The sequence below is a fragment of the Streptomyces sp. NPDC044719 genome, from assembly GCF_056433405.1.
In genome coordinates this window covers 1-219,943 of the sequence record NZ_JBWKHE010000007.1, presented here as the reverse complement: position 1 = coordinate 219,943, position 219,943 = coordinate 1, and the positions used below count along the sequence as shown (strand labels likewise).

Annotated in this window: 227 protein-coding genes, 1 tRNA gene, 1 rRNA gene, 2 pseudogenes and 1 riboswitch; of the genes and pseudogenes, 114 read left to right on the top strand and 117 right to left on the bottom strand. The window is 70.6% G+C overall.

The genetic code is table 11. From position 1 onward, the window contains the following. Positions 1-77: 77 nt before the first annotated feature. The 7 genes from AC07DF_RS27665 to AC07DF_RS27635 all read right to left on the bottom strand — a co-directional run bounded on the left by AC07DF_RS27665 (position 78) and on the right by AC07DF_RS27635 (position 8,684). A complete protein-coding gene (locus AC07DF_RS27665) occupies positions 78-1,676 on the bottom strand; it encodes an alpha/beta hydrolase (protein ID WP_478976869.1) in 1,599 nt (532 codons plus the stop codon). A 219-nt stretch (positions 1,677-1,895) separates the two neighbouring features. Next, on the bottom strand, positions 1,896-2,216 hold the full coding sequence (locus AC07DF_RS27660) for a hypothetical protein (RefSeq protein WP_478976866.1): 321 nt from the start codon (positions 2,214-2,216) through the stop codon (positions 1,896-1,898). Between the two features lie 108 nt (positions 2,217-2,324). Further along, entirely contained in the window at positions 2,325-4,517 is a 2,193-nt protein-coding gene (locus tag AC07DF_RS27655; protein WP_478976863.1) for a bifunctional polysaccharide deacetylase/glycosyltransferase family 2 protein, read from the bottom strand. Beyond that, on the bottom strand, positions 4,517-5,179 hold the full coding sequence (locus AC07DF_RS27650; protein ID WP_478976860.1) for a hypothetical protein: 663 nt from the start codon (positions 5,177-5,179) through the stop codon (positions 4,517-4,519). Before AC07DF_RS27650 ends, AC07DF_RS27655 begins: the two co-directional genes overlap by 1 nt. Before the next feature lie 79 nt (positions 5,180-5,258). Next, positions 5,259-6,779 carry a cellulase family glycosylhydrolase gene (locus AC07DF_RS27645; RefSeq protein WP_478976857.1) on the bottom strand — a complete coding sequence of 507 codons (1,521 nt, stop codon included), beginning with the start codon at positions 6,777-6,779 and terminating at the stop codon, positions 5,259-5,261. 130 nt (positions 6,780-6,909) lie between these two features. Further along, the gene (locus AC07DF_RS27640) at positions 6,910-7,728 is read right to left on the bottom strand and encodes an ABC transporter permease (protein ID WP_478976854.1); all 819 of its coding nucleotides are present in this window, start codon (positions 7,726-7,728) and stop codon (positions 6,910-6,912) included. Next, entirely contained in the window at positions 7,725-8,684 is a 960-nt protein-coding gene (locus tag AC07DF_RS27635) for an ATP-binding cassette domain-containing protein (protein ID WP_478976851.1), read from the bottom strand. Before AC07DF_RS27635 ends, AC07DF_RS27640 begins: the two co-directional genes overlap by 4 nt. 107 nt (positions 8,685-8,791) lie before the next feature. Between AC07DF_RS27635 and AC07DF_RS27630 the strand changes: the two genes are divergently transcribed. Beyond that, on the top strand, positions 8,792-9,574 hold the full coding sequence (locus tag AC07DF_RS27630; protein ID WP_478976846.1) for a TetR/AcrR family transcriptional regulator: 783 nt from the start codon (positions 8,792-8,794) through the stop codon (positions 9,572-9,574). A gap of 194 nt (positions 9,575-9,768) precedes the next feature. Here the strand turns inward: AC07DF_RS27630 and AC07DF_RS27625 are convergent, their stop codons facing one another. Continuing rightward, positions 9,769-10,749, bottom strand: a complete 981-nt coding sequence (locus AC07DF_RS27625; protein WP_478976843.1) for a WD40 repeat domain-containing protein — start codon at positions 10,747-10,749, stop codon at positions 9,769-9,771. A 183-nt stretch (positions 10,750-10,932) separates the two neighbouring features. Between AC07DF_RS27625 and AC07DF_RS27620 the strand changes: the two genes are divergently transcribed. Further along, positions 10,933-11,607, top strand: coding sequence for a GDSL-type esterase/lipase family protein (locus AC07DF_RS27620; RefSeq protein ID WP_478976840.1), 675 nt, complete (start codon positions 10,933-10,935; stop codon positions 11,605-11,607). On the opposite strand, the gene AC07DF_RS27615 is transcribed toward AC07DF_RS27620, so the two are convergent. Then, the gene (locus AC07DF_RS27615; protein ID WP_478976837.1) at positions 11,595-12,344 is read right to left on the bottom strand and encodes an aminoglycoside adenylyltransferase family protein; all 750 of its coding nucleotides are present in this window, start codon (positions 12,342-12,344) and stop codon (positions 11,595-11,597) included. The two genes, AC07DF_RS27620 and AC07DF_RS27615, sit on opposite strands and share 13 nt — an antisense overlap. Before the next feature lie 65 nt (positions 12,345-12,409). Between AC07DF_RS27615 and AC07DF_RS27610 the strand changes: the two genes are divergently transcribed. Beyond that, positions 12,410-13,402 carry an aldo/keto reductase gene (locus AC07DF_RS27610; protein ID WP_478976834.1) on the top strand — a complete coding sequence of 331 codons (993 nt, stop codon included), beginning with the start codon at positions 12,410-12,412 and terminating at the stop codon, positions 13,400-13,402. A 215-nt stretch (positions 13,403-13,617) separates the two neighbouring features. On the opposite strand, the gene thpR is transcribed toward AC07DF_RS27610, so the two are convergent. Further along, a complete protein-coding gene (gene thpR / locus AC07DF_RS27605; RefSeq protein ID WP_478976830.1) occupies positions 13,618-14,190 on the bottom strand; it encodes an RNA 2',3'-cyclic phosphodiesterase in 573 nt (190 codons plus the stop codon). 25 nt (positions 14,191-14,215) lie between these two features. On the opposite strand from thpR, the gene AC07DF_RS27600 reads away from it, so the two are divergent. Together AC07DF_RS27600 and AC07DF_RS27595 are read left to right on the top strand one after the other, a co-directional pair. Next, positions 14,216-14,737 carry a GNAT family N-acetyltransferase gene (locus AC07DF_RS27600; RefSeq protein WP_478976827.1) on the top strand — a complete coding sequence of 174 codons (522 nt, stop codon included), beginning with the start codon at positions 14,216-14,218 and terminating at the stop codon, positions 14,735-14,737. 96 nt (positions 14,738-14,833) lie between these two features. Next, on the top strand, positions 14,834-15,421 hold the full coding sequence (locus AC07DF_RS27595) for a Uma2 family endonuclease (RefSeq protein ID WP_478976824.1): 588 nt from the start codon (positions 14,834-14,836) through the stop codon (positions 15,419-15,421). Positions 15,422-15,428: 7 nt separating this feature from the next. Here the strand turns inward: AC07DF_RS27595 and AC07DF_RS27590 are convergent, their stop codons facing one another. Together AC07DF_RS27590 and AC07DF_RS27585 are read right to left on the bottom strand one after the other, a co-directional pair. Then, positions 15,429-16,790: an MFS transporter gene (locus tag AC07DF_RS27590; RefSeq protein ID WP_478976821.1), complete on the bottom strand. Its 1,362-nt coding sequence runs from the start codon at positions 16,788-16,790 to the stop codon at positions 15,429-15,431. Between the two features lie 27 nt (positions 16,791-16,817). Next, positions 16,818-17,255 (bottom strand): MarR family winged helix-turn-helix transcriptional regulator, encoded by a 438-nt coding sequence (locus AC07DF_RS27585; RefSeq protein ID WP_215120700.1) that lies wholly within the window; start codon positions 17,253-17,255, stop codon positions 16,818-16,820. A 155-nt stretch (positions 17,256-17,410) separates the two neighbouring features. Here AC07DF_RS27585 and AC07DF_RS27580 point away from each other — a divergent pair, with 155 nt between their 5' ends. Continuing rightward, entirely contained in the window at positions 17,411-17,593 is a 183-nt protein-coding gene (locus AC07DF_RS27580; RefSeq protein WP_478976816.1) for a ribbon-helix-helix protein, CopG family, read from the top strand. A gap of 13 nt (positions 17,594-17,606) precedes the next feature. Here the strand turns inward: AC07DF_RS27580 and AC07DF_RS27575 are convergent, their stop codons facing one another. After that, positions 17,607-19,052 carry an NCS2 family permease gene (locus tag AC07DF_RS27575; RefSeq protein ID WP_478976813.1) on the bottom strand — a complete coding sequence of 482 codons (1,446 nt, stop codon included), beginning with the start codon at positions 19,050-19,052 and terminating at the stop codon, positions 17,607-17,609. Between the two features lie 117 nt (positions 19,053-19,169). Here AC07DF_RS27575 and AC07DF_RS27570 point away from each other — a divergent pair, with 117 nt between their 5' ends. The 3 genes from AC07DF_RS27570 (at position 19,170) to AC07DF_RS27560 (ending at position 23,110) form a co-directional block, all read left to right on the top strand. Continuing rightward, complete coding sequence (locus tag AC07DF_RS27570) at positions 19,170-19,463, top strand: DUF2530 domain-containing protein (protein ID WP_478976810.1); 294 nt, start codon at positions 19,170-19,172, stop codon at positions 19,461-19,463. A gap of 297 nt (positions 19,464-19,760) precedes the next feature. Next, complete coding sequence (locus AC07DF_RS27565) at positions 19,761-20,606, top strand: class I SAM-dependent methyltransferase (protein ID WP_478976807.1); 846 nt, start codon at positions 19,761-19,763, stop codon at positions 20,604-20,606. A gap of 110 nt (positions 20,607-20,716) precedes the next feature. Continuing rightward, positions 20,717-23,110 (top strand): HAD-IC family P-type ATPase, encoded by a 2,394-nt coding sequence (locus tag AC07DF_RS27560; protein WP_478976804.1) that lies wholly within the window; start codon positions 20,717-20,719, stop codon positions 23,108-23,110. A gap of 55 nt (positions 23,111-23,165) precedes the next feature. Here the strand turns inward: AC07DF_RS27560 and AC07DF_RS27555 are convergent, their stop codons facing one another. The 3 genes from AC07DF_RS27555 to AC07DF_RS27545 form a co-directional block, all read right to left on the bottom strand. Next, positions 23,166-24,074, bottom strand: coding sequence for a hypothetical protein (locus AC07DF_RS27555; protein WP_478976801.1), 909 nt, complete (start codon positions 24,072-24,074; stop codon positions 23,166-23,168). Positions 24,075-24,245: 171 nt separating this feature from the next. After that, positions 24,246-27,377, bottom strand: a complete 3,132-nt coding sequence (locus tag AC07DF_RS27550) for a sacsin N-terminal ATP-binding-like domain-containing protein (RefSeq protein ID WP_478976798.1) — start codon at positions 27,375-27,377, stop codon at positions 24,246-24,248. A gap of 300 nt (positions 27,378-27,677) precedes the next feature. Continuing rightward, positions 27,678-28,607, bottom strand: a complete 930-nt coding sequence (locus tag AC07DF_RS27545; protein WP_478976795.1) for a DUF3027 domain-containing protein — start codon at positions 28,605-28,607, stop codon at positions 27,678-27,680. A 262-nt stretch (positions 28,608-28,869) separates the two neighbouring features. On the opposite strand from AC07DF_RS27545, the gene AC07DF_RS27540 reads away from it, so the two are divergent. The 4 genes from AC07DF_RS27540 to AC07DF_RS27525 all read left to right on the top strand — a co-directional run bounded on the left by AC07DF_RS27540 (position 28,870) and on the right by AC07DF_RS27525 (position 32,336). Beyond that, positions 28,870-30,270 (top strand): MFS transporter, encoded by a 1,401-nt coding sequence (locus AC07DF_RS27540; protein WP_478977919.1) that lies wholly within the window; start codon positions 28,870-28,872, stop codon positions 30,268-30,270. 62 nt (positions 30,271-30,332) lie between these two features. Beyond that, positions 30,333-30,806 carry a DUF2771 domain-containing protein gene (locus AC07DF_RS27535; protein ID WP_478976792.1) on the top strand — a complete coding sequence of 158 codons (474 nt, stop codon included), beginning with the start codon at positions 30,333-30,335 and terminating at the stop codon, positions 30,804-30,806. Further along, positions 30,776-31,498, top strand: a complete 723-nt coding sequence (locus AC07DF_RS27530) for a futalosine hydrolase (protein ID WP_478977916.1) — start codon at positions 30,776-30,778, stop codon at positions 31,496-31,498. The genes AC07DF_RS27535 and AC07DF_RS27530 overlap by 31 nt, the downstream gene beginning before the upstream one ends. Further along, positions 31,488-32,336 carry a 1,4-dihydroxy-6-naphthoate synthase gene (locus AC07DF_RS27525; RefSeq protein WP_478976789.1) on the top strand — a complete coding sequence of 283 codons (849 nt, stop codon included), beginning with the start codon at positions 31,488-31,490 and terminating at the stop codon, positions 32,334-32,336. The genes AC07DF_RS27530 and AC07DF_RS27525 overlap by 11 nt, the downstream gene beginning before the upstream one ends. 15 nt (positions 32,337-32,351) lie before the next feature. Here AC07DF_RS27525 and AC07DF_RS27520 read toward each other — a convergent pair whose 3' ends face one another. After that, on the bottom strand, positions 32,352-32,735 hold the full coding sequence (locus AC07DF_RS27520; RefSeq protein WP_189729237.1) for a cold-shock protein: 384 nt from the start codon (positions 32,733-32,735) through the stop codon (positions 32,352-32,354). Between the two features lie 164 nt (positions 32,736-32,899). Here AC07DF_RS27520 and AC07DF_RS27515 point away from each other — a divergent pair, with 164 nt between their 5' ends. After that, positions 32,900-33,148 (top strand): hypothetical protein, encoded by a 249-nt coding sequence (locus tag AC07DF_RS27515; protein ID WP_184599437.1) that lies wholly within the window; start codon positions 32,900-32,902, stop codon positions 33,146-33,148. Here AC07DF_RS27515 and AC07DF_RS27510 read toward each other — a convergent pair. Both AC07DF_RS27510 and AC07DF_RS27505 read right to left on the bottom strand, forming a co-directional pair. Next, positions 33,127-33,750, bottom strand: coding sequence for an HAD family hydrolase (locus tag AC07DF_RS27510; RefSeq protein ID WP_478976784.1), 624 nt, complete (start codon positions 33,748-33,750; stop codon positions 33,127-33,129). The genes AC07DF_RS27515 and AC07DF_RS27510 overlap by 22 nt on opposite strands. 52 nt (positions 33,751-33,802) lie before the next feature. Then, positions 33,803-34,807: a hypothetical protein gene (locus AC07DF_RS27505; protein ID WP_478976781.1), complete on the bottom strand. Its 1,005-nt coding sequence runs from the start codon at positions 34,805-34,807 to the stop codon at positions 33,803-33,805. Between the two features lie 153 nt (positions 34,808-34,960). Here AC07DF_RS27505 and AC07DF_RS27500 point away from each other — a divergent pair, with 153 nt between their 5' ends. The 3 genes from AC07DF_RS27500 (at position 34,961) to AC07DF_RS27490 (ending at position 38,113) form a co-directional block, all read left to right on the top strand. Further along, positions 34,961-37,519 (top strand): helicase-associated domain-containing protein, encoded by a 2,559-nt coding sequence (locus AC07DF_RS27500; protein ID WP_478976778.1) that lies wholly within the window; start codon positions 34,961-34,963, stop codon positions 37,517-37,519. Between the two features lie 174 nt (positions 37,520-37,693). Continuing rightward, the gene (locus AC07DF_RS27495) at positions 37,694-37,825 is read left to right on the top strand and encodes a hypothetical protein (RefSeq protein WP_311126344.1); all 132 of its coding nucleotides are present in this window, start codon (positions 37,694-37,696) and stop codon (positions 37,823-37,825) included. A gap of 96 nt (positions 37,826-37,921) precedes the next feature. After that, on the top strand, positions 37,922-38,113 hold the full coding sequence (locus tag AC07DF_RS27490; protein ID WP_478976774.1) for a hypothetical protein: 192 nt from the start codon (positions 37,922-37,924) through the stop codon (positions 38,111-38,113). On the opposite strand, the gene istB is transcribed toward AC07DF_RS27490, so the two are convergent. Then, positions 38,091-39,377 (bottom strand): IS21-like element helper ATPase IstB, encoded by a 1,287-nt coding sequence (gene istB, locus AC07DF_RS27485; RefSeq protein WP_478976771.1) that lies wholly within the window; start codon positions 39,375-39,377, stop codon positions 38,091-38,093. The genes AC07DF_RS27490 and istB overlap by 23 nt on opposite strands. Before the next feature lie 164 nt (positions 39,378-39,541). Between istB and AC07DF_RS27480 the strand changes: the two genes are divergently transcribed. Beyond that, positions 39,542-41,185 (top strand): DNA repair helicase XPB, encoded by a 1,644-nt coding sequence (locus AC07DF_RS27480; protein ID WP_478976768.1) that lies wholly within the window; start codon positions 39,542-39,544, stop codon positions 41,183-41,185. An 18-nt stretch (positions 41,186-41,203) separates the two neighbouring features. Here AC07DF_RS27480 and AC07DF_RS27475 read toward each other — a convergent pair whose 3' ends face one another. After that, complete coding sequence (locus AC07DF_RS27475; protein WP_454357958.1) at positions 41,204-41,392, bottom strand: hypothetical protein; 189 nt, start codon at positions 41,390-41,392, stop codon at positions 41,204-41,206. A 282-nt stretch (positions 41,393-41,674) separates the two neighbouring features. Here AC07DF_RS27475 and AC07DF_RS27470 point away from each other — a divergent pair, with 282 nt between their 5' ends. Further along, the gene (locus AC07DF_RS27470; RefSeq protein WP_478976764.1) at positions 41,675-43,714 is read left to right on the top strand and encodes a HelD family protein; all 2,040 of its coding nucleotides are present in this window, start codon (positions 41,675-41,677) and stop codon (positions 43,712-43,714) included. A gap of 4 nt (positions 43,715-43,718) precedes the next feature. Here AC07DF_RS27470 and AC07DF_RS27465 read toward each other — a convergent pair whose 3' ends face one another. The 4 genes from AC07DF_RS27465 to AC07DF_RS27450 all read right to left on the bottom strand — a co-directional run bounded on the left by AC07DF_RS27465 (position 43,719) and on the right by AC07DF_RS27450 (position 47,683). After that, entirely contained in the window at positions 43,719-44,459 is a 741-nt protein-coding gene (locus AC07DF_RS27465; RefSeq protein ID WP_478976761.1) for an SDR family NAD(P)-dependent oxidoreductase, read from the bottom strand. Between the two features lie 27 nt (positions 44,460-44,486). Then, a complete protein-coding gene (locus AC07DF_RS27460; RefSeq protein WP_478976757.1) occupies positions 44,487-46,049 on the bottom strand; it encodes an AfsR/SARP family transcriptional regulator in 1,563 nt (520 codons plus the stop codon). A gap of 138 nt (positions 46,050-46,187) precedes the next feature. Next, positions 46,188-46,886: a copper homeostasis protein CutC gene (locus AC07DF_RS27455; protein WP_478976754.1), complete on the bottom strand. Its 699-nt coding sequence runs from the start codon at positions 46,884-46,886 to the stop codon at positions 46,188-46,190. 119 nt (positions 46,887-47,005) lie between these two features. Then, on the bottom strand, positions 47,006-47,683 hold the full coding sequence (locus AC07DF_RS27450) for a maleylpyruvate isomerase family mycothiol-dependent enzyme (protein ID WP_478976751.1): 678 nt from the start codon (positions 47,681-47,683) through the stop codon (positions 47,006-47,008). A gap of 47 nt (positions 47,684-47,730) precedes the next feature. Between AC07DF_RS27450 and AC07DF_RS27445 the strand changes: the two genes are divergently transcribed. Further along, positions 47,731-48,393, top strand: a complete 663-nt coding sequence (locus tag AC07DF_RS27445; RefSeq protein WP_478976748.1) for an HD domain-containing protein — start codon at positions 47,731-47,733, stop codon at positions 48,391-48,393. 34 nt (positions 48,394-48,427) lie between these two features. Then, positions 48,428-49,486: a GNAT family N-acetyltransferase gene (locus AC07DF_RS27440; protein ID WP_478977913.1), complete on the top strand. Its 1,059-nt coding sequence runs from the start codon at positions 48,428-48,430 to the stop codon at positions 49,484-49,486. Here AC07DF_RS27440 and AC07DF_RS27435 read toward each other — a convergent pair. Both AC07DF_RS27435 and AC07DF_RS27430 read right to left on the bottom strand, forming a co-directional pair. Then, entirely contained in the window at positions 49,456-49,743 is a 288-nt protein-coding gene (locus AC07DF_RS27435) for a DUF4031 domain-containing protein (RefSeq protein WP_478976745.1), read from the bottom strand. The two genes, AC07DF_RS27440 and AC07DF_RS27435, sit on opposite strands and share 31 nt — an antisense overlap. A gap of 7 nt (positions 49,744-49,750) precedes the next feature. Continuing rightward, positions 49,751-50,134: a hypothetical protein gene (locus tag AC07DF_RS27430; protein ID WP_478976742.1), complete on the bottom strand. Its 384-nt coding sequence runs from the start codon at positions 50,132-50,134 to the stop codon at positions 49,751-49,753. A gap of 55 nt (positions 50,135-50,189) precedes the next feature. Here AC07DF_RS27430 and AC07DF_RS27425 point away from each other — a divergent pair, with 55 nt between their 5' ends. Genes AC07DF_RS27425 through AC07DF_RS27415 form a run of 3 tightly spaced genes read left to right on the top strand, consistent with a single transcriptional unit; the run spans position 50,190 to position 52,656 of the window. Continuing rightward, complete coding sequence (locus tag AC07DF_RS27425) at positions 50,190-51,161, top strand: MurR/RpiR family transcriptional regulator (RefSeq protein ID WP_478976739.1); 972 nt, start codon at positions 50,190-50,192, stop codon at positions 51,159-51,161. A 41-nt stretch (positions 51,162-51,202) separates the two neighbouring features. Beyond that, positions 51,203-52,132 (top strand): N-acetylmuramic acid 6-phosphate etherase, encoded by a 930-nt coding sequence (murQ, locus tag AC07DF_RS27420; protein ID WP_478976736.1) that lies wholly within the window; start codon positions 51,203-51,205, stop codon positions 52,130-52,132. A gap of 59 nt (positions 52,133-52,191) precedes the next feature. Next, positions 52,192-52,656 carry an SRPBCC family protein gene (locus AC07DF_RS27415; protein WP_478976733.1) on the top strand — a complete coding sequence of 155 codons (465 nt, stop codon included), beginning with the start codon at positions 52,192-52,194 and terminating at the stop codon, positions 52,654-52,656. Positions 52,657-52,667: 11 nt separating this feature from the next. On the opposite strand, the gene AC07DF_RS27410 is transcribed toward AC07DF_RS27415, so the two are convergent. Further along, positions 52,668-52,913, bottom strand: coding sequence for a hypothetical protein (locus tag AC07DF_RS27410; protein ID WP_478977967.1), 246 nt, complete (start codon positions 52,911-52,913; stop codon positions 52,668-52,670). Positions 52,914-53,027: 114 nt separating this feature from the next. Here AC07DF_RS27410 and AC07DF_RS27405 point away from each other — a divergent pair, with 114 nt between their 5' ends. The 5 genes from AC07DF_RS27405 to AC07DF_RS27385 all read left to right on the top strand — a co-directional run bounded on the left by AC07DF_RS27405 (position 53,028) and on the right by AC07DF_RS27385 (position 56,448). Beyond that, positions 53,028-53,867, top strand: coding sequence for a helix-turn-helix domain-containing protein (locus AC07DF_RS27405; RefSeq protein ID WP_478976730.1), 840 nt, complete (start codon positions 53,028-53,030; stop codon positions 53,865-53,867). Beyond that, a complete protein-coding gene (locus tag AC07DF_RS27400) occupies positions 53,851-54,063 on the top strand; it encodes a DUF397 domain-containing protein (protein ID WP_478976727.1) in 213 nt (70 codons plus the stop codon). Before AC07DF_RS27405 ends, AC07DF_RS27400 begins: the two co-directional genes overlap by 17 nt. A 252-nt stretch (positions 54,064-54,315) precedes the next feature. Beyond that, on the top strand, positions 54,316-55,125 hold the full coding sequence (locus tag AC07DF_RS27395; RefSeq protein WP_478976724.1) for a hypothetical protein: 810 nt from the start codon (positions 54,316-54,318) through the stop codon (positions 55,123-55,125). A gap of 59 nt (positions 55,126-55,184) precedes the next feature. Continuing rightward, positions 55,185-55,865 (top strand): Uma2 family endonuclease, encoded by a 681-nt coding sequence (locus tag AC07DF_RS27390; protein WP_478976721.1) that lies wholly within the window; start codon positions 55,185-55,187, stop codon positions 55,863-55,865. A 13-nt stretch (positions 55,866-55,878) separates the two neighbouring features. Then, positions 55,879-56,448 (top strand): hypothetical protein, encoded by a 570-nt coding sequence (locus AC07DF_RS27385; RefSeq protein ID WP_478976718.1) that lies wholly within the window; start codon positions 55,879-55,881, stop codon positions 56,446-56,448. 1 nt (position 56,449) lies between these two features. Here AC07DF_RS27385 and AC07DF_RS27380 read toward each other — a convergent pair whose 3' ends face one another. The 6 genes from AC07DF_RS27380 to thrC all read right to left on the bottom strand — a co-directional run bounded on the left by AC07DF_RS27380 (position 56,450) and on the right by thrC (position 63,912). Further along, a complete protein-coding gene (locus tag AC07DF_RS27380) occupies positions 56,450-58,000 on the bottom strand; it encodes a carboxylesterase/lipase family protein (RefSeq protein ID WP_478976715.1) in 1,551 nt (516 codons plus the stop codon). An 88-nt stretch (positions 58,001-58,088) separates the two neighbouring features. Further along, a complete protein-coding gene (locus AC07DF_RS27375) occupies positions 58,089-59,210 on the bottom strand; it encodes an NADH:flavin oxidoreductase (RefSeq protein WP_478976712.1) in 1,122 nt (373 codons plus the stop codon). A gap of 201 nt (positions 59,211-59,411) precedes the next feature. Further along, a complete protein-coding gene (groL, locus tag AC07DF_RS27370) occupies positions 59,412-61,034 on the bottom strand; it encodes a chaperonin GroEL (protein WP_010035948.1) in 1,623 nt (540 codons plus the stop codon). A 561-nt stretch (positions 61,035-61,595) separates the two neighbouring features. Further along, positions 61,596-61,799 carry a cold-shock protein gene (locus AC07DF_RS27365; RefSeq protein WP_003949956.1) on the bottom strand — a complete coding sequence of 68 codons (204 nt, stop codon included), beginning with the start codon at positions 61,797-61,799 and terminating at the stop codon, positions 61,596-61,598. A gap of 448 nt (positions 61,800-62,247) precedes the next feature. After that, a complete protein-coding gene (locus tag AC07DF_RS27360) occupies positions 62,248-62,523 on the bottom strand; it encodes a MoaD/ThiS family protein (RefSeq protein WP_003991133.1) in 276 nt (91 codons plus the stop codon). 102 nt (positions 62,524-62,625) lie between these two features. Then, a complete protein-coding gene (gene thrC, locus AC07DF_RS27355; protein ID WP_478976704.1) occupies positions 62,626-63,912 on the bottom strand; it encodes a threonine synthase in 1,287 nt (428 codons plus the stop codon). 18 nt (positions 63,913-63,930) lie between these two features. Further along, a riboswitch (SAM riboswitch) is annotated at positions 63,931-64,086 on the bottom strand. A 155-nt stretch (positions 64,087-64,241) separates the two neighbouring features. On the opposite strand from thrC, the gene AC07DF_RS27350 reads away from it, so the two are divergent. From AC07DF_RS27350 to otsB, 3 genes are all read left to right on the top strand, one after another. Further along, the gene (locus AC07DF_RS27350) at positions 64,242-65,186 is read left to right on the top strand and encodes a glucosyl-3-phosphoglycerate synthase (protein ID WP_478976701.1); all 945 of its coding nucleotides are present in this window, start codon (positions 64,242-64,244) and stop codon (positions 65,184-65,186) included. 84 nt (positions 65,187-65,270) lie between these two features. Continuing rightward, the gene (locus AC07DF_RS27345; protein WP_478976698.1) at positions 65,271-66,659 is read left to right on the top strand and encodes an alpha,alpha-trehalose-phosphate synthase (UDP-forming); all 1,389 of its coding nucleotides are present in this window, start codon (positions 65,271-65,273) and stop codon (positions 66,657-66,659) included. 6 nt (positions 66,660-66,665) lie between these two features. Then, positions 66,666-67,493: a trehalose-phosphatase gene (gene otsB, locus AC07DF_RS27340; protein WP_478976695.1), complete on the top strand. Its 828-nt coding sequence runs from the start codon at positions 66,666-66,668 to the stop codon at positions 67,491-67,493. Between the two features lie 83 nt (positions 67,494-67,576). On the opposite strand, the gene AC07DF_RS27335 is transcribed toward otsB, so the two are convergent. Both AC07DF_RS27335 and AC07DF_RS27330 read right to left on the bottom strand, forming a co-directional pair. After that, a complete protein-coding gene (locus AC07DF_RS27335) occupies positions 67,577-67,840 on the bottom strand; it encodes a DUF3263 domain-containing protein (protein ID WP_478976692.1) in 264 nt (87 codons plus the stop codon). A gap of 39 nt (positions 67,841-67,879) precedes the next feature. After that, positions 67,880-69,133 carry an ABC transporter substrate-binding protein gene (locus tag AC07DF_RS27330; protein ID WP_478976690.1) on the bottom strand — a complete coding sequence of 418 codons (1,254 nt, stop codon included), beginning with the start codon at positions 69,131-69,133 and terminating at the stop codon, positions 67,880-67,882. 133 nt (positions 69,134-69,266) lie between these two features. Here AC07DF_RS27330 and AC07DF_RS27325 point away from each other — a divergent pair, with 133 nt between their 5' ends. The 3 genes from AC07DF_RS27325 to AC07DF_RS27315 all read left to right on the top strand — a co-directional run bounded on the left by AC07DF_RS27325 (position 69,267) and on the right by AC07DF_RS27315 (position 72,477). After that, positions 69,267-70,208 (top strand): ROK family protein, encoded by a 942-nt coding sequence (locus AC07DF_RS27325; protein WP_478976687.1) that lies wholly within the window; start codon positions 69,267-69,269, stop codon positions 70,206-70,208. After that, positions 70,208-71,419, top strand: coding sequence for an N-acetylglucosamine-6-phosphate deacetylase (nagA, locus tag AC07DF_RS27320; protein ID WP_478976684.1), 1,212 nt, complete (start codon positions 70,208-70,210; stop codon positions 71,417-71,419). The genes AC07DF_RS27325 and nagA overlap by 1 nt, the downstream gene beginning before the upstream one ends. Before the next feature lie 128 nt (positions 71,420-71,547). Then, positions 71,548-72,477 carry a 1-phosphofructokinase family hexose kinase gene (locus tag AC07DF_RS27315; protein ID WP_478976681.1) on the top strand — a complete coding sequence of 310 codons (930 nt, stop codon included), beginning with the start codon at positions 71,548-71,550 and terminating at the stop codon, positions 72,475-72,477. Between the two features lie 9 nt (positions 72,478-72,486). Here AC07DF_RS27315 and AC07DF_RS27310 read toward each other — a convergent pair whose 3' ends face one another. Together AC07DF_RS27310 and cdgB are read right to left on the bottom strand one after the other, a co-directional pair. Beyond that, positions 72,487-73,431 (bottom strand): CBM35 domain-containing protein, encoded by a 945-nt coding sequence (locus AC07DF_RS27310; protein ID WP_478976678.1) that lies wholly within the window; start codon positions 73,429-73,431, stop codon positions 72,487-72,489. Positions 73,432-73,550: 119 nt separating this feature from the next. Continuing rightward, complete coding sequence (gene cdgB / locus AC07DF_RS27305) at positions 73,551-75,212, bottom strand: diguanylate cyclase CdgB (RefSeq protein WP_478976675.1); 1,662 nt, start codon at positions 75,210-75,212, stop codon at positions 73,551-73,553. 322 nt (positions 75,213-75,534) lie between these two features. On the opposite strand from cdgB, the gene AC07DF_RS27300 reads away from it, so the two are divergent. Both AC07DF_RS27300 and AC07DF_RS27295 read left to right on the top strand, forming a co-directional pair. After that, positions 75,535-76,119 carry a flavin reductase family protein gene (locus AC07DF_RS27300; RefSeq protein WP_478976672.1) on the top strand — a complete coding sequence of 195 codons (585 nt, stop codon included), beginning with the start codon at positions 75,535-75,537 and terminating at the stop codon, positions 76,117-76,119. A gap of 50 nt (positions 76,120-76,169) precedes the next feature. After that, positions 76,170-76,637: a GNAT family N-acetyltransferase gene (locus AC07DF_RS27295; protein WP_478976670.1), complete on the top strand. Its 468-nt coding sequence runs from the start codon at positions 76,170-76,172 to the stop codon at positions 76,635-76,637. A 17-nt stretch (positions 76,638-76,654) separates the two neighbouring features. On the opposite strand, the gene arfB is transcribed toward AC07DF_RS27295, so the two are convergent. Then, on the bottom strand, positions 76,655-77,092 hold the full coding sequence (gene arfB / locus AC07DF_RS27290; protein ID WP_478976667.1) for an alternative ribosome rescue aminoacyl-tRNA hydrolase ArfB: 438 nt from the start codon (positions 77,090-77,092) through the stop codon (positions 76,655-76,657). Positions 77,093-77,260: 168 nt separating this feature from the next. On the opposite strand from arfB, the gene AC07DF_RS27285 reads away from it, so the two are divergent. After that, positions 77,261-77,836 (top strand): TerD family protein, encoded by a 576-nt coding sequence (locus AC07DF_RS27285; protein WP_033312269.1) that lies wholly within the window; start codon positions 77,261-77,263, stop codon positions 77,834-77,836. Positions 77,837-77,990: 154 nt separating this feature from the next. Here AC07DF_RS27285 and AC07DF_RS27280 read toward each other — a convergent pair whose 3' ends face one another. Next, entirely contained in the window at positions 77,991-79,400 is a 1,410-nt protein-coding gene (locus tag AC07DF_RS27280) for a M1 family metallopeptidase (protein ID WP_478976662.1), read from the bottom strand. A 37-nt stretch (positions 79,401-79,437) separates the two neighbouring features. Between AC07DF_RS27280 and AC07DF_RS27275 the strand changes: the two genes are divergently transcribed. Both AC07DF_RS27275 and AC07DF_RS27270 read left to right on the top strand, forming a co-directional pair. Beyond that, on the top strand, positions 79,438-79,938 hold the full coding sequence (locus tag AC07DF_RS27275; protein ID WP_399017381.1) for a hypothetical protein: 501 nt from the start codon (positions 79,438-79,440) through the stop codon (positions 79,936-79,938). 76 nt (positions 79,939-80,014) lie between these two features. Further along, on the top strand, positions 80,015-80,671 hold the full coding sequence (locus AC07DF_RS27270; protein ID WP_478976658.1) for a hypothetical protein: 657 nt from the start codon (positions 80,015-80,017) through the stop codon (positions 80,669-80,671). A gap of 16 nt (positions 80,672-80,687) precedes the next feature. On the opposite strand, the gene AC07DF_RS27265 is transcribed toward AC07DF_RS27270, so the two are convergent. After that, complete coding sequence (locus AC07DF_RS27265) at positions 80,688-81,365, bottom strand: pentapeptide repeat-containing protein (protein WP_478976655.1); 678 nt, start codon at positions 81,363-81,365, stop codon at positions 80,688-80,690. A 136-nt stretch (positions 81,366-81,501) separates the two neighbouring features. On the opposite strand from AC07DF_RS27265, the gene AC07DF_RS27260 reads away from it, so the two are divergent. Both AC07DF_RS27260 and AC07DF_RS27255 read left to right on the top strand, forming a co-directional pair. Further along, positions 81,502-82,662: an FAD-dependent oxidoreductase gene (locus AC07DF_RS27260; protein WP_478976652.1), complete on the top strand. Its 1,161-nt coding sequence runs from the start codon at positions 81,502-81,504 to the stop codon at positions 82,660-82,662. Between the two features lie 44 nt (positions 82,663-82,706). Next, entirely contained in the window at positions 82,707-83,690 is a 984-nt protein-coding gene (locus tag AC07DF_RS27255; protein WP_478976649.1) for a zinc-binding dehydrogenase, read from the top strand. A gap of 72 nt (positions 83,691-83,762) precedes the next feature. Here the strand turns inward: AC07DF_RS27255 and AC07DF_RS27250 are convergent, their stop codons facing one another. Beyond that, positions 83,763-87,011, bottom strand: coding sequence for a Tat pathway signal protein (locus AC07DF_RS27250; protein WP_478976646.1), 3,249 nt, complete (start codon positions 87,009-87,011; stop codon positions 83,763-83,765). 156 nt (positions 87,012-87,167) lie between these two features. Between AC07DF_RS27250 and AC07DF_RS27245 the strand changes: the two genes are divergently transcribed. Together AC07DF_RS27245 and AC07DF_RS27240 are read left to right on the top strand one after the other, a co-directional pair. Then, positions 87,168-88,064 (top strand): aminoglycoside phosphotransferase family protein, encoded by an 897-nt coding sequence (locus tag AC07DF_RS27245; protein ID WP_478976643.1) that lies wholly within the window; start codon positions 87,168-87,170, stop codon positions 88,062-88,064. Between the two features lie 3 nt (positions 88,065-88,067). Continuing rightward, positions 88,068-89,171 (top strand): DUF4037 domain-containing protein, encoded by a 1,104-nt coding sequence (locus AC07DF_RS27240; RefSeq protein ID WP_478976640.1) that lies wholly within the window; start codon positions 88,068-88,070, stop codon positions 89,169-89,171. Positions 89,172-89,173: 2 nt separating this feature from the next. On the opposite strand, the gene AC07DF_RS27235 is transcribed toward AC07DF_RS27240, so the two are convergent. Further along, positions 89,174-89,247 (bottom strand) — tRNA-Thr (locus tag AC07DF_RS27235). A gap of 238 nt (positions 89,248-89,485) precedes the next feature. Here AC07DF_RS27235 and AC07DF_RS27230 point away from each other — a divergent pair. From AC07DF_RS27230 to AC07DF_RS27220, 3 genes are all read left to right on the top strand, one after another. Further along, positions 89,486-90,568 (top strand): ABC transporter ATP-binding protein, encoded by a 1,083-nt coding sequence (locus AC07DF_RS27230; protein ID WP_478976637.1) that lies wholly within the window; start codon positions 89,486-89,488, stop codon positions 90,566-90,568. Positions 90,569-90,787: 219 nt separating this feature from the next. Further along, on the top strand, positions 90,788-91,243 hold the full coding sequence (locus AC07DF_RS27225) for a hypothetical protein (protein WP_478976634.1): 456 nt from the start codon (positions 90,788-90,790) through the stop codon (positions 91,241-91,243). 101 nt (positions 91,244-91,344) lie between these two features. Further along, positions 91,345-92,076: a nucleotidyltransferase family protein gene (locus AC07DF_RS27220; RefSeq protein ID WP_478976631.1), complete on the top strand. Its 732-nt coding sequence runs from the start codon at positions 91,345-91,347 to the stop codon at positions 92,074-92,076. 82 nt (positions 92,077-92,158) lie between these two features. Here the strand turns inward: AC07DF_RS27220 and AC07DF_RS27215 are convergent, their stop codons facing one another. From AC07DF_RS27215 to AC07DF_RS27190, 6 genes are all read right to left on the bottom strand, one after another. After that, positions 92,159-93,847 carry a DoxX family protein gene (locus AC07DF_RS27215; RefSeq protein WP_478976628.1) on the bottom strand — a complete coding sequence of 563 codons (1,689 nt, stop codon included), beginning with the start codon at positions 93,845-93,847 and terminating at the stop codon, positions 92,159-92,161. 129 nt (positions 93,848-93,976) lie between these two features. After that, entirely contained in the window at positions 93,977-94,912 is a 936-nt protein-coding gene (gene rlmB / locus AC07DF_RS27210; protein ID WP_478976625.1) for a 23S rRNA (guanosine(2251)-2'-O)-methyltransferase RlmB, read from the bottom strand. Positions 94,913-95,042: 130 nt separating this feature from the next. Beyond that, positions 95,043-96,440 (bottom strand): cysteine--tRNA ligase, encoded by a 1,398-nt coding sequence (gene cysS / locus AC07DF_RS27205; RefSeq protein WP_478976622.1) that lies wholly within the window; start codon positions 96,438-96,440, stop codon positions 95,043-95,045. Between the two features lie 103 nt (positions 96,441-96,543). Next, positions 96,544-97,038 carry a 2-C-methyl-D-erythritol 2,4-cyclodiphosphate synthase gene (gene ispF / locus AC07DF_RS27200; protein WP_478976619.1) on the bottom strand — a complete coding sequence of 165 codons (495 nt, stop codon included), beginning with the start codon at positions 97,036-97,038 and terminating at the stop codon, positions 96,544-96,546. Further along, entirely contained in the window at positions 97,028-97,792 is a 765-nt protein-coding gene (gene ispD / locus AC07DF_RS27195; RefSeq protein WP_478976616.1) for a 2-C-methyl-D-erythritol 4-phosphate cytidylyltransferase, read from the bottom strand. Before ispD ends, ispF begins: the two co-directional genes overlap by 11 nt. A gap of 287 nt (positions 97,793-98,079) precedes the next feature. Beyond that, on the bottom strand, positions 98,080-98,562 hold the full coding sequence (locus AC07DF_RS27190; protein ID WP_003953493.1) for a CarD family transcriptional regulator: 483 nt from the start codon (positions 98,560-98,562) through the stop codon (positions 98,080-98,082). A gap of 600 nt (positions 98,563-99,162) precedes the next feature. Between AC07DF_RS27190 and AC07DF_RS27185 the strand changes: the two genes are divergently transcribed. Continuing rightward, positions 99,163-99,858 (top strand): copper chaperone PCu(A)C domain-containing protein, encoded by a 696-nt coding sequence (locus AC07DF_RS27185; RefSeq protein ID WP_478976613.1) that lies wholly within the window; start codon positions 99,163-99,165, stop codon positions 99,856-99,858. A gap of 134 nt (positions 99,859-99,992) precedes the next feature. Here AC07DF_RS27185 and phoP read toward each other — a convergent pair whose 3' ends face one another. Both phoP and phoR read right to left on the bottom strand, forming a co-directional pair. Further along, a complete protein-coding gene (gene phoP / locus AC07DF_RS27180) occupies positions 99,993-100,673 on the bottom strand; it encodes a two-component system response regulator PhoP (RefSeq protein WP_004929857.1) in 681 nt (226 codons plus the stop codon). Beyond that, positions 100,670-101,962, bottom strand: a complete 1,293-nt coding sequence (gene phoR, locus AC07DF_RS27175) for a two-component system sensor histidine kinase PhoR (protein ID WP_478976609.1) — start codon at positions 101,960-101,962, stop codon at positions 100,670-100,672. Before phoR ends, phoP begins: the two co-directional genes overlap by 4 nt. Positions 101,963-102,226: 264 nt before the next feature. Here phoR and phoU point away from each other — a divergent pair, with 264 nt between their 5' ends. The 3 genes from phoU (at position 102,227) to AC07DF_RS27160 (ending at position 103,609) form a co-directional block, all read left to right on the top strand. Next, positions 102,227-102,931 carry a phosphate signaling complex protein PhoU gene (gene phoU / locus AC07DF_RS27170; protein ID WP_478976606.1) on the top strand — a complete coding sequence of 235 codons (705 nt, stop codon included), beginning with the start codon at positions 102,227-102,229 and terminating at the stop codon, positions 102,929-102,931. Positions 102,932-103,076: 145 nt separating this feature from the next. Continuing rightward, positions 103,077-103,232, top strand: coding sequence for a hypothetical protein (locus AC07DF_RS27165; RefSeq protein ID WP_478976603.1), 156 nt, complete (start codon positions 103,077-103,079; stop codon positions 103,230-103,232). A 125-nt stretch (positions 103,233-103,357) separates the two neighbouring features. Further along, positions 103,358-103,609: an SCO4226 family nickel-binding protein gene (locus AC07DF_RS27160; protein ID WP_399017349.1), complete on the top strand. Its 252-nt coding sequence runs from the start codon at positions 103,358-103,360 to the stop codon at positions 103,607-103,609. A 32-nt stretch (positions 103,610-103,641) separates the two neighbouring features. Here AC07DF_RS27160 and AC07DF_RS27155 read toward each other — a convergent pair whose 3' ends face one another. Both AC07DF_RS27155 and AC07DF_RS27150 read right to left on the bottom strand, forming a co-directional pair. Continuing rightward, a complete protein-coding gene (locus AC07DF_RS27155) occupies positions 103,642-104,898 on the bottom strand; it encodes a serine hydrolase domain-containing protein (RefSeq protein WP_478976599.1) in 1,257 nt (418 codons plus the stop codon). A 57-nt stretch (positions 104,899-104,955) separates the two neighbouring features. After that, entirely contained in the window at positions 104,956-106,248 is a 1,293-nt protein-coding gene (locus AC07DF_RS27150; protein ID WP_478976596.1) for an MDR family MFS transporter, read from the bottom strand. 149 nt (positions 106,249-106,397) lie between these two features. Between AC07DF_RS27150 and AC07DF_RS27145 the strand changes: the two genes are divergently transcribed. After that, complete coding sequence (locus AC07DF_RS27145) at positions 106,398-107,159, top strand: phosphoglyceromutase (RefSeq protein ID WP_478976593.1); 762 nt, start codon at positions 106,398-106,400, stop codon at positions 107,157-107,159. A 103-nt stretch (positions 107,160-107,262) separates the two neighbouring features. Here AC07DF_RS27145 and AC07DF_RS27140 read toward each other — a convergent pair whose 3' ends face one another. The 10 genes from AC07DF_RS27140 to AC07DF_RS27095 all read right to left on the bottom strand — a co-directional run bounded on the left by AC07DF_RS27140 (position 107,263) and on the right by AC07DF_RS27095 (position 113,626). Beyond that, positions 107,263-107,538 (bottom strand): ribosomal protein L7/L12, encoded by a 276-nt coding sequence (locus AC07DF_RS27140; RefSeq protein ID WP_478976590.1) that lies wholly within the window; start codon positions 107,536-107,538, stop codon positions 107,263-107,265. Between the two features lie 40 nt (positions 107,539-107,578). After that, on the bottom strand, positions 107,579-108,823 hold the full coding sequence (locus AC07DF_RS27135; protein ID WP_478976587.1) for a tyrosine-type recombinase/integrase: 1,245 nt from the start codon (positions 108,821-108,823) through the stop codon (positions 107,579-107,581). Then, positions 108,823-109,059, bottom strand: coding sequence for a helix-turn-helix transcriptional regulator (locus AC07DF_RS27130; protein ID WP_478976583.1), 237 nt, complete (start codon positions 109,057-109,059; stop codon positions 108,823-108,825). Before AC07DF_RS27130 ends, AC07DF_RS27135 begins: the two co-directional genes overlap by 1 nt. Continuing rightward, complete coding sequence (locus AC07DF_RS27125) at positions 109,052-110,353, bottom strand: replication initiator (protein ID WP_478977909.1); 1,302 nt, start codon at positions 110,351-110,353, stop codon at positions 109,052-109,054. The genes AC07DF_RS27130 and AC07DF_RS27125 overlap by 8 nt, the downstream gene beginning before the upstream one ends. Before the next feature lie 137 nt (positions 110,354-110,490). Further along, positions 110,491-110,739: a SpdD protein gene (locus tag AC07DF_RS27120; RefSeq protein WP_478976579.1), complete on the bottom strand. Its 249-nt coding sequence runs from the start codon at positions 110,737-110,739 to the stop codon at positions 110,491-110,493. Between the two features lie 25 nt (positions 110,740-110,764). Further along, a complete protein-coding gene (locus AC07DF_RS27115; RefSeq protein WP_478976576.1) occupies positions 110,765-110,959 on the bottom strand; it encodes a hypothetical protein in 195 nt (64 codons plus the stop codon). 14 nt (positions 110,960-110,973) lie between these two features. Then, complete coding sequence (locus AC07DF_RS27110) at positions 110,974-111,165, bottom strand: mobile element transfer protein (protein ID WP_478976573.1); 192 nt, start codon at positions 111,163-111,165, stop codon at positions 110,974-110,976. A 14-nt stretch (positions 111,166-111,179) separates the two neighbouring features. Further along, on the bottom strand, positions 111,180-111,809 hold the full coding sequence (locus AC07DF_RS27105; RefSeq protein ID WP_478976570.1) for a DUF2637 domain-containing protein: 630 nt from the start codon (positions 111,807-111,809) through the stop codon (positions 111,180-111,182). An 84-nt stretch (positions 111,810-111,893) separates the two neighbouring features. Continuing rightward, on the bottom strand, positions 111,894-113,270 hold the full coding sequence (locus AC07DF_RS27100; RefSeq protein WP_478976567.1) for an FtsK/SpoIIIE domain-containing protein: 1,377 nt from the start codon (positions 113,268-113,270) through the stop codon (positions 111,894-111,896). Further along, positions 113,270-113,626, bottom strand: coding sequence for an SCO3933 family regulatory protein (locus AC07DF_RS27095; RefSeq protein ID WP_191847005.1), 357 nt, complete (start codon positions 113,624-113,626; stop codon positions 113,270-113,272). Before AC07DF_RS27095 ends, AC07DF_RS27100 begins: the two co-directional genes overlap by 1 nt. 192 nt (positions 113,627-113,818) lie before the next feature. On the opposite strand from AC07DF_RS27095, the gene AC07DF_RS27090 reads away from it, so the two are divergent. Beyond that, complete coding sequence (locus AC07DF_RS27090) at positions 113,819-114,187, top strand: hypothetical protein (RefSeq protein WP_478976564.1); 369 nt, start codon at positions 113,819-113,821, stop codon at positions 114,185-114,187. Positions 114,188-114,212: 25 nt separating this feature from the next. Here the strand turns inward: AC07DF_RS27090 and AC07DF_RS27085 are convergent, their stop codons facing one another. Continuing rightward, entirely contained in the window at positions 114,213-115,001 is a 789-nt protein-coding gene (locus AC07DF_RS27085; RefSeq protein WP_020274970.1) for a GntR family transcriptional regulator, read from the bottom strand. 107 nt (positions 115,002-115,108) lie between these two features. On the opposite strand from AC07DF_RS27085, the gene AC07DF_RS27080 reads away from it, so the two are divergent. The 4 genes from AC07DF_RS27080 (at position 115,109) to AC07DF_RS27065 (ending at position 116,709) form a co-directional block, all read left to right on the top strand. Then, a complete protein-coding gene (locus AC07DF_RS27080) occupies positions 115,109-115,516 on the top strand; it encodes an NUDIX hydrolase (protein ID WP_478977906.1) in 408 nt (135 codons plus the stop codon). Positions 115,517-115,562: 46 nt separating this feature from the next. Beyond that, on the top strand, positions 115,563-115,991 hold the full coding sequence (locus AC07DF_RS27075; RefSeq protein ID WP_478976559.1) for an ATP-binding protein: 429 nt from the start codon (positions 115,563-115,565) through the stop codon (positions 115,989-115,991). A gap of 62 nt (positions 115,992-116,053) precedes the next feature. Then, complete coding sequence (locus tag AC07DF_RS27070; RefSeq protein WP_478976556.1) at positions 116,054-116,332, top strand: hypothetical protein; 279 nt, start codon at positions 116,054-116,056, stop codon at positions 116,330-116,332. Beyond that, entirely contained in the window at positions 116,329-116,709 is a 381-nt protein-coding gene (locus tag AC07DF_RS27065; protein WP_478976553.1) for a hypothetical protein, read from the top strand. The genes AC07DF_RS27070 and AC07DF_RS27065 overlap by 4 nt, the downstream gene beginning before the upstream one ends. Positions 116,710-117,133: 424 nt before the next feature. Here the strand turns inward: AC07DF_RS27065 and AC07DF_RS27060 are convergent, their stop codons facing one another. After that, on the bottom strand, positions 117,134-118,225 hold the full coding sequence (locus AC07DF_RS27060) for a hypothetical protein (RefSeq protein ID WP_478976550.1): 1,092 nt from the start codon (positions 118,223-118,225) through the stop codon (positions 117,134-117,136). Between the two features lie 693 nt (positions 118,226-118,918). Between AC07DF_RS27060 and AC07DF_RS27055 the strand changes: the two genes are divergently transcribed. Continuing rightward, positions 118,919-119,290: a GIY-YIG nuclease family protein gene (locus AC07DF_RS27055; RefSeq protein ID WP_329328201.1), complete on the top strand. Its 372-nt coding sequence runs from the start codon at positions 118,919-118,921 to the stop codon at positions 119,288-119,290. Between the two features lie 227 nt (positions 119,291-119,517). Here the strand turns inward: AC07DF_RS27055 and AC07DF_RS27050 are convergent, their stop codons facing one another. Then, positions 119,518-120,219 (bottom strand): hypothetical protein, encoded by a 702-nt coding sequence (locus AC07DF_RS27050; protein WP_478976547.1) that lies wholly within the window; start codon positions 120,217-120,219, stop codon positions 119,518-119,520. A 1,011-nt stretch (positions 120,220-121,230) separates the two neighbouring features. Between AC07DF_RS27050 and AC07DF_RS27045 the strand changes: the two genes are divergently transcribed. Both AC07DF_RS27045 and AC07DF_RS27040 read left to right on the top strand, forming a co-directional pair. Next, on the top strand, positions 121,231-121,842 hold the full coding sequence (locus AC07DF_RS27045) for a DinB family protein (RefSeq protein ID WP_478976544.1): 612 nt from the start codon (positions 121,231-121,233) through the stop codon (positions 121,840-121,842). A 67-nt stretch (positions 121,843-121,909) separates the two neighbouring features. Then, positions 121,910-122,329, top strand: coding sequence for a nuclear transport factor 2 family protein (locus AC07DF_RS27040; protein WP_478976541.1), 420 nt, complete (start codon positions 121,910-121,912; stop codon positions 122,327-122,329). Between the two features lie 35 nt (positions 122,330-122,364). Here AC07DF_RS27040 and AC07DF_RS27035 read toward each other — a convergent pair whose 3' ends face one another. Together AC07DF_RS27035 and AC07DF_RS27030 are read right to left on the bottom strand one after the other, a co-directional pair. Further along, the gene (locus AC07DF_RS27035) at positions 122,365-123,063 is read right to left on the bottom strand and encodes a YqeB family protein (RefSeq protein WP_478976538.1); all 699 of its coding nucleotides are present in this window, start codon (positions 123,061-123,063) and stop codon (positions 122,365-122,367) included. A gap of 115 nt (positions 123,064-123,178) precedes the next feature. Beyond that, entirely contained in the window at positions 123,179-123,634 is a 456-nt protein-coding gene (locus tag AC07DF_RS27030) for a DUF2000 family protein (protein ID WP_478976535.1), read from the bottom strand. Between the two features lie 49 nt (positions 123,635-123,683). Here AC07DF_RS27030 and AC07DF_RS27025 point away from each other — a divergent pair, with 49 nt between their 5' ends. Then, positions 123,684-124,490, top strand: coding sequence for a helix-turn-helix domain-containing protein (locus AC07DF_RS27025; RefSeq protein ID WP_478976532.1), 807 nt, complete (start codon positions 123,684-123,686; stop codon positions 124,488-124,490). On the opposite strand, the gene AC07DF_RS27020 is transcribed toward AC07DF_RS27025, so the two are convergent. Beyond that, positions 124,487-124,996, bottom strand: a complete 510-nt coding sequence (locus AC07DF_RS27020) for a type III secretion system chaperone family protein (RefSeq protein ID WP_478976529.1) — start codon at positions 124,994-124,996, stop codon at positions 124,487-124,489. The two genes, AC07DF_RS27025 and AC07DF_RS27020, sit on opposite strands and share 4 nt — an antisense overlap. Beyond that, positions 124,989-126,326: a D-inositol-3-phosphate glycosyltransferase gene (gene mshA / locus AC07DF_RS27015; protein ID WP_478976525.1), complete on the bottom strand. Its 1,338-nt coding sequence runs from the start codon at positions 126,324-126,326 to the stop codon at positions 124,989-124,991. Before mshA ends, AC07DF_RS27020 begins: the two co-directional genes overlap by 8 nt. A 306-nt stretch (positions 126,327-126,632) precedes the next feature. Here mshA and AC07DF_RS27010 point away from each other — a divergent pair, with 306 nt between their 5' ends. The 5 genes from AC07DF_RS27010 (at position 126,633) to AC07DF_RS26990 (ending at position 132,096) form a co-directional block, all read left to right on the top strand. Next, positions 126,633-127,499, top strand: coding sequence for a calcium-binding protein (locus AC07DF_RS27010; protein ID WP_478976522.1), 867 nt, complete (start codon positions 126,633-126,635; stop codon positions 127,497-127,499). An 86-nt stretch (positions 127,500-127,585) separates the two neighbouring features. Next, positions 127,586-128,197, top strand: a complete 612-nt coding sequence (locus tag AC07DF_RS27005; RefSeq protein ID WP_478976519.1) for a dihydrofolate reductase family protein — start codon at positions 127,586-127,588, stop codon at positions 128,195-128,197. A 44-nt stretch (positions 128,198-128,241) separates the two neighbouring features. Next, on the top strand, positions 128,242-129,066 hold the full coding sequence (locus AC07DF_RS27000; protein ID WP_478976516.1) for a class I SAM-dependent methyltransferase: 825 nt from the start codon (positions 128,242-128,244) through the stop codon (positions 129,064-129,066). A 311-nt stretch (positions 129,067-129,377) separates the two neighbouring features. After that, positions 129,378-130,466 carry a C40 family peptidase gene (locus AC07DF_RS26995; protein ID WP_478976513.1) on the top strand — a complete coding sequence of 363 codons (1,089 nt, stop codon included), beginning with the start codon at positions 129,378-129,380 and terminating at the stop codon, positions 130,464-130,466. A gap of 280 nt (positions 130,467-130,746) precedes the next feature. Then, positions 130,747-132,096, top strand: a complete 1,350-nt coding sequence (locus AC07DF_RS26990) for a PP2C family protein-serine/threonine phosphatase (protein ID WP_478976510.1) — start codon at positions 130,747-130,749, stop codon at positions 132,094-132,096. Positions 132,097-132,136: 40 nt separating this feature from the next. Here the strand turns inward: AC07DF_RS26990 and AC07DF_RS26985 are convergent, their stop codons facing one another. From AC07DF_RS26985 to AC07DF_RS26975, 3 genes are all read right to left on the bottom strand, one after another. Beyond that, positions 132,137-132,469 (bottom strand): DUF2516 family protein, encoded by a 333-nt coding sequence (locus AC07DF_RS26985; protein WP_382495898.1) that lies wholly within the window; start codon positions 132,467-132,469, stop codon positions 132,137-132,139. A gap of 138 nt (positions 132,470-132,607) precedes the next feature. Then, a complete protein-coding gene (locus tag AC07DF_RS26980; RefSeq protein ID WP_478976506.1) occupies positions 132,608-133,276 on the bottom strand; it encodes a hypothetical protein in 669 nt (222 codons plus the stop codon). Positions 133,277-133,365: 89 nt separating this feature from the next. Continuing rightward, entirely contained in the window at positions 133,366-134,085 is a 720-nt protein-coding gene (locus AC07DF_RS26975; protein WP_478976503.1) for a helix-turn-helix domain-containing protein, read from the bottom strand. 257 nt (positions 134,086-134,342) lie between these two features. Between AC07DF_RS26975 and AC07DF_RS26970 the strand changes: the two are divergent. After that, a pseudogene (locus AC07DF_RS26970) lies at positions 134,343-134,804 on the top strand (NUDIX hydrolase); the annotation flags it as partial. A gap of 198 nt (positions 134,805-135,002) precedes the next feature. Here AC07DF_RS26970 and AC07DF_RS26965 read toward each other — a convergent pair. Further along, positions 135,003-135,398 carry a RidA family protein gene (locus AC07DF_RS26965; protein WP_478976500.1) on the bottom strand — a complete coding sequence of 132 codons (396 nt, stop codon included), beginning with the start codon at positions 135,396-135,398 and terminating at the stop codon, positions 135,003-135,005. A gap of 139 nt (positions 135,399-135,537) precedes the next feature. On the opposite strand from AC07DF_RS26965, the gene AC07DF_RS26960 reads away from it, so the two are divergent. The 3 genes from AC07DF_RS26960 to AC07DF_RS26950 all read left to right on the top strand — a co-directional run bounded on the left by AC07DF_RS26960 (position 135,538) and on the right by AC07DF_RS26950 (position 139,461). Further along, positions 135,538-136,512: a helix-turn-helix transcriptional regulator gene (locus AC07DF_RS26960; RefSeq protein WP_478976497.1), complete on the top strand. Its 975-nt coding sequence runs from the start codon at positions 135,538-135,540 to the stop codon at positions 136,510-136,512. A 121-nt stretch (positions 136,513-136,633) separates the two neighbouring features. Further along, on the top strand, positions 136,634-137,842 hold the full coding sequence (locus AC07DF_RS26955) for an AAA family ATPase (RefSeq protein WP_478976494.1): 1,209 nt from the start codon (positions 136,634-136,636) through the stop codon (positions 137,840-137,842). Continuing rightward, positions 137,839-139,461, top strand: a complete 1,623-nt coding sequence (locus tag AC07DF_RS26950) for a vWA domain-containing protein (protein ID WP_478976491.1) — start codon at positions 137,839-137,841, stop codon at positions 139,459-139,461. The genes AC07DF_RS26955 and AC07DF_RS26950 overlap by 4 nt, the downstream gene beginning before the upstream one ends. Before the next feature lie 48 nt (positions 139,462-139,509). On the opposite strand, the gene AC07DF_RS26945 is transcribed toward AC07DF_RS26950, so the two are convergent. Further along, complete coding sequence (locus AC07DF_RS26945; RefSeq protein ID WP_478976489.1) at positions 139,510-139,881, bottom strand: VOC family protein; 372 nt, start codon at positions 139,879-139,881, stop codon at positions 139,510-139,512. Between the two features lie 178 nt (positions 139,882-140,059). Between AC07DF_RS26945 and AC07DF_RS26940 the strand changes: the two genes are divergently transcribed. The 4 genes from AC07DF_RS26940 to AC07DF_RS26925 all read left to right on the top strand — a co-directional run bounded on the left by AC07DF_RS26940 (position 140,060) and on the right by AC07DF_RS26925 (position 143,235). Continuing rightward, positions 140,060-140,707 (top strand): hypothetical protein, encoded by a 648-nt coding sequence (locus AC07DF_RS26940; protein ID WP_478977903.1) that lies wholly within the window; start codon positions 140,060-140,062, stop codon positions 140,705-140,707. A gap of 136 nt (positions 140,708-140,843) precedes the next feature. After that, positions 140,844-141,386 (top strand): DUF2269 domain-containing protein, encoded by a 543-nt coding sequence (locus tag AC07DF_RS26935; RefSeq protein WP_478976486.1) that lies wholly within the window; start codon positions 140,844-140,846, stop codon positions 141,384-141,386. Between the two features lie 69 nt (positions 141,387-141,455). Continuing rightward, positions 141,456-142,043: a TetR/AcrR family transcriptional regulator gene (locus AC07DF_RS26930; RefSeq protein WP_478976483.1), complete on the top strand. Its 588-nt coding sequence runs from the start codon at positions 141,456-141,458 to the stop codon at positions 142,041-142,043. Between the two features lie 4 nt (positions 142,044-142,047). Next, the gene (locus tag AC07DF_RS26925; protein ID WP_478976480.1) at positions 142,048-143,235 is read left to right on the top strand and encodes a GDSL-type esterase/lipase family protein; all 1,188 of its coding nucleotides are present in this window, start codon (positions 142,048-142,050) and stop codon (positions 143,233-143,235) included. Between the two features lie 229 nt (positions 143,236-143,464). On the opposite strand, the gene AC07DF_RS26920 is transcribed toward AC07DF_RS26925, so the two are convergent. Then, positions 143,465-143,815, bottom strand: coding sequence for a winged helix-turn-helix transcriptional regulator (locus AC07DF_RS26920; RefSeq protein WP_478976477.1), 351 nt, complete (start codon positions 143,813-143,815; stop codon positions 143,465-143,467). A gap of 49 nt (positions 143,816-143,864) precedes the next feature. Between AC07DF_RS26920 and AC07DF_RS26915 the strand changes: the two genes are divergently transcribed. Then, positions 143,865-144,794, top strand: a complete 930-nt coding sequence (locus AC07DF_RS26915; protein WP_478976474.1) for an NAD(P)-dependent oxidoreductase — start codon at positions 143,865-143,867, stop codon at positions 144,792-144,794. Positions 144,795-144,844: 50 nt separating this feature from the next. On the opposite strand, the gene AC07DF_RS26910 is transcribed toward AC07DF_RS26915, so the two are convergent. The 6 genes from AC07DF_RS26910 to AC07DF_RS26885 form a co-directional block, all read right to left on the bottom strand. Then, positions 144,845-146,866, bottom strand: a complete 2,022-nt coding sequence (locus tag AC07DF_RS26910) for a HelD family protein (RefSeq protein ID WP_478976471.1) — start codon at positions 146,864-146,866, stop codon at positions 144,845-144,847. Between the two features lie 43 nt (positions 146,867-146,909). Next, positions 146,910-147,542, bottom strand: coding sequence for a TetR family transcriptional regulator (locus AC07DF_RS26905; protein ID WP_478976468.1), 633 nt, complete (start codon positions 147,540-147,542; stop codon positions 146,910-146,912). A 37-nt stretch (positions 147,543-147,579) separates the two neighbouring features. Further along, entirely contained in the window at positions 147,580-149,769 is a 2,190-nt protein-coding gene (locus AC07DF_RS26900; protein WP_478976465.1) for a phosphotransferase family protein, read from the bottom strand. Between the two features lie 258 nt (positions 149,770-150,027). Further along, positions 150,028-150,903, bottom strand: a complete 876-nt coding sequence (locus tag AC07DF_RS26895; protein ID WP_478976462.1) for a winged helix-turn-helix domain-containing protein — start codon at positions 150,901-150,903, stop codon at positions 150,028-150,030. Between the two features lie 203 nt (positions 150,904-151,106). Continuing rightward, complete coding sequence (locus tag AC07DF_RS26890; protein WP_478976458.1) at positions 151,107-151,901, bottom strand: HAD family hydrolase; 795 nt, start codon at positions 151,899-151,901, stop codon at positions 151,107-151,109. Further along, positions 151,850-152,746, bottom strand: a complete 897-nt coding sequence (locus AC07DF_RS26885; protein WP_478976455.1) for a winged helix-turn-helix domain-containing protein — start codon at positions 152,744-152,746, stop codon at positions 151,850-151,852. Before AC07DF_RS26885 ends, AC07DF_RS26890 begins: the two co-directional genes overlap by 52 nt. 152 nt (positions 152,747-152,898) lie before the next feature. Between AC07DF_RS26885 and AC07DF_RS26880 the strand changes: the two genes are divergently transcribed. After that, positions 152,899-153,087 carry a hypothetical protein gene (locus AC07DF_RS26880; protein ID WP_189729472.1) on the top strand — a complete coding sequence of 63 codons (189 nt, stop codon included), beginning with the start codon at positions 152,899-152,901 and terminating at the stop codon, positions 153,085-153,087. On the opposite strand, the gene AC07DF_RS26875 is transcribed toward AC07DF_RS26880, so the two are convergent. The 3 genes from AC07DF_RS26875 to AC07DF_RS26865 form a co-directional block, all read right to left on the bottom strand. Further along, positions 153,082-153,993, bottom strand: a complete 912-nt coding sequence (locus AC07DF_RS26875) for a FadR/GntR family transcriptional regulator (RefSeq protein WP_478976451.1) — start codon at positions 153,991-153,993, stop codon at positions 153,082-153,084. The genes AC07DF_RS26880 and AC07DF_RS26875 overlap by 6 nt on opposite strands. A 231-nt stretch (positions 153,994-154,224) precedes the next feature. Then, on the bottom strand, positions 154,225-155,478 hold the full coding sequence (locus tag AC07DF_RS26870; RefSeq protein ID WP_478976448.1) for a GNAT family N-acetyltransferase: 1,254 nt from the start codon (positions 155,476-155,478) through the stop codon (positions 154,225-154,227). Between the two features lie 76 nt (positions 155,479-155,554). Further along, positions 155,555-156,187, bottom strand: coding sequence for an RsiG family protein (locus tag AC07DF_RS26865; protein ID WP_478976445.1), 633 nt, complete (start codon positions 156,185-156,187; stop codon positions 155,555-155,557). Between the two features lie 212 nt (positions 156,188-156,399). Between AC07DF_RS26865 and dtd the strand changes: the two genes are divergently transcribed. Beyond that, positions 156,400-156,825: a D-aminoacyl-tRNA deacylase gene (dtd, locus tag AC07DF_RS26860; protein ID WP_030242984.1), complete on the top strand. Its 426-nt coding sequence runs from the start codon at positions 156,400-156,402 to the stop codon at positions 156,823-156,825. A 34-nt stretch (positions 156,826-156,859) separates the two neighbouring features. Here the strand turns inward: dtd and ygfZ are convergent, their stop codons facing one another. Genes ygfZ through AC07DF_RS26845 form a run of 3 tightly spaced genes read right to left on the bottom strand, consistent with a single transcriptional unit; the run spans position 156,860 to position 158,864 of the window. After that, positions 156,860-157,825, bottom strand: a complete 966-nt coding sequence (gene ygfZ / locus AC07DF_RS26855; RefSeq protein WP_478976441.1) for a CAF17-like 4Fe-4S cluster assembly/insertion protein YgfZ — start codon at positions 157,823-157,825, stop codon at positions 156,860-156,862. A gap of 10 nt (positions 157,826-157,835) precedes the next feature. Then, positions 157,836-158,273 (bottom strand): Fur family transcriptional regulator, encoded by a 438-nt coding sequence (locus AC07DF_RS26850; RefSeq protein ID WP_478976438.1) that lies wholly within the window; start codon positions 158,271-158,273, stop codon positions 157,836-157,838. Between the two features lie 15 nt (positions 158,274-158,288). Next, the gene (locus AC07DF_RS26845) at positions 158,289-158,864 is read right to left on the bottom strand and encodes a heme-binding beta-barrel domain-containing protein (RefSeq protein WP_478976435.1); all 576 of its coding nucleotides are present in this window, start codon (positions 158,862-158,864) and stop codon (positions 158,289-158,291) included. Between the two features lie 216 nt (positions 158,865-159,080). Between AC07DF_RS26845 and AC07DF_RS26840 the strand changes: the two genes are divergently transcribed. Continuing rightward, entirely contained in the window at positions 159,081-159,443 is a 363-nt protein-coding gene (locus AC07DF_RS26840; RefSeq protein ID WP_478976433.1) for a DsrE family protein, read from the top strand. Here the strand turns inward: AC07DF_RS26840 and AC07DF_RS26835 are convergent. The 9 genes from AC07DF_RS26835 to AC07DF_RS26795 all read right to left on the bottom strand — a co-directional run bounded on the left by AC07DF_RS26835 (position 159,437) and on the right by AC07DF_RS26795 (position 164,894). After that, a complete protein-coding gene (locus AC07DF_RS26835) occupies positions 159,437-159,832 on the bottom strand; it encodes a VOC family protein (protein WP_478976430.1) in 396 nt (131 codons plus the stop codon). The genes AC07DF_RS26840 and AC07DF_RS26835 overlap by 7 nt on opposite strands. A gap of 21 nt (positions 159,833-159,853) precedes the next feature. After that, entirely contained in the window at positions 159,854-160,114 is a 261-nt protein-coding gene (locus AC07DF_RS26830) for a DUF3099 domain-containing protein (protein ID WP_382494847.1), read from the bottom strand. 85 nt (positions 160,115-160,199) lie between these two features. Further along, entirely contained in the window at positions 160,200-160,487 is a 288-nt protein-coding gene (locus AC07DF_RS26825) for a DUF1416 domain-containing protein (protein ID WP_003991226.1), read from the bottom strand. Positions 160,488-160,529: 42 nt separating this feature from the next. Further along, positions 160,530-161,375, bottom strand: coding sequence for a sulfurtransferase (locus AC07DF_RS26820; protein ID WP_478976425.1), 846 nt, complete (start codon positions 161,373-161,375; stop codon positions 160,530-160,532). A gap of 135 nt (positions 161,376-161,510) precedes the next feature. Next, positions 161,511-161,591 carry a putative leader peptide gene (locus tag AC07DF_RS26815; RefSeq protein WP_350310325.1) on the bottom strand — a complete coding sequence of 27 codons (81 nt, stop codon included), beginning with the start codon at positions 161,589-161,591 and terminating at the stop codon, positions 161,511-161,513. Between the two features lie 207 nt (positions 161,592-161,798). Beyond that, positions 161,799-162,536 carry an LmeA family phospholipid-binding protein gene (locus AC07DF_RS26810; protein WP_478976422.1) on the bottom strand — a complete coding sequence of 246 codons (738 nt, stop codon included), beginning with the start codon at positions 162,534-162,536 and terminating at the stop codon, positions 161,799-161,801. Positions 162,537-162,689: 153 nt separating this feature from the next. Continuing rightward, positions 162,690-163,754: a hypothetical protein gene (locus AC07DF_RS26805; protein ID WP_478976419.1), complete on the bottom strand. Its 1,065-nt coding sequence runs from the start codon at positions 163,752-163,754 to the stop codon at positions 162,690-162,692. Continuing rightward, entirely contained in the window at positions 163,751-164,005 is a 255-nt protein-coding gene (locus AC07DF_RS26800) for a MoaD/ThiS family protein (RefSeq protein ID WP_010036212.1), read from the bottom strand. The genes AC07DF_RS26805 and AC07DF_RS26800 overlap by 4 nt, the downstream gene beginning before the upstream one ends. A gap of 37 nt (positions 164,006-164,042) precedes the next feature. Further along, positions 164,043-164,894 carry an alpha/beta hydrolase gene (locus AC07DF_RS26795; protein ID WP_478976414.1) on the bottom strand — a complete coding sequence of 284 codons (852 nt, stop codon included), beginning with the start codon at positions 164,892-164,894 and terminating at the stop codon, positions 164,043-164,045. Between the two features lie 171 nt (positions 164,895-165,065). On the opposite strand from AC07DF_RS26795, the gene AC07DF_RS26790 reads away from it, so the two are divergent. The 9 genes and pseudogenes from AC07DF_RS26790 to AC07DF_RS26750 all read left to right on the top strand — a co-directional run. Further along, positions 165,066-165,845, top strand: a complete 780-nt coding sequence (locus AC07DF_RS26790; protein ID WP_478976411.1) for a winged helix-turn-helix transcriptional regulator — start codon at positions 165,066-165,068, stop codon at positions 165,843-165,845. Positions 165,846-165,973: 128 nt separating this feature from the next. Further along, positions 165,974-166,996: a LacI family DNA-binding transcriptional regulator gene (locus AC07DF_RS26785; protein ID WP_478976408.1), complete on the top strand. Its 1,023-nt coding sequence runs from the start codon at positions 165,974-165,976 to the stop codon at positions 166,994-166,996. 109 nt (positions 166,997-167,105) lie between these two features. Continuing rightward, positions 167,106-168,074 carry a S1C family serine protease gene (locus tag AC07DF_RS26780; protein WP_478976404.1) on the top strand — a complete coding sequence of 323 codons (969 nt, stop codon included), beginning with the start codon at positions 167,106-167,108 and terminating at the stop codon, positions 168,072-168,074. 28 nt (positions 168,075-168,102) lie between these two features. Beyond that, a complete protein-coding gene (locus tag AC07DF_RS26775; protein ID WP_478976401.1) occupies positions 168,103-168,282 on the top strand; it encodes a hypothetical protein in 180 nt (59 codons plus the stop codon). 90 nt (positions 168,283-168,372) lie between these two features. After that, positions 168,373-169,110: a response regulator transcription factor gene (locus AC07DF_RS26770; RefSeq protein ID WP_478976398.1), complete on the top strand. Its 738-nt coding sequence runs from the start codon at positions 168,373-168,375 to the stop codon at positions 169,108-169,110. Further along, a complete protein-coding gene (locus AC07DF_RS26765; protein WP_478976395.1) occupies positions 169,107-170,573 on the top strand; it encodes a HAMP domain-containing sensor histidine kinase in 1,467 nt (488 codons plus the stop codon). The genes AC07DF_RS26770 and AC07DF_RS26765 overlap by 4 nt, the downstream gene beginning before the upstream one ends. A 628-nt stretch (positions 170,574-171,201) precedes the next feature. After that, positions 171,202-171,627: a hypothetical protein gene (locus AC07DF_RS26760; RefSeq protein WP_478976392.1), complete on the top strand. Its 426-nt coding sequence runs from the start codon at positions 171,202-171,204 to the stop codon at positions 171,625-171,627. Positions 171,628-171,669: 42 nt separating this feature from the next. Next, on the top strand, positions 171,670-172,065 hold the full coding sequence (locus AC07DF_RS26755; protein WP_478976389.1) for a hypothetical protein: 396 nt from the start codon (positions 171,670-171,672) through the stop codon (positions 172,063-172,065). 50 nt (positions 172,066-172,115) lie between these two features. Further along, positions 172,116-172,330, top strand: a pseudogene (locus AC07DF_RS26750) (helix-turn-helix domain-containing protein); the annotation flags it as partial. A 452-nt stretch (positions 172,331-172,782) separates the two neighbouring features. On the opposite strand, the gene AC07DF_RS26745 reads toward AC07DF_RS26750, so the two are convergent. Continuing rightward, entirely contained in the window at positions 172,783-172,983 is a 201-nt protein-coding gene (locus tag AC07DF_RS26745; protein WP_478976386.1) for a DUF397 domain-containing protein, read from the bottom strand. Further along, positions 172,980-173,807, bottom strand: a complete 828-nt coding sequence (locus AC07DF_RS26740; protein ID WP_478977900.1) for a helix-turn-helix domain-containing protein — start codon at positions 173,805-173,807, stop codon at positions 172,980-172,982. Before AC07DF_RS26740 ends, AC07DF_RS26745 begins: the two co-directional genes overlap by 4 nt. A 143-nt stretch (positions 173,808-173,950) precedes the next feature. Here AC07DF_RS26740 and AC07DF_RS26735 point away from each other — a divergent pair, with 143 nt between their 5' ends. The 4 genes from AC07DF_RS26735 (at position 173,951) to AC07DF_RS26720 (ending at position 177,544) form a co-directional block, all read left to right on the top strand. Beyond that, the gene (locus AC07DF_RS26735) at positions 173,951-174,169 is read left to right on the top strand and encodes a hypothetical protein (protein ID WP_478976383.1); all 219 of its coding nucleotides are present in this window, start codon (positions 173,951-173,953) and stop codon (positions 174,167-174,169) included. Next, positions 174,166-174,429 carry a hypothetical protein gene (locus AC07DF_RS26730; protein WP_478976380.1) on the top strand — a complete coding sequence of 88 codons (264 nt, stop codon included), beginning with the start codon at positions 174,166-174,168 and terminating at the stop codon, positions 174,427-174,429. The genes AC07DF_RS26735 and AC07DF_RS26730 overlap by 4 nt, the downstream gene beginning before the upstream one ends. A 124-nt stretch (positions 174,430-174,553) precedes the next feature. Beyond that, complete coding sequence (locus tag AC07DF_RS26725) at positions 174,554-175,402, top strand: hypothetical protein (protein WP_478976377.1); 849 nt, start codon at positions 174,554-174,556, stop codon at positions 175,400-175,402. A 78-nt stretch (positions 175,403-175,480) separates the two neighbouring features. Continuing rightward, on the top strand, positions 175,481-177,544 hold the full coding sequence (locus tag AC07DF_RS26720; RefSeq protein WP_478976374.1) for a pectinesterase family protein: 2,064 nt from the start codon (positions 175,481-175,483) through the stop codon (positions 177,542-177,544). Between the two features lie 69 nt (positions 177,545-177,613). Here the strand turns inward: AC07DF_RS26720 and AC07DF_RS26715 are convergent, their stop codons facing one another. From AC07DF_RS26715 to AC07DF_RS26705, 3 genes are all read right to left on the bottom strand, one after another. Further along, positions 177,614-178,648, bottom strand: a complete 1,035-nt coding sequence (locus tag AC07DF_RS26715) for a glycoside hydrolase family 5 protein (protein WP_478976371.1) — start codon at positions 178,646-178,648, stop codon at positions 177,614-177,616. 153 nt (positions 178,649-178,801) lie between these two features. After that, positions 178,802-180,037, bottom strand: a complete 1,236-nt coding sequence (locus AC07DF_RS26710; protein ID WP_478976368.1) for an LmeA family phospholipid-binding protein — start codon at positions 180,035-180,037, stop codon at positions 178,802-178,804. Between the two features lie 58 nt (positions 180,038-180,095). Then, positions 180,096-181,919: a bifunctional metallophosphatase/5'-nucleotidase gene (locus AC07DF_RS26705; RefSeq protein WP_478976365.1), complete on the bottom strand. Its 1,824-nt coding sequence runs from the start codon at positions 181,917-181,919 to the stop codon at positions 180,096-180,098. A 182-nt stretch (positions 181,920-182,101) separates the two neighbouring features. On the opposite strand from AC07DF_RS26705, the gene mshD reads away from it, so the two are divergent. Then, positions 182,102-183,028 carry a mycothiol synthase gene (gene mshD / locus AC07DF_RS26700; protein ID WP_478976362.1) on the top strand — a complete coding sequence of 309 codons (927 nt, stop codon included), beginning with the start codon at positions 182,102-182,104 and terminating at the stop codon, positions 183,026-183,028. Between the two features lie 13 nt (positions 183,029-183,041). On the opposite strand, the gene AC07DF_RS26695 is transcribed toward mshD, so the two are convergent. Genes AC07DF_RS26695 through AC07DF_RS26670 form a run of 6 tightly spaced genes read right to left on the bottom strand, consistent with a single transcriptional unit; the run spans position 183,042 to position 188,389 of the window. Beyond that, positions 183,042-183,977 (bottom strand): LysR family transcriptional regulator, encoded by a 936-nt coding sequence (locus AC07DF_RS26695; RefSeq protein WP_478976359.1) that lies wholly within the window; start codon positions 183,975-183,977, stop codon positions 183,042-183,044. 9 nt (positions 183,978-183,986) lie between these two features. Next, the gene (locus tag AC07DF_RS26690; RefSeq protein ID WP_478976356.1) at positions 183,987-184,646 is read right to left on the bottom strand and encodes an ABC transporter; all 660 of its coding nucleotides are present in this window, start codon (positions 184,644-184,646) and stop codon (positions 183,987-183,989) included. Next, positions 184,634-186,151 carry an ABC transporter permease gene (locus AC07DF_RS26685; RefSeq protein ID WP_478976353.1) on the bottom strand — a complete coding sequence of 506 codons (1,518 nt, stop codon included), beginning with the start codon at positions 186,149-186,151 and terminating at the stop codon, positions 184,634-184,636. The genes AC07DF_RS26690 and AC07DF_RS26685 overlap by 13 nt, the downstream gene beginning before the upstream one ends. Continuing rightward, positions 186,148-187,008 carry an ABC transporter ATP-binding protein gene (locus tag AC07DF_RS26680; protein ID WP_478976350.1) on the bottom strand — a complete coding sequence of 287 codons (861 nt, stop codon included), beginning with the start codon at positions 187,006-187,008 and terminating at the stop codon, positions 186,148-186,150. Before AC07DF_RS26680 ends, AC07DF_RS26685 begins: the two co-directional genes overlap by 4 nt. Then, complete coding sequence (locus AC07DF_RS26675; protein WP_478976347.1) at positions 187,005-187,841, bottom strand: zf-HC2 domain-containing protein; 837 nt, start codon at positions 187,839-187,841, stop codon at positions 187,005-187,007. The genes AC07DF_RS26680 and AC07DF_RS26675 overlap by 4 nt, the downstream gene beginning before the upstream one ends. Next, on the bottom strand, positions 187,838-188,389 hold the full coding sequence (locus AC07DF_RS26670; protein WP_399028173.1) for an RNA polymerase sigma factor: 552 nt from the start codon (positions 188,387-188,389) through the stop codon (positions 187,838-187,840). The genes AC07DF_RS26675 and AC07DF_RS26670 overlap by 4 nt, the downstream gene beginning before the upstream one ends. Before the next feature lie 339 nt (positions 188,390-188,728). Between AC07DF_RS26670 and AC07DF_RS26665 the strand changes: the two genes are divergently transcribed. The 7 genes from AC07DF_RS26665 to pstB all read left to right on the top strand — a co-directional run bounded on the left by AC07DF_RS26665 (position 188,729) and on the right by pstB (position 196,972). Next, on the top strand, positions 188,729-191,095 hold the full coding sequence (locus tag AC07DF_RS26665; protein WP_478976343.1) for an RNA degradosome polyphosphate kinase: 2,367 nt from the start codon (positions 188,729-188,731) through the stop codon (positions 191,093-191,095). After that, positions 191,076-192,167, top strand: coding sequence for a CHAD domain-containing protein (locus AC07DF_RS26660; protein WP_478976340.1), 1,092 nt, complete (start codon positions 191,076-191,078; stop codon positions 192,165-192,167). The genes AC07DF_RS26665 and AC07DF_RS26660 overlap by 20 nt, the downstream gene beginning before the upstream one ends. A 28-nt stretch (positions 192,168-192,195) precedes the next feature. Continuing rightward, the gene (locus AC07DF_RS26655) at positions 192,196-192,615 is read left to right on the top strand and encodes an NUDIX hydrolase (protein WP_478976337.1); all 420 of its coding nucleotides are present in this window, start codon (positions 192,196-192,198) and stop codon (positions 192,613-192,615) included. A gap of 221 nt (positions 192,616-192,836) precedes the next feature. Further along, positions 192,837-193,961, top strand: a complete 1,125-nt coding sequence (pstS, locus tag AC07DF_RS26650) for a phosphate ABC transporter substrate-binding protein PstS (RefSeq protein ID WP_478976334.1) — start codon at positions 192,837-192,839, stop codon at positions 193,959-193,961. Positions 193,962-194,094: 133 nt separating this feature from the next. Continuing rightward, the gene (gene pstC / locus AC07DF_RS26645; protein ID WP_478976331.1) at positions 194,095-195,096 is read left to right on the top strand and encodes a phosphate ABC transporter permease subunit PstC; all 1,002 of its coding nucleotides are present in this window, start codon (positions 194,095-194,097) and stop codon (positions 195,094-195,096) included. Next, positions 195,093-196,154, top strand: a complete 1,062-nt coding sequence (gene pstA / locus AC07DF_RS26640) for a phosphate ABC transporter permease PstA (protein ID WP_478976328.1) — start codon at positions 195,093-195,095, stop codon at positions 196,152-196,154. Before pstC ends, pstA begins: the two co-directional genes overlap by 4 nt. Positions 196,155-196,195: 41 nt before the next feature. Further along, positions 196,196-196,972, top strand: a complete 777-nt coding sequence (pstB, locus tag AC07DF_RS26635) for a phosphate ABC transporter ATP-binding protein PstB (RefSeq protein WP_478976325.1) — start codon at positions 196,196-196,198, stop codon at positions 196,970-196,972. A 138-nt stretch (positions 196,973-197,110) separates the two neighbouring features. On the opposite strand, the gene AC07DF_RS26630 is transcribed toward pstB, so the two are convergent. Together AC07DF_RS26630 and AC07DF_RS26625 are read right to left on the bottom strand one after the other, a co-directional pair. Then, positions 197,111-198,109, bottom strand: a complete 999-nt coding sequence (locus AC07DF_RS26630; RefSeq protein ID WP_478976322.1) for an inorganic phosphate transporter — start codon at positions 198,107-198,109, stop codon at positions 197,111-197,113. A gap of 7 nt (positions 198,110-198,116) precedes the next feature. Beyond that, positions 198,117-198,737, bottom strand: coding sequence for a DUF47 domain-containing protein (locus AC07DF_RS26625; protein ID WP_059418711.1), 621 nt, complete (start codon positions 198,735-198,737; stop codon positions 198,117-198,119). A 205-nt stretch (positions 198,738-198,942) separates the two neighbouring features. Here AC07DF_RS26625 and AC07DF_RS26620 point away from each other — a divergent pair, with 205 nt between their 5' ends. Continuing rightward, positions 198,943-199,275, top strand: a complete 333-nt coding sequence (locus tag AC07DF_RS26620) for a metal-sensitive transcriptional regulator (protein ID WP_478976319.1) — start codon at positions 198,943-198,945, stop codon at positions 199,273-199,275. A gap of 5 nt (positions 199,276-199,280) precedes the next feature. On the opposite strand, the gene AC07DF_RS26615 is transcribed toward AC07DF_RS26620, so the two are convergent. Both AC07DF_RS26615 and AC07DF_RS26610 read right to left on the bottom strand, forming a co-directional pair. Further along, complete coding sequence (locus AC07DF_RS26615; protein WP_382494751.1) at positions 199,281-199,463, bottom strand: hypothetical protein; 183 nt, start codon at positions 199,461-199,463, stop codon at positions 199,281-199,283. An 85-nt stretch (positions 199,464-199,548) separates the two neighbouring features. Continuing rightward, on the bottom strand, positions 199,549-200,400 hold the full coding sequence (locus AC07DF_RS26610; protein WP_478976315.1) for an SCO4651 family lipoprotein: 852 nt from the start codon (positions 200,398-200,400) through the stop codon (positions 199,549-199,551). A gap of 139 nt (positions 200,401-200,539) precedes the next feature. On the opposite strand from AC07DF_RS26610, the gene AC07DF_RS26605 reads away from it, so the two are divergent. Beyond that, positions 200,540-200,689, top strand: a complete 150-nt coding sequence (locus tag AC07DF_RS26605; protein ID WP_432962243.1) for a hypothetical protein — start codon at positions 200,540-200,542, stop codon at positions 200,687-200,689. 70 nt (positions 200,690-200,759) lie between these two features. Beyond that, positions 200,760-202,313: an FAD-binding oxidoreductase gene (locus AC07DF_RS26600; protein ID WP_478976310.1), complete on the top strand. Its 1,554-nt coding sequence runs from the start codon at positions 200,760-200,762 to the stop codon at positions 202,311-202,313. 219 nt (positions 202,314-202,532) lie between these two features. Here the strand turns inward: AC07DF_RS26600 and AC07DF_RS26595 are convergent, their stop codons facing one another. From AC07DF_RS26595 to AC07DF_RS26585, 3 genes are all read right to left on the bottom strand, one after another. Further along, positions 202,533-203,243, bottom strand: a complete 711-nt coding sequence (locus AC07DF_RS26595) for a phosphatase PAP2 family protein (protein ID WP_478976307.1) — start codon at positions 203,241-203,243, stop codon at positions 202,533-202,535. 221 nt (positions 203,244-203,464) lie between these two features. Beyond that, positions 203,465-204,472 carry a bifunctional lytic transglycosylase/C40 family peptidase gene (locus AC07DF_RS26590; RefSeq protein WP_478976303.1) on the bottom strand — a complete coding sequence of 336 codons (1,008 nt, stop codon included), beginning with the start codon at positions 204,470-204,472 and terminating at the stop codon, positions 203,465-203,467. A gap of 187 nt (positions 204,473-204,659) precedes the next feature. After that, positions 204,660-205,583: an oxidoreductase gene (locus AC07DF_RS26585; protein WP_478976300.1), complete on the bottom strand. Its 924-nt coding sequence runs from the start codon at positions 205,581-205,583 to the stop codon at positions 204,660-204,662. A gap of 72 nt (positions 205,584-205,655) precedes the next feature. Between AC07DF_RS26585 and AC07DF_RS26580 the strand changes: the two genes are divergently transcribed. The 8 genes from AC07DF_RS26580 (at position 205,656) to AC07DF_RS26545 (ending at position 215,520) form a co-directional block, all read left to right on the top strand. Continuing rightward, complete coding sequence (locus AC07DF_RS26580; RefSeq protein WP_478976297.1) at positions 205,656-206,258, top strand: TetR/AcrR family transcriptional regulator; 603 nt, start codon at positions 205,656-205,658, stop codon at positions 206,256-206,258. A 227-nt stretch (positions 206,259-206,485) separates the two neighbouring features. Next, positions 206,486-207,775, top strand: coding sequence for a S53 family peptidase (locus tag AC07DF_RS26575; RefSeq protein WP_478976294.1), 1,290 nt, complete (start codon positions 206,486-206,488; stop codon positions 207,773-207,775). A gap of 434 nt (positions 207,776-208,209) precedes the next feature. Then, a complete protein-coding gene (locus tag AC07DF_RS26570) occupies positions 208,210-208,518 on the top strand; it encodes a hypothetical protein (RefSeq protein WP_003991275.1) in 309 nt (102 codons plus the stop codon). Between the two features lie 209 nt (positions 208,519-208,727). After that, positions 208,728-209,558, top strand: coding sequence for a DUF8175 domain-containg protein (locus AC07DF_RS26565; RefSeq protein ID WP_478976291.1), 831 nt, complete (start codon positions 208,728-208,730; stop codon positions 209,556-209,558). Next, positions 209,548-210,885, top strand: a complete 1,338-nt coding sequence (locus AC07DF_RS26560) for a hypothetical protein (protein ID WP_478976288.1) — start codon at positions 209,548-209,550, stop codon at positions 210,883-210,885. The genes AC07DF_RS26565 and AC07DF_RS26560 overlap by 11 nt, the downstream gene beginning before the upstream one ends. After that, entirely contained in the window at positions 210,882-212,438 is a 1,557-nt protein-coding gene (locus AC07DF_RS26555) for an SCO6880 family protein (protein ID WP_478976286.1), read from the top strand. The genes AC07DF_RS26560 and AC07DF_RS26555 overlap by 4 nt, the downstream gene beginning before the upstream one ends. 6 nt (positions 212,439-212,444) lie before the next feature. Next, positions 212,445-213,857 carry an ATP-binding protein gene (locus AC07DF_RS26550; protein WP_391114941.1) on the top strand — a complete coding sequence of 471 codons (1,413 nt, stop codon included), beginning with the start codon at positions 212,445-212,447 and terminating at the stop codon, positions 213,855-213,857. Between the two features lie 16 nt (positions 213,858-213,873). After that, entirely contained in the window at positions 213,874-215,520 is a 1,647-nt protein-coding gene (locus AC07DF_RS26545; protein ID WP_478976282.1) for a type IV secretory system conjugative DNA transfer family protein, read from the top strand. A 9-nt stretch (positions 215,521-215,529) separates the two neighbouring features. Here AC07DF_RS26545 and AC07DF_RS26540 read toward each other — a convergent pair whose 3' ends face one another. Then, positions 215,530-216,072 carry a GNAT family N-acetyltransferase gene (locus AC07DF_RS26540; protein ID WP_478976280.1) on the bottom strand — a complete coding sequence of 181 codons (543 nt, stop codon included), beginning with the start codon at positions 216,070-216,072 and terminating at the stop codon, positions 215,530-215,532. 94 nt (positions 216,073-216,166) lie between these two features. On the opposite strand from AC07DF_RS26540, the gene AC07DF_RS26535 reads away from it, so the two are divergent. From AC07DF_RS26535 to AC07DF_RS26520, 4 genes are read left to right on the top strand one after another with little or no spacing between them, the layout of a single operon-like run. Continuing rightward, complete coding sequence (locus AC07DF_RS26535; RefSeq protein WP_478976278.1) at positions 216,167-217,087, top strand: ATP-binding cassette domain-containing protein; 921 nt, start codon at positions 216,167-216,169, stop codon at positions 217,085-217,087. Further along, complete coding sequence (locus AC07DF_RS26530) at positions 217,084-217,863, top strand: ABC-2 transporter permease (RefSeq protein WP_478976276.1); 780 nt, start codon at positions 217,084-217,086, stop codon at positions 217,861-217,863. Before AC07DF_RS26535 ends, AC07DF_RS26530 begins: the two co-directional genes overlap by 4 nt. 24 nt (positions 217,864-217,887) lie before the next feature. Next, the gene (locus AC07DF_RS26525) at positions 217,888-219,135 is read left to right on the top strand and encodes a sensor histidine kinase (RefSeq protein ID WP_478976273.1); all 1,248 of its coding nucleotides are present in this window, start codon (positions 217,888-217,890) and stop codon (positions 219,133-219,135) included. After that, the gene (locus tag AC07DF_RS26520) at positions 219,132-219,803 is read left to right on the top strand and encodes a response regulator (RefSeq protein ID WP_478976270.1); all 672 of its coding nucleotides are present in this window, start codon (positions 219,132-219,134) and stop codon (positions 219,801-219,803) included. Before AC07DF_RS26525 ends, AC07DF_RS26520 begins: the two co-directional genes overlap by 4 nt. A gap of 47 nt (positions 219,804-219,850) precedes the next feature. Here the strand turns inward: AC07DF_RS26520 and rrf are convergent. Continuing rightward, positions 219,851-219,943: ribosomal RNA gene (rrf, locus tag AC07DF_RS26515) — 5S ribosomal RNA — on the bottom strand; the annotation flags it as partial.

Here is a 219,943-nt window from a genome sequence, read left to right as displayed (position 1 = left end):
CCGGACGGCGAAGGGCGCCCGGCGACGAGCACCGGGCGCCCTTCTTCTCACACGATCCGAGGCTCAGGCGGGCGTGTTCAGCCGCCGTAGCCCAGGATCCCGCTCAGGGCCTTGCCGACCGTCGCGACGGTCGACTTGGCCGTGCCCGCCGCCTTCTCCGCCGTGGCCTGCGGCTTCGGGTCGGGCGACTTCTGGCAGACCGCGTCGGCCGTGCCGCTGCCGTGCGGCACCTTGCCGTTGGTGAGGTACGCCGCCAGGTGCTTGTCGAGGCAGGCGTTGCCGCCCAGCGTGATGCCGTGGTTGCCGCCGCCCTGCTCCACCACCAGGCTGGAGCCCTTCAGCAGGCGGTGCATGGTGACGCCGCCCTGGTACGGCGTGGCCGCGTCGTCCGTCGCCTGGAACAGCAGGACCGGCGGGAGCTTGGAGTTGGCGACGTTCACCGGCTTCAGCGACTTCGTCGGCCAGAACGCGCACGGGGCGTTGTACCAGGCGTTGTTCCAGGCCATGAACGGGGCCTTCTCGTACACGGCCCAGTTGTCCTTGCGCCACTGCTTCCAGTCACGCGGCCAGGAGGCGTCACGGCACTGCACGGAGGTGTAGACGCTGTAGCCGTTGTCGCCGGAAGCGTCGATGGCGGCGATGTCGTCGTAGGCCTTGACCAGCGCAGCGGTGTCCTGCTTGTTGACGTAGGCCGCGAACGTCTGGGCGAGGGTGGGCCAGTAGGCGTTGTTGTAGCCGCCGGGTATGAAGATGTCCTCCAGTTCGGAGGCGCCCACCTTGCCGCCCGCCGGCTTCTTGGCGAGGGCCGCCCGCATGGCGTACCACTTGGCCTCGATCTTCTTGGGATCGGTGCCGAGCTTGTACGTGGAGTCGTACTTGGCTATCCACGCCATCAGCGCCTTGTGGCGCTTGTCGAAGGCGTAGTCCTGCTGGATGTTGTCGTCGTACCAGACCCCGGTCGGGTCGACGATCGAGTCCAGCACCAGGCGCCGCACCCGGTCGGGGTACGACTTGGCATAGACCGCGCCGAGATAGGTGCCGTACGAGTAGCCGAAGTAGTTGATCTTCTTCGCGCCGAGGGCCTTGCGGATCGAGTCCATGTCCTTCACGGCGCTGGCCGTGTTGATGTACGGCAGGACGTCCTTGTACTTCGTGCCGCAGGCCTTGGCGAAGGACTTGGCGCGATCGAGGTTGGCCTTCTCGAGCGCGGGGGTGCTGGGCACGGAGTCGGGGCGCACCGGGTCGAAGTGGCCCGGCTTGCAGTCCAGGGCGGGCTTGCTCTCGCCCACGCCGCGCGGGTCGAAGCCGATGACGTCGTACTGGGCCGCGACCTCCTTCGGCAGGGACGAGGCGACGAAACCGGCCAGCGACAGACCGCTGCCACCGGGGCCGCCCGGATTGACCAGCAGCGGGCCCTGGTACGTCGAGGCGGTGTGCGGCACCCGGGAGAGCGCCAGCGTGATCTGCTTCCCCTGCGGCTTCGCGTAGTCGAGCGGCACCTTCACCGACGCGCACTGCATCGTCGGGGAGTCGTCCGTGGCGCACTTCTTCCAAGTGACCTTCGCGGCCTGGGCGGTGGTCGCGGAGTGCGGCGCGTCGGCGCTGGCGGGAACGGCGGTGAGGGTCCCGGCCAGGACGACGGTCGCGCCGCACAGTACGGCTGCGCTTCTTCTCATGGAGTTCTCTCAGAACGGTGAGGGGGGTCAGGCCCGCGTCAACACGGGCCGTGCCGCATCGTTTCGGAAGAGCACGCCATGCAAATACGTATTCGACCAAGACTTGACCGAATCGAGTCATCCCATGCGAGCAAACCCCTTTAAAAGAGGGGTATTTGGGCCACCGATACCCAAACACCCCTCCCCGCCGCATGGACCAGGGAACTCACAAGGAGCGGTTCAGGAGCCCGGGAAGGGCTGAAGGAAGCCACGGGCCCCTTCCTGGTCCTCCTTCGCGTCGTCGCCGTCGTCGTCGCACCGGGTCTGCGTCGTGTTGGTCTGGGGCCCGAACAGGACGGACCAGACGATGCTCTCGAGGCCCTGCCGCTGGGTGTTGGACGTGTAGCACGAGGAACTCTGACCTTTGCCGCCGTCGGACGGCGCGGCGCTCTGGGCCGCGACGGGCGCGGCGGAGGTCAGGGCCGCTCCGAGGATGATGACCGCCGCACCGGCCGAGTGTGCGAGGGATCGGGGCATATAGTGCAATCGCGGAGTTTTCATGATCACACCTTGAGCGGAAAAGTGCCCGGGAGGAAGGCTCACGGCCCCTCCGCCGGGCAACTCAACCCGAACGGCCTCCCGGGCCGTACCCACCCCGCCGGGGCCCGCTCAGGTCCGGCGCGTGGAGGGCTGCGGAGGCAGCATCACGTCTCCGCTGCGCTTGAGCCGCTGCCAGGGCAGCCGGTAGCCGTTGATCGCGGTCAGGCAGGCCTGGGTGAGGACCAGATACATCACCTGGCGGTAGACGACCTGCTGAAGCGGGAGCGCCCACAGGGGCCTCAGCCGCTCTCCGTCGAGGTGGAAGGCGTACGCGGCACAGACGGCCTGCACCGCCAGCACACCGCACCACGCGAGCACGGTGGTGAGCGGGTTCCCGAACACCAGGCCGTAGAGGGCCAGGATGTCGATCAGCGGGGCGAGCAGCGGGGTGAGGATCTGGAAGACGGCCAGCAGGGGCAGGCCCAGGCGGCCGAAGCGGCCCGCGGGGCCGCGCTCGAGCAGGGCGTGCCGGTGCTTCCAAACGGCCTGCATCGTGCCGTAGCTCCACCGGTAGCGCTGGCGCCACAGTTCCCGCAGCGAGGACGGTGCCTCGGTCCAGGCGAGCGCGTCCGGCACGTAGCGGATCTCCCACCCGGCCCGGTGCAGGGCCATGGTGAGGTCGGTGTCCTCGGCGAGGGTGTCCGCGCTGACCATCCCGGCGTCCCGCAGGGCCTCGGCGCGGAACGCCCCGACGGCACCCGGAATGGTGGGCATGCAGTGCAGCAGGTCGTACATGCGGCGGTCGAGGTTGAAACCCATGACGTACTCGATGTGCTGCCACCGGCCGAGCAGCCGCCGACGGTTGCCGACCTTGGCGTTGCCGGCGACCGCGCCGACGCGGGGGTCGGCGAACGGCTGGACGAGGCGGCCGATGGTCGAGGGGGCGAAGACGGTGTCGGCGTCCAGCATGACGACGAGATCGTGGGAGGCCCGCAGGAGGCCGGTGTTGAGGGCGGCGGGCTTGCCGCTGTTGGGCCGCCGGACGACGGTGACGTTCTTCAGGGCGAGTGACTCCGCGAGGTCGGCGGTGCCGTCGCGGGAACCGTCGTCCACGACGATGATCTCGACGGGGTGGTCGCTCGCGGCGAGGGAGCGGAGCGTCTTGGGGATGCACAGCTTCTCGTTGTAGGCGGGGATGACGACGCTGACGTGCCGGGTGACGGGCCCGGCCCCGCCGGTGCCGGGGCGCCGGTGGCGCCGGTGGCGGCGGGCGTGGTGGCGGGCCAGGAAGAGCAGCAGCACACACCGGGCCAGGACGAGCGAACCGACCACCAGCAGCAGCGCGCCGACGGCCGTGACCGCTGTCGCCGACACGGTGACGGCGGCCACGAAGACGCGGCCGCTCCACCGATCCGCCGTGTCGACCGGGCTGGTGAGGGTCTCGGCGCCGACGAGCTCGGCGAGCGTGGTGAAGCGATAGCCCTGGGCCTGCAGCCGGGGAATCAGGGTCTTGAGGGCCTCGACCGTCTGCGATCTGTCCCCTCCCGCGTCGTGCAGGAGGACGACGGCGCCCCTGCCCGCGGTCGGGGTGGCCGCGTCGGCGATCGCCCGGGCGCCCGGCCGCCGCCAGTCGTTGGTGTCCTGGTCGATGAACGCCAGGACGTAGCCCTTCTCGCCCAGGCGCCGGACCAGGGACCACTCCGGGGCGTCGAGGGCCGCGGGTGTCGAGGAGTAGGGCATCCGCATCAGCGAGGTGTGGATGCCCGCGGCCCCGGCGAGGGCGAGTTGGGTCAGTGCCAGCTCACGGTCGACGTCGCTCGCGGACCGGGTGGTCAGGTCCGGGTGGGAGAAGGTGTGCACGCCGATCTCGTGGCCGGAGCGGACCACCCGGCGCAGCACGTCCGGGTACCGGGCGGTCTGCTGCCCGGTGACGAAGAAGGTGCCGGGGGTGCCGTAGCGGTCGAGCACGGCCTGGACGCGGGGCGTCCAGGTGGGGTCCGGGCCGTCGTCGAAGGTCAGGACGACGGTCTTGTCCGGCGTGCGATAGGTGCGCGGGCGGTCGTCGGTGGTGTCGACGACCGGGCCGCCGCCCGAGATGGAGCGGGGGACGCCGGTGGCCGGTCGCCGGTCGCGCCCTTCCTGGTCACCGGCGAAACCCCTGGTGGTGTAGCCCTCGACCAGCAGGACCGATGCGACGAAGGCCAGCAGGACCAGGGGGACGACGACGCGGAAGCGATGCCGCGGCGCCAGGGGTGCTCGGGTCCGCCGCGGACCGGGCGGCCTCGATGAGCGGTCGGGTGACCGGTCGGGGCGCCGCCGCATCAGGGGGCCTCGGCCACCGTGGGGTCGGCGGGCGGGGGCGTCTCCGCGACACCGGACGGTGCCGACGGGCTGGGCGCCGGCCCTGTGGGCTCAGGTGCCGGTGGGGCGGGTGGGGCGGTGGTGGGCGGAACGGGTGAGGGCGGAGCCGGGGGTGAGGGCTCGGTGGTTTCCGTCCCCGGTTCGGGGGCGGGCTCGCCGGGGCCGGCGGGCTGCTCCGGGGAGGGAGGCTCCTGTGTCGGCGTCGCCTGCGGTTCCGGGTTGCCGGAAGGTTCCGGTGCGCCGGGCGGCGGACTCCCGGGCACCAGGGGCGGGTCCAGGGAGGGGCCGGGCCCGGTGAGCCCCGGGACGAGCAGGGCGCTGGGGCCGGCGGCGTCCGCGGCGTCGACGGGCGGTGCCAGGGGCGTCCCGCCCGGGGCCCGGTCCTTCGGCGCGGCGGGCCCCGCCACGTCGCCGGGGAGCAGCGCCCCGGGTGCGAAGGGCGTCGCTCCCATCAGGCTCAGCCCCAGTACCGCCATGTAGGCCGCCGCGCAGCCGGCCAGTCCGTAGCCGACCCGCCGGAGATTGCGCGCACGCCGACCGGAGGAGTCGACGAACACCGGGAGGCTCGGATCGCTCGACGGTTCCTGCCCTGTTTGCCCTCCATTGGCACGGTCAGGCGCCATAAATGTCAGCGTACGCCGCCGCGGCGCGGCCGGTCAGCCGAGGCGCCCGGCGAGCACCGGGCGCCCCCTCGCACCGACGTCAGGTCGCCGTGCAGCTCACACTCGGCACCGCTCCGCCCCCGGGTGCGCCACCGAGGCCGAGGCTCACCGAAGCCCCCGCCGGCACGCTCCCGTTGTGCGCGGCGTTCACCGCCGTCACGCTCGCCCCGCTCTGCGTGTACGAGGCGTTCCACATGCTGGTGACCTTCTGTGCGCCGCTCCACGTCCAGGCGACCTTCCACGAGGTCAGCGGCGTGCTGCCCGTGTTGGTCACCTTCACCTCGGCGTTGAAGCCGCCGCCCCAGTCGCTGCTCACCGTGTAGGCGGCGGTGCAGGCGGCCGGGCCGCCGGGGTCACCCGGCCCGCCGGGGTCCGGCCCGGAACCGCCTCCCGCGAAGCCCGGCGCCTTGATCGCCTTGAGGTATCCGTCCTTCGCGGTGTCCACGGTCTGCCAGTCGTCCTTCAGGATGCCCCCCGTGTCGCCGGAGTTGGGGTTCCAGGACCAGAACGTCCAGTGGAAGCTGTCGGCGCCGTACGCCGAGGTCGACCGCAGGTAGGTCACCAGCGCGGACAGCCACCTCTGGTCCACCCCCGACTGGAGCGTCGTGCCGAACTCGCCGAGCCACACCGGGGCGATGTTCTGCTTGAAGATGTAGCCCCAGTACTTGTCCCAGATCCCCGGCATGTTGGCCGGGAACGACGGGTCGCCGAACCAGGGCTGCTGGGCCACCGACGTGGCGTAGTCGTGGGCCGAGTACACCAGCCGGTTCGGCACGTCGAGCTGGACCGGGTACTGGGCCACGCCCATGAGGTTGCCGCCCCACCAGCCGTTGGTGCCGTTGTACGACTGCACGCCCTCGACCATGATCAGCAGCTCGGGGTTGACCGACAGCACCGCGTTGCCCGCGCGCTGGGCGGCCAGGCGCCAGTCGCGGGACGTGTCGCCGCAGCCCCAGCAGGCCGGGTCGTGGGGCTCGTTGTGCAGGTCGATGCCGACGACGGTGGAGTTGCCCTTGTAGCGCGTGGCCAGGGCCTTGAGGTTGGCGATCCAGGTCGACTCGGGAACCGACGCCGTGTACCAGAGGGCCGACTGGCCCGCCGCGTCAGGCCGGTGCCGGTCGAGGACGATCTTGAGTCCGGCCTGTCCGGCGTACGCCACGATCTTGTCCAGGACCTGCAGCGAGGTCAGGCCCCGCAGGTCGGTGTTCTTGCCGTCGTGGTTGACGCTGTCGGGCATGGTGCCCGACTTGAGGATGTCGTCGCTGTAGGGCATCCGGATGGTGTTGTAGCCCAGCGACCTCATCTGGTCGATCATGCTCTTGTAGTCGCGGGCCCACAGGCCGTGGACGACGTGGTTGGCGGTCTCGAAGCCGAACCAGTTGACGCCGGCGATCCGGACGGGCGCTCCGGCCGCGTCCAGGATCTGACGCCCGCTGGTGTGCCAGTAGCCGGCGCCGGCCTTGACCTCGGCGTCGGCGTCGGCGCGGGCCGACTCCGTGCCGGCCAGCGGTAACAGGAGCGCCGCGGCAACACACAGCGCTCTACGCAGGCTGCGGAACATGTGGCTGCTTCCTCTCGGGGAGGCGCGGCCCCGGAATCGAATGGGAGCGCTCCCATAACGCCGCGCACCTCCCAGGAAACTGACACACCATGAGCACGTCAAGACTCCGGGAGGTGTGCGGCGCTCGTGTCTACCGGCTCAGCTTCTTGAACCGCCGTACCGCCAGCGGCAGGAAGATCGCCGTCAGGATCACCGGCCACACCCCGGACATCAGCAGCGCGTGCTGCTCGACCCAGGTGTCACCGCCCACCGGTGTGCCGAACAGTTCGCGGGTCGCCGCCGCCGTGGAGGAGATCGGGTTCCAGACCGCCACCCAGCCCAGCCAGTCGGGCATCAGCTGCGGCGCGACGAAGATGCTGGAGATCATCGTCAGCGGGAAGGCGACCGCGAAGAGGCCGCCCGCCGCCTCCGGGTTGGGCACGATCAGGCCGAGCCACACGCCGATCCAGATCAGCGAGAAGCGCAGCCACAGCAGCAGCCCGAACGCGCCGAGGAAGCCCAGCCCGCCGTCCGGCCGCCAGCCCATGGCGAGCGCGGTGAGCATCATGATCGCCAACTCGGCGCAGGCGACGATCAGATCGGTGACGCCGCGCCCGGCCACCACCGCCGAGGACGACATCGGCATGGAGCGGAAGCGGTCGATGACGCCCTTGGCGGAGTCGTAGACCACGACGGTCGCCGTGTTGATGAAGCCGAACGCCATGGTCATCGCGAACATGCCCGGCATCAGGAAGTCCTGGTAGTCACCGCCGCCCGGAACCTTCATGGCGCTGCCGAAGACATAGCCGTAGAGCAGCACGGACAGGATCGGGAAGCCCAGCTGCCAGGCGATGTTGACGGGCTGGCGCTGGTAGTGGGTCAGGCCGCGGCGGACGATGTTCCAGCAGTCGGCGAGCAGCCAGTACGTGCCGCTGCGCGCGCTCGGCGTGCTCAGGTCGATGGCGCTCACGCCGTGGCCTCCTTCTCGGTCCGGTGTCCGGTCAGGCGCAGGAACACGTCGTCGAGGCTCGGCCTGCGCAGCCCGATGTCCTCGACGCGGACGCCCTCGTCCTGAAGGGTCCGCGCCACCTCGGTGAGGGCCGTGACCCGGTCGGCGACCGGGGCGTGCACCCGCAACTCGGTCTCGTCCGTCTCGGGTTCGCCGTCCGTGACCCGGGCGACCACCTTCACCACCCGCGGGATCTCGGCGCGCTCGGCGACCACGACCTCGATCCGGTCGCCGCCGACCAGGTTCTTCAGCCCGTCCGGGGTGTCGTCGGCGATGGCCCGCCCCTGGTCGATCACGGTGATGTGCGAGGCCAGCTTGTCGGCCTCCTCCAGGTACTGCGTGGTGAGCAGCACCGTCGTGCCACCCGCCACCAGCGCCCGTACGGACTCCCAGACCTCGCCCCGGCTGCGGGGGTCCAGGCCCGTCGTCGGCTCGTCGAGGAACAGCACGGCCGGCGCGAGGATCATCGAGGCGGCGAGGTCGAGCCGGCGCCGCATGCCGCCGCTGTACTTGCCCACGCCCTTGTCGGCGGCGTCGGCCAGGTCGAACTGCTCCAGCAGCTCGCCGGCCCGGACCCTGGCCCGCTTGCCGCCCAGATGGAACAGCCGGCCGAACATCTCCAGGTTCTGCCGGCCGGTGAGCACCTCGTCGACCGCCGCGTACTGCCCGGTGAGCCCGATCCGGGCCCGGACCTCGCGCGGCTGCCGGGCCACGTCGAGACCGGCGACCGATGCCCTGCCCCCGTCCAGCCGGATCAGCGTGGACAGGATGCGCACGGCGGTGGTCTTGCCCGCCCCGTTCGGCCCGAGCAGGCCGTGCACCGTGCCCTCGCGCACGGCCAGGTCGAAGCCGTCGAGGGCGCGTTTCTCGCCGTACCGCTTCTCCAGCGCCTCGGCCCGTACCGCGTATCCGTCCATGCCGCCCCTCCCGTGAGCCGTTCTTCACCGGTCTCTGAACTGAGTACAACGTACCCGATTACGCGTACGATGTACCCAGTTTTTGGCGTGGCCTCTAAGCTGGGCCCATGACGAGCGGGACGAGTGGTGCGGGCAGCACGGAGACCAGCGGCAGCGGCGATATCGCCCGCACCCTCGAACTGCTGTGGGACACCGGCCGCCGCCCCAGCCGGGGCCCCAAGCCGACCCTGACCCTGGACCGGATCGTGGAGGCGGCCGTCCAGGTGGCGGACGCCGAGGGGCTGGACGGGCTGTCCATGCGCCGCGTCGCCGCCGAGCTCGGCACCGGCACCATGTCGCTGTACCGGTACGTCCCCGGCAAGGGCGAACTGCTCGACCTCATGCTGGACCGGGTGCAGCGCCGCTCCGACAACCCCTCCGATCTCGGCGACGGCGGCTGGCGCGCCGCCCTGGAGGCACTGGGCCGCACGACCCTCGCCCTCTACCGCCGCCACCCCTGGCTGCTCCACGTCAACCAGTCCCGCCCGGTTCTCGGCCCGAGCGCCGTCGACGGCATGGAGAAGATCCTCACCCGGATCCGCCCGATGGGGCTGTCCGACCCCGAGCTGGTCTCCGCGGTCATCATGATCGACGGTTACGTCGTCGGAGCCGCGCGCACGCAGCTGTACGAGCGGGAGGCGGAGCGCCGGACGGGCCTGACGGACGCCGAGTTCTGGCAGGCGCAGGTGCCGGTCCTGGAGAAGGCCATGGCTTCCGGCCGCTACCCGGTGATGGCCTCGCTCTCCGAGGACAGCTTCGGGTCCGACTTCGACCACTTCGAGTTCGGACTGCAGCGGATCCTGGACGGCCTCGAGGTCCTGGTGGAGCGGCGCGGCCAGTCGGCCACCTAGGGCCTGTCTGACAAATCCCCGTCGTCCGCCCGAAGGGCGGGCTCCGCGGCGTCTGGTGCGTGCGATCGCAAGGCGCCGGAGCGTCCTCGTGGCGGAGCCACGTGGGCGGTTCGGCAACGCGGCGAGCGTGCGTGCCAGGCGTCGCGGAGCAGGCGTGGATTTGTCAGACAGGCCCTGGGGCCTGCCGTGCTCCCCTACCGTCGCCGTCGCCTCAGCCCCCGCAGCGCGAACAGCGCGGCACCGGCCACGGCGACGGCGATGGCTCCGGTCTTGAGGTTGCCCGTCAGCCCCTCGCCTCCGGAACCGTCCGAGGAGGCCGAACTGCCGCTGCCGGAGGGCGAGCCCGACCCGCCGGACCCGGGAGCGTCCTGCGGCTCCACGGGGCTGTCGGCCCCCTCGGCGCCGTACATGAGCTTCTTCCCGTCGGCGGTGTAGGTGACGGACTCCCCCTGCCCGAGGAACGGCACGCCGAGCCGCTCGCTCTTCTTGATCTTCCCGCCGTTCCAGTCGTACGCGATCGCCCCGAAGTAGCTGCGTACGACGAGGTGTTCGGCGTCCGGGGAGAGCGTGGCGTCGGTGGCCTCCAGGTCGGGGACGGCCGCGACGGGCCGGAAGACGTTGCTCCCGGTGGGAGAGAGCTCGGCCGGACCCTCGTACAGATGCCCGCCCTTCTCGTTCTTGTCGACGATGTAGACGCGGCCGGTCTTCGGGTGCACGACGAGCGACTCGGCGTCCCGCGCGCCGTCGGAGTACTTCACGACGTACTGCGTGGCCCGGACGGTCTGGTCGCGCAGGTTCTTCGGCTCGGGCAGCCGGTAGATCCACACGTACGGCCAGCTGCCGCCGAGGTTGTCGCCGATGTCGCCGACGTAGATCTGGTTGCCGGGCCCGATGGAGATGGCCTCCACATCGCGCGGGCTGCCCACTCCGGCCATGGTGATCGTGGCGACGGTCTCGCCCGTCGCGCTGTCGACGGCGTAGAGATACGCCCCGTCGTCGCTGTCGTTGTGCGTCCAGTAGATGCCGGGGTGCTGACGGGAGGCCGCCAGACCGCTGGACTCCGTGATGCGCGGATCCTTGATCGTGAACTCCTCGTCACCGTCGGCGGCGGAGGCGGGCACGGCGAAGGCGCCCACGAGGAGAGCCGCGGCGAGGAAGGCGAACGGTCTGCGCATGCCCCAAGCCTGCCATCCCGCTCCGCGGTTCATCGGCACAACGGATCACGGACGAGGCGCATCACGGGCGAGAGGCGTCACGGACGGCCGCCGGGGCAGCCCCCGGTCCGCCGCCGTCCCGCGTGGCCCGACTCACACCCCGTCCGGCGGCCCGGGCCTCCCGTGATCCTCCATGATGAGCGGATGCTCAGGTTCATGCCCGTAGGTGACTCCATGACGATCGGAAGCACGGGCGAACACACGTGGCGCTACCGGATCTGGCAGCACCTGTGCCGTTCCTACGGCGGCCCCTTCACCCTCGTCGGCCCGCGCGAGACGCTCTACGACAAGCTCGACGACGCCCCGACGTCGTACGCCTACGCCGAACCGGACTTCCCGCGCGCCCATCTGGCCGGCTGGGGCGAGGGCTGGCTGCACATGGCCCCGCTGATCGGCGAGGCGGTGCGCTCGACGCGCGCGGACGTCCTGCTGGTCTCCCTGGGCCTCATCGACCTGGGCTTCTACACGAACGCGGAGCAGACCGCCGAGAACGTCCGGGCCTTCGCGGCCGAGGCACGGGCGGCGAACCGGCGGGTGCGGATGGTGTGGCTGCCGGTCACCCCGAACGTACGGGCCGAGACGGACGCGGCGTTCGCCGGCGAGGTCGCCCGCTTCAACGAACTGCTGGCGAAGGCGGCCGCGGACCTCGACGAGCCCGGCTCCCCCATCCTCCTGGCCTCGACCCCGCCGTCGTACGACATCGACACCGACACCTACGACGGCACGCACCCGGGCGCGAGCGGCGAGCACAAGATCGCGGCGGCGTTCGCGGAGGCGATGCACCAGGCGTGGGACCTGGGCGAGCCCTACGAGGCGTGACTCTCGCTGATCACCCCGGCCAGAAACTCCGCGCAGGCCCGGGACGCCACCAGGTCGTCCCAGCGCTCTTCCACCTCCCCCAGATAGACGGCCCGGGCACGGGCGAGGACGGGCCGGTGCCCGGCGGGCAGCCGGCCGATCGCCCACTCGGCTGCCGCGTCCTTGGAGCGGATGTCCCCGGTGGTGAGGGTGGTCCAGATCCGGGCGAGGGTGAGCAGCACGTTGCGGGTGTCGGAGTCCACCTCGCCCATCAGCTCCGGCACACCGGCGACGACGGCCCGCCTGAGGTCGGCGTGCGGCACGGGGTCGAGGAGTTCGGCGGGCGGCGGCCCGTGGAGCGGGGCATCGGCGAGCAGAACCATGGTGAGCAGGGGCGCCAGATCGGGACTGGGCTCCGGACCCGGAACCACCCCGCGCTCATACTCCCCCCGCAGCCAGTCCCCATAGAGGAAGTCACAGGTGGGCGGGTACCGCCAGGGCCGCACATCGTCCCGCACGACGACGATCAGCTCGACGTACCGCCGCCCGCCCACACCGGAGACCTTCAGCAACTCATCCACCAGTTCCCGGCGTTGGGCATGCGTCAAGGACTCCCGCACCACGGCCAGCACATCGATGTCGCTGTGCGGACGCAGTCCGCCCAGGGCGGCGGAGCCGTGGAGGTAGATCCCGAGGAGGGTGTCGGGGAGGATGCGGTGGAGGAGCCGGACGAGGTGATCGGCGGCAGGGACGGTCATCGTGGCGCACAGTACGCGGGTACGTGCTTGCTTGGAGCGCACTTCAAGACGTTGGCTTGGGCAGCATGAAGTACACGCAGCTCGGACGCACGGGACTCAAGGTCAGCCGGCTCGTCCTCGGCACCATGAACTTCGGCCCGCAGACCGACGAGGCCGACAGCCACGCCATCATGGACGCGGCGCTGGACGCGGGCATCAACTTCTTCGACACCGCCAACGTGTACGGCTGGGGCGAGAACAAGGGCCGTACCGAGAGCATCATCGGCAACTGGTTCGCCAAGGGCGTGGGACGCCGCGACAAGGTCGTCCTCGCCACGAAGGTGTACGGCAACATGGGCGCCGACGGCCCGGCCTGGCCCAACCACGACAAGCTCTCCGCCGTGAACATCCGGCGGGCCGTGGACGCCAGCCTCAAGCGGCTCCAGACCGACCACATCGACGTCTACCAGTTCCACCACATCGACCGGGACACCCCCTTCGACGAGATCTGGCAGGCGATCGACGTCCTGATCCAGCAGGGCAAGATCCTCTACGTCGGATCGTCGAACTTCCCCGGCTACAAGATCGCCCAGGCCAACGAGATCGCCGCCCGGCGCGGCGGGACCATCGGGCTGGTCAGCGAGCAGTGCCTGTACAACCTCGCCGAGCGGCGCGCCGAGATGGAGGTCATCCCGGCCGCGCGGGACTACGGCCTCGGCGTCATCCCGTGGTCGCCGCTGCACGGCGGTCTGCTGGGCGGCGTGATCAAGAAGGAGGTCGAGGGCGGACGACGCGCCTCCGGCCGCGCGGCCGACGCCCTCGCCGACCCGGCGACCCGCGCGCGGATCCAGTCCTACGAGGATCTGCTCGACAAGCACGGCATCGAGCCCGGCGAGGCCGCCCTGGCCTGGCTGCTCACCCGCCCGGGCGTGACCGGACCGATCGTCGGCCCGCGCACGGCCGGGCAGCTCGACTCCGCCCTGCGAGCGGCCGACCTGGACCTGTCCGAGGAGCTCCTGACCGGCCTCGACGAGATCTTCCCGGGCCCGGGTCCATCACCGGAGGCCTTCGCCTGGTAGCGCCCCGGTAAGGGGCGCGGGGCTGTATCCGATCTGCGGCTGCGCCGCGTGGGCGCGACCAGCCCCCACCGGCCCGCAGCCGGAAAGCGACGGGCAGTCCCCCGCCCCTGTCCGCCTACCTCCCCAGCGCGGAAGCCAAGGCGACAACGAGAAACATCAGCACGAGCACACCGGCCATGATCCGGTTACGGGTTTTCGGGTCCACGGCACCGAGCCTAACCGGCGTCCCCGAGCGCCCACCGACCGACCGCCTCATACCGGGGCTGCTCCCCCGGGACCCCCGAGGTCGGCAGATTGCTCCGCACCAGCGCCAGCTCGCCCACCGTCCAGGTCCGGCTCGTGAACCCGGCCAGGGCGTCCAGATACGCCCGTACGTCCCTCGCCTCCCGGCTCCTGGCGATCGTCAGGTGGGCCTTGTACCGCCGGTGCTCCCCCATGGGCACCCCCGCCTTCCGCGCCGCCGCCTCGGCCCGGTCGGCCAGCAGCCGCAGGGTCGCCAGGTCCCCCTCCGCCCCGGCCCACAGCGCCCGGCCGTGCCCGAACTGACCGCCGCCCCGCACGGCCAGCGCAAACGCGTGGGTGCGGCGAGCGACCCGCTCCAGCCGGGCCGACAGTTCCGGCACGAGGCCGTCGTCGACCTCCCCGTAGAAGGCGAGCGTGAAGTGCCAGCCGGCCCGGCCGGTCCAGCGCATCCCGTCGGCCCCGGGCAGCTTCCGCAACGCGTCCACGGCGGCGCCGAGTTCACGGGTCACCTCGTCGGGAGGCAGTACAGCGGCGAAGACTCTCATGGGCCCAGCCTGGCACCATGAGGCCATGGAGATCACCATCAGAGAAGGCGGTCCCGCCGACATTCCCGCGATACTCGGCATGCTCGACAGCTGTGTGGAGTGGCTGGTCTCACAGGGGCGCACGGGACAGTGGGGGACGAAGCCCCTGTCGCAGAGCCCGAAGACGGTGGAGTCGGTCGGCCGGTACATGGGCGAGGGCAGTGTGTACCTGGCCGAGGCCGACGGCGTCCCGGCCGCCACCCTCACCCTCACCGACTCGCCCGGGGCCTACCTGGCCCAGCTCTCGCCGCCCGGCGAGCCCGAGCGGTACATCCACTGGCTGGCCTCCGACCGCCGCTTCAAGGGCCAGGGCCTGGGCAGCGCGCTCCTCGCACACGCCGCCGAGGAGACCCGCCGGGCCGGGGTGGGCCTCCTCCGGGTGGACTGCTACGCCGGCGACGACGGCAAGCTCGTCCGCTACTACGAGGCCAACGGCTTCACGCGCACCGCGGCCTTCACGGTCGGCGAGAACAACTGGCCCGGCCAACTGCTGGCCCGCAGGGTGTAGGCGGCCTCCGGGCCCGGGCGTGTCCCGGTCACCGTGCGTATCGTTGTACCGCGCGGCCGGCTCCATCCGCGGGTGCGGCCGGGGAGGAGCGCCACGATGACCGTCCTTGCAGACAGGATCGAGATGGCCGACAGCAGCGGTGAACTCACCCTCGACACGATGTTCGAGTGGGTGGAGACGATGCCGGTCCCCGAGGGCTACAAGGTCGAGATCGTCGGGGGGAACATCTTCATGGCGCCTCAGCGGGACACCCACTGGGACATCATCCTGGACATCGTCGAGCAGCTGCGCAGCAAGTATCCGCGCAAGCGCGTGAAGTCCGACGTCCGTGTCGACTACCCGGGCCATCTCAACGGCTTCGCCTCCGACATCACCGTGATGGCGGAGGGCGCGGCGAAGAACGCGAAGGGCCTGTGGCGCTACCAGGACGTCGAGTTCGTCGCCGAGGTCATCTCCAGGAAGACCGCCGCCAACGACTACGGTCCCAAGAAGGACGCCTACGCCGTGGCCGGCGTGCCGGTGTACCTGATCGTGGATCCGTACACCGGCCGCTGGCATCTGCACACCCAGCCGAAGGACGGCGAGTACCGGGGCGAGCTGAGCCTGGACTTCGAAGACGAGATCGACCTGACCGCGACCGTGGTCGGGCTCGTCCTGAAGACCGGCGAGTTCCCCCGGGACTGACGCCCGCCTACGCCGCCGGAGCCAGTGCCTCCTGCTCCCGGGGGACGAACCGCACCCGTGGGTGGCCGTGGTGCCAGCCCACCGACAGGCGCAGATTGCCGACGCGGGCCAGGATCAGGCCGATCACCGCCGCGGCGGCGGCCGCCACCGCACCACCGGCCGCCAGCCCGACCCGGGCGCCGTAGGTGTCGGTGATCCAGCCGACTATCGGGGCGCCGACCGGGGAGCCGCCGAGGAAGACCATCATGTAGAGGGCCATGACACGGCCGCGCATGGCCGGGTCCGTGGACATCTGGATGCTGGTGTTCGTCGTGACGTTGACCGTCATGCCGAACAGCCCCAGCGGGACCATGAGCAGGGCGAACAGCCACAGCGTCGGGGTCGTCGCCGCCACGATCTCCAGCGCCCCGAAGACCATGGCGGCGGCGATCAGCAGCCGCAGCCGGGCCGTACCGCGCCGAGCCGCTAGCAGCGCACCCGCAACCGAACCCACCGCCATCAGCGTGTTGAACATGCTGTAGGCGCCCGCGCCCGCGTGGAACACATCGTCCGCGAAGGCCGAGAGGTAGACGGGGAAGTTGAAGGCGAAGGTGCCGACGAAGCCGACCAGGACGATCGGCCAGATCAGCTCGGGCCGGCCGGTGACATAGCGCACGCCCTCCCGCAGCTGCCCCTTGCCGCGCGGGGCGCGCTCCACGGCGTGCAGCTCACGGGCGCGCATCAGCAGCAGACCGGTGAGCGGCGCGACGAAGGACAGACCGTTGAAGAGGAAGGCGAAGCCGGTGCCGACGCCGGTGATGAGTATGCCCGCGACGGCGGGGCCGACCAGGCGGGCGGACTGGAAGTTCGCGGAGTTCAGGCTGACCGCGTTCTGCAGCTGCCCGGGGCCGACCAGCTCGGAGACGAAGGACTGCCGGGCCGGGTTGTCGACGACCGTGGCCAGGCCCATCGCGAAGGCGGCGACGTACACGTGCCACACCTGGACATGGCCGGTGAGGGTGAGGACCGCGAGGGCGAGGGCGGTGAGGCCCATCGAGGACTGGGTGACGAGCAGGGTGGGCCGCTTGCGCAGCCGGTCGACGAGGACACCGCCGTAGAGGCCGAAGAGCAGCATCGGCAGGAACTGCAGCGCGGTCGTTATGCCGACGGCCGCGGAGGAGCCGGTGAGGCTGAGGACCAGCCAGTCCTGGGCGATGCGCTGCATCCAGGTGCCGATGTTGGAGACGACCTGCCCCAGGAAGAACAGGCGGTAGTTCCTGACCTTCAGGGAGGAGAACATCGAGGACTTGCGCGGGAGCGTGTCGGAGGTGGGCGGGGAATCGTGGGGATCAGGTGCGGGGACGGAAGCTGCTCCGGGTCCCGAACTCAAAGGGTTCGCCTCCTTGCGACATACGGCTTACAGATGCGCGAGCTTCTCCAGCACGGGGGCGGCGGCGCGGAGTTTCGCCCACTCGTCCTCGTCGAGGTCCTCGACCAGGGTGGCCAGGAACGCGTTCCGCTTGCGGCGGCTCTCCTCGAGCATCGTTTCCGCCTGCTCGGTGCGCGTCACGACCTTCTGGCGCCGGTCCTCGGGGTGCGGCTCCAGACGGACCAGCCCCTTCGCCTCCAGCAGGGCCACGATGCGGGTCATCGACGGCGGCTGGACGTGTTCCTTGCGGGCGAGCTCGCCCGGCGTGGCCCTGCCGCAGAGGGACAGGGTGCCGAGCACCGACATCTCGGTGGGGCTGAGCGACTCGTCGACACGCTGGTGCTTGAGCCGACGGGACAGCCGCATCACGGCGGATCGGAGGGAGTTCACGGCGGCTACGTCGTCGCCATGGCTGAGGTCCGGCATGTTCTTTAGCATAACTCATTACTCTCGCTAAAGAACACCGGGGACACGCGAAAACACCCGTGACCCTGGCCACTTACCCGTGACATCACTCATATGGGTGACGCGGCGACGGAACGCGCCCCACCGCACCGAACGATGCCGCGACCCTCATGCCCATGGGGACCAGCGTGCTCAGCCTGCGAATAGACCACGACCTGCTCGACCGGCTCCGGCACCATGCCGCGAAAAGGGGAATGAGCGTCCAGGACTATGTCGTCCGGACGCTCATTCGAGATGACTTCGACGAACGGTTCCAGGCCGCCGTCGAGGAGACGGAGAAGTTCTACGGAGTCACCTGAGGACCGCGTTCGATCACGTCAGCCCCAGCGCGGGCATCAGGTAGTAGAACCCGAACACCGCCGCCACCGCGTACATCGCCGCCGGAACCTCCCGGCCCCGGCCGGCCGCCAGGCGCAGCACCGCGAAGGTGATGAAGCCCATGCCGATGCCGTTGGTGATCGAGTACGTGAACGGCATCATCAGCATCGTCACGAAGGCCGGGACGGCGATCGTGTAGTCCGCCCAGTCGATCTCCTTGACCGAGCCGGAAAGGATCAGGAAGCCGACCGCGACCAGGGCCGGGGTGGCCGCCTGGGACGGCACCATCGTGGCGACCGGCGTCAGGAAGAGGGCGAGGGCGAAGAGCCCGCCGGTGACGACGTTGGCGAGACCGGTGCGGGCACCCTCACCCACACCCGCCGTCGACTCGACGAAGGCAGTCGTGGCCGACGACGAACTCGCACCACCGGCGGCGACCGCGAAGCCGTCCACCAGCAGCACCTTGTTGATGCCGGGCATCTGCCCCTGCGCGTCCGTCAGCTTGGCCTCGTCCGACACGCCCATGATCGTGCCCATGGCGTCGAAGAAGCACGACAGCAGCACGGTGAAGACGAAGAGCACGCCGGTCAGCATGCCGACCTTCTCGAAACCACCGAACAGACTGACCTGCCCGACCAGCCCGAAGTCAGGACTGGCCACGGGATTCCCGGGCCACTTCGGAGTGGTCAGCCCCCAGCTGGGCACATCGGCCACGGCCTCGATCACCACCGCGACCACCGTCATGGCGACGATCGAGATCAGGATCGCCCCGGACACCTTGCGCACGATCAGCGCGAGCGTCAGCAGCACGCCCAGCACGAAGACCAGCACCGGCCACCCGTTCAGATGGCCGTCACCACCGAGCTGAAGCGGCACGGTCGTCTGCGCGACATCCGGAATCCGGGAGACGAAGCCGGCGTCGACCAGCCCGATCAGCATGATGAACAGACCGATACCGATCGAAATGGCCTTGCGCAGCCCGAAGGGCACGGCGTTCATGACCCGCTCGCGCAGCCCCGTGGCGACCAGCAGCATCACGACGAACCCGGCGAGAACCACCATGCCCATCGCATCCGGCCAGGACATACGCGGAGCCAGCTGAAGCGCGACAACCGAATTCACACCCAACCCGGCGGCGAGCGCGATCGGCACATTGCCGATGACACCCATGAGCAGGGTGGTGAAGGCCGCCGTGAGGGCCGTGGCGGTGACCAGCTGGCCGTTGTCCAGCTGATGGCCGTACATGTCCTTCGCGCTGCCGAGGATGATCGGGTTCAGCACGATGATGTAGGCCATCGCGAAGAAGGTGGCGAGACCGCCCCGGACCTCGCGGGACAGGGTGCTGCCCCGCTCGGAGATCCGGAAGAAGCGGTCGAGTGCACCGTACGTGGGCCCGGCTCCCGGTGGGGCGGGGACCTGGGCGGGAGCCGAGGACGACATGTGTTTGGTGTTTCCTACGAAGAGAAGTGGTCAGACACAAACCGTTTCAGTATGAACATATAAACCCCCGAACGACCATCTCCGCGCGTAGACCTGATCGCCTCGTAAGCTGTCCCCATGGCGAAGTGGACCCCCAGGCACGAGGCGCCGGAGCCCCTGGAGGGCCCCGTGGTCGCCACCATCACCGGCGGCACGATTCTGTGGTTCCTCCTCTTCCTGGTTCAGCTCCCCTTCTATGGCTGGTTCGACGACCACGGCCACACCTGGTGGCTGTGGACCTGCCTGGCCGGAGGCGGCCTCGGACTCTTCGGCGTCTGGTACGTCCGCAGGCGCGACGCCGCGATCAAGCGAGCCGCGGCCCAGGACACGACGACAAATCCACCGACCCGCTCGACCCCCTCGGCGCAGTAGAGGGGCCACGACGCCCCCGCACCCGCGCACGGCGAGAAGGGGCCGTGTCGGGGGGTGTCCGCCCGCAGCGGTTGTCGCGTCAACGAACAGTCAGTCGGCGCGGGACCCCATCGCGACGTTCCGAGGACGGACACCCCCCGACGCGGCCCCGACCCACCACCCGGCGCAAGGCGCGAACGCGCACCCCCACACTCCGGCGAGACACCTCCGGCGAGACACAGCCCCGCCCCCTCCCTACGCTCAAGAGGAGACGGCGAACGCGCGGAAGAACGCAGGGAACCGGTGAGGAGCGCAGCCATGACGACGCAGAACAGCACGGTCGAGGCGGACCGGGCACTCAAGGCCAAGCACCGGGCGATGTGGGCCCAGGGCGACTACCCGTCCCTGGCCGCCGAGGTCATCCCCGGGCTGGGAGCGGTCCTGGTCGAGGCATGCGGCGTGCGCCCCGGCCAGCGCGTACTGGACGTGGGCGCCGGCAGCGGCAACGCCGCGATCCCCGCGGCCCTGGCCGGTGCGGACGTCATCGCCTCCGACCTGACCCCGGAACTGTTCGCCGCGGGCCGGCTCGCGGCCGGGAAACAGGGCGTGGACCTCACCTGGCAGGAGGCCGACGCCGAGGCCCTGCCCTACGGCGACGCGACGTTCGACACCGTGCTGTCCTGCGTCGGCGTCATGTTCGCCCCGCACCACCAGCGGGCCGCCGACGAACTCGTCCGGGTCTGCCGGCCGGGCGGCACCATCGGCCTGCTGAGCTGGACGCCCCAGGGCTTCATCGGCCGGATGTTCGCCACGATGAAGCCGTACGCGCCCCCGCCCCCGCCGGGCGCCCAGCCGCCCCCGCTGTGGGGAGACGAGGACCATGTGCGCGCGCTCCTGGGCGACCGGGTCACGGACGTCCACGCCGAGCGCGGGACCGCCCGGGTCGACCGCTTCGCGACACCCGAGGCGTTCCGGGACTACTTCAAGGAGCGCTACGGCCCGACGATCGCCGTCTACAAGAACATCGCCGACACCCCCGACCGCGTCGCCGCCCTGGACCGCGACCTGGTGGACCTCGCCCGCGACGCCGCCCTGGGAACGGGCCCGGGCGGGACGGCCCTGGAGTGGGAGTACCTGCTGCTCACCGCCCGCCGGGCAGGCTGACGGACGCGTACAACTGCCGTACGACCAGGGCAGGACGCCCATCCTCCCCAGGTCGGATCTTCCCCGCATTCAGCGGGTGAAGCGGCAAATCCGCACGTACCGTCGAATGCATGACGCATCTCGACGCGGGTGCCCGGCTCGACTCGGCGCGGCCGGCGACGGTCACCTCGCCCGTGACCGGCCTGACCGGTGCTCAGGTCGCCGAACGCGTGGAGCGCGGGCAGGTCAACGACGTGCCGGTGCGCAGCAGCCGCTCCACCGTCGACATCGTCCGCGCGAACGTCTTCACCCGCTTCAACGCGATCATCGGCGTGCTGTGGCTGATCATGCTGGTCGTCGCACCGATCCAGGACAGCCTGTTCGGCTTCGTGATCCTGGCCAACACGGGCATCGGGATCGTCCAGGAGTGGCGGGCGAAGAAGACCCTGGACTCGCTCGCGCTGATCGGCGAGGTGCGCCCCACCGTGCGCCGGGACGGGGTCTCCGGTCAGGTCAGCACCTCCGAGATCGTGCTCGACGACCTGATAGAGATCGGGCCGGGTGACAAGGTCGTCGTCGACGGTGTCTGCGCGGAGGCCGACAGCCTGGAGATCGACGAGTCGCTGCTCACCGGCGAGGCCGACCCGGTGGTCAAGAGCCCCGGCGACCAGGTGATGTCGGGCAGCTTCGTGGTCGCCGGCGGCGGGGCGTTCCAGGCGACGAAGGTCGGCCGTGAGGCGTACGCCGCCCAGCTGGCCGAGGAGGCCTCGCGTTTCACCCTCGTCCAGTCCGAACTGCGCTCCGGCATCTCCACGATCCTCAAGTACGTGACGTGGATGATGGTCCCGACCGCGATCGGCCTGATCATCAGCCAGCTGTTCGTGAAGGACAACCCCTTCAAGGACTCCGTGGCGCGCACGGTCGGCGGCATCGTCCCCATGGTCCCCGAGGGACTGGTCCTGCTCACCTCCGTCGCCTTCGCCATCGGCGTCATCCGGCTGGGCCGCAAACAGTGCCTGGTCCAGGAGCTGCCCGCGATCGAGGGGCTGGCCCGGGTCGACACCGTCTGCCTCGACAAGACCGGCACCCTCACCGAGGGCGGCATGGACGTCACCGAGCTGCGGCCGCTGGGGGACGCCGACGAGACGTACGTACGACAGGTTCTCGGCGCCCTCGGCGAGTCGGACCCGCGGCCGAACGCCTCCCTGAAGGCGATCATCGACGCCTACCCGGACGGCGAGCAGTGGCGCTGCACCCAGGCGCTGCCCTTCTCCTCGGCGCGCAAGTACAGCGGCGCCGCGTTCGCCGAGACCGGCGGGGAGACGAGCACCTGGCTGCTCGGCGCACCGGACGTCCTGCTGCCCGAAGACGACCCGGCCCTCGCCGAGACCGGGCGGCTGAACGAGCAGGGCCTGCGGGTGCTGCTGCTCGCCCGGGTCGAACGCGACCTCGACGACGCCGAGGTGACCGAGGGGGCGAAGCCCACCGCCCTGGTCGTCCTGGAGCAGCGGCTGCGGCCCGACGCGGCCGACACCCTGAGCTATTTCGCCGACCAGAACGTCCGGGCCAAGGTCATCTCGGGTGACAACGCGGTGTCGGTCGGCGCGGTCGCCTCGAAACTCGGGCTCTCCGGCACCACCGTCGACGCCCGCCGGCTGCCCGCCGACGAGGACGGCATGGCCCGGGCCCTCGACGACAACACGGTGTTCGGGCGGGTCACCCCGCAGCAGAAGCGGACCATGGTGGGGGCTCTGCAGTCCCGAGGTCACACGGTCGCGATGACGGGCGACGGGGTGAACGACGTCCTCGCCCTGAAGGACGCCGACATCGGCGTGGCGATGGGCTCGGGCTCGGAGGCGACCCGGGCGGTCGCGCAGATCGTGCTGCTGAACAACACCTTCGCCACGCTGCCGTCGGTGGTGGCCGAGGGCCGCCGGGTGATCGGCAACATCACGCGTGTGGCGACCCTGTTCCTCGTCAAGACGGTCTACTCGGTGCTGCTGGCCGTCCTGGTGGTCTGCTCACAGGTCGAGTACCCGTTCCTGCCGCGCCACTTGACCCTGCTGTCGACGCTGACGATCGGCGTCCCGGCCTTCTTCCTCGCGCTCGCGCCCAACAAGGAGCGGGCCAGGCCCCATTTCGTACGGCGGGTCATGCGGTACGCGATCCCGGGCGGGGTGGTGGCCGCGGTGGCGACCTTCGCGACGTATCTGATCGCCCGGCAGCACTACTCGGGCGCGGGCGCGCTGGACGCGGAGACCAGCGCGGCGACGCTCACGCTGTTCCTGATCTCGATGTGGGTCCTGGCGATCATCGCCCGGCCGTACACCTGGTGGCGGATCGCCCTGGTCGCGTCGATGGGCGGGGCGTTCCTGCTGGTCCTCGTCGTGCCGTGGCTCCAGCAGTTCTTCGCGCTGAAGCTGGTGGGCATGACGATGCCGTGGACTGCCGTCGGCATCGCGGTGGTCGCGGCGGCCACCCTGGAAGTGCTGTGGAGGTGGGTGGACCGCCGCCTTACCGTCTAGCCGCGGCGCCGCGGGGCTGGTCGCCCAGTTCCCCGCGCGCGCCTGAAGGGGCGTTCTACTTCACGTCGACGAAGTCGCCCGTGGCGTTGACCGCCGGGGTGGTGGTCGTGCCCGCGAACGAGTAGCGGAAGTAGCCGTCGGTGGAGGCCTTGACCGTGGTCTTCAGCTCACCCGTGCTGTTGGACTTGATGGTCTTCACCGTGGTGTAGGTGCTGGAGTTCTTCTTACGGAACTGCAGCTTCACCGACTGGTTGGTGTAGCCGTGGTACTTGTTGTCGTCCCAGTTGGCCCGGGACAGCTTGCCGGTGACGGTGATGGTCTTGCCCTTCTTCACCGGCTCGGGCGAGGCGTTGACCGTCAGCTTCGAGTAGCGCTGGAGCTTGAAGGAGTTGGTCGGGTCCGTCACCGCGACACCGACCTCGTCCAGGTTCGGGTCGTCCGGGTTCTCGCCGTTGAACGCGACCGCGAAGCCCGCGGCCTTCCAGGAGCCGGCGTCCTCGTTCAGCAGCGCGAACGGGTCGATCTCGACGGTGGTCTTGCAGTTGGCGACGGTCGCGGAGGAGTCCGTGCAGCTCGCGTCGTTGCTGTCGAAGTAGAAGATCGAGTTCTCGAACGAGGCGCCGCGGTACAGCTCGACGCCCGCGAAGAAGTCGTCCGCGTGGATGTCGACGTCCGCGCCGTGCGTCAGCTTGAAGGAGACGGGCACCTTCACCAGGTTGGTGGTGCCGACGGAGATGTTCTTGCCGTTGTTGACCTTGACCGAGGAGAAGGTCGCGTTCAGGGCGTACGGCTCGCCGTCCACGGCGGCGGCGAGGGCCGACCGGCCGGAGTCGGCGTGGACGACCTTGCTGGCGGCGGCGATGTCCGCGGGGACCTTCGGCTCGGCGGCCTGCGCGGCCGGCACGGCGAAGGCGGAAAGGGCCAGGGCGCCGGTGACGGCGGCCACGGTGGCTCGGATGCGCATGCGTTCTCCAGGTGGAGAGGGGCCCCGGCGCTCGTCGTCGGCTCCTGGGGCCCAAGTGATCGTGGAGTCTGTTGACTCACGTGATCAGATGCGCGAGCAGTTAGCTTGGTTGTACGACAGGTGAAAAATATGTGCGGAAGTTTTCACCAATACCAAACGTCACGTCGCTCCTCAGTCGAACCACCGGTCCCGCGCCAGTTCCTCCGTCCGGGAGGGGTCCTCCAGCAGTGCTGCCACCTCGAACCGCCGCGGCCACTGGCCGGCCGCCCAGGCCAGTCCCGCGGCGACGCCCTCCAGGGTGGCGGCGTGCAGGACACCGTCGTCGGTCAGCCGCCAGTCGATCTCCACGCCGTCGACGACGAGTTCCTCGTGCTCGACGTAGGAGGCCGGGGTCAGCCGGCCGAGCAGCACCCGCACCGGCTCCGGTACGTCGTGCTCGACGCCCTCGGAGGTGACCTCCCCGGTGACGGACTCGCTGAGGCGCCGCACCTGGAACAGCTCGGCCAGATCGGCGGCCCGGGAGGGGCGGACCGGCAGCAGCGGGACGCCCGAGGTGAAGGGCAGCAGGTCCGGCGAGTCGACGACCACGGCGTCGGCCGCGTCCACGACCTCCACCCGGCCGTCGACGACCGCGCGCAGCTCGTCCGGCAGGGTCACCTGCTCGGGGTCCAGCTCGGCCAGTGCGCCGTAGAGGGCGTGCAGCTGGGCGTCCGTCACCTCGCGCTCGGGCTCGGCGAGCCGGTCGAGCAGTTCGGCGGCCCCACCGGGCTCGTCCAGCAGCGCGGCCACGGACGTCCGTACGCCCAGCGCGCGCAGCACCTGCTCGTCTTCAAATCCGGTGGCGTCGGCCTCGTCGTACAGCCCGCGCAGCAGCGGGTCACCGCCGGCGGCCCGCAGACCGGCCGGGCGGCGGCCGTCGAGCACCGGGTTCCCGCGCAGCCACCACGCCGCGTACGGCCGTACGACCTCGTGCGTCCCGTCGTGCAGCAGGATCCGCACGGGCTGGACGATGGCGTCCCGGAAGGGCGGCTGCGACAGCAGGGCGAGAGCCTGGGCCCACTTGTCCTCGTCGACCAGGTCCAGGTCCCGTACGGCGATGATCTCCGTCGCGACCGGCGGGACCGGGCTGTCGGGGAAGCGGTCGAGGATGTCCTCGCACCACACGTCGACGGCGTCCAGCAGGCCCGCGTCGTCGGGCTCGGCGAAGTCGCCCTCGCGGGGCTCCAGTTCGTCCGGGTCGAGGACGACGTCGGTGGCGCGGACGAGCGCGAAGTTCACCAGGACCCCGCAGGCGGCGAGCGGCTGCTCGCCCCATCTGCCGGCCAGTTCGGCATCCACGGCGGCGAGTTCGCCCTCGCGCATCACCTGGGCGAAGGGGCCGCCGGGGAAGACGAGTTCGCAGGCGGGGGCCGGCTCCCCGTCCTCGTCGGGCAGGGCGAGGGCGCCGAGCCAGGGCTCGTCGCCGGGCTCCAGGCCGGCGTCGCGCACCAGCGCGAGCACGGTGTCGGCCAGTTCGTCGGCGTCGAGGGTGTCCTCTTCCCAGTTCACCCCGCCGTCGTCGTCCAGAGAGGCAGCGACGGCGGCCCGTACCTGCGGGGTGGTGAGCACGGCACGCGGAGTGGCGGGCAGGGCGCCGAGCTTCTCCAGGAGCGGATGGGCGGCGTCCGGGTGGGCGACCTTCAGGCCGAGCCGGGCCAGCACCTCGGGGTCGATGCGGGAGGCCTCCGCGCTGGGCAGGAGGACCTGCCGGGGGCCGATCGTCGTACGGCCGTCCGCGAGCGGCACGGGCAGCCCCGACAACCGGTCCGGATCGACCCCGGCGAGGCTGTCGTAGAGCCGCCGCCACCAGCCGGGCTCCTTCTCGAGCCCGGCCAGCCGGTCGATCGCGTCGGTCAGCGGGACGCGGGCGACGCCCAGGGTCCGCAGCTCCGCGCGCCGCTCAAGACCGCCGGGCAGCAGGGTGGGCAGCACCTCGGCGAGTACCCGGACGGTGTCCGCGCCCGCGCCCTCGACGATCTCGGCGTCACGGGGCCGCAGGGAGTCGGGCAGGTCGTCGTCGCCGTCGTGCTCCTGGGGCTCGGCGGCGGGCGGGAGAAACGCAGTGCGCGGCAGCCGCTCCAGGATCGCCTGGCGCAGGGCGCCGTCCAGCTCGCCCTTGCCGAGCGGGCCGGGCACGAGGCTGATGATCCCGGTGGTCACCGGACGCCAGTCGCCGAGGAGTTCGGCGTAGGCGTCGGCCGCGCGCTGGACGAGGAAGTCGGTCAGCGGTCCCGGGGCGGCGTGCCGGCGGGTGGAGTCCAGCGGGAACGAGGCGATGAGCAGGGCCGGGACGCCGAGCGGCTCGTCGCTCGGCGTGGGCGCGTGCACGACCGGGCTGGTGCGGGGCCGGGCCGGGCTGCCGTCGCTGTCGACGGGCACGGCCCAGGTGATGGACCACCGCGGCCGCAGCCGCTCCTCGACGGGCCGGTCGGCGAGCAGGTCGGGGGTGAGCGGGCCGTGCGCGACGGCGGTGCGCCAGTGGGTGACGCCGGCGGCGGAGTCGTCGACGACAGTGAAGGGGCCGTCGGTGCGGCGGGTGATCGTGCGCGGGCTCTCCCCGTTGACCTCCACGACGACCTCTTCGAGGCCGGGAAGGGTGAGCAGCAGCGCGTCGTCGACGGCGTGCAGCAGCCGTTCGGCGAGGTCGGCGGCGGGATCGTCGCGCAGGGGCAGGATGACGGCGGTGTCGTACGGGTCGGGGGCGGTGCCCTCGGCGGCGAACGGCAGCCGCAGCAGCGGTACGTGCCCGTCGCGCCGCCGGACCTCGTCCCCGAGTCCGGGGCTGTGCCGGGCGGTCTCGGCGGCCAGGTCCCGGGCCTCGGCGAGGGACCAGCGGACGCCGCCGTGCCGGCCGACGACGGCGGGCTCGTCGGTGACGGACAGGACGGCGGCGAAGCCGACACCGAAGCGTCCGACGGCCTGCTCCTGGCTCTCCCGCTTCGCCGACGCCCGCAGCGTGGACAGCGACTCGACACCGGCCGCGTCCAGGGGTGCCCCGGTGTTGGCGGCGATGAGAACCCCGTCCCGCAGGGTGAGCCGCAGCCGTCCCGGCACCCCGGCCCGGGCCGCGGCGTCGGCGGCGTTCTGGGCGAGCTCGACGACGAGCCGGTCCCGGTAGCCGCCGAGGACCAGGTCCTCCTCGGCGTTGGCGTCCTCGCGGAACCGGGCGGGGCTGGTGGCCCAGGCGTCCAGCACGCCGCGGCGCAGACGGGCCGTGCCGAAGGGATCGGCACCTTCGGGCGCGGGCCGCACGAACTTGCTCACGTTGACTCTCCTCATCGGCTGACGATGAAGGTACCGCCTGCGCAGCGGGACGGCCGAGGGTGTCCCGTCGTCGCCGGTTCGCGGCCGTCCGCCAGGCGATGCGCAGCCCCCCGCCAGGTGGGACGTGGTCGGCAGCGAGCTGCTGTCACACCGATCTGATCATCCGAGGGGGCATGCGCCGGCGACGCCTTCGCGCTCGCCGAGGCGAAGCTCAGGCTCGCGGAGACCGCCACCCACCGGGCCCTGCGCCCCGCCGCCCGGCGTGACACCCGCGCTCCCGGCGGCCGGGCGAGGACACGTCTACGAGTGCCCCAGTTCCTCCGTGTCCTCGTCCGCCGTCGCCTCGACCGACCCCGAGTCCGGCGCCGGGCGCAGCGGGAAGGGGTCGACCCGGGTCTCGTCGATGACCGGGGAGGGCGGCTGCGGGGGGCGGGGCATTACGGCGGCCTCGGAGTGTCCGCCGCAGCCGTAGGTGAGGGAGACCAGGCGGCCGTCGGCCGGGGAGAACTCGTTGGCGCAGACGCCGAAGGCCTGGCCGAGGGAGCCGCCGATGGGGGCGAGGAAGCCGCAGGTGACGCAGGCCGCCGGGGCCGACTGGGCCATGGGGGTCTTGGGGCCGAACGCCTCCTCCCAGCGGTCGGCCGCGGTGTACAGGCCGTAGCGGGACAGCACGCGGGCCCGGCGCATGCCGAGCTCCTCCGCCACTCCGGTGATGGAGCCGCGGGACGGGGTGACCGGGAGGAAGCCGGAGGGGGGTCCCGCGGTGACGTCCGCGTCCTCCGCCTCCACCAGGTCGGCCATCTCGTGCGACATGGGGGAATTCGGTGCCGGTTCGTCCTCGCCCGTGTAGCCGGGCTCCAGACGCAGATCCTCGGCGTCCGTGGGCAGCAGATCGCCCGGCCCCATGTCGCCGGGGCGCAGCCGCTCGCTCCACGGCACCCACTCGGGCGCGAGCACCGCGTCCGGGCCGGGCAGCAGCGCCGCCTCGTCCACCGTGACGATCTTCGCCCGGGACGCCCGGGCCACCGTCACGGCCCAGCGCCAGCCCCGGTACCCCAGCTCCCGGCACTCGAAGAAATGCGTGACAACGCGGTCCCCCTCGGAGACCGTCCCCACGTGCTCGCCGACGATCCCTGGCGCCGCGGCCTCCTCGGCTGCGGCACGCGCGAGGTCGACGGCCTCGGCGCACAGACGGTCAGGGGTGCGGCTTCGCGTTGTCGCTGCGCTCACAGGTATCGCTTCTCTCCATACGCCGTCTCACGAGTGCGCCACTCCCAGCGCGGGGGCGGACGGAGCGGACCGGGGGACCGCGTCGACGTCCTTCATCCATTTTGCGGGATGGCTGAGATACGCACGCTACCCTTCCGCCCCACTTCGCGTACACCGACGGTGCCATGACCCGGCGACCGGACAGTCACACGACAGTCACCCCACAGGCCCTATACAACCGGTAATGGCACTACCCACAGCCTTCTCGGGGCACTATGACGTCGTGGCAGCCGCGAAGACGCCCGTCAAGGGAAGCAGCCGACTGAGCGGACCGGGCCGGGTGAGCGGCTCCCTCCGCGCGGTCGGCCGTGCCCTGCACTTCCCGGTGACCGGGACCGCCCGCGGCATTCGCAAGGCCACCCACGCCCACGGCGCCGGCGAGTCCGGCCTCGGCAAGCTGATCGAGCTGCACGGCGTGAACGGCGCCGGCGATGTCATGGTCACCGTCGCCCTCGCCTCGACGGTCTTTTTCTCCGTCCCCACCGACGAGGCCCGCGGCCGCGTCGCGCTGTACCTCGCCATCACCATGGCGCCCTTCACCCTGCTCGCACCGGTGATCGGCCCCCTCCTCGACCGCATCCCGCACGGCCGCCGGGCGGCCATGGCCGGGGCGATGCTGGCCCGGGCGCTGCTCGCGATCGTCCTGTCCGGGGCCGTCGTCACGGGCGGTATCGAGCTGTACCCGGCGGCCCTCGGCGTCCTCGTCTCCTCGAAGGCGTACGGGGTGGTCAGAAGCGCCGTCGTGCCCCGGCTGCTGCCGCCCCGCTTCTCCCTGGTGAAGGCCAATTCGCGCGTCACCCTCGGCGGGCTCCTGGCCACCGGCATCGCCGCCCCGATCGGCGCCGGGCTCCAGCAGATCGGGCCGCGCTGGCCGCTCTACGGCGCCTTCGTGCTCTTCGTGGCGGGGACGATCCTGTCGTTCACGCTGCCGCCCAAGGTCGACTCCGCCAAGGGCGAGGACACCGCGCTGCTGGCCGCGGACGAACAGCATCTGCACGGCCCGCACCGCCGGCCCGTCAAACGCCCCGGGCTGCGCACGGTCGGCCCGGCCGTCACCCACGCGCTGGCCGCCAACGCCTCCATCCGCTGCCTCACCGGCTTCCTGATCTTCTTCCTGGCCTTCCTGCTCCGCGAGCACCCGGTCTCGGGCCAGAGCGCCGCCGTGTCCCTGGGGATCGTGGGCGTCTCGGCGGGCGCGGGCAACGCGCTCGGTACGGCGGTCGGGGCGTGGCTCCGCTCCCGGGCACCGGAGATCATCATCGTGACGGTGGTGGCGTGTGTGCTGGGCGTGGCGATCACGGCCTCGGTGTTCTTCAGCGCGGTCCTGGTGGCCTGCCTGGCCGCGATGGCCGGCTTCGCACAGGCCCTGGCCAAGCTGTCCCTGGACGCGCTGATCCAGCGGGACGTGCCCGAGCTGGTCCGGACCTCGGCCTTCGCCCGCTCCGAGACCCTGCTGCAGATGGCCTGGGTGCTGGGCGGGGCGATCGGCATCGCGCTGCCGCTCAACGGCACGGTCGGGCTGGCGGTGGGCGCGGCGATCATCGGCACCGGGTGGCTGACGACCGCACGGGGGCTGATCGCCTCGGCCCGGCGCGGCGGTGCGACGCGGCCGCGCGTGGCGTAGCCGTACGGGCACGCCGTACCCCGCGTGGGCACTCCCGGTCGTGTGCCCGATAACCTTCGCCCATGAACACGTTGCAATCCGTAGTGCGACGCCGCCGCGCCGTCGCTGTCGCCGGTGTCGTATCCGCCGGACTGCTCGTCCTGTCGGCCTGTGACAAGCCGACGCCGATGGCCACGGTCACCGTGGGCAGCGACTCGGTGAACTCCGAGGCCACCTGTGGCGGCGAGGGCGACGCCCTGAAGCCCGCCGACCTCACGCAGTGCCTGAAGGACAAGGGCATCAAGTCCATCTCGGTGGACCCGGACGAGACCGTGCGCTTTGGTGTCGACCCGGAGATCGCCGACAAGGGCTGGACGATCCTGATGAACGGTCAGCCGTTGACCGACAACAGCACGAAGACGTACCGCACCATCCCGGGCAGCGTGTTCTTCAACGCCCAGTACGGCGCGCAGGGCGACTCGACGCTGGTGTCCATCAAGGAGGGCGAGAAGGACACGTCCGGGCTCTGGAACTTCAAGCTCAAGAAGGACGCCTGATCGCTGCCGCTGGGCTGGGCCGGGTCCTTGTGGCCACCGCTGTTCCTGTGGAGCGGGACGCGGTGGCTGAGGCCTTCGGGGCCCACGGCGGCAGCGGTGTCGTCGTCGATGTGATCGACGCCGGTGTGGGGCCCGCCCTCGCCGCCGCCTCCGTCGCGTCCGCTCTCACCGCCGCCTCCCTCCAGGGCACCCCCTACGACCTGGTCGTCTCCGCCGGGATCGGTGGCGGTTTCCAGCCGGAGGCACCCGTGGGGTCGCTCGTCGTCGCCGATGAGATCGTCGCGGCCGATCTGGGGGCAGAGACGCCCGACGGGTTCGTGCCGGTCACCGAGCTCGGCTTCGGGACCGTACGCCACCAGCCGCCCGGGGAGCTCGTACGGCGGGTCGCCGGCGCCGCCGGGGCCCGTACCGGGGCCGTGCTCACCGTGTCCACCGTGACCGGGACGGCCACCAGGGCCGGCGCGCTGCGCGAGCGGCACCCCACCGCTCTCGCCGAGGCCATGGAGGGCTTCGGTGTCGCCGAGGCCGCAGGGGCGCACGGGGTGCCCGTGCTGGAGATCCGGGCGATCTCCAATCCCGTCGGGCCGCGTGACCGCGCCGCCTGGCGCATCGGGGACGCCCTGGCGGCTTTGACCGAGGGTTTCGGGAAGCTCGTGCCCGTACTGGAGAGTTGGAACCGGCATGACCAGTGACCAGTTGCAGATCGCGTACTCCCCCTGCCCGAACGACACCTTCGTCTTCGACGCCCTGGCCCACGGCCGCGTCCCCGGCGCCCCCGCCCTCGACGTGACCTTCGCGGACATCGACGTCACCAACGGCATGGCCGAGCGCGGCGAGTTCGACGTACTGAAGGTGTCGTACGCCGTGCTGCCGTACGTCCTCGACGAGTACGCGCTGCTGCCCTGCGGGGGTGCCCTGGGGCGCGGCTGCGGGCCGCTGGTGCTGACGCGGGAGGCGGATGTCGATCTCGCCGGGCGCACCGTCGCCGTGCCCAGCGAGAAGTCCACGGCCTATCTGCTGTTCCGGCTGTGGGCCGCCGACACCCTCGACGACGGGGTCGGCGAGATCGTCGTCATGCCGTTCCACGAGATCATGCCGGCCGTCCGGGACGGGAAGGTCGACGCGGGACTCGTGATCCACGAGGCGCGCTTCACGTACGGCGGCTACGGCCTGCACAAGCTCGCCGACATGGGCGAGCACTGGGAGCACACCACCGGGCTGCCGATCCCGCTGGGCGCGATCATCGCCAAGCGGTCGCTGGGCGAGCAGAAGCTACGGCTGCTCGCCGACTCCATCCGGACGTCCGTGCGCGCCGCCTGGGACGACCCCGAGGTGTCCCGCCCGTACGTCATGGAACACGCCCAGGAGATGGACCCGGCCGTCGCCGACCAGCACATCGGGCTGTACGTCAACGAGTTCACGGCCGGTCTCGGAGAGGACGGCTACGCGGCGGTACGCGGACTGCTGACACGCGCGGCGGCCGAGGGACTCGTACCGCCCCTCGGCCCGAACGCGCTGCGATTTCCCTGAGGACGCCTGAGAGTCTCAGACGTCCAGCTGGTCGGCGACCGCCCGCAGCAGTCCGGCGATCTTCTTGCCGGAGGTCCGCTCGGGATAGCGGCCCCGCTCCAGCATCGGGGTGATGTTCTCCAGCAGGGTCGTGAGGTCCTGGACGATCGAGGCGAGTTCGTCCGGCTTCTTGCGCGTCGCGGCGGCGACCGAGGGGGTCGGGTCCAGAATCGTCAGGGACAGTGCCTGGTCGCCGCGCTGTCCGGCGACCACGCCGAACTCCACTCGCTGACCGGGCTTGAGCGTCTCGACTCCGGCGGGGAGGACCGAGGAATGGACGAAGACGTCACCGCCGTCGTCGCGGGAGAGAAAGCCGAAGCCCTTCTCGCTGTTGAACCACTTGACCTTGCCGGTAGGCACGTCTGTCCTCGTCCTCGTACTCGTCGGAAAACTGCTTCTGGAAACGGCTCTTGATAGCACTCGGGCGGGCCGCACGGACCCGCCGGTACCAAGGCTAATGCTCTTCAGGCCGGTGACAAGACGTCACCGGGTTGTTCCTTCGGGCTGGGAACTACCCTGGTCCGGTGCCTGACAAAACCCAAACGAATTCCGCCGCGCCCGGTGACCGTCTGGTCCGTGCCGGTGCCATCGTCTTCTTCATCGGTGCCGTGGCCACACTGGTCACGGTCGCCCCGCTGTTCCTCGGGACGACGCCCTTTCCGACGTACATGTTCGGATTGAGCATGCTCATGGCGGTCGGATTCCTGATGGCCGGCGCGGGAGTACTGCGTTCCGTGGCGGCCGGCCGCCGTCAGGCGCGCGCAGGGCGGTAGCCGACAAGCCACCCGGGGAATTCGGTCAGGTCGCCGAGGACGACGTCCGCGCCCGCCGCGCGCAGCTCCTCCGGGGGGCAGGGGCCGGTGGCCACCGCGACGGACAGCGCGCCGGCCGCCCGGGCGCCGCGTACGTCTCCGACGTGGTCGCCGACGTAGACGGCCGCGTCGTGCTCGCGCAGCGCCTCCGCCTTCTGTTCGGCCCACAGATCGCCGATCACCGCGTCGGGCTCGATGCCGAGGTGGGCGAGGTGCAGCTTGGCGTTGGGCTCGTACTTGGCGGTGACGACTATCGCGCGCCCGCCGGCCTCCCGTACGGCCGCGATGGCCTCACCGGCGCCGGTCATCGCCGGGGTCGCGGCGATGGCGATCGACGGGTACATCTCCCGGTACAGATCGGCCACGTCCCCGACCTCCTCGGCCGGGAACCAGTTGATCAGCTCCTCGGCCAGCGGCGGCCCGAGCCGCGTGACCGCCAGATCGGCGTCGACGTACGTGCCCGTCCGCTCGGACAGCGCCTGGTAGCAGGCGCGGATGCCGGGGCGGGAGTCGATGAGGGTCATGTCCAGGTCGAAACCGACGGTGAGTGCCATATGGGCCATTGTGCCCAGGGCGGATGGCCGGCAGGCGTCCCGGGGGTGCCCGGGATGTGGGCTACCTCTGCCGCTGGGAGCGCCACACCAGGAACAACGCCGACGCCACCGCCGCGCCCCGCACCACCCAGGGCCAGGTCTCGGAGACCGCGTCGTTCATGTGGCCCTCGGCGATGGGAGTGCCCCAGCGGCCGTTCATCCTGCCCCAGAGCCACACCAGGCCCGACGTGACGGCGAGCCCGGGCAGGACCATGACGGCCCACTTCGTCTCCGCCTGGGTCAGACGGCGCGAGGCGTAGGCGATGAGCCAGCCGAGGAGGAGCACGAACCAGTTGCCGAGCACGGCGCCCGCGACGAGCAGCCCCGCGGCGGCGAGGAGCAGCGGGTTGCTCCAGCTCCCGGAGGGCAGCGAGGGGAGGCGGCGGCGACGGGTGCCGGTCCCGGCTGCTTCCTCGACGGCCTCGAGGGCCGGCTCGGCTTCCTCCTCCGCCGCCGGCTTCTCCCTCGCCGGCTTCCTCGGCTGCGGCGGCTTCAGCAGGTCCGGCAGTTCCACGCCGCCGACGAAGCCCGGCACCTCCTCGCCCGCACCGAACGGGCTGCTGTCCACCCGCCACCAGTCGGGCTGGACGACGCTGTCCCCGAGCTCGTGCCCGGCGGCCAGGTGCGGCGGGGCCGGGCCTTCGGAAGGCGCCGGGTGCGGCTCTTCGGCGGGCCGGGCCGGGCGGGGCCGCGGGACGACGCGCCGCAGCACCCCCTTCGCGCGCTCCTCCGGCTCGGCGTCGCGCTGCACCGGGACGGGAGGGGGAACGGGGGCGGCGCTCCGCGGCGCACCGCCGGTGCCTTCCGCTGCCGCCGCCACGACCTCGTCGGGGCTGCCCAGGCGGGTCAGGATGCGGCGGACGGCGGCGGGCGAGTCGACGGTGGCCTTCGCGCGGCTCCGGTCGATCTCGCCCCGCAGGTCGGCGACCAGGCGCATCCGGGTGGCCGACGGCAGCTGCCGCTGCTGGGCCACGTCGCCGACGCGGCTCAGATACTCGTAAACGACCTGGTCGCTCTCAATCCCCACGAAGTCCCCTCCGGGGCGGGTGCGTTGGCTGACGCCGTCGGACGACGGTATCGCGAGTACCGGCGGGTCGGCCAAAAGGCCCGTCCCGCGATCGGGGCCGAGGTGGCGCGCAGTCGGCCCGGCCGCCGGAGGCGACCCGCTACCGTTGGCCGGATGAGCACCGAGGACAGGCCTCCGGCCCCCCGCTCCCTCGCGGAAGCGCTCCGCGCGCGGGGCGATGCCGCGCTGGGCGCGCTTCTGCGCAGCCGCCCGGATCTCATCACGCCCGTGCCGACCGACCTCACGCAGCTCGCGACCCGGGCCGGCACCCGTGCCTCGGTCGTGCGCGCCCTGGAGCGGCTGGACCGGTTCGCGCTGCAGACGGCGGAGGCGCTGGCCGTGGCGGCGGACCCGGCGGCCTACGACGAACTGCTCGGGCTCATGGCCGGGGACGACGCCGACCCGGCCGTCGTCGCCGCCCTGCCGCACGCCCTGGACGTCCTGCGCGAGCAGGCGCTGGTCTGGGGCGGGGACGACCGGCTGCGGCTGGTCCGTACGGCGCGTGAACTGCTGGCACCCGCGCCGCAGCACCCCTCGCCGACCGGTCTCGGCCCCACCGTCCAGGAGGCCACCGCCGGGATGTCCCCGGGGCGGATCCAGGAGATCGTCACGGCCGCCGGGCTGGCCTCGACCCATGACTCGGTCTCCGCGGTGACCGCCCTCACCGGCCTGTTCACGGACCGGGCCCGCATGACGGCGTTGCTCGCCGACGCCCCGGCCGACTCCCTGGACGTGCTGGAACGCCTGGTGTGGGGGCCGCCGTACGGGCAGGTCACCCCGGACCCGGCGGCGCGGCTGCGCTGGCTGCTGGACCGGGGGCTGCTGCTGCCGACGGCGCCGGGGACGGTCGTCCTGCCGCGCGAGGTCGCCCTGCACCTGCGGCGGGGTCTTGCGCACCGGACGCCGGAGCCTGTGCCGCCGGTGGTCGAGGCCGCCGCCGTACATCGTCCACAGGTTGTGGACAGTACGGCGGCCGGACAGGCGTACACCGCGCTGGCGACCGTCGAGGAGCTGCTGAAGGACTGGGACGAGGGCGGGCCCGCGGTGCTGCGGGCCGGCGGGCTGAGCGTGCGCGACCTGAAGCGGACCGCCGTCGCCCTCGACGTGCCCGAGCCGGTCGCCGCGTTCTGGGTGGAACTGGCCTACGCAGCGGGCCTGATCGCCTCGGACGGGGAGGCCGACGAGCGGTACGCGGCGACCCCGGCCTACGACGAGTGGCTGGAGGCGCCCGCCGCCGAGCGCTGGTCGCGACTGGCCACGGCATGGCTCGCGGCCACGAGGACGGCCGGTCTCGTGGGCGGGCGGGACGCGAAGGACCGTACGTTGTCGGCGCTCGGGCCGGGCCTGGACCGCTCGGCGGCGCCCGAGGTACGGCACCGGGTGCTGGCGCTGCTGGCCGGGCTCCCGGAGGGGGCCGCGCCGGACGCCGAGTCGGTGCTCGCCCGGCTGCGCTGGGAGCGCCCCCTGCGCGGCGCCCGGCTCGAGGACGACCCGCGTGCCCGCCTCGCCCAGTGGGCGTTGTCCGAGGCGGAGCTGCTGGGCGTCACCGGCCGGGGCGCCCTGTCGGCCCATGGCCGGGCCCTGCTGGGACCGGCGGCGGCCGTGAAGCACCCTGAGGCGGAGCCCTCCGGACCGGCCGGACCGGCAGGTCCGGGAGACAAGCTCCCCGTCCATCACCACCACCATCGCCCCGCCCCGGTCGCGCCCCTCTCCCCCGCCGAACAGGCCGTCGCCTCCGCCGCCGCGGCCCGGCTCCTCACGCCCCAGCTGCCCGAGCCGCTGGACCACATCCTGCTCCAGGCCGACCTGACGGCGGTGGCACCCGGGCCCCTGCGGCGCCCGCTCGCGGACATGCTCGGGGTGCTGGCGGACGTCGAGTCCAAGGGCGGTGCCACCGTCTACCGGTTCACGCCCGGCTCGGTGCGGCGCGCGCTGGACGCCGGGCAGGCCGCCTCCGACCTGCACGCCTTCCTCGCCGCCCACTCCCGCACGCCGGTGCCGCAGCCGCTCGCCTACCTGATCGACGACGTGGCCCGCCGGCACGGCCAGCTGCGCGTCGGCGCGGCCTCGGCGTATGTGCGCTGCGACGACGACGCGGTGCTGGGCGAGATCCTGGCCGACAAGCGGGCCGCGGGCCTGGGCCTGCGCCGGCTCGCCCCGACCGTGCTGGCCGCGCAGGCCGACCCCGCCGGGCTCCTCGAAGGGCTGCGGTCGATGGGGTTCGCGCCGGCCGCCGAGTCCGCCGAGGGCGATGTGCTGATCACCCGCGCCCTCGCCCACCGCACCCCGCCCCGTACGGCGCCCGAGCCGGTGCCGGACGGCCCGCCGGTCCCCGACGACGTCCTCCTCGCGGCGGCGCTGCGCGCCATCCGGGCCGGCGACCTCGCCTCCACCACCCCGCGCAAGCCCGGCGCCGCTCCGGCGGTCAACGGCGAGCTGCCCCGCACCGGTTCCGCCGAGACCCTCGCCACCATGCAGGCCGCCGTCCTGACCGGCGAGGCCCTGTGGATCGGCTACGTCAACGCCGAGGGCACCGCCAGCCAGCGGGTCATCGCTCCCATCCGCGTCGAGGGCGGCTTCGTCACGGCGTACGACCACACGGCGGACGAGGTCCGTACCTATCCGCTGCACCGGATCACCGGGGTCGCGGAGCTGGCGGACGACTCCGGCTGACCCCTCCCGGGCAGGGGCGCTTCTCACCCGTTCGGGTGCACGCCGCCGTTCATGCACGCCACGCCGGGGATGTCCCACCCTTGGGCGACCTTGCCGGGCGTGCCGCATCACGCGCTGTGCCCGGGGGCAGCCACCGGGTGTTCCTGTGAGCACCGTCGAAAGGAAGTCCCCAGCATGCGCGCTGTCCGTCGAGTCACCGCCGTCCTGGCCACCGCCGCCCTGATGATGTTCGGTGGTCTCGCCACCCCGGCCGCGGCGGTGGGCATCGATGTCGCCGGCCTTGTCATCGAGACGCCGCAGATCTGATCCGCCTCCGCGCACCCGTCGGGGCCGGCCCCGCGATCCGGGCCGGCCCGCGGTGCGGTGTCCCTCACCGCTCAGCTCGTGAAAGGCCCTGCCGCCATGCGTGAAAAGCTTCCCGCCGTCGTACTCTCCGCCGCCGCCCTCGTGGCCGTGCTCGCGCCCTCGGCCGCGGCGGCCCCGCCCGCGCTGCCGCTGCCCATCCCGGCAGCCCACGCCGAATCCCTGGTGGGCGAAGGTGTCTCCGTCGAGGGCCCGCTGGTCAACACCATCAGTCTGTCCAGGCCGCGGTAGCCCGGCGCGTCCGGTAACTGTCGCCCTCCAGGCGCACCACCTCGGCGTGATGGGCGAGGCGGTCCACCATCGCGGGTGCGGAGGCACCGAAGACCTCGTCCCAGCGGCCGAGCGCGCGGTCGCTGGTCACGATCAGCGAGCCACGCTCGTAGCGGTGCGCGACCAGCTGGAAGAACAGGGCGGCGGTGGCCCCGTCGAAGGGCGTGTAGCCGATCTCGTCGACGATCAAGAGGGGGTGTTCGTCGAGGGCGGCCAGCTCCGCGTCGAGCCGGCCGGCGGCCCGGGCGTCGGACAGCCGGGCGGCCCACTCGGCGGCGGTCGCGAACAGCACCCGGTGCCCGGCCTGGCAGGCCCGCACGCCCAAGGCGACCGCCAGGTGCGTCTTGCCGGTGCCGGTCGGGCCGACGAAGACCACGTTGCGCCGGGCGGCGACGAAGTCGGCCTTGCCGAGCCGCGCCACGGTCTCCCGGTCGAAGCCCCGGGGGTGCTGCTGGTCGAAGTCCTCCAGCAGCTTGCGGGCCGGGAAGCCGGCCGCGCGGATCCGGGCCTCGGCGTCGGCGTCCTGTTCCGGCACGGTCACCGGCTCCGGCTCCGGCTCCGGCTCCGGCTGCCGGGGCGAGGGCAGCGTGACCGCCAGGGTCTCCTGGCCCGGCTGCGGGAACACGGCCTGCGGGTGCCCGGCCGGCGCACGGTCGGCGTGTCCGCGATCAGCGTGGCCGCGATCGACGTGGCCGCGATCGACGTGGCCGCGGTCGCTCTGCGCGGCCATCGGGCCCGACATGTACGCGAGGATCGCCGCCGAGGCGATGAACGCCATGTGGATCACCGTCCCCCACAGCAGGGCGTGGTGGGAGGTGTGGTGGACGTCCACGAACATCTGGAGCAGATGCACGGAGGAGATGCCCACGATCGCGGTGGCGAGCTTGACCTTCAGTACGTTGGAGTTGACGTGCGAGAGCCATTCCGGCTGGTCGCGGTGGCCCTGGAGGCCGATGCGCGAGACGAAGGTCTCGTAGCCGCCGACGATCACCATGATCAGCAGATTGGCGATCATGACGACGTCGACGAGCTTGAGCACGGCGAGCATCACGTACGTCTCGGTGGCGTGCCCGCTCACGCACATGAGGATTAAGGTCCAGAGTTCCTTGAAGAACTTGTAGACGTAGACGCCCTGCGCGGCCACCAGCCCGAAGTACAGCGGGGCCTGGAGCCAGCGGGTGGCGAACAGGGCGTATCCGAGCGTGGTCGTCGGCGTATTCTGCACGGTTCGCCATTCTTCGGGGACACCGTGGAAAAACTGAATTCACACCACACGTTGGGATGAAAAGGCATTCTGTAGGACCGGCGTCGTTCCAGCAGCGCAGATCACACCCTCGGGCGGCATCGATCAGGCACACTGGACGTTTGGCCGCAGAAAGGGTGCCGCGTGTGAATGGTCCGCTGATCGTCCAGTCCGACAAGACCCTGCTCCTGGAAGTCGACCACGAGCGGGCCGATGACTGCCGTCGTGTCATCGCCCCCTTCGCGGAGCTGGAGCGGGCGCCCGAGCACATCCACACCTACCGGGTGACCCCGCTCGGCCTGTGGAACGCGCGCGCGGCGGGCCATGACGCCGAGCAGGTCGTGGACGCGCTGGTGGAGTACAGCCGCTACCCGGTGCCGCACGCGCTGCTCGTCGACATCGCCGAGACGATGGACCGCTACGGCCGGCTCACCCTGTCCAAGCACCCGGCGCACGGCCTGGTCCTGACGACCACCGACCGGCCGGTGCTGGAGGAGATCCTGCGGTCGAAGCGGATCACGCCGCTGGTCGGCGCGCGGATCGACCCGGACACCGTCGCCGTGCACCCCTCCGAGCGCGGGCAGATCAAGCAGACCCTGCTGAAGCTGGGCTGGCCGGCCGAGGACCTCGCCGGGTACGTCGACGGCGAGGCGCACCCGATCGAGCTGGCCGAGGACGGCTGGGCGCTCCGGCCGTACCAGAAGCAGGCCGTCGAGAACTTCTGGCACGGCGGGTCGGGCGTCGTCGTCCTGCCCTGTGGTGCCGGGAAGACGCTGGTCGGGGCCGGTTCGATGGCGCAGGCGAAGTCGACGACGCTGATCCTCGTCACGAACACGGTCTCCGCGCGGCAGTGGAAGCACGAGCTGGTGAAGCGGACGTCGCTCACCGAGGACGAGATCGGCGAGTACAGCGGGACGAAGAAGGAGATCCGGCCCGTCACGATCGCCACGTACCAGGTGCTGACGACCAAGCGGAAGGGCGTCTATCCGCACCTGGAGCTGTTCGACTCGCGGGACTGGGGCCTGGTCGTCTACGACGAGGTGCATCTGCTGCCGGCGCCGGTCTTCAAGTTCACGGCGGATCTGCAGGCGCGGCGGCGGCTCGGCCTGACGGCCACCCTGGTCCGTGAGGACGGCCGCGAGTCGGACGTGTTCTCCCTGATCGGGCCCAAGCGGTTCGACGCTCCGTGGAAGGAGATCGAGGCGCAGGGCTACATCGCGCCCGCCGACTGCGTCGAGGTCCGGGTCAATCTGACGGACTCCGAGCGGCTCGCGTACGCCACGGCCGAGACCGAGGAGAAGTACCGCTTCTGCGCCACGACGGCGACCAAGCGGAAGGTCACGGAGGCGATCGTCCGCCGCTTCGCCGGGCAGCAGATCCTGGTGATCGGCCAGTACATCGACCAGCTCGACGAGCTGGGTGAGCACCTCGGGGCGCCCGTGATCAAGGGCGAGACGTCGAACGCGCAGCGCGAGAAGCTCTTCGACGCCTTCCGCGAGGGCGAGATCAGCGTGCTGGTGGTCTCCAAGGTCGCGAACTTCTCGATCGACCTGCCGGAGGCGACGGTCGCGATCCAGGTGTCGGGCACCTTCGGCTCCCGCCAGGAGGAGGCCCAGCGCCTCGGCCGAGTGCTGCGCCCCAAGTCGGACGGCCACCAGGCCCACTTCTACTCCGTGGTCGCCCGGGACACCATCGACCAGGACTTCGCGGCCCACCGTCAGCGCTTCCTGGCGGAGCAGGGGTACGCGTACCGGATCGTGGACGCGGACGAACTGCTCGCCGAGAGCTGAGAACGGCGGTCCGCCGGCTCACTTGTGGCGGACCACGCCGACCTCCTCGCCGTACTGTCCGAGGATGATCACGTCGAAGGCGGCGCCCGCGAAGACCTTGACGGCACGCAGGGCGTCGCCGAGGCGGTGGCGGTGGCTGCCGGTCACGGCGGTGGCACCCGGCGGCCGGCCCGGTGCGGGGGCAGGAGAGAGGGTTGCTGCGCTCATGTCTCCATGGTGCGGTTTCGCCCGTAAAGCCCGCGTCGGTCTCGGGGCCGAACCTGCGTACTCCGCTCGTACGCCTGCGGACCGACTCCTGCCCCTCAGGAAGGAGGGCCTCGTCCCCTAGGGGATGAGAAACAGGGGCGGGAAAAACCGTTGGCGGTCGCCTCCCCCGCTCCTCTAGGATCTCCGCTCTTGCCCGCCTCCCTCACGGAGCGCAGCCGACCGGACGGAAACCGGCCGGCATCTCACCGCCATCTCTTCAGCAGGTCCTCCGGAGGCACCCCCTTGTCCACGCCCGTCGACGACCCGCTCTCCCGTGAGCGCTCCCACCTCACCGCGTCCCGTTCCGCGCTGCGTGCCATGCGCGAGGACGTCGAGGCCCTCGACATCACCGACGTCACCGCGAACTGGGTCAACGCCGAGGTGCTGGCCCACCAGATCGGGGAGCGCATCAAGGCCCTGGCCGACCTCAGCGACACCCCGCTGTTCTTCGGCCGGCTCGACTATCTGCACACCCCGGGCGCCGAGCAGGCCGAAGGGGCGGACGGGGAGCGCTTCTACATCGGGCGGCGGCATGTACACGACGCCGACGGCGACCCGATGGTGATCGACTGGCGCGCACCGGTCTCGCAGCCGTTCTACCGGGCCACCAAGAAGGACCCGCAGGACATCGCGCTGCGCCGCCGCTTCGGCTACACGGGCGGCGACCTCACGGCGTACGAGGACGAGCACCTCTCGGACCCGGCCGAGGCGGCGAAGACCAGCAGACTGCTCCAGCAGGAGATCGAGCGTCCGCGTGTCGGCCCGATGCGGGACATCGTCGCGACGATCCAGCCCGAGCAGGACGAGATCGTGCGCTCCGGGCTCTCCGGCTCGGTGTGCGTGCAGGGCGGCCCGGGCACCGGGAAGACCGCCGTCGGCCTGCACCGGGTCGCCTACCTCCTCTACGCCCATCGCGAGCGCCTCGCCCGCACCGGCACCCTGGTCATCGGACCCAACCGGTCCTTCCTGCACTACATCGAGCAGGTCCTGCCCGCGCTGGGCGAGTTGTCCGTCCAGCAGGCCACCGTCGAGGACCTGGTGGCGCACGTCGAGATCAGGGGGACGGACGAGGCGACGGCCGCCGTCGTCAAGGGCGACGCCCGCATGGCGCGGGTACTGCGCAGGGCCCTCTACGCACACGTCACCCTGCCCACCGAGCCGGTCGTGGTCGTACGCGGCTCCCGCCGGTGGCGTGTCGCGCAGTACGAACTGGAGGACATCGTCCGCGAGTTGCTCGCCCGCGACATCCGCTACGGTGCCGCCCGCGAGGCCCTGCCGCAGCGCATCGCGCACGCCGTGCTGGTGCAGATGGAGCGCTCGGGCGAGGCGCCGGACGACCGGGTGCAGGACGCGGTGGCCCGCAACAGCGCGGTCAAGGCGGCCGTGAAGACGGTGTGGCCCGCCGTCGATCCGGCGAAGCTGGTGCTGCGCCTGCTGTCGGACGCGGACTTCCTCGCCGAACACGCGGCGGGGATCCTCGACGAGGAGGAGCAGAAGGCGATCCTGTGGGCGCGACCGGCGCGCAGCGTCAAGTCGGCCAAGTGGGCAGCGGCCGACGCCGTCCTCATCGACGAGGCCACCGACCTGATCCAGCGCACGCACTCCCTCGGGCATGTCGTCCTCGACGAGGCGCAGGACCTCTCCCCCATGCAGTACCGGGCGGTCGGCCGCCGCTGCACCACCGGCAGCGCGACCGTCCTCGGCGACCTGGCGCAGGGCACCACGCCCTGGGCGACCCGCGACTGGCAGGAGGCGCTGACCCACCTGGGCAAACAGGACGCGGTGGTGGAGGAGCTGACGGCGGGTTTCCGCGTGCCGACGGACGTCATCACCTACGCCTCCCGGCTGCTGCCGCACATCGCCCCGGGTCTCACCCCGGTCGTGTCGATCCGCGAGAACCCGGGGCACTTCGAGGTCCGGGCGGCCCCCGCGACCGCCGACGTGGTCGAGGCCTGCCGCGAACTGCTGCGCAACGAGGGCTCGACGGGCCTGATCGCGGCGGACGCCCGGATCCCGGAACTGGCACGGGCCCTGACGGAGGTCGGGATCCCCTACCTCGGCCCGGGTGAGGAGACGACCAGGGAGACCCGCCTGACCCTGGTCCCGGCCTCGCTCGCGAAGGGTCTGGAGTACGACTACGTCGTCCTGGACGAACCGCGGGCCGTGGTCGACGGCGAGCCGGACGAACGGACGGGGCTGCGGCGCCTGTACGTGGCGCTGACGCGAGCGGTGTCGGGTCTGATCGTCACGCACGCGGCGCCGCTGCCACCACAACTGGCGTGACCGCTCAGGTCGCGACGTAGCCCCCGTCGGCGGCGAGCACCGCGCCGGTGATGTAACTGGCCTTGTCGGAGGCCAGGAACACCACGGCCTCGGCGATCTCCTCGGGCTCGCCGGCGCGGGTGAGCGGGGTGTTCCGGCTGAACTCCTCGAACATCTCGCCCACCGTCTCGACGGCCATGTCGGTGCGGATCGGTCCGGGCGCCACGGAGTTGACGCGGACGCCCGCCGCGCCGAACTCGACGGCCCATGACCGGGTCAGCGCGTCCATCGCGGCCTTGGAGGCGTTGTAGACGGAGCCGACCGGGGTGCCGACCTGCCCGGCGACCGACGAGACGTTGACGATCGCACCCTTCTTCCTGGCGACCATGGCCGGCACGAGCGCGGCCGTCAGGAAGTAGGTCGCACGGACATTGACGTCGAACACCTGCTGGTAGCTGTCGAGCGGCTGCTCGAGGGTCGTCGAGAACGGGAAGATGCCCGCGTTGTTCACGAGCACGTCCACGTCGCCGACCTCCTCGGCGAGCCGCCGGACGTCGTCGAGGTTGGCGACGTCCGCGACGACGAAGTGGCCCGTGCCGCCCGCCCGCTCGATCAGCTCGACGGTCTCCTTGCCGAGTTCGGCCCTGCGCCCGGTCACGTAGACGGTGGCTCCCGCCTCCGCGAGCTTGACCGCGATCGCGCGGCCGATGCCCGATGTGGCGCCGGTGACGAGTGCCTTCTTGTCCTGAAGTTCCTTGGTTGTCATGTCTGCCAACTTGGCCGCGCCAGATCGTCAGCGCATAATTTCCGCATATACGGCCTGGTCAGGCCGCGCCGGGCCGCGCGAGGAAGCCGCCGCGCGCAGCCCGAAGCAGAGGCGCACGAACCGCGGCAGCCGATAGCGGCCGAGTACGAGCGGCTCGATCAGGTGCACGCCCACGAGCGACTCCAGCACCAGCTCGATCTCGCCGGCGTCCACCCCGGACATCTCGGCCGCCTTCTGACTGTCGATCACCTCGGCGTCCTGGCGCGCGAGGCACCTGAGCAGGTGCCGTTCCGGATCGCTCAGCTGCTTCTCGGCCGCGATCAACGGGGCCATCATCGCGGCGCAGTCGGACGGGATCACGTCGCTGAGCCTGCTGTCCCGCTCCATCTGCCGCAAGGCCATCTCGATCGTCCAGTGAGGACGCGCGCTGAGCTTGCCGCCGATCACCCTGATCGGGTGCGGCAGTCGCGAAAGGCGTTCCAGCAGCACCTCGGCCTGCTCGGGTTCCGCGTCCGCGCGTGCCGGGCCCAAGGCCTTGCGCAGGAACTCCCGCGACTCTCGCTCGGTCAGCCCGGCGATCTTCAGCCAGGTCACCCCCGGCAGCTCGTGCAACCGGCGGACACTCGTGAGGATCATCGCCGAGCCGGGCGTGGCGAGATCGCGCACGGCCGCCGCGTCCTGCACGTCGTCGACCACGATCAGGAACCGCTTGCCGCGCGCCTTCTCCCGCCACAGCGCGGCCTTGTCGCCGACGGGGTTCTCCACGCCGACCGCGCGCAACAGCTCGCCCGCGACGTCCCTGCCCCTGACGAAGATCTGCCCGTCGGGGAAGCGTCCTTTGACGAGGTGGCCGATCCGGGTGGCCAGGGCGGTCTTGCCGCTGCCCCGCATACCGGTAATGCCCACGGTGCCCGGCAACGTTCTCAGAGCTTGCGCGATCTCCTCGGTGCGGCCGGTGAAGTCGATCAGGTCCGGCACCAGCTGCTCCGGCCTGCGCGGCAGGGTGAGGTCGCCGTTGAGGATCTGCGCGTGGACCTCGCGCAGCTCCGGCCCTGGTTCGAGGCCGAACTCCTCGATGAGGAGTGCGCGCGCCTGGTGGAAGTGGTCGAGCGCTTCGCCCTGCCTGCCCTCCAGGTAGAGCGCCCGCATCAGCAGGGCGCGCGGTCGTTCCCTGAGCGGGAAGGCGGCGACGTGTTTCTGCAGCTCCAGCACGTCGAGCTCGCGTTCGAGCCAGTCCTCCCGCGCCTTGATCCGGTGGTTGGCGAGCCGCACCCGCTGCGCGTCGAAGTAGGCACTCCGGAGGCCTTCCAAGGGTTCGCCGCGGCAGTCGTCGACGATCTCCGCGCGGACCGTGTACCCGCCGTCCCTCGACTTCAGGTTCAGCTCCGGAAGCGTCTTGCGGATCTTGTACACGTACGTCCGCAGTGCCATCACCGCGCTCGGCGTCGGGTCGTCCCAGACCATGCCGATCAACTGGTCGTTGCTCAGCCGGATGCCGTTGTTCAGCAGCAACGCCGCCAGCACTGCCCGCTGCTGACGCGGCCCCAGTTCGACCTCCTCTTCGTCGCGCCAGGCTCGTACCGGACCCATCAGTGAGAAGCGCAGGCTCATGCAACGGCACAACGCACGGGCACATGCCCTGCTTCCCCGTATCTCCCGAACGCTCGGCAGACACGGCCGGTCGACCGGGCTCGGTGAACGGGTCCGACGTCCGGGGTCACGCGGGGGTCATGCGGGGACGGCGTCCAGGGCGGTCCGCCACCGCGCGACGGCCTCCGCCGACACCGGCGCCTCCCAGCCCTCGGGCCGGGCCGCTCCGCCGATGTGGAAGCCGTCGACCCCGGCCGCCAGCAGCGTCGGGACATGGTCGAGCCGCAGCCCGCCGCCCACCAGCAGGTGCTGCTCGTACCCCGGCTCTCCTCGGCGGGCCGCCTCCGCGAGGAGCACGGGGAGTCCGTCGTCGACCCCGTCGGCCGATCCGGCGGTGAGGTACGTGTCGAGCCCGGGCATCCCGTCCAGCTGCTTGCGCAGGGCGTCCCGGTCGGCGGCCCGGTCGATCGCCCGGTGGAAGGTCCAGGGGCAGCCGTCCAGCACCGCGACGACCCGCTCCACCGCCGCCAGGTCCACGCCGCCGTCCGCGTCGAGGAACCCGAGCACGAACTCCTCGGCCCCGGCCTCCCGCAGCTCGCCCGCCACCCGGACCAGCCGGCCGGCGTCCCCCGCCGCGAAACCGTCCGCGAGCCGGAGCATCACCCGCAGCGAGAGGTCGACGGCCCGGCGGATCCCGGCGACGGTCCCGGCCGACGGGGTGAGCCCGTCGGCCGCCATGTCGGTGACCAGCTCGAGGCGGTCCGCGCCTCCCGCCTGGGCGGCGACCGCGTCCTCGACGCCGAGGGCGATCACCTCCAGGACTGCACGCTTGCTCATGGGGCCCCTTCGTCGGCATGGAATCGGCGTTCGGACGTCTGACGGCCACGACAGGTCTAGTCCAATCACAGCCTACGCTGCCCAGTTCCGCCCCCGCCCAAGCACCCGGGAGGCAGGCCTCACCCGAAGATGTTCAGCTCCTTCGCCTCCACCCCGGCCAGCTCGTACGCCGCCTCGCCGACCGGCCGCCCCGCGTACAGCCGTACGAGGGTCGGACCGTCCCCGATGAAACGCCCCGGGGGCCGCTCCCCGTCGCTCCCGCCCAGCCGCAGCGGCTCGTCCAGGTCGTCGAGGTCGGCGTGCAGCGGCACGTGCCCCCGCTCGTGGGTGAGCCGGGCGAGCAGCGCGAGCGCGTCCGGCAGCCCGGCCCCGCCGTACGCCCCCGGCTCCCCGAGGGCCTCGCGCACGTCCCCGGCGTGCACCCACTCCCCGAGCGCGAGAGCGTCCAGCTTCCCGCCCGCCTCGGCGATGCGGGGCCCGGCCTCGCTCATCCCCCGCTCCAGCTCGTCGACGACCCGGCCGTTGCTCCAGCCCTCGCGTTCGGCGATGTCCCGGTCGTTCGACTCGGGCGAGAACACGCCCTCCTCGAACCGGCCCTCCGCCACCCGCGTCAGGGCGGACGAGCAGTGCGCCAGCACGTCCCGCACCGTCCAGCCCGGACACGCGGCCACGGGTCGTGCGAAGTCCTCCTCGGCCCTGCCCCGCAGCAGCGGGATCAGCGCGTCACGTTCGATCGTGAGCAGCCGCCCGGGCTGCTCGGGGTCCCGTACGTCGTGCAGATCAGCAGGAGTCGTCATGCAACCCACGCTAGATCCCACCCCCGGGTCAGCGGGAGAATGACCCCATGGCCGATCCCGACGCCCTGCGCACCCGCTTCGCCCGCGCCCTGGAAGGAGCCCGTGGCCCGGCCGGCGGTCCCGACCCGGCACCGTACGCCGACAACCTGCTCACCCGCTGGCAGGAGCCCCAGCGCCGCTATCACACGGTCGCGCACCTCACGGCGGTCCTCGATCACATCGACGTACTGGAGCGGTACGCGCACGACCCGGACGTGGTGCGGCTGGCCGCCTGGTTCCACGACGCGGTCTACCTGCCCGACCGCTCCGAGAACGAGGAACGCTCCGCCCGCCTGGCCGAACGCGCCCTCGCGGAGGCCGGTGCCCCCGCCGCCAAGACCGCCGAGGTGGCCCGCCTGGTCCGCCTCACCGTCACCCACGACCCCGCCGACGACGACCTCGACGGCCAGGTCCTGTGCGACGCCGATCTGGCGATCCTCGCCTCGCCCCCGTCGGCGTACGCGGCCTACACCACGGCCGTCCGCGAGGAGTACCACTTCGTCCCGAACGACGCCTTCCGCACGGGCCGCGCCACGATCCTCCGCCAACTCCTCGCCCTGCCGAGGCTGTTCAGAACCCCCCACGGAACGAAGGAGTGGGAGGCGACGGCCCGCTACAACCTCACCGCCGAGCTGGAAATGCTGTCGCTCTCCCCCCGCCCTTCCTCGTAACCTCCCCAGCATGTGGACAACGGGCGCGGAGCAGGTGGAGCAGGCCGTCGAGGAGTGTGCGGTGCTGCTGGGGGGAGTCACCGGCCGGGACTGGGAGGGGACACCGGCCGGGCGGGTGACGTGGAGCTGCCGGGAGACGGCCGTGCACATCGCCGAGGATCTCATCGCGTACGCGGGGCAGTTGGCGGGGCGGGAGCCCGAGGGGTACACGCCGTTCGAGATCTCGCTGGAGGAGGGGACGGACAACGCGGGCGCGGTGCAAGTGATCAGGACGACGGGCGCCCTGTTCGCCGCCGCGATCCGGACGACGCCGAGGCAGGTGCGGGCCTTCCATCCGTATCCGTTCCGCAGCGCGAACCGTGAGGGGTTCGCGGCGATGGGCGTGGCCGAGGTGCTGCTGCACACGCACGACATCGCCGAGGGACTGGGCGTGGCGTACGAGGCGGACTCCGGGCTGTGCGACTTCGTCCTCAAGCGGATCTTTCCCCATGTCCAGCCCGGACCGACCCCCTGGCAGACCCTGTTGTGGGCCACCGGACGGGGTGAGCTGCCGGGGCGGGCGCCCGTCACCGAGTGGCGGTGGAACAACAACCTGGTGATCGGCACGGAACGGCTCTCCCTCGAGGGCGTCACCCCCGCGGTGGCCAACGACCTTGCCACGGTCGGTGACGGCGGCTGCTTCGAGTGGCTCGGAGGGAGCCCCGCCGAGGGCACCCGGGTCGGCGCCGGGCTGGTGTTCAAGCAGTACGAGGACGGGGTCCACCTGCCGGAGTGGGGCATGTACGTGCTGGTCCGCCGCGAGGACGACCAGGCGCTCGGCGCCATGGGGTTCCACGCCGTTCCCGACGAGGCGGGGCGGGTCGAGATCGGCTACGACCTGGTCGAAGCGGCCCGTGGGCACGGCTACGCCACCGAGGCCCTGCGCGCGCTGTCGGCGTGGGCCCTGGCCCGGGACGAGGTACGGACCGTGGTCGCCAACGTCGAGCGGGGCAACACGCCCTCGCGGAACGTCCTCACCCGCGCCGGATTCACGGCCGTCGCGGAGGACACCGACCAGGTGCGCTACGAGCTGGGTGAACCCGGCGAGCGGTAGAGGCCCTTGGGCCGCCGCAGCCCCGCCCCGTGCAGCAGCCGCACCACCTCGCGGCTGCTGACCTCCACGGCCCCGGCGCCCACCGCGTCCGCGTACCGCTGGGCGGGGATGTCGTAGTGGTCGCGTTCGAAGGCCCGCCGGGGCACGCCGAGGCGCTCGGCGAAAGTGTGCAGTTCGTCGAAGGAGACGTCGCTGATCAGGTGGGACCACATGCGGCCGTGCCCTGGCCAGGCCGGCGGGTCGATGTAGATCGTCACCAGCGCCTCACTCGGACGCCGCCGGGCCGATGGCCTCGCTGAGCGACCCCACCGCCGCGACCTTCACGCCCGCCTCGCCGCACACCCACTGCGGGTCGGGCCCCAGCACCGGTTCCACGTCCAGCGCGTGCGGGTCACCGGTGCCGCACACCGGGCACAACGGCCAGCGGCCGTACCGCTCCAGCAGGGCGTCCTGGACGTCCTGCGCGACCAGACCGGCCACGTACGGCGCGCCCTCCGGCCACTGCTCGACCCACCACCGCCGCTGCGTGACGGACTCCTCGACCAGGGACACGACGTCCGCCTCGGCGACACGTCCCGCGACGAGGTCGGCCAGTACCAGGGCACGCGCGGCGTGCAGCGTCTGCTCCAAGGGGGTGATGGGCTCCATGCCCCCCATTGTGCGCACTCTTGACCCGGCACCGAGCCGAAAATATCTTTCATGTGTGACCCGTAGAGTGAAGGAAATTTTCGCCGGTGAGAACGGCGGCACGGCCGGCACCGGTGGCACGGGCGGCCCGAGTGCCATGGTCGGCACCCTCGGCACCCCGCCCGCCCCCGCCGCCCTCGCGGCCAAAGTCCGCACGCTGGCCCCGTCGATGACGCGTTCCATGCAGCGCGTCGCCGAGGCCGTGGCGGGCGACCCGGCCGGCTGCGCGGCCCTCACGGTCACCGGCCTCGCCGAGCTCACCGGCACCAGCGAGGCGACCGTCGTACGCACCGCCCGTCTGCTCGGCTATCCGGGTTACCGGGACCTGCGCCTCGCCCTCGCCGGCCTCGCAGCCCAGCAGCAGTCCGGCCGGGCCCCGGCCATCACGACGGACATCGCGGTGGACGACCCGATCGCCGACGTGGTCGCCAAGCTCGCCTACGACGAACAGCAGACCCTCGCCGACACCGCCGCCGGCCTCGACACCGTCCAGCTCGGCGCCGCCGTCTCCGCGCTGGTCGCGGCCCGCCGCACCGATGTGTACGGCGTCGGGGCGTCCGGCCTGGTCGCCCAGGACCTCACCCAGAAGCTGCTGCGCATAGGGCTGATGGCCCACGCCCACAGCGACCCGCATCTGGCCGTGACGAACGCGGTGCAACTGCGGGCCGGTGACGTGGCGATCGCCATCACGCACTCGGGGTCGACCGGGGACGTCATAGAGCCGCTGCGGGTCGCCTTCGAGCGCGGCGCCACGACCGTGGCGATCACCGGCCGTCCCGACGGCCCGGTCACGCAGTACGCCGACCACATCCTCACCACGTCCACCGCGCGGGAGAGCGAACTGCGCCCGGCGGCGATGTCGTCGCGGACCGGCCAGCTCCTTGTGGTGGACTGCCTGTTCGTAGGGGTGGCGCAGCGGACGTACGAGACGGCGGCACCGGCGCTCTCGGCGTCGTACGAGGCACTGGCCCACCGGCACCGCCCCTGAACCGCACCGACACAGACACGGGAAGCACGGAAAGAGCCGTCATGACCTCCACCTCCGACCCCCGGCACCTCAGAACCGAGCTGGAGTCCCTGACCACCGAGGCCTTCCGGCCGGAGCTCGCGGACATCGACCGGCTGCCCACCCTGGACATCGCGCGGCTGATGAACGGCGAGGACGCCACCGTGGCCGGGGCGGTCGCGGCGCGGCTGGAGCAGATCGCCGCCGCGATCGACGCCGTGGCGGAGCGGATGGCCCGGGGCGGCCGCCTCGTCTACGCGGGCGCCGGCACGGCGGGCCGGCTGGGTGTCCTGGACGCCTCCGAGTGCCCGCCCACGTTCAACACCGACCCGTCCCGGGTCGTCGGCCTGATCGCGGGCGGCCCCGAGGCCATGGTCACCTCGGTCGAGGGCGCGGAGGACTCCCGGGAGCTGGCCCGGACGGATTTGGAGCCCCTCCGCCTGACCTCGGACGACACGGTGGTCGGCATCTCCGCCTCCGGCCGCACGCCGTACGCGATCGGCGCGGTCGAGTACGCCCGCACCCGGGGCTCCCTCACCGTCGGTCTCGCCTGCAACCCCGGCAGCCCGCTCGGGGCCGCCGCCGACCACCGCATCGAGATCGTCGTGGGCCCCGAACTCCTCACCGGCTCCACCCGCCTGAAGGCCGGCACGGCACAGAAGCTCGTCCTCAACATGCTCTCGACGATCACGATGATCCGGCTGGGCAAGACGTACGGGAACCTGATGGTCGACGTCCGCGCGTCGAACGACAAACTCCGCGCCCGCTCCCACCGCATCGTCGCCCTCGCCACCGGCGCCGGCGACGAGGAGATCGAGCAGGCCCTGAAGGCCACCGACGGCGAGGTCAAGAACGCCGTGCTGACGATCCTGGCCGACGTGGACGGCCCGACGGCGGCCCGACTGCTGGAGGAGTCCGGCGGGCATCTGCGGGCGGCGCTGGACGCGCGCTAGGTGCCGTTGGGGACGGTTGGTGAGGGGCGATTGTCCGTCCCCGGTGCTTTCATGGGGGCATGAGCAGCAGAAGCGTCGTCGTGGAGCGGCGGATCGCCGCCGGGCAGGGCGCCGTGTGGGAGGCGCTGACGGACCTCGGAGGTATGGAGCGCGCGCTCAGCGGGGTCACACGGATCGAGGTCCTCACCGAGGGCGGTTTCGGGGTCGGCACGCGGTGGCGGGAGACACGGCGGATGTTCGGCAAAGAGGCCACCGAGGAGATGTGGGTGACCGCTTGCGAGGCGCCCGGGCGCTATGTGGTGGAGGCCGACTCGCAGGGCACCCATTACATCTCGGAGTGGCAGCTGCGGGCAGATGGTCCGTCGGCGACCACGGTGCGGATGACGTTCGACGCGGAGCCGGGCGGCGGTGCCCGGGGGCTCCTCGCCAAGCTTCTGGGCGGTGTGGGGGCGCGGGCCGTGCGGAAGGCCATCGCGAAGGATCTCGACGACGTCGCCTCGGCGGTGGAGGGGCGCAACGGCTGAGTCGACGCACCTCACCTCGACTTCGGCTCCCGGTTGACCTGCCTCACCCGCGCCCGCAGTGTCTCCCTCGCGGGCAGCGACCGCAGTACGTCGGTCAGATGCTCGGCCGTCCGTACGTTGCACCGGCCGAGATCGACGAGGGCGAACGGCTCGTCGCTCGCGGCGGTGACCGGATCGACGCACAGGGACGGCAGTACGACACCGACTCCCTTGAGCGCGTCCCGCAGCGACTCCACGATCTCTTCGGTCGAGCGCACGTTCTCCTACCTCCACGCTGAGTTTGTGATTCACCACACAGCGTGTCCGACGCGCCTCTAGCCTGGCCAGACACGGCGGTCCAACAACCCGATCTGTACGACAGGGAGTTGCCCATGCCCGGATCCAGGGACCTCGACCCGTCCTCCTCCCCTCGGGCCCTCCTGGGCGCCGAACTCCGCCATGCCCGCGAGAAGGCCGGCCTGAGCCAGGAGGAACTGGGGCAGCGGCTGTTCGTGAGCGGGTCGTTCATCGGGCAGCTGGAGGCGGGGACGCGGAGGTTGCAGCGGGAGTACGCGCGGTTGCTGGATGAGGCGTTGGGGACGGAGGACTTCTTTCAGCGGAACTGTGGGGCGGCGGCGAAGTCGAAGTATCCGGAGCACTTCGCGGAGGCGGCGGAGGCGGAGGCCCGGGCTACGGCCATCAGGGAGTACGCGTCGATGCTGATTCCCGGCCTGCTCCAGACCCCCGCCTACGCCCGGGCGGTGTGCCGCGCATATCAGCCGACGGCACCGGACGAGGAGATCGAGAAGAGAGTGGCTGCTCGCGTGGAGCGGACCCACATCCTCGACGATCCAACAAAGCCGTTGTTGTGGGCGGTGATTGACGAGTCTGCGCTACGTCGCGTGACAGGTGGGGCGCAGGTCATGGCAGAGACACTGCGCCACATCATCGACCTGGCCCGCCGAAGCCGGGCCATTGTGCAGGTGCTGCCGTTCGACGCGGGGGCGCACCCGGCCATGCAGGGGTGCGTCAAGCTGATGGACTTCGACGACGCCCCTCCATTGGCCTACCTGGAGGGCGTTGGCACTGGGCGGCTGGACGACGATCCCGCCACCGTCGCGGAGTACCGGTTCTACTACGACTTCCTCGCGGCCTCCGCACTGTCGCCGGAGAAGTCTCTAGCCCTGCTCGAAGCAATGGCCCAGGATTACACGCATGAGGAACATTCCTGACTCCGACCTGCACGCGGCCACTTGGTACAAGTCCAGCTACAGCGGCGGGAGCGGCGACAACTGCCTGGAAGCCACCCAGGCGTTCCCCGCCGTCATCCCCGTCCGCGACTCCAAGACCCCCGACGGCCCGAAGCTCGTGTTCCGGGCCACGGCCTGGGCGGCGTTCGTCGAGAACCTCAAGGACGGGACCGCCTGAGCTTCGGGATCCGAGCTTCGAGCCCTCTTAGTAAGGAACGGGTGGAGGGCCTCAACCCGCCCTCCCACCCGGCGAGTTGACGCGACGCGTTCGGCTTGCCACGGACAGTCATATGCCTCTACCGTTCCTGGACAAGTAACAGCCCCCGCCCGGTGCGCCAACACCTGCGGGGGCTTAACCATCAGATCGAAAGCAGCAGTCGATCCCATGGCTGAAGCCAACTTTAGTGCTGCCTCCCCGTCCGCGCACCCCATGGCGAACCCGGGCTACGGCAAACGCACCACCCCCGACCAACACCCCCGTACGAACGACGACTTCGCCCACCTCCCACCCCGCGAAGCCGCCATCGCCGCCTACCTGGACCGACTCCCCGACGGCGCCGACATCTCCGTAAAGACGCTGGCCAAACAGCTCCCGTACGGACAGTGCGCCCTCGGCACCGCCCTCAACCGCCTCCAGGGGGCAGGGCACCTGCGCCGAGGCAGGGAGTGCGTGACGGCCGAAGACGGCAGCTCCCGCTGGATCACTCGAACGTGGTTCACCCGCACCGCCCGGGACGACGACTGGTGGGCCGCCTTCACCCACGGCGACGCACCACAGCCGCAGGCGGCGCGCCCCACCCGATCCCGGGCCCACATCCTCCTCGCCGCCCTCGGCCGCACAGCCTCCGTCCTGTCCCTCTCCGAACGGGACTGCGCGACGCTCGCCCCACTCGTGGCGGACTGGTTCGCGCGAGGTGCCTCGGAGGACGACGTACTGCGGGCGCTCACCGCCGGCCTGCCGACGCCCGTCCACCACGCTGCCGCCCTGGTCCGCACCCGCCTGACCAGCAAACTCCCACCCCCACCCGCCCCGCGCCCGCCCCTGCGAGTGCTGGAGTGCGCGAACTGCGGCGCCCCGGGGCGTCCGGAAACCCTGCCAGGGGGCCGTTGCAGCGCCTGCCGGGGCGAACACGCCCCCGCACAACCCCCTGCAACCCTGTCCGCCCCCACGGTCCAAGCCCACGCGGCCGGTATCCGCGCCGCGATGTCCCAACGACTACAAGAGAAGGCACTCACATGACAGCTCCTACGGTCCGGCGCCACCAGCCCGGGGCACGATGGAGGGAAGGAGGCGAAGCCATGACCCGAGACACGACCGACCGCCCGCAGATGGATGTCGAGGACTTCGACGAACTCGTGAGCAGGGCTCCGAGGGAGATCCGGAACAGGCTGGAGTTCCTGGGCGGGCGACTGTGCATCCGGCACGGCCCGCTCGACGTGGACGAGTTCGAGGAGCTTGCCGCGGTAGCGCCCGAGACGGTGCGGCTTGAGTACATCAATGGAAAGGTAGAGGTCAAAGCTGTGCCGGACGGCAACCACCGCTCGATCTTCATGTGGCTGCTGCGTCAGTGCATGCAGCACCGGCCTGACCTGGACCTTGTGCCCGAGTCCGGCGTCAAGGCCGAGGCCTACCGCAAGGGCCGCGCTCGCACGGACGGAACTCTGGTGCCGGTGGACCACTTCCGAGGCGATGGCGAGTGGTCGGACCCCGACGGGTCCCTGATGGCCGTGGAGATCACCTCCCACGACCGCGACACCGACCAACGCGACCGCATCGACAAGCCCGTCGGCTACGCGGCGGCCGAGATCCCCGTCTACCTCCTCATCGACCGCGACAACAACACACTCACCGTCCACAGCGAACCGAAAGACGGCCGCTACCAGCAGATCTCCCGACACCCCTGGGGCGCCACCATCGAGCTCCCCACCCCCGTGAACATCACCCTGGACACCGAGAAGCTCAAGGACTACGCCGACTGAGGACAATAGGCGTATGAACCACGCCCAGCTCACCGCCCTAGGCCGTGCCCTCCGAGTCCTCGGCGAACACGGCGAGGCCCTCACCTCCGACACCCCGGACGCCAAGCTGCACGAGGTCAAGGCGGATCTGCGGCGGGCCCTGGACCTGCTGGACGAGAGCGTCGCGGGCGCCGCGCCCAGCACGCGCTGCGCCGAGCATCCGAACGGCCCGGTCGACGAGAACGCCCCCGACCTGTGCCTGCTGTGCGAGACCCGCCGCCGCACCGCCCGCCGGAACGAGTACAACGGCCCGGCCCCGCAGCAGCCACAGACCGAGCCCGTCCAGTCCCGCTACGGCGTGAGCGGCGACCGCCCCCAGCCCCAGCAGCGCTGGCTGCCGGAGCTGTGGAACGGCCAGACCTGGCAACTGTGCGGCACCCCGCGCCGGGATCGCCGCGAGGCCGAGCTGTTCATCAACGCCCAGCGCCGCGCACCCCGGGCCGCCATGGCGTACCGCCTGGTGCACGAGTTCACCGACTACGAGGTGCTGCGGGTGTGGGGGACGCCGGTCAAGGTCGACATCGAACCCATGGGCAACCTGTAGCTCACAGGAGGGGCAGGGCGGGGAAGCCGTAGCCCTCCCACAGACGCCGCGACGTCTCCTCCGGGTAGGCGCCGACCACCGGCTCCGCGTCCAGCACCTGCGCCAGCCGCCGCTCGTCGTCGTACGCCGGCCAGCCCGGGTCGCCCGACCTCGCGAAGGACGTCCAGGACGAGCGGAAACGGGACGACAGCGACAGGGTCTCCTCGGACGGCTCGGTGCCCGCGAAGAGCAGTGCCCCCAGGTCCGCCCCGTACGTGCCGAACAGCAGCGGGATGTCCAGGCCGTGGCAGGCGCCGAGCGCGCCGCCGTTGCCCGGGGCCGGGAAGGTCAGTTCGTAGACGTGGGCCGTGCCGCCGCCCGCGCGCTGCGCTTCGGCCAGGTGGAGGGAGGGCATGTTGAACAGCCAGTCCGTCTGGACGCGTTCGTAGAGCTCGCTCGGGGATGCGTCGGGGAACGCGGCGCGGTAGGCCTGTTCGCCGTCGGGTCCGGGGGCGAAGAGGCGGAGGGCGGCGCTCGCCTTCTCTTCGGTGATCTGCTGGCCCGCCATGGCGATGAAGAGGCGGAACTCGTCGCGGTTGTGGCCGACGAGGAGGTCGACGTCCTTCGCCGATCCGGCCGCCAGCGCCTGCCACGGGGTCGTCGGCAGGACCTCGCCGTCGACCACCGGGGAGAACGGGGTGACCGTGGGCGCCGCCTGGCCCCAGCGGTCGACGTACTGGAGCATCTTGGCGCCCAGCGTCTCGCCCGCCGACGTCAGTCGGTGCGGGGCGATCGTCGAGAGGTCGGCGACCGTGGGACGCAGCCCCATCTCGGCGGCCAGGGCGAGACCGATGTCCCGGGCCAGCGCGTCGGAGAAGAACGTCCCCGGCACGCTCTGCGCGATCGCCCGCCGGAACAGACCGGCCGCGCGCGGCATGGAGAGCAGCGAGGCCACAGAACCCGCGCCCGCCGACTCACCGAAGACCGTGACCTGGCCGGGGTCGCCGCCGAACGCCTCGATGTTGTCCCGCACCCACTCCAGCGCGGCCACCTGGTCGAGCAGACCGCGGTTGGCGGGCGCGCCCTCGACGAACGCGAAGCCCTCCATGCCCACCCGGTAGTTGAGGGACACGACCACGACGTCGCCGTCGGTGGCGATGTGCCGGGCGTCGTAGCCGGGGCTGCCGGAGTGGCCGAGCTTGTAGGCGCCGCCGTAGATCCACACCATGACGGGGCGGCGGGCGGCCGGGTCGGGTTCGGGGGTCCAGACGTTGACCGTGAGCCAGTCGTCGCCCTCGGGAAGGTTCAGCAGGCCGGGCCCGCCGAGGCTGCCGAGGTCCTGCGGGGGCGGCGGGCCGAAGGCGTGGGCGTCGCGTATGCCGTCCCAGGGCTGGGCGGGGCGCGGTGCCTGGAAGCGGGCCTCGCCCACCGGGGGCGCGGCGAAGGGGATGCCGCGGAAGACGGCGAGTCCCTCCTCCCTGCGGCCCCGGACCGCACCGGCGGTGGTGCGCACCACCGGCGCGGGCTCATCAGAGGGGCCGCCGTGCGGCGGGCGGGACTCGGTCGTCGTCATCTGGATCTCCTCACGGAATGCCGGTGCACAGGCGTTCGGCCAGTGTCCTTGACTGACGCAAGCAAATCCAGAGCCTCAGGTGACGAGGTCAGCTGAGGGTCTTCAGCGCCGCCGGGTCGTACGGGGCCGTGTCCTCGAAGCGGCCGTCCAGCACCTTGGCCGCCCACTGCGGGTCCTGGAGCAGAGCGCGGCCGACGGCGACCATGTCGAACTCGTCGCGCTCGAAGCGGTCCAGGAGGTTGTCGAGGTCGTTGACCTCGGCGCCCTCGCCCTGGAAGGACTTGAGGAAGTCGACGCCGTTCAGACCGACCGAGCCGACGGTGATGGTGGGCTTGCCGGTCAGCTTCTTGGTCCAGCCGGCCAGGTTGAGGTCGGAGTCCTCGAACTCGGGCACCCAGTAGCGGCGGGTGGAGGCGTGGAAGGCGTCGACACCGGCGGCGGCCAGCGGGGTCAGGATGGACTCCAGCTCCTCGGGCGTCTCGGCGAGGCGGGCGTCGTAGGCCTCCTGCTTCCACTGCGAGTAGCGGAAGATGACGGGGAAGTCGGCGGAGACGGTCTCGCGGACCGCCGCGACGATCTCCTCCGAGAGCTTGGCGCGGGCGACCCGGTCGCCGCCGTAGGCGTCGCTGCGGCGGTTGGTGCCCTCCCAGAGGAACTGGTCGAGCAGGTAGCCGTGGGCGCCGTGCAGTTCGACGCCGTCGAAGCCGATGCGCTCGGCGGCGGCCGCGGCCTCGGCGAACGCGCCGATGACGGCGTCGATGTCGGCCTGGGTCATGGCCTTGCCGGTGGGCTCCGAAGCACCGATGCGCAGGCCGGAGGGGCCGACGGCCGGGGCGTCCGCGAACGGCGGCTCACCCTGGTTGCGGACCATGCCGATGTGCCACAGCTGCGGGACGATCGTGCCGCCGGCGGCGTGCACCGCCTCGGCGACCTTCGCCCAGCCCGCGAGCTGCTCCTCGCCGTGGAACCGCGGCACGCGGTCGCTCTGCCCGGCCGAGTCGTGGCCGACGTAGGTGCCCTCGGTGACGATCAGGCCGACTCCGGCGGCGGCACGGCGGGAGTAGTACGAGACGACGTCGTCACCGGGGACTCCGCCCGGGGAGAACATGCGGGTCATCGGCGCCATGGCGATGCGGTTCGGGACGGTCAGGCCGTTGAGCGTGACGGGCCGGGACAGGATTTCAGCGGCGCGAGAGGCGGCGACGGTCACTCAGGGGCTCCTTCGGATACCGGACAGTATGTGCATACGCATAGGGCATGCGGTTCAACCATCCGGCCCACCCGCGCCATCCCGTCCGCGCTGTGACCCCGGACACGCCCGAGGGCGGCACCCCCTGCCCGGATACCCGGAACAGGAAGTGCCGCCCTCGGCGAGACCGTTGATCAACCCGGGGAAACCCCCAGGGGTCGATCAGAAGTCCATGTCACCGCCCGGCATGCCGCCACCGGCGGGCGCGGCGGCCTTCTCCGGCTTGTCGGCGATGACGGCCTCGGTGGTGAGGAACAGCGCGGCGATGGAGGCGGCGTTCTGCAGAGCGGAACGGGTCACCTTCGCCGGGTCGATGATGCCCTCGGCGATCATGTCGACGTACTCACCGGTCGCGGCGTTCAGGCCGTGGCCGACCTGGAGGTTGCGGACCTTCTCCACGACGACGCCGCCCTCGAGACCACCGTTGACGGCGATCTGCTTCAGCGGGGCCTCCAGCGCGAGCTTCACGGCGTTGGCGCCGGTCGCCTCGTCACCGTCGAGCTCCAGCTTCTCGAAGACCTGGGAGGCCTGCAGCAGGGCCACGCCACCACCGGCGACGATGCCCTCCTCGACGGCCGCCTTGGCGTTGCGCACGGCGTCCTCGATGCGGTGCTTGCGCTCCTTGAGCTCCACCTCGGTGGCGGCACCGGCCTTGATGACCGCGACACCGCCGGCGAGCTTCGCCAGGCGCTCCTGCAGCTTCTCGCGGTCGTAGTCCGAGTCGCTGTTCTCGATCTCGGCGCGGATCTGGTTGACGCGACCCTGGACCTGGTCGGCCGAGCCGGCACCGTCGACGATGGTGGTCTCGTCCTTGGTGATGACCACCTTGCGGGCCTTGCCCAGCAGGTCGAGCGTGGCGTTCTCCAGCTTGAGGCCGACCTCCTCGGAGATCACCTCGCCGCCGGTGAGGATGCCGATGTCCTGCAGCATCGCCTTGCGGCGGTCGCCGAAGCCCGGGGCCTTGACGGCGACGGACTTGAAGGTGCCGCGGATCTTGTTGACGACCAGGGTCGACAGGGCCTCGCCCTCGACGTCCTCGGCGATGATCAGCAGCGGCTTGCCCGACTGCATGACCTTCTCCAGGAGCGGGAGCAGGTCCTTGACGTTCGAGATCTTGGAGTTCGCGATCAGGATGTACGGGTCGTCGAGGACGGCCTCCATACGCTCCATGTCGGTCGCGAAGTACGCCGAGATGTAGCCCTTGTCGAAGCGCATACCCTCGGTGAGCTCCAGCTCCAGACCGAAGGTCTGGGACTCCTCGACGGTGATGACGCCTTCCTTGCCGACCTTGTCCATCGCCTCGGCGATGAGCTCGCCGATCTGGGTGTCGGCGGCGGAGATGGAGGCCGTGGAAGCGATCTGCTCCTTGGTCTCGACATCCTTCGCCTGCTCCAGCAGGGCGGCGGAGACGGCCTCGACGGCACGCTCGATGCCGCGCTTGAGGGCCATCGGGTTGGCGCCGGCGGCTACGTTGCGCAGGCCCTCCTTGACCAGGGCCTGGGCGAGGACGGTCGCGGTGGTCGTACCGTCACCGGCGACGTCGTCCGTCTTCTTGGCGACTTCCTTGACCAGCTCGGCGCCGATCTTCTCGTACGGGTCCTCGAGCTCGATCTCCTTGGCGATGGAGACACCATCGTTGGTGATCGTGGGGGCGCCCCACTTCTTCTCGAGGACGACGTTGCGGCCCTTGGGGCCGAGCGTCACCTTCACGGCGTCCGCGAGCTGGTTCATGCCGCGCTCGAGGCCGCGCCGCGCCTCCTCGTCGAACGCGATGATCTTGGCCATGTGAAGTGGTCCCTCCAGGACTGGGGGTGATTACTTCGGACCGCGCCCGCGCCCGCGACGGACGGCTCGCTTGCCTCGTGGGTTCCTTCCCCACCCGGCCTGCGGGCCTCACCGACCCGGTCCTTACGTTGTCACTCTCACCTTCAGAGTGCTAACGCAATGATTAGCACTCGGCCTAGGCGAGTGCAAGCGCCTCTCAAGATGCGGGGGCGCGCTCAGCCCCCGGCGAACAGGGCGCGCCCGGCCCGGTCACAGCCCGCGGACAGCGCCGCGGCGACTCGGCCGAGGCCGTGAAAGGCCTGGCCCAGGGCCTGCGGCGGTGCTGGAGAGGCCGACGCGAGCGAGCCCGGGGCGCACACTCGCCGCCCTGCACCAGGCCGGGCTCCCGGGCACCCTCGGGCGCGGCGGACTTCGACGAGCGCCCCGCCCCGGCGGGCCCGACACGCCGGGCGGGGACCGTCACACCGGCCGGCCCGCCGGGCAGGCCGAAGGGCCCGCACCCCGGGGGGTACGGGCCCTTCAGAGAAGACCTGCCGCTTGCGGTTTGTCGTGGTCGCGCGTTCAGGCAGCCACGCGAACCATGTCGGCCTGTGGGCCCTTCTGGCCCTGCGAGATCTCGAACTCGACCCGCTGGCCCTCTTCAAGGGTGCGGTACCCGTCCATCTGGATCGCGCTGTAGTGGACGAAAACATCCGCACCACCGTCGACCGCGATGAAGCCGTACCCCTTCTCCGCGTTGAACCACTTGACGGTGCCCTGAGCCATGCCTAACTCCCCTATTACTGGCCCTTGCACAGATCCGCACTTCGCGGATCCGGGTCAGACCTCACCCCCCACGGATTGGGGGCGTGCGCCGGAACGCGTCGACCGCGGCTGAATGTATCTGTCCAACTGCCGTCTGCAACAGGTCAATCGGACGAGAATTCCGGACGCGCAGGATCCGGAATGTGGGGAGAATTCGCCCGACTTCAGGGCAAGTCGGGCCACACAAAGGGAACAAAAGCCACGAAAGACCCACACACTTTGGCTACATCTTGTCGGGCTCGCGGCAGGAATTCAGGGTGCCCGATCAGGGGATCGGGATCGCGTTCCCCAACTGTACCGCGCTCAATCACACAGAATTGCCCCCTCCGCTTCTCTCACGGAGGGGGCAATTCGATGAACGCTCAGTGACGGCCGTTACCGATGGTAATAATCAAGCCGGTCGACCGGTTCAGCCGCCGGCGACGGCGGGAATGATCGACACACCGGCACCGTCCGGCGTCGCCGTCTCGAGGCCCTGCTCGAACCGCACGTCGTCGTCGTTGACGTACACGTTGACGAACCGGCGCAGCTTGCCCTGGTCGTCCAGCACCCGGGCGGCGATCCCGGTGTGGTTCTTCTCCAGATCGGCGATGACCTCACCGAGGTTCGCGCCCTCGGCGGCGACCTCGGCCTGCCCGCCGGTGTAGGTACGCAGGATGGTGGGGATTCGAACGGTGACGCTCATCGGAATATGACCTCCGGTTTCGGTTGAGCTACGGCTGGGCCGCGCACCCAGGGGCGCGGGGAACTGCGCGACCAGCCCCCACCGGCCCGCAGCAAGCAACGATCAGACGAGTCCGGCGTCCCGGAACGAGTCCAGGTTGGGCCGGATGGTCGCGGTCAGCCCGGTCCCCGCAACCGCGTCCAGCGTCTTGAGACCATCCCCCGTGTTCAGGACCACCGTGGTCTTGGCAGGGTCGAGCACCCCGTTCTCAAGCAGCTTCTTCGTCACGCCCACCGTCACCCCACCGGCGGTCTCCGCGAACACACCCTCGGTCCGCGCGAGAAGCTTGATCGCCTCGACGACCTGCTCGTCGTTCACGTCCTCCACCGCACCGCCCGTACGACGCGCGATATCCAGCACATACGGACCGTCCGCCGGGTTGCCGATCGCCAGCGACTTGGCGATGGTGTCCGGCTTCTGGGGCCGCACGACGTCATGCCCGGCCTTGAACGCCGTGGACACCGGCGAGCAGCCGAGCGCCTGCGCGCCGAAGATCTTGTACGGCTTGTCCTCGACGAGACCGAGCTTGATCAGCTCCTGCAGACCCTTGTCGATCTTCGTGAGCTGCGAGCCGGAAGCGATCGGGACGACCAGCTGGTCCGGCAGCTGCCAGCCGAGCTGCTCGCAGATCTCGTACGCCAGGGTCTTGGAGCCCTCGGCGTAGTAGGGCCGCAGGTTGACGTTGACGAAGCCCCAGCCCTCACCGGCCGGGTCGCCGATCAGCTCGGAGCAGAAGCGGTTCACGTCGTCGTAGTTGCCCTCGATGCCGACGAGCTCGCCGCCGTAGATCGCGGCCATGACGACCTTGCCCTGCTCCAGGTCGTGCGGGATGAACACGCAGGAGCGGAAGCCGGCGCGGGCCGCCGCCGCACCCACCGCACCGGCGAGGTTGCCGGTGGAGGAGCAGGACAGGGTGGTGAAGCCGAAGGCGCGGGCGGCCTCCAGGGCCTGGGCGACGACGCGGTCCTTGAAGGAGTGCGTCGGGTTGCCGGAGTCGTCCTTGACGAAGAGCTTGCCGGCGTCGACGCCGAGCTCACGGGCGAGGTTGTCGGCCTTGACGAGCGCGGTCCAGCCGGGGTTGATGTTCGGCTTGTCCGCGACGTCGGCCGGGACCGGCAGCAGCGGGGCGTAGCGCCAGATGTTCGCGGGGCCCGCTTCGATGCGCTTGCGGAGCTCTTCGGTGTCGTAGGCCGAGAAGTCGTAGGCGATCTCCAGCGGGCCGAAACACTCCTGGCACGCGAAGACCGGGCCGAGGGGGACGCGGTGACCGCACTCGCGGCAGCTCAGCGCGGCGGCGGGGCCGAGGTCTACGGTGGATTCGGTGGTGCTTGCAACAGTCTGCGCAGCCATGTGAGGCGAGGCCCTTTCTCCTCATCTTCCTCACGACGCATCTCGCCGTGAGACGGATTTGGCACCTTCCCGAGCCGGGAGCCTCGCGCATGGGTCGACAGTGACCTACGAGTACCGACTGGAGGGTTGCCGGGACTTCAACGGGCCGTTTCCCTCAGTCCCTCTGGATGAGCTGTATTCGGTTGTCGACGTGGGTTGACCCCGGACATGCGATGGTCACCCGCGTTGTTCAAGACTGTAACCGACGACCAGGACAGTTGAGATAGTCGTCCGAACCGCGAGATGGCTCACAGTCCGTCCCGCCGAGAGTACGCAGAGGAGCCGCCACGGTGCTGGAAGAAGTCGAGCGCTGGCTGAGCACTCGTTCCTGGTCCGCGACCGATCGCCCCCTCCACCAGATACTCGCCGCCAAGCAGCGCACGGGCCAGACGGTCAGTGTCGTGCTGCCCGCGCTGAACGAGGAGGAGACGGTCGGCGACATCGCCGCCGTCATCCGCCACGACCTGATGCGGCAGGTGCCGCTCGTCGACGAGCTCGTCGTCGTCGACTCCGGCTCCACCGACCGTACGTCGGAGGTGGCCGCCGCCGCGGGCGCGACGGTGGTGCACCGGGACGGGATACTTCCGCGGCTGCCCGCGGTGCCCGGCAAGGGCGAGGTGCTGTGGCGCTCGCTGCTCGTCACCCGCGGGGACATCGTCTGCTTCGTCGACGCGGACCTGAGGGACTTCTCCTCCGACTTCGTCTCGGGGATCGTGGGCCCGCTGCTCACCGAGCCAGGCGTGGACCTGGTGAAGGCCATGTACGACCGTCCCCTCGGCGCCGCCGCCGGGCAGGGCGGCCGGGTCACGGAGCTGATGGCCAGGCCGCTGCTCAACATGCACTGGCCGCAGCTCGCCGGCTTCGTGCAGCCGCTCGGCGGCGAGTACGCGGCCCGCCGCTCGCTGCTGGAGCAGCTGCCGTTCCCCGTCGGGTACGGCGTCGAGCTGGGCATGCTGGTCGACGCCCTGCACCTGGTGGGTCTCGACGCCCTCGCCCAGGTCGACGTCGGGGTGCGCAAGCACCGGCACCAGGACGGGCAGGCGCTGGGCCGGATGGCCGCCGCGATCTACCGCACGGCCCAGCTGCGGCTGGCCCGCGGGCATCTGATCCGGCCGTCCCTGACGCAGTTCGAGCGGGGCGGGGACGGCTTCGAGCCGCGAACGTACTCCGTGGACACCGAGGAGCGTCCGCCGATGGTGGAGATCGCCGAGTACCAGGCGCGGAAGGCCGCCTGACCGGGGCTGTTTTTCGGCCGGGCGGGCCGGGGGCTTCCAGGTCCGTACGTTTGAGCGTTTCCTGGCCGGGCTAGGTTGAGGGCTATGGCTTCAACGTACGGTGCTGCACAGGTGCTGGTGGCCTCCAACCGCGGCCCGGTCTCGTACGCGGTGGGCGAGGACGGTTCGCTGAACGCCAAGCGGGGCGGCGGCGGACTGGTCTCGGGGCTCTCCGCGATCGGCTCGGACGCGGACGCGCTCTGGGTCTGCTCGGCGCTCTCCGACGGCGACCGCGAGGCCGTCCGGCGCGGGGTCGGCGAGGACGGCGTGCGGATGCTGGACATCCCGGCCGACGTGCACGCCGACGCGTACAACGGCATCGCCAACTCGGTGCTGTGGTTCGTCCACCACATGCTGTACCAGACGCCGCTGGAGCCGGTCTTCGACGCGGAGTTCCGGCGGCAGTGGACGTCGTACGAGCGGTACAACCGGGCGTTCGCCGAGGCGCTGGCCGAGGAGGCGGCGCAGGGTGCGGCCGTGGTGGTGCAGGACTACCACCTGACGCTGGTGCCGGGCATGCTCCGCGAGCTGCGGCCGGACCTGAGGATCGGGCACTTCTCGCACACGCCGTGGGCGCCTCCGGAGTACTTCCGGATGCTGCCGGACGACGTGGCCGGGCAGGTGCTGCGCGGCATGCTCGGCGCGGACCGGCTGGGCTTTCTCACCGAGCGCTGGGCGGACGCGTTCGTCGCGTGCGCCGAGCGGTTCGCCGGTGGGCTCGGGGGCACGCGGGTCGGCGTGCACGGGCTGGGGGCCGACGCGGACTTCCTGCGGAAGCGGTCGCACGAGGCGGACGTCGAGGAGCGGATGGTCGCGCTGCGGGAGCAGATCGGCGAGGGCCGCCGCACCATCGTCCGGGTCGACCGCACCGAGCTGTCGAAGAACATCGTGCGCGGCCTGCTGGCCTACCGCACGCTCCTCGACTCCCACGCCGAGTGGCGCGAGCGCGTGGTGCACGTCGCCTTCGCGTACCCCTCCCGGCAGGACCTCGCGGTGTACCGCGACTACACGGCCGAGGTACAGCGCCTCGCGGACGAGATCAACGAGCGGTACGGGACGCCGGGCTGGACACCGGTCGTCCTGCACGTCAAGGACGACTTCGCGCGCTCCCTGGCCGCCTACCGGCTGGCCGACGTCGCGCTCGTCAACCCCATCCGCGACGGCATGAACCTCGTCGCGAAGGAGGTCCCGGTCGTCTCCGACGCGGGCTGCGCGCTGGTGCTGTCGCGGGAGGCCGGGGCGCACGAGGAGCTGGGCGAGGACGCGATCACGGTCAACCCCTACGACATCACGGGCACGGCGGCGGCCCTGCACGAGGCGCTCTCGATGCGCCCTGAGGAGCGCGCCGAGCGCGCCAAGCGTCTGTCGGCGGCGGCGACCGCGCTGCCACCGGCACAGTGGTTCGTGGACCAGCTCGACGCGTTGAGGGGCTGAGCGGTGATGAGCCCGGAGACATTGCCGGCACCCGTCACCAAGGCAGGGCAGGAGGGTCTGGACGCCCTTCTCGCGCGGCCCTCCGAGGCGCTGATCGGGCTGGACTTCGACGGGACGCTCGCGCCGATCGTGGCCGATCCGGAGCTGGCCAGGGCCCATCCGGAGGCGCTGGGGGCGCTGGCGGCGCTCGCGCCGAAGGTGGCCGCCGTGGCGGTGATCACCGGCCGCCCGGCCGAGGTCGCGGTCCGCAACGGCGGCTTCGCGGACGTACCCGGTCTCGAACACCTCGTCGTCCTCGGGCACTACGGCGCCGAGCGGTGGGACGCCCGCAGCGGCCGGGTCAGCGCCCCCGACCCGCACCCCGGCGTCGAAGCGGTCCGCGCCGAGCTGCCCGGGCTGCTCGAAGGGAGCGGCACCTGGGTCGAGGAGAAAGGCCGGGCGGTGGCCGTGCACACCCGCCGGGCCGCCGACCCGCAGGCCGCCTTCGAGACCCTGCGCGAGCCGCTCACCGCCCTGGCGACCCGGCACGGCCTGATCGTCGAGCCCGGCCGCATGGTCCTCGAACTGCGCCCGCCCGGCATGGACAAGGGCGTCGCCCTCACCGAGTTCGCCCGCGAGATCGGCGCCGGTTCCGTCCTCTACGGCGGCGACGACCTGGGCGACCTGCCCGCCTACTCCGCCGTGGACCGCCTCCGCTCCGACGGCACCCCGGGCCTGCTGGTGTGCAGCGGCAGCGACGAGGTGACCGAGCTGCGGGAGCGAGCGGACCTGGTGGTGGACGGCCCGGAGGGAGTAGTGAACCTACTGACGGCACTGGCGACCCAGCTCAGCTGAAGCGCCCCCAAAGGGGCGCGGGGAACTGCGCGACCAGCCCCCCACACGCCCGCACCCCGCGACGGCCGGTCACCCCACACCCCCTACCGTTCCGCCCGCCGCCTCTCCCGTATCCGCCGAAGCCGATTCACCGTCACCGGATCGTGAGCGAGAGCCCGAGGGTCGTCCAACAGCGCGTTGAGAAGCTGAAAGTAACGCACGGGCGCGAGCCCCAGCTCCTCCCGCACGGCCCGTTCCTTCGCGCCCGGGCCGGGAAAGCTCCGGCGCTCGAGCGCGAGAATGTCCCGCTCCCGGCGCCCGAGCCCCAGCTCACCCGAGCCCTCGGTGTCCGCGTCGTCCTCGTCCATGCCAGGCACCGTAACGCCCGCCGCCGACAGTCCGTCGGACTACTCCGCGTTCTCCGCCCGGGACGCCTCCGCCTGGAGCCGGCCCAGAACGGCCGAGGGGCTGCCGCCGGGGGCGACGGCCTTGCCGATCCGCTGTTTGATCTCGGCGCTGACGTCGGCCCAGGAGGTCTTGCCGACCGGGTAGAGCTCGGACGTCAGCAGCTCCTCCAGGAACGGCCTGAGGTGCCGGTCCTGGTCGGAGACGGACATGGTCTCGGACGCGGAGGTGGTGACCGGCAGCAGGTCGTACTCGCGGGAGAAGGCCAGCACGTTCTTCTCGCTGTAGACGAAGTCGAGGAAGTCGCCGACCTGGTCGCGGTGGCCGTTCTTGCGGAAGGCCGTCATCCAGTCGGCGACACCGAGCGTGGACTTGCTCGTGCCTTCCTTGCCCGGCGTCGGCACCATGCCGTACTTGACGCCCTTCTTCGCGGCGATGTTCATCAGCGACGGGTGCCCGTTGACCATGCCGACCTCGCCCTTGGCGAAGGCGGCGAACGCATCGGCCCGGTTGAGCTCCCCGGGCGCGACCGGCCCGGTCAGCTCGTTGCCGACCAGTTCGTCCTTCAGCCAGGTGAAGGTGTCGACGTTCTCCGGGGCGTCGATGCCGTAGCCGTCGACGCTGTCGGTGTAGCCGCCCCCGCCGCTGAGCATCCACTGCATGGCCTCGGCAGGCGCCTCCTCCGGGCCGAGGGGCAGCGCGTACGGGTACGTCACGCCCTCCGCCTTGAGCGCCTCGGCGTCGTCGGCCAGGTCGTCCCAGCTCTTGGGCGGGGTGATGCCGGCCTCGGAGAAGAGGGTCTTGTTGTAGAAGAGCACGCGCGTGGAGGAGGCGAACGGCATGCCGTACTGCACGCCCTTCACCTGCCCCGCGGAGGCCAGCTGCCCGACGAAGTCGGCCTGCACGGGTATGGAGAGCAGCTCGTCGGCCTTGTAGAGCTGGTTCCGTGCCGCGTAACCGGCGTACGAGCCGATCTGCGCCATGTCGGGCGGGTCACCGGCGGCGACCATCTCCCGGACCTTGCGGTCGACGTCGTTCCAGGAGTAGACGCTGACGTCGATCCGCACACCGGGGTGCTCGGCCTCGTACTCCTCGACGAGCTCGTCCCAGTACTTCTGGGAGCTGTTGGCCTTGCTGTCGCCGTAGTCGGCGGCGACCAGCTTCAGGGTCACGTCGCCCGAGCCGCCCGTCACACCGCAGCCGCCGAGGACCGCCGTCATGCCCAGTGCGGACACCACCGCGATCGTTCCTGCCATCCGCCGCCGCTGCACCGCTGTTCTTCCCCAACCCTGGCGTCACCGCCGCCGAAAACTTTCGATATTCGGAATAAGGTCTACACCACGTGAGTGGACTAGACCTCTTGCGGGTCCCCGGGTCACACTGTGTTCCGTGAGACATGTCATCGCCCTCGACGTGGGCGGCACCGGAATGAAGGCCGCTCTGGCCGGACCCGGGGGCGAAGTGCTGCACCGGGCCCGCCGGGCCACCGGACGCGACCAGGGGCCGGACGCCGTCGTCGCGGGCATCCTCGACTTCGCCGCCGAGCTGCGCGCCCACGGCGCCGAGCACTTCGGCACGCCCGCGGCCGCCGCGGGCGTGGTCGTGCCCGGCATCGTCGACGAGGCACACGGCGTCGCCGTCTACTCGGCGAACCTCGGCTGGCGCGACGTCCCGCTGCGCGACGCGCTCGCGGAGCGGCTGGGCGTCCCGGTCGCCCTCGGCCACGACGTCCGCACCGGCGCTCTCGCCGAGGGCCGGGTCGGCGCGGGCCGCGGCGCCGACCGGTTCCTGTTCGTGGCGCTGGGCACCGGCATCGCGGGCGGCATCGGCGTCGAGGGCCGGGTCGAGTCGGGCGCGCACGGCTTCGCGGGCGAGATCGGCCACATCGTCGTACGGCCCGGCGGAGCCCCCTGTCCCTGCGGGCAGCGCGGCTGCCTGGAGCGCTTCGCGTCGGCGGCCGCCGTCAGCGAGGCCTGGGCCGCGGCCTCGGGCGACCCGGACGCGGACGCGGCCGACTGCGCGAAGGCCGTCGAGTCCGGCGATCCGCGAGCCCAGGAGGTCTGGCAGGACGCGATCGACGCCCTGGCCGACGGCCTGGTCACGGCCCTGACCTTGCTGGATCCACGTACTTTGATCATCGGCGGTGGCCTGGCGGAAGCGGGGGAAACCCTGTTCACACCCCTGCGGGAAGCGATCCGCAGCCGCATCACCTTCCAGAAACAGCCGTCGATCGTCCCCGCGGCCCTGGGGGACGCGGCCGGATGTCTGGGCGCGGGCCTGCTTGCCCGGGATCTCCTCGACCGGACCGACCGTATGGAGGTAACGCCCTGATGACCGATGCCCCAGGGGCGCGGGGAACTGCGCGACGAGCCACACACCACCCGCACTCCGCACCATCGGGAACCCCCACGGTCCTCACCGGCGCGACCGTGATCCTCCCCACGGAAACGGTCACGAACGGCCGGGTCGTCATCAACGGCACCCGCATCACCGCCACAGCCCCGGAAAACGCCAAGGTCATCGACGTAACAGACCACTACGTGATCCCCGGCTTCGTCGACCTCCACAACCACGGCGGAGGCGGAGCCTCCTTCACCTCCGGCACGGCCGAGGACATCCTCAAGGGCATCCACACGCACCGCCTGCACGGCACGACCACCCTGGTCGCCTCCACCGTCACCGGCGACATGGACTTCCTCTCCCGACGCGCCGGCCTGCTGAGCGAGCTGGCCGAGCAGGGCGAGATCGCCGGCGTCCACTTCGAGGGCCCGTTCATCTCCCCCTGCCGCAAGGGCGCCCACGCCGAGAACCTCCTGCGCGACCCGCACCCCGCGGACGTCCGCAAGCTGATCGAGGCGGCCCGGGGCCAGGCGAAGATGGTCACGCTGGCCACCGAACTCCCCGGCGGCCTGGACTCCGTACGCCTCCTGGCCGAACACGGGGTCATCGCGGCGGTCGGCCACACGGACGCGACCTACGAGCAGACGGTCCAGGCCATCGACGCGGGCGCCACGGTCGCCACGCACCTCTTCAACGCGATGCCGCCCCTCGGCCACCGCTCCCCCGGCCCGATCACCGCACTCCTCGAGGACGACCGGATCACCGTCGAGCTGATCAACGACGGCACGCACCTCCACCCCGCCGCACTCCGGCTGGCGTTCCACCACGCGGGCGCGTCACGGGTCTCGTTCATCACGGACGCGATGGACGCGGCCGGTTTCGGCGACGGCCGCTACTGGCTCGGCCCGCTGGAGGTGGAGGTCGCCGACGGCGTGGCCCGCCTGGTCGAGGACGGCACGATCGCGGGCTCCACCCTCACCCTGGACCGCGCCTTCAAACGGGCGGTCACGATCGACGGCCTCTCCGTCGAGGACGCGGTGCAGGCACTCTCGGCGACCCCCGCCCGACTGCTCGGCATGGCCGACCGCATCGGCTCCCTGGAGCCCGGCAAGGACGCGGACCTCGTCCTCCTGGACGCCGACTTCGACCTCAAGGGCGTGATGCGCCGGGGCGAATGGGTGGTCGGTCCCCAACTGAGCTGATCCGTCCCGCAGTCGGGAGACGGTGGCCGAGTCCAGGACTGGGCCGACCGCCGTCTCTTTGGCATGATCGAGCCTCCGGAAGTCCACGGCAGCAAGCGCATGTCTCTGTATCGGGGGAGGTCGACCAGGTGATCCTCACGGTCACGCTGAACACCGCTCTCGACATCACCTACCGCGTACGGTCCCTCCGGCCGCACGCCTCCCACCGCGTCTCCGAGGTGACGGAGCGCCCCGGCGGCAAGGGCGTCAACGTGGCCCGGGTCCTCGCGGCCCTCGGGCACGAGGTGACGGTGACCGGTTTCACGGGCGGTGCGACGGGCCGGGTCGTACAGGAACGGCTCGCTTCGGTGCCGGGCGTGGTGGACGCTCTGGTGCCGGTGACGGGCGCGACCCGCCGCACGGTCGCGGTGGTGGACGGTCAGACCGGCGACACGACGCAACTGAACGAACCCGGCCCCACGATCACGCCATCCGAATGGTCGGCCTTCCAGGAGGCCTACGAGGACCTGCTGCCCGCCGTCTCCGCGGTGGCCCTGTGCGGCAGCCTCCCACCGGGTGTCCCGGTCGGTGCGTACGCCGGGCTGATCCGCACGGCCAGGTCCGCCGGCATCCCCGTCCTCCTCGACGCCAGCGGCGAACCCCTGCGCCGCGGCGTCGCCGCCCGCCCCGACATCATCAAGCCGAACGCCGACGAACTGGCGGAGCTGACCGGTTCCCACGACCCGCTGCGAGCCACCCAGGACGCCCGCCGCCGGGGTGCGCGCGCGGTGGTCGCGTCCCTGGGCGCGGATGGCCTGCTGGCGGCCTCGCCCGAGGGCCGCTGGCGCGCCGCCCCACCAGCCTTCGTACGAGGCAACCCGACAGGCGCCGGCGACTCCGCGGTCGCGGGCCTGCTCTCGGGCCTCGTCGAACACCTCCCCTGGCCGGACCGCTTGGCCCGGGCGACGGCCTTGTCGGCGGCGACGGTGCAGGCGCCGGTGGCCGGGGAGTTCGACCGGGGAGTCTACGAGGAGTGGCTGGGGAGGGTGACGGTGACGGGGGAGGTCAGTGCGGCGTGAGCAGAGCGCTCACTTCTGCAGCCAGAACTGGTCGAGGTTCGCGTCGCACTGGTTGCCCTCGTTGCAGGCCAGCTCGATCGTGTTGGTGCCCTTGGTCAGGTTGACGTTGGCCCACGTCTCCTGCCAGCCCTTTTCATAGTCGCCCTTCGGTGTCCCGCCGAAGTTCTTCATGTTGAGGGGGCGAGTCTGGGCCTCGCCATTGACCACAAGGGTGGCGTTGGCGTCCACACCCGGGATGCCGTAGCGCACGTAGAGCCGGTAGGCGCCGGCCTTCTTGATGCCGTCGACGGACCAGGTGACCGTCGCTCCGACGTGGTTGAAGCCCGTCACATAGACCCCACCGTCGGCCTTCGAACCCTTGATGTCCGATGCCGTCGAAACACCCGCCCCGAGCCGCATCGTCTTCGCGTCGGACTGGGGAAGCTCTTCCTTGGCCGCCCCGCCCTTGCTCTTCGAAGGGCTCGGCTCCGACTCCTGGGACTGCGACGGGGTCGTGCCCGCCTGGTCGTCCGAGTCGTTCTTGTCCTTGTCGCCGCTCATCATGGCGATCCCGATGCCGATCACGACCGCCGCGACCACCGCGACCGCGCCGATCAGCAGGCCCTTGGTGTTCGGGCCGCGACCCCCGCGACCGCCCCCGCCGCCGGGTACCTGGTGCTGGGGAGCGGTGACGGCTCCGCCGCCTCCGGGCAGCGTCTCCGGTGCCGCGTAGTGCGCGTTCGGCTGGCCGTACGCACCCTGCTGCTGCGGGGCCTGACCGTAGGCCGCCGTCTGCCCGGCCTGCGGCTGCTGGCCGTACTGGCGCGTGCCCACCGCCCGCACCCTGTTGACCGAGTTCGGGTAGCCGTAGCCCCCGGACGGCGGCTGGGCTCCGTTGGCCTGCCCGTCGGCGTAGAGATAGCCGAACGGGTCGTCGTCCTCGGGCGTGCTCGCGCCGTTGTTGCCGGGCGTCATCCCTTGGTCTCCTCAGTCAGGTGCGGTGCAATGCGGTACGGGTCGTGAGAGAGCGAGCCTACCCGCTCCCAGTGACCCAAACGGGTGACTCAGACCGCATCAACTCGCTGACCTCGGGTTCACCCGGCGCGTCTGTGTTGTTTGGGACGAGATCGTTTCTCGACGTACATCCGCTCGTCAGCGGACTTCAACACTTCGTCCGCCGTCATTCCACAGTGTGCCCATCCGATGCCGAAGCTGGCTCCGACCCGGACGGCACGCCCCTCGGCGCGGATGGGCTGGATGATCTCGTTGCGGAGGCGGACCGCGAGGTCCTGCGCGTCGGCCCGGCCGAGTCCGTCCGCGAGGATGACGAATTCGTCACCCCCGAGCCGGGCGACCGTGTCGCCGTCGCGGACGCCGCCGCTCAGCCGCCGGGCGACCTCGATGAGAACCGCGTCACCCGCGTTGTGCCCGAACCGGTCGTTGATCGACTTGAAGCCGTCGAGGTCGCAGAAGAGGACGGCGAGGCCCTTCGTACCGTCGTCGTGGTCGCCGTCCGGGGCGACGGTGTGCACATGGTGGTCGTAGGCGTCGTACGGCTCGGCGCCCTGCCGGAAGTCGAAGCCGGGGCCGACGACGTCGAAGGCGGGGTGCCCGTAGGCCGCGTCATGGGACTCGGCGACGGCGGAGTGCGGGGGCGCGGCGCGCTGGCAGAGCCTGGCGGACAGGCGGGAGCGCAGCTCCGCTGAGTTCGGCAGGCCGGTGAGCGAGTCGTGCGAGGCGCGGTGGGCCAGCTGCAGCTCGCGGCGCTTGCGCTCCTCGATGTCCTCGACGTGGGTGAGGAGGAAGCGGGGCCCGTCGGCGGCGTCCGCGACCACGCTGTTGCGCAGCGAGACCCAGACGTACGTGCCGTCGCGGCGGCCGAGGCGGAGCTCCGCGCGGCCACCCTCCGCCGAGGTGCGCAGCAGGGTGCCTATGTCCTCGGGGTGGACCAGGTCGGAGAAGGAGTAGCGCCGCATCGCGGAGGCGGGGCGGCCCAGCAGCCGGCACAGCGCGTCGTTCGTGCGCAGGATCCGGCCGTGCTGGTCGCCGCCCATCTCGGCGATGGCCATGCCGGAGGGGGCGTACTCGAAGGCCTGCCTGAAGCTTTCCTCACTCGCCCGCAGGGCCTGCTGCTCGCGCTCCAGCCGGACGAGGGCGCGCTGCATGTTGGCCCGCAGCCGGGCGTTGCTGATCGCGATGGCGGCCTGGAAGGCGTACATCTGCAGGGCCTCGCGGCCCCAGGCGCCGGGGCGGCGGCCGTTGCGCGGCCGGTCCACGGAGAGCACACCGATCAGCTCGCCGCACGCCGCGCTGCCCTGCGGCCCGGGCGCGTACATGGGCGCGAAGAGCCGGTCGGCCGGATGCCACTCGTCCTCGAAGCGGGGCGCGGGGCCGTCGGTGTACCACTGCGGGACGTCGTCGTCGTCGAGGACCCAGCCCTCGGTGTGCGGTATGAACACCAGGTCGCCCCAGCGCTCGCCCATGCCGAGCCGGCGTTCCCAGGAGTCCCGCGAGCCGACACGGCCGGTGATGAGGGCCTCGGCTGCGGGGTTCCCGGCGAAGGCGGCGACGACGAGATCGCCGTCGGGGCGTACGAGGTTCACGCACGCCATCTCGTACCCGAGAGCGGCGACGACGCCCTCCGCGACGGTCTGCAGTGTGTCCGCCAGGCTGCGGGCCGTGTTCATGTCGGCCATGACCTGGTGCAGTTGTCGCAGGGACGCAAGACGGACGTAGGGCTCCGACTCGGTCTCCATGCTCGCCCTCCCCCCGAGTACCTCGCAGCGAATCAAGAATCAAGGGTTCTCATCGGCGTACGTCCTGGCAGCTTCCCCGCCACTGAATCACAGCGCGCTGCTCACTCGGTACACAGGGTCAACAATTCCTGCCCCTTGTGACTCAAGTCACAGGTAAAGCTGAACAATTGCCTGGAGTTTCTGCGTTCTTCACGTGCGTCTACCGAACGCAATTTTGTCAGGTTGCGCACATATTCTTCCCGGGGTCCATCGGGAGTCCTAAGACCCTGATCGGGCGGGAGCCCGATGCGTGGCGCGCGGGGCGGAGATTAGCGTTTCGGATGTGCCGAACACTCCCCCTGCCACGTCCCCGATCATTCCGTCACCCGTCTCCGGGCATGCTGAGGGGGTGAGCAACGACGAGTTCCGCGCCGCCATGTCCCGGCTGGCCTCGGGCGTGGTCCTGGTGACCGCGCAGGAGCCGCCGCTCGACCCGGACGACCCCTCGGCGCCGGGCAGCGAGGACGTGGGCATGACGGCCACGGCCTTCATGTCGGTGTCCCTGGACCCGCCCATGGTGCTGGTGAGCCTGCGCGAGGGCTCCCGCATGGACGAGCTGCTCGACGAACAGCCCCAGTGGGCGGTCTCCGTGCTGTCCGAGAGCCAACGGCACATCGCGGGCCGGTTCGCCATGAAGGGCCGGGTCAGCGACCGGCTGCTGTTCGCCGACATCCCGTACACGCGCGGCGAGTACACCGGGGCACCGCTGGTGGGCGGCGCCCTGGCCGTTCTGGAGTGCCGCACCGAGCAGCGCGTGCCGGCCGGCGACCACACGCTGGTCATCGGCCGTGTGCTGACCGCCCGCGTACCGAGCGCGGAGGGCGGGCCGCTGACGTACTTCCGGGGGCGCTACCGGCAGTTGGGGTGACCTGAGAAATCCCGTGGCCGCGTCGGCGCGGGCGCTCCTAGGGTGCCCGGATGACGATCCCCGCGCCCCGGCTCGAAGAGATCACCCCCGGGAACCTCGACGCCGCCCTCGGCATCCGCGTCCGCCCCGACCAGGAACACGCGGTCGCCCCGGTCGTGAAGTCACTGGCGGAGGCCTACGTCCATCCCGGCATCGCCTGGCCCCGCCTCATCGTCGACGGCGACCGCCCGGTCGGCTTTCTCATGGCCTGCCTCGGCATCGACTGGTACGGGGACGGCAGGGACTTCCGCTCGGGCCTGTGGCGGCTGAACATCGCGGCCGGTGAGCAGGGCAAGGGGTACGGCCGTTTCGCCGTCGAGTCCGTCGCCGCCGAGCTGCGGCGGCGCGACACCGGGAAGTTCTACGTCACCTGGCACCCGGGGCCGACCGGCCCCGAGGGCTTCTACCTGGGGCTCGGCTTCCGCCCGGACGGGGAGAACAGCGGGGGCCAGACGGTGGGGGTGCTGGAGCTGGATTAGCTCATGCTGGAGCTGGACTAGCTCCAGTCCCGCGCCGAGCGCCCCCTCTTGGTCTCCGAGCGCTGCTTCTTCTCGCGCAGCCGCCGCTCGTTGATGCCCCGGGGAATCCGGGTCGCCCTGCGCGGCTTGGGCGGGGGTGCGGTGGCCTCGGCCAGGAGGGCGGCCAGGCGTACGGCGGCGGACTCGCGGTTGCGCCACTGGGAGCGGTGCTCGGAGGACCGTACGGTGACGACTCCGTCGACCAGGCGCCCGGCCAGCCGCTCCAGCGCCCGCTGCTTCCACACCTCGGGCAGCGCCTCGGTCTTCGCCAGGTCGAAGCTGAGCTCGACCTTCGAGTCACTGGTGTTGACGTGCTGTCCGCCGGGCCCCGAGGAGCGCGAGAAACGCCACAGGAGCTCGGCCTCGGGCAGGGAGACGGAGCCGCGGATGACGTGGGGACCGGACATGCCGTCCATGTTCCCTCTCCTGTCCGGTCCACGTCATCCCAATAATCGCGAGTAAAGAAAGTAAAGGAGCAGGAACCTCGCGTACCCCTCTCCACGTTCAGGGGGGTAGCTGTAGCTTCGTTGCCGCAGCTTCTTTGCCGTACTGCCGTACGTAAACGAGGGAAGGGACTCCCAACAATGGCTGTAAGCCTGTCCAAGGGTGGCAACGTCTCGCTCACCAAGGAGGCTCCGGGCCTGACCGACGTCACCGTGGGCCTCGGCTGGGACGTCCGCACCACCACCGGGACGGACTTCGACCTCGACGCCTCCGCGATCGCGGTCAACACGCAGGGCAAGGTCTACTCGGACGCCCACTTCGTGTTCTTCAACAACAAGCAGACCCCGGACAACACCATCGTCCACACCGGTGACAACCGCACGGGTGAGGGCGCCGGCGACGACGAGGCGATCAACGTCAACCTCGCCGCCCTCCCGGCCGACATCGACAAGATCGTCTTCCCGGTGTCCATCTACGACGCCGAGAACCGCTCGCAGAACTTCGGCCAGGTGCGCAACGCCTACATCCGCATCGTCAACCAGGCCGGCGGCGCCGAGATCGCGCGCTACGACCTGTCGGAGGACGCGGCCACGGAGACGGCCATGGTCTTCGGCGAGCTGTACCGCAACGGCGCTGAGTGGAAGTTCCGCGCGGTCGGCCAGGGCTACGCCTCGGGCCTGGTCGGCATCGCCCAGGACTTCGGCGTGAACGTCTGACGGACGCCGAGCTTGTTCTGACTGTGGAGCCCCCGGCCCCTTGCAAGGGGCCGGGGGCTCCAGTCTTTTCCTGGGGGCGCGGGGAACTGCGCGACCAGCCACCACGCACCCGCGGACCCCCATACGCCCAAACCCCCACGGCGCTTCGGCTCCCTCACGGCCGCTCCGGCTTCCCCTCCCCGTACAGCCACTCCTCCCAGATCCCCTCGAAGTCCTCCCCGGGCGCCCGCTCCTCGACGTACGCCGTGAAGTCGGCCGTGTCCGCGTTCCCATGGCGATGCTCCGCCGCCCACCCCCGCAGGATGTCGAAGAACTCGTCGTCACCCACGGCCTGGCGGATCTTGTGGAGGACCATCGCGCCACGCTGGTAGACGGGGTCCCCGGAGATGTTCGCGGCGTCCACGGGCTTCGCGGGCGGGAACGCCCAAAGGTCCTTGTACGTCTTCTCCCCGTTCTCGTACAGCGCGTCGAAGGACTCCTGCGCGCTCTCCCCGCCGTGGTCCTCCCGCCACAGCCACTCCGCGTACGTCGCGAAGCCCTCGTTGAGCCACATGTCGCGCCAGCTCTCCGGCGTGACGGAGTCGCCGTACCACTGGTGGGCGAATTCGTGGACGAGGAGGGTGAGGCCGGGGGCGCCGGGGAAGACCGGCCGGGTCTGCGTCTCCAGGGCGTAGCCGACCTCGGCCGCGCGGTCGACGACCGCGCCGGTGGAGGAGAAGGGGTAGGGGCCGAATCGCCGCTCCGCCCAGCGCAGGATCTCGGGGACGCGCGCGAGCACCGCGCTGCTCGCCTCCCGCTCCACCGGATCGACGGCCATGTACACGGGCAGACCGTCGCGGGCGGTGGAGCGGGTGACGTCGTAGCGGCCGATCGCCAGCGTGGCGAGGTAGCTCGCCATCGGCTCGGCGGCGTGCCAGCTGAACCTCGTACGGCCGCCCTTCGCGGTCGTGACGTCGCGCAACTCCCCGTTGGATACCGCCCGGAGCCCCCGCGGCACGGTCACCGTGAGGTCGTACGTCGCCTTGTCCGACGGGTGGTGGTTGCCGGGGAACCACGCCATCGACCCCGTCGGCTCCCCCAGGGCGAGCACCCCGTCCGTGGTGCGCAGCCAGCCCTCCTGGGAGCCGTCGGGGTCGGTGACGGTCTCGGGCGCCCCGGAGTAGCGGATGGTCACGCGGAACGTCTCGTCCCGGCCGAGGTCCTCGCGCGGCCGGACGGTGAGCTCCTGCCCGGCGCGGTTCCAGCGGGCCGTCTCGCCGCCGACGGTGACCTTTCCGACGTCCAGGCCGATCAGGTCGAGGTTGAAGGCGGACAGGTCCTTGGTCGCCCGCGCGGTGAGTGTGGCCGTGCCGGTGAGGTGGTGGGCGTCGGGGTCGTAGGAGAGGCGCAGGCCGTAGTGGGTGACGTCGTAGCCGCCGTTGCCCGCCTTCGGAAAGTAGGGGTCGCGTACGCCTGAGCCGCCCGGAGTGCCGTGGACCCCGCCGCCACATGCCGTGAGGGCGAGGGCGGAGACGAGCAGGAGGAGCGCGGGCAGCGCAGGGACAAGACGTACAGACCGGGCCACGATCTCGATCCTATGGGGGGCGTGACAGCATCACTCCGTGCTCGACATCGGCTACGCCCTCTCCAACCGCTTCCCCGACCCGCCGCAGACCGACTACCGCCGCGCGGATGTCCGCGCCCTGCGGCACGACCTGTTCTGCGGTGACGTCTACCTGGCGGACACCAAGACGGACCACGAGGTGTCCACAGCCTGGGGATGGGTGCCGGTGCTCGACTTCGCGTGGGCGCTGTGCGACATCGTGGAGCGGATCGACCGGGACCCGGCGGGCTCGCGGGCGTCCCGGCCGCAGCGGGCGGAGCTGGACTTCACCGAGTCGACCGACCGGATGCTGTTCGAGCGCCGCTTCGGGTGGGTGGACATCGAGGCCGACTGGATGCGCGCGGAGGAGCCCCCGCTCACCGTCTCCCACAGCGAACTGCGCCGCGAGTCCCGGGACTTCCTGCACGACCTGATCGCCGACCTCACCGACCTGCACGACGACCTCGCCGAGAACCCGGCGATCTGGACCCTCCAGGCCCGATTTCCCCGGGTCTCCTGACAGCGGACCGCCACCGGGCTGACAGGATCGCCCTGCGACCGGCAGCGGATACAGCGGACACGGGGAGAACGGCGACATGAGCCAGGGGCGCGTGACCTACGGCCTGAACTACAAGATGACGCCACCGGTCATCGTCAGCGGAGAAGGGCTTGAGCGGGGCACCATCATCCGGCTTCACCGCGACCCCGACAGCCCCGCCCCGGACCGGCTCCGCTCACTGCGGGCCTTCCATCTGCGCGCGGAGGACTGGGCGCCGGTCGCCCGGGTGGTGACGGAGCAGCCCCTGGGGTCACGGCTGAGCGGACGCCCGGCGGTCTACCACGTCCTCGATCCCTACGGTGTGCCGCTCGGGCGGATCACCCTGCGGCGGCGCCGCGCCTTCCGGTGGGGTCGCGAACGCTGGACCGTGGAACCGGCGGCGGGGCCGGTCCTGCACGGGTACGTGGGCCGACTGGTGTGGTGGGCGCTGTGGTGGCCCTTCGGGCTGCCGGTCTATCTCCTCTTCCTGCTCCTGGCCCTGATGGCGGAGATCGACGACGGCTTCCGTCCGCCCCGGCGCATCACCTGGCGGGACGGCTCCCACCGCGCCCATGTCGTCTTCCGCGCGGTGGCCGAGGATTACCAACTGCTGCGGCCCGGACTGGACCCCCGTCTGGTCCACGCCCTCATAGCGCTGCACCAGTCCTATGACTGGCCGGAGCAGGCGGGGGAAGGTGGCTGGTACGAGTACTGAGGGTGAGCGTGCGGGGTCAGCCCTCCACCCTGATCCCCCACTCCACCGCCAGCACCGGTGCCAGATCCAGCAGTTGCGCCGTGCTGATCACCGCTCCCGACAGCCGGTCGAGCCCCCGGCTGGTCTCCAGCGACGCGGCCCCGCGCAGGTCGACGTCCGTGAGGGTCGCCGTGTGCAGGTCGGCACCCTTCAGGGCGCAGTCCACGAACTCCACCCGCTCCAGACGGGCGCCCCCGAAGTCCGGCTCGACGAGGACACAGCCCTCGAAGACGACGTCTCTGAGCCGGGCCGTGCGCAGATTCAGATAGTCGATCTTGCCGCCGCGGATCACCACCCGCTCCAGCACCGCCCCGTGCAACTGCGGTCCCCCCAGGCGGGCGTCGGTCAGCTCCACGTCCCGCAGGGTCGCCTCGGCGAGGTCGGTGCCGACGCCCCGCACACCGGTGAGGAGCGAGTCCAGGAACCGGGCATGCCGCAGCCGGGTCTCGTCCAGCGCGCACCCCGTCAGCGCACAGTCCATGAAACGGGCCCCCGCCCCGTCCTGCCCGGTGAGGTCCGCGTCCCGGAACTCCAGCCCGTCGTAGTCCCCGTCCGGCTCCAGCCCACCGCCCCCGTACGGCTCCAGCCCGGGCAGCCGCACCTCCGGTCGCCGCGCGCCCTTCACACCCGTACCGCCCGCCGCTCTCCTCGCCATGCCCCCCATGCTGCACCCCACCACTGACAACACCCCCTGACCTGCGCGAACACCGGCCATGTCACATTCCAGGCCCCGCGGGCGGTCGTAATCCCGAAGGCGATTGTCGACCTCAGGCCCCAGGGAGATCCCAGCCATGCACCGCATCACCGTCATCGGCGGCGGCTTCGCCGGACTGACCGCCGCCATCACCGCCGCCGAGGCGGGCGTCAAGGTCACCCTCCACGAAGCCCACCACACCCTCGGCGGCCGGGCCCGCACCGCCGAGGGCCCGTACCGCACGAACGAAGGCCCGCACGCCCTCTACAGCGGCGGCCCGCACTGGGCCTGGCTCAAGCAGCGCGACCTCCTCGGCCCGCTCGCCCCGATCCCGCCGCTGGAGGCCGCCCGGCTACGGCTGCGCCACCACGGCGTGCTGCGCCGCACCCCGCCCTTCCCGATGCTGAAGCTGCTGCGCCGGACCGCCCGGCAGGCGCCCGTGGACGTCGACTTCCTGAGCTGGGCGACCGGCATCGCGGGCGAGGAGGGCGCCCGGGCCGCCGCCCACTACTCCGCCGTCGCCCTCTTCCACCACGACCCCGGCTCCCTGTCGGCCGCGTTCGTGCAGGAGCGCCTGCGCCGGGCCACCAAGCTGCCGCCCGAGGCCCACTACCCGCGCGGCGGCTGGGCCAGCCTCATCGACCGGATGGCCGCCCGGGCCTGGAACCTGGGTGTCCGGATGGAGACGTTGTCCCGTGTCGACACGCTCCCCACCAACACCCCGGTGGTCGTCGCGACCTCCCTGGACGCCGCCCGGCGTCTGCTCGGCGACCCCTCCCTGACCTGGCCGAGCGGCCGTACCGCCCTCGTCGACCTGGCCGTGCGCACGCGGCGCGGGGACGCCTTCGCGGTCTCCGACCTGGACGCGCCCGGCTGGCTCGAGAGGTTCACCGCCCAGGACCGCGGCCTCGCCCCGGCCGGCGAGCAGCTCATCCAGGGGCAGCTCCCCCTCGCCCCGCACGAGTCCAAGGCCGACGGCACCGCCCGCGCCGAGGAGCTGCTCGACCTGGGTTTCCCGGGCTGGCGCGAGCGCGTCACCTGGCGGCGCGAGTCCGTCGCGGCGGGCCGTACGGGCGCGGTCGACCTGCCCGGCACCAGCTGGCGCGACCGGCCCGCCGTGGACCGGGGCGACGGTGTCTACCTGGCCGGCGACCAGGTCGCGGCCCCCGGTGTGCTGTCGGAGGTCTCCTTCAACAGCGCCCTGACGGCGGTGTCCCTGGCCCTCGGCCGGCGGGAGCTTGACCTCAAGCAAGCTTGAGGTTGAAAGCTGGGCGCAGACCACGACGACACGAGGAGCCTCGTATGCACGCCATACGCCTGCACGCCTTCGGCCCGGCCGAGAACCTCGCCTACGAACAGGTCGCGGACCCCCGGCCCGGCCCCGGACAGGTCCGGATCGCCGTACGGGCGGCGGGCGTCCACCTCCTGGACGCCGCCCTGCGCGAGGGCATGCCCGGAGGACCGGTGGCCGAGCCGGCACCCCTGCCCACCGTCCCCGGCCGCGAGGTCGCCGGCATCGTGGAGTCCCTGGGCGAGGGCGTCGCGGACCTGTGGCTCGGCAAGCGGGTCGTCGCCCACCTCGGCTTCGTCCCCGGCGGGTACGCCGAACTGGCCGTGACCGCAGTCGAACGGCTGCATGAGGTCCCGGAGAACCTGGACTTCGCCGAGGCCGTCGCCATGATCGGCACGGGCCGTACGGCGATGGGGATCCTCCAGTTCGCCGACCTCGGCCCCGGCTCGGTGGCCGTCGTCCCGGCCGCCGCCGGAGGCATCGGCACGCTTCTGGTGCAGTACGCCAAGAACGCCGGCGCGACCGTCATCGGCCTGGCGGGCGGGCCGGAGAAGGTGGCCCGCGTGCAGGCGAACGGTGCCGATCTCGCCGTCGACTACCGGGACCCGGCCTGGCCCGCGAAGGTCCGCGCCCACCTCGGCGGACGGAGCGCGACGGTCGTCTTCGACGGCGTCGGCGGGGACGTGGCCCGCGAGGCCGTCGCCCTCCTCGGCCCCGGCGGCAAGCACATCGTCTTCGGCTGGTCCGGCAAGGGCATCCTCGACGGCGAGCCCTACCTCGTCGACGGCGTCTCCGAGCAGGTCCTCGGCCCCGCGATGCTGGGAAAGGCCGGCGGCCCCGACCCCCTGCGCACCCTCGAACTGCGCGCCCTCACCGAGGCCGCCACCGGCCGGCTCACCCCGGCCGTCCAGCGCTTCCCGCTCCGCGAGGCGGCGGCGGCCCACCGGGCGCTGGAGAGCCGGGGCACGACGGGGAAGGTGGTCCTGGAGCCGTGACGTCCTGACCGGACACTGAAGAGGGCCCCGCTCACAGCGGGGCCTTCCAAAAGGGGGTCTGCCACCGGCAGATCAGCGAGCGACCGCCTTCGTCGCCGCGCTCACCGCCGACCCGTCCTTGTGCCCCGTGCGGTGAGCCGTCACCTTCACGGTGATCTTCTTGCCCTGCTGCGCCGCCTTCAGGACGAACGAGGACGTCGTCGCCCCGCTGACCGCCGTGCCGTTCGCGTACCACTGGTACCCGTACGAGGACGCGGCCGGGCTCCACGTCCCCGTGGACGCCTTGAGCGTCTTGCCGACCTTCACCGTCCCGCTGATGACGGGCAGGGTGGCCCCCTTGGGCGCGTCCCCCTTGGCCACGGTCACCGCCGCCGAGGACGCCGACCCGCTCCGCCAGCCGTCCTTGACCGCCGTCACGGTCACGCTGATCTTCTTGCCGGCCTGCGCCGCGGGGAGCCGGTACGCCGCCGCCGTGGCGCCGCCGATCGCTGATCCGTCCGCCTTCCACTGGTACGTGTACGAGGTCGGCGCCCCCGACCAGGTGCCCGGCGCCGCGCTGACCTCGGCGCCCACCTTGGGCGTGCCGGTCACCTTCGGTGCCGCGGTGTTCGCCAGCTCGGGCCGGGGCGACACGGTGAAGGTGCCGCGCTGGAACTCCCAGCCGCGTGTGATCACACTGACGTTCCAGACGCCGGTCGCCGCGCCCGTCAGGTCCATGGTCGCGGTCACCGACCGGTTGTCGGCGGCGACCGAGTCCGCCTCCGCCTCGATCGTCTTGCCGGCCTGGCTCAGCCGGACCGTGACGTCCTTCCCCAGCGCGGTGCCGGTGACCGTGAGCTTCACCTTGCCGCCGGTGGCGCCCGTGTCGGGGCTGACGGCGGTGACATCCGTCTTCTCCGTGCCGCACAGCGCGGACGAGCAGATGAGTTCGGCGCTGTAGGCCGTTTTCGACGCCTTCTCCGGCAGCCCGAGCAGGAACAGCGACGGCGTACTCGCGGAGGACGGGCTGTGGACGGCGCAGTCGTAGCCCTCCGGGAGGAAACGCGTGCAGCCGTTCTTCCAGGTGGACGTGTCGTACAGAACGGGTACCGCCTTGACGTCGGCGCCCGCCGTGTCCTTGATGTCGGTGCCGAACCGGTCGAATCCCGCGGTGGGCAGCGCCGCGCACACGGCGGTGCGCGACTCGTCCAGCGTGCCGGTGACCGGCCCGTATCCGAACGCCACGGACGGCACCCGCACGCACTCCGGGGCGGGCCCGTCGGCGGTCGCGATCCGCAGCCGCTCCAGGCGGTAGTCGGGAGCCGCCTTCAAGTGGGCCGGCGTCTGCACGAGAACCTGGTGGGTGGTCGAACCGCTCACCGCGCAGGACGCGTTGCGGAACGAGCACTCCACCCGGCCGTCCCCGGCGACCACCGCACTGTTGGCGGTACCGAGCGCGTCCCGCACGTCGACGTGTACGACGTCGGTCGCCGCGGCCGTGGTCACCTGGTGGCAGTTGATGGTGCCCGGCGCCGCGTACGCGCTCTTCAGGGACGCCCCGCCGACCTTCACCGCGGCGGTCTCGGCACAGCCGGCGCTGGACGCGCTCGCCGTGACGTCACGCCGGGTCAGGCTGTACGTCGCGGCCTCGTCCCGGCCCGTCACCAGCACGGTGTGGGCCTTGCCCGGCGTCAGGGAGCAGATCGTCCAGCCGTCGGTGGTGGCGTAACGGTCGCAGACGCGCTTGCCGTCGGAGTCCAGCACCGAGAAGCCGGCCGGAGCGGTCCCCGCGGTCGTGGTCAGCTGAAGCAGCTCCGCGTCCGAGTGGGCGTCGGCCGGGATGCTCAGGCAGTGCGCGAAGACGCCGCCGCCCGTGGTCAGCGTGGCCTTCGCGCCGCCCGGGGCGAAACTGCCCGCGGGCAGGGCGGCGCAGCCCTCGGCGGCGTCGGTGCGGTGGAAGGCGACCGCGTAGGGGCCGGTGGCCGTGTCGCCGCTGTCCTCGGTGTGGACCAGCGCGCGGAACGGAGCCTCACCGGAGAGCGCGCAGTCACCGTCCCCCAGCGCCTCGCTGTCGCACTGCGGGGTGCCCGCGCGGTCCAGGACCTCCACCTCGGGGGTCAGCCCGGCCGAGGAGTTCGCGGTGAGCGCGGCGATCCGGGCGCCCGTCGGCACGGGCAGCGTCAGGCAGTCGTACTGCCCGACTGTGCTCAGCTCGCCCTTGTACAGGCCGGTCCCGATCTCCTCGCAGCCGGCGTCGGAGGCCCGGTCGAACACGACCAGCCGGTCCCGGGAGGTCTCGAAGGGGTAGCTGTCCAGGACAGCGGTGTAGGTGCCCGCCGCGCGGATCCGGCACGGGTCGGTGCCGGAGTCGCACACGGTCAGCCCCTCGGCGTCGTGGACCCGGACCGCCCCGGCCGACCGGTTCTCGTCCACGGCGTGCACGGTGTGGGGCCCGGCCCGCTCGGCGGTGAAGGTGTAGCAGAGGTCGGTACGGAAGTCCTGCGGCTCCAGCGGGCCGTACGGCAGGACGGAGGCGGTCGTGCAGCCCTGCGGGTCGTTCAGCCTGCGCACCTGGAGCGCGTAGGCGGCAGGGAAGCCGGTCTCCGAGCGGGAAACGCTCGACAGCACCCGGTAGGGGCCGTCGCCCGGCAGCACGCAGCTGTCCTCGCCGTCCTCCGGGAAGTGCTCGCAGATCCGGTCACCGGTCTCGTCGGTGATCCAGGCGACCGACTCGCCGTACACCTTGCGCTGCAGCTTCAGCCGGATCCGCTCTCCGGGCCGGCCCTCGAAGGCCTGGCAGTCCAGCGCCAGCGGGCTCGCCGCGTTCCGGATCACCGCGGGCTGGTCCCAGCCGGTGCCGACCGGCTCGCCGCAGCCACGCGTGGACGAACCGAGCGGGACGACGGTGAGCTCGGTCTTCTCGTCGTCGACCCAGCCGCTGTTGACGACCTTCACGGTGTACGTACCGGCCTCGGGGACCTCGCACCAGCCCTCGGAGCGGTACTCCTCGTCGAAACAGTCGACCTCGGCGCCGTCCGCGTCGAGCAGTCGCGCGTAGGCGTTGTTCTGGCTGTCCTCCAGCGTCACCAGATGCAGACCGGGCGCGGTGGCCGTCATGGTGAAACAGGCGCTGCTCTGGGCCGGGACGGTCGCCTTGCCGACGGCGTCACCGGGGTCCCCGAACGCCGCGAGCGCGAGCGGCGCACACTCCGAGTCGTCGGCCTCGGCAGAGCCCGCCCCCGTCAGGCTCAGCAGTGAGGCGAACAGCGAGACGACGGCAGTGGACGCGAAGGCCCGCGCCCGTCTCGGTCTTCGGGACGCGGGTGCGTCGGTGTACGGCATGACAATCCCCCCTGGATCATTGGTCGTTGGCGAGATGTTCGCACATGGGTACGACACGGCGCCCATGAGTATCGAGCGCCCCACGGCACACGCCGGTTCGGGCGACGGACGGTGCCCGCCGAATTCAGGTGACCGGCCCGGCGCACCCCCACTACCGTGCCGAGAGTGATCGAGATCCCTCGCGAACTGGCGGCATCACAGGAGAAGTTCAACGGCGAAGCGGGTCGCGCCTTCATCACCGCACTGCCGGATCTGACGACCCGCTTCCTCGACCACTGGAACCTGAAACCCGACGGCCCCCCGATGCACGGCGTCTCCGCCCTGGTCCTCCCGGTCCTCCGCGCCGACGGCACACCCGCGGTCCTCAAGCTCCAGATCCTCGACGAGGAGAGCGAAGGCGAACCGGTGGCGCTGCGCGCCTGGAACGGCGACGGAGCGGTCCGCCTCCTCGACCACGACGAGCCCACCGGCACGATGCTGCTGGAGCGCCTCGACGAGACCCGCATGCTGTCCCACGTGCCGGACACCCACCAGGCCGTCGTCACGATCGCGGAGCTCCTCGCCCACCTCACCGCCTTCCCCGCCCCGCCCGGCCTGCGCCGCCTCGGCGACATCGCCCGGGCCATGCTCGACCAGACCCCGTGGGCCCTCGACCGCATCCCCGACCCCGAGGCCCGCCGCCTGGTCGCCGACTGCGCGGCCGCCGTACGGGAGGTCGTCGACGAACCGGGCGACCGGCTCCTGCACTGGGACCTCCACGACGAGAACGTCCTCGCGTCCGACCGCGCCCCCTGGCTGGCGATCGACCCCAAACCCCTGGCCGGCCACCCCGGCTTCGAACTGTGGCCGGCCCTGGACAACCGCTTCGACCCCGACGACATCCTCTGGCGCTTCGACGCCATGACCGACATCCTCGCCCTGGACCGCCCCCGAGCCCGGGCCTGGACCCTCGGCCGCCTCCTCCAGAACGCCCTGTGGGACATCGAGGACGCCCGCCCCATCGACAACGACCAACTCGAAATCGCCCACCGCCTCCGCACCCACGGCGTCTGACCGATGCGGCCCTTCCTCCCCGGCCTCGAACTCTCCCGCCGCTTCTACACCGAAGCCGTACGCCCGCTCCTGGACGAGGCCCTCCCCGGCATCCCCCACTCCGCCGCCCGCCTCGGCAGCGGCTCCGAGGTCCTCGGCTACGACACCCCGCGCTCGGCCGACCACGAGTGGGGACCGCGCCTCCAGTTGTTCCTGCGCCCCCAGGACACCGGCGACCACGGCCCCCGCCTCACGGCCCTGCTCTCCCGACGCCTCCCGAAGACCTTCCTCGGCCACCCCACCCACTTCGCCCTCACCGGCGAGGACCCGGGCACCGACATCCGCGTCATGACCAGGACCGACGGCCCGGTCCACCACCGCGTCGACATCACGGACCCGGGCACCTGGTTCACCACCCGGCTCGGCTTCGACCCGTCCGAGGACATCACCACCACGGACTGGCTGGCCACCCCCACCCAGCGCCTGGCCGAGGCCACCGCGGGCGCGGTCTTCCACGACGACCTCGACCGGCTCACCCCAACCCGCGCGGCCCTGAGCTGGTACCCGCACGACGTCTGGCTGTACGTCCTGGCCTGCCAGTGGAAACGCGTCTCCCAGGAGGAGGCCTTCGTGGGCCGCTGCGGCGAGGTGGGCGACGAACTCGGCTCCGCGGTCGTCACCGCCCGCCTGGTCCGCGACCTGATGCGCCTGTGCCTCCTGATGAACCGCCGCTACCCGCCCTACAGCAAGTGGCTGGGCACCGCCTTCACGGAGACCCCCCAGGGCCCGGTCCTCACCCCCACCCTGACCGCGGCCCTCACCGCCGGGGACTGGCCCACCCGCGAACGCCACCTCGCCCAGGCCTACGAAGCCCTCGCCACGCACCACAACGCACTCGCGCTGACACCCCCGCTCGACCCCACTCCCCGCCCCTACCACGGCCGCCCGTTCCAGGTCCTCCACGCGGAACGCTTCACCGCGGCCCTGCGCGCCCGCATCACGGACCCGGACCTGCGCACACTGCCGGACACCGGCGCCGTCGACCAGTGGGTGGACAGCACCGACGCACTGAGCGACGTCCAGAACAGAAAGAAGCCCAGGCCCGGAGAGACCCGGCCTGGGCGATGAAGAGCCCCCTGTCGGATTCGAACCGACGACCTACGCATTACAAGTGCGTTGCTCTGGCCAGCTGAGCTAAGGAGGCCCGTACGGGTGTGCACCCGCACGTGCCCGAGCAGTGTACCCAGGTCCCCGAGGGGCCCCGTCGAAAATTTCCGCGAAGTTCACAGGGCCGGAGGTACTGACAGACCAGGTGAACGCCAGGTACCGTCCTGAGCCAGTTCACACGCGTGGACTACACCACAACGGAATCACCGTCGTGGCACCGCCTTCCTACTCGGATCGTCCGGCACGTTCCTGCCGGTAGAAGGGGTTCTTTCATCATGGCCACTGTCTCGTTCGACAAGGCGACCCGGATCTACCCGGGCACCGAAAAGCCCGCTGTTGACGCGCTGGAGATCGACATCGAGGACGGCGAGTTCCTCGTCCTCGTCGGCCCGTCCGGCTGCGGCAAGTCCACCTCGCTCCGCATGCTCGCGGGGCTCGAGGACGTCAACGCCGGCGCCATCCGCATCGGCGACCGCGACGTCACCCACCTGCCGCCGAAGGACCGGGACATCGCCATGGTGTTCCAGAACTACGCGCTCTACCCGCACATGACCGTCGCCGACAACATGGGCTTCGCGCTCAAGATCGCCGGCGTCAACAAGGCGGAGATCCGGCAGAAGGTCGAGGAGGCCGCGAAGATCCTCGACCTCACCGACTACCTGGACCGCAAGCCGAAGGCGCTCTCCGGTGGTCAGCGCCAGCGTGTCGCCATGGGCCGCGCCATCGTGCGTGAGCCGCAGGTGTTCCTCATGGACGAGCCGCTGTCCAACCTGGACGCCAAGCTCCGCGTCAGCACCCGTACGCAGATCGCGAGCCTGCAGCGCCGCCTCGGCATCACCACCGTCTACGTCACCCACGACCAGGTCGAGGCCATGACGATGGGCGACCGCGTGGCGGTCCTCAAGGACGGTCTGCTCCAGCAGATCGACACCCCGCGCAACATGTACGACAAGCCCGCCAACCTCTTCGTGGCCGGCTTCATCGGCTCCCCCGCGATGAACCTGGTCGAGGTGCCGATCACCGACGGCGGCGTGAAGTTCGGCAAGTCGGTCGTGCCGGTGCAGCGCGACGCGATCGCCGCCGCCACCGACAAGACCGTCACCGTCGGTGTCCGCCCCGAGCACTTCGACGTGTCGGACGCCGAGCAGGGCCTGGCGGTCACCGTGAACGTCGTCGAGGAGCTCGGCGCCGACGCCTACGTCTACGGCACCGCGAAGGTCGGCGAGGACTCCAAGGACCTCGTCGTCCGCGTCAGCGGCCGTGACGTCCCGGAGAAGGGCAGCCAGCTGCACATCGTGCCCCGCTCCGGCGAGACCCACGTGTTCTCGACGTCGACCGGCGCCCGCCTGTCCGACTGACGGCAACCGCAAACACCCAACCCCGGGTAATTCACCCAGGTTGACGAAGAAGGCCCCGCAGAGCGCTGCGGGGCCTTTCTCGTTGTCGACAAATACCCCGGCAGACCGGACGTTTCGAGCAGTGTGCGTCAACGCCCTACCCAAAAAAGGGCCCTCTCTCATCCCCCGAACCGGTGACTAAATGTCTACAAACCATTACCCCGCGCTACCCTCACACGCGTGAAGCACTCCACTACCCAACAGACGCGACGCGGCCGGGGCCCCGCCCGCCGGATCGGCCGCACCCTCGCTTTCGTCCTGCCCGTCGTCCTGGTGCTCTCCGGGACCCTCGCGGTGAGCCGAGTCAACTGGTCGGGGGGCTCCTCCGACCCGGTGCTCACCGCAGCGGACACCGCGACGTCCGCCGGCTCCGCACGTGCCGCCAAGCGCGCCCCGCAGGACGTCCTGCGCGACAAGCTGCTGACGGAGCTGCAGCAGGAGAATCCGGGCGTCGCCCTCACCCACCTCCAGCAGGCCGTGCACGACCGCCCGTCGCTGGCCCGGCACTGCGCGTCCATCGCCCGCGCCCTCGGCCAGGCCGCCGTCCGGGTCTACGGCCCGACGCGCGCCCAGTCCTTCGCCCGCCCGGTCTGCGACACCGCCTTCGCCACCGGCGTCGCCGCCGCCCACAGCTGAGCCCACCGCCCTGCCACCGGGTGGGAAGTCGATAGCGGCAGACGCGGGACCCCCTCGTCCGCCGAAGCCCCCGGGCGGGACGCCCCGTACAGTTCGGTCTCATGAGCGATCCGAGCGCCGCGTCCCGCCCCGTTCAAGCCGTCGTTCTGGCCGGCGGCCAGGGCTCCCGGCTGCGTCCGTACACCGACGACCGGCCCAAGCCGATGGTCGAGATCCCCGGGACGGGGACACCGATCATCGGCCATCAGCTGTCCTGGCTCGCCGAGGAGGGCGTGACGGACGTGGTGGTCTCCTGCGGCCACCTCGCCGATGTGCTGCAGAAGTGGCTGGACACGGCCGAGCTGCCCGTCTCCGTCACCACGGTCGTGGAGTCGGAGCCCCTCGGCCGCGGCGGCGGCCTCAAGTACGCCGCGGCTCACCTGCCCCACCCGGACCAGCCCTGGTACGCCACGAACGGCGACATCTGGACCCGGTTCTCGCTGCGTGACATGGCCGACTTCCACACCGAGCGGGACGCGATCGCGACGCTCGCCCTGGCCCGGCCCCGCCTGCCGTGGGGCGCCGTGAAGACCGACGGCTTCGGCCACATCACCGACTTCATCGAGGCCCCGCCGTCGACCTTCGAGATCAACGCGGGTGTCTATGTCTTCTCCCCCGAGTTCGCGGAGCTGCTGCCGCAGCGGGGCGACCATGAGCGTACGACGTTCCCTCGCCTGGCCCGGGAGCAGCGACTGGCCGGGTTCACGATCCCGCAGGGGTCCTACTGGCGTGCCATCGACACGGCGAAGGACCTGACGGAGGCGGCGAAGGAACTGGCCGCCACGGGTCGTTGAGAACGCGCCCAGGAGAGACGAGAGGGGCCCCGCACCGTGACGGTGCGGGGCCCCTCTCGTCTCTCCTGCGCCGGTCGGGCCGCTAGCCCAGCAGGCCGCCCACCAGGCCCGGCTGGCCCGAGGAGGAGCCGTCGCCGGTGCCGCCGGTCGAGCCGGAGCCGCCCGTCTCGGAGCCGCCGGACGTGGGCCCGGAGGTCGTGCTCGGCGCCTCGTCGGCCGGGGAGGACTGACGGGGCGGGGCCTGGCCCGCGCTGCCCTGGGTCTGGCTGGGCGAACCGCCGGTGACGGTGCCGCTGCCCCGGGTGGCGTCCGGCCGGGTCGTGGTGCCCGCGGTGGGGCTGGCCGAGCCGGCCGTGGCGCCCTGGGTGGGCGACGTGGAGGCCGACGGGGTCCTCTTCTCCTTCCGCTTGCCCGGTTCGCCCGGGAGCGGGGAGCCCGGCAGCTCGTTGCGCGGGGCCTCGCCGGGGCCGGGGACGACGACCCGGTCGGCGTCGCGGACGGCGCCGCCGAGCAGCGAGCCGACGAGCAGGGTGAATCCGGTGGCGATGGCGGTGACGAGGGCGCCGCGGCGCAGCACGTAGCCGCGCAGGTCCCAGATGTCGGCGCGGGGCCCGAGGCGGCGCCAGGCGCTGCCGGCCAGCCGGCCGTCGACGGAGTAGACAGGGGCGCCGGCGATGATCAGCGGGGACCAGGCGGCGAGGTAGATGATGTCGGGCGTCTCGTAGGCGGGGACGCTCTTCCAGCTCACGGTGACGAGCAGCGCGGCCGAGAGCAAGGCGCCGAAGGCGGCGGCGACGCGCTGCCAGCAGCCCAGGACCGTCAGGACACCGACGATGACCTGAGCGAAGGCGATGACAAGACCGGAGCCGACCGGGTGCTGCAGGGCGAACTGGCGCAGGGGCTCGGCGACTTCCCAGGGGTGCAGGGTGTTGAGCCACTTGACCATCGAGCCGCGCTTGCCGCCGTCGAAGTAGACGGGGTCGCACAACTTGCCCATGCCGGCGTAGATGGAGATGAAGCCCAGGAACACACGCAGCGGGAGCAGGACGACGCCGAGGTTCATCCGGCGGCCCGGATAGTAGGCGTGCCGGGCCGGGTCGTCGGCGTGGCGCCTGGGGGTGCGCCCGGTCTCGTCCGCGCCGGCGGTGAGGTCCTCGAAGTCCTCTTCCGCGTAGGCGGGTTCGTCGTAGGCGCTGCCGACGGTGCGCATGGGGGGCAGCAGCCGGGTGCCGTCGGAGTGGGTGCGCTGGGGGCCGACGACGGGGGTCTCGACCGTCTGGTCGAGGTCGTCCTCGTATCCGGCGCCGTAGCCGTCGCCCGGGTATCCGGTGCCGCCGTAGCCCGTGTTCCCGTGGCCGGTGCCCGGGCGGGCGATGACCTGGGTGGCGCCGGCGTCGGCGGCGGGCTCCTCGGCGTGGCGGACGCTTTCGTGCCGTACGGCCTGGAGGAGCCGGTGGGCGCCGGTGTCGTCGGGCGCGGATCTGCCGCTCCAGACGACGGGCCTGCGGCGGGCGGTGGCCCCGTCCGCCTGGCCCCCGGCGGTGGTGACGGGGATGCGGGCGGTGTCCTCGCTGGCGGTCAGGTGCCGTGCGACCCGTGGGGACTGGACGCGACGCGTCGAGACGCCCAACTGCACGCGAAAAGACGCGTGATTGACGATGACCTGCGCCGGGTCGCTCGGCACCTTCACCATGCTCAGCGCGGGAGCGTCGTCGAGTCCCGACGAGCGGTCCCCCGTGGGAGTGCGGGGTGTTCTGGTGTCCACACTCATCTAACCGAGTGACGTCACGATAGGACACTGCTTTGACCGGGCCGGATCTGTCCGGACCCCGTCAAGCTTGTCCTTGTCGCCCCGACGTCCCCCGAATTACCCCGTACGGGTGAAGTTCCGGATGCCTGTTCAGCGACGTCGGCGAGCCGCCTCGTACAGCACGATCCCCGCCGCCACACCGGCGTTGAGCGATTCGGTGCCGCCCGGCATGGGGATCCGCACCCGGTAGTCGCACGTCTCGCCGACCAGCCGGCCCAGTCCCTTGCCCTCGCTCCCGACGACGATGGCGACGGGCCCGCCCAGGGCCTCGAGATCGCCGAGTTCGACCTCACCGTCGGCGGCCAGGCCGACGACCACGATGCCGGCCTTCTTGTACTGCTCCAGCGTGCGCGTCAGGTTGGTGGCGCGGGCGACGGGCGTACGGGCGGCAGCGCCGGCGGACGTCTTCCAGGCACCCGCCGTCATCCCGGCGGCCCGGCGCTCGGGCACGACGACGCCGTGCCCGCCGAAGGCCGAGACGGACCGGACGACCGCGCCGAGGTTGCGCGGGTCGGTCACCCCGTCGAGCGCGACGATCAGCGGGTCCTCGCCCTCGTCGGCGGCGGCAGCGGCCAGGTCCTCGGGGTGGGCGTACTCGTACGGCGGGACCTGGAGCACCAGGCCCTGGTGGTTCAGCCCGTTCGTCATCCGGTCGAGCTCGGGGCGCGGCGCCTCCATGAGGTTGATGCCCCCGCGCTCGGCGGCGAGTTGCAGGGCCTCGCGCACCCGCTCGTCGCTGTCGATGAACTGCTGCACGTACAGCGTCGAGGCCGGCACGCCCTCGCGCAGCGCCTCGACGACGGAGTTGCGCCCGACGACCAGCTCCGAGGTGCCCTTGGCGCGCGGGCCCTTGGTGCGGCTCTGGGCGCGGCGCGACTTGGCCTGGGCGGCGCGCTGCTTGGCGTGTCCCTTGCGCGCCTCGGCGGGCGGCGTCGGCCCCTTGCCTTCCAGGCCCCGGCGCCGCTTGCCGCCACTGCCGACCTGCGCGCCCTTCTTGCCGGACATGCGGCGGTTGTTCGCGGCCATGAGCTACCCGTCTCCGTGAAGTGGTTCGTACGTACGTCTGCGTACGTCTGTTACGTCTGTGCCTGTTACGTCTATGCAGTGTGCCGCCCGGAGGCCCGGGCGGCACAGTCGATCAGCCGTGGGCCTTGTCTCAGCGGGGGCCGAGACTCCAGCGCGGACCCTGCGGACTGTCCTCGATGACCAAGCCGGACTGGGCCAGCTGGTCGCGGATGGCGTCCGCGGTGGGCCAGTCCTTGCGGGCCCGGGCGGCCTCGCGCTGGTCGAGGACCATGCGCACGAGCGTGTCGACCACGCCGTGCAGGTCGTCGCCGCGGTCGCTCTCCCCGGACCAGTGCTCGTCGAGCGGGTCGAGGCCGAGGACGCCGAGCATCGCGCGGACCTCGGCGAGCCGGGCCACGGCGGCTTCCTTGTCGTCGGCGGCCAGCGCGCTGTTGCCCTGCCGGACGGTGGTGTGCACCACGGCCAGCGCCTGGGGCACGCCCAGGTCGTCGTCCATGGCCTCGGCGAAGGCGAGCGGCACGTCGGCGGAGGGCTCGACGACGCCGGCCTTCTCCACCACGCGCTGCACGAAGCCCTCGATCCGCGCGAACGCCGACTCGGCCTCGCGCAGCGCCTCCTCGCTGTACTCGATCATCGAGCGGTAGTGCGGCGTGCCGAGGTAGTAGCGCAGCACGATGGGCCGCCAGCGCTTGACCATCTCGCTGACCAGGACCGAGTTGCCGAGCGACTTGGACATCTTCTCGCCGCTCATGGTGACCCAGGCGTTGTGCAGCCAGTACCGCGCGAATTCGTCGCCGTAGGCCTTGGCCTGGGCGATCTCGTTCTCGTGGTGCGGGAAGACCAGGTCGAGGCCGCCGCCGTGGATGTCGAAGGCGGTGCCGAGGTACTTGTGCGCCATCGCCGAGCACTCCAGGTGCCAGCCCGGGCGGCCGCGGCCCCACGGCGTCTCCCAGCTCGGTTCCCCCGGCTTCGCCGCCTTCCACATGGCGAAGTCCCGCGGGTCGCGCTTGCCGGTCTCGCCGGCGCCGGACGGCTGCTGGAGGTTGTCCAGCTCCTGGTTGGACAGCTCCAGGTAGCCCGGGAAGGAGCGCACGTCGAAGTAGACGTTGCCGTCGGCCTCGTAGGCGTGCCCGCGCTCGATCAGGCCGCGCATCATCTCGACCATCTCGGTGATGTGGCCGGTGGCACGCGGCTCGTAGGTCGGCGGCAGGCAGCCGAGGGCGTGGTAGCCGTCGTTGAACGCGCGCTCGTTCTCGTAACCGATGGCCCACCAGGGGCGGTTCTGGTCGGCCGACTTGGCGATGATCTTGTCGTCGATGTCGGTGACGTTCCGCACGAACGTGACGTCGTAGCCGCGGTGGGCGAACCAGCGGCGCAGGATGTCGAAGTTCAGGCCGGAGCGGATGTGGCCGATGTGCGGGGCGGCCTGCACGGTGGCACCACACAGGTAGATCGAGACGCAACCCGGCTGGAGCGGGGTGAAGTCACGGATCTGCCGGGCGCTGGTGTCGTACAGGCGAATAGTCACGGGACCAGGGTAGTAGGCCGTGGGGTATGTACGGCACCGTTCCCGGGTGCGGGTGCGTGAGGGCTGGTCGCGCAGTTCCCCGTGCCCCCGATGGCCGGACCGGTCATCCGCGCTTCACGACCAGCGCCGTTGCCACCGCCATGAGGCCCTCGTCGCGTCCGGGGAAGCCGAGGCCGTCCGTTGTTGCCCCCGACACCGACACCGGCGCGCCTGCCGCCTCCGACAACAGCTTCTGCGCCTCGTCCCGCCGCTTTCCGATCTTCGGACGGGGGCCCACCACCTGTACGGCGATGTTGCCGATCCGGAAGCCGGCCTCACGGACGATCCGGGCCGCCTCCGTCAGGAGCGTGACCCCCGACGCGCCCGACCACTCGGGGCGGCCCGTGCCGAAGTGCTGCCCGAGGTCGCCGAGGCCGGCCGCGGAGAACAAGGCGTTGCAGGCGGCGTGGGCGACGACGTCCGCGTCGGAGTGGCCCGCGAGGCCCGGCCCCTCGCCCTCCCACTTCAGGCCGGCGCACCACAGCTCGCGGCCCTCCTCGAAGGCGTGGATGTCGGTGCCGATGCCGACCTGGGGAAGCGGGAACTCGTCAGAAGCCATCGTTGAGCCTCCTGCGGGCCAGGACCGCCTCCGCGAGGACCAGGTCCAGGGGCCGGGTGACCTTGAAGGCCTCCTCGTGCCCGGGCACGGCCACGACGGTGAGACCGAGCTGCTCGACCATTCCCGCGTCGTCGGTGACCTCGCCGGTCACGGTCTCGTGCGCCCGGACCAGCGTGGCCCGGTCGAAGCCCTGCGGGGTCTGCACCGCACGCAGCAGCGCGCGCTCCGGCGTGGCGACGACCGGCTCCGGCTCGCCGGGGGCCCGCGCGGGCTCGACCTGCTTGACGGTGTCGGCGAGCGGCAGCGCCGGGACCACGGCCGGGGCACCGTCCCGTACGGCCTCGATCACGGCGTCGACGGTGTCCACCGGCACCAGCGGGCGGGCCGCGTCGTGCACCAGGACGATGTCGTGGCCGGACGGCAGCGCGTCCAGGCCGAGCTTCACGGACTCCTGGCGGGTCTGCCCGCCCGGGACGACGAGGAAGTCCGTCCGCTCGGGCAGCGCGTGCGCGTCGAGCAGCGACTTGACCTCGGCGGCTCCGTCGGGCGGGGCCACGACGACGACCAGGGAGACGGCGCGGGAGGCGGCCAGCGCCCGCACCGCGTGGATGAGCATGGGGGTGCCGCTCAGCGCGCGGAGCGCCTTGGGGGCGCCCGGGCCGAGCCGTACACCGCGGCCGGCGGCCGGGATCACGGCCGCCGTACGGGCTGCCGAGGGGGCGGCCGGCGGGGAAGGGCGTGATTCGTCAGACATCGGTTCCTGTCAGGTTTGTGTGCTGGCCTGGCGTGGGTATGGCCTGGAGGAGTGCCGGGCGCGACGCGCTCGACCGGACCCTTCCGTGACGCTGGTCGAGCCGGCTGCCCGGGCCCGGCACGCCAAAGCAACCGGGGCGTGAGTGATAACACATCCCGGGGTGACGGTGCACCGGCATCCGAGTACGAACATGCCGCAGCGCCCGGCGACAGGGAATTCGTCATCGGGCACCGCGGCATTTCGATGTGCAGCGTTGATCAGCAGATTGCTGATCGACGGGTTTCGCCTCAGGAGGCGAGTACCTCGTCGAGCAGGGCCTCGGCCTTGTCCTCGTTGGTGTTCTCCGCGAGGGCGAGTTCGCTCACCAGAATCTGGCGGGCCTTGGCGAGCATGCGCTTCTCGCCTGCGGAGAGTCCACGCTCGCGCTCACGACGCCACAGGTCACGCACGACTTCCGCGACCTTGATGACATCGCCGGAGGCGAGCTTCTCCAGGTTTGCCTTGTATCGACGGGACCAGTTCGTGGGCTCCTCGGCGTACGGTGCGCGCAGCACCTCGAAGACCCGGTCCAGCCCGTCCTGACCGACCACATCACGCACGCCGACGAACTCCGCATTGTCCGCTGGCACACGCACCGTCAGGTCGCCCTGGGCGACCTTCAGCACCAAGTAGGTCTTGTCCACGCCTTTGATCTGGCGAGTTTCGATGGCCTCGATCAGCGCGGCCCCGTGATGGGGATAGACCACGGTGTCGCCAACCTTGAACGTCATGTGACAGGTACCCCTTCCGTGGCTATCCAGGGTAACACGGAAACTGCGGGTTCTGAATGGCGTTTTCGCAGGTCAGGGCATATCTCGGGGCTTGACAAGTCCGACAGGAACGTGCTTCGACCAGGGGATGGAAGAAGGTATTCGCAGGTGGGAGCGGCTGTCCGGGCCGAGCGAAACGCGTACGTTACACGCATCCGGAGCACCCTCCAGACGGCCGAACATCCCGATATGTCCCGTTCCGTATGATCGACTTCCGCTACTCCGTTCGGAGGCCCGAGCGGGGTTCCGGTCGAATCCGGAATTGATCACGAGGCATCCGGGCGAGCCGTAGGTGATCAATTCCGGGGTGGTCCGCGCATTCCTTCACGGAAGTTTTGCGGTACTGCCCGGGACTCTTATGTGAATGCCGGGCGAGCGCTCCGCCAATGTGACCCAGGAGTCACATGTGGCGCAGGAGTCAGTTGTGAGACAGGTGGGATCAGAGGTGCCGGGGGGTCGGGTGCGGCCCTGCCGGAACGGCTCGGTAACCTGAGGCCTGCTGACACACACTTAGGGCGGCTTTATCGGCCGCTCTGCTCGAGTCAAGGAGTTGCCGCCGCCGTGAGCAGCAGCCTTCGACGCGGCGCCCTCGCCGCTGCCGCCGTCGCGTTCTCGATCGCCTCGCTCGCCGCGTGCGGCGCCGGCAACAGCGCTCAGACACTGGAGATCCAGCCGGACCACGCGGCGACCAGCGTCGGCGACATCAAGATCCAGAACGCCGTGGTGATCACCCAGCCCGACCTGGAGTCGACCGGCCCGGCCGCGATCTCCGCGACCTTCTTCAACTCCGGCAAGACCGCAGAGACACTGGAGTCCATCACCATCCCTGGCACGGGCAAGACCGCCGAGCTCAAGCCCGCCAAGGGTGGCAGCCTCAGCATCCCGGCCGGCGGCTCGCTGATCCTGGGCGGCAAGGGCAACGCGACCGCCATGCTGCCGAGCAGCCGCGAGGCCGTGCAGGACGGCAACGCCCAGAAGGTCACCTTCACCTTCAGCAAGACGGGCGCCGTGAGCCTGCGCGCGTTCGTCGTCCCCGCCGAGCACTACTTCAAGGAGTGGGGCCCGACCGAGGTGCCCGCCGCGCCGGGCGCGTCGGGAGCCCCGTCCGGGTCGCCGTCCGGTTCTCCGGCCGAGGGCGAGCCGGGCGCGCCGGAGAGCCCCGCCGCCGGTGAGACCCCGGGCGGTCACGAGTCGCCGGCCACGCCGACCGACGCGGCTTCGGCCAGCGCGACGGGCGGCGCGGGCGCCGGGCACTGAGCGGCCGCGACAGTCGTAGAAGGGGCGGGACCTCCTGGAGGTCCCGCCCCTTCTGTTTCCGTCCGTCTCCGTCGCCGTCGCCGGCGTGCGGCTCACGGCTCGGACTGTGCGGCTTACGGCCCGGACTGTGCGGCTTACGGCTCGAACTTGTAGCCCAGGCCGCGGACCGTCACCAGGTAGCGCGGGGCGCCCGGGTCCGGCTCGATCTTGGCGCGCAGGCGCTTGACGTGGACGTCGAGGGTCTTGGTGTCACCGACGTAGTCGGCGCCCCAGACCCGGTCGATGAGCTGCATCCGGGTCAGCACGCGCCCGGCGTTGCGCAGCAGCATCTCCAGCAGGTCGAACTCCTTCAGCGGCAGGTCGACCTTGGTGCCGCCGACGGTGACCACGTGCCGGTCGACGTCCATGCGGACCGGGCCGGCCTCCAGCGCGGCCGGTGTCACCTCCTCGGGCTCGCCGCGGCGGCGCAGGACGGCCCGGATACGGGCGACCAGCTCGCGCGAGGAGAACGGCTTGGTGACGTAGTCGTCGGCTCCTATCTCCAGCCCGACGACCTTGTCGATCTCGCTGTCCTTGGCGGTCACCATGATGACGGGGACGTTGGAACGGCCGCGCAGCTGGCGGCACACCTCAGTGCCCGGCAGGCCGGGCAGCATCAGGTCGAGCAGGACGAGGTCGGCGCCGTTGCGCTCGAACTCGTCGAGTCCGTCGGGCCCGGTGGTCGCGACCGCGACCTCGAAGCCCTCCTTGCGGAGCATGTACGACAGGGCGTCGGAGAAGGACTCCTCGTCCTCGACGACGAGCACTCGGGTCACGGAAGGACCTCCGGGGCAGGAAGCGTTTCGTACGCGGTTGATTCGGGGGATGTGGGGGTGGACCGCCCGGCCTCCTCGTCGAGGCCCGCGCCTCCTGCGCGTATCTCTCGGGCGGGCTGCTGATGTGCGCGGTCGCGGGCCGCACCGGCCTCCGGCAGCCGCAGGGTGAAGGTGGAGCCCTGGTTCTCGGCACTCCACACCGAGACCTCCCCGCCGTGCGAGGCGGCCACGTGCTTCACGATCGCCAGCCCCAGTCCCGTACCACCGGTGGCACGGGAGCGAGCGGGGTCGACGCGGTAGAAGCGCTCGAAGATGCGCTCCTTGTCCTTGTCGGAGATGCCGATGCCCTGGTCGGTGACGGCGATCTCGATGTGCTCCCCGCCGGACGCGTTCACCCTGCGGGCGGCTATGCCGACGCGGGTCCGGGCGGGCGAGTAGTTGACCGCGTTCTCGACGAGGTTGCCGAGCGCGGCGGCGAGCTGGCCGCGGTTTCCCCAGACGTGCAGGTCGGCGGTGCCGCCCGCGGCCATGGTGATCTGTTTGGTGCCCGCCTGGTGCCGGCAGCGGTCGATGGCCTCGGCGACGAGTTCGTCGACGCGGACCGGCTCGGCGTCCTCCAGCGGGTCGTCGTTCTGCACCCGCGACAGGTCGATGAGTTCCTGGACCAGGCTGGTCAGGCGGGTGGCCTCGATCTGCATGCGCCCGGCGAACCGCTCGACGGCCTCGGGGTCGTCGGAGGCGTCCATGACGGCCTCGGAGAGCAGCGAGAGGGCGCCGACCGGGGTCTTCAGCTCGTGGCTCACGTTGGCGACGAAGTCGCGCCGGACCGCCTCGATACGGCGGGCCTCGGTGAGGTCCTCGACGAGCAGCAGCACCAGCCGGGAGCCGAGCGGCGCGACCCGCGCGGAGACGGCCAGGGCGTCACCGCGTCCGGTACCGCGCCGCGGCAGGTCCAGCTCCACCTGGCGTATCTCCCCGTCGCGCCTGGTGTCCCGGGCCATCTGCAGCATCGGCTCGACGGCGAGCTTGCCGCCGCGGACCAGCCCGAGGGCGTACGCCGCCGAGCTCGCCTTGACCACGGCGTCCGCCTCGTCGAGGACGACGGCGGAGGACCTGAGCACCGACAGGACGGTGTCCACGCCCGGCGGGAGCACCGGGTCCGTGTGCAGGGAGGTACGTGTGGGGCGCTTCTGCTCGCGCTCGCTCCACCGGAACGCCAGCATGGCGATGACACCGGTGAGCACCCCGGCGATCGCAGCCACTGCGGCGACCGCCGCGTTCACGTCCATGCACCCAGGTTAGGCATGGCTCGGGCACGGGCCACAGCCGTCGGACTGCGACCTCGAACACTCGTCGCCCAGAGTTCACCTTGGAGCCAGTATTGGTTCATTTGGGATGACGGAAACGGACGCGTACGGGCCGGAACGTGGGAGCGTGGGGTTCGGACCGTTGGTAATACGACGGTCGTACCGCCGGTTGTTCGGTGGGCCCCGGCTCGTTCGGTGGGCCACGGCCCTCGAACCCCCGACACAGACGCACGAGAGGGAAGCCTGATGCGGGACGCGTACCACGAGGAACTGGACTCGATCAGCGACAGTCTGGTGGAAATGGCCCGGCTGGTCGGATCGGCGATCGGGCGCGCCACCACCGCCATGCTCGACTCCGACCTGAAGCTGGCCGAGGCCGTCATCGAAGCCGACCAGAAGGTCGACGAGCTCCAGCACGACCTGGAGGCCCGGGCCATAGCCCTGCTGGCACGGCAGCAGCCGGTGGCGACGGACCTGCGCATCGTCGTCACGTCGCTGCGCATGTCGGCCGACCTGGAGCGCTCGGGCGACCTCGCCCAGCACGTGGCGAAGCTCGCGCGCCTGCGCTACCCGGACCGCGCGGTCCCGAGCGACCTGCACGCCACCATCCTGGAGATGGGCCAGCTCGCCCAGCGCCTGATGGCCAAGGCCGCCGAGGTGATCATCACCAAGGACGTCGACCTCGCGCTCCAGCTGGAGCAGGACGACGACGAGATGGACCTGCTGCACCGCACCCTCTTCCAGCACCTGATGGACGACCGCTGGAAGCACGGCATCGAGACGGCCGTGGACGTCACGCTGCTGGGCCGTTACTACGAGCGGTTCGCCGACCACGCGGTCTCGGTCGCCAAGCGCGTGGTGTACCTGGTGACGGGCGAGCACGCCGACGAGATCCAGTCGGACGTGCAGCCGGGGATCCAGGCGGTGACGACGGAGGCCGAGAGCGCCTGAGCGCGGAGTGGGAGCGGGCCAGGGGCAGGGGCCCGCTGGGGCGGTCGAGGGTCGGCCGGGGCGCGCGCAAGCCTCAGTGCGCCGTTGATGCGCCCAGCGGACCGGGCGTCCAATGGGCACAGGCACCAGCCTCGAGGAGGAACCCATGGCCGATTCCCCCAGCACCACGCCCGACCCCGCGCAGGAGCGCCAGACCGAGCAGCCCGCCGAGGTCAGGAACCTGACCCTGATCGCCGCGTGCGGCTGCGGCTCGGGCTGCGGCTGCGGGTGCCAGTCGGGCAGTCCCTGCCAGTGCGGCTGAATTCTGTAGGGCTCCGGTGGTTCGCCGCCGGGGCCCTACGGCGTTGAGGTCGCCCGCGTGGCCGTACGGGCGGAGCATGGACTTGAGGGTTCACGGGAGGGTTCGTACGGAAGGAGGCGCGGGCCATGGCCAAGTTCATGGATGTCCACCACAGCATGAAGGGCATCACGGAAGAGCAACTGCGTGAGGCCCACAACGCGGACCTCGCCATCGAGGGAGATGAGCAGGTCCACTTCGAGAGGGCCTGGGCGGACCCGGAGTCGGGCCACGTCTACTGCCTCTCCGAGGCGCCCTCGGCCGAAGCCATCCAGCGCATTCACGAGCGCGCCGGGCACAAGGCCGACGAGATCCATCCGGTGCCGCTGTCGATCCAGTGAGCTGAGCGACCGGCCGGCCGGTCACGGGGCGCTCACGAGGTGTTCCTGCAGAACTCGGTCACGACCGCGGCATCCTCCAGTCGCTGCTCGCCCCAGTCGCCGTTGCGGTTCATGGTCATGACCTGACGGCCGTCCGCCGAGGCGAGGGCCAGGGTCGCGGAGCCGGGGATCATGCCGCCGTGGCCCCAGGCCCAGCAGCCCTCCGCGAGCTTGAAGTGCCGTAGGCCGAGTCCGTAGACGTCCTGCGGACCGCCGTGCCCCTTGTCCCCGTCGACGGGGACGGCGTCGAGCAGCTGCCGCTGCTGGGCGGGCGGCAGGAGCTCACCGGCGAGCAGCCCGGACAGGAAGGTGTTCACATCGCCGGCCGTCGAGATCATCTGGCCCGCCGAGAAGGCGACCGTGGGGCTGAACTCGGTGACGTCGCGCACCTTCGCCTGCGGCTCGTCCTCGAAGAGCGTGGAGTAGTGCCGCGCGTGGGGTGACGGCAGTCGGGGCGAGGTGCCCGGCACGCTCGTGCCGCGCAAGCCGAGGGGCCGTATGACGAGGCGCTCGACCTCGTGCGCGTAGCTGCGGCCGGTGGCCTTCTCCACGACCATGCCGGCGAGGACGTAGTTGGTGTCCGAGTAGTCCCACTTGCTGGGGCGGCCGGGCCTGCTGCCTTGCTCCGGCTGGAAGTTCGGCGGGTGGGTGAGGGCGATGTCCACCAGGTCCTCCGGGGACCATCGGACGTGCCGGTTCCGGTCGAACTCGTCGCCCGCGTACTTGGCCCTGAAGCCGGCGTCCATGTTGTAGTCGAAGATCCCGCTCGTGTGGTTGAGCAGATGCCGCACGGTGATGTGCCGGGGCCGGTACCCCTTGCCGCGCACCACCCCCGGCAGCCACTCGGCCACGCTGTCGTCCAGTGACAGCTTCCCCTCGGCTTCGAGCTTCAGGAGCACGGTGGCGGTGAAGGTCTTGGTCACGCTGGCGATACGGAACCTCTCGTGCGTGCTCCGCGGGCGCTCGGAACCGAGCTTTCGGACTCCGGCCCGGCCGTCCCACACGCCGTGCCGGTCGCGCACCTGGGCGATGACGCCAGGGGTGCCCTGGGCAACGATCTCGTTCAGTACGGCTTGGGTCTTCCGATGCGCTGCCGCCTGGCCCTGTGCCAGTAATCGGGACGGCGCCGGGTCGGGCGGAGGCGGGTCGGGCGGACCGGCCAGGGCGGTGGTGGCGACGGCGAGGGTGGCAAGCCCGGCGAGGCCGGCGAGGAGGATGCGCGACGACTTTCGCTGTCCGTGGTGGGTCATGGAAACAGCTCATCAGGCGCCGTATCCGCAAACCATCGGGAACATCCCGGAAAGGGATCAGGGGCCGGAGGCGGAACCCTCAGGGACCTGCCCCAGGGCCTCGGCAGCGGGCTCCCCCTGCTTCTCCTCGGTCGTCTCGTCCGGCAGCCGCCGCATCAACGCCCCGTATCCCAGCCCGGCCACCGTCCCGACCACCGCGCACAGTCCCCACAGCCACTCCGCCCCGACCTTGTCGATGACGAAGCCGGACAGCAGCGGGGCGACGAGGGCGGCGACGGACCAGGACATCGTGTACATGCCCTGGTAGCGGCCGCGTCCGTGCAACGGGGACAGCCGGACGACCAGGCCGGTCTGCGTCGGGGCGTTGACGATCTCGGCCAGCGTCCAGACGCACACCGTGAGGGCGATGACGCCGACCGACCCGGCGAAGGCGGTGAGCGCGAAGCCGTACCCCGCGAGGAGGGAGGAGAGGACGAGCAGCCGGCGGGGGTCTCGGTGCTCGATGAACCGGGTGACGGGGATCTGCAGGACGACGATCAGTACGCCGTTGACGGCGATCGCCATGCCGTACTCGGCCGGCGTGAACCCGGCCTCACCCATCGCCACCGGCAGCCCCACCGACCCCTGCTGGAAGATCAGCGCGACGAGGAAGGACAGCCCGACGACGCTCATGAAGCGCCCGTCGCGCAGCACGGTGCCGAGGCTGACGGAGTCGTCCCTCGCGCCCTTGGCACTCACGGCCGCCTCGGCGGCGGGCTTGGACTCCGGCAGCCTCAGGAAGACGAGGATCGCGCAGGCCATCGTCATACCCGCCTCGATCAGGAACCCGGCCCGGTAGCTGACCTCGGCGATGAACCCCGCGGCCATGGAGGACACGGCGAAGCCGAGGTTGATGGCCCAGTAGTTCAAGGAGAAGGCACGGATACGGTCCTCGGGCCGCACGATGTCCGCCATCATCGCCTGCACGGCGGGCCGGGAGGCGTTGCTCGCCATGCCGACCAGGAAGGCGACACCGGCGATCGCGACCGGGTCGTGCACGAACCCGAGGAGCGCCACGGACACGGCGGTCGAGGCCTGCGCGATGAGAAGCGTCGGCCGCCGGCCCAGCCGGTCGGTCATCACCCCGCCGCCCAGCGAGGAGATCACTCCGCCGAGCCCATGCAAGGATGCGACCAGACCGGCGTATGTGGCGGAGTAGCCGCGGTCGAGCGTCAGGTACAGCGCCATGAAGGTGGCGACGAAGGCGCCGAGCCGGTTGACGAGTGTGCTGGTCCACAGCCACCAGAACTCGCGGGGCAGCCCCGAGACGGTCTCTTGGACAGCACGTCTGGCGCGGACGGCGTACGGCATGGACTCCCCCGGGGCGTAAGTGGCGCACGTAGGAGTCACAAATTACGAGCGGCTGCTTGACGGCGGCCACTCAATTAACGGATCCGGTCAAGCGTCCGCCTGCCGGGCAGCCACGCGAACGGGCGAATGCGTGGATTACGCTCTGGGGCATGGCCGACGCACCGTACAAGCTGATCCTCCTCCGCCACGGCGAGAGCGAGTGGAACGAGAAGAACCTGTTCACCGGCTGGGTGGACGTCAACCTCACCGCGAAGGGCGAGAAGGAGGCGACGCGCGGCGGCGAGCTGCTCAAGGACGCCGGCCTGCTCCCCGACGTCGTGCACACGTCCCTCCAGAAGCGCGCCATCCGCACGGCGCAGCTCTCCCTGGAGTCCGCCGACCGCCTCTGGATCCCGGTCCACCGCAGTTGGCGCCTGAACGAGCGCCACTACGGCGCCCTGCAGGGCAAGGACAAGGCGCAGACGCTCGCCGAGTTCGGCGAGGAGCAGTTCATGCTGTGGCGCCGCTCCTACGACACCCCGCCCCCGGCGCTGGACATCGACGCCGAGTACTCCCAGTTCTCCGACCCGCGCTACGCGACCCTGCCTCCGGAGCTGCGCCCGCAGACGGAGTGCCTCAAGGACGTCGTCAACCGCATGCTCCCCTACTGGTTCGACGCGATCGTCCCGGACCTGCTGACGGGCAAGACGGTCCTGGTCGCGGCCCACGGAAACTCGCTGCGCGCCCTGGTCAAGCACCTCGACGGCATCTCCGACGAGGACATCGCGGGCCTCAACATCCCGACGGGCATCCCGCTGTCGTACGAGCTCGACTCGGACTTCAAGCCGGTGAAGCCGGGGGGGACGTACCTGGACCCTGAGGCGGCTGCGGCGGCGATCGAGGCGGTCAAGAACCAGGGCAAGAAGAAGTAAGTAGCGCTGATCAAGGCCCCTACCTGCGATTTCTCCGCTGGTAGGGGCCTTGTTGCTGTGGTGGGGCCGTCCCTGGGCCGTCAGCTGCTTGATCGGGCCGTGTTCAGCGCTTCAGGAAGTCCGGCTCCGGCTGTTCCCTCGCTTCTGCTTGTGCTCCCGCCTCACGCAGGGCCGTGACGGCTGCCTCAGCGTCTTCCTGAGGCACGCCGTCGAGGATCACGACTGGGATCCGTGTTGCCAGAACCTTGCTGCGCCAGAGACTCAACCCCGTCAGTCGACGCACGACCTGAGCGACGTCCAGCACACGGACGCCGGGGTCAGTGAGCACTACGTCATGGGGCACGTCGTCGCACACCAGCAAGACGTACTCGTCTGCCATCGCTCCTCCCGCCCCTCTCCGGTTCGGAGCGTACGAGCCCTCAACCGTCATGTCGCGTCGGTTTGGCGGCTTCGAAGATGGCGGCCACGGCTTTACGAGTGCGCTCCTGGCTAGACGGCATGAGGTGCGCGTACACACGGAGTGTCAGGCCGGGGTCCGAGTGGCCGAGGTACTCGGCGAGGGCCTTGATGTTCTCCCCGGCGTCCAGGAGCACTGAGGCGTAGAAGTGCCGGAGGGCGTGCATGCCGTTCTCGCGGGACTCGGCGTAGGACTCGCCCGACTTCCTCTCGGGGATCACCCCGGCCGAGGCGAGCGCCCGCTTCCACACTTCCTCGTTGAGTGATGTCCGCCAGACGTGACCGCCACGCGGGCCGGTGAAGATCAGCCGCTTCCTCACCGGAAGCCCGTCGGCCACCTTCCACGGCAAGGTGATCTCGACCGGCGGGAACCGCTTCATGTGGGCCCGCAGGGCATCAGCGACGGGACCGGGCAGCGGCACATCCCGCAGCTTGCCGCCCTTAGGTGGGGCGAACACGGGCTTGCTGCGGCTCAGCTTGAGCTGCTGGACCACGTGGAGCGTGCCCGCCGCGAAGTCGATCGCGTCGACGGCGATGCCAAGGATCTCCCCCTGGCGGAGACCGCAGCCGCCGCCCAGGTCGACCATGGCTTGGTACCGCTCGGGCATGCCGGCCCGGACGGCGAAGACCCGCTCTGCCGTCCATGGGACGACTCGCTTGCTGTCCACGGTCGGCGGCCGGACCGAGCGGGCAGCGCACGGGTTCCGGGGAAGATGCCCATCGTCCACGGCGGCGCTCAGAGCCGCCCGCACGTTGGAGTAGATCGTCCGAGCGTACGAGCCACGGACGCCGTTCTCCTGGAGCTGCCTCACCCAGTCACGGATATGAGCGGGCTGGAAGGAACCGAGAGGACGTGACCCCAGGTACGGGAACGCGTGCAGCCGAAGCTGCGACTCCATCGACGCCTGGGTGTTCGGATCGGGCGCGTGAGTCACCCAGTTCTCCGCGTACTGCTGGAACGTGATCCGTGCCGCGCGCGGGTCGATGTACTGCCCGCGCGCCATGTCGGCCTCAGTATGCGTTAACCACTGCTCAGCGAGCCGCTTCTGCCGGTCAGGGAAGCTCTTCGACTTCTCCGTGCCGTCCGGGCCGACGTACCGGGCGCGGTACCGCATACCCGAGCCGTACCGCTCGGTCTTGACCTTGCTGGTCTTGCCGTCCGGGCCCACCTCGGTCTTGTACCAACGGTCCTGAATGTGCCCGGCCATCAGGCAGCTTCCCCAAGCTGGGCAACCACCCAGGCCCTTACGTCGATCGGGTCGAAGCGCAGGTGCCGGCCGACACGGAAGCCTCTGGGACCGGTGCGCTTCCTGCGCCACTGGTAGACCGTCTCGACGCTGGGCAAGTCGAACATCTCGACCAGATCTTCGGGCGTCAGGTATCGGGAAGGCAGAGGGCGCGGTTCAGCAGCCGCCTCCGCCAGGGCGAGGCGTCGGTTAGCCACGGGTTGGTTCTCCTTCCGTCCCAGGGGCGGGTTCGAGGGATGCGGCGAGCCAGGCTTCGGCGTCGGACAGGCCCGTTCCGGCGAAGACCCAGTGCGCGAGGACGTACGTCGTGTCGGGCTCGGGGCCGTTGGCTGTGGCGACTTGGGTTCGGCGCCATTCGGCGCGGGCATCGCGGAGGGCGCCGAGGGTGGTGGAGTAGCGGCGGGACTTGGTGGAGAAGTGGCCGCGGAAGCCGAGCATGTGGGCCCAGGCGCGCAGGCGGAGGTGTTCGAGGTCCTTGCGGGCGCCGAGGAACCATGCGGTGCGGATCATGTGGCGGGCGTGGTCGCTGATGTCGAACTGGGCGAGTTCGGCGGCGAACTTGAGCGGCCGGTCGAGAGCTCCCGTCGCGGTCTCGGCGCCCTTGGTGGCGTACTTGGCGATGTAGGCGGCGACGGCCCGTTCGGTCAGCTCCTGGCCGTCGTCGAAGTCGGCCGAGCGGATGGTGCGTACGTCGAGTTGGCGGCCGAAGGTGAAGGTGTGGGCGCGGCCGTCGATGACCGGGCCCTCGACGTGGACCTTGGCTGCGGCGGTGTTGATGGCGTCGGTGAGCAATTCGGCCGTGGCCCAGGTAGGGGGTGGGGCGTCGCCGCCGCTGGGGCCGTCGAGGCGGATGACGGCGTGGAAGTGGACCGCGCCGCGCTTCTGGTACTCGGCGACCTTGGCGAAACTCACGCGGGCGTGCTCGCGGAAGCGTCGCTGTGGCAGGCCGGCGCGCTTGGCGACCTCTCGGCGCAGGTAGGTGGAGAAGCGCCGCCACAGCGGACCGGCGTGCGCGTTCCAGAGAACGGCCGCTTCGTAGTCGTAGGTGTCCGGGGTGAGCGGGGTGCCGAGTGCGTCGTCGTCCTGGTCGTGGCGGGTGCCGCAGCGGCAGGGGCGTCCGCTGGAAGGACGGTTGTGGACCGGGCCGAAGCTCGGGGCGGTGAGGGTGGCGAAGACGCGGGGGTGGGCGGCGACGTGTTCGGGGGTGCCTTTGCCGCCTCGCAGGCCGGAGGTGATCAGGTGGAAGGTGTCGCGGCGGTAGACCTCGGCGCAAGCGGCGCAGCGGGTCGTGCGGCGGTTGTTGCAACGGACCAGGAGTTGACCGGCCGGCAGGCTGGTGGAGTCGAGGCGGTGGAGGACGTTGCCGATCTCGCCGGTGCGGGTGTCTACGTCGTATTCGGTGCGGTGGCCGTCGAGGCGGATCGGGTGGGTGCAGCCGCCGAGTCCGGAGAGTTGGCGGAGGATACCCGGCAGCGTGCCCTGCGAGGCCAGGTTCGCGAGTTCCGGAAGTGGGGGCGGAGTGGTGCGGGTGAAGATGGCGATTCCCTTCTGACTGACGCGGTTGGGAGGAAGGCGCCGGGGCGGCGAAATGCTTGGTCGTGTGCCGCCGCCCCGGAGGCCAGCGCGGTTCAGCGGCGGTGGTGGTCGCGGAGCATGGAGCGCAGGACGACAGCGGCCACGGCGACGGAGATGGCCGTAACGGCTACGGCGGCCAGGAGCGCGGTGAGGACGACCCCGCCGACGACCAGGGCCACGACGGTCTTCTGATCGATGGAGACCGACGGGAGGGAGCGCCGTACGGGCGCCTCCTGGTGAGTCGGGGTGTGGGTGTGTGCGTGCGGCGGGGTCGGGCTGTCCGGGTACTTGGGCAGGAACATGGCCGAGGTCTCCTTATCTACTCGTCTAGGTGTGTGAGCCGTTTATGACGGTCACGCCGGAGCGCGTTCCGGACTCGATGGCGGGTGCGAGGAAGGTGTGCGAGAGCCAGAAGCCGAAGAGTGCGATCAGGACGACGACCCAGGTACGGACGCCGAGGAACTTGATCGCTCCCCAGGCGAAGAGGCCGAGGACGACGACGAGCGGCAGGCTGACGGTCACGGGCACGGGTCCTTTCAGCGGACGGGACAGCGGTGAGTACGGGCGGCCAGCTCAGCGGCGGCGCGGCTGTCGTAGTCGGCGGAGAAGCCGCAGCGTGGGGCGGTGCAGGCGGCGGTGTGCTTCTCCTGGCCTCGGCCGTCGAAGGAGGTGCCGACCTGGACGGGGCCGATACGGCTGACGTCGCGGAAGCGGCGGTTGGCTGTCATGGGTTGGTCTCCCGTCAGAGGTGTGCGGCGATGACTTCCGCCATGGGCGCGGGGACGCCGAGGCGGGCACGGAGAGTCGGTGCGTCGATCGGGGCGCCGGTACGGGTGTGGTGCTCGGCGGCGACCTTGCGGGCGTGTTCGACGAGTGCGGCAGGGACGGGAACGGCAGGGCGTTCGGGCGGTGGCTCGATGGCTGGCTGCGCGGGCGGTTCGGGCTCGGGAGCGACGTCCTCGTGCTTGAACTCCCCTGGCTCCTCCACGTCGTCGTGAGCAGTCGCTGTTGGCGCGGAGTGGGCGAGAAGAGTGCCGCCGAGGAAGGCGACCGCAGGCCAGCCCGCGACGAGGATGCGCAACCAGGCCGGGACCTGGTCCAGGTCGAAGGGGCCGGCGGTGGCGACGTTCGCGCCGAGTGAGGCGGCGAGCGCGATGACGAACCAGCACCACCCGGCCGCTTTCGCCTCGCCCGATCGCAGCCGACGCCAGGCAGCGACGAGCAGCAGGTCAACCGAGATCGGGTAGGCCCACGCCTTCCACCCGTCCTGCCCGGCCGCCGAGGCGACGTCGTGCAGGTGGGCGAAGGACAGCGCGGCAGCGATGACGGCCTGGACGAGCACCGCGTCAACGCGGGCCAGTTGGGCACGCACGAAGCGACTCCTTCCGGATTCAGGCATGGGAGGGGTAGGGACTTGGCGTGAGGCGGTCACGCCGACCGGGGTTGGTGGAGGAGGTCAGCCGGTTGCCGGGCGCGACTCGACGACGAGGGCCGGGGACTCGACCGACAGCACGGCGACGTCGTGCTGGAAGGGCTTGAGCGCGGGCAGGTCGGGCATCAGGTATGCGGACTCGCGGCCGGTCTCGGCTGCATCGCTGAGGGACAGGTACGGCGTGCGGATGCGTGACCAGCCGCCGGAGGTGTCACCTGCCACCGCCAGGCCGGGCCGTTCGGGAGCAATGGCGCAGGCGGCAGAGACCGCCTCAGGAGCGATGTCGCCGAGTGCCATCTTGGCTGAGGCTTCGTCGTTGACCCGGTGGCAGACCCGACCGGTCAACTGAGCGCGCAGCATGGTCGCTCCCTTGCCCAGCTCGGCCCCGAAGCGCTGCCCGCACACTTCCAGGTAGATACCGGCAGCCCTGCCGAGTTGGGCGAGCCGGATGAGCTGGGTGACCATCTCATCCCGCCGTTCCTCGTCCTTCCTGGTGGCGACGAGGAAGAGTTCAGCCACCTCGTCGACGAACAGCACAACGGGGACAGGACGTTCGTGCTCGGGCAGTCCCCAGATGTCCGAGGTGATCTCCTCGACCGGAGTGTCCGGGGCCATGCCTTGCCGGGCCTTGATCAGGTCGTATCGATCCTCCATTTCCTTCACGAGCACCGGCAGCAGTTCGGCGGCCTGCTCCGGATCGGTCGCCAGCGCTGAGAGACGGGCCGCGAACGGCGCCAGCTCCACACCGCGCTTGCAGTCGATGCCGACCAGGGCGACCGGCTGAGGGGCGAGCCCGGCGATCAGGTGCCGCAGATACATGGACTTGCCTGACAGGGTGGCGCCGAGGGTGAGTTGGTGAGGCACGGCCCGGTAGTCGCGTATGAACGGCATGGCGTCCTCCCGCAGCGCCACCGGCACCTGAAGGAACCCCGCGTCCATCTTGCGAGGCATCCGCACCCGCCGCAGCACGTCGAAGCCGACCAGCCGCAGCTCGACCACACCCGGCTTGACCGTCGAGACGTACACGGCGTGAACGCCCCAGGCATGCCGCAGCCGTTCCGCCGAGGCGGCGACATCAGCCGGTTCCTGCCCCAGAGCGAGCCGGAGCCGGAGCCGCAGCCCGGTCGAAGTGGGCCGGATGATGCCCCGACGCGGCGGTACGGGACGGACCTCACGGCGGGTGGTGGCCTTGACCGCCAGCATCCGCAGCCGGGACGGAGCCACGGTCAGGCCGCAGGCTTCCATGACCGAGCCGTAGGAGCTGAGGAGCCGGGCCGTGGATATCGGAAGGCCGACCGTGGACCAGCACACCCCGGGGTGCTTGGCCCGGGCGTAGGCGGCCCCGCCGCCGAGTGCGGCGACAGGACCACCCACTTCCAGGAGCGTCGTCAGATCGGTCATCAGGCAGCGGCCCCGGAGGCGGCCGGGAACGCAGCCGGAGTCACGGCGGCGGCGCGGTAGGCAATGCCGTGCCGCTGCTGCCCGTTGAAGACGCTCTCCCACGGCCGGGCCACCAGACCCGGCAGCGAGACCGGAGCCCCGAGCGTCAGCCCCTCGGACACTCCGCTCTCAGGAACGGTGACCTTGATCAGCGACGACTCACCGTCTTCCAGGTAGACGACGCCGAGCGTCATCAGGGCCTCGCCGCTCGTCGCGTCCTTGGCGATCTCGCCGGTCTGTCGGTCGCGGACCTTGGGCTCGGGCGCCTCGGTCAGCAGGATCGTTGCGGCCGAGGTCTCAACACGGATGGTGCGCAAGACTTCTCCCTATCTACTCGTCTATACAAGATGCGGCGTTCGAACCCGATCTCCGGGAACGGCAACCACCTTGCCACACAACTTGCCCACTCGTCTATACGAGTAAGCCTGTTGAGGTGTACGAGTTCGGAGAAGGTAGCCCCGCGACCTCTTGATGCCGCGACTGTCAGACCGGTCAGGCAGGATCCGGGCATGGTGATTGCGACGAACGCCCGGGGACACAAGGTGAAGCGCCCCTCGAAGCCTGCGATAGGCACCATGCTCGCCAACCTGAGGCGCGGCAACGAGCACATGGTCGTGGAACGACAGGACGACGACCTCCCGGGGGACTGGTACGTCCAGGTCCTGTTGCGCGAGAACAACACCTACCAGCTGGAGTACCGGGACGGCGTTGCCGCGGAGCACTACCAGACGCAGACCGTCTCGCAGGAGAAGGTGCTTCGAGCGCTGCTCGGTTGGGTGGCCGGCGGATCGGCCTGGCGCGAGGACTTCATGTGGAACAACATCAGCTCCATGTTCGAGCCGCCTTTCCCCGAAGAAACGGAGACGCCCACCGCATAGCGTCATCCCGCTACCGCTCACGCCCTCACGTCGCCGGGAGCTGGTACGACAGGACGTAGGCGTCGGCCGCCATGACCGTGTCGCAGACCTCTACGGCCCGCCCTTCCTGGTCGAACGCGGTCCGGATCAGGTGAATGACCGGCACGCCGGAGGCCAGCCGCAGCGTGCGCACCTCGTCGGGCGAGGGCATCCGGGCGCGGATCTCTTCCTCGAAGTGGTCGAGGCGGTGCCCCAGCTCCTCAAGCCGGGCGTAGATGCCGCCAGGCCCGGGGTTCGGCTCGGCGATCGGCGTGCCCCGCGCGATGTCGAGCGGCAGATACGAGGTGGCGAACTCCACCGGCCGCCCATCGAGCAGATACCGGCGACGCCGGGCGAGCACTCGCCGCACGGACCCGAGCCGGGTGGAGACGTCCTGGCTGGCCTTCTCCTCCTTGACCTCCAGGCTGTCCACCTGCGGGTGACTGCCGGCGGCGTCGGCCTCGACGATGAACGCGGACTTTCCCTGCTCGCGGTGGCGTCGAGCGAAGCGGTCGGAGGCGAGCCGTCGTACAGGCGGTCGTGGTCGCACGAAGACGCCTTTGCCGTGCTCGGCGTGCACCAGGCCCTCGCCCTGGAGGACGGAGAAGGAGTTTCGAACCGTCATACGGGAAACCCCGTAATGCTCGACCAGTTCGGCCTCGGAGGGCAGCTTTTCGCCCTCCTTGAATCGCCCACGGTCGATGGCCTCGCGCAGCTGGTCGGCGATCTGCCGGAAGACCGCACGATCGCTCGTGGGGTCGAGATCGCCGAGGAGGCCGGAGGAAAGAGAGGGCACGTGTACTCCTTTAGGTATCTAGACGAGTGGGCGAGCTTTGTTGCTACCGTGGAGAGCCTAGCCAGCCGAGAGGGCAGAGGAACGTGAGCACCGAACGTCCACACTCCGTGAGCGTCGCCGGAGTAATCGTCGATGACGAGGACCGCGCCCTCTTGATCAAACGCCGTGACAACGGCCACTGGGAACCCCCGGGCGGAGTCCTCGAACGTGAGGAAACCATCCCCGAGGCCCTCCAGCGCGAAGTCCTCGAAGAAACCGGCATCAAGATCGCGCTTCCGGCGACCCTGACCGGGATCTACAAGAACATGAAGGGCTTGATCGTCTCCATGGTCTTCCGCTGCGAGGCCGCCGACGGCACGCCCACCACCGGGGACGAGACCCGCGCACTGCGCTGGGCCACCCGCGAAGAGGTCATCGAACTCGCCGACGAGGCATACGCGATCCGTGTCCTGGACGCATTGGACGCGGTATCCCCGCCGGCCATACGCGCCCACGACGGCGTGAAACTCGTCTAGCCCGAACCCGCTACACATGGCGGCCTACCAGCACGAAGGAACTTGTATGCACGAGTATACGAGCACCGCCCGGGTCTGGGGACTCACTTGCCCAGGTTTTCCGGAAGAGGTCAGCCGGGCCCGTCGCTGGACACGGGACATCCTGCGCGGATCGCCTCTTGCCGACGATGCCGAGCTGATCGTGAGCGAGCTGAGTTCGAACGCGATCCTTCACACGGCCAGCGGCACGGCATCCGGCAGCTTCCACCTGGCCCTCGCAGTCTCACGACAGGTCGTCGCCCTGTCGGTCACGGACGCCGGAGGCACCGGCATGTCCCCCAAGGTCGAGCACCAGGACCAGGACGCCGAACACGGCCGGGGGCTGGGCATGGTCACCGCACTCGCGCACCGGGTCGTGGTCCACAACAGCCAGGCCGGCCACACAGTCACCGCGGAACTCTTCGCGAGCGCACGACGGGGAGGACGCGCATCGTGACGGCGACTCCTCACGAACGCTTAGCCGCAGCAGAACACGGCACTGCATATCGCTGCTGGGCAGTGGCCTACCCCTCATACGAGACCCGCTGCATCTCTCTGGGAGCACTCGATACAGCAAGTCCCCGTCTCGCCCTGCGTTGGCTGCGCGAGCAGACGAAGAACGTCACTGACCAGCTCGACGCGGCGTACGCCCAGCCGGGACGCCACTGGTTGAGAGATGAGGCCGAGCACGAACGTGCACTCACCTACCTGACCGGGGGCACCGCCTACCAACTCACCCTGTACGACGAGAACACCCGCTACGTGCTCGTTGCCTACCCGCCAGGAGTGACCTCGTGACCGAACTCCCGCGCGGCTACTGGTGCGAGTGCTGGACCGTAGAGCTCACCAACAGGGATGAGCAACCGGCACTGCACGCCTCATTCGACGCATACTCCGCACCCCAAGCAGACAGGTGGGTAGCAGTCGCCCTCAGGACCATCACCCCGGCACTGGACACCGCAGCATGCGACGAAGCATGGGCATGGCTCTACGAGGAACGGGCCGAGACGAGACGAGCCCTACTGCGGTCTGAGCCCTGCACCGTCACCGTCACGCACACCACCACCCGCATCACCTGGACGATCCGACCAGTGCTCTTCCTGCCCCTCGCTCACCGCCAAGGCCGCGAACTTCCGCCCTGCTCACACGATTTCAAGCCTCGCGCCACAGACTGAGTTACAACTTTCTCTACTGGTTCAAGGCGGCTCGCTCCGCTCACCGCGCGCGGCCCGGCCCCCGGCCGGGCCTGCGCTCCAGTCTCCGCCCCGCTCCAGCCCGGCCGGCGCCCGGGCCGCGCGCACAGCAATCAGCCACCTGATGCCAGAGAAGGGGAACGTCGTGGCTGGGGCGGTCGCCTCCGCGATTTTAGCCAGCCGCTTTGGCGCGAGCCTCGAAGATCATGGCCCCAACGTCGTGCTTTAGCGGGCAGGTCCACAGACTGCCCGACACGCCGCAAGCTTACGGGGCCATGATCACTCGCGCCAAAGCAGCTCCAGGCCAAAATCGCTCCGCCGACCTTAGTTTGCCTTCAGAGCGGAAAGAGTGGCCAGGCGACAACAATCGTCAGGTACCTTCGCACCCTAAAAGCGGCTGCTGTCATTAAAAGCGGCTGCTGTCATTCAAGAGAACCCAAACATAGTACCACTTATTTTCTCGTCGCTTCGCTTTATGTTCATCGACCGCGCTTTTGATCGAGCTGGAAGCGAAACCACCGAAGCCGAGCGCCGAAAAGAGCGACAAAGACTTCCAGTCGGCCACGGCGAACAGCGCAACAGTAGACAGCGCCAGCGTCCCGCCTGCCGCAGAAAACCATCTGGTTCTACTTGCACTACGCATCTTCGCTTCAACTTCGCCTAGGCCCTCTATAATCTCTGCCTCGAGTTTGGCCAATTCAACCTCGGATCGCGCACTTTCGATGGCATCATCCATATCCAGCAGCTTGCCGCGAAGATGATTCTTGAACACCGAATAAGATTCGAACTCCTGCGCCGTGATTGCGCTAAAATCTCGCATCGAGACACCTTCGATATATGGGATCCGCATTTTAAGGATGGGTCGAATCACCTTACTTTTCTCAGGGGTTGCTCCAGATGCGTCTACTACGCGCCTATCTTCGATGATGTAGTCAATCGGGGTAAGCGGACCGAACCCTTGATCCAGGTCTGGCGCAAACGAATGGAAGGCTCTCTCGCTCTCGCTGAACGTAGGGAGATGCCAGACCAAGCCAGCCTTCATCAACTCCTCAGAGCTGAGGATCCATGCCCCAAGACTCATAATACTGACACAGTGCATCCCGTACTCAGTCACAATATTACTAACGTCCATCACGCCCTCTCTACCGTGTCCTCCGGGAGGCGGGGGAGATGTCAACTGGGAACTCCGCGATCCTAGCGGGAAATACTTTCCAGACTTCCCCTGAGAAAGCACGAGCGTGTCAGTGACGAGAACGGATCTCTTTGTCACGCTCTCGAAATCTGAGGGCCGGACATTCAAACCGACATGAAAGCGGCGGCGATCCCGTACTTTGAATTTGGCAAGAGAGAGGTCACCCTTGCCATAAATGACATTTGCGTACTTTTTCGCCACAGTGGCCGGATCTTTTCGGTCTGCTGCGGAGAGTCCTCTGAAAAACGACCTATGGACTCGAATCAGCTTACTCGAGCCCAGCTGAAAAACCCGAGAGATATCCATGGGAGAATGATGCCCATGGGTAAAGGGTACGTCAATCCCTCAGTAGCATGCTTAACGCCATCACGCTGCGAAATGGCTGGTGATGCTGGCCTTTAATCATATGTTCGATTTTCGCGACATCGTGGTTGCCATGCACCGTTGCGGCTGCCTCGCAGCTCCACAGGCATGCGAGCGCACCTGCTCTGTACAGCAGCGGAGTACAGCAAGCCGGCACCAACAGCCAACCCGCACCGGGCCGCAATAGCCAGACGGGCGTCATCCTGGACCGCTATGGCCCTGCGGCCCAGTAGTTCAGGACGCAGAGGTCGTGCCAGACAGTGCCAGATCGTGCGGGGAACCACGGGGAACCACGGGCCAGCGCACGAAGCGTCGAAAGCCTTCCGCAGCAGGTTAGGCCTGCAGCAAGCCGTAGATCACCTTAGCTTCCCAAGCTGATGTCACGCAGCTGCGCAGGCTAAGGACCTTGTCAGCGTCGACCAGTAGCCTGCGATGATCAGCCGTGGCACGCCTGGAGGCTTCGTGGAAGCGACCGCTCTCGTCAGTCCCAACCGACTGTGGTCAGCGCAGGAGGTCTTGGTGCGCCCGAGCCCTGTCCCGGCGGCGGCAGGGGTGTACGGGTGGCACTTCGAGCAACCGCCTCATCTGGATCTGGACGGCCGGCGCTTGCTCTACGTCGGAATAGCCCCGCGGTACATGGCCAACCGGACCAGCACCCAGAACCTGCGCAAGCGGGTGCGCTATCACTACCGGGGCAACGCGGCTGGCTCAACCTTGCGGCTCACTCTTGGGTGCCTGCTCGGACTGGAGCTGCGCCGCGTAGGCAGCGGCAAGCGGATGACCTTCGGCAAGGCCGGCGAAGCCGCCCTCAGCCAGTGGATGGCGGATAACGCGCGGGTGTGCTGGGTCGAGCAAGACGAACCGTGGACATCGGAGTCACAGCTCATCTCCCAACTCGACCTCCCGCTCAACCTCGACCAGAACCGCCACAACGCTTTTCACAGTCGTCTGAAGGAGCTACGGGCCCAAGCACGCCAACGAGCGCGGGAGTTGCCCATCAGCTCGTAGGCCGCCGAATGGGCCGCTGTCTGGGCCGCCCCTGGGCCGTCCGAGGTCGCTCAACAGTGGTCAACGACGACCAATGACGACAGCTCGTCCGCTGTTGAACTCCGCCCTGACCAGCAAAAACCCAGCTCACCAAGATCCCCGACAACACCCAGGGCAAGAAGAAGTAAGCACACAATATAAGCCCCCTGCTTGCGACTTTTCGCGAGCAGGGGGCTTGTTGCTGCACCCTACGCACTCTTCCCTGCGCTCAAGGCCGAGCGAGGAGAGGTTGAACCAGGAGACTGGACGTCTGGCGAGATTGCGCTCTCCTGGAATCCCCGCTCAGCTCCACGTACGTTATCCAGGACATTCTTGCCCTGTCGGTCCACCAACCGCGTGAGGCTCTCTTGCAGGATGCCGAAGATAATCGCCCACGCAATGATCTGCGGTGCACTATCCAGATTCGAAAGACCTGGAATAAACCCACCATGGATCAGAACGAGACCCATAAGGGCAGCCAATGCCCCTACCGGGATTCGGAGGAGCACGAGCATCAAGGGAACCGAGTATGGGGTAGACGTCCCCTGAATCCCCTTGAGGGAAACTGCCGCCGCGAAAGCTGCAGCTCCTGAACCAAACGCCATCACAAGCAAGACATCCTGACCTGTTTCAGAACTACCGATCGGGCAAACCTGAGGTTTTGTCGGATCGGGGGTGAAGCAGATGTTTGACGCAATCGAAGATGGTGACAAAAATCCCCAAAGGATGAACAGACCAGCGATGGCCGCCGTCGCCACTACGGATGCGAAAAGTATATTCCGGAAACTCCGGGCCTTCGCGCGCTCCTTTTCTTCCGCTACCTGAGCAGCCAGCAACGTGACCACGGCGAGCTCGCGCATACTTTCAAGGACCTTGTGCCCGTTACTCTGGAGCTGCTTCTCCAGTTTCACGCGACGAGGGTCTTCGGGACCCAAATGCTGTCGGGCATTTGCTAGAACCAACGGACCCAACGCACTAAGCTCTTTCTCAGGTATGAGGCGAAGAATATTCGTTTCCGCTCTGTGTATATTTGCGGAAGCGCGGTCGATGTCGGCCCCAGTGATTACCGACCAAAGATTCTTCTTGCGATCCGCCGCCTGTCGTGCAGCATCGAGATGAGTTTCGATCTTAGTGGCAATCTCTTCCTCATACGGTGCGAACCCGTGCGGCCTGAGAGACCTAATTCGATTCAGCTGACCCTGAAGTTCTGCAATATGCGCTACGGTGCGCTGCCACCACGAGGATCTACGATATCCCGCCACATCTCTATCCGAGTCAAGGTGCATATTCATAGCAGGTGACATGATCGCCGCCTCCCATCATTCAGCGGAGGTGCGCCGGTGAACGTCCGGGTACCACACGTACGTCGACCATGACTCTCATGATAAACGCATCGTAGTTCAGATGCACCCCCAAGGAAGGGCGCACGATGTCGGTTATTCAAACATCAAGAGGACCTGATTATCGAAGCGTCAAGAATTGATCGACGAAAAGTCGAACAGGGCAAGTTCTTGACTGCTCGGAACCTCGAACAGCCCCACATATTCCTCGAGTGGCTCGCGAGTGATCGGGACTGTGCCTCGCTCACCCGCGCCGTTGCGGGCATTGAGGCGGCGGCAGAGTCGCGCTCGGAGCGTGCCCAGAGGCCGAACTCCAGGATCACGCTCTGCCCGAGCTGCAAGAGGTCCCGGGCGTGCCGGGAGAAGCGCCTCTCGGGCCGGTCGCATCCTTGCTCGTCGAAGAGGTCGATGCCGAGATCCGCCATCCGCCATCCATTCGTCCGGGCACAGCCGTACCGCCGGGATCTCCTCCGCCAGACACTTGGCCAACGTCGTCTTTCCGGAGTACCTCCACAGCGCCTTCGGTGGCCGGAGCTCGATATTCGGTGGCGGAGCCGTTCCGGACCGGTTCACCATGCCCCCATGGTCTCGGATGAGCACACCCGTGAACGAGCTGTGGCTCGGTGGACGCAGGCGACCGTCTATTCCGACATGTGGGTTGATCCGGACGACGACCCCCGCGAAACCGACACGGAAATCGTCGATGAGCGCAGCACCCTGCTCGAGAACCTGCGTCACTATCGGCTGACCCTGGAGATGAAGTGTGCGGGGCTGGATGCCGAGCAGATGGCTCGGCGGTCCGTTCCGCCGTCGACGATGTCCCTGCTCGGGCTGGTGCGGCACATGGCTGAGGAGGAGCGGCATTTTCGGCGGGTGATGGCCGGTGAGGACGCGCCGAAGCTGTATCGGACCGAGGAGGACCGCGATGGGGACTGGAACGGGGCAGTCGCCGATCCGGGGGGCGTGGAGGATGCCTGGCGGCAGTGGCGGATGGAAGTGGAACTCACCGATCGGTATCTGGCCGGCATCGACGATCTCGCCACCCGGAACGCCGGGTTCTCCGACCTCGGGCCCGAACCCGGTGGACAGCTTCAGCTTCGCGATGTCCTGGTGGCGCAGATCGGGGAGTACGCGCGGCACTGCGGCCACGCCGACCTTCTGCGCGAGCTGATCGACGGTCGCGTCGGGCAGTGATCGACGCCGAGTGTCCTTACCTGGGACGTAATCGACGCTCCCGCGGTGTCCCGGCAGTCTGGGCCTCATGACGCCTACCACCACCGCGGACGCCACCCGCGCCACCGTTCAGAAGTTCCTCGAGCTCCGGCTCGCCGGCGACACCGAGGGGCTCACCGCGCTGTTCGCCGACAAGGTCGACTGGGTGCTCGCCGAGAATCCGGGGGTGCCGTGGATACGTCCGCGGTCCACCGCTGCCGAGTGTGCCGCGCAGGCAGCGGAGTTGATGGAGTACACCGTGCCCGAGGACGCCCGCGCCTCCGTCGATGCCTTTCTCGTCGACGGTGCCGATGCCGTGCTGACGGGGCATCTGTCGGGGACCGTACGGGCGACGGGGAAGTCCTTCGAGGGGCCGTTCGCGCTGCGGCTCACCGTCGAGGGTGGGCGGATCACGCGGCACCACCTCTACGAGAACAGCCTGTCGATCGCCCAGGCGTGCACCTCGTGAGCAGCCCCGCCCATCGCCCAGGCCTGCACCCGTGATCAGTCGCGCCCGACCAACCGCCAGTACTGCCGCTTCTCCTCATCCCGTACGACCACGCCCAGCCGGAGCAGTTCGCCGCGCAGCTCCCGGGCGTCCCCGGCGTCGTCCGAGTTCCGTAGGGCCCGGGCGCGTGCCGTGAGCAGGGCGTCCGCGCCCGGGGGCAGGCCCGGCGTGCCGGGGACCCAGCGGCGGAACTCGGCGCGGTGCGGGTCCTGCTCCGCCCAGGGGTAGCCGTGGGCGGAGAGGGCCTCGGTGAGGCGGGGCCAGGGCAGGCCGCAGTGTTCCCGGGCCAGTTCCATGGAGTTCGGGGCGAGCGCGACGAGTTGCTTGCCGTCCCGGAACAGGACGCCGATCTCCTCGCGGAGGAACTCCTGGGAGTCGTCTCTGATCGTCAGGGTCAGACGGGTGTCCGAGACGGCGACCGACAGCGACTCGTGCACCGCCGTGAAGCCCAGCAGCAGGCCGGCGAGTGCGCCCGCCGCGACCGTGCCGAGGGTGAGGGCGGGTTCCGGGACCGAGGTCAGGAGTTCGGCCGGGCCCTCCAGCGGAGCCCACGGCAGGCTCAATAGCCAGCGGGCGAGGAGAGGGAGGAGGGCGCCGGCGACGGCACCGCAGCCGACGCAGAACAGCACGATGGCCCAGGTCGATTCCGCGAGTTCCGTGGGCCCCTCCGCCGACGGAACCGGCCGCTTTCCCATGGGGACTTTCCTGGCTTCCTCCATGGAACGAGTCTCGGGAAGGGCCCTTGGTCCTGTCATCAGCCGTTGGTCTACGTGCCTCCGACTTTGGTCGCCTCCGTCGGCGCCGACCCTTTCAGGGGTGCATCCGCGCCCCCTTCACCACCTTGTCGACCGCGTTCTTCGGGCCGTGGACCACGAGGCCGACCAGGTCCAGGTCCGCCGTCGGAACCGCCCGTACGGCCGCGCGGTTGTCGCGGTCGTTGCCCGTGGCGAACAGATCGGATGTGAAGACCGCGCGGGGAAGGGAGCGGGACAGGGCCTTGGTGTGGGCCGTGGTCAGGGTTTCCTTCGTGGCCTCGAAGACCATGACCGGCTGGCGAAACATCGGCAGGTAGGGCACGCCGTCCGCGTCCTCGTACGGTTCGCCGATCACCTCGGGGAGCTGCGTTCCCAGGCCACTGACCAAGAACGATGTGACGTTGAGGCGCTGCCAGGGCTCCAGGTCCTCGCGCAGCAGCACGGCGATCTTCGTGTCGAAGCGGATCGGCTCGACCGGCTCGACCGGCTCCTTGGATGGTTCGGTGTTCATGATGCGAGCGTGTCGGGCCGCCCCCGCCGGGGTCTTGTACGTTCTTTGCATGGCTTCCGAGCCCTCCCGGACCGTCTCCGCCTGGCGGCCCCCCGTCGCGGGTGTCGTCGAGGTCTTCCACGCGCGTTTCACCGAGTACGCGTATCCGATGCACGTCCACGAGGCCTGGACGCTGCTGATCGTCGACACCGGCGCCGTACGGTACGACCTCGACCGGCACGAGCACGGCACGCCGCACGACACCGTGTCGCTGCTGCCGCCGCATGTGCCGCACAACGGCTCCCCCGTCACCCCGGAGGGCTTCCGCAAGCGGGTCCTGTATCTCGACGGGACGTATCTCGGCGACGAGCTCATCGGGGCCGCCGTCGACCGTCCCGACCTGCGCGATCCGCTGTTGCGGCGGCGCGTCGGGCAGTTGCACGGCACGCTGCTGCGGCCCGGTGAGGAACTGGAGGCCGAGAGCAGGCTGATGTTCGTCGGGGAGCGGCTGCGCGGGCATCTGCGGAACGAGGGCGAGAGACCTCGTCCTGCGGACCCCGTCCACGCGCGGCGGTTGCGTGAACTGCTCGACGAGCGGGTCGTCGAGGGCGTCGGGCTCCAGGAGGCCGCTGGGCTCGTCGGGGCCCATCCGGCCCATCTCGTACGGGCGTTCAGTGCCGCCTACGGCATCGCCCCGCACCAGTACCTGACGTCCCTGCGCGTGGGGCGCGCCCGGCGGCTGCTGCTCGACGGGCGGACGCCGAGCGAGGTGGCGGTGGCGACCGGGTTCTACGACCAGTCGCACCTCACCCGGCACTTCCGGAGGCTGGTGGGAGTACCGCCCGGGCGGTACCAAGAGGGCTCCGAGCGGCCCTAACGCTCCGGGCGCTGCGTCAGGTGCGCGAACGCGTCCAGGTTGCGCGTCGACTCGCCCCGGGACACCCGCCACTCGTACTCCTTGCGGATCGCCGAGGCGAAGCCCAGCTCCAGCAGGGTGTTGAAGCTGCCGTCCGCCGCTTCCAGGACCTGGCCGAGCAGGCGGTCCAGTTCGTCTGCGGTGACGGCGGCGAGGGAGAGCCGGCCGGTGACGTAGACGTCGCCGTGCTGGTCGACGGCGTAACTCACGCCGTAGAGCTTGAGGTTGCGTTCCAGCAGCCAGCGGTGGACGGCCGGTTCGTTCTCGTCGGGGTGGCGGATGACGAAGGCGTTCAGGGAGAGGGAGTGGCGGCCGACGATCAGGGAGAGCGTGGTCTTGAGCTTGCGGGTGCCGGGGAGCTGCGCGACGTAGGTGCCCGGCTCGGGGCTCTCCCACTCCAGGTCGGCGTCCTTCAGCACTCCCTCGATGACCTGTGCCGCGCGCTGTTCCTGACCGGTTTCACCCATGGTGCGAGCGTACGCGACGGCGGTGTGCCTGCATCGCGGCCGTGTAGACGTCCGCCGTGGCGGCGGCCGCGGTGTCCCAGCCGAAGGACTGGGCGTGGCGGGCGGCCTGCGCGCCCATGCGGGGCGCCAGTTGCGGGTCGTCGGCGAAGTCGCGCAGCACGCGCGCGTAGTCGGCCGGGTTGTGGCCGCGTACGAGGAAGCCGGTGTGTCCGTCGTCCACGGCCACGGGCAGGCCGCCGACAGCCGCCGCGAGCACCGGGGTGCCGGCCGCCTGGGCCTCTATGGCGACCAGGCCGAAGGACTCGCTGTAGGAGGGCATGACCAGGAGGGAGGCGGCGCGGAACCAGTCGGCGAGCTGTTCCTGGCCGACCGGCGGGCGGAACCGTACGACGTCCGCGATGCCGAGGCGGGCGGCGAGCTTCTGCAGGCCCTCGGGCTTGGCGAGGCCGCTGCCGCTGGGGCCGCCGACGACAGGGACGAGGATGCGCGAGCGGAGTTCGGGGCGCTCGTCGAGGAGGACGGCGACGGCCCGCAGCAGCACGTCGGGGGCCTTCAGGGGCTGGATGCGGCCCGCGAAGAGCGGGATCAGCGCGTCCTGGGGCAGGCCGAGACGGGCGCGGGCGGCGGCGCGTCCGTCGGCGGGCGAGAAGCGCGTGAGGTTCACCCCGGGGTGGACCACGGCGAGCTTGTCGGGGTCGGCCGCGTAGTGCCGGGCCAGTTCGTCGGCCTCTTCGGTGGTGTTGGCGATGAGGCGGTCGGCGGCGGCGACGATCTGGGTCTCGCCGATGACGCGGGCGGCCGGCTCGGGGCTGTCGCCGTCGGCCAGGTTGGCGTTCTTGACCTTGGCCATGGTGTGCATGGCGTGCACCAGCGGGACGCCCCAGCGCTGGGCGGCGAGCCAGCCGACGTGGCCGGAGAGCCAGTAGTGGGAGTGGACCAGGTCGTAGTGGCCGGGGCGGTGGCCGGCCCAGGCCTGCATGACGCCGTGGGTGAAGGCGCACAGCTGGGCGGGGAGGTCCTCCTTGTTGAGGCCCTCGTAGGGGCCGGCGTCGATGTGCCGGACGAGGACGCCGGGGGCCAGTTCGACGGTCGGCGGGAGGGCGGCGGCGGTCGCGCGCGTGAAGATCTCGACCTCGACGCCCTGCGCGGCGAGGCGCTGCGCGAGCTCCACGATGTAGACGTTCATGCCGCCGGCGTCGCCGGTGCCCGGCTGGTGGAGCGGGGAGGTGTGCACGGAGAGCATGGCCACCCGGCGGGGCCTGCGGTGCAGCCTCAGGCGCGCGGGCGCGGACGCGGAGCGCCGCCCGAGCCTGCCGATGTACTGGCTCACGTGGCGTTCCTCCTCGCTCCGGGCATGCCTCACGCAGGACGCGCTGTGCCCTGCACGGGGGTAACACCGGAAGGGGGCACTCCATTTCCCCGTTCGTTTCCCTGTTCGCGACTTTTACCGAATCATTACCGGTCTCCGCTCAACCGTTCGAGGGCAAGAGGTGCCCCGGAGTGCCCGGATCCGCCGGCTCCGGGAGCGTGACCAGCAGGTGAACTCGGTCTGACGACTCCGGTGAGCGGACAACCGGGCGCCCCCCACACAGGTCACCAACCACGAAAGGACCCAACTGCCTCACGGAGGATCGCAATGCCCTCTCGTCTCGCCGGCCACCGGCTGTTACGCGCCGCATCGGTTCTGACGCCCGTTCTCGGCACAGTCCTCGCCGTCCCGATCGCCCTGGCGGGCCCGGCCGGGGCCGCGGAGCCGACGGCCACCGCCTCGGTGAACGAGTACGGCTGGCACCTCACCTACAAGGCCGCCCCGGGGCAGGCCAACAAGGTGGCCATCACCCAGTCGTACACCGGCGACCGCTCGCGGTTCACCTATGTGATCGACGACGTCGTCCCGATCGGCGCCGGGACCGGTTGCGGCCATCCCGACAGCGCGGACAAGACCAGGATCTCCTGCACGGTCGAGGCCCCCGAGAGCCAGTCCCCGCTCAACTCCATGGAGATGGACCTCGGCGACGGCGCCGACACCGCCTCCTTCGACAACGCCACCGACCAGGTCTACTACTTCAACACGGTCGAGCTGGGCGACGGCAAGGACCAGTGGACGGGCGCCACCGGCAGCCGCGTCGACGGCACTTCGGTGCGGGGCGGCGGGGGCGACGACACCATCAGGGCGGGCGCGCTCGGGTACGCCGGCGGCGGGGCCGGCGACGACACCCTCTACGCCGGCGTCGAAGGCGAGATCGTGGACGGCGGGGCGGGCGACGACGTCCTGCACGGCGGTGCGGGCGACCAGATCCTGCGCGCCGACGACGGTGACGACACGGTCTACGGCGGGGCCGGCGACGACGAGATCTACGGCGGCAGGGGCAACGACATCCTGCACGGCAACAGCGGCGCCGACCGGATCTGGGGCAACAGCGGCGACGACGAGCTGTACGGCGGACCCGGCGCGGACACCCTCTCCGGCGGGCCGGGCAGGAACATCGTCCGCCAGGACTGACGGCTCCTCCTTCGAAGACGGACGCGGGGCCGATGAGTTTCCGCGCCCTGGGGCGTCTGACTCACTGAGGAGAGGAGAGGGTCACGATGAAGCTCGTGGTGCAGCAGTTCCTGACGCTCGACGGTGTCTCCCAGGGGCCGGGCGCCCCGGACGAGGACACCAGCGACGGTTTCGAGCGGGGCGGCTGGTTCGTGCCGCATCTGGACGAGGAGTTCGAGCGGCTGGCCGGTACCTGGCTCGGTGAGGCGGACGCGCTGCTATTTGGCCGCCTTACCTACCAGAACTTCGCCCGGGACTGGCCGACGATGACCGACCATCCCTTCGCCGGGATCATGAACGGCCTGCCGAAGTACGTCGCCTCCCAGAGCCTGACGACGGCCGACTGGAACCCGACCACGATCCTGTCCGGCGACGTCCCCGCCCGGGTGGCGGAGCTGAAGCGGCTGCCCGGCCGGGAGATCCAGATCCACGGCAGCGCCCGGCTCGCGCAGTCCCTGCTGGCCGCCGGGCTGATCGACACGCTGCGGCTGGTGATCGCCCCGGTCGTGGTGGGGCAGGGCCGGCGCCTCTTCCCGGACAGCGGGGCACCGGCCGGGCTGCGGCTCACCGACCTCCGGACGACGCCGGGCGGCCTGTCGGTACACGTCTTCGAGTCGACGGGGGTGCCGGAGTTCGGGACGTACGGGGCCGGCGTCTGAGGACCCACGGCAGCTGCTCCTGAACGCCGCATACCCTCGTACGCATGACATCCCGCCAGGCGACCCGCCCCCGCATCGTGGGATCGGTGACGCGCGGGACGACCAACCCCAACCGCCTGCGCCGTATGGACCGCTGGATCGCGGCCACGCACGGCGCGGAGCTGCGCCGTGCCGCCGACCCCGTGACGGTCGACCTCGGGTACGGCGCCGCCCCCTGGACGGCCGTCGAGCTGCTGCACCGCCTGCGTACGGTCGCGCCACGCGCGCGCGTGGTGGGCGTCGAGATCGAGCCCGCCCGGGTCGCGGCGGCGCTGCCGTACGAGCGGGCGGGGCTCGTCTTCCGGCACGGTGGCTTCGAGATCCCCCTCCCGCAGCGGCCCCTGCTCGTCCGGGCGGCGAACGTGCTGCGGCAGTACGAGGAGGGCGAGGTCGCGGCCGTGTGGGAGCGGCTGTGCGGGCGGCTCGCTCTGCCGGACCCGGCCACCGGTGCGCGCGGCGGGCTGCTGGTCGAGGGGACCTGTGACGAGATCGGGCGGCGGCACGTGTGGGTCGCGCTCGGCCCGGAGGGGCCGCGCACCGTCACCTTCGCGACCCGGCTGGGCTCCCTGGAGCGCCCCTCGGACCTGGCGGAGCGCCTGCCGAAGGCGCTCATCCACCGCAACGTCCCGGGCGAGCCGGTGCACGCCTTCCTGCGCGACTTCGACCGCGCCTGGGCGGCCGCCGCGCCCTACGCCTCCTACGGCGCCCGCCAGCGGTGGATCCGGGCGGTACGGGACCTGACGGCGGACTGGCCGGTGGCGGACGGGCCGGTGCGGTGGCGGCAGGGCGAAGTGACGGTGCGGTGGGAGGCGTTGGCCCCGCGGGGCTGACTCTCCGGCACGAGCAGCCGGCACGACCCGTCGACATGGCCCGTCGACATGGCCCGGCGACATGGCCCGGCGACATGGCCCGGCGCGGCCCGACATGGCCCGGCGCGGCCCGGCACGCCGGGGAACGGCACGACCTGCCGGGGAACGATCTCCTTGAGTCGTTCGTCACACAGGCGGGGAGATCGGCATGCCGGGGGCATACCGCGGTGGGGGCGGCGGGAAGCACTACCCCTGTCGCTTTGGGCGCCGTCGTGGCAGCATCCCCAGACGAACCGGATGTTACTGACGGTTAATCAGTTGGGGGCTGAGGTATGGGAACGGGCAAGCGTGGCCTGATCGCGACGGCTGTGACCGTGGTCTGCGCGATCACCGTGCTGGCGGCACCGGGCACGGCGTTCGCGAGCCCCGGCCCGGAGCCGACGCCGAGCGCGAGCCCGACGCCCGGGCCCAGCAAGGACCTCGAGGCCGTACGCAAGAAACTCGACAAGCTCTACCGCGCCGCGGGCCGCGCCACCGACGAGTACAACGCCGCCGAGGAGAAGGCGGACAAGCAGTCCGCCGAGATCGTCGAGCTGGCCAAGAAGATCGTCAAGGGCAAGGAGAAGCTGGCCAGGCTGAAGGACCGCGCCGGAGCCTCGGCCGCCGCGCAGTACCGCGGGGGCGGACTGCCGCCCGAGGCCCATCTGACGCTCAGCGACGACCCGCAGGAATTCCTCGAGGGAGCGGTCCGGGTCCGCCAGGGCCAGCACGCGGCCAAGGGCCTGATCGGCGAACTGAGCCGCACCCAGGAGGACTTGGAGCAGTACGCCAAGGACGCCTCCGCGCAGTGGAAGAAGCTGGAGGCGGGCCGCAAGGCCAAGGCCGCCGCGCAGAAGAAGATCGAGAAGCAGATCGAGCAGGCGGAGAAGGTCGAGTCCGAGCTGCGGAAGGACGAACAGAAGCGCCTCGCGGAGCTGGAGGAGGCGGCCGCGGCAAAGGCACAGTCCGCCTGGCTCGGCTCCGGCGTCCTCGACGAGATCAGCGGCAAGGCGACCGAGCAGGGCAGGAAGGCCGTCGAATACGCCACGGCCCAGATCGGCAAGCCGTACCAGTGGGGCGCCGAGGGCCCAAAGACCTACGACTGCTCCGGGCTGACCTCACAGGCCTGGATATCCGCCGGCCGCGGCATACCGCGCACCTCGCAGGAGCAGTGGAAGCAGCTGCGGCACATCGACGTCCAGGACATGCGGCCGGGCGACCTCATCATCTACTTCGACGACGCCAGCCATGTCGCGATGTACATCGGCGACGGGGCGATGGTGCACGCCCCGCGGCCCGGGCGGGACATCACCGTCGCGGGAGCGGGATCCATGCCTATCCTCGGGGTGGTGCGGCCGGATCCCGGCACCGACGCCGGGTGAACATATCGGGCATCAGGCACCTTTGGTGACCCGGCCCACGTGACCCACCGCACGCCGGAACCCCTGCGAAACGCGGCGCTGACGTGACGTTCGTCATCTCCGCAGCATCTCCGGCCTGTCCAACTGCGGCACATATCGCGGCATATGACACTGGCCGATGGCGTAGCGGCGTGGCTCACACCATTCCAATGCGGCGCCGACACCCGCTATGGTCCCCGTCGGTGGGTCGAGGTCCCTCGCCCCCGCCATGCCCTCGGGGGGAGGGAAGGAACCCAAGACAATGCCCGTACCCATACCGCGGCAGAGAGCGATCCCGGCCGTGGAGAGTGGTCAGGCTCAGGCCGCGTCCCCGTGCGCCGGCTCCGCAGAGGACTCCGTCACGGAGACCTCGACCGCGGCCCCGCGCACACCGGACACCGCCGGGAACAGCACGGAGAAGGTGGAGAACAACACCGCCCACACCAATCTGACCCTGCTGCTGATCGAGGACGACCCGGCCGGTTCGCCGCTCGTGCCGGACATGCTCGACCAGGCAGGCAAGCCGATCCGCGTCCGCACGGCCCGCAATCTGACCGAGGCCGGGCGGCTGCTGACCGACGACGTCCACTGCATCCTGCTGGACCTGGCACTGCCCGCGCCGGGCCACAGTGACTCCGAGGACGAGCTCGCCGTGCTCAAGCACGTGCTGGAGCTCGCGCCCCGGCACGCCGTCCTGGCGCTGACCGCGTCGGGGGACGCCGAGCGCGGCGCGGAGGCGGTGCGCGTGGGTGCCCAGGACTACCTGTTCCGCGACGAGCTGGACGGCCGGCTGCTGAGCCGCGCCATCCGCTACGCGGTGGAGCGCAAGCGTTCCGAGTCGGCCGAGCGCCGGCTCGCCGAGGGCCGCCTGCGGGCCCAGGAGAACCGCCGCCTGGAGCGCGGTCTGCTGCCGACCCCGCTGCTGGAGGGCTCTCCGCTGCGGTTCGCCGCCCGCTACCGCCCGGGCCGCTCGCGCGCCCTGCTCGGCGGTGACTTCTACGACGTCGTCCGCACGCCGGACGGCACCGTGCACGCGATGATCGGTGACGTGTGCGGTCACGGCCCGGACGAGGCCGCCCTCGGGGTGGAGCTGCGGATCGCGTGGCGCGCGCTGACGCTGGCGGGCCTGTGCGGCGACCAGCTGCTGGGCACGCTCCAGCAGGTGCTGGAGCACGAGCGGGCCGACGACGAGATCTTCGCGACGCTGTGCACGGTGGACATCGCCCCTGACGGCCGCCGCGCCGGTCTGTGCCTGGCGGGTCACCCGTCGCCGCTGCTGGCCCGGCCGGGCAAACCGGCCCGTCTGCTGCCGTACGACAACAACGGACCGGCCCTCGGGCTGCTGCCGGGTGCCCGCTGGCCGCGTATGCAGGTCGAGCTGGGTGCGGAGTGGAGCCTGATGCTCTACACCGACGGCCTGATCGAGGGCTATATCGGCCAGGGCCGGGAGCGGCTCGGCCAGGACGGCATGACCGAGATGATCCGCCGCCAGTTCGCCGAGGGGCTGCGGGGCGAGCGGCTGCTGCGCGCGGCGGTGAACGAGGTGCGCGACCTCAACGGTGGCGAGCTGACGGACGACGTGGCGGTACTGCTGCTGGACCGGGTGCCCTAGCCCCGGCCTGCGGCGCCGCCCGGGCGGCGCCTGCCGGCGTCTACCGGCCGCCGTTCCAGGGGCCGTACGGGCCGTCGCTGCTGGAGCCCCGCTGGCTCCGGCCGCCGCCGGGGAGCGCGCGGATGGCCGGACGGACGTCGACCATGTACACGATCGTCGCGATGAGCCCGATGATCGGCAGGAACGACAGGATCGGGAAGAGCAGGTTCACCACGAAGGCCAGACCGAGGATGATCAGCCAGAACGGCTTGGTCTTCTTGTCGGCCGCGCGGTACGCGTCCTCCCGCCGCACGGCGGCGTCGAACAGAGCGAAACCGCTGAAAATGATCAGGGCCATGCTCAGAAGCCACATAAACCCTGCGAAGCCCTGCATCAGCACAACGTCCACCACCAGACTCGGCTCGTCCCTACGCGGTCACCGTACCCGTACAACGGGCCGGACACCCCCAGGGTGCCCGGCCCGCGCTTGCTTCCTCGGCGCTTACTTTCTCCGCGCCTACTTTCTCCGCGCTTACTTCGCCGGCGGCGTCTTCTTGGCGACGGGCTTGCGCGCCGGAGCCTTCTTGGCGGCGGGTGCCTTCTTCTCCGGGGCGGCCTGGGCCCTGGTGCCGGCGGGCTTCGCCGGCTCCTCCTTGACCTCGACCGGCTGGGCCTTCGGCTCGACGGCCACGGCCAGCTCCTCGACGCCCTCGGCGACGTCCTCGATACCCTCGGCGGCCTCGCCGCGCCAGGTCCGCACGGCCTGCTCGCCGTGCTCGGCGACCTTCTCGTAGGTCTCCCGGGCCTTGACGGCGTACTCGGCGGCCACGCCGACCCCGCGCAGCGCGAAGTCCTGGGCGTTCTCGCCGAACTTCTTCAGGTCGGCGTCGAGGGTGCTGCCGAGCTTCTTGATGTCGGCGTCGAGGGAGCCGATGAAGCCCGTGACCTTGGTCTGGAGGGTCTCCTGCGTCTCCTTGACGCGGGCGGTGGCCTCCTTGGCCCGGGCGGACGCCTTCTCCTGGACGGCCTTGGTGTCGGTGTTGCGTACGGCGTCGATCCGCGCCGGAGCCTCGGCCCGCAGCTGCTCCACCAGGGCCGGCACCTTCTTCGCCTGCTGGAGGGCGAGGTCGGCGGTGCCCGCGGCGAAGTAGAGCGGAGTCGGGTCGCTGAGGGTCTTGCGCAGGTCGTCGGTGATGGCCATGGTGAGGGTCCTCCCGGATTCTTTCTCGCTTGAGGGTTCGGCTGAGGGTGGTGTGATCCGCAGCGGAGCGGCCGGTGCCCTGGTCCGGCTCAGCCGGCCGTCTGCTGCGGGTCGGTGTCACTGCCGCCGGTGGCCTTGCGGGTCCGGCGGGTGGCGGGCGTAACGCCGGATTCCTTACGGGTCCGGCTGGTGGCGGGCGTACCGCCGGTTTTCTTGCGGGTGCGGCGGGTGGCGGACGTACCGCCGGATTCCTTGCGGGTGCGGCGGGCGGCCGGCGCACCGCCTTCTCTCTCGGGGGTGCCATCCTCGGCGGACCGGCCGCCGTCGGCCGTGCGGGTCCTTCCGCGTATCTCGGTGCCGGCGTCCGGGGCGTCCCCGTCCGCGTCCGCCGCGCCTTCGGCGACCACGACCTCGACGACGGCGGCGGCGTCGCCGGAGCCGTCGGAGCCGTCGCCGGTCCCGAACCCGTTCTCCTTGCGGAAGGACTCGTAGATCTGGAGCAGCACCTGCTTCTGCCGCTCGTTCAGCGTCGGGTCCGCGAGGATGACGGCACGCGTCTCCACCTCGTCCCGGTCCCGCTCGGCGTCGAGAATGCCGGCCCGCACGTACAGCGTCTCGGCGGAGATCCGCAGGGCCTTGGCGACCTGCTGCAGCACCTCCGCGCTCGGCTTGCGCAGCCCGCGCTCGATCTGGCTCAGATACGGATTGGACACCCCGGCGGCGTCGGCGAGCTGCCGCAGCGAGAGCTGCGCGTTGCGCCGCTGCTCGCGCAGGTAGTCACCGAGATTGCCGACGTTGAGTGATGCCATGCCTCCACAGTGCCGCACCTCGCTAACTATTGCAAGCACCCGCTTGCAAAAGTGCGCCGCGTCCACATGGCCGCCTTGAGTGAGCCTGAGCAAGATAGGTGTCGTACTTGCAGGACATCCGTCGTCCTCCGGGTCCGGCCGCCTTGCGCAGGTGCTCATGGTCCGGTTTGCGCAGGTGCTCATGGGCCGGTCGCGCGAGTCGCCGGGAAGCGGCGTTGTCGGTGGGCTCTGCCAGGGTGTGCGCCGTGGATGAATGGGTGGAGCGTGTCGACGGTCAAGATCGCGTGCTGGGGGTGGTCAGCCGTCGGGAGGCCATCCGGGAGGGTTGGCTGCATCGGGTCGCCGTGACGGTGTGTCGTGATGACCGCGGGCGGATTCTCGTCCACCGGCGGTCGGAGCAGGTGTCGCGCTTCCCCGGGCTCCATGAGGTCGAGGTCGGTGGCGCCGCGAATGTCGGCGAGTCCTATGAACAGGCCGCCGCGCGGGAGCTGGCCGAAGAGCTGGGCATTCGTGCGCTGCCGCGCCTGCTGTTCACGTTCATCAACCGCAGCGGCTTGAGCCCTCACTGGCTCGGCGTGCACGAAGCCGTGGTGCCGGACGCCGTGGTCCCCGATCCCGATGAGGTCGCCTGGCATGGCTGGCTGACCGAGCCGCAGCTCGGCTCGGCCCTGTTGGAGTGGCGCTTCACCCCCGACAGCAACGAAGCCTTCAGCCGGTATACATCTCCCTCGAAGGTCGCCCTGAGGCATGACGCCGACCACGACCATCGGAACTCCGGCCGCCGTGTTCCTGCACAGCGGCCCGGAAAGGTAGCGCTGACAGCGCGCCCGGCCCGCGGCCTGCTCGTTGAGCGCCGCTGCTCGTGCCTTCACGGGCACGGGCAGCGGCGGAGACACAGCGGTGGAGACACAGTCATATCATCCGACGGCGGTGCCCTCGAGCTCGACCATCTGGCCGGGGATCGCCAGGCGCGTCACACCGAGCATGGTGGTGGTGGGCGCGACCTTCGCGGCGCCCAGCCGGCCCGCCAGCACACCGTAGTGCTGGAAGAGCAGGTCGACGTCGGTCGTGTAGACGTTGATCCGGACGAGGTTCGAGAGGGACATGCCGGCCTCGGCCAGCACCGCCTCGATGTTGTCGATGCTCAGCGCCAGCTGCGCCGCCATGTCACCGTCGTGCTCGGGCTTGCCTTCCTTGCTCATCGCGGTCTGCCCCGAGATGTACAGGGTCCGCGAGTGCCCGGATACGACCTCACCCTGGTTGAAGCCCATCTCGACCGACCACGTCACCGGGTTGACCGCGTTACGTTCCATTGCCGATTCGCTCCATCCATTCGGTTCACTGAAGTGCCTGCGCTCAACGACTCGGCATCCGCCGGGCTTTGTCGTCGCGCAATGGAGCCTCCCAGTAAAAGATGACATCCTCGGTCATGTATTTGATTAGGGTTTTCGCATGCGCGCCGACCGGTTGGTTTCCTTGGTGCTCCTGCTGCGCCAGCGCGGCCGGATGACCGCGGAGACACTGGCTCGCGAGCTGGAGGTATCCCCCCGCACAGTCCTGCGCGACATCGAGGCCCTGTCCGCGGCCGGCGTCCCGGTCTACGCCGAGCGCGGCCGGCACGGCGGTTTCGCGCTGTTGCCCGACTTCCAGACGGCGCTCACCGGACTGAATCACGACGAGGCGCTCGCCCTGCTCGTGGCCGGATCGCGGCGCGGCGCACAGCTGTTCGGTCTCGGTTCGGCACTCGCCTCGGCCATGCTCAAGGTGGTCGACGCGTTGCCCGAGGGCCTTCGGGACACGGCGGCCGATGCGGCGCGGCGCTTACTCATCGACCCGGAGACCGACCTCCTCTCACGCCGCGTGGCCACCGAGGAGATGCCCGACGCCATCGTGGCCGAGATCCGGCGCGCGGTCTTCGCCGGACACAAGGTGCGCATCCACTACGCGGCACCGGACCAGGCCCCGAAGTGGCGCACGGTGGACCCGATCGGCCTGGTCACCGTTCGCGAACAGGGATACCTGCTGGCCAAGAGAGCCGGCGAGGACCGCACCTACCGGCTGTCCCGGGTACTGGCCGCCGAGGAACTCGACGAACGCGCGCAGCGACCGGACACCGTTGACCTGGACCGGGCCTGGCAGGAACGCAACGCGCAGTTCCGGAACGGCGGTGACCAGGTCGCCGTACTGGTACGGGTGAACCCGGCGCGGCGGGAGCACCTGGTCGGCACCGTCCTGGCCGTCTGCGCCGAGGAAGCCGACGCGGACGGCCGGCTGCGGCTGAACGTGATCTTCCAGGATTCCCGACATGCCGAATGGGCCCTGTGGCAGCACGCCGACGACGCGGAAGTCCTGGCCCCGCAGTGGCTGCGCACCTCCCTGTGCGACCGGGCCGCCGCGATCGCTGCCCGCTATGGTCCGCCGGCCTGAGATTCCGCATGGACGGAGCGAACCGCCGACACACGGCCCACGTAGCTCGCGGCCGTCGTAGTTTCGGGGAAGGGAGCCGTCCCGGGCGGCCCAGCACAGCGCCACCGCCGAGGAGTTGACCATGGACGCACACGACGCACACGAGGCGCAGGACACCGCGAAGAGGCTGCGGGCGATCGGCGACGAGTTGTCGGAGCGGTTCTACGAGCGGGACGACGTGGTGCGGACGCTGGTGGTGACGCTGCTGGCCGGGCAGCACTCGCTGGTGCTCGGTCCGCCCGGGACGGCGAAGTCGGAGCTGGCCCGGGAGCTCACGGGCCGGGTCGAGGGGGCCGCCTACTGGGAGATCCTGCTGTCGAAGTTCACCGCGCCGACGCGGATGTTCGGTCCCATCGATGTCGCCGCGCTGGCCCGGGGCGAGTACCGCCAGGTCTACGACGGCCGCGCCACGACCGCCCATGTCGCCTTCATCGACGAGATCTTCAAGTGCTCCACGGCCGCGCTGAACGAGACCCTGGGCTACCTCAACGAGCGGATCTACCACCCCGAGAACGGCGGCGAGCCGATCCGCTGCCCCCTCATCGGCGCCATCACGGCGAGCAACGAACTGCCCGCCGGGGAGGACTCGGCCGCCATCTACGACCGGCTGCTGGTGCGGATCGAGGTCGGATACCTGGAGGACCCCTCGAACTTCGCCGCGCTGGTCCGCTCCGCCGTCGGCCGCCCGGCGGCACCGGAGCGGACCACGATCGAGCTGGCCGCCCTGCAGCACGCCGTGAGCGAGGCCGTCCCGGCCGTGGACGTCCCCGACGCGATCGTGGACGCGGTGTGCACGCTGCGGGCCGCCCTGCGCCGCAGGGAACTCGTCGCCTCCGACCGCCGCTGGCGGCAGGCGGTGAGCCTGCTCCAGGCGTCCGCGTACCTCGACGGCCGTCCCGAGGTCGCCGAGGCCGATCTGTCGGTGCTGACGCACGTGCTGTGGGACTCCCCCGCGCAGCGCCCGACCGTCGAGCGCGAGGTGCTGCACCTGGTCAACCCCGACGCCAAGGAGGCGCTCGAGCTGGCCGACACCATAGAGGAGCTGGAGGCCCAGCTCGACGCGATGGCCGGTCAGTCCCGCGAGGCACTGAGCGAGTGGGTCATCAAGCAGGCCCACAACAAGCTCGCCATGGCCGGGAAGCGGCTGGAGAAGCTGCGCGAGGAGGCGGCGAGCGCCGGCCGTTCCACCGCCGCCATCGACCGGGTCACCGGCCGCCAGCGCGCCGTCCGCGCCCGCGTGCTGACCGAGGCACTCGGCATGGACGCGAGCATGGTGCAGGCCCAGCTGTGAGCGTCCGCGGATTCCACCGGCTCGACGAGCTGGCGGAGCGGGGCGGGAAGTGGCTGGGCCTGTCCGCCGCCGCTCCGGAGCGGCACACCGGGGCCGTGGTCGCGGACCGGTTCGACCGGATGACCTGGCACGACACCTGTGAGCAGTCGGCCGGGCTACGTGAGCTGGCCGAGGAGCTGGGCAGGAGCCACGGCCATGTCACCGAGCTCCTGACGGACGTGTTCCTGGCCGCCTACAAGGTCAGGCCCCGGTTGCGCGAGCCCGCCGAGATGGACCCCTCCCGGCTCGTCAACCACCAGATCGTCAGCTCACTGGTGGAGTCCCCCGAGTTCACCGGACTGCACCGGGAGACCGCCGGCGACCCCTACGCCGCCGCCATGGCCGTACTCGCCCAGGCCGCCGCGCTGCGGGGGCTGCTGGAGCGTACTCGGCAGGCCCGGGAGCAGGCCGAGCAGCAGAAGCGGGCCCACCGGGACGTGGCGGACGCGGCCGACGCCGTGAGCGAGGCGCTCCGGCGGGCCGCCGCCGAGGCCGAGGCGGACGGCACGGTGCCCGGCCCGGCCGCCGACACCGTAGAACAGGCGATCGAGGCCGCCGGGACCGCCGAAGCCGCCGCGCGGCAGGCCGCCCAGGGCGCCGCGCAGGCCCTCGCGGCGGCGGCCCCCGGTGTCGGCGCCGCCGCCCGGACCGCGGCCGCGAAGGCCGCCGCGGCCGTACGGGAGGAGGCCGCGCTGATGCGGGCCTGGGGCGTCGGACCCGGCGAGCTGGAGCGGCTGCCGTTCGGCCCGCGCGCCCGGCTCGCCGAACGGCTGCGCACCGGCCGGCTCGCCCAGTGGGCCGAACTGATCGGCCGCTTCCGGCAGATGGCGGGCGGCGAGCGGGCCCGCAAGGTGGCGAACGCCACCGGGGAACTGGTCGGCGTCACGCTCGGCGACGACCTGTCCCGCGTCATCCCCTCCGAGCTCGCGAACCTCGGCCTGCCCGAACTGCGCGCGGTCTTCGCCGTGCGCTACGCCGCCGGGGAGCTGATGCTCTACGACAGTCAGGGCGAACAGGCCACCGGCCAGGGCGCGATCATCGCCTGCGTCGACACCTCGCACTCCATGTACGAGGCCGGGCCCGGCGGCATCACCCGGGAGGCGTGGGCCAAGGCGTGCGCGCTGGCGCTGCTGGACCAGGCCCGCCACGCGGGACGCGACTTCGTCGGCATCCTCTTCTCCGCCGCCGACCGGCTGAAGGTCTTCCGCTTCCCGGCCGACGAGCCCGCGGGCATCGCCCAAACCCTCGACTTCGCGGAGACCTTCCTCGGCGGCGGCACCAGTTACCAGCGACCGTTGTCGGCGGCCGCCGATCTGCTGGAGGAGGAGTTCGACGACGCCTCCCGCAGGCGCGGCGACATCGTGATGATCACCGATGACGACTGCGGCGTCACCGAGGAGTGGACACGCGGCTGGAACGAGGCCAAACACCGCCTGGGCTTCCGGCTCTTCGGCGTGGCCGTAGGCGCCCCGCGGGTCGCGGCGACCGACTCGGTCCTGGACACCCTGTGCGACAACCTCCGCGTGGTGGAGGACCTCACGGACGTCCACGCGGCCGCGGATCTCTTCCGCGTGATCTGACGCCGGTCACGACACGCCGGTCAGGACACGCCGATCAGGACACGCACGTCACGCCAAGCCTCCGACGATGCAGAAGGGATGCCCGGCCGGATCCGTGAGGACCCGCCATCTGTCCTCCTGCGGCTGATCCGGTTTGCCCGCCCCCAGCTCCAGCAGCCGGGCCTCGGCCTCATCGACGTCCACGACCCTGAAACAGCAGTGCAGTTGCTGCGGAACGACCTGGCCGGGCCAGCTCGGAGCCCGGTAGTCGTCGACCCGCTGAAACCCGATGTCGAACCCGCCCTCACCGTCCAGCGCGGCGAACTCGGCGTCCGACTTGGGGTGGAGCCCAAGTCCGGTGGCTTCCCGGTAGAACGCCGCGAGGGCGAGCGGATCAGGGCAGTCCAGGGTGATCGCGCTCAACTTCATCAGCGGGGTCATGGCGCCTCCGGGCCGATCGGTGGGGGACTCTGACCCTGCACACCCTAGAAGGGGGTAGGTCGCAAAATCGTTCGACGAGCCGGGTCGGGCACCGCCATGATCCGCACTCGTGACGACGACTTCGCAGCAGTTCCTGGTCCGGGCCGCCGCCCGGAACAACGCCGAGTGGTGCGCGGCGATGTGCCGGGCTCACGGGGTGATGGGCGAGTTCGGGGCAGATGCCTGGGCCGCCCGCGTCCGGACGCCGCTCTACTACCCCGACGCGGTGACGCTGGAGCCGGACGCCGACCGGGACGCGCTCGTGGCGCGGATCGACACGGCCTCACCCGGCGCCTCGGTCAAGGACAGCTTCGCCGACCTGGAGCTGACGGAGGCCGGGTTCCGGGTGCTGTTCGAGGCGCAGTGGATCCACCGTCCGGCTGGGGCACCCGCGCCCGTAGCCACCCTCGCCTGGGACGTCGTGGGCGATCCGGACTCGCTGCGCGCCTGGGCACTGGCCTGGGACGACGGGGCCGGGGACGCGGACCTGTTCCAGCCCGGGCTGCTCGCCGACCCGGAGACCTTCGTGATCCTCGGGCGGGCCGCCGACGGCCGTATCACCGCCGGAGCGGTCGCGACCCGCAGCGGGCAGGTGGTCGGCGTCTCCAACGTCTTCGGGCGAAACGGCGGGCCCGACGCCGCCTGGCCGCTCGTCCTGCACGCACTCGCCCGGCTCTTCCCCACCCTGCCCGTCGTCGGCTACGAGCAGGGTGACGATCTGACAGCCGCCCTCCGGCACGGCTTCGAGCCGCTCGGCCCGCTGCGGGTGTGGACGCACAGCGGGTAGCCGTCGACGCCGAACACCGGCACTCCCCCGCGAAGCTGGACGACGGCACTGACACTCCCCGTACGCCGACGCGAGTACGCCGGTTTACTCCCGCTGAGAGACGACCTCACCCCGCCGCCCCGGCACCGTGTTCCACGTGACTACGAAGCCGAAGCCGAACCCGAAACTCAGCCGCCCCGCCCGCCGGGCCGTCCTGGTCGTCCACGTCGTCGCCTCCGCGAGCTGGCTCGGGCTCACGCTCGGGCTGCTCGCGCTCGGGACCACCGCGGCCACCACCGGGTCCGCCGTGACCGTGGAGGCGTCCGTCCGGGCCATGCGGCTCTTCGCCGACTGGCTGCTGCTTCCCGTCGCGTTCCTCACGCTCCTCAGCGGTCTGGTGCTGTCGCTGGGCACGCCCTGGGGTTTGGCGCGGCACCGGTGGGTCTACACGAAGTTCTGGCTGACCCTCGCCACGACCACCGCCACGGTGTTCGCCCTGCGCCCGGGGGTGAACGCCGCGGTCACCGCCGTCGCGGCGGGCGGTCCGCTGCCCGACGCCGGGGACGTCCTGATGGGGCCGGTCGTCTCGCTGTCCGCCTACGTCTTCATGACGGTGATCTCGCTGCTGAAGCCCTGGGGCCTGACGAGGCGGGGCAGGAGGCTGCGCGCGCCCGCCCGGCGCACCCTTCAGGACGCCTAAGGCAGAACCCTGCTTGCCTAAAGGTATTAGGCAGATGCACAATCCCTTCAGGCAGAAGGGAGAGGCCGTATGGCACGCGTGGGACTCACGGCGGAGCGGCTGACCGAGGCGGGCGCGGAACTCGCCGACGAGGTCGGCTTCGACGAGGTCACCGTCTCGGCGCTCGCCCGGCGGTTCGACGTCAAGGTCGCGAGCCTGTACTCGCACGTGAAGAACTCCCAGGACCTCCGGACCAGGATCGCCCTGCTGGCGCTCGCGGAAATGGCCGACCGGGCCGCCGACGCCCTGGCCGGACGGGCCGGCAAGGACGCCCTGGCCGCCCTCGCCGACGTGTACCGCGACTACGCCCGGGAACACCCCGGCCGCTACGCCGCTGCCCAGCTGCGGCTCGACCCGCGGACGGCGGCCGCGAGCGCGGGCGTCCGGCACGCCCAGATGACCCGGGCGCTGCTGCGCGGCTACGACCTGACGGAACCGGACCAGACCCACGCGGTCCGGCTGCTCGGCAGCGTCTTCCACGGGTACGTCAGCCTGGAAATGGGCGGCGGGTTCAGCCACAGCGCCCCCGACACCGACGCCACCTGGGTCCGGATCATCGACGCCCTCGACACGCTGCTGCGCAACTGGCCCGCGCCCCCTACGGATCCCCGAGGCTGACCCCATGCACACCGAGCACGACTGGATCACCACCCCCCTCACGGCGGACCTGCTGCGCGGCGCCCTCGACCTGGAGCGCACCGAGCACGGCCTGCTTCCGCACCGGCTCCCCGGCCGGGCCCGCGCGCAGAACACCAACGCTCAGCTGGCGATGGCCGAGGCCCAGCCCTCCGGCGTACGCCTGGCGTTCCGTACCGCCGCGACCGCGATCGAACTGGACACCCTGCGCACCAAGCGCGACTACACCGGTTTCCCGCCGCGCCCGGACGGCCTGTACGACCTGCTCGTCGACGGCAGCCCGGCCGGTCAGGCCGCCGGGACCGACGGCAACGTCCTCACCGTCGACCTGGCCACCTGGGAGGGTGAGGTCACGCCGGGCCCGGTCGGCACGGTCCGCTTCACGGGCCTGCCCGCGCGGGACAAGGACGTCGAGATCTGGCTGCCCCACAACGAGACCACCGAGCTCGTCGCCCTGCGCACCGACGCGCCCGTTTCGCCCCTGCCGGACCGGGGCCGCCGGGTGTGGCTGCACCACGGCAGTTCGATCAGCCACGGCTCGGACGCCGCGAGCCCCACGGCCATCTGGCCCGCGATCGCCGCGCTGCGCGGCGGTGTGGAGCTGGTCAACCTCGGCTTCGGCGGCAGCGCGATGCTCGACCCGTTCACCGCGCGCGCCCTGCGGGACACCCCGGCCGACCTGATCAGCGTCAAGATGGGCATCAACATCGTCAACCAGGACGTGATGCGGCTGCGCGCCTTCGGCCCGGCCGTGCACGGCTTCCTCGACACCATCCGCGAGGGACACCCCGACACGCCGTTGCTGCTCGTCTCCCCCGTCCACTGCGCGATCCACGAGGACACGCCCGGGCCCACCGCCCCGGACGTCAGCGCGCTCGGCGAGGGCCGGCTGAGCTTCGCCGCGATGGGCGACCCTGCGGAGACGGCCACCGGCAAACTCACGCTCGGTGTCATCCGGGAGGAACTCTCCCGCATCGTGCGGCAGCGCGCCGGCGACGACCCGAACCTGCACTACCTCGACGGCCTGGAGCTCTACGGCGAGTCCGACGCGGCCGAACTCCCGCTCCCCGACCACGTCCACCCGGACGCCGCCACCCACCGCCGCATCGGCGAACGCTTCGGCGAACTGGCCTTCGGCGAGGGAGGGGCCTTCGCGGAACGGAGCCGGGGCTGACTGCCGGACCCGCCCCTGCGTCCCGTTCCACGACCGCCGACGCCCCGGCCGCCCCGGCCCGCCTGTTCACCGACCCGGACTTCACGGTGGAGCAGGACCTCACCGCGTAGGCGGTCGGTCGAGCACCCACCTTTTTGTGGGTACTGGGCAACGCCCGGACCCCGGGGGAAGCTGGTCGCAGAGCGGCCGGTGAGACACCGGAGCGGGTGAGGAAGGGGTGACGTGCGCATCAGGAGGCCGACCGGGCGGCCTCATCCAGTTTCTCCAGGCGACGGTGGCCCCAGTCCGACAACGGGGCCAGTGCCTCGGCGAGTTCACGGCCGAACCCGGTCAGGGAGTATTCGGTCTTCGGCGGCAGCACGTCGTACACCTCCCGGTGTACCAGCCCGTCCGCCTCCATCTCCCGCAACGCCGAGGTCAGCACCTTCTCGGTGAGCCCGGGCAGTTGCCGGCGCAGTTCTCCCGGGCGGTGCGGGCCCGACTCCAGCAGCCAGAGCAGGGCCGTCTTCCACTTGCCGTCGATCACGGCGATCGCGGCAGTCACTCCACAGACGTCCGCGTCCAGGCGCCGTCGCGTCATCTTCGCCCCGTTCGTCATTCATGGTCATCACACTCGAAGGAGTCCCAGCGTGTCCACGTACAGCACGTCCCCGTCCCCGGCCTATTCCGGCAGCCGTCCTGCCGGGGCCACCACCACGGTCACCGTCCTCGGTCTCGGCCCGATGGGCCGGGCCCTGGCCGGCGCGTTCCTGGACGCGGGGTTGCGCACCACCGTATGGAACCGCACACCGGGCCGGGACAGGGAGCTCCTCGACCGCGGGGCGTCGAGCGCCGCGTCGGCGGCGGAGGCGGTCGCCGCGAGCGAGGTGACCGTCGTCTGCGTGGTGAACTACGACGCCGCCGACGCCGTCCTGCGCCAGGACGAGGTCGCCACCGCCCTCAAGGGCCGTACGGTCGTCAACCTGACGGCCGACACCCCGGACCGGGCCAGGGGCACCGCCGACTGGGCCGCCGCGCACGGCGTCCGCTACCTGGACGGCGCCATCATGACCCCCACGACCACCATCGGCACCGACGAGGCCGTCTTCCTGCACAGCGGACCGGCAGACCTCTACGGGGAACTGGCCGCCGTCCGGGAGGCGCTGGGCGGTACCCACACCCATCTCGGCGAGGACGTGGGCCGGGCCGCGGCCTACGACATCGCCCTGCTCGACATCTTCTGGACGGCGATGGCGGGCTACACGCACGCCCTGGCGGTGGCCCGCGCCGAGGGCGTCACGGCGGGCGAACTCGCCCCCTTCGCCGCAGGCATCGGCGCGATCCTCCCCCCGCTGTTCGCCGAGACCGCGGCGGACGTCGACAACGGCACCTACTCCGGCGAGGGCAATCCGCTCACCTCGGCCGTGTCGTCCATGGCACACGTCGTTCACGTCTCCGAGGCCCACGGCATCGACGCCGGCGTCATGCGCGCGGCCGAGGGCATGGCCCGTCGCGCCGTCGGGCTGGGGCACGGACAGGACGGCTTCATCCGGATCGCGGAGGTCATCGGGCGGCGGTGAGGACCCTCGCGCGGCGGCCGGGCACACCACGATCAGAACGGTCAGAACGGTCAGAACGGCAACGGCCTCCCCCGCACCACCTCCAGCCTCGTCACCGCCCGCGTCAGCACCACGTACAGCCGGTGGAGCCCCCGTGCCTCCGCCTCGGCGATCGCCGCCGGCTCGACGGCCACGACATGGTCGTACTCGAGTCCCTTGACCACGCTCGCCGGCACCAGGGCAAGGCGCGCGCCGAGTTCTCCGGGTCCCGCCGCCTCGATACCGGCCGCGTCCAGGGCCGCCCGCACCCGGGGCACGTCCGCGTCCGCCGCCACGACCCCGACGGAGCCCTCCCGCTCCAGCGCGTCCCGTACGGCGTCCACGACGGCCGCCGGCACCCCGTCCGGGTCCGTCTCCCGCATCCGCAACTCCCCGTCCCCACGCAGCGAACGGGCCGCCGGCACGTCCACGTCCAGCCGCTCCAGCAGCCGGTTGGCGAGGCCCACGACCGCACGCGGCACGCGGAATCCGGTGGTCAGCTCGACCACGGCCGCGTCCGGTTTCCCCAGGTGCGCCAGGACCGTCGGCCACGACCTCGCCACCCACGGCGTCGTCCCCTGCGCCAGATCGCCCAGGACCGTCAGCGAGCCGAAGGGGGCCCGGCGGGCGATGGCCCGGCACTCCATCGGGGACAGGTCCTGCGCCTCGTCGACGACGACATGCCCGTACCCCTCCGGATGCCCGATCAGCCCGGCCACCTCGTCGAGGAGCACCAGATCGGCGGCCGACCAGCGGGCCGACTTCCACGACCGGGGCGGCTTGAGCCACAGCAGCGCCCGCTGCTCGGCGTCGTCCAGCAGCCCGTCGGCCGCCCCCGCCAACGCCTCGCCATCGGTGAGCAGTTCAGCCAGGACCTCCTCCGGTCGCACCCGGGGCCAGACGGCGTCGAGGTACGCGGACACCGGCCGCGCCCGCTCGACCCGGCGCACCCAGGCGTTCGCCGGCGGCCCGGCCCGCCGCTCCACCCGCTCGCGCAGACACCGCACGATCCGCGCCCGCACCCGCTCCCGCCCGACCCCGTACGGCGGTTCCTCCTCCCGTACGTCCGCGACGATCCGCGCCAGCTCCGCCTCGGGCACCCGCCAGCGGTACGACCCGTCCGGCGCGGCGAGCGAGCCCGCCCCCTCGGTGCGCACCCGCGCGTACAGCGCCCGCCGCAGCACCTTTGCCATCCGGGCGTCGTGCTTGACGACGGCGGCCAACTCGTCGTCGGCACCACGGACCGGCCACCGGGCGATCTCCTCCGCGAGGGTCGACTGCCGCACCCCCGTCTCGCCGAGGGCCGGCAGCACCTCCGCGATGTACGACAGGAATGTGCGGTTGGGCCCGAGGATCAGCAGGCCGCCGCGCCGGATGCGCTGCGGGTGCGTGTAGAGCAGATACGCGGCCCGGTGCAGACCGACGGCCGTCTTGCCGGTGCCCGGCGCGCCCTGCACGCACACCGACATCGCCAGATCCCCGCGTACGAGGTCGTCCTGCTCGGGCTGGATGGTCGCGGCGATGTCCCGCATCGGCCCGACACGAGGCCGTTCGATCTCCCGCGCGACGATCCGGCTGGCCCGGCTCTCCCCCTGCCCCAGGTGCTCGTCCTCCAGGCCGGTGAGGTCGCCGGAGTCCCCCCGGCTGCCGGGCGCCCACCCGAACCGCCGGCGCACGGCGACGTTCTGCGGATCACGGGCGGAGGACTGATAGAAGGCACGCGAGACGGGTGCGCGCCAGTCGACGACGAGGGGCGGTTCGGCCGGGTGCTCGGAGATGCGCAGCCGACCGATGTGCAGCCGCCCACCGGCCCCCTCGAACTCCAGGGCCCCGAAGAACAACGGCCCCTCGGGCAGTTCCCGCAAGGCCTTGGCATGGCTGCGCAGCCGGTACCCGAGCACCTCCGCGTCGGCACCGGACGCCGAGACGTCCTCTCCGATGACGACCTGTTCACCGGCGCCCTCGACCATCGCGGCGAGGGCGTCCCGGCAGCGCTCGTGATGGGCGCGTTCACGGCTGAGGGCGTGCTGGAGGGCAGGCTCGGTCGACGTCATTCCACCGAGCGTACCGCAAAACGTAACCGAGTTAAATTTATTACTAGCTCTCACCTTGCGGTCGCGATGGCCGGGCGAGCGGCAGCCCCGCAGCCAGCCGGCCGAACGCCCGCTCCGCCGCCGCCACCGCGTCCGCCCGCACGTCCGCCACCCGCTCCCCCGCCGCGATCCGCCGCCAGTTCTCCAGCGCGAGAACCCGCAGTACGGCCATGATCTGCCCGGCCGCCAGCCGCGCGTCCAGATCACCCCCGAGCACCTCGGCCAGCGCGGCCTCCGACCGCTCCTGGTGCGTATGCGCACGGGCGACCAGGGAGGGCGTCCCGTAGAGCAGGGCGTGGAAGGCGAGCACCTGGGGATGGTCGTTGAGCCCGGTCACGGGATCACTTCGCTCCAGCCCGTCCAGAAAATGGCGCCGCAAGGCCTCCACCGGCGGCTCCTGCGCCCCGGCCACCACCCGCGCGGCCTCCCCCTCGTGGTCGGCGATCCGGTACAGCACCAGATCCTCCTTGGCCGGGAAGTACCGGAACAGCGTCGGCTTGGAGATCTCGGCCGCCGCCGCCACCTCGGCGACGGACACCGCGTCGAACCCCTTCTCCAGGAAGAGCCCCACCGCGATGTCCGACACGACCTGATACATCCGCCGCTTCTTGCGCTCACGCAGCCCGGTCTCGCTCATGGGGCGAGCCTACGCAGGGGCCAGGGTCAGGCCAGGGCTAGGCCAGGGCGCGGGCGAGATACGGATTCGCCGTGGACCTGACCGGAAGGCCGAGCGAGCCCGTGGCGACCGCCAGCGTCACCGCGTAGGAGTCCACCGCCCGCCGCACGTTCGGGGCGTCCAGGCTCGCGCCGGTCACGATGCGGTCCAGATCGACGTACGCGGACCGCACGATCTCCAGCCACCGGTACACCCGCCAGTCCTTGCGCCAGTCGCGGGTGTACTCGGCGGGCAGCCGCCGCTCCCAGCGGCGGAACATGCGGTCCCGGATCTCCGGCCGGGTCGGTGTGAGGTGCATGTGCCGGACGAGGTCGTACAGGGGATCGCCGACCACGGCCATCTCCCAGTCGATGATCGTCAGCGCCAGGTCGTCGTCGCGCCGTACGAGGTTCCAGGGGTTCAGGTCCCCGTGCAGCAGGGCAGGCTCCCGCCGGCTCACCTCGTGCCGGGAGAGGATCAGCTGCAACCGGTCCGCGGTAGGCAGCCCGAGGTGCCGGGCCAGTTGCTTCGACTCCTTCGGCAGATCCCGCACCAGGGAGATGAGCTGGTCACGCAGCCAGCGGTGGAAAGCGCCCTCACCGGCGGTCGGATCGACCTGCTTGTACCGCACCCGCGTCAGAGCGCACAGCTGGTCCACCAAGCCGTCCGCCTCGTGCGGCAGCAGTCCGTGGACGGGGTGATGGGGTGGCCGGTCGACGTCACGCGGTCCGACGTAGGTGTGGATGGCGATGGTGTCGCCCTGGAAGGTCTCGCCCAGCGCGAGCACCCTCGGCGCCGCCACCTCGATGGACGACTCCTCGATCGCGCGCAGCACGGTGTGCTCGCTGAGGAAGCCACGTTCCCGACGGCACACCTCGGGCAGCTTCCGCCGTACGACCACGGGGGAGTCGACGCCCGGCACCGACACCACCGTGTTCAGGTGCGCGGTCCCCTTGAAGACCCGGCCCGCCGGGGCGGCACCCTCTGCCAGCAAGGCCTCCCGGACCGCGGCGGACGGGAAGTCGGGGCGCTCCGGAACACGCCGGTCGGGCCGCCACTCGAACGCCTTCGCGATCCAGGCCCGGCCGCTGATGTCCCCGTTCATGCGCGACACCAGCCAGCGGAACAGGGCCCGCCTGATCTCGCCCTCACCCGGCACGCTCCCGAGCCGCAGCGGCTCCGCCGCGGCTTCGAGGGCCCGTCGCACCTCGGTCGTCGCCTCGTCCAGGCTCGTCTGCGTGAACGATTCCTCGAGGGACCGGGCGGCCCGCATCACGTCGGGGAAGACCGATTGGGCCCGCTCGAACGCCAGGTAGTGCCGCAGATCCTTGGCCAGTCCGTTGACGGCGGCCGGCCGGACCTCCTGCATGGCCTCGGCCCACGCCTCGACCACCTCGGCCCACTGGTGGGCCGGGTACCGCATGCGGACGAGGTGCGTGGCGAGGTCGTGCAGCGGGTCGCCGTAGGTCGCCAGCTCCCAGTCGACACAGATGAGAGGCGGATCGCCCGCGTAGGACACGATCACGTTGTCCCGGTGCAGATCGGCGTGGAGCAGGCTGTACGGCCGCCGGGCCATGGCGGGGACCCGCCCGGCCAGCCCGGCCAGAGCGTCTTCCGGGATGCCCAGCGCCGCGAACAGCCCACCGAAGGACGACCAGTTGGGCCGCCTGATCTGCCGGTCGGCCAGTTGGACCAGCGTCTGGAGGAACCCCTGGCTGTCCATGTCGTTGCGGGGCCAGGCTGACGGCAGGGCGGGCAGAGCCCCACGCCGCACCTGGGCCATCTGGGCGAGCAGACCGGCCAGCGCCTTGATGAGCAGGGTGTCGACAGGTTTGCCGTTGTCGCAGACGCTGGACAGCGGTACGCCCTCCACAAAGCTGTGGATCGCGAAATCGCTCCGGTTGACCAGGCACTCCGGCGCGTGCGGCAGGATTCCCCGGACGGCCTCGAGGATCTCCGCCTCGTTCTGCCAGGTCCGGATGACCACGGGCAGCGCGTCCGGTCGCCGGATACGGACGGTCACGGACGTCCCGGCCTCACGTCCGACCAGCCGGGCCATGTCCTCCGTCAACGGCAGGACGAAATTCTGGTTGTGATGGCCGCTGCTCGCCTGGCCCAGCTCGGCGGCCAGCCTGACGAAGGCCCGGTAGGCGGCGTCGTGCGAGGCGCGCTCCCCGAGGAAGGGACGGGGAAGAGGAGGTGCGCCCACTGGCCGCTCCGGAAGTACGAGAAGGGGAGAACGGTATGGCAAACCGTAAGGTCGCGGCCGGTGCCGCGCATGGCGGGTGAGCCATTGAGGGTGGATTTGCCACCCGTCTGCATGAGACGGCGTGAACTCGTTCTATGGTGGCCGGTTGCCCCCCTTCGGATACGAACGAGGACAGGCGTTTGACTCAATCGGTGCGCGGTGCGGGAATGCTACACCCAGCAACCCCCATGGCCCCTCGCGCCTCCCCGGCGCATTTCGTCACTCGGCGCGCTCGGCCAACAGGTCCCAGACGGAGTCGTACCACCTGCGCATGGTGTCCACGAAGATGGTCCCGGCCGAGTCGGGGTCACCGTCCCGCACGTGGTGCGTCAGCGTGGCGCCGAGGCCCAGGACGTCGAGCGCCCGCACCTGGTCCCCGCTCTCCAGGACCAGGGCCCGTTCGACGACCCGGTACAGGCCGTGCAGCACCTCGGCTTCGTTGATCACGTACAGCTTGAAGGTCGGTGTGAGGGGGGCGTGCCGGATCTCGAGGTCGACGGACGGGACCAGCTTCTCCGCCCGCAGCCCCTCCAGCACCTGGTGCAGGGACTCCGTGCTCCGCCTGGTGATGGTGCGGAAGCGGTCCCGCAGGCGGGGGGCGTCCTCGTCGTTCACGGCCCGGGGGTAGGGCAGCTCCAGCGACTCGGACGGCAGGAGCATGCGCAGCGCGATGCGCTCGGGCGCGATGAGGCCGGCGCGGATCCGTTCGTCCTGACGGCGGATGTGGACGTCCAAGGATTCCGAGGTCAACGTATAGACGTCCAGGGTGACTTCGCGCTGCTCGAACGCCTCGCTGATGAGCGGGTCCAGAGTCATCGGCCGCCGGGACCGTGTGGCCCTGGCCGTCTCGGACTGGATGCGCTGGTTCTTGATGACCCGGGCCCTGGTCCCCTGCCGGTTCTCGATCCAGCTCTCGTTGCCCAGTTCCTGGATGACCCGCTGCACGGTGTCCCTGGAGACTCCGAACTCCTCGGCGAGCTCGCGCTGCGAGGGCAGCAGAGCCCCCTGCGGATATGTCCCGTCCGCCATCCGCGTCCGCAGTTCTTCCGCCACATGCCGGAACGCCTTGCCGTCACCACTCCGCCTGGCAGTCACACGACGTACCTACCGCCGACAGCCGACAAGCAAACAGGTTCGGGTCAGGCAAGCAGTCCGTCCAACTTGCCGGTTAAGGGATCAAGTTGACCGGGCATGCCTGATGCAAGCAGGCAACCAGGCAAGTGGACCGATGAGTTGCCTGACCCACAGGCCCGGACGGGAGGCGAGCCGTGACGATCCAGTCGCGTCTGGCGGACTGCCTAGGCCCGCAGCAGCTCCAGCAGCGGTTCCAGGGAAGTCAGGACCGCGTCGGCCCCGGCCGCCCTCAGGAGCTTGGCCTTGCGTTCATTGCGCGCGAAGCCCAGGAACGGCACCCCGGCTCGTGCCGCCGCCTCGTGGTCGGAGGGCGTGTCGCCGATCATCAGAGCGTCGGACGGAGCCGCGCCCATCGCGCTCAGCGCCCGGTTGAGGCAGTGCGGGTCCGGCTTCAGAAGGTGGAGTTCCTGGGTGCGGCCGTAGATGTGAGGCTGGAAGCAGGGGACGAGGCCGCGGCTCGTGAGGTACTCGACGACCACGAGCGGGGAGTTGTTGGTGGCGATCGCCAGACGGGCCCCCACCGCCGTCCAGGTACGGATCAGCGGGTCCGCGTACGCGGTCGGCATCGCCGAAGACGCGGCCAGCCGCTCCTCCTGGGTGAGACGGGCCTCCAGATCGGCGACGAGATCGCTGCCGGGGTGCCGGCGGTCCACGGCGCGCAGCACCACATGCGGGTCGAGGGACTCTCGCTCGCCCTCTGTGAGCAGCCCGTGCAGCCCCCGGCCCTCCAGCCAGGACACCAGGTCGCTCGCCACCCGCTCCGCCGAGTGGTTGGCGAACAGACGGCAGATGGGCCCGTCGAAGTCCCACAGCACGACGCGGGCGCGTCTGATCAGATTCCGGAGCTCGTGCGAATCGCTTTCCGTCTGGACTTTCACCGCACCAGTCTGCGTCGTATCAGAAGTCACTAGGAGAGTGTCAGGTCCGTCGTGATGGTTTCCCAGAGGGCGTCGAACCACTTCTGGGATTCCTCCACGAACGCCGCGTCCCGCAGACCCGCCCGCTTCACGAAGGAGAAGAGGACGGACTTGGAGCCGAGGACGTCGTACATGTCCAGGGTCTGGCTGCCCCACTCCTCCTCGCGCCTGGTCAGCATGTAGTAGCCGATCAGCGCCTCCTCCTGGTTGAGGAGGTACAGCTTCACCGGCGGGGTGAACGGCAGCGCGCGGAACGTGACGTGTACGTCGATGCCGTGCGTGGAGCGCAGGGCCAGGAAGTTGTGCTGGAGGACCTGGCCCTGGGCGTTGCGCATGGCCAGCCAGCGCTGGTGGACCGGGTTGTCGTCGCCGTGGGCCTCCACGGGGACGGGGAAGGCCAGCTCGATGTCCCGGGAGGGGACGAGGATGCGGACGTCGATCGACTCGGGGTGGATCCGGCCCTCGTGGATCAGGCGGAGCGGTTCGCCGATGGCGACCATCAGGGTCTCCGCGGTGTGGCAGACCACGTCCACGCGGACGCGGCGGGCCGAGAACGCCTCCGTCAGCCGGGGCGCCAGTCCGACCATCGTCGGCTGGGGCTCGCCCCGGGCCGGTGCGGGCGCGGCGATGCGCGGGGGGCTGCCCTTGCTGACGTTGGTGAGGAGACCGTCCTCCTGGAGCGCCCGCAGGGCCTGGCGGACGGCGCCGCGTTCCACGCCGAACTCCTCCGCGAGTTCGGCCTGGGTGGGCAGGCGGTCGCCGGGCTTGAGCTCACCCGTGCGGATGCGTTCCCGCAGGTGGTCGGCGATCTCCTGGGGCGAGAGCCTTCTGCTGCCGTTGACTGCCACGTTCTCCGCCACGTCCTCCGCCACGTCCGCCTGGATCACGACCAAACGCTACAACTCTGATCCATCTGGCGGGAGTTGTTTGAAAGTTGTTTATGAGTAGGGGCCAAGTGGGGACAACTTAATCAGAGTTGGTTGCCAACTTACTCGAGTTGGCGGAAGTTTTGCTTCCGAACCTCCGAAGGGGGAAACCAATGCCCGCCCTCACTCTTCTCGCCGCCATCGCGGTCGTCGCCTTCGAGCAGTTCGTCCAGTGGAAGTACGGCCCAGTAGGCATCGTCGGCCTGCTCCTCCTCACCGTGGGGCTCAAGTCCAACAACTCCGCGGTCAGCTCCACGGGAGCCGTCGTGCTGGCACTGCTGGTGCTGAGGACCGCCCTATGAGTTCGTGAGCACCAGCTCCGAACTGATCGTCTCCCACAGCGCGTTGAACCAGAGGTGCGACTGCTCGACGAAGGTCGTGTCGCGCAGGCCCGGTCCCTGCCGGAAGGAGAACAGCATCGACCGGGTGCCCTGCGCGTCGTACATCTCCATCTGCTCGTGGTCGATCTCGGCCTCCCGGCGCGTCAGCGTGTAGTACGCGAACAGCGCCTCCGAGCCGTTGAGCAGGTACAGCTTCACCGGCGGGGTGAAGGGCAGCGCCCGGAACGTGACGTGCACGTCGATGCCGTGCGTGGCCCGCAGGGCCAGCAGATTGTGCTGGAGGACCTGCCCCTGGGCATTGCGCATCGCCAGCCACCGCTCGTGCACCCAGTCGTCGCCGCGCCCCTCGACCGGCACCGGGAAGGCGAGATCGATGTCCCGGCTCGGCAGCAGGACGCGGACGTCGACCTTGGCCGGTTTCAGCCGTCCGGCGTGGATCTGCCGCAGGGGTTCGCCGATCGCCAGCGTGAGGGAGATGGAGGTCAGGCACACGGCGTCGATCTCGACGTGCTCCGCCGCGAACGCCGCCGCGATCCGGGGCGCCAGGGCCACCGTCGTGGGCAGCGGCGGGGCTTGCGGGCCGGTCAGCGCCCTGGCGGGGTCGGCCGCGACGGTCGCCGGGCTTCCCTTGGACACGTTGGTGAGCAGCTGCTCGGACTGCAGGATGCGCAGCGCCTGGCGTACGGCACCGCGCTCGACGCCGAACTCGTCGGCGAGCTGCGCCTGCGTCGGCATGCGCTCACCGGACCGCAGCACTCCTGACCTGATCCGCTCGCGCAGTTCGTCGGCCACCTCTTGATGTGTTCTCTGTGGCCGTTGCGACCTCTTCCGTCCATTGACGGAGGTGTGTTCCGGGTCCACAACCAAACAGTACAACTTCCCGCCATCTTCCGGCAGTTCAGCGCAGGGTGGTTATGAGACGCTCCCAAGCGGCTATAAGTACAGAGAAGTTGGTCGCCAACTTATGCAACATGGTCAGACGGGTCTCCCATCCGGAGGGGAGCCGGGAGCCCGGCCGGTGAGTACCACCGCACAACAACCACAACCGAACAGCTCGCTACGGATGCGGGTCCCTGTACGTCGGCGGAAGGGAGCGGCTCAGAACATGTCCGGGCACCAAGGCCGCCTGGACGTACGCAGCAGGGCGTCGGCCTTCCGGGCGGCGCCCGCTCGTTCTTCCCGCACCCTCCCCAGCGCCGCCAGCCGCACCGCCGACTCGTCCCCCAGCCACAGCGCCCCCAACTCGCCCAGGGGCATGCTGAGTTCCGCGCTCTCGGTGGTCGGCGTACAGGACGCCCCCTCGGCGGAGGCCTCCAGCCGGTACCGCCCACCGGTCAGACCGTCCACTCCGGCGACCTCCAGCACCAGCGTCCCCTCCCCCTCGTACGTCCGCGCCTCCAGCGCCCGTACGACGTCCAGGATCCGCACCCACAGGAAGTCCGCCAGCGATGTGATCCTGGCCGCCCGCGGATCCGGCAGGAAGTGCGGGAGCAGGTCGTCGGGCGCCCGCCAGCCGCTCTTCACCTTCACGACCCAGTCGATGGAGCAGAGGTACTGCCACAGGGCGCGCTCCGCGGCCGGTGTCACCGCGGTCAGCCAGTTCACGGTCGCCGTGTTCAAGGGCTGCTTGGCCTCGCCCCAGTTGTCGTCCACCTCGTACGCGGCCATGCCCTCGACCTCGCCGGACGCCGAGCGGTACACGGCGAAGAAGGGCATCTTCCACGCCGGGTCGAACCGTACGGCGCCGGTGTTCACCTTCCACCAGAACTCGTCGCGGTTGATGGCGCCGGGCTGGATGCGGCACAGCCGCTCGTGCAGGTCGGGGCCGAGCTTGCGGACGTCGTCCCCGTCCACCAGGTCGATCCGGCCGCCGTCCGCCGGGCCCGACCAGCGGGCGTCGAAGCCGGCGCGCGGCACGTCGACCGTCCACTCGGCCATCCACGCCGCCGGCCCGAAGCCGTACCGGCCGTAGATCGGGTACTCGGCGGCGATCAGCGTCGCGACGACGGCCCCGCGGTCCTTCGCGGCCGCCAGGTCCCGCGCCATCATCCGGCTGAGCAGCCCGCGGCGGCGGTGGGTGGCGGTGACGGTGACACCCGTGACGGCGTCGGCCGGGACGGTCGCCCCGCCCACGACCGTGAGCTCCTGGTCGAAGGAGCGGAAGGTCGCCACGCACCGGCCGCCGTCGAAGGCACCGAGGAAGCGCCCCGGAACGAAGTTCCGGCGACGGCCCTCGATCTCCTCCGCCGAGACGACGGGCCCTCGCAGAAAGCCGGTGTGCACGGCACGCAGCCACTCGGCGTGTTCTGCTTCGGCGATGGGGCGTATGTCGATGTCGGCTTCGCGGGTCATGGGCTCACGCTAGGCGGAGGGCCGGTCGGTGTCGCGCGGATTTCCCGGCACCGGCCCTCCCCTGACCGCGAGCGGCTCAGACCAGCAGGTCGTCGACCTGCGCCTCCCCCTCGCGGTAGCGGCGGGCGATCTCCGCGCCGCACTCGTCGGCCGTGCGCTGGAGCCGCTGGCGCCGCCGGGAGACCTGCTGCTCGTAGCGCACGAGCCGGCCCATCGCCGTGTTCAGCTCCAGGTCCGTCCGCGCCCCCAGGTCGGACAGCTCGACCTCGCCGAGCATCTCCGCGGCCAGCCGCCGGGACTCCTCGCCCTGCGGGGTGGAGAGCGTCACATGGCGGGCGGAGGAGCGGTGCCGGGCCGGGGCGTCCCGCAGGATCTCCGCCAGCCGCTCGACGACGGACGCCTCCGCGGGCGCCGCGACGGCGGTCACGTCCGCCGGTGTACGCCGTGCCAACTCCGCGCGCAGGATGTCGATCCGCCCCTGGAGCAGCCGCCGTACATAGCTGAGGTCGGCCTCGTCGCGCTGGGCCTCGCGGCGCAGCGTGCGCAGCTCGGTCAGGCTCAGCGCGGTCCGATCGGGCTCGGGAGCGTCCGACGGCAGCTGCGGGCTGTCCGTGCGCTGTGTGGGCGGCCGGTGGTATTCCGTCGCCCCGATCCCCGTGTACGTCGACCAGACAGCCCCCGACTGCTGCCCGGTGCTGGATGTGCTCATGTGCCTCAACCGTCCCCTCGACCGGTGTGTGCATGCATCGTGCCACCCCAAGTGGCCGCTATGGGAACGAGTGCCCCCGATAGACCCCAGATGGGCGGTTAAGCAGCAAAATACGGCCGTGGGCGGCCCGTTGGCGCCCGGCGCAAACCACCCGTTCGTGCCATGCGCGCACCACCCGCGGCGTGACGTTCACCGCCCTGCATGATGGACGTATGCGAGCAGTGGTGCAGAGGGTGGACGGCGCGAGCGTCGTCGTGGACGGCGAGACCGTGGGCGCGATCGAGGGCGAGGGGCTGTGCGTCCTGGTCGGCGTCACACACGAGGACACCAAGGAGAAGGCGGCCCAGCTGGCCCGCAAACTGTGGTCGATCCGCATGCTGCACGACGAGAAGTCATGCAGCGACATCGACGCCCCGCTCCTGGTGATCAGCCAGTTCACCCTCTACGGCGACGCCCGCAAGGGCCGTCGCCCCACCTGGAACGCCGCCGCCCCCGGCGATGTCGCCGAGCCGCTGGTCGACGAGGTGGTCGCCCAGCTGCGCTCCCTGGGCGCGACGGTGGCCACGGGCCGCTTCGGGGCGGCGATGCGTGTATCACTGACGAACGACGGCCCGTTCACCGTGCAGATCGAAATCTGACCCGAAAGGTCTACAAGTCCTCACGGCGCGAGACTTACGGCTCGACGACGACTTCCTGGGCCGCGGCCGTGTCCCCTGCCAGCAGCCGGGCGTCCACGGCCACGTTCCGCTTCACCAGCGCGAGGGCGACCGGGCCGAGCTCGTGGTGGCGTACGGAGGTCGTGATGAAGCCGATCTTCCGGCCGTCGGGGCCGTCGTCCGCGAGCCGGACCTCGGTGCCGGCCACCGGCAGGTGGACCTCGCTGCCGTCCAGGTGCAGGAAGACCAGCCGGCGCGGGGGCTTGCCCAGGTTCTGCACCCGGGCGACCGTCTCCTGCCCCCGGTAGCAGCCCTTCTGCAGGTGCACCGCCGAGCCGATCCAGCCGAGCTCGTGCGGGATGGTGCGGTGGTCCGTCTCGAAACCGAGCCGGGGCCGGTGCTGCTCCACGCGCAGCGCCTCGTAGGCCAGGATCCCCGCCGGCGGCCCGGCCTGCTCGGCGTACGCCTCCAGGTCGGCACGCGGCAGGAACAGGTCCCGGCCGTGCGGCGTCTCGCGTACGGCGACGCCCTGCGGCACCTCGGCGATGGAGCCGGCCGGCAGGTGCACCACCGCGGTGTCGGCCGTGCGGTCGGCGACCTCGACCCGGTAGAAGAACTTCATCGACTCCAGGTACGCGATCAGCGCCTCCTGGGTGCCCGGCTCCACATGGGCCCAGACCGTCTCGCCGTCGTCGACGAGGTACAGGGCGTGCTCGATGTGGCCGTTCGCGGAGAGGATCAGCGCCTCGGTGGCCCGGCCCACGGGGAGCTCGCTCACGTGCTGGGTGAGCAGCAGGTGCAGCCAGGCCAGCCGGTCCTCGCCGGTGACGGCGACGACCCCGCGGTGCGAGAGGTCCACGAAACCGGTGCCGTCGGCGAGGGCGCGCTGCTCACGGAACAGGTCGCCGTAGTGGGCGGCGACGCCTTCGTCCACGCCCTCGGCGGGGACGGCGCCGGGCAGGGTCAGCAGGGGGCTCTTCATACGGATAAGCCTACGACTCGGTAGTTGAAGCCTTGAGTGTGCAGTCCCGGCACCGGCCGAAGATCGCGAAGTGCTTCATGTCGGTGTCGAAGCCGAACGTCTGCCGCAACTTGTCGGTGAACTCGGCGGCCACGGAGACGTCCGCCTCGATGACGTTCTGGCAGTCACGGCAGACCAGGTGGAGATGGTGGTGCCGGTCCGCGAGGTGGTATGTCGGCGCCCCGTGTCCCAGATGGGCGTGGCTGACCAGCCCGAGCTCCTCCAGGAGCTCCAGGGTCCGGTAGACGGTGGAGACGTTGACCCCCGACGCCGTCTTCCGCACTTCCACGAGGATGTCGTCGGGGGTCGCGTGCTCCAGGGTCTCGACGGCTTCGAGCACGAGTTGCCGCTGCGGTGTCAGCCGGTAGCCGCGCTGCCGCAGATCGCTCTTCCAGTCGGTGCTCACCACACCTCGAGTCTAGAACTACTTGAAGAAGGCGATGCCGTCGTCCGGCATGTCGTCGGGGAGGGCCTTGGCCCAGCGCTCGACCTCTTCCGGGGTGACGACCTTCTTCAGATGGGCGGACATGTAGGGGCGCAGCTCGACCTCGGGGGTCTGCTTCTCGCCGACCCACATCAGGTCGCTCTTGACGTAGCCGTAGAGCCGCTTGCCGCCGGTGTAGGGCTGGGAGGCGGCCGTGCGGGCCACGGCGTCGGTGACCAGGTCGATCTGGGGCTTCTGGTCGGCCAGCTCGCCGTACCAGATCTCGATGACGCCGTCGTCGCGGGTCATCGTCACCTCGACCTTGCGGTTCGCGTCGATGCGCCAGAAGCCGTGCTCGGACTCCAGGGGCCGGACCTTGTTGCCGTCCTGGTCGAGCACCCAGGAGTGGGAGTGGTACTCCAGGAAGTCCCGGCCGTCGTGGGTGAAGGTGACCTCCTGCCCGAAGTTGCACTTCTCGGAGCCGGGGAAGTCGTGCACACCGGCACCCGCCCAGTTGCCGAGCAGGAAGGCGAGCGGGACGAGGTCCTTGTGGAGGTCGGACGGGATCTCGATCATGGGAACTTCCTAGACGGGGGTCAGCGCTGGCCCTGGTACAGCTTCTTCACGGTCAGTCCGGCGAAGGCGAGGACGCCCACGGCGACCAGGACCAACAGGATTTCGAAGAAAAGCTCCACGGGGTGCTCCTTGAGCGGGGTGCGAATGGGTGCACAGGGCCGAGGCCAGCTTACGCGGGCCCCTTCGGCACTTCGATTCCGGACTACGCTTCCGGCTATGGCGAAGAAGCTGGTGATCAAGGTGACGGCGGGGTCCGACGCCCCCGAGCGGTGCTCTCAGGCGTTCACGGTGGCGGCGGTCGCCGTCGCCAGCGGCGTCGAGGTCTCCCTGTGGCTGACCGGCGAATCCGCCTGGTTCGCCCTCCCCGGCCGCGCCGCCGACTTCGACCTCCCGCACGCGGCCCCGCTGCCCGACCTGCTCGACTCCATCCTCGCGGCCGGCCGCGTCACCCTGTGCACGCAGTGCGCGGCCCGCCGGGAGATCACGGAGAAGGATGTCATCGAGGGTGTCCGCATCGCGGGCGCGCAGGTCTTCGTCCAGGAGGCCATGGCGGACGAGGCGCAGGCGCTCGTCTACTGAGCCGCCTGCGCGGTGTCCGGCGCCTCCGTGTGGAGGCAGAACGGGTGGCCCGCAGGGTCCAGCAGCACCCGGACCCCGGCCTGCGGCTGGAACTCGGCGAGCCGCGCACCCTCGGCGACGGCCCGCGCGGTCTCGCGCTGGAGGTCGTCGACCTCGATGTCGAGGTGGATCATCATCTGCTGCCGGTCCGGTGCGCTCGGCCAGGCGGGCGGCCGGTAGGCGGGCTCGGTCTGGAAGGACAGTCCGGTACCGCCGTCCGGCGGCCGGATGTGCACCCAGTCCTGCCAGTCCTCCCCGCGCCACACGCGCCAGCCGGGCAGCAGCCGCAGGTAGAAGGCGGCCAGCTCACGGGCGTTCGGCGCGTCCAGTGTCGCCGCCGTCAGGCGCATGGAACCCTCCCCCTGGCCGGTTCAGCCCCGGCGCTTCTTGCCGTCCAGCTCGTCCCACCACTCGTCGGACTGGGGATCCCCGGACGGGTCGTCCCACCAGCGGTCGTCGGGGCCACGGCGGTTCGCGACCATCGCGGCGACGGGCGGGATGACCATGGCCACGACGCACATGCCGACGGCCACCGGGATGGACCACAGGCGTACGACGCCCCAGGCCAGGACGAAGAGGGCGATGCAGCCGCCCATCATCGCGAAGTAGGTGCGCCGCCGTCGTGCGTACATGCGTCCAGCGTAGATCCGGGCAGCCCGAAGGGCCGCACCCCAGGCGTCCAACCCAGGGGGTGCGGCCCTTGAGAACCTGTCGCCGTCAGACGGCGATCGCGACCTCCGCCAGTCCGCCCTGCTGGGCGACGACCGTGCGGTCGGCGGTGGCGCCGGGCACGAGGGCACGGACGGTCCAGGTGCCCTCGGCCGCGTAGAAGCGGAACTGTCCGGTCGCCGAGGTCGGCACCTCGGCCGTGAACTCGCCGGTCGAGTCCAGCAGACGGACGTAGCCCACCACGGGCTCGCCGTCCTTGGTCACCTGACCCTGGATCGTGGTCTCACCGGGCTTGATCGTCGAGGCGTCGGGGCCGCCGGCCTTCGCTCCACACATGTCGTTCTCCTGAAGGGGGTGATGAAAGGTCGGTCGGAGGTCTTACTTGTTGGCGCCGAGCTCGATCGGCACGCCCACCAGGGAGCCGTACTCGGTCCAGGAGCCGTCGTAGTTCTTGACGTTCTCCACACCGAGCAGCTCGTGCAGCACGAACCAGGTCAGCGCGGAGCGCTCACCGATGCGGCAGTAGGCGATGGTGTCCTTCGCCAGGTCCACCTGCTCCTCGGCGTAGAGCTCCTTGAGCTCGTCGTCCGACTTGAAGGTGCCGTCGTCGTTGGCGTTCTTGGACCACGGGATGTTCCGGGCGCTGGGCACGTGGCCGGGGCGCTGGGACTGCTCCTGCGGCAGGTGGGCCGGGGCGAGCAGCTTGCCGGAGAACTCGTCGGGCGAGCGCACGTCGACCAGGTTCTGCGAACCGATGGCGGCCACGACGTCGTCGCGGAAGGCGCGGATGGACGTGTTCTGGGCCTTGGCCTTGTAGTCCGTCTTCGGACGCTCGGGCACCTCGTCGCCGGCGACGAGCTCGCGGGCGTCGAGCTCCCACTTCTTGCGGCCGCCGTCGAGGAGCTTGACGTTGTCGTGGCCGTACAGCTTGAAGTACCAGTACGCGTACGAGGCGAACCAGTTGTTGTTGCCGCCGTACAGGACCACCGTGTGGTCGTTGCCGATGCCCTTGTCCGACAGGAGCTTCTCGAAGCCCTCCTGCGTGACGAAGTCACGGCGGACCGGGTCCTGGAGGTCCTTGGTCCAGTCGATCCGGATGGCGTTCTTGATGTGGTTCTTCTCGTAGGCGGACGTGTCCTCGTCCACCTCGACGATGGCGATGGTCGGGTCGTCCAGGTGCTCCTGAAGCCAGTCGGCGTCGACCAGGACGTCGCTGCGGCTCATGCTCTTTCTCCTCCGGGGCAGTTACGGCGGGGCGTGCGAGGTATGCGGGCGCGAGCCCATGACGAGGGCGGCGCACGGGTGCCCTTGATCCAGGGCGGCGGGGATGCGCGCGTCGGAGCAGGCCGACGCGGTCGCTCAGAAGGTGCGACAGAGCATGGCGGCGACGCGGCACAGGTCTACTGCCCGCCGCTTCGTGAGATCCGCCTGTCGCTTCATGCCGTCGATCGTAGGGACGGCAGGGTGCGCGTGTCACCGGTGTGTCGCATATTGAGACGCAAAGATCCGCCATATGGGATCAGCGGCCCGTCCGTGCGTCTCCCGCACGGGTGCGGCCCGCCTGTATTCGCCGTCACATCTGCGCTACGGACTCCGCCGTCTCGCCCACCGGACAGCCCTGGTCGGTGCGGCCGCCTCGCGCCTTCCTTACCCGGCCAGTCGGACGTTGGAACCCTTCACCGTGATCTCCACGCCGTTCGGTGCCGCCTGGACCTTGTCCAGCTCGATGCCGCCGGGCAGGCCGTCGATCTTCTGCTGGAAGTCGGTGATGGCCCGGACGCGGGACTCGGCGATCTCGACGCCGCCGAACTTGGGCAGGCCGTCGGCCTTCACCCGCACCTCGCCGTCGACGACCGTCACCGAGCTGAGCACGGAGACCGGCTCGGGCAGCTTGGTGCCGAGAACGGTGGCCTCGACGGTGACCTTGATCTTGCCGTTGCCGCCGTCGGAGAGGCCGACGACGTTGGCGGTGACGCCCGGGGCGACCTGGGTCGGCTCGGACTTCGCGGTCTTCAGCAGTTCGTCGTAGGCGATGGTCGCGGTGCCGGTGGCGCTTGTGGCGGTGGCGGAGCTGTAGTCGCCGGAGAACTCGACGCCCTGCATGTCGGCCCTGAGGTCGTCGATCCGGATCTTCTGGCCGCCGTTGCCCGCGGCGGCCTCGTAGTCCTGGATGCCGACCTCGATGTCGTCCAGGGAACCGCCGGCGACCTGGGTGAGGAACGGGAAGCCCTTGATGGAGACGTCGGGGGTCGCCGAGAGGTTCTCCGTCGTCTTCAGGCGGTCGGCGGCCTCGTCCTCGGCGAAGTTCACCGCGACGCGGTCGGCGATCACGAAGAGCCCGCCCAGGATCACGACGACGATCAGCAGTATTCGCAATGCGCGCATGCGGTGTTTCCCCCACCTCGGCGGTTGGACGGCGGTCCGGTCCCTGACGACCGGGTGGCCGCCCAAGCGTGAGGGTAACTCCGTGAGATGTGGGCGCCCGGGATTTGTCGATCATCTGTGACAGGCAGGGCCCGGCCCCCACGCACGCATGCGCTAGACCAGGGCCCGGCCCAGCAGATACACCGCAGGGGCCGCGGCGGACAGCGGCAGGGCCACGCCCGCCGTGAAGTGGACGAAGCGGGACGGGTAGTCGTAGCTTGCGACCCGGTGGCCGATCAGGGCGCAGGCACCCGCGCCCGCGCCCAGCAGGGCGCCCGAGGTACCGACCCCCGTCATCGCGCCGGCCGCGACGCCCGCGCCCGCCGCCGCGAGCAGCGCCACCACCACGGACGCCGGCGTCGGCAACGGCAGGGCGCGGGCCAGGACCGCGACGGCCACCGCGACCGCTCCGACCGTCACCGCGTCCGCGTCGGCCGCGAGATAGCCGCCCGCGACGATCGCCAGCGCCGCCGCCGCGACCGTCGCCATCAGGCCGTACATCCGCTCGTCCGGGTCGGCGTGCGAGCGCAGTTGCAGGACGAGGGAGAGGAGGACCCAGACCCCGAGCGTGCCCAGGATCGCCGACGGCGAGCGGTCCGACACCAGCAGCGCCGCGTCCGCGGCCAGCGCCCCCGCGAAGCCCAGCGCGATGCCCTGCCGCGCCGGCCACATCCCGTTCAGCCGGAACCAGCCCGCCGCGGTGACGGCCTGGAGGGCGACGAGGGGAACCAGCAGCGCGTACGTGCCGACGGCAGCGGCGCCCGCCAGCAACAGCCCGAGCAGTGCCGTCAGCGCCGCCGGCTGCATCCCGGGCTCTATGATCGGCGACCGCCCCTCCGCCCGCGCCCGCTGCGCGTCCGTGACGCGCGTGTTCCCGCCGACGGTGGCGGGTCCGTACCCGGAATCGGGAGCGGGAGTGCCGGGGACCGCCTCGGGGGCGGCCGGAGCCGCGTACCCCTGCGGGGGCAGATACGCCGTCTCCTCCGCCGCCGTCACCGGCTGGTGCGTCTGCGTCTCCCAGGTCTGCCCCTGCCACTGCTGCGTGTATTGCGTGTGCTGGGGGTGCTGGGGGTGCTGCTGGGCGGCGTACGGATCGTCGTACGGCTGCTGCCCGGGCCACGCCTGCGGCTGCTGCCCGTAAGGGTCGTAGCCCTCGTGCGGCTGGTTGCTCATCGTCATCCTCCTGCGAACGGCGGGAGCACCTCGACCGTGCCGCCGTCGGCCAGCCGTACCGTCTCATGTCCGCGGGTGCCCACGGGGTCACCGTCGACGAGGAACGAGCATCGCCGCAGGACACGCTCGAGTTCGCCGGGGTGTCGCTCGCGCACCCCGTCGAGCGCCTCGGCGAGCGTGGCCGCCTCGTACGGCTCCTCGGCCACCCCGGCCGCGGCCTTGGCGGCGGCCCAGTAGCGCACCGTGACCTTTGGCATCTGCTTCCTCAATCGCTCGTCGGTGAACTTTGTCAGGCTAGCCCGCCCGGCCGACGGCCCAGTCCCCGATGCGCGCCAGCAACGCGTCGTCCGCCGCGTGCTCGGCGTGCCCCATGCCCGGCTCCAGCCACAGTTCGCCCTGGTCACCGGCGGCCGCGGCCAGCATCCGGGGATGGTCGAGTGGGAAGTAGCCGTCGGCGTCGCCGTGCACGATCAGCAGAGGCGTGGGGGCGATCCTCGCCGCCGCCTCCACCGGGGAGAGGGGGACCGGGTCCCAGTCCCGGTGGTGGATGCGCGTACCGAAGCCGTACCGGCTCACCGCCCGGCCCTCGGGCCGCGTCACCAGCCAGTGCAGCCGGCGCATGGGCGCCGTCCCCCGGTAGTACCAGCGGGCGGGCGCGCTGACGGACACCACCGCGTCCGTACCCGCCTCGTACAGCGCCGCGTGCCGCAGCACCACCGAGCCGCCCATGGAGAACCCCACCGTCGCCACGCGCGCGTGCCCGAGCTCCCGGGCCCACTCCACGGCCACCGCGAGGTCGAGGACCTCCCGGTCCCCGACCGTGGACCGCCCGCCGGACGCCCCGTGGCCCCGGAAGGAGAAGGTGACGACGGCCCCGTGCCGGGCGAAAGCCCCGGCCACCCGCCGGACGTGCGGCCGGTCCACGGCACCGGTGAAGCCGTGGGCGACGACGAACACGGGATGAGCGGAAGGCGTCCCCAAGGCGTCGTATACAGCGGTACCCGGGTCGTATACGGCGTCGATCGTCACGCCGTCGCTGGTGCGCAGAAAGGTGCGCGACGGCGTCCGCACGGGCGTTCTGGCGATCGTCTCGGAGTTCGGACGAACGGTGGAACGCGCCACATGACCTGCCCGACCAGAGCTCATGTGGGCTATTCTGCTGGGCAGAGGACTCGGGCAGCGACGCCCCCGGGTCCTTTTGTGCTTTCGGAAGCGTTGTATACGAAGCGGGAAACCGCAGGTGTACGGGCCTTCGGGATCGCAGAGCTGTGCTGTACCAACAAACGTCCTCGCAGGGACCGAGGAGGAACCAGACATATGAGTTCTCTGCTGCTCCTGACCAACGCCCTCCAGCCGTCGACGGAGGTGCTCCCCGCCCTCGGCCTGCTCCTGCACAACGTGCGAGTGGCCCCCGCGGAGGGCCCCGCCCTCGTCGACACCCCGGGTGCCGATGTCATCCTCGTCGACGGCAGGCGCGACCTGCCGCAGGTCCGCAGCCTGTGCCAGCTGCTGCGCTCGACCGGACCGGGCTGCCCGCTGATCCTCGTCGTCACGGAGGGCGGCCTCGCCGCGGTCACCGCGGACTGGGGCATCGACGACGTCCTGCTCGACACCGCCGGCCCGGCTGAGGTCGAGGCCCGGCTGCGGCTGTCCATGGGACGGCAGCAGATCGTCAGCGACGACTCCCCGATGGAGATCCGCAACGGCGACCTGTCAGTCGACGAGGCGACGTACTCCGCCAAACTCAAGGGCCGCGTCCTCGACCTCACCTTCAAGGAGTTCGAGCTCCTGAAGTACCTCGCCCAGCACCCCGGCCGCGTCTTCACCCGCGCCCAGCTGCTGCAGGAGGTCTGGGGCTACGACTACTTCGGCGGTACGCGCACGGTCGACGTGCACGTACGACGGCTGCGCGCCAAGCTCGGGCCCGAGCACGAGTCGCTGATCGGCACCGTCCGGAACGTCGGTTATCGATTCGTTACGCCGGAGAAGGTGGAGCGCGCCGCAGAGGAAGCGAAGGCTCAGGCAGCCAAGGCAAAGCAGGACACCCCGGACAAGTCGGCCGCCCTGGATGCCGCCGAGACCCGAGCCAAGGCGTAAAGAGGCGTATCGCGGTGCCCACCTGGGCATCGCTTTCCGCGAGGGCGGCTCCGTACGGCGATCGGGATATCGTACGGAACCTCCTTTACGCCCTGCCCAGAGCCGGTATATCCGCGTAGACTCCGCGCGTGGCCAAGGTGACTCGGGATGATGTGGCGCGGCTGGCAGGGACTTCCACTGCCGTGGTCAGCTATGTCATCAACAACGGACCCCGGCCGGTCGCCCCGGCCACGCGCGAGCGTGTACTCGCCGCGATCAAGGAACTGGGGTACCGGCCCGACCGCGTGGCCCAGGCCATGGCGTCCCGGCGTACGGATCTCATAGGCCTGATCGTGCCGGACGCGCGCCAGCCCTTCTTCGGGGAGATGGCGCACGCGGTCGAACAGGCCGCGTCCGAGCGCGGAAAGATGGTGCTCGTCGGGAACTCCGACTACATCGGCGAACGCGAGGTCCACTATCTGCGGGCCTTCCTGGGCATGCGCGTCTCGGGGCTCATCCTCGTCAGCCACGCGCTCAACGACCTGGCAGCCGCCGAGATCGAGGCCTGGGACGCCCGGGTCGTGCTGCTGCACGAGCGGCCCGAGGCCATAGACGACGTCGCCGTCGTCACGGACGACCTGGGCGGCGCCCAGCTCGCGGTACGCCACCTGCTGGAGCACGGCTACCCATACGTGGCCTGTATGGGCGGCATAGCGGAGACCCCCGCGGTCGGCGACCCGGTCTCCGACCACGTCGAGGGCTGGCGGCGCGCGATGGACGAGGCCGGCATCTCCACGGAGGGCCGCCTCTTCGAGGCCCTCTACAACCGCTACGACGCCTACCAGGCCGCCCTGAAGATCCTCTCCGGCCCCGAGCGCCCGCCCGCGATCTTCTGTTCCACCGACGACCAGGCGATCGGCCTGCTGCGGGCGGCGCGCGAGCTGCGGATCGACGTCCCCGGCGAGCTGGCGGTGGCCGGGTTCGACGACATCAAGGAGGCGGCGCTGGCCGATCCGCCCCTGACCACGATCGCCTCGGACCGTCCGGCGATGGCCCGCGTGGCGGTGGACCTCGTCCTCGACGACGGCCTGCGGGTCGCGGGCGCGCGGCGGGAGCGGCTGAAGGTGTTCCCGTCCAGGTTGGTGACGCGGCGGTCCTGCGGCTGCGCGTAACCTCCGGCGGTTGGGCAGCGGACCTCTTTATATCGGGCATACGAGGTTCTGTCGGGCTTCTCAGGGAGCCCTCAGGAAGCTCTCATGGTCGGGCGACAAGCTCTGAGACATGACCGAGAGCATGTACTCCCAGCATGGATCCTCTCCCGTGAACCCCGAGTGGCCGCCTCCGCCGGTCCACCCGCCGGTGCAGCCCGCCCCGCACAGGAAGCGCCGCGGGCCGGTGGCCCTGCTCGCCGCCGTGGCGATCGTCGCCGCGGCGATAGGCGGCGGCACCGCCTACGGCATCCAGGAGCTGACCGGCAACGACACCGTCACCTCCAGCTCCACCAGCACCAACGTGGTGCCGTCCAGCCAGAAGGGCACGGTCTCCGGGGTCGCCAAGGCGGTCAGCCCGAGCATCGTCGAGATCAACGCCGACTCGAACGCCGGGTCCTCCACCGGCTCCGGTGTGATCATCACGGGTGACGGCGAGATCATCACCAACAACCACGTCGTCGCGGGCGCCTCGCAGATCAAGGTGAGGACCGACGACGGCAAGTCCTACACCGCCGAGGTCGTCGGCACCGACAGCAAGAAGGACCTGGCGCTGATCAAGCTGGAGAACGCCTCCGGCCTGAAGACCGCGACACTCGGCGACTCGGCCGGGGTGGGGGTCGGCGACCAGGTCGTGGCGATCGGCTCCCCGGAGGGCCTGACCGGCACCGTCACCAGCGGCATCATCTCCGCCCTCGACCGGGACGTGACGGTCTCCACGGACGAGAGCCAGGGCCAGGGGCAGGGGCAGCAGGGCGGCGAGTGGCCGTTCGAGTTCGGAGGCCGGGAGTTCAACGGCGACACCGGCTCGGACACGACGACGTACAAGGCGCTCCAGACCGACGCGTCCCTCAACCCGGGCAACTCCGGCGGCGCGCTGATCGACATGAACGGCAACATCATCGGGATCAACTCCGCGATGTACTCGGCGGCCGGCGCGTCCTCGTCCGCCGCCGCGGGCAGCGTGGGCCTGGGCTTCGCGATCCCGATCAACACCGTCAAGGCCGACCTCGCCACGCTGCGGGCCGGTTCCACGGACTGAGCTTGTTCACGGAACGAGGAGTAAGGCGATGATCCAGCAGGTCGCGCACACGGAGTCCGGCGGCGATCCGGCCGGGGTCGGGCTGGCCCTGGCGGTCGCGTACGAACTGCACGCGCCGACGGGCCGGGCACCGGAGGTGGCGGCGACGGCCGAGGCGGCCCGGCGGGCGGGCCGGGCAGCCGCCCGACGCCGCACCGCACGGGCCTGAGGCCCGGTGCTCGTGCGAGGCTGAGAGCGTCAGAGCCCCCCGCCCCAGCCCTCCCCGCCCCTCCCCTTCACACCCGAGGACCCCGAGCCCATGAGCCCCGCAGACGGCGACCGTGACCCCCAGCGCATCCTGATCGTCGACGACGAGCCGGCGGTACGCGAAGCACTTCAGCGCAGCCTCGCCTTCGAGGGGTACGGGACCGAGGTCGCCGTCGACGGCGCGGACGCGCTGGTGAAGCACGCGGCGTACCGGCCCGACCTGGTCGTCCTCGACATCCAGATGCCCCGCATGGACGGGCTGACCGCCGCGCGCCGCATCCGCGCCACCGGCGACACCACGCCCATCCTGATGCTCACGGCCCGTGACACGGTCGGCGACCGGGTCACCGGCCTCGACGCGGGCGCCGACGACTACCTGGTCAAGCCCTTCGAACTGGACGAGCTCTTCGCCCGCATCCGTGCCCTGCTGCGCCGCAGCTCCTACGCGGCGGCCGTGGGCGCGGGCAACCCGGCCGACGAGGACGCGCTCACCTTCGCCGATCTGCGCATGGACCTCGCGACGCGCGAGGTCACCCGGGCCGGCCGCCAGGTGGAGCTGACCCGCACGGAGTTCACGCTCCTGGAGATGTTCATGGCCCACCCGCGCCAGGTCCTCACGCGGGAGCAGATCCTCAAGGCGGTCTGGGGCTTCGACTTCGAGCCGTCGTCGAACTCCCTCGACGTCTACGTCATGTACCTGCGCCGCAAGACCGAGGCGGGCGGCGAACCGCGCCTCGTCCACACGGTGCGCGGTGTCGGATACGTACTGCGGCCGGGCGGCGCGGAGTGAACAAGGTCGTACGCCGGTTCCGCTCCCTGCCGATCCGGTCCCGGCTGGCGCTGCTGGTGGCGGCGGCGGTGGCGTTCGCGGTGGCGGCGGTGTCGGTGACGTGCTGGTTCATCGTGCAGGGGAAGTTGTACGACCAGGTGGACGATGACCTGCAGTCGTCGTTCCGGACCATTCAGGCCGACGAGTTCGACGCGCTGACGAAGGCGTGCCCCCAGAACCCGTCGAACACGCTCGGCGGAGCGCCACGGCCGCAGACCTACGCGCAGGTCGTCAGGACCGACGGCAAGGTCTGCCGCTTCAGCAGCCTCATGCCCCAGGTGAACGTGACGAGCGGCGACAAGGACGTGGCCAGGCACCCCGACTACCGGACGGCCGTCTTGCGCAACGGCACGGACAGCGACGGCAATTCGGTGCGGGTGCTGACCACGGCGGTGGTCGTGAAGGACGGCCCGTTCGAGCAGGGCGTGGCCGCCGACTACGCGCTGGTCATCGCGGTCCCGCTCAAGGGAACGGAATCCACGCTCAACGAGCTGGCGCTGATCCTGCTGCTGGTCTCGGGCGTAGGGGTGTTCGGCGCGGGAGCGGCCGGCCTCACGGTCGCACGCGCGGGCCTCCGCCCGGTCGACAAACTCACCGAGGCGGTCGAGCACGTGGCCCGCACGGAAGACCTGGACGTCCGCATCCCGGTCGACGAGGCGAGCGACGACGAGGTGGCTCGACTGTCCCGCTCCTTCAACTCGATGACGTCGGCCCTGGCCAGTTCGCGAGAACTCCAGCAACAACTGATCGCGGACGCGGGCCACGAGCTGCGTACGCCACTGACGTCGTTGCGCACCAACATCGAACTCCTCACCCGCAGCGAGGAGACGGGCCGCCCCATCCCCGAGGCGGACCGCAAGGCCCTGCTCGCCTCGGTGAAGGCACAGATGACAGAACTGGCCGCACTCATCGGCGACCTGCAGGAACTCTCCCGCCCGGACACGGGCCAGCACTCGGGCCGGACGCAGATCGTGGCCTGGCAGGACACCGTCGAGTCGGCCCTGCGCCGTGCCCGGCTGCGCGGCCCGGAGCTGACGATCACGGCGGACATCGAGCCCTGGTTCGTCCGGGCAGAGCCCTCGGCCCTGGAACGGGCGGTGGTCAACATCCTCGACAACGCGGTGAAGTTCAGCCCGGAGGCCGGCACGATCGAGGTCCGCCTCGCCGCAGGCACCCTCACGGTCCGCGACCACGGCCCGGGCATCCCCGCCGACGAACTCCCCCACGTCTTCGACCGCTTCTGGCGCTCCCCGAGCGCGAGGGCCCTGCCGGGCTCGGGCCTGGGCCTGTCGATCGTGGCGAGGACAGTGCAGCAGGCCGGGGGCGAGGTGTCCCTGTCCCCCGCCGAGGGGGGCGGCACGGTGGCGACGGTACGGCTGCCGGGGGCGGCGGTACCACCGCCGGAGGATCTGCCCTCGTCCTGAGGCCGGGGTGGGTCAGCTACGGCACATCGAACGGAAACTGTCGGGGCCGCCCCGCCTTAGGCAACCTCTGCTACGTCGTCGAGCAAACCTTCGCCCTGCAAAGGGGCTGCCGCAAGGCGAGCAGACTCGTTCACCTCTTCCCAGCATGCGCTCAAACAATACGACATATAGACCAATCGCAAACGGATTGGTGATCAACCGCATCTTTCGGGGGTTGAGTTGCTGCCTATAACACCATAAATAGGCAACTTCGCTGGAAAATGAGGCGAATGCAACCAAGATACCGCGACCGAAAGATCGTGACGCGCTTCACACTCCATACGGAGCGTGAGCGGAATGACTCACTCCGTCCCATCTTGCCCCCTTGATCCCATTCTTGGATAACCGCGAATACATCAGAGAGTCGCCGGCGGTAAGCGAGGCTTGACCGGCGAAGTGCCTTAATCACTGGTCGAGAATGAACTCCCGGTATACAGTCCTGATCACCGCCGGGAATTGTCCATCGCATTGCATGTCTGTGCGACGACAGGATTCGCGCGCCATGCATAGGGGGTTCCTGCGCATAGCGAGATCCACCGGTTCGGTGTTCCGTAAGACCCAACGACTCAATGACCCAATGGGGAGAAAAATGTTCCGCAAGCTGCGCATGCGCCATCTTGTAACTGCGGCAATTGCCATGCCCACCGCAATGATGCTCGCCTCCGGTACTGCACACGCCGCCGGAAACACGACCCTCGTCTACACAGCCGATGGGGGCAGCATTATGGGAGGAAAGGCGATCTTGTATGGCAACTCGAGCCCGGAAAGACTTCGGGCCTGCGATACAGAGACGGATGGCCACAGCGTTATCGCCATAGTGACGTGGAACGATAACGGCCCTCACGGTGCGGAAATCGTAGACTCTGATGGATCGTCCGATTTCTGCGATAACAAGCCCGGGAACATAAAGATAGTGCAGATACCCGAGGGACGGGGATACGTGGTTACGGCGTGCCTCTACGAGTCGGGATCCAAGAAGAAGTGGGCCTGCGACTCCAAGTCAGGCTCGGCGTGATCAAAAGCCTCTACTCATCACTGAAACAAGAAAGGAACGACTGTGGTTAAACCGTTCACCCGGATTGCAGTTGCCGGCGCATCCCTCGCCTTGGTCTGCGCTGGATCTACGCCAGCCTGGGCTGCGGATGTGGAAGTTCAGTGGGAAAATAAGGTGATATCCCTTTCTGCTGGGCGAGGCGACATGGCCTTCCACGACGATGGTGACGTTTTCGAGGTCTGTGACACCAAAGCGGATGGCGCGGGTGTCACTGGCTCTGTGTACGAGAGGGACCCCGTAACGCTGAATGTCAAGAAGGTCCGGTCCGTCAGTGATGGTGGAGACGCTGGCTGCGGCAAGATCAGCGACTACGACGTCGGCAGATGGCAGATCTACATGCTCCTTGACAGCCATGCTGCTGGTGTACCCTCCGTAAAATCAGGGTGGTTCACCGAGTAAGCCACAGCGTCAAGGCTAACTTCAAGTGGGGGCTTGTCCCGTAAACGATTTCGGATCCGATGCGGCGGGGCCGGCCGTGGGGACTGCCCCTGGAAGACCGGGGTTTGCTGGTCGCGCGTACTGGCGCACCAACCTCACTCTGCGCCAACTCGCCCCGCTGTTCGGCGTCTCGAAGTCAGCGGCCGACCGGATCGTCGATCACCTCGGACCAGCTCTCGCCCTCCAGCCCCGGCGACGGTTCCGCAAGAACACCGTGCTCATCGTTGGGTGAATGTCCGCCAGGGTTTGGCGGGTTGGAACTCGGCAATTGTTCCGCAGCATACGGGGCAGGGGGAGATGTGACTGAAGACCCAGAGCGTCGACAGAGGTCCGAACGGGCATCGGCCATCGGATGTGTGATGGGGTTCGCACTTCTGGTGGCAGCGGTCGCATGGACGATGATCTTTGGTCGCTAGCGTGTGTTCGGTGAACTCGCTTTGACCTAAACCTGGTGCCACGGGTGGCCCTTTCGCCCCACCCGTGGCTCGGCGGCCATCCCGTACACATTGGCCAGCGCGTTCGGCCCTTGGTCGAACTCCTCGTCGGTCAACGTGCAGCCCATCCGCTCACGCAGCACCTTCCGTGCGGCAGCCACACGTTCTGCGAGCTGGTCTGCGGTCAGCCGCTCGGCAGCCAATTGCTCGACGAGCTGCCCAACCCTAGCGTCTGCGCCCGTTTTCACCGGCCGGTGTGGACAGACCTCCCGGCCTTGACGCCGACCAGGAACGATGCCCAGGGGCTCGCGCCGAACACGAGTATCGGGCTGTGAGGGAGCTTGCTGTCGCGGACCGGGACTGTGCCGGGGCAGTTTTCGGCGACCTCGAGGCAGTTGTTGGCTCCCCCGTCGCTGTAGCTCGACTTGCGCCAGGTGGGCTTCATGATCTGTGCTCCTCCAGTACGTCCCGGATGAACGTCTGCGAGTCCGACGGGGACAGCGCCAGATCCCGCAGCAGATCGTAGGACAAACGGTGGCGCAGGACAGCTTCCGGATCGTCCGACAGCAGACCACTGCTGTCTCCTTCCGTGTAGGCCGCTGCGCTTCCGTCCTCCTGCCAGAGCAGAGTCAGAGACCCCTTCCCCATGAGGGGATGTACCCCAGCGGAGAACGGCAGTACCTGCACGGCGACATTGGGCCACTGGGCCACGGCCTCGATGTGCAACAACTGGCCGTGCCAGATCTCCGCGTTGGCCGAGGGGCGGCGAAATGCGGGCTCGTCGATGATGAAACGGGCGCTGGGCGTCGGCTCCTTCCGCAGCAGAAGCTGCCGTCCCAGGCGTGCGGCCACCTGTTCTTCGACGTCATCGCTGTTGTCTGCCGTTGTCTGGGGCCCAGACAACACCTCTCGGGCGAACTCCTCTGTCTGCAACAGTCCAGGCACGTCCGGCGTGTACACGCGCAGGATCCGAGCTGTCGCCTCCAGCTCCATGTATCTCTTGTACTTGTTCTTGAAGGCGTCGAGCTGGGCCATCCTCCAGAGGGTCACCAGCAGATCACCGGACCCGTAATAGCAGTCCAGATCCTCCATGACCGCCCGCTTGGAGAGCCGTTCTCCCTTCTCCAGGCGGCTCAGGTAGCTCTTGTCGTACCCGGTGTCGTCGGCCAGGTGCCCCAGCGATTTCCCCGCCTGCTCCCGCAGGAACTTCAGTGTCCGGCCGAGCACACCCCGCCCGGACTCCCGCTCCCCGTCAACCACTTCGCCCACGTCACCCCTCACCGTTGCCTGGAGCGCCAGGCAACACCTGACCCCTTCCGCAGCGTACGGGCAACCAGTGACGATGTGAGCACGAACGGTGATCACCGCTCGTCGCCCCCCTGCTTCCCCCTGCCCTGAGAAGGGACACCCCCGTGCGCCTGCGTCTGTTCGCCGCCGGACTCTGCGAGTCACTCCTGCTCACCCTCGTACGACTCCTGCTGCCCGCCCGAGGGCGTCACCGAGCCATCACCCCGGCCCTGCGGCCGGCGCCCCCGCCCGCGCACACCCTCCGCCCCCTCCCCGTGGAGCCCCTCGTCATGGACACCCCCCTGGTCCGCCCGTACCTCCACTCCCTGGAGATCTACGTATGAGGCTGCTCCCCTGGACCGGCTCCGACGGCAAGCCCTGCTACCTCAGCACCGACGACCCCGACAGCCCGCTCTCCCGGCTCGCCGACGATCTCGAAGCCGCTCAACTGGCCTCCGCCGAACACGTACGCGCCGGCGCCAAGGCCGTACTCCACGACCCCAACGCCGGTGAACGCGCCCTGCGTTTCGCGCTGACGCGGGCCGTGGAGTCCCTGGGCGACGTGTTGCGCGTGGCGGTCAGTCGCAGTAGCGGTAACCGATAAAGCGGGACATGACTCCCGTCCAGCTGTCAATGTCCTGTCATACCCATCAGTAGCGCAAACACCTGCCCCTGTTCTGACATCTTCACTGCCGTCACTGAACCGCAAGCAGGAGTGAGCCCCCCACATGCGTCTCATTCGCACGTCAACTCTCAGGAAGGCGGGCGCAGTTGCCGCTTCCACCGCCCTCGCCATAACCGGTCTGCTGGCCGGCGCGGGCACCGCCTCCGCCGGGCCCGCCGGGGCCACCAACATCCGGGGCGTCGACCCCGGTGACACCGACCGGATGATCGAGCGGCTGTGCGGTCAGGAGACCAGCCTGACCGGCGTCTACGGCGCCCTCAACGTCGACACCGGTGAGTTCAAGACCCGCGACGAGTACCTGCGGGACGTCTTCGGGCTGTGGAAGCCCGCCGGGCCGTGGGAGCTGTTCCGCGGCTGGTGCGGGTACGCCGAGGCCTCGACCTGGTCCATCAAGGGCGACACCGTCCGGACCTCCCGCTGGATCGGGAACAAGGGGTCCGCCGACGACAAGGAGACCTTCGTCAGCAGCTACAGCACCAAGACGTTCGCGAAGAAGAGCGTCGGCGGCACCATCAGCCTCTCCCTCGCCAAGAGCATCTTCAGCGGAACCGTGGGCGGCAGCGCCGGGTACGAGTGGGGCTGGGAGAAGGAGTCCAAGTTCGAGACCCGGAGCGAGAAGACCATTCCGCCCTGTCGGCAGGTGGCTGTCACCTGGACTCCGTACCAGCGCGTGGTGCGTGTGAACCCCGTCTTCCAGGTGGAGGACTACCAGTGGGACAAGGGGGACGGGGAGCGGACCGTGCACAGCTGGCGGGACCGGGGCTACCAGACGATCTACTCGCACGGGTACTACATCGACGGCATCTCCGACAAGCTCCTGCCCAGCGGCCAGCCCGACGGCCGTGAGGACAAGGTCGAGGAGAAGCTCGACCCGGGCTCCTGCACCAAGTAGGGCACACACCCCGGCAACCTTTCCGTGTGGGGCGGCGACTGGTCAGCGGTCATTCCCCCACACGGATCGGATCGCCGTATGAGTGAGCCGCGCAGCAAGGCCCGTCATCGTCACCGCAGAAGCCGCACCGCCCTGGCCGTCACGGTCCCCCTCGCCCTGACCGCCGCCGGCACCCTCGCCTACGGCACCGACCTCGGCGTCCTGGACGGCACCGGCCGGCAGGCCTCCGCCGCTGCCCCGGCCTGGGCCGCCGACACCGCCGACGGGTTCGCCTCCGTCAACTCCCTGGGGCAGAACGGAACGTACGGCGGGCGGGACGGCAAGACCGTCACCGTGAAGACGCAGGCCGAGCTGGAGAAGTACGCCACCGCCGCCGAGCCGTACGTCATCGTCGTCGCCGGGGCCATCACCATGAACCCCGTCGGCAAAGAGATCAAGGTGCAGTCCGACAAGACCATCGTGGGCCAGGGGACCTCCGGGCACATCGTCGGCGGTGGGTTCTTCCTCGGCCAGGGCGTGCACAACGTGATCATCCGGAACCTGACCATCCGGGACGCGTACCAGGGCGTGTGGAACGACAAGGACCATGACTTCGACGCCGTCCAGATGGACGGCGCGCACCACGTGTGGATCGATCACAACGATCTGCGGCGCATGGCCGACGGGCTCATCGACGTCCGCAAGGACTCGACGAACGTCACCGTCTCCTGGAACAAGCTGAGCGACAACAACAAGACCTTCGGCATCGGCTGGACCGAGAACGTCAAGACCGACATCACGATCCACCACAACTGGATCCGCGAGACCGAGCAGCGTAATCCGTCCACGGACAACGCCGCACACGCGCACCTCTACAACAACTTCCTCGAGGACGCCGCGAACACCTCCATCAAGTCGTCGTACGGCAACTACTCGCGCGGCGCGACGAAGATGGTCCTGGAGAACTCCTACTTCCAGGGCATCAAGAACCCCGTCATCAAGGACAGCGGCGCCGCGATCGTGCAGCGGGGGAGCGTCTTCTCCGGGACCAGTGGAAGGAACGAGAGCGGCGGGGCCGCCTTCGATCCGAAGGCCTATTACCCGTACACCCTCGACCAGGCCGCCGACATCCCCGCCATCCTCCGGTCCGGTGCCGGGCCCCGTTCCTCCATCGGTACGACGGCCGCCTCCACCAAGGCCGCCGCCGCAACCACCCTCACCGTGGCCCAGGACGGCAGCGGCCAGTACCGCACCGTGCAGGCCGCCGTGAACGCCGTGCCGGCGAACAACCCCTCCCGCGTGGTCATCGCCGTGAAGCCGGGGACGTACCGGGAGCTCGTCAAGGTGCCGTCCAACAAGCCGCACGTCACCATCCAGGGCACCGGCGGCAGCCGCAAGGACACGACCATCGTCTACAACAACGCGGCCGGCACGCCCAAGCCCGGCGGCGGTACGTACGGCACCGGCGGCAGCGCCACCGTCGCCGTCGAGGCCGATGACTTCCAGGCCCGGAACCTGACCATCTCCAACGACTTCGACGAGAAGGCCAACCAGAGCCTCAGCGGGCATCAGGCCGTCGCCCTGCGGACCGCCGCCGACAAGGTGTTCCTGGACGGGATCATCGTCAGCGGCGACCAGGACACACTGCTCGTCGACACCGCCGCCAAGGACCGGCTCGGGCGCGTCTACGTCAGCAACTCCTACGTCGTCGGCAACGTCGACTTCATCTTCGGACGGGCCACGGCCGTCGTCGACAAGTCCGTCATCACGCTGAAGAAGCGCTGGGACGGAACGTCCGCCGGTTACGTCACCGCGCCGAGCACCGCCGCCAACCGCAAGGGCATCCTGATCGCCAACTCCACGGTGAACGGCGATGTCTCGGCCGGGAGCTTTTACCTCGGCCGGCCCTGGCACGCGGGCGGCGACGCCTCCCTCGATCCGCAGACCACGGTCCGGAACACCAGCCTGAGCAACGCGGTCAAGTCGACCCCGTGGACCGACATGAGCGGCTTCTCGTGGAAGGACGACCGGTTCGCCGAGTACAAGAACAGCGGTGCGGGTGCGGGCGGCGCCGGCAGCAACCGGCCGCACCTGAGCGATGCGCAGGCCGCCGGCCAGGAGGTCGCGGACTGGCTCGCGGGCTGGACGCCCTCGGCGTCCTGACGGCTCCCTTCCGGGTCCGGCTGACAAGCGGCGCCGGACCCGGAAGGGTCACCATGCCTCGAGAGAGGCTTACTGCTTCCAGGCGTAGTGCAGCCGGTCCAGGCCGCTCTGGTTGTTCACCGTCAGGCTGAGGTTCGTGCCCGTGCCCTGGAGCGTGGTGAGGGAGTAGGTGTCACCGTTGCGCAGGCCGGGCCAGTAGACCGAGCCCAGACCCAGCTCCCGGATGGTGTCGGTCGCGGCCTGTATGTACGCGATCTCGTTGGAGGTGCCCACCGGGCCGTTGTAGTCCAGGCCGGTGGTCATGGAAGCGCCGAACTCGTCGAGGATCGTGCGCGAGGCACAGTCGCCGATGCGCGACTTGAAGTCCGCCTTCCACTGGTCGACGCTGGTCCAGTCGGTGTGCCAGAAGCCGTAGTTGTGCAGGGCCAGGCGGGTGCCCTTGAGGCGCGGGTCGGCGCAGACGGGCTTGACGTCCTCGCTGTACTTGTAGCCGCCGATCAGGATCCGGTCACGGGGCACGTTGCGGTGGGTGTTCACCCACGTCGCGGCGATGTCGGTCCACTCCTGGGCGGTGTAGCCGAACGGCTCGTTCATCGGCTCGAAGTACACCTTGGAGTTGCGGGCGTAGGCGGAGGTGATCCGCGCCCACATCTGGTCCCAGGATGCCTGATTGTCGATCTTGCCGTCCTTGGCGTTGTCGGCCTCCCAGTAGCCCAGGATGACCTTGAACCCCTTGGCGGTGGCGGCGTCGATCGCGCCCCGGTACGACTTCCAGAAGGGGCCGTTGACCGAGGTCGGGTTCACCGGGAGCCGGACGGTGTTGGCGCCGAGCTTGGAGAACCCGCCGATGATCGCCTTGGACTTGGCGTAGGTGGTGGCGTAGCCGTCGGTGGTGGACAGGCCCGAGGGCACGACCGCGTCGTCGGCGTAGTTGTCGCGCGGGTCGGCCCAGTTGACGCCCTTGAAGTCGCTGACGGGCGGCGGTGTGGTGGGACGGGAGGCCGGCGAGGCGGCAGCGGGGGAAGCGAGCGCTCCGCCGAATGCCGTGACGCAGGCCAGCAGTGCCCCCACGCAAGCTGTCCCGCGATGGTTCTTTTGAGACACGACATCCCCTTCTGAGCATGTGCGAAGGTGAGCAGCCCGTAGAAGGACCGCTCAGTGGAGCACGAAACTAGAAGGGGACTCGAACAGAGGTCAACACATCTGCACACAAAGTTTCACCCAGGGATGGGTTCGGGGCCTGGGAGGCGGTGTGGTTCAGCCGCCCACCGACAGCCCCGAGCCCGACAGCCGCACCCGGATGCCGTCCTCCTCCACCCGCACGTCCTCCAGCTTCACGTCCCCCTGCTCCGGCTTCGGCAGTTCGAACGCCAGGGCGAGACGATCGGCCAGGACCGGGCGGGTCAGGCCCGACAACTCGCCGAGGAGGTCGGGGTCGAGGCCCAGGCGCTTGAGCACCTCGGGATTGTTCAGGGCCAGGTCGATGAGGTTGAGGCGCTCGGCCTGGCGCGCGAAGCGCGGGGAGCCGGTCAGCTCGGCGAGCTTGCCGTCGTCGGCCAGGGCCTCGTTCACCGTCGCCTCGGGCACGCCCATGCGCTGTACGATGGCCGGGACCGAGAGCAGCGCCTTGGCCTTCTGGGTCTCCCGGGCCAGGTCGGCGGAGGCCTTGGGCGTCAGATGCAGTCCCTCCGAGGCGCGCTTGCCCGGGCGGTAGGTGGCGAGGTCGCCGATGTCCAGGCGCATGCCGCCGATCTCCGTGGCGATGCCCCGCTCCCCCTGCCGCTGGATCCGGGCCTCGGCCCGCAGCTTCAGGTTGTGCCCGGCGACCGGCAGGGTGCCGCGCGCCCGCACCCGGTCCCGGCCCTCGCCGGTGAACGTCACCTGCGAGGCACCGAGTTCGCGGTTGAGGTCCGCGAAGGACAGCATGACGTCCCCGTCGAACCGGGGGACGTCGGCGCCGCGCACGGAGGTCAGACCGTCGGCGTTCAGCCGTACGTCATGGGCCGTGGCCGACACCTTCGCCAGCGAGACCCGGTCGGCGGCGACGTCCGGGACGGTCACCTTCACCGACTCCAGCCGTTTGTCGGCGAGTTGGGTGAGGAAGGGGAAGCCGCCGATCTCCACCTCGGGCGCGGCGGCCAGGTCCAGGCGGTCCTTGAGGGTGTCCGCCGCCCGGTGCTCGGCGTACAGCACCGCCCAGCGGTCACCGAGGGCGGCGAAGGAGGCGAGAACGACCAGGCCCACCACCGCCTTCACCGCGAGCGGCAGCCCGGCGAAACGATTCTTTCGACGCCGGCCGCCGCGACGGTGGTCGGGCGGCGACCACTCCGGCTCCTGCTCGTCCCGCTGCTCGGCGTCCTCGCCCAGGAAGTCCTCCAGAGGGGTCGCCTCCAGAGGCCCGTCGTCGAGTGCGCCGAGTTCCTCGTAGGGGTTGTGGGGCTGTTCGGAGCGGTCGTCGGGATGATGCGTGTCTATGCGGTGGGGGGTGCGCATCGTCTCATCCGACCATGCGCACCGCCCCACCTCGCAACCTGAACCCCACCTATGCGATTTACTTCACGATCGTGATGCGGTCCGCTTTGGGCGGCGCGATCGGGTTACCGGCCGACGAGTTGGCCGTCAGGTACTGCTCCAGCGCGGCCAGGTCGTCGAGGCCCACGACGTCGTTGGTGCCCTGACCCAGCGTCGGGAAACCGTCGCCGCCGCCCGCGAGGAAGCTGTTCGTCGCGACGCGGTAGGTGGCCCCCGGGTCGATGGCCGCACCGTTCAGCTTGATGCTGTCCGTGACCACTCGGTCGGCACCGGACTTGGTGAGGTCCAGCGTGTAGGTCAGGCCCGACGACACCTGGAGAACCTTCGGCGCCGCCGCGTTCGGCCCGGTCACCTGCTCCTTGAGGACCTGGATCAGCTGCGCGCCCGTGAAGTCCTGGAGGTTCACGGTGTTGGCGAACGGCTGGACCGTGAAGCCCTCGGCGTAGGTGACGACACCGTCGCCCTCGGCGGCCTTGGCCGCATACGTCAGGGGTGCCCGGATACCGCCCGGGTTCATCAGCGCCAGGTCGGTCTCCGGGTCGAGCTGCTTGCCGTACGCGAGCTGGGCGTCGGCGATCAGGTCGCCGAGCGGGGACTCGGTGCCGGTGTTGCCGATGTCGCCGGAGATGTAGCCGATCGGCTTGTTGCCGATGGGCGCGGCCAGTGTGTTCCACTTGCTGATCAGCTCGGTCATGTCGGGCGCCTTGGGGACGTCCCGGGTGACCACGCGGTTCGCCGACTTCACGGCCGTACGGGCGATGTCGCCGGTCTTGCGGTCGTAGGTCAGCGTGGTGTCGGTGTAGAGGCGGCCGAAGGACGCGGCCGAGGTGACCATGCGGGGCTTGCCCGACGGGTCGGCGATCGAGCACACGTACGCGTTGTGGGTGTGGCCGGTGACCAGCGCGTCCACCTGCGGCGTGACGTTCTTGGCGATGTCGACGATCGGCCCGGAGACGCCGTCGCCGGCGCCCGGGGAGTCACAGTCGTAGTTGTACGACGTCGACGCCGGGAAGCCGCCCTCGTGGATGAGGGCGACGATCGACTTCACGCCCTGCTTCCGCAGCACCTTCGCGTACTTGTTGATCGTCTCGACCTCGTCCTTGAAGGCCAGGCCCTTGACGCCCTCGGCGGAGACGATGTCCGGGGTGCCCTCCAGGGTCACGCCGATGAAGCCGACCTTGACGTCCTTCTTCTTCCACACCCAGTAGGGCTTGAGGATCGGCTTCTTCGTCTTCTCGTCGAGGACGTTGGCGGCCAGGTAGGGGAAGTCGGCGCCCTTGAACTTCTTGTCCGTGTAGCAGCCGTCCTTCGGGTGGCAGCCGCCGTTCTGCAGGCGGGCCAGCTCCCCCGCGCCCTCGTCGAACTCGTGGTTGCCGACGGACGTGACGTCGAGGTCGAGCTTGTTCAGCGCCTCGATGGTCGGCTCGTCGTGGAAGAGCCCGGAGATCAGCGGGGAGGCGCCGACCATGTCGCCGCCGGCGGCGGTGACGGAGTACTTCTCGCCCTCGCGGGCCTGCCGCAGATGCGTGGCCAGGTACTCGACGCCACCCGCGTCGATGGTCTTCGTCGTACCGTCGGCCTGCTGCTCGGTGACCCGCCCTGAGGAACCGGCGGGCGGCTCCAGGTTGCCGTGCAGGTCGTTGAACGACAGGAGCTGGACGTCCTGGTAGCGGCCGGGCCAGTGACCGCCCTTGCGGTGGTCCTCGCCGGCGGTCGCCGACCCCGGCAGCCCCGCGGCGGCCAGCGCGCCGACGGTGACGACACCGGCGGCGAGAGCGGCGAAACGGTTCGTACGACGTCTACGGCGCTCCTGGTGCACCGGTGCCGGTGAAGTGGCTGGCATACGCCCCCCTGTCGGGTCTGCAGTTGTGTCTGCTGCTGGGTCTGCTTTTGTGTCTGCTCGGACGGTGATGTCGTCCGGCGCAGCCTAGAGTCAACGCGCGTAGCGCGACAGGTGTTTCGTGGTTACAGCTGGGTTGCTTCTTTGCCGCCGATTTGCCGGTGGGGCGCCGTACCCTCGTACGCATGACCAGCGACGACACCGTACGGCCCGGACGCCCCCGCTCGATCGAGACCCTTGCCGCGCTCTCCGCCGAGCAGACCGAGGCCGTGCTCGGACTGCTCGCCGACGCCGCCCGGACCGACGGGCAGCAGGCGGTGTCCGAGCAGGGCCGGTTGCAGTTGCGGGGCGGGGAGCGGGAGGGCGTGGCCCATCTGCTGCTCACCGTCGACGGCGAACTCGTCGGCTATGCCCAGTTGGAGGACACCGACCCGGTGGAGCCGCCGGCCGCCGAGCTGGTCGTCCACCCCGGGCATCGCGGGCAGGGGCACGGGCGGGCGCTCGGGTCCGCCCTGCTGGCCGCCTCCGGCAAGCGGCTGCGGGTGTGGGCGCACGGCGGCCACTCCGCCGCCCGGCATCTCGCGCAGGTCCTCGGCCTGACCCTGTTCCGTGAACTGCGTCAGATGCGCCGCCCGTTGACGGACTTCGACGCGCCCTGTCCGACGCTCCCCGAGGGCGTCACCGTCCGCGCCTTCGTCCCCGGCCAGGACGACGCGGCCTGGCTCGCCGTGAACGCCGCCGCCTTCGCCCACCACCCCGAGCAGGGCTCCCTCACGCAGCGGGACCTCGACGACCGCAAGTCCGAGCCGTGGTTCGACCCCGCCGGTTTCTTCCTCGCCTTCCGCGGCGACGAACTCGTCGGCTTCCACTGGACCAAGGTCCACGCCGAGGAGGGCCTCGGCGAGGTCTACGTCCTCGGCGTCGGACCCGGCGCACAGGGCGGCGGCCTCGGCAAGTCCCTCACCACGATCGGCCTGCGGCATCTGGCGCGGCAGGGCCTGCCGACGGCGATGCTCTACGTCGACGCCGACAACAAGGCGGCCGTGACGGTGTACGAGCGGCTGGGCTTCGAGACGCACGAGGTGGATCTGATGTACCGGACGGAGACCTGAGCCGGGCTCGGGCTCAAGGCCGCCGCGCCCACGACGGACGCCAGGTGTCTCCCTCGGTCGGGCGTGGGCGCGTGGCCAGCAGGTGGTCTCGGAGGGCGGCGAGGCCGGGATGCGGGTTGTCCGTGCGCCAGAGCAGGCAGTGCGGGTAGACCGGCATCGGGTCGCGCACGGGGACGAGGCGCAGGTCGTGGCCGGTCGGCCAGACGAGCGGGGTGCGTTCACTGAGGAACGTCGCCAGGGTCGGGGAGCCCGCGATGGTGTCGAGGAGGGCCTCGATGCCGAAGTTGGGGCCGATGGTGTCGATGGTCGGGCCGAAGGTCGCGGCGAGTTCGTCGTAGTACGCGGCCCACTCCGTGCCGGGCTCGTTGCCCGGCATCCAGATCCGGTGCCCGGCCAGTTGCGCGGGGACCACCGAGGCGGCCCGGGCGAATTCGTGGCCGGGCCCGACGCACAGCCGCAGCGGCTCGTCGAGGACCGGGACGGCTTCGACGCCCTCGGGGAGCCGGTGCCCGGGCATGGTGACAGCACGGAACGTGGCGTCGACGGCCCCGTCCCGCACGGCGGCCAGGGCCGTGTCCGCGCCGTACAGCGTGACGACGTCCAGGGCGATCTCCGGATGGGCCAGGTGGAAGTCCCGTACCAGTCCGGCCGTGGCGACCCGGCGCCCCACGACGTCCACCCGTAGCGCCCGGTCCCCGGGACGCACGGCGGCCAGCGCCCGCTCCTCGGCCTGGAGCAGGGCCCGGGCGTGCGGCAGGAGCGCCTGCCCGTCGATGGTGAGTTCGGCTCCCCGGGCCGTGCGCACGAGCAGCCGCACTCCGAGGTCCTTCTCCAGCGCGGCGATCCGCTTGGAGACGGCCTGCTGGGTGAGGGCCAGATCCACGGCGGCCTTCTGGAATTGCCCGGAGTCGGCGATCGCTATGAAGGCCCGTACGGCTTTGAGGTCCACGACGGCACTCTAGGAGTACGACTTGCGGCCGGGGCCCCCGCGCCACGCCCACCGCCGCACCGGCTCCCCCGCCGCCAGCGCCCCCACCAGCACGGCCCCGGCCAGCACCACCGCCCACCGGTCATGCGCCGCCGCCCACCGCTCGTCCTCCACCGGCACGAACAGAGCCCACCGCCCGGGCCAGAACAGCAGAACCAGCACCGCCGAGGTCAGCAGACCGCCCGCGACCCGCGCCCCGGGCCGGGCGATGTCGCTGCGGCGCACCGCGACCACCGCGGCGGTCACCGCCAGGGCGAAGGCCGACCCGGCCTCCAGCGTGATGTCGGCGACCGGCGGCCGTATGTCCTCCGGCACCAGCAGCAGCGCCACCGTCCACCAGGCCGCCACGAGCGGGAGGACGAGTGCCGCCCGCAGTCCGGTACGGACCGGGCGCGGGGTCGGCACCGTGGACGTGGTGTGCCGGGCCGGGTCGTCCAGTAGGAACACCAGGCCCATCGCGAAGGCCAGGATCGCCGCCCGGAGCAGCGGCAGCGCGACCCACTCCCCCGCCTCTCCGGTGGCCCGGGTCAGCGCGGCCATCACCAGCCCCGCCGCACCGGCCGCCCCCACCAGACCCAACGGCAGGGTCCGGCAGACGGCGACGACCAACTCCTTGCTCAGACCGAACACTTGTCGTCCCCTTCGGGTGCGGCCACGCCCAGCAGCTCCGCGGCCCGGGCCGCCGTCACCTTCGGCTCGGTCAGCTCGGCCCAGTTGTCCTTCACGCGTGCCGTGACCTCGCCCCGGGGCCGCGCCAGCAGCTCGCGCAGCACCTCCGTCTGGGCCTCGGTCATGGACAGCCCGTCCGTCGGCTGGAGCACGAGGGCCGAGCCGGTGTCGCTGTCGTCGAGGCGGACGCGGCGCAGCGCGGCCATCGGGTCGGACTCCCAGCCCAGGGCCAGCCACATCACGGTGACGATGCGGCCGTCGCAGATCGAGGTCGAGGCCTTCTCATCGCCCGCGACCAGCACTCCGGCGACGGCGGCCGAGAACTCGGGGACGCGGTTGCCGCCCCACCGGGTGCCCACCGTCACCTCGTGCGGACGCTCCAGCGGCGTCAGCGCACTGTCGCTGGAGAGGCCGTAGCGGGCCTCGACCCGCTGCCGTACGACGATCCTCTGGTCCCGCGCGCCGCCCCCGGCCAGGGACCGCACCTGGTCCACCACCCCGGCCCAGTCCCCGACCCGCGGCCCCCACTCGGGGAACGCGCAGTACGTCGCCCCGTCCCGCCGGACGCAGGACTGCAGCTGCTCGGGGGTGGCCGAGGCCCGTTCCCGGGCCCGGACCAGCTCGGGGGATTCGCCGCCCGTCTGGCTCACCCCGCCCACCAGCGCCATGGCCACTGCCCCGGCGATGCCCGTCAGCAGCAGCGGCTTGCGGCCACCGGTGACCAGCACCGCCGTCAGGCCCGCGCACAGCGCCAGCCCGGCCAGATACAGGGCGTGCCAGCCGGCGGGCCGGCCCAGCAGATCGGACGGCAGGGTGTCGCTGGTGGCCTCGACGACGACCGGCAGCAGCCAGCGGCTCCCGTCGTCGCTCGTGCCCCAGAAGAAGAGGAACAGGAACAGGGAGAACACGATCAGCAGCGGCGCGGCCAGAGACGATCGCACGAGGCCTGCCATGAGGAGCCCGACGAGCCCCGCCAGCAGCACGGTCAGCGGGCCGACGAGCAGTTCGCTCACCGAACCGTGCCCGATCGCGCCGGGCCGGAGCGCCTCCCGGCCGAACTGCGCGGCCACGCACACGGCGGTGAGCAGGGCCGCGGCCAGGGCCGACAGCGCATGGGCGACCGTACGCCGCCACGGCGGCAGGACCAGCACCGCGAAGTGCGGTTCCGTCCCGTGCCGCCGGGAGCGCAGCGCGGCGCGATTGACGCACAGCAGCACGGTGAGCCCGACGAGCATCGGCGCGCTCTGGGTGGCGCGGTCGGCGTCCTGGAGGGCGGGATAGCCGCCCCAGTCCTTCCCCGTGCGCCATACGGTCCAGCCGATGTACACCAGGAAGGCGATGATCATCGGCAGCATCGTCAGCAGCCGGCGCGTCTCGAACCCGGCCAGGGCGATCACGGCGGCCCACGGACGGTCGCCCTCGGCCCGCTCATCGGACGCGACGGGCTTCTCCATCACCGCGGTCATGCCGCCACCTCCACGGCGTCACCGTCGAGGGTGAGCAGGTAGCCGTCCTCCAGGGTGGGTTCGAGGAGCTCGGCGCCGTCCGGCGGATCCCCCACGTTCCGGAAGGTCCCGGTGCCTGTGCGCCATCCCGCCTTGGCGCCCGGGTCCCGCTCCGTGCTGCTCCACACCCGCCCCGCGGCCCGCGCGGTCAGCTCGGCCGGGGTGCCCTCGAACCGCACCTGGCCGCCGGCCATCACCAGCACGCGGTGGCAAAGCATCGCCACGTCCTCGGTCTGGTGGGTGGACAGCAGCACCGTGCGCCCCTCCCCGGCACCCGCGATCAGCTCCCGGAACCGCATGCGCTGTTCGGGGTCGAGCCCGACGGTGGGCTCGTCGAGGACCAGGAACCCGGGGTCACCGACCAGGGCGGCCCCGAGGGCGACCCGCTGCCGCATCCCGCCGGACAGCTTCCGGATCCGCTTCCCGCGTACGTCGGCGAGTCCCACCTCGTCCAGCACCCGCCGCACCTCCCGGTGCCGGGCGGACCGGGAGGTCATCTCCTTCAGGATCGCCACGTAGTCGACGAACTCGAAGGCCGTGAAGTCCGGGTGGAACCCCGGCGTCTGCGGCAGATAGCCCAGCCGGCGCCGCACCTCCTGCCGGCCCCGCGCGGTGCCCGGGTCATGCCCGAGCACGGTGAAGGCGCCCCGGTCGGCGGGCAGGGCAGTGGCGAGGACCCGCAGCAGCGTGGTCTTGCCCGCGCCGTTGGGCCCGAGGAGCCCGGTGACGCCGGCGGTCAGCCGCAGCGACACGTCGTCGAGGGCGCGGGTGCCTCCGTAGCGGAGGCTGAGCCCGGAGGCGGACACGGTCGGGGTCATGCGGCACGTCCCTGAAAGAGGTCGAATCGGTCACGAAGCAGGAAGAGCAGCCCGGCGGCGAGCGCGGCGACCACCGCCGCGACGCCCTGCCCGGCCACGGTGAACGGCGCGAGGGGCGTCTGCGCGCCCGCTCGCAGCTCATCGGCCAGCAACAGCAGCCCGACCCAGGCCCCGCCGACCAGCGACGGCGCGAGCACCGGCCCCAGCCGGGGCGTCAGGGCGAGCCCCGTCGCGGTGAGTGCCAGCGCGGGCAGCAGCCAGGCCAGCGCGCGCAGGCCGTACGCGGGCAGGGCGAGGGTCGCCAGCCCGTTCAGGCCCAGCACCACGCCCAGCACGGCCACCGTCCGGATCATCAGCAGCCGGAACCCGTGCATCGGCGCGACGACGGCCATCTCGTACGTCGGATCCAGCGCGGGCCCGTACGACAGCGCCACCCCGGCCAGCGGCAGCAGCGGCGCGAGCGCGAGGAAGAGCGTGGGGGACTCCCCGCCCCCCACGAGATGCCCCGCCATCACGCTCAGCAGGAGCACGGCGACGACGGCTCCCAGCCAGGACCGCCGCAGTACGGGCGCCGCCGCCAGCAGCCGCGCGGTGTGCCCGGGCACCCCGAGCCGCACGAGCAGCGACTCCAGCACCCCCGTCCGGGGCGCGTCCAGTTCGGCGTCGAGCCGCTCCCACCCCGCGTCGAGGGCGGCCGGGTCACTGACCTCGCCCAGCACCTCCCGGCACCGGGCACAGGCCCCCAGGTGCGCATCGGCGGACCACAGAGCCGGCGCCGCCAACTCCCCCCGCGCATAGGCGCGCAGGTCCTCTTCCGGCACGTGCCAACTCATGCCAACGCCTCCCGCAACTGCTTGCGGGCCCGCATCGCCCGCGTCTTGACCGTCCCCGGCGGAATGCCGAGCAGTACGGCCGCCTCCCGGGTCGTGAGCCCGTCGATGACCGTCGCCTGCAGCACCGCCCGCAACTCCGGCGACAGCCGGACGAGGGCTCCGGCGAGGTCCCCGTGCTCCACCCCCGCGAGCACGCGTTCCTCCGCCGACGCCTCGTCCCGGTGCCGCAGCCGCGCGAGGGCCTGGCGCAGCCGCCCCCGGGCCCCGTCACCGCGCAGCGCGTCCACCAGCCGCCGCGACCCGATGCGCCACAGCCACCCGGCCACGTCCGCGGAGTGGCCCTCCTCCCGGTAGCGGGCCTTGCCCCGCCACACCGCGAGGAACGTCTCCTGTACGACGTCGTCGACGACCCCTTGATCGGCGCACCGCCCCCGCAACCGGGCCCGGAGCCACGGCGCGTACCGCCGGTACAGCTCCTCGAAGGCACGCCGGTCGGCATCCGCGGCGATGGCCCGCAGCAGCTCCCCGTCGCTTCTCGTTTCGCTCACGTCTCCTCATCGGACGACCCGGTGCGATCGGTTCACGAAACCACGCACGACTTTTCCGGCCCCCCGGCCGCCCCTCGCCCTCGCGCACCGGCGGGGCTACGGTGTCCCCAGCCCCCAGCCCCCCAGCCCACGGCACCCGCACCGGCCCCGGCCCGATCACGTCCCCCTTCTGGCCCCTTCCGTACGTCGAGACACTCCGGGCACGCCGGGGCACCCCGGGACACCAGGGACCATCCACAGCCTGTGGGCAAACTCCGGACCCCCGCGAGCCGCCCCCCGCTATCCCGCACGTCATGTCTCCGTAACCATCGATTCAGACGAGCTTGCGACGCTCGGGCAATGAATCCCGCCGTGCCAGAGCCTTCGCCACCCCGAGAGGGGCCAGCGGGGAACGGGAACACTCATGTGACGCCCCCGATCCCGCCCGCGCTGTCCGACGCGCCCGTGATGCTCGCGGCGCGGAAGAATGGGGCCATGAGCCAGCCGAACACCCAGGCACAGGTCCAGCACGCGCAACCCTCTGTGGGCTCCATCGCGGCCCACCGCCCGCACACCATCGCGGCGGCCGTCTCCGACCTCGAACCCGACCTCGACGCCGACCTCGACGCGTACGAGGAGTCGCCGTACGACGGGCCCCAGCTGCCGCAGGGCCGGTTCCTCGACCGGGAACGCAGCTGGCTCGCGTTCAACGAGCGCGTTCTCGAACTCGCCGAGGACCCGAACACGCCCCTGCTGGAGCGGGCCAACTTCCTCGCGATCTTCGCCAGCAACCTGGACGAGTTCTTCATGGTCCGGGTGGCCGGTCTGAAGCGCCGTATCGCCACCGGCGTGGCCACCCTCTCCGCCTCCGGCCTCCAGCCCCGCGAGGTCCTGGAGATGATCTGGGCCCGTTCCCGGGAGCTCATGGCCCGGCACGCGGCCTGCTACCACGAGGACGTCGCCCCCGCCCTCGCGGAGGAGGGCATCCACCTGGTCCGCTGGAACGAGCTGCAGGAGAAGGAGCAGGCCCGCCTGTTCACCCTGTTCCGGCACCAGATCTTCCCCGTGCTGACCCCGCTTGCGGTCGACCCGGCGCACCCCTTCCCATACATCTCCGGCCTGTCCCTGAACCTGGCCGTCGTCGTACGCAACCCGGTCACGGGCCACAAGCACTTCGCCCGGGTGAAGGTGCCGCCGCTGCTGTCCCGCTTCCTGGAGAGCTCCCCGGGCCGCTACGTCCCCATCGAGGACGTCATCGCCGCCCACCTGGAGGAGCTGTTCCCGGGCATGGAGGTCCTGGAGCACCACGCCTTCCGCCTCACCAGGAACGAGGACCTGGAGGTCGAGGAGGACGACGCGGAGAACCTGCTCCAGGCCCTGGAGAAGGAGCTCATGCGGCGTCGCTTCGGGCCGCCGGTGCGTCTGGAGGTCGAGGAGTCCATCGACCGCGAGGTCCTGGACCTGCTCGTGCGCGAGCTGAAGATCAGCGAGGCCGAGGTCTACCCGCTGCCGGGCCCGCTGGACCTCACGGGCCTGTTCCGGATCGCCTCGCTGGAACGCCCGGAGCTGAAGTACCGCAAGTTCGTCGCCGGCACCCACCGCGACCTCGCCGAGGTCGAGTCGGCGTCCGCGCCGGACATCTTCGCCGCGCTCCGGGAGCGGGACGTCCTGCTGCACCACCCGTACGACTCGTTCTCCACCTCCGTCCAGGCGTTCCTGGAGCAGGCGGCCGGCGACCCGGACGTCCTCGCGATCAAGCAGACCCTGTACCGGACGTCGGGCGACTCCCCCATAGTCGACGCCCTCATCGAGGCCGCCGAGTCCGGCAAGCAGGTCCTGGTCCTGGTAGAGATCAAGGCCCGCTTCGACGAGCACGCCAACATCAAGTGGGCGCGCAAGCTGGAGGAGTCCGGCTGCCACGTGGTCTACGGCCTGGTCGGCCTGAAGACCCACTGCAAGCTGTCGCTGGTGGTCCGCCAGGAGGGCGACACGCTCCGCCGCTACAGCCACGTCGGCACCGGCAACTACCACCCGAAGACGGCCCGCCTCTACGAGGACCTCGGTCTGCTCACGGCCGACCCGCAGGTCGGCGCGGACCTCTCGGACCTCTTCAACCGTCTCTCCGGCTACTCCCGCCGGGAGACCTACCGCCGTCTCCTGGTCGCCCCCAAGTCGCTGCGCGACGGTCTGGTCGCGCGGATCACCAAGGAGATACAGCACCACCGCGCGGGACGCCCGGCGCACGTCCGTATCAAGGTCAACTCGATGGTCGACGAGGCCGTCATCGACGCCTGCTACCGCGCGGCCCAGGCGGGCGTGCCGGTGGACGTGTGGGTGCGCGGCATCTGCGCGCTGCGCCCGGGTGTCGCGGGCCTGTCGGAGAACATCCGGGTCCGCTCGATCCTCGGCCGCTTCCTGGAGCACTCCCGGGTGTTCGGCTTCGGCAACGGCGGCGAGCCCGAGGTGTGGATCGGCAGCGCCGACATGATGCACCGCAACCTCGACCGCCGGATAGAGGCCCTGGTCAGGGTCACCGACCCGGCCCACCGGGCAGCCCTGAACCGGCTGCTGGAGACCGGCATGTCCGACGGCACCGCCTCCTGGCACCTCGGCCCGGACGGCGACTGGACCCGGCATGCGACCGACGCGGACGGCCAGCCGCTGCGCAACGTCCAGGAGATGCTCATAGACGCGCGGAGGCGCCGGCGTGGCACAGCGACACCTTGACCCGACGGATCCCAGGTACAGGCACGCCACTCCCGCCCCCGCCCCCACCGGGGACGCCCTCGCGGGCTATCTGCGGGCCCAGGCCACGGAGTTCCTCCGGGCGTTGCGCCTGCACCGCGAGACGGGGTCGGGCGCGGGCGGCTCGGAGGGGTCCGCCGACGCGGCGCGGGCGCTGCGCCGCTCGGCCCGCCGTATCAGCTCCAGCCTGCACACGTTCCAGTCCCTCCTGGACACGGACTGGTGCGAGGGCATGCGCCCGGAACTGGCCTGGGTCTCGGGAACCCTGGCCATGGAACACGCGTACACCGCCCGTCTGGAGCGCCTGCTGAACGCGCTGCACCGCCTGTCGGGCTCCACGGCGCTCCCGGCCCAGGCGGCGGGCGCGGCGGCACCCGCCAAGGCCGGTGCCGCGGCCCACCCGGCCCCGGCACCGGAGCGCGGCAACCTCACCGTGGGCGCGGCGAAAGCGGGCGCCCTGCTCGACCGCCAGCTCAACCTCGCCCGCACCCGGGCCCACTCCACGGCCCTGCAGGCCCTGGGAAGCAGCCGCTTCCACGCCATCGCGGACAAGGTCGCGGTCCTGGCCAGCGAGGTCCCCCTCACCAAGGCCGCCGGCACCACCGACCTGCGCCCCCTCGCCACGGCGGCGGAGGGCCGCCTCACGGACGCCGTGGCCGCCCTGCCCCTCATCACCGCGGGAAACCCGTACAACGCCGCGGCGCTCATCCACGGTCTGTCCCCGGACACGGTCCCGCACCCGCAGGACGCCCCGTGGCACCAGGTCCGCCTGCTTCTGCGCCTGCACCGCTACGCCCGCGAGGCCCTGCGCGGCGAGCCCAACGGCAACGGTGTCGTCGACCTGCGCCTGCTCTCCGCCGGCCAGGCCCTGAACCGCCACCGCGACGCCTCGGAGGCGGCGGCAGCGGCGGCCCAGGCGGCGCGTACCCCCCGCATCGCCCCCGCGACGGCGTACGCCCTCGGCGTGCTCCACGCCGACCAGCGCCACGAGGTCGAGGCGGCGCGTTTCGCGTTCCAGCAGTGCTGGCAGAAGGAAACCGTCAGCACGTCATGACCGGCCACGCCACCGAGGAGGCGGTCAGATGAGCTCCCCCGACGACACCACGGTCCAGGCGGCCGGCTGCGTTCTGTGGCGCCGCTCCCCCGTCACGGGCGAGCTGGAGGTCTGCCTCGTCCACCGGCCGAAATACGACGACTGGTCCTGGCCGAAGGGCAAGCTCAAGCGTGACGAGGAGGCACTCGCCGGTGCCCTGCGCGAGGTGGCGGAGGAGACGGGCTGCCGGGCTGTTGCGGGCGCCGAGCTGCCCACCCAGCACTACCTCGCGAACGGCCGCCCCAAGCAGGTCCGCTACTGGGCGGCCGAGGCGATATCCTGCGAGTTTTCCCCGACGGACGAGGTGGACCGGGTCCTGTGGCTGACACCCGCCGCCGCCCGCGCCCGTCTCACGCAGCCCCACGACCGCCCCTACGTCGACGCGCTGCTGTCCTTGGCCGGTGCGTGAAGCGGAACCGGCACGTGCTCTCCCCGTAAGCGTTCCGTGACCTAACCACACCTTCGGCAGGGGTTCACCCCTCGTTCATTTATGGCCATAGGCGGCTTCACCTGATCTGCCTAATTTCAGCCTTACCCGACGCGAACCGCGCCAGCCGCGTGTCAGCGTCCCGCGTCACCCAGATTTCGCACGCCGCCGAATCAGGACGGCGGCTCCCGGAAGGAACTCAAGTGAAGCTTCAGCGCATGAACCGGCGGGCCCTCGCTCTCGGTGCTCTCGCCGTCTCCGGCGCCCTGGCCCTCACGGCGTGCGGCTCCGACGACACGGGCACCAGCGGAGGTGGCTCGTCCGCGGCCGCCAAGCCCGGCAGCATCAAGTGCGACGACGCCAAGGGCCAGCTGCTGGCCGACGGCTCCTCCGCGCAGAAGAACGCCATCGACGCCTGGGTCAAGCAGTTCGCCGTCGCCTGCCAGGGCGTGCAGATCAACTACAAGGGCGGCGGCTCCGGCGCCGGCGTCACCGCGTTCACCCAGGGCCGCGTCGCCTTCGCCGGCTCCGACTCGGCGCTCAAGCCCGAAGAGGTCACGGCCTCCAAGAAGGTCTGCTCCGGCGGCCAGGGCATCGACCTGCCGATGGTCGGCGGCCCGATCGCGGTCGGCTACAACGTCAACGGCGTGGACAACCTCGTCCTGGACGCGTCCACCCTGGCGAAGATCTTCAACAACGAGATCACCAACTGGAACGACCCGGCGATCAAGAAGCTGAACCCCGAGGCGAAGCTTCCGGACCTCAAGATCCAGGCGTTCCACCGCTCGGACGACTCCGGCACCACGGACAACTTCACCAAGTACCTGATGGCCACCGCCAAGAAGGACTGGCCCTACGACGGCGGCAAGACCTGGCAGGCCAAGGGCGGCCAGTCCGCCTCCGGCTCCTCCGGTCTCGCCCAGCAGGTGAAGCAGACCAACGGCGCCATCAGCTACTTCGAGCTGTCGTACGCCAAGGACGGCATGAAGACCGTCGACCTCGACACGGGTGCCGCCCAGCCGGTCAAGGCCACCGTGGAGAACGCCACCAAGGCCATCTCCGAGGCCAAGGTCGTCGGCACGGGCAAGGACCTCGCCCTGGAGCTGAACTACGGCACCAAGGCCGAGGGCGCCTACCCGATGGTCCTCGTCACGTACGAGATCGTCTGCGACAAGGGCAACAAGTCCGACACGCTGCCCGCCACCAAGGCGTTCCTGCGCTACATCGCCTCCGAGGAGGGCCAGAAGGTCCTCGCCGAGAACGACTACGCGCCGATCCCCGACGACATCATCGCCCAGGTCCGCACCACCATCGATGGCCTGAGCTGATCCGAGTGCGGCCCGGTCCCCTCCCAGGGACCGGGCCGCACCGTCCGGTGCACCGCCGCCAGTGGCCGTACGTCCCGTACGGCTCCGCAGAGCCGCCGCACAGCGCGCACGGCTCCGCAGACCGGAGAACCTGATGGACACATCAACGCAGATAACCGACGCACCACCCCCCGCACCACAGCCCGCCGTCGACAAGCGCGCCGCGCGCGGGGTCACCCGGCCCGGAGACCGGATCTTCCTGGGTCTCTCCCGCGGCTCGGGCATCCTGCTGCTGGTGATCATGGCCGCGATCGCGGCCTTCCTCACGTACCGCGCCTCCCTCGCCATCAGCAAGGACGAGGGCAACTTCCTCACCACCTTCCAGTGGGACACCAACGCCGTCCCGCCGGTCTTCGGCATCGCCGTCCTGGCCTTCGGCACGGTGGTCTCCTCGATCATCGCCATGGTCATCGCGGTCCCGATCGCCGTCGCCATCGCGCTGTTCCTCACGCACTACGCCCCGCGCAAGCTGAGCGGCCCGATCGCCTACGTGATCGACCTGCTCGCCGCCGTGCCGTCCATCGTCTACGGCCTGTGGGGCGCGCTGATCCTCGTGCCGAACATGAACGGCCTCTTCGGCTGGCTGAACGACTACCTCGGCTGGACCGGCCTCTTCTCCTGGGAAGGCGGCCCCGCCCGCTCGATGCTGACCGTCGGCATCCTGCTCGCGATCATGATCCTGCCGATCATCACCAACGTGAGCCGCGAGGTCTTCCGCCAGGTCCCGCAGATGCACGAGGAAGCGGCCCTGGCGCTCGGCGCCACCCGCTGGGAAGTGATCCGCATGGCGGTCATCCCCTTCGGCCGCTCCGGCGTCATCTCCGCCTCGATGCTCGGCCTCGGCCGCGCCCTCGGCGAGACGATGGCCGTCGCCACCGTGCTCTCCCCGACCTTCGACATCCAGGCCAGCCTGCTCGACCCGGGCGGCGGCACGTTCGCGCAGAACATCGCCAGCAAGTTCGGTGAGGCCAGTGTCTTCGGCCAGGACGCGCTGATCGCCTCCGGTCTGGTCCTGTTCGTCATCACCCTGGTGGTCAACGGCGCGGCCCGCGCGATCATCGCCCGCCGCAAGGAGTACTCGGGGGCCAACGCATGAGCACCGCATCCATCACCCCGAAGGGCCCCAGCACCCTGCGCGGCGCCCGCCTGCCCAAGTGGTCCCCGTACGCCATCGCGGCCGGCTCGGTCGCCGTCGCGATCGGCATCGGCCTCGGCGCCGGCCTGGGCAGCCGGGTCCAGTGGGGCCTGATCGCCGCGATCCTCTACGTCGTCGGCACCTACGCCATCGCCACGGCCGTCGAGGGCAAGCGACAGGCCAAGGACCGCATCGCGACCTCCCTCGTCTGGGTCGCCTTCCTGCTCGCCGTCATCCCGCTGGCCTCGCTGGTGTGGTCGACGATCACGCGCGGTGTGAAGGTCCTCGACGTCTACTTCCTGACGCACTCCATGGGCATCGTCGCCGACACCGAGCCCGGCGGCGGTATCTACCACGCCATCCTCGGCACCCTGGAGCAGGTCGGTCTCGCCACGCTGATCGCCGCGCCGATCGGCGTGCTCACCGCGATCTACCTCGTGGAGTACGGCCAGGGCAAGCTCTCCAAGGCCATCACGTTCTTCGTCGACGTCATGACCGGCATCCCGTCGATCGTCGCGGGTCTGTTCATCCTCAGCCTCATGCTGATCTTCGAGATGCAGCCCTTCGGCTTCGCCGGCTCGCTGGCCCTGGCCATCCTGATGATGCCGGTCGTCGTCCGCTCCACGGAGGAGATGCTCAAGCTCGTCCCGAACGAGCTGCGTGAGGCCTCCCTGGCGCTCGGCGTCCCGAAGTGGCGCACCATTCTGAAGGTGGTCCTGCCGACCTCCATCGGCGGCATCACCACGGGCATCATGCTGTCGATCGCCCGCATCGCCGGCGAGACCGCCCCGGTCCTGCTGCTGGTGTGGGGCAATCCCTTGATCAACCCGAACCCGTTCGAGGGTGCGCAGGCCTCGCTGCCGCTGTACATCTACCAGCAGTGGGCCAACAGCGCGGGCTCCGGTGCGGCCTACGACCGTGCCTGGGCGGCGTCGCTCACCCTGATCGCCTTCGTGATGATCCTGAACCTGGTGGCCCGCGGGATCGCCCGCTGGAAGGCCCCGAAGACCGGTCGCTGACGCGGCCACAGCGACTGTCTGAGTCTGGAAGTGAAGAAGTAATGGCCAAGCGAATCGACGTAAGCGGACTGACCGCCTACTACGGCTCCCACAAGGCGATCGAAGACATCTCGATGACCGTCGAGCCGCGCTCGGTGACGGCGTTCATCGGCCCCTCCGGCTGCGGCAAGTCGACGTTCCTGCGCACGCTGAACCGTATGCACGAGGTGACGTCCGGCGGCCGGGTCGAGGGCAAGGTGCTCCTGGACGACGAGGACCTCTACGGCACGGGCATCGACCCGGTGTCCGTGCGCCGTGAGGTCGGCATGGTGTTCCAGCGGCCGAACCCGTTCCCCACGATGTCGATCTTCGACAACGTGGCGGCGGGCCTGCGGCTGAACGGCAGCTACAAGAAGAACGAGCTCGCCGACGTCGTCGAGCGCTCCCTCAAGGGCGCGAACCTCTGGAACGAGGTCAAGGACCGCCTGAACAAGCCCGGCTCGGGCCTCTCCGGCGGCCAGCAGCAGCGTCTGTGCATCGCGCGGGCGATCGCGGTCGAGCCGAACGTGCTCCTCATGGACGAGCCCTGCTCGGCGCTCGACCCGATCTCCACCCTCGCCATCGAGGACCTGATCGGCGAGCTGAAGGAGCGCTTCACGATCGTCATCGTGACGCACAACATGCAGCAGGCGGCGCGCGTCTCCGACCGCACGGCGTTCTTCAACCTCGCGGCCGTCGGCCAGCCCGGCAAGCTCATCGAGATCGACGAGACGGAGCGCATCTTCTCCAACCCGTCGGTCCAGGCCACCGAGGACTACATCTCCGGCCGCTTCGGCTGATCCGGCCCCGCCGCCGAGACTCCTCGCGGTGCTGCATGGCGGTGCCACCGCGAGGCCGAAAAAGGGCCCGCCCCTACTCCCAGGGGCGGGCCTTTTCGGCGCTGTTCGTGCTGTTCGTGCTCTGCGTGCTCCCGGCGCCTAGAGGAACGCCAGGTTCACGATCCCGAACGACGCCGCGGCGACCAGCGCGGCCGCCGGCATCGTGATGAACCAGCCGAGAATGATGTTCTTGGCGACACCCCACCGCACGGCGTTCACGCGCTTCGTCGCGCCCACGCCCATGATCGCGGACGTGATCACATGCGTCGTGGAGATCGGAGCCTTGAACAGGAACGCCGTGGTGAACATGATCGACGCGCCCGTGGTCTCCGCCGCGAACCCCTGCGGCGGGTCCAGCTCGATGATCTTCCGTCCCAGCGTCCGCATGATCCGCCAGCCACCGGCGTACGTGCCCAGCGACAGCATCACCGCACAGGCGACCTTCACCCACACCGGAATCGGATCGCCGTAGTCCTCGACATCCGCGATGACGAGCGCCATCACCACGATGCCCATCGTCTTCTGCGCGTCCTGCAGGCCGTGTCCCAGCGCCATACCCGCGGCCGAGACGGTCTGGGCTATGCGGAAGCCCCTCTTGGCCTTGTGCGGGTTGGCCTTGCGGAAGATCCACATGATCGCGGTCATCACCAGATAACCGGCCAGCAGACCGACCACGGGGGAGATGAACATCGGGATGACGACCTTCTCCAGCACCCCGCTCCAGTAGACCGTGGTCCCGCCGGCCAGCGCGGCGCCCACCATGCCGCCGAACAGCGCGTGCGAGGAGGACGAGGGCAACCCGAAGTACCAGGTGATGAGGTTCCAGACGATGGCACCCACCAGCGCGGCGAAGAGGATCCCCATCCCCTTCGACCCGACGGGCGTCTGGATCAGCCCCTCGCTGACGGTCTTGGCGACCCCCGAGCCCATGAACGCGCCGGCGAGGTTCATCACCGCGGCCATGGCCAGCGCGGCCCGCGGCGTCAGCGCCCGCGTCGACACGGACGTGGCGATCGCGTTCGCCGAGTCGTGGAAGCCGTTGGTGTACGTGAAGAAGAGCGCGACCGCGATGGTCACGACCAGAGCGAAGGTGTCCATGTAGGGCTCAGGACTCCTTGACGGCGATGGTCTCCACCGTGTTCGCCACGTGCTCGAACGCGTCCGCCGCCTCTTCCAGCACGTCCACGATCTGCTTGAGCTTGAGGACCTCCATGGCGTCGTACTTGCCGTTGAAGAGGTGCGCGAGCAGCTTGCGGTGGATCTGGTCGGCCTGGTTCTCCAGCCGGTTGACCTCGATCCAGTACTCGGTGAGGTTCTCCATCGTGCGCAGATGCGGCATCGCTTCGGCCGTCAGTTCGGCAGCGCGCGCCAGTACCTCGATCTGCTGGTCGACGCCCTTGGGCAGTTCCTCGACGTTGTAGAGGACGACCAGGTCGACGGCCTCCTCCATGAAGTCCATGATGTCGTCGAGGGACGAGGCGAGGGAGTAGATGTCCTCGCGGTCGAACGGCGTGATGAACGAGGAGTTCAACTGGTGGAAGATCGCGTGCGTGGCGTCGTCACCTGCGTGTTCCGCTGCCCGCATACGCTCTGCGATCTCGGCCCGGGCGGATGCGTCCGCCCCGAGCAGTTCCATCAGGAGCTTCGAGCCCGTGACGATGTTGTCCGCGGAAGCGGCGAACATGTCGTAGAAGCTCGTCTCCCTGGGGGTCAGACGAAAGCGCACGTTGGGGTCCTCGGGGTGCTTCGGTTTCGGTCAGGCCGATGCTAGGCGCATCATCCGGCCACGGCTATCGGGCCGCCCCCCAGTGTCGCCCATCGGGCACAGTGGTGAGCACGGGGGCGGTCCGAGGGGCCGTATACCCAGCAAAGTTCGGTACCATATACCCACTAGGGGTATATGTCGGCTCACTGCCCACCAGGAGGATCCGATGACGGACGTGACCGACACCACCGATGTCGCAAATGTCACCGACACCGGCGTTCACGGGTACCACAAGCAGAAGGACGAACACCTCAAGCGCCTGCGCCGCATCGAGGGCCAGATCCGCGGCCTGCAGCGCATGGTCGACGAGGACGTCTACTGCATCGACATACTCACGCAGGTCTCCGCCTCCACCAAGGCCCTGCAGTCCTTCGCCCTGCAGCTGCTGGAGGAGCACCTGCGCCACTGCGTCGCCGACGCGGCCCACAAGGGCGGCGACGAGATCGACGCGAAGGTGAAGGAGGCGACCCAGGCGATCGCCCGCATGCTGCGGACGTGAGCCGGTTACCTCCGGGCGGCCGAGGCGTCCCGCTCCTCGGCCACCTTCAGCACCTCGTCGATGCTCTGCATGCTGAGCCGCTCCTCGTGCGCGGCCGAGGCCGCGATGATCAGCTCTCCGCACAGCTCGATCTCGGCGAGGGCCACGTAGTCCTGAACTGCCGTACCGCCGACCGGAGCCACGTGCATCACCTCGTCTCTGCCGTTACCGACTTCCTAGAGTAGGGAGCGGCCTACACACCGCGCATGGCACGGACGGGCTAGTTCACGCCGGTCAGTTCTCGGCGATCTTGCCCGCGTAGATGTCGTCGTCGTCCGGCAACCGTACGCGCGCCGAAGCCCCGAAAGCGTAGAGCAGCGTGGTCGAGGCGACGGCGACGGGGTTCTTCTGCTGCCCGCCCACGAAGCTGAACCGGTGCCGGACCTTGCGGATGCGGCCCTCGTCGTCGAGGTAGGCGTCGAACGGCACCTCGGCCGTGGCGAACCCTTTCGCCGCCGCGGCCAGGGCCTCTTCGTTGCCGCCGGAGGCCCGCTTCGCGGCGACAGCGAGATCGGCCGTCCCCCGGTAGTGCCGCACCCCGGTGCCCGCGACCTCGGTCCTGCCCACGTAGGTCGCCGTCCGCGTCCCGCGCAGCACCTCGGCCGCCGCGAACGGATCGGTGGCCCCGCCCGTGACGAGGTTCCCGTCGGACAGGGTCCGCGTCTCCACCCGCACCCACTTGTCCGGCGGCACACCGGCGCCCCGGTTCTTCATGAACAGCGCCCCGGGCGCGAGCAGTTCGGTGATGGGCCGGTGTTCCATGGCGCCCGCGGGATCCTGCGGCAGCAGCACCTTCAGCCGCCCCATCCGCTTCCGGTAGTCGTAGACCCCGGCGCCCCGGATGGTCACCCGGGTGCCGCCGGACGCCATCTCCATCGACGTACGGGCCTTCGAACTCCCCGCCGCCACCAGCCGGTCGGCGGCCCGGTGCAGCACGACGACCGCGTCCCCACCGCGGGAGTCACCGGCGGCCGCGTCACCGCCCGAACACCCGCCGGCCCCCAGCCCCGCCCCGGCCACGATCCCGGCCGCGACGACCGCCGCACCCGTCCGCCTGTGCCACCGTTCCCGCTGCCGCCCAGTCATCGCCTGCCTACCCCCAGCCGGTACGTCCGTCACGGGCCCCCTCGTTGCTCCGGATAACGACGGGTATGTGCCCCCCGTCACGCGAGCACGCCGCTGTGAGCATGCGAACCCTTTACCTGCGATGGGTAACGTGGTCCGAGTGGCGCAGCAGGACGGGCCGGAACACCTCACGACGACAACGGAGAAGGGCCGCTTCTGCATGGCCCACTGCACCTGCGGCTGGCGCGGCCCGGCCCGAAGAGCGAGAAGCCAGGCGCGCACGGACGCGGAGAAGCACGCGGCGGGCTGACAAGGCCGAACACCATGGAACCCCCATCCCCACGGCCCCGTCTCCCACGACGGAACCACCGGGAGGCCCCATGGAACGGCGTACATTCCTCGCAGCCGGCACGGCAGGCGTCGCCGCAGCCGCGACACCCTTCACCACCGCCTGCACGAAGTCGGACACCGGCGCCGGGGCCAGAGCCACCGCCAGGACCGCGGCCACCACGAAGTCGAACGTCACCGCCGCGAACTGGTCCGCCCTCGCCCGCGACCTCGACGGCCCCCTCGTCCGCCCGGGCGACTCCGCCTGGACCACGGCCCGGCAGCTCTACAACACCCGCTTCGACACCCTCAAGCCCGCCGGGGTCGCGTACGTGGACCACCCGGACGACATCCGTACGGCCCTGGCCTACGCCCGCGCCCACTCCCTGCGCGTGGCGATCCGCAACGGCGGCCACTCCTACGCCGGCTGGTCCTCGGGCGACGGCCGCCTGATCATCGACGTCTCGAAGCTCAACCGCGTCCGGGCCTCCGGCAGTACCGCGGTGGTCGGCGCCGGCGCCAAGCTCATCGACGTCTACCGCGCCCTCACCGCGAAGGGCGTCACGATCCCCGCCGGCTCCTGCCCCACCGTCGGCGTCTCCGGCCTCACCCTCGGTGGCGGACACGGCGTGGTCTCCCGCGCCTACGGCCTGACCTGCGACAGCCTCACCCAGGCGACGCTGATCACCGCGGACGGCAAGCAGCTGACCGCCAACGCCCGCGAGAACAAGGACCTCTTCTGGGCCCTGCGCGGAGCCGGCAACGGCAACTTCGGCGTCGTGACGGAACTGCACTTCAAGACCCACCCGGCACCGCAGGGCGTCTCGGCGTATCTGTCCTGGCCCTCGTCGAAGGCCGCGGCGGTGGTGAAGGCCTGGCAGGAGTGGGGTCCGTCACAGCCGGACGAGATCTGGTCGTCCCTCCATCTGGCGAGCGCCGCCGGCGGCAGGCCGACCGTCTCCGTCGCGGCCTTCTCCCTCGGTACCTACGGGGAGCTCAAGAACGCGGTCGACCGCCTCGCCGACCGCGTCGGCGCCCCGGCGAGCAGCGTCTCCCTGAAGCGGCGCTCCTACGAGGAGTCGATGGAGGTGTACGCCGGCTGCTCCTCGTTCCCGACGGACGCCCAGTGCCATCTGCCCGGCTCGACCCCCGGCCGCTCCCCGAAGGGCGCGCTGGGCCGCGAGACGTACGCCGCGGCGTCGGACTTCTTCGACCACTCCCTCTCCGCGGCCGGCATCCGCACGCTGCTGGCGCATTTCGGCTCGGTACGCGGCGGCACGGGCAGCATCGCGCTCACCGCGCTGGGCGGAGCGGTGAACCGGGTCTCCCCGACGTCCACGGCGTTCGTCCACCGCCGCTCGCGCATGCTGGCCCAGTACATCGCCGCCTGGCGCCCGGGCACGACGGGCGCCACGGCCCGCGACTGGCTGGCCTCGGCCCACAAGTCCATGCGCCCCCACGCCTCGGGCGCGGCCTACCAGAACTACACGGACCCGACCCTGACGAACTGGCGCAAGGCGTACTACGGAGACGCGGCCGGCCGCCTGACAAAACTGAAGAACGAGTACGACCCGAACCGCTTCTTCACGTATCCCCAGGCGCTGTAACGCGCCGCGCTGCGGGCACGCGCACCGCCCGTCGGCTGCGGGCATGCGCGCCGCCCCAGCTGCGGGCACCACACCCGCCCTAGCTGCGGGCATGCGTGCCGCTGGGGGCGGCACGGGTGGGCGGTGGGGGTCCCCCCGCTCGAGCGAAGCCGAGAGTGGGGGAGGCACCCCGCTACGCCGGGCTGCGCACCCACCCGCCCCCAGCACCAACACCCAGCACTAGGCAGCAAGATCCCGCTCAGACGCCTGCTCCCGCCGCGCCCCGGGAATCACCGCACCCTCCCCGTCACCGTCACCGACCCCACGCCCACGAGCCCGCACAACCCACCCCACCCGAGGCGACCGCTCAACGGCCCGAGTCACCGGCGTCAGCAACGCCATAGCCACCGGCGACAACAGCAACGCCACAGCCGTACCGAGCGCGAACCCACCCACGACATCCGTCGGATAGTGCACACCCATGTAGACCCGGATGAACCCGCCGAACACCGCCAGCACCAACGCGACGAGCCCGAACTTCCGGTTGGCGACGAACAGCCCCACCGCCAGCGCCATGACGAGCGTCGCGTGGTCGCTCACGAACGAGTAGTCGGTCTTGCCACTGACGAGCACCTCGAGCCCCTGATGGTCGAGGAACGGCCGGGGCCGCTCCACGAACCCGCGTATCGGGACGTTCACCAGCACGGCGATGCCCGCCGCCAACGGCGCCCAGATCAGCGCCGCGACGGAGGACGCCGCGTCCTCGTCCCCCCGGCGCCGCACGGTCCACCAGCACCAGACCACGAGCAGGACGATGGCGAGCAAAAGCCCGTACTCGCCCACGAACTCCATGACCCGGTCGAACCAGCCCGGCGCGTCCTTGGCCAGGCCATTGATGTCGTACAGCAGGTCGACGTCAGGGTTCGACCCGGATTCGGCGAGTCCAGCCATGGTGCTGCGGCCCCTTCGTCGTCTCTCCCGGCGCACCTGTGCGTACGCCGCTCCTGCCACCCCCGTGGTTGTAGATCCGCTTCCGCACTGACGTCCGCTCGGCTACGTCATCAGGAACGCACGGTCCCCGTTGATACGTTCCACACTCCACCGAATGATCACGCAGACGTTATCGAAGAGAGATGCGTCTTCGCAGCTCAGGGGGTGGGTTCACGCTCGGCTCACACCGTCGTGGGCAGTGCTTTCGCGCCATCTTCGGTGACTCGCGTGGCTCCGAAGTAGTCGGGGGTGTCGATCGGGTCGAACCGGATCACAGCACCTGTACGCGGCGCGTCGATCATGTACCCGCCTCCGACATAAATACCGACATGCCGGATGGCCCGTGAATTGGTGGGGTCGTCCGAGAAGAACACGAGGTCGCCGGGGAGCAGTTCGTCCCGGCTCGGGTGCGGTCCCGCGTTGTACTGGTCGTTGGCGACCCGCGGGAGCTTGATGCCCACGGTCTCGTAGGCGGCCTGGGTCAGTCCCGAGCAGTCGAAGCGTCCGCCCTGCTCAGCGGTACCGGTGCCGCCCCACAGATAGGGCGTGCCGAGCTTCTTCTGCGCGTACTCGATCGCGCCGGCGGCCTGCTCGGAGGGGTCGACCCGCCCGACGGGCGCCGCGAAGCTCTCCGAGAGCGTGGTGATCCTCTTCACGTAGTTCCGGGTCTCGGTGTACGGCGGAACGCCCCCGTACTTGATCACCGCGTACGCCCCGGCGTTGTAGGCGGCCAGCATGTTTTCAGTCAGATTCCCGCCGACCTTCTTCACGTACGAGGCGAGTTCGCAGTCGTACGAGGCGGCGGAGGGAATCGCGTCCTTGGGGTCCCACACATCCCGGTCCCCGTCGTTGTCCCCGTCGATGCCGTGCGAGGCCCAGGTGCCGGGGATGAACTGCGCTATGCCCTGCGCGGCGGCGTGGCTCTGGGCCCTCGGGTTGAACCCGCTCTCCTGGTAGAGCTGGGCGGCGAGCAGGGCCGGGCTGATGGCGGGGCAGAGGTTGCCCCACTTCGCCACGAGGCCCGAATACGCGGCGGGCACCGCCCCCTTGGCCAGCGCCTTCGCCCCACCGCCCACGCCGTTGGCCAGGTTCCCGGCGACGATGTAGACCCCGACGACGAGCAGCATCACGAAGGCCAGGGCGGAGCTGATCGCAACACCCGCCACGACCCATGCCTTACGCACCGTCAACCGCCCCTCACCGCATGCGAGTCCGTCGCCTGGTCAGTGTAGAGGGGGCTGCCCCACTCAGGAATGATCACGAAGAGGAGAGTCGGGGGCGGAAAGAAGAACCGGCCACTGCACGTGCGGCACGGCTGAAGCACGCCCGGGGGAACCGGCGCACGGGGTCGTCACAGGCGCGGGGCACTGACCCCTCTCACGCCGGTTCGCCCACGGTCAGCGGGAACACCGTGCCCGTCAGCTCCTCCGACACGCGCCACAGCCGACGGGCCGTCAGCGGGTCGCTGGCCGCGCGGGAGCGGCCCACCAGGGTCGGGGCGCCGCGCATCTCGCCCAGGCCGTCGGGGCCCACGTAGCTCGCGCCGGGCAGGTCCTGGGTGGCGGCGTAGAGGGTGGGGAGGGCGCCCGCCCGGTCGTCCTGCGCGAGGAACCTGTTGCCGAGGCGCATGAGGGCGCGCGCCGCCGGGTTGGCCGCGTGGCTCTGGAGATTGGTGGCCGAGTAGCCGGGGTGGGCGGCCAGGGCGCGGACGGGGGAGCCCGACTCCGCGAGCCGGCGCTGGAGTTCCAGGGTGAACAGGAGGTTCGCCAGCTTGGACTGGGCGTAGGCGCGCTGCGGGGTGTAGCCCGTCGTCAGGTCCAGGTCGTCGAAGCCGATCCGCGCGCCGCCCCAGCGGTGGGCGCCCGAGGAGACCGTGACGACGCGGTCGGTGATGTGCGGGAGCAGCAGGTTGGTCAGGGCGAAGTGACCGAGATGGTTCGTGCCGAACTGCATCTCGAAGCCGTCCCTGGTGTGCTGCCTGGGGAGCATCATCACTCCGGCGTTGTTGATCAGCGCGTGCAGCGGCTCCCGCCAGGCCTCGGCGAACTCCCGCACGGAGGAGAGGTCCGCCAGGTCCAGACGCCGCACCTCGGTGCTGCCGTGCACCCTCGCCGCCGCGGCCCGCCCCCGCTCCGGATCCCGTACGGCGAGGACGACGTGCGCCCCCGCCCGGGCCAGCGCGTCGGCCGCCGTGAGACCGATCCCGCTGTTGGCGCCGGTGACGACGACGGTCCGGCCGGTGAGGTCGGGCAGGCGGCGCGCGTTCCATGTCTCGTTGCTCTTGGTCTTCTGCTCAGCCATACCCTCGAATGTAGACGCCGACAACAATGCTGTCAACGACAACAATGATGGCGGTATCAACATCGAGATACGATGGTGCCCATGCCCGAGAGCCGCCCCTACCACCACGGAGACCTGCGCTCCACCCTGCTCGCCGGCGCCGAGCGCACCCTGCGGGAGAAGGGGGCCGGCGCGCTTTCGCTGCGCGAACTGGCCCGCGAGGCCGGCGTCAGCCATGCCGCGCCCGGCCGCCACTTCAAGGACAAGCAGGCCCTGCTCAACGCCCTGGCGCTCGCCGGATACGACCGGCTGGGCCAGGCCCTGGACGGCGCCGACGACGCCGCCCTCCCGCTGGAGCGGCGGCTCACCGCCCTCGCCCGGGCCTATCTCGCCTTCGCGATCGACAACGCCGAGCTGCTGGAGCTCATGTACGCCCGCAAGCACGAGCCGGACGCCTCGGAGCAGATGGCCGCGGCCGTCGACCGGACGGTGGGGTCCCTGGAGCGGGTGATCGCCGACGCCCAGGAGCGTGGCGAGATCATCGCGGGCGACCCGCAGCACCTCACCCTGCTGACCGGCGCCACCCTCCAGGGCATCGCCTCCTTCGCGGCGGGCGGCATGCTCGCCCCCGAGGCTGCCGTGGACGGCATCGAGGAGCTCGTCCACCTCCTCCTGCACGGCCTCAAGCCCCGCTGACGCCGGGCCCTTTGGTCAAACCGCGCCCATCCCCCGGCCATCGAGCCGCCATCGACCGGTAAGCACGGCCTCCCCTTCAGTAAGGCGGAAGTCAGGATTCCGCCAGCCGTCTTGTTGTCACGTACTCAACAAGCGATCGTCGTCGCGGGTCGCCGCCCCCGCCGGGAACCGCACCGGCGGATCCCCCACCCGCAGGCCTCTGCCCACCACTGCCAGAAGGCTGTACCTTGCGCACGACATCGCCCAACACCCCCTCCACCCGCCGCAGATGGCTCCGCACCGGCTCCGCCGTCACCGCCACCGCCGCACTCCTGCTCACCGGCCTCGCCACCACCGCCCACGCGGACACGTCCCCGGCCGACTCCTCCAAGGTCACCTGGACCCGCTCCTGCACCCTCCCCCAGCACAAGGGCGAGATGGCCTGCGACGCCCTGCGCGTCACGGGCGGCCGCACCGCCTTCCAGCAGCAGCACGGCATCACGGCCAAAGCCGCCGAGGCCTCCTCCCCCTCCGGCTACGGCCCCGCCGACCTCCAGGACGCCTACGGCCTGACCTCCGCCGCCGCGAGCAACGGCTCCGGCCGCACCATCGCCATCGTCGACGCCTACGACGACCCCAACGCCGAGTCCGACCTGGCCACCTACCGCTCGCACTACGGCCTGCCCGCCTGCACCGCCACGGGCGGCTGCTTCAGGAAGGTGAGCCAGACCGGCTCCACCACCTCCCTCCCCACCGCCGACAGCGGCTGGGCCGGCGAGATCTCCCTCGACCTCGACATGGCGAGCGCCGTCTGCCCGAACTGCCACATCACCCTCGTCGAGGCGAAGTCGTCGTCCATGGCCGACCTCGGCACCGCCGTCAACAAGGCCGTCTCCCTGGGCGCCAAGTACGTCTCCAACAGCTACGGCGGCGGCGAATCCTCCTCCGACGCCACGTACGACTCCACCTACTTCAACCACCCGGGCGTCGCCATCACCGTCAGCGCGGGCGACGCGGGCTACGGCGCCGAGTACCCGGCGGCGTCGAAGTACGTGACCGCCGTGGGCGGTACAAGGCTCTCCGCCTCCTCCACCGCCCGCGGCTGGACCGAAACCGTATGGAGGACCAGCGGCACCGAAGGCACCGGCTCCGGCTGCTCGGCCTACGACACCAAGCCCGCCTGGCAGACCGACACCGGCTGCGCCAAGCGCATGATCGCCGACGTCTCGGCCGTCGCCGACCCGGCGACCGGCGTCTCCGTCTACGACACCTACGGCGCCGACGGCCAGGGCTGGGCCACCTACGGCGGGACCAGCGCCTCCGCCCCGATCATCGCGAGCGTCTACGCCCTGGCCGGCACCCCTTCCAGCGGCTCCTACCCGGCCGAGTTCCCCTACGCGAACACCTCCGCCCTGAACGACGTCACCAGCGGCTCCAACGGCAGCTGCACCACCGGCTACTTCTGCACCGCCCGGACCGGCTACGACGGCCCGACCGGCTGGGGCACGCCCGAGGGACTCGGCGGCTTCACCGGCTGACCTCACCCTCCCGTGACGGAACGTCACCGAAGAACGGGCCACGGCATCCCCGCCGCGGCCCGTTCGCCGCGTTAGGTAGCCTTCACCCGGAGAACACGGGCGCGACCTTTCACCCGACTGACCGTCAAAAACGGTCCATAAAGGTGACACAGGGCGTAAAAAGGCACAACGACGGAACCTCACGACAGGTTTCACTCAGGCCTCATTGCCCGTCGTGACCTGCCGTGATACACAGAGTGACCATACGATCCTTCGCACACCGTCCGTCGCCTCCTCTAGGGGCCGGCGCGGAACGGTGGCAAGGTATTCGTACGAAACCCGCCAATCAATGACGCCAAGTCGACATCCGACAGCGCCATTGTCGGCGAGAATGAGGCCTGACCTCTGCACGACCGCAGAGGGTGAAGAACTACCCAACAGGGGCGGTGACTTACATGCTCTTTGCGGCCGATAAGGGAGACATCAACACGATCATCGGCGGGATCGCTCCGGACTGGGGCCCCTTCGGCAGCCTGGGCAACGAGGCCAAGGTGATGATCGAGGTCGTGATGGCGGTCGCCATCCTGCTCTGCCTCGGCATCGCCATCTGGGGCGCGGCGAAGCAACGCATCGGCGCGACGGCCCTCCGGGACACCTTCAGCGCCGAACAGGGCAAGGGCCTCATCATCGCCGGCCTCACGGGAGTCTTCATCATCGGCTCCCTCGGCACGCTGTTCACCATCGTGTACGGCATGGCCGTGTAGCCCGGGCACCGTCCGCCCGGCCGGGCACGCCCGGCTCCCTCTCCATCCCACCCGCCCGTCGTGCCCACCGGCTGAGGTTGCGTTTCCCTGATGTCGAGTCACCACACCGCGCCCGCGCGGGAACCAGCACGGCTACCGTCGTACGAGCAGTATGAGAAGTACGACCGGTACCAAGTGTTTCCGCACGACGTCGAGGGGGCGTACGCGGCATGAGTCTCGGTGACGAGCACGAGGCCTCCGGCGGCTACGGCGGCACGGGCCAGACCCGCACCCGCCTGCCCGACACCGGCCCCGACGCCTACGGCACCCCCCGCCGCGGCCCCCGCTCCTCGTCCCGCAGCCTGGTCACGGTGGTCGGCGTAGTAGTCCTCCTCCTCGCGGCCATCGCCTTCGCGAACCGCGGGGGTGGGGATGCCGACAAGAGCGACCCGACCGGCAACAAACCGGAGACAGCGGCCACGGCCCCCTCCGGCCAACGCCCCGTCCAGTCCAAGTCGGGCGGCATCCCGTCGGGCTTCGCACAGAACCAGGAGGGGGCGGAGAGCGCGGCGGCCAACTACGCCGTGGTGCTGGTCTCGGCCGACATCCTCAAGCCCGCGCGGCGCACCGAGATCGTCCGCCAGGTATTCGACGCCGGCCGAGTCTCCGAGCTGGAGAAGAACCTCGACCAGGTGTACGACAAGGCGTTTCTCGACAAGGTCGGCCTGGACGAGAACGGCGAGGCGCCTCAGGGCAGCACGTACGTCTCGCGCACCATGCCGGTCGGCACCAGAACCACCGAGTACTCGGGCAGCGCCGCCACCGTCGAGGTCTGGTGCACGGGCGTGTTCGGGATGACGGGCGAGAGCTCGCAGAACCCGGTCACCAACGACTGGTTCACCATGACCCTGCAGCTGCGCTGGACCGACGGCGACTGGAAGGTCGACAGCTTCTCCCAGAAGGAAGGCCCCGCGCCGGTCAACGGCGACAACAAGGTGTCGACGTCGGACGACATCTCGAAGGCCGTCGAGGAGTTCGGAGGGTTCACGTATGCCCGGTAGCCCGCGCCGCGCAGTCAAGCTCGCCGCCACCCTCACAGCCGTACAGACCACCGTGGTCCTGCTCGCCGGCCGAGCGGTCGCGGCGCCCACGCCTTCGCCCACGCCCAGCGACGACAACTGCTCCCTGCTCTCCGGCAGGGCCAGAGAGATCTGCGAAGGCGACACCGGCAGCGGCGGTGGAGGCGGCGGCGGAACCTCCCGTCTCGACCCCACCTCCACCCTCGACCCCCTCTCCTCCCTCGCCAAGGGCTGCGCCGAGGCCGCCTCCTGGACCGTCGGCAAGCTCAGCGACGCCGTGAAGGAGACGGCCAACGTCGACTTCACCAACCCCAAGTTCCTCCAGCAGTACGCCGTCGTCTTCGCCGCCTCGACGGTCCTCACGCTCCTGCTCTGGCTCCTGGCCGTGGCCAAGCGCGCGGTGCGCGGCGTCCCCCTCAGCACCGCCCTCTCCGAAGCCATCGGCTTCCTCTGGCTCACCGTCCTCGCCTCCGCCTTCACCCCCCTGATCCTCTACACCGTCGTCTCCGCCACGGACGGCATCACCGAGGTCCTCGCCAAAGCCACCGGCGACCAGACCGACGCCTTCTTCGGCACGTTCTCCGAGGCCCTCAAGAAGGGCGAGGACATCGGCGGCGGCCCCATCATGCTGATCGTCGTCTCCCTGGTCAGCATCCTCGCCGCAGGCGTGCTGTGGCTGGAGCTCGTCATCAGGGCGGCGCTCCTCTACGTCGGCGCCCTCCTCGGCACCGTCGTCTACGCCGGCCTCGTCGACAAGAACCTGTGGGGCCACGTCCGCCGCTGGGCGGGCATCATGATCGCGGTGATCCTGATCAAGCCCGTCATCGTCATCGTGCTCGGCCTCGCCGGCGCGCTCTCCGCCGACGACGGCCCGGACGCCTTCTCCGCCGTCGTCTCCGGCCTCGCCATCATCCTGCTCGCCATCTTCGCCAGCGCGATGATCTACCGCTTCGTCCCCGGCTTCGGCGACGAGATCGCCGGCTCCCGCAACAACCGCCTCATGCAGGGCGCCGAGGGCAAGGCCGCCGCGGTCATCAGCTCCCCGGCGACCCTGGTCGCGCAGGGCATCAAGACCCACAGCTCCCGCGCGGACAACAAGGGCGGCGGTGGCAGCCAGTCCGCCGCCCCCCGCCCCTCGAACCCCGCCTCCGGCGGAGTCGCCGCCCACAGCTCACGGCCCTCGAACGGCGGCGGCGGATCCGTCCCCTCCGCCGCACCCGCACCCCGTTCGAGCAGCCCCGTCAACACTCCCCACGCCAGCAACACCCGCAACAGCAGTAGCAATCGCACGGGAGGTGAAGGGCGTTGACGACCGAGTCCCACGTGTCCCATCCGGTCACGCCCCGCCGTACATATCTGATCGGCCGCGCCCGGCCGAACGCGATCATCGGCCGCAACCGCGAGACCGGCGAGATCGCCCTGATCGTCGTGGGCGCGTTCCTCGGCATGATGTGCGGTCTCCTCGTCCCCGTGCTGTCCCTGCGCATCGTGCTGCTGGCCGGGTTCCCGATGCTGGCGCTGGCCGCGGTGTACGTGCCGTTCAAGCACCGCACGTTCTACAAGTGGTTCGAGATCAACCGCAGCTACAAGCGGACCCTCAAGCAGGGCACCACCTACCGCTCGACCGCCGTCGAGGCCGGCACCCGGCTGGACGGCCGTGAGGTCGAGGTCGGACCGCCCCCGGGCATCGGCCGCGTCACCTGGCTGGCCGCCCCCTTCGGGCCCGACGAGATCGCCGTACTGCTGCACGCCGACCGCAAGACCGTCACCGCCGCCATCGAGATCGAGGGCCCCGGCGTCGGCCTGCGCGACTCCGAGGACCAGGAAGCCCTGGTCGACCGCTTCGGCACCCTGCTCAAGCACGTGGCCAACGGCGACGGCTTCGTCACCCGCCTGCAGATGCTCGCCCGCACCCTCCCCGCCGACCCGGACGCGCACGCCAAGGACGTCTCCCTGCGCGGCGACGAGAAGGCACCGCCGTGGCTGCAGCAGTCCTACGACCAGCTCCAGTCCATGGTGTCGACCAGCAGCGAGCAGCACCGCGCCTACCTCGTCGCCTGCATGCACTACACGCGCGAGCTCGCCGCCGAGGCCAACGCCATGGCCCGCGCGGCCCGCAGCCACGGCGGCAAGGTCGACCGGGACGCCGGACTCGCCGTCGTCATGGCCCGCGAGCTGACGGACATCTGCTCGCGCCTTCAGGAGGCCGACATCCGCGTACGGCAGCCGCTCGGTCAGGGGCGGCTGTCCTCGCTGATCCACTCCATGTACGACCCGGACCACCCGATCGACCACATCCAGGCGATGTCCAAGCGCAATGCCTGGCCGGCCGAGCTGGACGCCATGGAGCCCACGTATCTCCAGGCCAAGACCCGCGAGTCCAGCACCCGCGCCCCCTGGTGCCACGCCACCGCCTGGGTGAAGGAGTGGCCGATGACCCCCGTCGGCGTCAACTTCCTCGCCCCGCTCCTCGTCCACACCCCGGACGTCATCCGCACGGTCGCCGTCACGATGGACCTCGAACCCACCGAGATCGCCATCGAGCGCATGCTCACCGAGAAGACCAACGACGAGGCCGAGGCGTCCCGCGCCGCCAAGATGAACCGCACCGTCGACCCACGTGACGTGGCCGCGAACTCCCGGCTCGACCAGCGCGGAGAGGACCTCGCCAGCGGCGCGGCCGGCGTCAACCTCGTCGGCTACATCACCGTCTCGTCCCGCTCCCCCGACGCCCTCGCCCGCGACAAGCGGACGATAAGGGCCTCGGCCGGAAAGTCGTACCTCAAGCTGGAATGGTGCGACCGCGAGCACCACCGCGCCTTCGTGAACACCCTTCCCTTCGCCACCGGCATTCGGAGGTAGGACCTGATGCGGGACCCGCTGTCCGTCCTCACCGACGCCTTCACGTCCTTCCTCTTCGGGAAGGTCGAGACGACCAGGCTCCCGGTGCGCACGTCCACGGGCCAGGCCCAGGCGGTCTACCTCCCGACCGCCGCCCCCGGCCTCGGCGACTCCGGCGTCATCATCGGCCGCGAGGTGTACTCCGGAAAGGGCTACATCTACGACCCCTTCCAGCTGTACGGGCAGCAGCTCCCCGCCCCCCACTGGCTGGTCCTCGGCGAGTCCGGCAACGGCAAGTCGGCGCTGGAGAAGACGTACGTCCTGCGCCAGCTGCGCTTCCGCGACCGCCAGGTCGTCGTCCTGGACGCCCAGGGCGAGGACGGGGTGGGTGAATGGAACCTCATCGCCCAGGAGCTGGGGATAACCCCCATCCGCCTGGACCCCATGGCCGCCCTGGACATGGGCATCCGCCTCAACCCCCTCGACCCCGCGATCACGACGACGGGCCAGCTCGCGCTGCTCCGGACGATCATCGAGGTCGCCATGGGCCACGGCCTGGACGAACGCTCCGGCTTCGCCCTGAAGGTCGCGCACGCCTACGTCAACGAGACCATCGTCGAACGCCAGCCGGTCCTCACCGACATCGTCGAGCAACTACGGCACCCCGAACCCGAGTCGGCCGAGGCGATGAACGTCGCCATAGACGACGTACGGGCCTGGGGCCTGGACGTCGCGCTGGTCCTGGACCGTCTCGTCGACGGTGACCTGCGCGGCATGTTCGACGGCCCGACGACGGTCGGCATCGACCTCGACGCGCCCCTCATCGTCTTCGACCTGTCCCACATCGACCGCAACTCCATCGCCATGCCCATCCTCATGGCGATCGTCGGCGTCTGGCTGGAGCACACCTGGATCCGCCCCGACCGGAAGAAGCGCATCTTCCTGGTCGAGGAGGCCTGGCACATCATCAACAGCCCCTTCGTGGCGCAGCTCTTCCAGCGCCTGCTGAAGTTCGGCCGACGGCTCGGCCTGTCCTTCGTCGCGGTCGTCCACCACCTCTCGGACGTCGTCGACGGCGCGGCGGCGAGAGAGGCGGCGGCCATCCTGAAGATGGCGTCGACAAGGACGATCTACGCCCAGAAGGCGGACGAGGCGCGGGCGACGGGCAGAGTGCTCGGCCTCCCCCGCTGGGCGGTCGAGATCATCCCGACCCTCACCCCCGGCATCGCCGTCTGGGACGTCAACGGCAACGTCCAGGTCGTCAAACACCTGGTCACGGAGACCGAACGCCCGCTGGTCTTCACGGACCGCGCGATGACCGAGTCCTCCGCCGACCTCGCGGACGACGACGCCCTGCGCGCCGCCGAACTGGAAGCGGAGGAACGGGCCGCGGCCTTCGTGGAACACCACCTGGGCGACTCCGAATCGACGGTGGCGTAGGCAGGGGGGAGGACACGTGAGACCGGACGAGCGCCACACCCAGCGGGACACCCAGGGAGGCATCCCCGACGGCCTCCTGATCGGCATACTCGCGTTCCTCCTCGGCATGACCCTGCTGGTGTGGACGGCCACCGGCCTCGCCGCACTGTTCGCCCACGGCTCCTGGCCGTCCGGCGTCACCTTCACCCGCACCCCCCTCGCCATGCGCGGCCTCATCGCCCAGCCCCACGACATCCCCGGCGCCTGGCCGGACACACCCCCCGGCGAACTCTCCGGCTACGGCCTGTTCTGGGGCCTGTTCATCGGCCAGCTGATGATCCTGGTCGTCCTGACGGTCTTCGTGATGGGCACCCTGGCCCGGTGGAGGGCGGTCCGGGCGAGGCGCCGGGAGGAGAGGATCCTGGCGGCGGAGGAACGGCCGACACCGACGCAGCACGAGGTCCGGGCATCGACGCAGCACGAGGTCCCGGCAGCAGCGCACGAGCACGCACCCTCGGCGGTGCAGCACGAGGTCCCCGCACCGGCGCACGAGCACGCTCCCCCGGCAGTGCAGCACGAGGTCCCGACCCCCCGCCGCTCGCCCTCCGACCCCACGAGCCCCCTGGACCCCACAGCGAGCCCACCCGACTCCCCCCACCCTGCGGCAGGCTCCCCACACCCGACGGCGACCACCACCCCACCCCCTGCAACCGTCCCCGCGACCCCGGCGTCTCTGTTCGCCCAGGAACGGGTGGGCGGGTGGGAAAAAATCCTCGTAGCCCCAAGGGAATCCCGTCGAACCACCGCCACCCAGGCCGTACGCGACGCGGAAGGCCCAGCCCTGGTCGTCACCTCGAACCCCAACCTGTGGCACGACACAAAAGACGCCAGAGCCAAACTGGGCCCCACTCACCTCTACGACCCCACCCACCTCTGCGACACCCCGTCCCGCCTCCACTGGTCCCCCACCGCCGGCTGCGAGGACAAGGCAACGGCAACCCGACGAGCCGCCGCGCTCCTCGCCCCCGTCCGCCCCACCGCGAAGCTGGACCAAGCCCTCAGCGACACAGCCGAGACACTCCTGCGGAGCTACCTGCACGCCGCGGCCATCGACGGCCGCACCATCCGCCACGTCCACCGCTGGTCCCAGGGCACCCAGATCCAGGACGCCGTCCGCATCCTCCGCACCAACCCCAAAGCCGCCCCCGGCGCCGCCGGCGAACTCGAAGGCGCTCTCACCGCCCACCCCGAACGCCGCGACATGGCCCAGCAGTTGACCACCCGAGCCCTCACGGCACTCTCCACGGTCAACATCCGCGAGGCCTGCACTCCCAACCGAAGTGATGCCCTCGCCTTGGATTCCTTCATCCACGAAGGGGGCACGCTTTATGTGGTGGGGGAATCCATCGAGGACCCCAGGACGAATCCGGGCGCGATGCCCCTCCTGACGGCCCTCGTCTCCAGCGTGGTCGAGCGCGGCCGGCACATGGCCGAACGGTCATCGGCCGGTCGCCTCGACCCACCAATGACGCTCGTCCTGGACGACGTCGCGGCCGTGGCTCCGCTTCCCCAACTGCCGGAGCTCCTGGCCACCGGAGCGGACCGGGGCATGCCGACCCTGGCCCTGCTCCGGTCCCGCGAACAGGGCCGCGCCCGCTGGCCGCACGACGAACTCCCTGTCTAGGCTGCCCCGTCACTCACGCTCGAGCACGAACTCCAACTCCCGCTCCCCCGCGTCCCCCAGCGGCACGGTCACCCCGCTCGGCTCGAACCCCGCCCGGCGATAGAACCGCTGCGCCCGCCCGTTCTCCTCGTGCACGATGAGCCGCACCCGCTCGAGCCCCTGCGCCCACGACCACTCCAGGGCCGCGTCGAACAGCACCTCTGTCAGCCCGCTCCCGCGCTCCTCGGGCCGTACGAACACAGCGACGACATGCCCCTGCTTCCGCTCCACCTCGAACCCGGCCCAGTCCATCGTGCCGGGCTCCTCCACGAGCACGGTCAGCGTCCCCACCCACTGCCCGTCCGGCCCCTCGGCGATGATCTGCTGCGCCCTGTCCGCCCCCTCGGCGGCCCCGGCCGTCCGCTCCTGCCAGAAGGAGTCCGGCTTGGCCACGGCCTCCTCGTACGTCTCCAGAAAGGCGAGGTGCGCCACCGGGTCCCGCAGCGCCGCGAGCCGCAGCTCCTTCGCCGCGGGCCACTCATCAGCACGGACGGACCGGATCACATAGCTCATGCGGGCAACGGTAGTACCCGGGTACGACGCCCCTCACCCCGATTACCGCCGCCGGTCCGACGCCCGCCGCCCGCGCACGCACGAGCATCGAAGCATGCTGACCGCACACGAACTGACCAAACGCTACGGCGACCGGACGGTCGTCACGGACCTGTCCTTCACCGTCCGCCCCGGCACCGTCACCGGCTTCCTCGGCCCGAACGGCGCCGGCAAGTCCACAACCATGCGGATGATCCTCGGCCTCGACGCCCCCACCCGCGGCCACGCGACCGTGGGCGCTCGCTCCTACGCCGCCCACCCCGCGCCCCTGACCGAGGTCGGCGCCCTGCTGGAGGCCCGCTCGGTCCACCCCGGCCGCACCGCCTACCACCACCTGCGCGCCCTCGCCCACACCCACGGCATCCCCCGCACCCGCGTCGACCAGGTCCTCGCCCTCACCGGCCTCACGGACGTCGCCCACCGCCGCGTCAAGGGGTTCTCCCTCGGCATGGGCCAACGCCTCGGCATCGCCGCCGCCCTCCTCGGCGACCCGGCCACCGTCGTCCTCGACGAACCGGTCAACGGGCTCGACCCCGAGGGCGTCCTGTGGATCCGCACCCTCCTCAAGTCCCTCGCCGCCGAGGGCCGTACGGTCTTCGTCTCCTCCCACCTGATGAGCGAGATGGCCCTCACCGCCGAGCACCTGGTCATCATCGGCCGCGGCCGCCTCCTCGCCGACACCACGGTCACCGACTTCGTACGCGACTCCGGCGCGGGCACCACCAAGGTCGTCACCCCCGAGGCCGACACCCTCGTACGCCTCCTCACCGCACCCGGCGTCGACATCACCACCGACACCCCCGGCACCCTCCAGGTCCGCGGCACGAACGCCGAACACATCGGCCGCACAGCAGCCGCCCACGGCATCCCCCTCTACGAACTGACCCCGAGCACCGCCTCCCTGGAAGAGGCCTTCATGGACCTCACGCGCGAAGCGGTCGAGTACACGGCGACCCTGGAAGGAGCGGCAGCATGACCACGACGGCCCTGCCCTACCGCGTGACCCCGGCCCGCGTCCTGCGCTCCGAGTGGCACAAGCTCTGGACCCTGCGCTCCACCTGGATCACCCTCCTCGCCACCAGCGCCCTCACCGCCGCCATGGGCGCGGGCCTGGGCGCCGCCTACGACGGCACCGGCGCAGGCGAGATGGACACGGTCCTCTTCGTCCTCCTCGGCACCCAGTTCGCCCAGATCAACCTCGGTGTCCTGGGCATCCTGGCCACCGCCGGCGAGTACTCCACGGGCCAGATCCGCGCCACGATGACCGCCGTCCCCCGCCGCTTGCCCGTCCTGTGGTCCAAGGCCGCCGTCCTGGCCGCGGTGGCGTTCCCCCTCACCCTGGCGACGAACCTCCTCACCTTCCCCCTCGCCCAGTCCTTCCTCTCCGGAACCGACCAGTCCGCCGCCCTCGGCGACCCGGGCGTCCTGCGCGCCCTCGCCGGCAACGCGGCCGGCCTCACCCTGCTCGCCGTCCTCGCCCTCGGCATCGGCGCCCTGCTCCGCTCGGTCCCGATGGCCATCGGCGCCTTCATCGGCCTCGTCATGATCCTCCCGGAGATCCTGGCCATGCTTCCGTACGAGTTCGTCGACGACGCCGTCCGCCACTTCCCCGGCAAGGCCCTGGAGGCCCTCACCACCGCCCAGCCCATGCCCGGCGCGATCTCCCCGGGCACGGCCCTGCTGGCCATGCTCCTGTGGACGACGGCGATCCTCGCGGTAGCGGCGACGGTCCTACGCCGCCGAGACGTCTGACACGCGGTACCGAGAGCCATCACGATGGACCCCGTGACGGAAGACAGGGCGCCGGAGCCCCTCACCGACTACGCCCACCGCATCACCCGCAAGGTGCGCGCCTTCGACCGACGCCACCCGCTGCCGTGGGACCTGCACTTCACCGGCTTCTGGGTGACGGCGGCCCTGATCGACTACGCCGGCGGTGGCTGGCGCCACAACGCGCACAACCTGGACGTCCCCGGCTGGCTCCTGTTCACCCTGAGCCTCGGCCTCTCGGCACCCCTGCTCCGGCGCCGCACCCACCCCGGCACCGTCCTGGCCACGATGGCGCCCTTCGCCCTCGTCAACGCGTGGACCGGCGCCGCGCTCCAAGCGGCCCTGCTCCAGCTGGCCGTGGTCTACCACATCGCCCTGCGCCGTGCCCTGCGCGACCTGTGGTGGGCCACGGCCCTGATGATGACCCCGGTCCTCGTATCGACCGCCCGCTACGGCGACGAGGGCAGCTGGGAACAGCAGATCGGCTCACAGCTGATGTCCATCACCGTGGCCGTTCTCATCGGCATCACGGTCCGCACCCGCCGCAACTACACCGAGGCCCTCGAGGACCGGGCCCGCCGTCTGGAGACCGAGCGCGACCAGCAGGCCCAGCTCGCCACCGCCGCCGAACGCGCCCGCATCGCCCGCGAGATGCACGACATCATCGGCCACAACCTCTCCGTCATCACCGGCCTCGCCGATGGCGGCAGATACGCCGCCGCCAAGTCCCCCGAGCGTGCCGGCCAGGCCCTGGACGCCATCGCCACCACCAGCCGCCAGGCCCTGACCGAACTACGCCGCCTCCTCGACGTCCTGCGCGAGGAGGAGAAGAACCAAGCCGAACTCACACCCCAACCCGGCCTCACCGACCTCGACCAGCTCCTCGACGGCGTCCGCTCCGCGGGCCTCCCCGTCCGCACCACCACCCACGGCACCCCCACGCTCCCCCCGGGCCGCCAGCTCACCGTCTACCGCGTCATCCAGGAAGCCCTCACCAACACCCTGAAACACGCCGGCCCCGGCGCCACCGCGGAGATAGAACTCTCCTACGCGGAGAAGGCCGCCGTCACCGTAGAGATCACGGACACAGGCAGCGCCCGCAGGACGGACGATCCTCCCCGAGCCGGTCGCGGACTACCCGGAATGCGCGAGCGAACCGCCCTGTACGACGGCACACTTGAGGCCGGCCCCCGCCCCCATCCCGAACAGGGATGGCGCGTCCGTCTCCACCTTCCGGAGGAAAACCCGCAGTGACCACGGTCCTCATCGCCGACGACCAGCCACTCCAGCGCTTCGGCTCCCGCATGCTTCTGGAGAGCCAGGACGACATGACGGTCGTCGGCGAGGCCGCGAACGGCAGCGAAGCGGTCCGTATGACGGCGGAGCTCCACCCCGACGTCGTCCTCATGGACATCCGCATGCCCGGCCTGGACGGCATCGAGGCGACCCGCCGCATCGCCGCCGCAGGCGCCCGCACCCGCATCCTGATCGTCACCACCTTCGACCTGGACGAATACGCCTACGCCGGTCTCCGCGCCGGCGCCTCCGGATTCCTGGTCAAGGACGCCCAGCCCGACGAACTCCTCTCCGGCATCCGCGCGGTCGCCACCGGCGACGCGGTCGTCGCCCCCAGCCTGACCCGCCGCCTCCTGGACGCCTACGTCCACCACCTGCCGACCGATCCCTCCGCTGAGGACCTGCCCCAAGCGGACGCACGCCTCGCCTCCCTCACCGACCGGGAACGGGAAATCCTCACGGTCATCGGCAAGGGCTGGACAAACACGGAGATAGCCACACGCCTCCACCTAGCCGAGTCGACGGTGAAGACCCACGTCGGCCGCATCCTCGCGAAGACGGGCTCTCGAGACCGCATCCAAGCGGTCATCCTGGCGTACGACACGAAGCTGGTAGAGCCGTCATAAACGCAGAAAACCCCGTGCCGAATGGCACGGGGTTTTCTTCAATATTTGTTCGGCGGCGTCCTACTCTCCCACAGGGTCCCCCCTGCAGTACCATCGGCGCTGAAAGGCTTAGCTTCCGGGTTCGGAATGTAACCGGGCGT

Bases quoted from the DNA above. Each gene is read 5' to 3' on its own strand.
- AC07DF_RS27150 (WP_478976596.1), bottom strand. From the start codon at position 106,248: ATGCCGTACGCCGTCCGCGCCAGACGTGCTGTCCAAGAGACCGTCTCG.
- AC07DF_RS26815 (WP_350310325.1), bottom strand. From the start codon at position 161,591: ATGAAGCGACAGGCGGATCTCACGAAGCGGCGGGCAGTAGACCTGTGC.
- AC07DF_RS27145 (WP_478976593.1), top strand. From the start codon at position 106,398: ATGGCCGACGCACCGTACAAGCTGATCCTCCTCCGCCACGGCGAGAGC.
- AC07DF_RS26720 (WP_478976374.1), top strand. From the start codon at position 175,481: ATGAGTGAGCCGCGCAGCAAGGCCCGTCATCGTCACCGCAGAAGCCGC.
- AC07DF_RS27060 (WP_478976550.1), bottom strand. From the start codon at position 118,225: ATGGATATCTCTCGGGTTTTTCAGCTGGGCTCGAGTAAGCTGATTCGA.
- pstA (WP_478976328.1), top strand. From the start codon at position 195,093: ATGAGCACCGCATCCATCACCCCGAAGGGCCCCAGCACCCTGCGCGGC.
- AC07DF_RS27525 (WP_478976789.1), top strand. From the start codon at position 31,488: ATGACCAGTGACCAGTTGCAGATCGCGTACTCCCCCTGCCCGAACGAC.
- AC07DF_RS26820 (WP_478976425.1), bottom strand. From the start codon at position 161,375: ATGAGCCGCAGCGACGTCCTGGTCGACGCCGACTGGCTTCAGGAGCAC.
- AC07DF_RS26880 (WP_189729472.1), top strand. From the start codon at position 152,899: ATGCCCGCCCTCACTCTTCTCGCCGCCATCGCGGTCGTCGCCTTCGAG.
- AC07DF_RS26905 (WP_478976468.1), bottom strand. From the start codon at position 147,542: ATGAGCGAGACCGGGCTGCGTGAGCGCAAGAAGCGGCGGATGTATCAG.
- AC07DF_RS27260 (WP_478976652.1), top strand. From the start codon at position 81,502: ATGCACCGCATCACCGTCATCGGCGGCGGCTTCGCCGGACTGACCGCC.
- ispF (WP_478976619.1), bottom strand. From the start codon at position 97,038: ATGGCTTCTGACGAGTTCCCGCTTCCCCAGGTCGGCATCGGCACCGAC.
- AC07DF_RS26960 (WP_478976497.1), top strand. From the start codon at position 135,538: ATGCGCGCCGACCGGTTGGTTTCCTTGGTGCTCCTGCTGCGCCAGCGC.
- AC07DF_RS26685 (WP_478976353.1), bottom strand. From the start codon at position 186,151: ATGACCGCGGTGATGGAGAAGCCCGTCGCGTCCGATGAGCGGGCCGAG.
- phoR (WP_478976609.1), bottom strand. From the start codon at position 101,962: ATGGACGTGAACGCGGCGGTCGCCGCAGTGGCTGCGATCGCCGGGGTG.
- AC07DF_RS26940 (WP_478977903.1), top strand. From the start codon at position 140,060: ATGTGCCGGGCTCACGGGGTGATGGGCGAGTTCGGGGCAGATGCCTGG.
- nagA (WP_478976684.1), top strand. From the start codon at position 70,208: ATGACCGATGCCCCAGGGGCGCGGGGAACTGCGCGACGAGCCACACAC.
- AC07DF_RS27295 (WP_478976670.1), top strand. From the start codon at position 76,170: ATGACGATCCCCGCGCCCCGGCTCGAAGAGATCACCCCCGGGAACCTC.
- AC07DF_RS26945 (WP_478976489.1), bottom strand. From the start codon at position 139,881: ATGACCCCGCTGATGAAGTTGAGCGCGATCACCCTGGACTGCCCTGAT.
- AC07DF_RS26985 (WP_382495898.1), bottom strand. From the start codon at position 132,469: ATGCAGGGCTTCGCAGGGTTTATGTGGCTTCTGAGCATGGCCCTGATC.
- AC07DF_RS27385 (WP_478976718.1), top strand. From the start codon at position 55,879: ATGAACCACGCCCAGCTCACCGCCCTAGGCCGTGCCCTCCGAGTCCTC.
- AC07DF_RS27620 (WP_478976840.1), top strand. From the start codon at position 10,933: ATGCTCAGGTTCATGCCCGTAGGTGACTCCATGACGATCGGAAGCACG.
- AC07DF_RS27535 (WP_478976792.1), top strand. From the start codon at position 30,333: ATGAACACGTTGCAATCCGTAGTGCGACGCCGCCGCGCCGTCGCTGTC.
- dtd (WP_030242984.1), top strand. From the start codon at position 156,400: ATGCGAGCAGTGGTGCAGAGGGTGGACGGCGCGAGCGTCGTCGTGGAC.
- AC07DF_RS26665 (WP_478976343.1), top strand. From the start codon at position 188,729: ATGAATCCCGCCGTGCCAGAGCCTTCGCCACCCCGAGAGGGGCCAGCG.
- AC07DF_RS27100 (WP_478976567.1), bottom strand. From the start codon at position 113,270: ATGACCGATCTGACGACGCTCCTGGAAGTGGGTGGTCCTGTCGCCGCA.
- AC07DF_RS27035 (WP_478976538.1), bottom strand. From the start codon at position 123,063: ATGGGAAAGCGGCCGGTTCCGTCGGCGGAGGGGCCCACGGAACTCGCG.
- AC07DF_RS26725 (WP_478976377.1), top strand. From the start codon at position 174,554: ATGCGTCTCATTCGCACGTCAACTCTCAGGAAGGCGGGCGCAGTTGCC.
- AC07DF_RS27055 (WP_329328201.1), top strand. From the start codon at position 118,919: ATGGCCAACCGGACCAGCACCCAGAACCTGCGCAAGCGGGTGCGCTAT.
- AC07DF_RS27555 (WP_478976801.1), bottom strand. From the start codon at position 24,074: ATGCGCATCCGAGCCACCGTGGCCGCCGTCACCGGCGCCCTGGCCCTT.
- AC07DF_RS26760 (WP_478976392.1), top strand. From the start codon at position 171,202: ATGTTCCGCAAGCTGCGCATGCGCCATCTTGTAACTGCGGCAATTGCC.
- AC07DF_RS27500 (WP_478976778.1), top strand. From the start codon at position 34,961: ATGAGCACCGAGGACAGGCCTCCGGCCCCCCGCTCCCTCGCGGAAGCG.
- AC07DF_RS27575 (WP_478976813.1), bottom strand. From the start codon at position 19,052: ATGTCGTCCTCGGCTCCCGCCCAGGTCCCCGCCCCACCGGGAGCCGGG.
- AC07DF_RS27160 (WP_399017349.1), top strand. From the start codon at position 103,358: ATGGCCAAGTTCATGGATGTCCACCACAGCATGAAGGGCATCACGGAA.
- AC07DF_RS27460 (WP_478976757.1), bottom strand. From the start codon at position 46,049: ATGGGTCCGGTACGAGCCTGGCGCGACGAAGAGGAGGTCGAACTGGGG.
- AC07DF_RS26525 (WP_478976273.1), top strand. From the start codon at position 217,888: ATGGACCCCGTGACGGAAGACAGGGCGCCGGAGCCCCTCACCGACTAC.
- AC07DF_RS27360 (WP_003991133.1), bottom strand. From the start codon at position 62,523: ATGAGCGTCACCGTTCGAATCCCCACCATCCTGCGTACCTACACCGGC.
- AC07DF_RS26615 (WP_382494751.1), bottom strand. From the start codon at position 199,463: ATGCACGTGGCTCCGGTCGGCGGTACGGCAGTTCAGGACTACGTGGCC.
- AC07DF_RS26995 (WP_478976513.1), top strand. From the start codon at position 129,378: ATGGGAACGGGCAAGCGTGGCCTGATCGCGACGGCTGTGACCGTGGTC.
- AC07DF_RS27030 (WP_478976535.1), bottom strand. From the start codon at position 123,634: ATGAACACCGAACCATCCAAGGAGCCGGTCGAGCCGGTCGAGCCGATC.
- AC07DF_RS26930 (WP_478976483.1), top strand. From the start codon at position 141,456: ATGGCACGCGTGGGACTCACGGCGGAGCGGCTGACCGAGGCGGGCGCG.
- pstC (WP_478976331.1), top strand. From the start codon at position 194,095: ATGGACACATCAACGCAGATAACCGACGCACCACCCCCCGCACCACAG.
- AC07DF_RS26745 (WP_478976386.1), bottom strand. From the start codon at position 172,983: ATGAAGCCCACCTGGCGCAAGTCGAGCTACAGCGACGGGGGAGCCAAC.
- AC07DF_RS27635 (WP_478976851.1), bottom strand. From the start codon at position 8,684: ATGGACGGATACGCGGTACGGGCCGAGGCGCTGGAGAAGCGGTACGGC.
- AC07DF_RS26540 (WP_478976280.1), bottom strand. From the start codon at position 216,072: ATGAGCTATGTGATCCGGTCCGTCCGTGCTGATGAGTGGCCCGCGGCG.
- AC07DF_RS26810 (WP_478976422.1), bottom strand. From the start codon at position 162,536: ATGCGCGCATTGCGAATACTGCTGATCGTCGTCGTGATCCTGGGCGGG.
- AC07DF_RS26610 (WP_478976315.1), bottom strand. From the start codon at position 200,400: ATGACTGGGCGGCAGCGGGAACGGTGGCACAGGCGGACGGGTGCGGCG.
- AC07DF_RS27040 (WP_478976541.1), top strand. From the start codon at position 121,910: ATGACGCCTACCACCACCGCGGACGCCACCCGCGCCACCGTTCAGAAG.
- thpR (WP_478976830.1), bottom strand. From the start codon at position 14,190: ATGAGAGTCTTCGCCGCTGTACTGCCTCCCGACGAGGTGACCCGTGAA.
- AC07DF_RS26975 (WP_478976503.1), bottom strand. From the start codon at position 134,085: ATGGCATCACTCAACGTCGGCAATCTCGGTGACTACCTGCGCGAGCAG.
- AC07DF_RS27010 (WP_478976522.1), top strand. From the start codon at position 126,633: ATGCCCTCTCGTCTCGCCGGCCACCGGCTGTTACGCGCCGCATCGGTT.
- AC07DF_RS27240 (WP_478976640.1), top strand. From the start codon at position 88,068: ATGCGGCCCTTCCTCCCCGGCCTCGAACTCTCCCGCCGCTTCTACACC.
- cdgB (WP_478976675.1), bottom strand. From the start codon at position 75,212: ATGGAGACCGAGTCGGAGCCCTACGTCCGTCTTGCGTCCCTGCGACAA.
- AC07DF_RS26620 (WP_478976319.1), top strand. From the start codon at position 198,943: ATGACGGACGTGACCGACACCACCGATGTCGCAAATGTCACCGACACC.
- AC07DF_RS26845 (WP_478976435.1), bottom strand. From the start codon at position 158,864: ATGATCGAGATCCCGTCCGACCTCCACAAGGACCTCGTCCCGCTCGCC.
- AC07DF_RS27615 (WP_478976837.1), bottom strand. From the start codon at position 12,344: ATGACCGTCCCTGCCGCCGATCACCTCGTCCGGCTCCTCCACCGCATC.
- AC07DF_RS26565 (WP_478976291.1), top strand. From the start codon at position 208,728: ATGAGTCTCGGTGACGAGCACGAGGCCTCCGGCGGCTACGGCGGCACG.
- AC07DF_RS27265 (WP_478976655.1), bottom strand. From the start codon at position 81,365: ATGGCGAGGAGAGCGGCGGGCGGTACGGGTGTGAAGGGCGCGCGGCGA.
- AC07DF_RS26835 (WP_478976430.1), bottom strand. From the start codon at position 159,832: ATGCGCCTGACGGCGGCGACACTGGACGCGCCGAACGCCCGTGAGCTG.
- AC07DF_RS27250 (WP_478976646.1), bottom strand. From the start codon at position 87,011: ATGCCGTACACCGACGCACCCGCGTCCCGAAGACCGAGACGGGCGCGG.
- AC07DF_RS26780 (WP_478976404.1), top strand. From the start codon at position 167,106: ATGACCGAGAGCATGTACTCCCAGCATGGATCCTCTCCCGTGAACCCC.
- AC07DF_RS27140 (WP_478976590.1), bottom strand. From the start codon at position 107,538: ATGGCAGACGAGTACGTCTTGCTGGTGTGCGACGACGTGCCCCATGAC.
- AC07DF_RS27285 (WP_033312269.1), top strand. From the start codon at position 77,261: ATGGCTGTAAGCCTGTCCAAGGGTGGCAACGTCTCGCTCACCAAGGAG.
- AC07DF_RS27345 (WP_478976698.1), top strand. From the start codon at position 65,271: ATGGCTTCAACGTACGGTGCTGCACAGGTGCTGGTGGCCTCCAACCGC.
- AC07DF_RS27445 (WP_478976748.1), top strand. From the start codon at position 47,731: ATGGCCGATCCCGACGCCCTGCGCACCCGCTTCGCCCGCGCCCTGGAA.
- AC07DF_RS27430 (WP_478976742.1), bottom strand. From the start codon at position 50,134: ATGGAGCCCATCACCCCCTTGGAGCAGACGCTGCACGCCGCGCGTGCC.
- AC07DF_RS27465 (WP_478976761.1), bottom strand. From the start codon at position 44,459: ATGACAACCAAGGAACTTCAGGACAAGAAGGCACTCGTCACCGGCGCC.
- AC07DF_RS26790 (WP_478976411.1), top strand. From the start codon at position 165,066: ATGAGTTCTCTGCTGCTCCTGACCAACGCCCTCCAGCCGTCGACGGAG.
- AC07DF_RS26990 (WP_478976510.1), top strand. From the start codon at position 130,747: ATGCCCGTACCCATACCGCGGCAGAGAGCGATCCCGGCCGTGGAGAGT.
- AC07DF_RS27650 (WP_478976860.1), bottom strand. From the start codon at position 5,179: ATGGCGCCTGACCGTGCCAATGGAGGGCAAACAGGGCAGGAACCGTCG.
- AC07DF_RS27595 (WP_478976824.1), top strand. From the start codon at position 14,834: ATGACCGTCCTTGCAGACAGGATCGAGATGGCCGACAGCAGCGGTGAA.
- AC07DF_RS26705 (WP_478976365.1), bottom strand. From the start codon at position 181,919: ATGCCAGCCACTTCACCGGCACCGGTGCACCAGGAGCGCCGTAGACGT.
- AC07DF_RS27255 (WP_478976649.1), top strand. From the start codon at position 82,707: ATGCACGCCATACGCCTGCACGCCTTCGGCCCGGCCGAGAACCTCGCC.
- AC07DF_RS26925 (WP_478976480.1), top strand. From the start codon at position 142,048: ATGCACACCGAGCACGACTGGATCACCACCCCCCTCACGGCGGACCTG.
- AC07DF_RS27000 (WP_478976516.1), top strand. From the start codon at position 128,242: ATGACATCCCGCCAGGCGACCCGCCCCCGCATCGTGGGATCGGTGACG.
- AC07DF_RS27365 (WP_003949956.1), bottom strand. From the start codon at position 61,799: ATGGCTCAGGGCACCGTCAAGTGGTTCAACGCGGAGAAGGGGTACGGC.
- AC07DF_RS27230 (WP_478976637.1), top strand. From the start codon at position 89,486: ATGGCCACTGTCTCGTTCGACAAGGCGACCCGGATCTACCCGGGCACC.
- AC07DF_RS27190 (WP_003953493.1), bottom strand. From the start codon at position 98,562: ATGACGTTCAAGGTTGGCGACACCGTGGTCTATCCCCATCACGGGGCC.
- AC07DF_RS27310 (WP_478976678.1), bottom strand. From the start codon at position 73,431: ATGACGCCCGGCAACAACGGCGCGAGCACGCCCGAGGACGACGACCCG.
- AC07DF_RS26965 (WP_478976500.1), bottom strand. From the start codon at position 135,398: ATGGAACGTAACGCGGTCAACCCGGTGACGTGGTCGGTCGAGATGGGC.
- AC07DF_RS26910 (WP_478976471.1), bottom strand. From the start codon at position 146,866: ATGACGTCGACCGAGCCTGCCCTCCAGCACGCCCTCAGCCGTGAACGC.
- AC07DF_RS27570 (WP_478976810.1), top strand. From the start codon at position 19,170: ATGGCGAAGTGGACCCCCAGGCACGAGGCGCCGGAGCCCCTGGAGGGC.
- mshD (WP_478976362.1), top strand. From the start codon at position 182,102: ATGACCAGCGACGACACCGTACGGCCCGGACGCCCCCGCTCGATCGAG.
- AC07DF_RS27215 (WP_478976628.1), bottom strand. From the start codon at position 93,847: ATGAGTGTGGACACCAGAACACCCCGCACTCCCACGGGGGACCGCTCG.
- AC07DF_RS26560 (WP_478976288.1), top strand. From the start codon at position 209,548: ATGCCCGGTAGCCCGCGCCGCGCAGTCAAGCTCGCCGCCACCCTCACA.
- AC07DF_RS26865 (WP_478976445.1), bottom strand. From the start codon at position 156,187: ATGAGCACATCCAGCACCGGGCAGCAGTCGGGGGCTGTCTGGTCGACG.
- AC07DF_RS27625 (WP_478976843.1), bottom strand. From the start codon at position 10,749: ATGCGCAGACCGTTCGCCTTCCTCGCCGCGGCTCTCCTCGTGGGCGCC.
- AC07DF_RS26675 (WP_478976347.1), bottom strand. From the start codon at position 187,841: ATGAGTTGGCACGTGCCGGAAGAGGACCTGCGCGCCTATGCGCGGGGG.
- rlmB (WP_478976625.1), bottom strand. From the start codon at position 94,912: ATGGCCGCGAACAACCGCCGCATGTCCGGCAAGAAGGGCGCGCAGGTC.
- AC07DF_RS27415 (WP_478976733.1), top strand. From the start codon at position 52,192: ATGAGCAGCAGAAGCGTCGTCGTGGAGCGGCGGATCGCCGCCGGGCAG.
- AC07DF_RS26830 (WP_382494847.1), bottom strand. From the start codon at position 160,114: ATGTACGCACGACGGCGGCGCACCTACTTCGCGATGATGGGCGGCTGC.
- AC07DF_RS27660 (WP_478976866.1), bottom strand. From the start codon at position 2,216: ATGAAAACTCCGCGATTGCACTATATGCCCCGATCCCTCGCACACTCG.
- AC07DF_RS26730 (WP_478976380.1), top strand. From the start codon at position 174,166: ATGAGGCTGCTCCCCTGGACCGGCTCCGACGGCAAGCCCTGCTACCTC.
- AC07DF_RS27120 (WP_478976579.1), bottom strand. From the start codon at position 110,739: ATGTTCCTGCCCAAGTACCCGGACAGCCCGACCCCGCCGCACGCACAC.
- AC07DF_RS27585 (WP_215120700.1), bottom strand. From the start codon at position 17,255: ATGCCGGACCTCAGCCATGGCGACGACGTAGCCGCCGTGAACTCCCTC.
- AC07DF_RS27580 (WP_478976816.1), top strand. From the start codon at position 17,411: ATGGGGACCAGCGTGCTCAGCCTGCGAATAGACCACGACCTGCTCGAC.
- AC07DF_RS27155 (WP_478976599.1), bottom strand. From the start codon at position 104,898: ATGACCCACCACGGACAGCGAAAGTCGTCGCGCATCCTCCTCGCCGGC.
- AC07DF_RS26955 (WP_478976494.1), top strand. From the start codon at position 136,634: ATGGACGCACACGACGCACACGAGGCGCAGGACACCGCGAAGAGGCTG.
- AC07DF_RS27405 (WP_478976730.1), top strand. From the start codon at position 53,028: ATGCCCGGATCCAGGGACCTCGACCCGTCCTCCTCCCCTCGGGCCCTC.
- AC07DF_RS27665 (WP_478976869.1), bottom strand. From the start codon at position 1,676: ATGAGAAGAAGCGCAGCCGTACTGTGCGGCGCGACCGTCGTCCTGGCC.
- AC07DF_RS26775 (WP_478976401.1), top strand. From the start codon at position 168,103: ATGATCCAGCAGGTCGCGCACACGGAGTCCGGCGGCGATCCGGCCGGG.
- otsB (WP_478976695.1), top strand. From the start codon at position 66,666: ATGAGCCCGGAGACATTGCCGGCACCCGTCACCAAGGCAGGGCAGGAG.
- AC07DF_RS26805 (WP_478976419.1), bottom strand. From the start codon at position 163,754: ATGACGATGAGCAACCAGCCGCACGAGGGCTACGACCCTTACGGGCAG.
- ygfZ (WP_478976441.1), bottom strand. From the start codon at position 157,825: ATGAAGAGCCCCCTGCTGACCCTGCCCGGCGCCGTCCCCGCCGAGGGC.
- AC07DF_RS26630 (WP_478976322.1), bottom strand. From the start codon at position 198,109: ATGGACACCTTCGCTCTGGTCGTGACCATCGCGGTCGCGCTCTTCTTC.
- AC07DF_RS27600 (WP_478976827.1), top strand. From the start codon at position 14,216: ATGGAGATCACCATCAGAGAAGGCGGTCCCGCCGACATTCCCGCGATA.
- AC07DF_RS26570 (WP_003991275.1), top strand. From the start codon at position 208,210: ATGCTCTTTGCGGCCGATAAGGGAGACATCAACACGATCATCGGCGGG.
- AC07DF_RS27610 (WP_478976834.1), top strand. From the start codon at position 12,410: ATGAAGTACACGCAGCTCGGACGCACGGGACTCAAGGTCAGCCGGCTC.
- AC07DF_RS27560 (WP_478976804.1), top strand. From the start codon at position 20,717: ATGACGCATCTCGACGCGGGTGCCCGGCTCGACTCGGCGCGGCCGGCG.
- AC07DF_RS27400 (WP_478976727.1), top strand. From the start codon at position 53,851: ATGAGGAACATTCCTGACTCCGACCTGCACGCGGCCACTTGGTACAAG.
- AC07DF_RS27475 (WP_454357958.1), bottom strand. From the start codon at position 41,392: ATGAGCGCAGCAACCCTCTCTCCTGCCCCCGCACCGGGCCGGCCGCCG.
- AC07DF_RS27380 (WP_478976715.1), bottom strand. From the start codon at position 58,000: ATGACGACGACCGAGTCCCGCCCGCCGCACGGCGGCCCCTCTGATGAG.
- AC07DF_RS27565 (WP_478976807.1), top strand. From the start codon at position 19,761: ATGACGACGCAGAACAGCACGGTCGAGGCGGACCGGGCACTCAAGGCC.
- AC07DF_RS26980 (WP_478976506.1), bottom strand. From the start codon at position 133,276: ATGGCCATCACCGACGACCTGCGCAAGACCCTCAGCGACCCGACTCCG.
- AC07DF_RS26800 (WP_010036212.1), bottom strand. From the start codon at position 164,005: ATGCCAAAGGTCACGGTGCGCTACTGGGCCGCCGCCAAGGCCGCGGCC.
- thrC (WP_478976704.1), bottom strand. From the start codon at position 63,912: ATGGCTGCGCAGACTGTTGCAAGCACCACCGAATCCACCGTAGACCTC.
- murQ (WP_478976736.1), top strand. From the start codon at position 51,203: ATGACCTCCACCTCCGACCCCCGGCACCTCAGAACCGAGCTGGAGTCC.
- AC07DF_RS27495 (WP_311126344.1), top strand. From the start codon at position 37,694: ATGCGCGCTGTCCGTCGAGTCACCGCCGTCCTGGCCACCGCCGCCCTG.
- AC07DF_RS27020 (WP_478976529.1), bottom strand. From the start codon at position 124,996: ATGGGTGAAACCGGTCAGGAACAGCGCGCGGCACAGGTCATCGAGGGA.
- AC07DF_RS27330 (WP_478976690.1), bottom strand. From the start codon at position 69,133: ATGGCAGGAACGATCGCGGTGGTGTCCGCACTGGGCATGACGGCGGTC.
- AC07DF_RS27165 (WP_478976603.1), top strand. From the start codon at position 103,077: ATGGCCGATTCCCCCAGCACCACGCCCGACCCCGCGCAGGAGCGCCAG.
- AC07DF_RS26585 (WP_478976300.1), bottom strand. From the start codon at position 205,583: ATGGCTGAGCAGAAGACCAAGAGCAACGAGACATGGAACGCGCGCCGC.
- AC07DF_RS27110 (WP_478976573.1), bottom strand. From the start codon at position 111,165: ATGACAGCCAACCGCCGCTTCCGCGACGTCAGCCGTATCGGCCCCGTC.
- AC07DF_RS27510 (WP_478976784.1), bottom strand. From the start codon at position 33,750: ATGGCCCATATGGCACTCACCGTCGGTTTCGACCTGGACATGACCCTC.
- AC07DF_RS26840 (WP_478976433.1), top strand. From the start codon at position 159,081: ATGGCGAAGAAGCTGGTGATCAAGGTGACGGCGGGGTCCGACGCCCCC.
- AC07DF_RS27135 (WP_478976587.1), bottom strand. From the start codon at position 108,823: ATGGCCGGGCACATTCAGGACCGTTGGTACAAGACCGAGGTGGGCCCG.
- groL (WP_010035948.1), bottom strand. From the start codon at position 61,034: ATGGCCAAGATCATCGCGTTCGACGAGGAGGCGCGGCGCGGCCTCGAG.
- AC07DF_RS26770 (WP_478976398.1), top strand. From the start codon at position 168,373: ATGAGCCCCGCAGACGGCGACCGTGACCCCCAGCGCATCCTGATCGTC.
- AC07DF_RS26680 (WP_478976350.1), bottom strand. From the start codon at position 187,008: ATGACCCCGACCGTGTCCGCCTCCGGGCTCAGCCTCCGCTACGGAGGC.
- AC07DF_RS27630 (WP_478976846.1), top strand. From the start codon at position 8,792: ATGACGAGCGGGACGAGTGGTGCGGGCAGCACGGAGACCAGCGGCAGC.
- ispD (WP_478976616.1), bottom strand. From the start codon at position 97,792: ATGTCTGACGAATCACGCCCTTCCCCGCCGGCCGCCCCCTCGGCAGCC.
- phoU (WP_478976606.1), top strand. From the start codon at position 102,227: ATGCGGGACGCGTACCACGAGGAACTGGACTCGATCAGCGACAGTCTG.
- AC07DF_RS26870 (WP_478976448.1), bottom strand. From the start codon at position 155,478: ATGACCCGCGAAGCCGACATCGACATACGCCCCATCGCCGAAGCAGAA.
- AC07DF_RS27270 (WP_478976658.1), top strand. From the start codon at position 80,015: ATGAGCCAGGGGCGCGTGACCTACGGCCTGAACTACAAGATGACGCCA.
- AC07DF_RS27450 (WP_478976751.1), bottom strand. From the start codon at position 47,683: ATGACGACTCCTGCTGATCTGCACGACGTACGGGACCCCGAGCAGCCC.
- AC07DF_RS26710 (WP_478976368.1), bottom strand. From the start codon at position 180,037: ATGCGCACCCCCCACCGCATAGACACGCATCATCCCGACGACCGCTCC.
- AC07DF_RS27395 (WP_478976724.1), top strand. From the start codon at position 54,316: ATGGCGAACCCGGGCTACGGCAAACGCACCACCCCCGACCAACACCCC.
- AC07DF_RS26535 (WP_478976278.1), top strand. From the start codon at position 216,167: ATGCTGACCGCACACGAACTGACCAAACGCTACGGCGACCGGACGGTC.
- AC07DF_RS26655 (WP_478976337.1), top strand. From the start codon at position 192,196: ATGAGCTCCCCCGACGACACCACGGTCCAGGCGGCCGGCTGCGTTCTG.
- arfB (WP_478976667.1), bottom strand. From the start codon at position 77,092: ATGGACGGCATGTCCGGTCCCCACGTCATCCGCGGCTCCGTCTCCCTG.
- AC07DF_RS27045 (WP_478976544.1), top strand. From the start codon at position 121,231: ATGGTCTCGGATGAGCACACCCGTGAACGAGCTGTGGCTCGGTGGACG.
- AC07DF_RS27025 (WP_478976532.1), top strand. From the start codon at position 123,684: ATGGCTTCCGAGCCCTCCCGGACCGTCTCCGCCTGGCGGCCCCCCGTC.
- AC07DF_RS27220 (WP_478976631.1), top strand. From the start codon at position 91,345: ATGAGCGATCCGAGCGCCGCGTCCCGCCCCGTTCAAGCCGTCGTTCTG.
- AC07DF_RS26795 (WP_478976414.1), bottom strand. From the start codon at position 164,894: ATGAGCTCTGGTCGGGCAGGTCATGTGGCGCGTTCCACCGTTCGTCCG.
- AC07DF_RS26825 (WP_003991226.1), bottom strand. From the start codon at position 160,487: ATGTGTGGAGCGAAGGCCGGCGGCCCCGACGCCTCGACGATCAAGCCC.
- AC07DF_RS27490 (WP_478976774.1), top strand. From the start codon at position 37,922: ATGCGTGAAAAGCTTCCCGCCGTCGTACTCTCCGCCGCCGCCCTCGTG.
- AC07DF_RS27655 (WP_478976863.1), bottom strand. From the start codon at position 4,517: ATGCGGCGGCGCCCCGACCGGTCACCCGACCGCTCATCGAGGCCGCCC.
- AC07DF_RS26600 (WP_478976310.1), top strand. From the start codon at position 200,760: ATGGAACGGCGTACATTCCTCGCAGCCGGCACGGCAGGCGTCGCCGCA.
- pstB (WP_478976325.1), top strand. From the start codon at position 196,196: ATGGCCAAGCGAATCGACGTAAGCGGACTGACCGCCTACTACGGCTCC.
- AC07DF_RS27005 (WP_478976519.1), top strand. From the start codon at position 127,586: ATGAAGCTCGTGGTGCAGCAGTTCCTGACGCTCGACGGTGTCTCCCAG.
- AC07DF_RS26920 (WP_478976477.1), bottom strand. From the start codon at position 143,815: ATGACGCGACGGCGCCTGGACGCGGACGTCTGTGGAGTGACTGCCGCG.
- AC07DF_RS27455 (WP_478976754.1), bottom strand. From the start codon at position 46,886: ATGAGCAAGCGTGCAGTCCTGGAGGTGATCGCCCTCGGCGTCGAGGAC.
- AC07DF_RS26550 (WP_391114941.1), top strand. From the start codon at position 212,445: ATGCGGGACCCGCTGTCCGTCCTCACCGACGCCTTCACGTCCTTCCTC.
- AC07DF_RS26530 (WP_478976276.1), top strand. From the start codon at position 217,084: ATGACCACGACGGCCCTGCCCTACCGCGTGACCCCGGCCCGCGTCCTG.
- AC07DF_RS27390 (WP_478976721.1), top strand. From the start codon at position 55,185: ATGACCCGAGACACGACCGACCGCCCGCAGATGGATGTCGAGGACTTC.
- AC07DF_RS27335 (WP_478976692.1), bottom strand. From the start codon at position 67,840: ATGGACGAGGACGACGCGGACACCGAGGGCTCGGGTGAGCTGGGGCTC.
- AC07DF_RS27075 (WP_478976559.1), top strand. From the start codon at position 115,563: ATGCACGAGTATACGAGCACCGCCCGGGTCTGGGGACTCACTTGCCCA.
- AC07DF_RS27090 (WP_478976564.1), top strand. From the start codon at position 113,819: ATGGTGATTGCGACGAACGCCCGGGGACACAAGGTGAAGCGCCCCTCG.
- AC07DF_RS26580 (WP_478976297.1), top strand. From the start codon at position 205,656: ATGGTGCCCATGCCCGAGAGCCGCCCCTACCACCACGGAGACCTGCGC.
- AC07DF_RS26595 (WP_478976307.1), bottom strand. From the start codon at position 203,243: ATGGCTGGACTCGCCGAATCCGGGTCGAACCCTGACGTCGACCTGCTG.
- AC07DF_RS27645 (WP_478976857.1), bottom strand. From the start codon at position 6,779: ATGTTCCGCAGCCTGCGTAGAGCGCTGTGTGTTGCCGCGGCGCTCCTG.